This window comes from Amycolatopsis japonica (assembly GCF_000732925.1).
Lineage (GTDB): Bacteria > Actinomycetota > Actinomycetes > Mycobacteriales > Pseudonocardiaceae > Amycolatopsis > Amycolatopsis japonica.
The window spans coordinates 4,831,204-5,061,889 of sequence record NZ_CP008953.1 but is presented as its reverse complement, the minus strand read 5'-3'; the positions used below and the strand labels follow the sequence as shown (position 1 = coordinate 5,061,889).

Genomic DNA, 230,686 nt, shown 5'->3' with positions numbered 1-230,686 from the left:
CTGAGCTTCTCCTTGCGCTACTGGGAAGGCAGGCCGTCGCTGGCGCGGCTCATGGCGCAGTTCCGGGACGACGCGGCCAAGGCCGGGATCGAGATCCGCCTCGAAGAGGTGATGGGGTCGGTCCTGGTGGCGGAGGACGGTCCCGGCGAGAAGCGGATGTGGCAGCTGTCCTGCTGGGGCGGCGGCTGGGTCTACAACTACCCGACGGGCGAGAACCTCTTCCAGAGCGGCGCCGCCTGCAACTTCAGCAACTGGCGCGACGCCAAGGCGGACGAGCTCATCGCGAAGACCGTCACCACGGACTCGCTCGAAGCGCTTTACGAGTACCAGGAGTACATCGCCGAGCAGGCGCCGGTGATCTTCATGCCGACGTTCCCGCGACGGCTGTTCGAGGTCGCGGGCAACCTGCGCGGGTTCTCGCCGATCAACCCGTACGGCCTGATCAACCCGGAGAACTGGTACTACGTCGAGGAGGGGTCATGACGCGCCCGGTGGTGCTGGTCGGGTTCGTGGCCGCGGCGCTGGGATCGTCCATCAAGGACTTCCAGCCGGACGGCTCGGTCATCTTCGTCGAAGAGCCCGACGTCGTCCGCAAACGCGACGCGCGGAAGACCGTGGCCGGTTCGGCGCTGGTGCGCGAGCTCATCGAATGGGAGTTCCACCTGCCCGGCAAGGCGGACGAGTTCTACCACGTCCACCACGACCTCGACCCGGCCGCCGTGGTCCCGCTGACCGAGTACGCGACCCCGTTCGCGGCCCGGCTCGCGGAACGCTACGGCGTGGCGGGCGCGGGATTCGGCGCGGCCCAGATCCTGCGGGACAAGGCGGTGCTGCGCCTGGTCAGCCGGGCGGCGGGGATCGCGAACCCGGCGTCGGCGCGGGTCGAAAGCCCGGAGCAGGTCCGTGAGTTCATGGCGCGGCACCCGGGGAAGACCGTGCTGAAGCCGTCGAACCGGCAGGCGTCGGTGGGGACGCAGGTGCTCACCGACCCGGCCGAGGCCGAGCAGGCGTGGACGAACTGCGTCGTGCAGGACGAGGGGATCTTCGTCCCGGACCGCGCGATGGAGCTGAAGATGCTCGCCGAGAGCTTCGTCGAAGGAGACGAGTTCAGCGTCGAGATGCTGCTGCGCGACGGCGAGCCGCTGTTCGCCAACGTCACCGGCAAACGGCTGTTCCCCGGTCCGCGGCCGATCGAACTCGCGCATATCGTCCCCGCCGACATCCCGGACGAGCTGACCGCGACGCTGACCGAGGAGACGCGGCGACTCACCGCCGCGACCGGCTTCCGCACCGGGATCGTCCACTGCGAGTGGATCGTCTCGGACGGCGTCCCGTACCTGGTCGAATGCGCCGGCCGGTTCGCCGGCGACGGCATCATCGAGCTGATCCAGCGCGCCTACCCGGTGGAGCTCAACCGCGCCTACTTCTCGGTGATGAAGGACGAGCCGGTCGTGGACCTGTTGCCACGCAAGGCCGAACGCGGCGCCGCGGTCCGGTTCCTGTCGATCGAGCCCGGCCTCATCGAGGACGTGCGCGGGGTGGAAAAGGCGGCGCAGTCCGAAGGCGTGTTCATGTGCGACGTCAGTGTTTCGGCGGGCGACCGGTTCGACGGGCTGCGCAGTTCGTGGGACCGCGTCGGCGATCTGATGGTGACCGCGGACAGCCCGGCGGAGGCTTCGCGCCTGGCCGAAGAGGCGGTCGCGCTGATCGAGATCGACGTGCGGCCGGACCGAGGAGAGAGGGAGAACGCTGCACCATGACCATCGAAGCCGTCCAGCCCACGCTCCCGGACGCCGGTCTCGACGTGATCGTCACCGGGCTCTCGTCCGACGCGCACACCTGGAACCTGGTGTACCTGGAGCTGTTGCTGGAGGAACTGGGCTGCCGGGTCACCAACCTCGGCGCCTGCGTCCCGGACGCGACCATCGTGCGCGAATGCGTCACCCGGCGGCCGGATCTGCTGGTGATCAGCAGCCTCAACGGGCACGGGCGTCAGGACGGCGTCCGGCTGATGGAAGCCTTCCGCGCCCGGGCGGAGCTGGTCACGACGCCGGTCGTCATCGGCGGGAAGCTCGACGTCACGGGCGGCAGCAACGCGGCCCGGCTGCTGGAGGCCGGCTTCGACGCGGTGTTCGAGGACTCCGCCGGGCTGACCCCGTTCCGCACGTTCCTCCGCACCTTGTCCGTCCGCGCTCCCGGTGTCCCGCTGGGCGCGGGATGAACGTGCTCGCCCCGCGGCGGGGACTTTCGTTCGGCGAGGTGGTCGCACGCCACCACGCGCAGGGGGAGCTGGTCGTCCAGCCCCGGATGGGGTTCGCCGATCCGGGGCGGATGACCAGGGGGCTGCTGGCGACCCGGTCGGCGCGGGCCGCGACGGTCGGCACGATCACGATCGACAGCTACACCAGGGTCGGCGACCACGAGGCGGCGCGCGCGGCGTTGGCGGCGGGCGCCGATCTCAACGGGTACCCGCTCGTCGACCACGATCCCGTGACGACGGCGGCGTTGCTCGACGGCGTGCTGACCGGGGACTTCCCGGTGCAGGTGCGGCACGGTTCGGCGGATCCCCGCCGGATCGTGCGGGCGCTGCTGGACTTCGGGTTGCACGCGACCGAGGGCGGCCCGGTGTCGTATTGCCTGCCGTACAGCCGGATGCCGCTTTCGGCGGCCGTCGACAACTGGCGGCGTTCCTGCGAGACGCTGGCGGAGGCCCGGGGTCCCGAACTGGAGCCGCATCTGGAGACCTTCGGCGGCTGCATGATGGGCCAGCTGTGCCCGCCCGCGCTGCTGGTCGCGCTGAGCGTGCTGGAGGGGATGTTCTTCTGGCGGCACGGGATCCGCTGCCTGTCCTTCAGCTACGCGCAGCAGACCCACGCCGGGCAGGACGAGGAGGCCGTCGCCGCGCTGCAGGCGCTGATCAGGGAATACGTGCCGCACGCGCGGACGCATGTGGTGATCTACGGCTACATGGGCGTCTACCCGAGGACACCGGGCGGCGCGCTGGAGCTGATCGCGGAGTCCGCGCGGCTGGCGGCCCGCACCGGCGCGAGCAGGCTGATCGTCAAGACCACCGCCGAAGCGCACCGGCTGCCGACCGTGGCGGAGAACGTGACCGCGCTGGAGCACGCCGCCGAGGCCGCGCGGGGTGTCTCCCGGATCGGCAGGCTCGGCGACACCGGGATCCACGCGCAGGCGAAAGCGTTGGTGGACAACGTTCTTTCGCTCGACAACGACCTCGGCAGGGCGCTGGTCACCGCGTTCGCACGCGGCCAGCTGGACGTCCCGTTCTGCCTGCACCCGGACAACGCCGGCCGCGCCCGCGGGCGGCTGGCCGACGGCGGCCGCCTGGAGTGGCAGCGGATCGGCGCGATGCCGCTGGGCGATCTCGTCGACCTGCCCGGCGACCGGCGGATGACCTCGAACGATCTGCTGGACGCGCTCCGGTACGTCGAGCGGTCGTTCGACGAGAAGTACGGGTTACCCGGAATCGAGACCGTGAACCGACTGACACAGGGGAGTAGGACATGACCGGAACACCGGACGCGGCGCTGCCGCCGGGCACCCGCGAACATCTGACGTCGCCGGTGACGCAGGCGGCCCTGCGCATCCAGAACAGCATCACCGCCGGCACCCGCGAGTACCTCGGCATGAACGGGTTCGTGGAACTGCAGCCGCCGTTGATCGGGCCGGTGACCGACCCGGGATGCCGCGGTGCCAAACAGGTCGACGTCGACTACTACGGGCACAAGTACAAGATGATGACCAGCGTCATCCTGTACAAGCAGGCGTCGTTGCTCGCGTTCGACAAGATCTTCTACGTCGCCCCGAACGTGCGGCTGGAGCCGCTGGAGACCTCGACCACGGGACGGCATCTGGTCGAGTTCACCCAGATCGACGTCGAGGTCGCCCGTGCGAGCCGGGAGGAGGTCCTCGACGTCGCGCAGGGCCTGCTGCGGCACATCGTCGCCCACACCCTGCGGGAGTCCAAAGTGGACCTCGCCACGCTGGGCCGGGACCAGGAGGCGTTCACCGCGCTGCTGGAAGAGGACTTCGAGCGGATGACGCATCGCGAGGCGGTGTCGCGGCTGCAGGGCCTGCGGCACGGGCAGAGCGCCGACGCGGAGATCGACTGGCAGGGCGAGCGGATCATCTCCGAGCAGACGAACCGGCCGTTCTTCATCGTCGACTACCCCAAGGGGTCGCGCGGGTTCACCGACGGCGAGTCCAGCACCGAGCCGGGGGTGCTGCGGAACTTCGACCTCATCGCCTCCGACGGGTTCGGCGAGCTCTGCAGTGGCGGTGAACGCACGCACGAGTACCGGCGGCTGATCGAGCGGATGCGGGAGACGGGGGAGAACCCGGCGAAGTACGCCTGGTACCTCGACCTCGCGCGCGAGGGGCTGCCGCCGAGCGCCGGGTTCGGGATGGGGCTGGAACGGGTGACGCGTTACATCGCCGGGCTGGACGCGATCTGGCAGGCGAACGCGTATCCGAAGCTGCCCGGGATCGCGACGCCGTGATCACCGCGCGGCAGCTCCCGGAGGACGCGATCCGGGCCAGGGCGAGAGAAGGCAGCGCGGCGATCTTCCCCGACGTCGCGGGATACGGCCGGTCGCTGTTCGGCGCGGACGTCGACACCCCGCCGGACGAACTCGACCGCGCGCGGATCGTGCCGCCGGTGTTCGTCCCGCGCCGCCTGGAGAAGATGTTCGACCTCGCGCGCGAACCGGTGTACGGCGACGTCGGCCTGTCGACCGTGCTCGGCGGGTTCACCGCGCCGTCGCCGGTGTTCCTGTGCGCGTTCGGATCCACGCAGGTCGCGGGCAGCGGGCTCGGGATCGCCGCGAGCGAGCAGGCCGGCAGGCTCGGGATGCCGATGGTGATCGGCGAGAACGTCGTGCCGATGCACGGCTACGGCCGGATGGGCGAGAGCGTCGAGGACGGTCTGCTCGGCCGGATCCGCGCGTACGCCGACGCCGTACCGGACGGGCTGGGCGGCGTCGTCGTCCAGCAGAGCACCGAAGACGCCGACGCGGAGGTGTGGAACCTCGTCTACAGCGACCCGTCCGCGACGAAACTGCTGGAGACCGGGCGGCTGGCGTTCGAGCTCAAGGTCGGTCAAGGCGCCAAACCGGGACTCGGCGGGATGACCGTGCTCTCGCGCACGGCCGCCGGCGAGATCGCCGAACAGTACACAGTGGACGAAGCGTTCGGCAGGGATCAGGCCATGGTGCTGCGGTCCAGCAGTCCCGGCACGTTCACCGGCGAGATCCTGCGCCAGCAGATCCACCTCATGCGCAACAACTACCCGCGTGCCCGTGCCTGGGTGAAGCTGCACCCGGGCCGCGACGTCGGCGAGGCGGCGCGGGTCGCGTGGGCGGCGGGTGCGGACGCCGTCACCGTGGACGGCGCGGAGGGCGGCACCGGCTGGGCGCCGTCGGTCTTCCTCGACCAGGTGGGCCTGCCGCTGGTGGAATGCCTGCGGCGGGTCGGCAAACACGACGCGTCGCTGCTGGTGTCGGGGCGGATCTGGGAAGGCGCCCGCGCGCTGAAGTGCCTGGCGATGGGGGCTTCCGCGGTCGGCCTCGGCCGGGCGGCGCTGCTCGCCGTCGACGAGGACGCGACCGAAGGGCTCGTGCGGCTGGTGCGGTGCCTGGAACTCGAACTGCGGTTGCTCGCCAGCGCGCTCGGGAAGTACGACCTCGCGGATCTCACCACGGACGACCTCTGGTTCCCCGGTTCATCGGCACGGACGGAGCAGGACGGATGATCAATTACGACGGGAAACGGTTCCGCAAGGTCAGCACCGACCCGGACGCGCCGGTCACCCTGTACCGGCAGAAGGACGATCTGGTGTGGGCCGAGCTGACCGGCGGCGGAGTGCGGCTCGGCTCGCTGACCGGGAAGTGCGGCGAGGACGGGACGATCGACATGGCCTACACGATGGTGCTGGCCAGCGGTCAGGTGATCTCGGGGCACAGCACGAACACCCCGGAGTTCCTGCCGGACGGGCGGATCCGGCTGAACGAGGTCTGGGAGCGGTACGGGAACCCCGGCTCCCGCGGCACCTCGGCGATCGAAGAGGTCGCGGAGTAGCCCCTTTCGCGCGTGAAGGCCCCTTCCCTCGGCTCAGCCGAGGGAAGGGGCCTTCACGCGTGCTTGGCCCCGGAACTCGCGTGATCAGACGGACGACACGCGTGACTGGAGGGACGACACGCGTGACTGGACGGAGTTCGCGTGTGTCGTCCATCTGATCACGTGTGTCGTCCGTTCAATCACGCGAACCCGCAATTCACGGGACCGAAAAGGGCAATCGAGGGGGCTGAACGGCGCACGCCGAAAGGAGCAGTTCAGCTCGGGTTCTTTTCGAGGTATTCGGCCCAGACCTTCTTCGGGACGCACATTCGCCACGAGTCGACGATCAGCTCTCGTAACTCTTCGTAATCGAGCGCGGACAGCCGGGCGCGGACCCACTGATAGCGCATATCGGAGGGAATCGGCATCATGAACTTGTCCGGCTCGCCCGCCACCAGCGCTTCCCGCTCTTCTTTGGGATAGCCGAATCCCATCACGGTTTCGTCGGGTGAGAGCGAAAGGAAGACGATTCGCCCCACGCGGAACTTCGCCCGGTCCCGGACCAGCGCCTCATAGGCGCGGGGCAGCCCCGAAACGATCTCTCTGACGTCATCCCCGGTTACCATTTTTCCACCATTCTCCGCTGTCCGTGCCCCAGTCACCCTTGGCGCCCATGGTGAAGGCGACGTAGAGGTACTCGTCGAGGATCTTCGCCAGTGACACGGGCCTGCCCATCAGGGCGGGGATCTCCGCCCCGCCGTCTCCCGCCTCCGCGGTCACCGCGGCGGCCCACGCGCGGCCGAGTCGCAGATGCCTTCCGAACGCGGCGCCGTCACGCGCGCCGTGGAGGGTCGCCGCGATGGCGGCGTCCCACGGCATGATCGTGTTGGGCCGCAACGCATACAGTGCCTTGGCCGCGGCGGTCGGGCCCAGCGTACGCCTCGTCCGTCCCGCTGAGACGGCGACACCCGCGAGGTCCGCGTACGCCTTCGCGGCGCTGTCGATCCCCTCGTCGGTCAGGTCGACGAGGTCGGCGGTGGGCAGCGTGGCGCTCCAGGTCTCCCACCAGGCCAGGACCCCGTCGTCGAACGGCGCGGGCTCGCCTTCCCGCGGGTACCGGATCCGGCATCCCCACGAGTTGAGCCAGCGAAGAAGAATTGTGCGATGTGCGGGCTGTGACAGGTCGATCGCGGACTGCGTTTCTTCCACGAGTCGAAGCCATGAGGCGTCCACATTCGTGAAGCCGTTGAACACTTCGGCGGCTCGCCGGAGTTCGGCGAGTGGCGGCAGGGGGTCAGACATGGGCGAACCCTATCCGGTGCCACCAAGGGGGTGAATTTCCGCGTCCAACTATTGGACTTTGTACATTGAGTCACCTATTTGTATCTGCTGCATCGTTCATTGGTCCTTTAGGGTTGTGGCCAGGAAGGCTGCAAGGATGACGGTCACGCAGCGCGATTGCGTTACCCCATCCAGGGGAGGAGTTGGCATGGGCAGACCCGAGCGACCGTTGGACGGCTCCACTGGTCCGATCGCCGCATTCGCTCACGATCTGCGCGTTTTGAGGAACCGGGCGGGAAACCCGAGTTACCGGGAACTCGCCAGGACGGCACTGTTCGCACCTTCCGTGCTGTCCAGCGCGGCGAGTGGCCACCGGTTGCCCACGCTCGCCGTGACGTTGGCGTTCGTCTCCGCGTGCGGTGGGGATCGCGCGGCGTGGGAACGGCGTTGGCGGAGCGTCGCGGGACAGACGGGTGGCGGCGCGGAGGTGCGCGAGGAACGCGCGTCCGTGCCACAGCAGGCCGAAGCACCGCCGGATGGCGTGCACGCGTTGGCATCCGGCGTCATCCGGCTCGCCCGTCCGGCCCAGCTGCCGATGGGATCGAGGACTTTCGTCGGCAGGGAAGGGGATCTGGCCGACGCCGCGGAGATGATCGGCGCGAGCGGCCCGGTCAAGGTGCCGTTGCTCGTCAGTGGTCCGATCGGGGTGGGGAAGACGGCTTTCGCCTTGCGGCTGGCGGAAGAGGTGGCGGCGGACTTCCCGGACGGGCAGCTCTACGCCGATCTGGGCGGCAGCGGAACCGGCGGCCGGTCGGCCAACGGGATCGTGCGCGGATTCCTGCGCGCGCTCGGCGTGCCGGCGCATCTCGTGCCCGACGACCCGATGCAGCGGATCGGGCTGTACCGATCCCTGCTGGCGGAACGCAGGTTGTTCGTGCTCCTGGCCGGGGTCCGGGACGAGGGCCAGGTGCGGCCGCTGCTGGGCCAGGCCCCGCACAGCCAGGTCGTGGTGACCAGCCGCGCCCGGCTGCTCGGGCTGGAGGACACGAACCGTGTCGAGCTGGATACGTTTTCCCGCAAGGAATCCCTGGCCTTGATCGGCCGGATCGCCGGGCCGGCCCGGGTGCGGGCGGAGCACGACGCCACCGACATGATCGCCGAACTGTGCGGGGACCTCCCGCTGGCGATCAACATCGTCGGCCGCAAGATCGCCGCCCGCCCGGAGTGGGCGATCGCGTACACGGCGGGCCAGCTCGCCGATCGCGAACGGCTCATGGACAGCCTCTGCGTCGGTGACGTCAACGTGCGGGACCGGTTCATCGCGGCGTACGAACAGCTTTCGCCCACCGAACGGGAGGCCATCCACCACTTCGGGCAGAGCGGGGCGGGCTGGACGACGTCGATCGGCATCGCCGCGGCGATGGGCATCATGATCGAGACCGCCGACGAACTCCTCGAGTCCGTGGTGGACGCCGGACTTCTCCAGCGCGCCAACGTCGCCGGCCGGTACGCGGTCTCCCGGTTGGTCAGTGCGTTCGCCTCCGAACGGCAACGGGAGCCGGGCTCGTTCGCCGCCGCCGTCCCGATGGCCGGTCACCGGGCACGGAAGAACGCGTTCGAATCGCTGCGCCACGAGGCCGTGCGCACCCTGCCGGGTGGCTCGTCCGAAGGTTGATTGTTCTCCCCGCGCCGAGCTTCCGGTCAACGGGCCGCGCGGCTTGAATGAGTCGACGAATGAAGGCGAGCGAAATTCGGTGACACAATGCTGATTCTGTCGATGAAGGAGGGCCACGATGGCGGGATCGTGGCGATCGAGGACGGCAAGCTGCTGTTCGCGCTGGAGTCGGAAAAGGACAACTACCCGCGCTACGACCGGATCACCGGCGAGCTGATGGCGCGTGCGGCGGGCATGCTCGACAAGCAGCCCGACGTGGTCGCGCTCGGCGGCTGGGTCAAGGGGGAGTTCTCGGTGGAACCGCCGTCCCGCACCGGATACTTCGGTGTCGGCGAGGGCGCGATCTCCGACGAGGCGGGCAAGTTCTTCGGCAAGGACGTGCGGTACTTCTCCTCCACCCACGAGCGCTCGCATATCTACACCTCCCTCGGGATGGCCCCCGCGGCACCCGGCCAGGCGTACTACTCCCTGGTGTGGGAAGGGAACATCGGTGACTTCTACCGGATCGACGAGCGCGGCGAGGCCACCCACCTGCAGCACGTCCTGACCGACCCCGGCGCGAAGTACGCGTATCTCTTCGCGCTGGCGGACCCGGGTTTCCCGCTGGGCAAGGGGAAGTTCCGGTTCAACGACGCCGGCAAGCAGATGGCGCTGACCGGGTTCGCCGAGCCGGGCCCGCTCACGCCGGACGAGCAGAAGACCATCGACTTCATCCTCGACCGCGACGGCATCATCCTCGGTCTGTCCAAAGAGGAGATGTCCTGGTCCCATCTGTACAACGCCGGGGTGTGGTCGCAGGAATACCGCAACGCGGCGGCGAAACACTCGCAGGCGATCTTCAACCGGTTCTACGACTACGCGGAGAAGAACCTGACCGAAGGCCTGCCGCTGCTGATCTCCGGTGGCTGCGGCCTGAACTGCGACTGGAACCGGTTGTGGCGGGAGAGCGGCCTGTTCTCCTCGGTGTTCGTGCCGCCTTGCCCCAACGACAGCGGTTCCGCGCTGGGCACGGCCATCGACGCGCAATGGTTCTACACCGGACAGGCGACCATCGAGTGGGACGTCTACGCGGGGGAGAACTTCGTCGAGGACGTCGTCCCGGATCCCGCGAAGTACGAGACGCGGCCGCTCGTGGCGAGCGAGGTCGCGAAGTACATCAAGGACGGCAACATCATCGGCTGGGCACGCGGCCGGTACGAGATGGGCCCGCGGGCGCTGGGCAACCGGTCGATCCTCGCCGCGCCGTTCACCGTGGACACCACCGTGCGGCTCAACAAGATCAAGCGCCGTGAGGACTACCGCCCGATCGCCCCGATCGCGCTGGAATCCGACGCTCCGAAGTGGTTCGTCGGCTCGGTGCAGGACCCGTACATGCTGTACTTCAACCACGTCACCTCCGACGAGTTGAAGGCCATCACGCACGTCGACGGGACCGCCCGCACCCAGACGGTGACGCGGGAACGCAACGCCGGCATCACCGACCTGCTCGAGGCGTTCCGCGAGCAGACCGGGTTCAGCGTGCTGTGCAACACCTCGCTGAACAACAACGGGCGCGGTTTCCTCAACCGCACCAGCGATCTCATCGAGTACGGGGAGACGTACGGCCTCGACGGCTACGTCATCAACGACACGTTCGTGACCCCGCGCGCCTCCTGAATCCTTGCCCAACGAGGGTAAGGCCCGGATGCCACTCCCAGCTGTGGCATCCGGGTACCTCGTGGCGCCCGAACGAACGGGGAAGACCATGCGAGTCGTGCTCGCGGGCGGCGGCGTCATCGCGCTGCTGACGGCGCTGGAATGCGTGTCGGCCGGGCACGAAGTGGCGCTCGCCGACCAGGCGGACATCCCGTTCTCCGGTGCGACTTCGTTCGACCGGCACCGCGTGCTGCGCGCGTTGCATCCCGGCGACCTCGCGGCCACGGCGGCCGCGGTCGCCGCGCATCACGCGTGGCTCGAACTGGAGCATTCGACGTCGACGTCGTTCTACGAACAGGTCGGCGCGCTCACCGCGATGACGGCGGACGGGGCGGCGGCCGCGCGGGATCTGCTGGCCACGGCGGGATCCAAGGCCGAAGTGCTCGGCGCGGACGAACTCGCCGCGGAGTTCCCGCACGCCGGGTTCGTACCGGGGACGGGCGCGGTCTTCGAATCAAACGCGGGCGTCCTGCTCGCCGATCGGGTGCTGACGGCGTGCGCCACCCGCCTGCGGTGGCACGCGAACGCGGAACTCCACCCGCACCGCAAGGTGATCGGGATCGACGCCGACCGGGCCGAAGTCCGGCTGGCCGACGGCGGCATCCTCCGCGGCGACGCCGTCCTGGTGGCGGCGGGCCCGTGGTCCCGGGAGCTGCTGGCTCCCGCGCTGTCCAGGGAACTCGTGCTGCACCGGCAGACGATGCTCTACTGCGACGTCCCGCCCGCCGACGCCGCCGCGTGGGCCGCCACCCCGGCGATCACGTCGCTCGGCTCGGCGGGGGGCGCGTGGCTCGTGCCGCCCGTCGCCGGGACGCCGTTGAAACTCAGCGCCGCGAGCGCGTGCCGGGTCGTCGACGAGGTCGGCGGTGCCACCGTGCCTTCGTGGTGGCGTGAGCACCTGATCGACACGTTCGCCGCGCTGATCCCGGGTTTCCGCCGGGATTGGCTGGTCGACACCCGGGACTGTCACTACCTGGCCCGGCGCTCCACCCTCGGCCCGATGCTCGCCGTCCTCGGCGACCGGGTCCTGTCCTACGCGGCGTGCGGCGGCTCGTCGTTCAAGTTCGCCCCGCTGATCGCCCGGTCCCTGGCCGCGCGCCTGACCGGCGCCGACCCGGTCCAGACCGGACTCGAACCGCTCGACCGGCCGCTCGTGCGAGCGGGCGGTGTCCACCCGATCCGTCCTGCCCTACGAGGTGTGTCGTGAAACTGCTCGCGCTGGAAGCCAGCCAGAACTCCTACTACTACCTGCCCCGGTACCAGCAGATCGAGGACTTCGGCGGGGTGCTGTATGTGCTCAACGGGGTCGGCACCGAGGATCTCTGGCCGTCCGAGCGCTACCGGATCGCCGGCAGCAACCACATCGACGACCTGATCCGGCACGCGAAGGCCTGGCACGCGGAAGAATCCTTCGACGGTGTGCTCACCTTCTCCGAGTCCGGCGTCGTCCTGGTCGCCGCGGTCGCCGAGGCGCTCGGCCTGCCCGGGATCGGCGTGGACGCGGCGCGGACCAGCCGGAACAAGCTGATCATGCGGCAGGCGCACGAGAAGGGCGGGGCCGCGCATCCGGACTTCCGGTTCGTCGAAGACCTCGACGCGGCCCTGCAAGCGGCCGAGGACTTCGGCTATCCGGTGATCCTCAAGCCGACCCTCGGCGCGGCCAGCAACTTCGTCTTCCGGGTCGACGACGAAGAGAAGATGCGGGAACGCTACGCGCAGGCACGCGAAGGCATCGACGGGATGACCTGGTACAACATGGAGGCCGAAGGGCTCGACCTCGGCCCGCACGGCCTGCTCGTCGAGTCCTTTCTGGACGGTCACGAACATCTCATCGAAGCCGTCGCCTGGGACGACGAGGTCTACCTCGGTTCCATTGTGGACAGAGTCACCTCGGAGGGCGAGACCTTCGACGACGACGTGCACCACGCGCCCACGTCGCTCACTGCCGAGCAGGTGGCCGAGGTGCACGCGGTGGTGGCCGCCGGCGTGCGGGCCCAGGGTCTCACCCGCGGCGCGCTGCACGCCGAAGTCCGGTTCCACCAGGGCAAGCCGTTCCTGCTGGAGATCGCCGTGCGCCCGGGCGGCGGGGGACTCGACCATATGGCACGGCTTTCCGCCGGGTACGACCCGATCCGGGGACTCATGGACGTCTCCCGCGGTGTCCGGCCGGATGTCCACCACTTCAGCCCGACCGGGCTGCACACCGCCGCGATGTGCCTGATCTGCCCCGGCGGGGTGATCGCCTCGATCGACGTCCCGCCCGCGGTGAACGAATCGGAAGCCCTGTACTACCTCAAGATCTTCGCCAAGCCGGGTGACCTGATCAAGCGCCCGCCGCTCGGCAACAACATCTTCGGCGGCATCGGCGCGCTCGGCGCGTCCTTCGACGAAGCCATGCGCAACGCGAACGACCTGGCCGGGAAGATCGAGGTCAAACTCTCCGAAACCCAGAAGTAGCAAAGGATCCTGTTCGACGAAACCGGGCCCTCACCCAGGGCCCGGTGGCGAAAGACGCCCAAAACCGCGTGGAGGAAGCGTGTCACGGACTGCCACCCAACGGCACTACCTGATGGTCAGACCGACGTATTTCGACGTCGAGTACTCGATCAATCCCTGGATGGACCCGAAGAAGCCGACGGACACCGAGCTGGCCATCGCGCAGTGGGAGTGGCTGCGTGATCTTTACGCCGATCTGGGGCATCAGGTCGAGCTGCTGGATCCTCTGCCCGGTCTGCCCGACATGGTGTTCGCGGCCAACGGTGCCACCGTGGTCGACGGGCAGGTGCTCGTCGCGCGGTTCCACCACGTGCAGCGGGCAGGGGAGTCCGACGCGTATCTCAAGTGGTTCCGCGACAACGGATACCGCTACGTGCGGCAGGCGCAGTGGGTCAACGAGGGGGAGGGCGACTACCTCGTCGCCGGGAAGGCCATCCTCGCGGGGACCGGGTTCCGGACGAATCCGGAGGCGCACAACGAATCCCGTGAGTTCTTCGGCCGCCCGGTGACCAAGCTGACGCTGATCGACCCGCGCTACTACCACCTCGACACCGCGCTCGCCGTCCTCGACGACGACACGGTCATGTACTACCCGGGGGCGTTCTCCGAAGAAAGCCGTCTGCTGCTGAAAGAGCTGTACCCCGACGCGATCCTGGCTTCCGAAGCCGACGCGTCCGTGTTCGGCCTCAACGCGGTCTCCGACGGCAAGCACGTCGTGCTCCCGCAGGCGGCCACCGAGCTCACCGCGCAGCTTCGGGAGCACGGCTTCGAACCGATCGGCGCGGACCTGTCCGAATTGCTCAAGGCGGGCGGCAGCGTCAAATGCTGCACGCTGGAACTGCGCGCCGCTCAAGGAGAATAGATGGAATCGGCTGTACAGGAGCGGAGCGGGCGTACCGCGCTGCGCCGGATCCTCGTCGGGGCCGCGTTGATCGCGGTTCCGGCGGCGGTCGTCGTGGTGGTGCTCGGCCTGGGGTCGGCCTACGCGCCCGTCGCGAGCGCCGGGGCCAAGGCCGCGGGCGGCGGGCCCGACACCTACGCGCGCCTGCTGGTCGCGCTCCCGGTGATCCTGGGCGCCTGCCACCTGGCGGGTGTCCTGGCCCGGCGGCTCGGCCAGCCCGCGGTGATCGGCGAGATCGTCGCCGGCATCCTCCTGGGACCGTCGCTGTTCGGGATCGTCTGGCCCGCCGCGTTCGGCTGGCTGTTCCCCGGCGGGGTGGTCTCGGCGATCAACATCCTGTCGCAGCTGGGTTTGATCTTCTTCATGTACCTGGTCGGTTCCGAGATCGACCTCGACGCCGTGCGGCGGCGCGGGTTCACCGCGGTGACCGTCAGCCAGGTCAGTATCGCGCTGCCGATGGTCTGCGGCATCGTGCTCGCGCTCGGCATGTACCCGGCCTTCGGCGGTGACGTCGGCTTCCTCGCCTTCGGCCTGTTCATCGCGGTCTCCATGAGCGTGACGGCGTTCCCCGTGCTGGCAAGGATCCTGACCGACCGCGGCATCGCGAAGACGCCGCTGGGCGCGCTCGCGCTGACCTGCGCCGCCGTCGACGACGTCGCCGCCTGGTGCCTGCTGGCCGTGGTGGTCGCCGTCAGCCAGGGCGGGACGCCGTCGGAGGTCTTCCTGACCGTCGGGCTCACCCTGGCGTTCGTCCTGGCGATGGTCTACGTCGTCCGGCCGCTGCTGGCCAAGGTGCTCGCGCGCGTGCCGGAATCCGCGGTGCTCGCGATCCTGCTCGGCGGGATCATGCTGTCGGCGCTGGCCACCAACGAGATCGGCATCCACGCGATCTTCGGCGCCTTCCTGTTCGGGGTGATCGCGCCGAGGAAGGATCCGGTCGTCGCCCGCGCCGCCGGGAAGCTCGGCAGCGTGACCCTGACGTTGCTGCTGCCGCTCTTCTTCGCCTACACCGGGCTGCACACCGAGTTCAGCCTGCTCGGCTCCGGCTCGCTGTGGCTCTGGACCGTGCTGATCACGGCGGTGGCGGTGTTCGGCAAGTGGGCGGGCAGCACGACGGCGGCGCGGCTGACCGGTGTCGGCTGGCGCGAATCGCTTTCGCTCGGGGCGCTGATGAACTGCCGGGGGCTGACGGAACTGGTGGTGCTCAACGTCGGCCTCCAGTTGAAGGTGATCAGCCCGGCGGTGTTCGCGATGCTCGTGATCATGACGCTGGTGTCGACGATCGCGACCGCCCCCGCGCTCACCCTCATTTCCAGGTTCAAGACGAGACCGCCGGTCCAGCGGCGGCGGAAAGTGGATAGGACACCATGACCAGCAAGGAAACCCTAGTCAGCACTTTCGCCGAGGTCGTCCTCGACGACGAGGTCCGGAACACGATCGGGAGAGACCTGCGTTCCTTCCCGAACCCCGTCGACGACATCGACCGTTCGCTGGCGATGCTCCGGGTCACGTTCTCGAAGCTGCCGATCGACCAGCTGCAGACGATCCTGGACTTCGGCAGGCACGTCGACACCCCCGGCGTCGCGCTCGTGCGCAACCTGCCGGTGGACCCGGAACTGCCGGAGACGCCGATCGACGGCGAACCCAGCAAGGACAAGAAGACGTTCGTCGCGGAGACCGTCCTTTTGGGACTGAGCCAGCTGCTCGGCGAGCCCGTCGGGTTCACCACCGAGAAGAGCGGGCGGCTCGTGCACGACGTCGTCCCGGTGTCGGCGGGTGCGCGGAGCCAGACGAACCAGAGCTCGCACGTGTTCCTGAACTTCCACAACGACATCGTGCACGACGAGGTCGGCCGCTACGATGTGTCCAATCCGGACTTCCTGGTGCTGAACTGCGTCCGCCAGGACGGCAACAAGGAAGCCGTCACCTACTACGCCGACGGCAGGGACATCTCGGCCGCGCTGGACCCGGAAGTGCTCGACGTCCTGCGCCGTCCGCTGTTCCGGCTCAACGCGCCCGGCAGCTACGTGCGTGACGTGGCCAACGGGGCGGACGTGCTCTCCGACCTGGTGCCGGTGATCTCCGGGCCGGCGGAATCGCCCGAAGTGGCGGTGTCGGCCAACGGTGTGGTGGGGGAGACCGTCGAGGCGGAGCAGGCGCTGGAGGAGCTGCAGCGGGTCTGCCGTGAGGTCGCGCATCAGGTCAAGCTCGAGCCGGGGACGGCGCTGCTGATCAACAACCGGAAGGGCCTGCACGCGCGGTCGCAGTTCTTCGCGCGGCACAACGGGCGGGATCGGTGGCTGCAGCGTACTTACATCCGGCGGAGCTTGTGGACGATTCGGTATCGGGGGGTTGCCGGGGATCGGCGGGTGCACTGAGGCTTGGGCCTCGTGGTACGTGAAGGACCCCTTCATTGCGTCTAGCGCAGTGAAGGGGGCCTTCATGTACTCGGGAAGGTGTGAAGGTCGAGTTTCCTCGGCTGAGCCGAGGGAAGGGGTCCTTCACGCGCGGCCGTTGTGACTGCTGGTGCTCATGGGGCTTGTGTGGCGCATTACAAGTCCGTGAAGGCCTCCTTGAGGGACCCAGAGTCCCTCAAGGAGGCCTTCACGGACAGTCCTGCCGCAGGTGGTTGCGAAAGCCACTTTCGCAACCTTGAACGTTGCGAAAGTGGCTTTCGCAACACCTGCGGACGAGATCGGCCGGGGAGCGTGTCGCGAAAGCCACAGTGATGATGATGTGTGTGGATGGAGTTCTGGCGGGGTCTGGCTCGGAAAGCCACTGACGCCCTGGTTGGGGTTGTCTTGCGAAAGATCTGCCGGCTCGTGCTGGGTCTCTGTTCATGCACGTGACCAGGCCGGGGATGTGACTTGATAGGAGCCTGTGCCACCAGGACACCCATCACTGTGTTGTCCATCCCGGCCCGGTACGTGCCATCCGTTCAACCCGATCGAGACACGGAATGGCAGTGACCAGGATGACCGATCAGCAGCATGCCGTCGACACGACCCTGGTGACCGGCGGGGTCGATACCCATAAGGACACCCACACCGCCGCCGCGCTGGATCACCTCGGGCGGTGTCTGGGGACCCGCACGTTCCCGGCCACCACGGCCGGATACACGGCTCTGCTGGCCTGGTTGGGCGGGTTTGGCGTGGTCACCGGGGTGGGTGTCGAGGGCACCGGTTCCTACGGCGCCGGGCTGGCCCGCCACCTGGCCGCCGAGGACGTCACGGTGGTGGAGGTCAACCAGCCCGACCGGCACACCCGCCGCCGCGCAGGGAAAACCGATGCCCAGGACGCGATCAACGCCGCCCGCGCCGTGCTGTCCGGTCAGGCCGGCACGACCCCGAAAGCAGGCACTGGCCCCGCCGCGGCGATCTCCGCACTGCGCACAGCACTCAACGGAGCGGTCAAGTCCCGCACCGCCGCGCTCAACCAGCTCGACGCCCTGATCGTCACCGCCCCCGCGGCGCTGCGCGAAACCCTCACCCCGCTCACCGGCACCACCTTGATCACCACCTGCGCCCGGCTCCGCCCCGGCACCGACCTCACCGACCCGCGCACCGCCGTCAAAACCGCGCTACGCCGCCTCGCCCGCCGCATCCAGCACCTCACCGACGAAATCACCGACACCAAAACAGAACTGGCCACCCTGACCCGGCAGGCACTGCCCGCCACCACCGCCCTGTTCGGCGTCGGCCCCGACACCGCCGCGCAACTCCTGACCACCGCCGGCGACAACCCCGACCGCATCACCACTGAAGCCCGCTTCGCGCACCTCTGCGGCGCCGCACCCATCCACGCCAGCAGCGGCCGCACCACCCGCCACCGCCTCAACCGCGGCGGCGACCGCCACGCCAACGCCGCCCTCTACCGCATCGCCATCGTCCGCATGCGCCACTGCCCCAGCACCCGCGCCTACGTCGAACGACGCACCACCGAAGGACTCCCCAAACGCCACATCATCCGCTGCCTCAAACGCTACATAGCCCGCGAAATCCACCAAGCCCTCATCGCAGACCTCGCCACCCTCACCCACACCCCTTGACATCAATAGGAGCATCTTTCGGGACATCAGACGTCCCGAAAGTGGCTTTCGCAACGCGCCCGCGGGCGCCGCAAGGGCCATGTTCAGGCGCGCGGCCATCCGGGTAACCCTCCCCGAAAGCACCCGACGGGAGGGAACCCGATGGCAGAGAAACTCCGGCCGCCGCAGCAGCAGGAACCGCCGGGCGTGACGTCGAAGATGGACCCGCCGCCTCGTGACTCCATGGAGGACTACGAGGGCCGCGAGTTGCTGGCCGGCAAGCGTGCCTTGATCACCGGCGGCGATTCCGGGATCGGCCGCGCGGTCGCCATCGCCTTCGCGAAAGAAGGCGCCGACATGGCGATCGCGTATCTCAACGAGCACGAGGACGCGAAGTACACAGAGGAACGCGTTCGCGCCGAAGGGCGTGAGTGCCTCCTTCTTCCGGGTGATCTCGCTGAAGCGGCGCAGTGCCGCGAGATCGTGGACCGGACGGTGAAGGAGCTCGGCGGGCTGGACATCCTGGTCAACAACGTCGCCACGCAATGGCCGGTCGACTCCCCCGAGGAGCTCACCGACGAGCAGTGGACGCATACCTTCGACGTGAACATCCACAGCTTCTTCCGGGTGACGAACGCCGCCTTGCCCCATCTGGGCGAGGGCTCGGTCATCATCAACACCGGCTCGGTGAACGGCTTGCGGGGCAACAAATCGCTGATCGACTATTCGGCGACCAAGGGCGCCGTGCACGCCTGGACATACGCGATGGCGCAGGCGCTGGCCGATCGCGGTGTGCGGATCAACTGTGTCGCGCCCGGTCCGGTGTGGACACCGCTGATCCCGTCGACGTTCCCGCCGGAGAAGGTGGAGAAGTTCGGCCTCCAGGTCCCGTTCGAGCGCGCCGCTCATCCGGACGACCTCGCGCCGTCATACGTCTTCCTGGCGTCCAACCGGCTGTCGTCGTACTACAGCGGTGAGGTCATCGCCGCGCTGGGCGGCGAGACCACGCCCGGCTGAGGCGCGCCACGGCGTCGGCGACGGCTTCGGGCGCGACGCGGTCCAGGCACGGGTGGCCGGGCACGGGGCAGACCCGGGCCCGGCTGTCCCGGCACGCCGCGTGCTGGTCGCCGAGCACTTCGGACGGCACCCCGTACGGCGCCCAGCGCGACGACGGCACCACAGGGGCGAACAACGAGACCACCGAGGTGCCGACGGCGGCCGCGAGGTGGGCGGGGCCGGTGTTGGGTGCCACCACCACGTCGGCCGCGGCCAGTACGGACGCCAGTTCGGGCAGGTCCGTACGGCCGCCCAGATCGAGCGCGTCCCCGGCGACCTGGCTGGTCAGTGCGCTTTCCGACGGCGAGCCGGTCACGACGACACGGCGTCCGGCGGCCTGCAGTGCCCGCACGATCGCGGCCGAGCGGTCGGCAGATGGTTGCCTCGCCGGGACCGACGCGGCGGGGTGGACGACCACGTAGTCCTCGTCGCCGACCAGCCTCTCCACCGGCGGCAGTGGCCCGCGGATCGCGAGCCCGCCGTCGTCGCCGGGCGGCAACGAGAAGCCCGCCGCCTTGGCCAGGGAAAGCATCCGCACCGGTTCCGGCGGGTCACCGGGCACCCGGTACCGCAGATCCAGCAGCGATCCGGGGTAGTCCTCGCTGATCGCGCCGATCCAGGGCACGCCCGCCATCCTCAGCAGCAGGGCCAGCGGGAGCGGGGACTGGTGGAACGACGTCAGCACGAGCGCCGCGTCGAAGGAGTATTCGCGCAGACGCCGGACCAGCGCTTCGGTCTCGTCCCGGGCGACCGGCGGCGGCTCGGGGTCGATCCACGGCGCGCACCAGGTGACGACCTCGTCCACGCCGGGCAACAGTTCGCCCGCGGCGCGGCCACGGGGGCCGGCCAGCAGGACCACCCGTTCGGCACCCGCCGCGACCGCGCGGACACACGGACCGGCCAGCAGGACGTCGCCGAGGTTGTCCATCCTCGCGACCAGGACGTTCATCGGGAACCCGCGACGGCCAGGTGGACGGCTTCGGCGAGGTCGCGCGCGACGGTCGCCCGGCGGCGGGCACGCTCGATCTCCTCCGGCTGGGTCCGGGCGGTCGGGATGAGGATTCCGCGCGCCCCGGCCGCGAGGGCTGCGTCGACGTCGGCTCCCGTGTCGCCGATGACCACGCAGCGCCGGACGTCCACGCCGAGTGCCTCCGCGGCCTGCCGCACCAGCCCGGGCGCGGGTTTCCGGCAGGCGCAGCCGTCGCCGTCGTCGTGCACGCAGACCTGCCAGGTGCCGAACGGGCCGAGCATCTCTTCGACGCGGGCGTTCACCGCGGCCAGCCGGTCCGGGGTGATCAGGCCTTTGGCCACCCCGGACTGATTGCTGACCACGCCGATCCTGATCCCCGCCGCGCGCACAGCGCGCAGGAGGTCTCCGGCGCCGGGAACGGGGCGGACACCGTCGGGGTCGTCGAGGTAGGGCACGTCGACGATGAGGGTGTCGTCGCGGTCGAACAGCAGAGCCTGCGGCCTCCGCGACAGCCGATGTTTCAGCTCCCCGCGCAGCCGGTGATAGCAGGCCGCGGGCGGGATGAGCACGCTGGTCAGGAGCATGCGCCCGACCTCGCCGGGCGTGAGCGGCCCCGGGGCGATCCGGCGCGCCGCGAACTCGGCGGTCAGCCCCGCCCACAGCCCGGCCGCCGCGGCGGCGGCCTTGCGGCGGCCCAGCGCGAACAACGCCACGGCGCCGGCCGCGCTCACGGTGGCCACCGCGTGCCGTTCGAGCCGCCCGTGTCCGGCGTCGGTCTGCTGCCGCCAGAGGACACCGTGCTCGTGCCGCATGAGCGCGTCGTCGGCGTTGCCCCGCTGGGCGCGCAGGCTGGCCAGGGGACCCGATCGTTTGGGCGGATGGACGGTGACGCGTTCGCCGCGCGCGATGAGATGACCGGCCTTGGCGACCTTCAGGGCCAGATCCGAGTCTTCCCGGTAGGCGCGGGGAAAGCGCTCGTCGAAGCCGCCGACCTCGGCGAGCACGGACCGGCGGTAGGCCATGTCGGCGGTGATCCACCGGGCCGTCTCCAGCCCGGCCGTCCCGCGTTCGTCGTCGGTCGGGCGGCGGTCCGGCGGCAGCGGTACGACGAGGCGGGCCTGCGACGCCGCCGTCTCCGGGCCGAGGGAGAGCAGGTCCTCGACGAGTTTCCGCGGCCAGTCCGAGCCGATCAGCACGTCGTCGTCGAGGAAGGCGATCCATTCGGACTTCGCGTGCCGCCAGCCGGCGTTGCGGGCCGCGGCCGGACCGCGCCCGCCGGAGCGGACGACTTCGACGTCCACGGTGGACGAGGGAAGCCGCAGGTCGTCGCCGCCGGGACGGTCGTCGGCGACGACGATCCGCGCCGGCCGTGGCTCTCCGGCGGCTTCGATCCCGGCCAGGAGCGTGCGGAGGTTCTCCCGGCCGGTCGTCGGGATCACGATCGTGTAGTCGAGGTCGGTCACCCTCTTCCGGTACCCGGGAGCCACGGCGGCAAACTCACGCGGGGATCGCGTCGGTCTTCCGCAGCCACGAGCGATGTTCGCCGAGTTGCGCGGTGAACGAGGCGAAGAAGCCGTCGGGGAGGGTCGCCTCGGCCGCCGTGGTGGTCACCACGCCCTGGTCGATCAGGGTTTCGGCGTCGTCGGCCAGTTTCGAGGTCACCCCGGCCCGGCGCAGCAGGTCCAGACCCGAGCCGAAGGCGGCCACCGGTTTGCCGTGTTTGTAGGCCTCGGCGACGAAATGCACCGCGTAGCCGTCGCGTTCGAGGACGTTGATCGCGCTCGGGCCGCACGGGACGACGACGGCGTCGTAAAGCACCGAAGCCATGGTGTTGAGCTGCCTGTCCGGCCGCAGCGGATCCCCTTCACCACCCGGACGGAGTTCGGCCTCGGTCGGCGCGAGGACCTCGACGATCGCGCCCTCGGCGGTCAGCGCCTCGACCAGGCGGCCGACGCCGATCGTGTCGACGCCGTCGGCCGCGAGCACCGCGACCTTCCGGCTGGTCGGCGCCACGGAAGGCTGGTTCAGCTGGGAAAGCGCGGGGGACGTGCGGTCGTGGTGCGGCGTGGCGGGAGCGGCGGGCACGCTCACCCCGATCCCCTCGGCGACTTCGGCGGCCAGATCGTGGTCGACGTTGTTGAGCTCGGCGACCGTCCGCGCCCGGACCTCCCGGTCCTCGACCTTGCCGAGCTCGAATCGGAACGCCGCGACGATGTGCTCGCGTTCGATCGGCGACATGCTGTTCCAGAACAGCGTCGCCTGGCTGTAGAAGTCCTTGAAACTCTCGCTGCGGTCCCGGATCTTGTTGCCCGCGACGGCTTCGGTGTAGTGCCGGAAGACGCCGGAATCGGCGATCGCCGGGCAGCCGCCGCCACGCGAGTTCGGGAAATAGCTCGTCCGTCCCTTGTGGACGTTCTGCTGGCCGTATCCGTCACGCTGGTTGGTGTGCACCGGCGCGATCGGCCGGTTCACCGGGAGCTGCGAGAAGTTGGGGCCGCCGAGCCGGATCAGCTGAGTGTCGAGGTACGAGAAGTTCCGGGCCTGCAGCAGCGGATCGTTCGTGAAGTCGATACCCGGGACGATGTTCGCGGTGTGGAAGGCGATCTGCTCGGTCTCGGCGAAGAAGTCGTCGGGGTTGCGGTCCAGGACCATCCGCCCGACCGGGCGCACGGGCACCTGCTCCTCGGGGATGATCTTCGTGGCGTCCAGCAGGTCGAAGTCGAAGTCGTGCTCGGAGTCCTCGTCCACCAGTTGCACGCCCAGTTCCCATTCCGGGTACTGGCCGGACTCGATGGCGTCCCACAGGTCGCGCCGGTTGAAGTCGGGATCCTTGCCCGCGATCTTCTGGCATTCGTCCCACACCAGGGAATGCGTGCCGAGGGCGGGTTTCCAGTGGAACTTCACGAAAGTGCCCTTGCCCTCGGCGTTGACGAGCCGGAAGGTATGCACGCCGAACCCCTGCATCATCCGGTAGCTGCGCGGCAGGGCGCGATCGGACATCAGCCAGAGCACCATGTGCAGGCTCTCCGGCTGGAGCGAGACGAAGTCCCAGAAGGTGTCGTGCGCCGACTGGGCCTGCGGGATCTCGTTGTGCGGTTCGGGTTTCACCGCGTGCACGAAATCGGGGAACTTGATGCCGTCCTGGATGAAGAACACCGGCATGTTGTTGCCCACGAGATCGTAGTTGCCTTGGCGGGTGTAGAACTTCGTCGCGAAGCCGCGGACGTCGCGCACGGTGTCGGCCGAGCCTCGGGAACCGGCGACGGTGGAGAACCGCACGAACACGGGGATCTTCTCGCCGCTGGTGAGGAATTCGGCGACCGTGTAGTCGGCCAGCGCGTCGTCATAGGCCTCGAAAAAGCCGTAGGCGCCCGCGCCGCGCGCGTGTACGACCCGTTCGGGGATGCGCTCGTGGTCGAAATGGGTGATCTTCTCGCGGGCGTGGAAGTCTTCGAGCAGTGTCGGCCCCCGGCTGCCCGCGGTCAACGAGTCGTCCGTGTGGTCGACCCGGACTCCCTGCTGTGTCGTCAGCACGGATCCTTCAGGATCCACCCGGCTTCCGTCCAGCTGCTCGTTCTTCGCGTCCTCTCGATGCTGTGCCACAGGTCTCGCCCCTTCGCGGTGGTGGGTTCCCTCGCGGCTACCCCGGCACCGTTTCGGCAAAACGACAGCGGGTAACCGGCGCGCAGAAAACGTCGAGGAGGTGCGAATGACGACGGTGGAACGGCCTGCCGTACTGGAGATCCGCGATCCCGCCGACGACAGTCTCGTCGGCAGCGTCAAAGCGGCGACGACCGAAGGCGTTCAGACGGCGCTCGCCGCGGCGAGGCGGCGGGCCCCGGGCTGGGCCGCCACACCGGCGGCCGAACGCGGGATCGCGCTGAAGGACGCGGCGAGGTCGCTCCGGGCGCGGGCGGGCGAACTCGCCGTCCTCATCGAGAGCGAGACGGGCAAACCCCGCGACGAGGCCGAAGAGGGTGTCCTGGCCGGAGCCGGGACCTTGGAGCAGTACGCCGAACTGGGACCGGTGCACCGCGGCCGGTCCCTGCTGGGTGATCCATCGGCCACCGACCTGATGGTGCCCGAACCCCGGGGCGTGGTCGTCGCGCTGACACCGTGGAACGACCCCGTCGCGGTGGCCTGCGGGCTGCTGGGCGCGGCCCTGGTCACGGGGAACACGGTGGTGCACAAGCCGAGCGAACGCTGCCCGCACACCGGAGCCTGGTTGGGGAACGTGCTGGCGGAGGCCTTTCCCGACGACGTGCTCCAGACCGTGCAGGGCGACGGAAGCGTCGGAGCCGAACTCGCGGCTCATCCGGACGTCGACGTCGTCGCCCATGTCGGTGGCACGGCCGCGGGGCGCTCGATCGCAGTGAGCGCGGCGCGGACCGACGCGAAGGCCTTGCTGGAGAACGGGGGGAACGATCCGCTCGTCGTCGACGCCGGCGTGGACCCGGTCTGGGCGGCCGAGCAGGCGGCGATCGGGGCCTTCGCCAACTCGGGGCAGATCTGCGTCTCGGTCGAACGGATCCATGTGCACCAGAACGTCGCGGACGCCTTCCTCACCGCGCTGGTCGCCGAGGCGGGCCACCGGAAAGTGGCCCCGCTCGTCGACCGGCGCCACCGTGACGGGGTGCACGCCCAGGTCGCGGAAGCGATCGCGCAGGGCGCCGACCCGCTCACCGGCGGGTTCGTCCCCGACGGCCCCGGTGCCCACTACCCGGCGACCGTCCTCGCCGGATGCACCCCGGGGATGCGGGTCCTGACCGAAGAGACGTTCGGCCCGGTCGCGCCGGTGACCGTGGCGGCCGACTTCGATCAGGCACTCGAACAGGCGGCCGCGGGCGAGTACGGCCTCGCGGCCACCGTGCTCACCTCCTCGATGGCCCACGCGCAGCGCGCCTGGCGCGAACTCCCCGCCGGGACCGTGAAGATCAACAACGTCTTCGGTGGCGCGCCCGGCGGGGCCGCACATCCGCGGGGCGCCAGCGGCAGCGGCTACGGTTACGGGCCGGAGCTGCTCGACGAAATGACGCAGACCAAGGTCGTCCACCTGGGTCCGCCGGGTCCGTGATGGGTGGGAAGACGCCGTTCGCCTGGGTCGCCCGGGCGTTCCGGGTGCCGGGGGAAGAACGCCGGAGCCTCGTCCAGACCGCGAAGGCCACGGCCGCGGCGGTGATCGCGTGGATCGTCGCGACGGCGGTCCTGCGGCTGCCTCAGCCCTTCCTGGCGCCGTACGCGGCGGTGTTCCTGGTGCAGGCCACCGTCTACCGGTCGCTGCGTGGCTGGGCACAGCAGGTCGGCGCCGTCAGCGTGGGGGTGCTGCTCGCCGCGGGCGCCGGTCAGGTCATTCCTTCGGTGACGGTGGCGCTCGGGCTGGTCATCTTCGTCGGCCTCCTGATCGGCTCGTGGCGGGGATTCGGCGATTCGGGGGTGTGGGTCGGGATCACCGGCATGCTGCTGATCTCCTATGGCAACGCGACCGAACCCGTCCTGCTCGCCGACCGGTTGCTGGAAACCGCGCTGGGGGCGGGGATCGGCGCCGTGCTCAACGCGGTGATCCTGCCGCCGCTGCACGGCGAACGCCTGCGGGCGGCGACCTCCCGGCTGGCATCGGCGATCGCCGACGTCCTCGACAAGACCGCGGAACTGGTCCGCGGCGGCGAGACGACCGACGGCCTGGACGACCGTATGGAGGACGTCCGCAGCCTGGTCGCGGAGGCGGAGGACGCGATCGGCTGGACCAGGGAGGGCCGGTACCTGAACCTCCGTGGACGGGGTGAGACCCGCGAGGAACCGTTGGCGAACCTCGTCTCCCTGTGGCATCCGCTCGCCCAGCTGATCGACGCCGTGAGCGAGGCCGCCCGCAGCGAGCAGCCGTTCCGGCATCCCGGCGAACACGCACGCGGGGTCGTCGGCGACCTGCTCGAAGCCCTCGCCGAGGTGGCCCGGTCGGGTGATCCGGCCGAACTCGATCGATGTCGCGACCTGCTCGGCGAGATCGACCACCTGCTCGTGACGCCCACGGACGAGGTCACCACCTCGATCGGGCTGGGGGCGATGGCGCTGCCCGCCCGGCGTCTCGTCCAGCGGCTCCACGCCGATTAAGGCGAGGCGACGGTGGGTAACCGTACCCATGAGCGGTAAGCGGATCGTCGTGACCGGCGCCACCGGCAATGTCGGGACGGCGGTGGTTCGCGCGCTGGGCGCGGACCCCGAGGTCGGCTCGATCGTCGGCGTGGCGAGGCGCCCGAGCCGATGGGAGAGCCCGAAGACCGAGTTCGTCACCGCGGACGTCGCCCGCGACGACCTCCGTGCCGTGTTCGACGGCGCCGACGTGGTGATCCACCTGGCCTGGCTCTTCCAGCCCACCCACCGGCCCGAGATCACCTGGCGCTCCAATGTGCTGGGTTCGATCCGGGTGTTCGAAACCGTGCAGGCCATGCGAGTGCCGTCGCTGGTGTACGCGTCGTCGATCGGGGCTTACTCGCCGAGGGACGACGACCATCCGGTGACCGAGGAGTGGCCGACCCACGGGTCGCCCAAAGCGGCGTATACCCGCGAAAAGGCTTACGTGGAAAGGGTTCTCGAAGCGTTCGACCGGAGTCATCCGCGGCTGCGGGTGGTCCGGGTGCGGCCGGGGTTCCTCTTCCAGAAGTCCGCTGCGCCCGAGCAGCGCCGGTTGTTCGGCGGGCCGTTCGTCCCGGGCAAGCTCGTGCGTCCGTCGCTGATCCCGGTGCTCCCCGACATCCCGCAACTACGGATCCAGACCGCGCACACCGAGGACGTGGCCGACGCCTATCGCCGCTGCGCGCTGCAGGATGTCAAGGGAGCCTTCAACATCGCCGCCGATCCGGTGCTGGACACCCGCGCGCTGGCGCGGATCTTCGGCGCCAAACCGGTGAAGGTCCCGGCACCGTTCGTCCGTCGAGCGCTGGCCGCGGCCTGGTCTTTGCACCTGATCCCGGCGACGCCGGGGCTTTTCGACGCCGTCCTGCATCTGCCGGTGATGGACTGCACGCGCGCCAGGGAAGAGCTGGGCTGGACGCCGCGATACTCGTCGGAGGACGCGATCGAAGCCTTCCTCAAGGGACTGCGGGAAGGCGAAGGATTCCCGACCGAACCGCTGAAACCGGACGTCGGCAGGGCACACGAACTGGCCACCGGGGTGGGGGAGCGACCGTGAACGAGAAGGAACTCCTGCACACGCTGACCAGGGTCGTGTCCACTTTGGACCAGACCGCCGTGCGGTTCGCCGTCGCGGGCGGCCTCGCCGTCTACGCGCGGGGCGGGCCGCCGTCCGATCACGACGTCGACCTCTTCCTCAAGGAGGAGGACATCGAGGTGGCGGCGGAGGCACTGGAAGCGGCGGGGCTGAGACGGGAGCACCCGCCGGAGGACTGGCTCACCAAGGTCTACGACGGCGACTGCCTCGTCGACCTGATCTTCCGGCCCAACCATCGGCCGGTCACCGACGAGATGCTCGATCGCGCCTCGCTGATGCGGGTCGGGGCGACCGCCGCGCCCGTGCTCAACGGGACCGACCTGCTCGTCGACAAGATCCTCGTGCTCAGCCCGCACCGGTGCGATTTCGCGCCGCTGCTGCGGATCGCGCGCGACCTCCGCGAGCAGGTCGACTGGCACCGGGTGGCCGAAGAGACCGCCGAATCGCCGTACGCGTGGGCGTTCCTGACCCTGCTCGCGGCCCTGTCCATCATCGACGGAAAGGAGCTTCCGATGCCCGAGGAAGCGCCCCAGTACCTGGTCGCCAGGCTGACCAAGGCGCTGGCGGAAGACCCGAGGACCGCCGAACTCGGCGTGCACGTCACCGTGCGCGGCGACCAGGTCCGGCTCAGCGGCGAGGTCCCGTGCGCCAACCGCAAGACCGACATCGAGGCGGTCGTCTGCGAACATATCGCGGCCGAGCTGGTGCACAACGACGTCCGGCTGGCCGACGTCCGGGAGCCGTCGCACGCCGAGGAGATCCGGTGATCCGGGTCGCCGCGGTCGGGGACGTCCACCTCGGGGAGGACAACCGAGGCCTGCTGCGGCCGGCACTGGACAACATCGCCGAACACGCCGACGTGCTGCTGCTCGCGGGTGACCTCACCCGGCACGGCAGCGTCGACGAGGCCAGGGTGGTGGCCGACGAGTTCGCCGGGCTCGCCGTCCCGGTGATAGCGGTGCTGGGCAACCACGACTATCACTCGGACGAGGCAGAGGCGGTCAGCGGGCTGCTGGAGGAAAGCGGGATGACCGTCCTCGAGGGTTCGGCGACCACTGTGGACCTGGAGGGCGGGAAGCTCGGCGTCGCCGGGGTCAAGGGCTTCGGCGGCGGGTTCGCGGGCAAATGCGCGAGCCGGTTCGGCGAACGCGAGATGAAGGATTTCGTCGAGCACACCATGGCGGCGGCCAAACGGTTGCGTGCCGCGCTGGAAGGGCTCGAACACGAGCAACCGGACGTGACCGTCGCGCTGACCCATTACTCGCCGATTCCCGGCACCCTGCACGGCGAACCGCCGGAGATCCACCCGTTTTTGGGGTCGTACCTGCTGTGCGAGCCGATCGACGACGCCCAGCTGGCCCTCGCCGTGCACGGGCACGCGCACTACGGCAGCGAACAAGGCGTCAGCCCCGGCGGGGTCCCGGTCCGCAACGTCGCCCAACCGGTGATCCGCGCGGCGTACGCGACGTATGTCCTCGAACCTGCGAAAGTGCTCACATGAGGGAACGATTCCACGGTCAGCTGAGCGTTCTCGGCGAGCTCCTGTCGAGTATGTGCGGCATGGCCTGCGAAGAACTGCACCTGGCGAACCGGGTCTTTCTCGACCGGGACGTCGAAGCCGCCGCCGAACTGGCGACGGTCGAGGCGAGACTGAACGCGGCACGGACCCGATGCGAGGAGTCCGCGCAGAAGCTGCTCGCCCTGCAGGCGCCGGTGGCAGGCGACCTGCGGACCGTACTCGCGGCGGTGTACTGCGCCGACCGGCTGGAGCGGATGGGCGACCTCGCCCAGCACATCGCCGACCAGGCCCTGCGAGCGCCGGAATTCGCCGTCCCCGACGCGCTCACCGGCCATTTCGGTGAGATGGCCGGGCTCGTCGGCTCGATGGCGGAAGACCTCGGCGCCGCGATCGAAGGCTCGACGGCGGAGGTGTTCCACTCGCTGGCCCGGTCCGACGAGCGGGTCGACGCGCTGTACGAAGAGCTGATGACCCTGGTGACCGAGCCGGACTGGGCCGACGGCGTCGCGCCCGCGATCTCGGTGGCGCTGCTGGCGCGGTTCTACGAGCGGTTCGCGGACCAGGTGGTGTCGGTGGCGCGGCGGGTGGATTTCGCGCTCACCGGGGAATTGCCGGAGTCTTCCGTGCGGGATGCGCCTGCTGAACTTTGAGGTCGCGCCGCCAGCGTCCGTGTCGCGAAAGCCACTTTCGGGACATCTAACGTCGCGAAAGTGGCTTTCGCGACACGCGTTTGGTGAGCGGCCCCGACGCATTCACCAGACTCGAAGTCCGTGAAGGCCTCCTTGAGGGACCCAGAGTCCCTCAAGGAGGCCTTCACGGACTTGACCGACGCGTGAGTGACCAACGCGTGAGCGCCCGGCGAAGGGTCAGGTCGAGCGGTCCGTCAGCGCGTCCCGGATCTTGTCGATGAACGCCGTCCCCGGCGCCAGGATCCGGTTCGCCGGCGGCCGGTCCGGAGCTGCGGGATGCGGCCTGGTCGGGGCGATCTCCTTGGCCCGCAACACCTTCTCGCCCAGCTCCCGTAGGTCTTCCGGCGAACAGGCGGCCTGGAGCTTCGGCAGCAGGTCGCCTTCCTCCTCTTCGATGTGGTGCCGGACGTCCTCGATCAGCTTGCCGACCAGTTCGTCGAACCGGTTGTCCGTCGGTTCCAGGCCGATGAGGTCGTTCATCACCCGTTCGGCTTCGGCGTGCTCCTCGATCTCGTGGTCGGCGACCTCGTCGCCGTCGGGGAGGTGCTTCCGCGCGGCGGGGTACATGTGCTGTTCTTCGGCGATCGAATGCCGCACGAGTTCGGCGATCAGGTGGTCCGCGAGGTCCTTGCGATGCCGATCGCCGCCCTTGCCGGACTCCAGTTCCTTGAAGATCCGTTCGAAGGCACGGTGATCTTCCGTGATCACCGTGACGAGGTCGTGTTCCGTGGTGGTGGTCATGGACACTCCTGTCCGTGGTCGTCAGTCCGACGCCGGGCGGATACCCGTTTCCCGCGGTTCAATCACCCGGATTCGTCGGTGGCCCGGTGCGGCGCGCCGACGGGTTTGGATTCCGGGGAGCCGCGCTGGCGCAGGTACACGCTGACCACCGCCATCGAGCCGATGGCGAGGAATTCCGACTGCCAGTTCTGCAGTGTGCGATTCCAGAAATCCGAGGCCGCCAGATAGCCGAACCACGACACCGGATCACCGAATTCGGTGAGCTGTTCGGCGTTGTAGGCGCTCATCCCGGCCACGGACTGGGCGAGCCAGGACAGCAGGAACAGCCCTAGCATCACCAGTCCGAGTGACATCGAGAAGATTCCCGTGCGCCAGCCGCCCGCCCTCACCCATTTCGGTGAATCAGCCATCGCGTGGCGTCCGACCTGCTGTTCCTCGTCCGTTTCCAGCCCTTCCCGGCCGGCCGGTTTCGATTCGGGGGAGCCTCGTTGCAGCAGCCACACGGTCGCGAAGACGTAAAGGAAGAACTGCAGGTATTCCGATTGCCAGTTTTCGGCGACGTCGACGGCGAAGTCCGCGGACGCCAGGTAGTCGAGCAGGCCGACCGGCTCGGCGGCGTGGCTGAGCCGCCCGTCGTTGTAGTCCGCGAGCCCGGAGAACGCCTGTCCCGCGAGACTCAGCAGGAACAGCAGCCCGAAGCCCAGCGAAAGGGCGTTGTCACGAAGAAAGCGCCGCATCATCCGCCCCCTTCACCGGTGCAGCAGGCCCAGCAGGACGCAATAGCCGAGGACGGCCACGACGAAGACGAGGTACACGGTGAACACCGGACGCGCTTTCATGGGCCACCCACGGCGCAGTCGTAGACCTGTTCGTTGCGGTGGCGGCAGCCCGCTCCCGTGATCACCCATCCGGTGGACGACTCGTGCAGGAAGAGCGTGTCGCGGGCGGTCTTCACCTGGGCTTCTTCGCTCCAGATCGAGACCGTCTCCGGTGTGCCGTCCGGGACGTTCGCACCGGACAGGCCGCGCTCGCAGCTTTCCGGTGCCCAGGATTCCCTCGCCCGGGGCGCGAGCAGCGCGCACGCCGAGCGGTGGTCACCCGACGCGAGCGCGCCGAGGAACCGCCCGGCTGCCTCTCGCGCCGGCTCTTGCCCGCTCGCTCCCGCGCAACCGGCGAGCAGCAGGCACGCGCCGAACGCCAGCGTTTTGACGATCACGGAAAACGGGTACCCGGCCCGCCCGGCGGTTACACCTCGGGGTCAGGACGCGGGGTACTGGCGCTCGCGCAGCAGGTTCGCCAGGTGGATCGCGTTGCGCGCCAGGGTCGCGTTGGTCGATTCGACCGCATCGGGCGTTTCGTCGAGGTCGTTGTAGTCCCCGCCCTTCATCGCCTCACCGTTCCAGTAGGTCCCGCCCTGTGCGGGCACGGTGAACCCGATGTCGTTGAGGGCCTGGAAGAGATCGGCGGTGATCTTGTGCGCGCCGTCCTCGTTGCCGACGACGGCGGTGACGCCGACCTTGCCGAACATCGCGGGCCTGCCCTCGTCGTCCGTTTCGGACAGTTCGGCGTCGAGCCGTTCCAGCACTCGTTGCGCCACGCTGGACATGTGGCCGACCCAGGTCGGCGTCGAGATCAGCAGGATGTCGGCGGCGGCGATCTTGCGGCGGATCTCCGGCCACGCGTCGCCGTCGCCCATGTCGCCCTCCACGCCCGGTTTGACGTCGTGGTCGACCACGCGCACGAGTTCGCCGGTGGCGCCGTGCCCGGCCAGTTCGTCCAGGAGCTGCTGCGCGATCAGCGCACTGCTCGACGGGGCGGGCGACGGTTTGAGCGAGCACACCAGTGCGAGGGCCTTCAACGGCTGGGTCATCCTGTCCTCCTGTTCGGATCGGTGCCGAGTCCCGTGTGGACGAAGCCCGCTTCGCCGACGGTCGCCGGGTCCAGGAGATTCCTGGCGTCGACGACGACGGCGCGTTCGGTGGCGGCGGCGAGCCGGTCCCAGTCGAGTTCGCGGAACTCGGGCCACTCGGTGAGCACGACCAGCGCCGCCGCGTCCTTCGCCACCAGGTACGGGTCGCCGACGACCTGGACGGTGTCCGGTTCGACGGCTTCGACGCCGGGGTCGTACGCGGTCAGCACCGCGCCGCTCCTGGCGAGCTCCCGCGCGACCGCGAGCGCGGGGGAATCGCGCAGATCCCCGGTTCCCGCCTTGAACGCCAGTCCGAGCAACCCGATACGGATGCCCGAGAGCGAGCCGTCCGAAACCCCGGTGATCGCGCGGCGGATCTTCCGCACCACGGCCGCCCGCTGACGGGCGTTGGCCTTCATGGCGTCACGGAGGATGCCGAAGTCCACCCCCGCGTGTTCGGCGGTCCGCAGCAGCGCGGCGGTGTCCTTGGGCAGGCACGAGCCGCCCCAGCCGGGGCCGGGCACGAGGAAGGCCGGCCCGATCCGGGAATCGAGTCCCATGAGCCGTCCGACGTCGCGGATGTCGGCGCCGTAGTGCTCGCAGAGTTCGGCGAGGACGTTCACATAGGACACTTTCAACGCCAGGAACGCGTTGCTGGCGTACTTCGCGAGCTCGGCGCTCGCCGGATCGGTGAACCACACCGGCGCGTTCGTCTCCCCGTACAACGCGGCGACGCGTTCCGCGGCCGTCCTGTTCCCGGGGACCGAGCCGAGGACGACCCGGTCGGGCTGCAAGAAATCTTCGACGGCGTGCCCCTCGCGGAGGAATTCGGGATTGCCCACCACGGGCAGATCCGGTCCGAGCGATTCCGTCAGCCGGGCCCCGGTGCCGACCGGAACGGTCGACTTGGTGACGACGACGCAGCCGGGCGTGAGCAGTCCGGGCAGCGTGGCCACGACCTCGTCCAGCAACCGGACGTCGGCGTCGCCGTTCTCCCCTTTCGGCGTGGGCAGGCAGAGCAGTACGAAGTCCACATCGGACAGTTCTTCCGGCGCGCCGGTGAAGCGGAGCCGTCCGCAGCCCAGCCCGTCGCGGACCAGTTCCGTGAGCCCCGGTTCGGCGATGGTGACCTCGCCCCGGTTCAGCTCGTCCACTTTGGACAAATCGTTGTCGACGCAGACCACCTGGTGGCCCAGATGAGTGAAGCACGCCGCGCTGGTGAGCCCGACGTATCCGGCGCCGACCACCCCCACCCGCTCAACCACGGGAGGCTCCCGTCCGGAGCAGATCCTCGGCCGCGGTGAGGACGCGTTCCTCGCGCAACAGCAGCAGACCCGGATCCGGGGCGCCACCGTGCGGGTCGCCGACGTCCCCCACCCAGAGGACCGTATGCCGCCGGTCTCCGGCGGGTGGGCCCCAGAGGCGCGGTGGGGTCGGCCCGAACAGCAGCACCGACGGCGTCCCGTACGCGGTCGCGAGGTGGCCGACACCGGTGTCGCCACAGATCACCAACCGCGCCTCGGCCACGGTCGCGGCCAGCTCGGCGAGGCCACCGCCCACGAGAGCCGCGTCGCCGGGAAGCCCGGCCTCCTCGACGATCGCGCGGACGAGAGGCGCTTCCGGCGCGCTTCCCGTGACGACCACCCGATGCCGGGCGGAGAGCTCCCGCGCCACCCGCGCGTATCGGTCCGGCGGCCAGCGCCGGGCGGCGAAGGCGGCACCGGGGTGGATCACCACCGCGTCTGCCGCCGGGCTGGGGCCGGGCGGCTGGGGCAGCGCGAGGTCGTCGCGGTCGGCCGGGATACGCGCGGCCTCGAGCAGACGGCACCAGCGGTCGACCTCGTGCGCCTCGGCGGGCCAGTCGGGGCCGTCGACGCCGGGGAAGTCCGGATGCCGGTGGGTGATCAGTTCCAGCGGATCCTGGGCGAGCAGGTCGTGGATGCTCTCCGGGCCGCGGCCGTGCAGGTTCACCGCCAGCCGCGGCGGCTCGCCGGGCCAGGACAGTTCGCCGAGCCCGGCCGTCGGGAGCAGTTCGTCCACGGCGTCGATCAGCTCGACGAGATCGCGCAGGTTCTCGGGCGCGGCGAGGACGAGCCGTTCGTCGTCGAAGGCGCGGCGCAGGGCCCGCAGGGCGGGGACCGCGGTGAGCAGGTCTCCCAGGCCGAGGGCGCGCAGCACGAGGATGCCACCGGTCACGGCCAGGACCCCTCTTCCGAAGCGCACACCACGAGCTCGCGGACCTCGCAACCAGGCGGTTGGGAGAGAGCGAAGACCACGGAGGCCGCGACGTGCTCGGGCTGGTTGAGTTTCGCGTCCGGCGGCGGCTTGTACTGCTCGGCCCGGTCGTCGAAGAACGCCGTGTGCATGCCGCCGGGGACGAGCAGCGTCACCCCGACCCGCCCCGCGAGCTCCATGGCGAGTGCCCTGGTGAAGCCGACGACGCCGAATTTCGACGCGCAGTAGGCACTCGCGTCCCCGGCGACCCGCAGGCCCAGCGTCGACGCGCAGGTCACCACCGTGCCGCGGCTCAGCCGCAGATGGGGAAGTGCCGCGCGGACGACCGCGGCGGTGCCGAGCAGATTGACCCGGATCACGCGTTCCCAGTCCTCGGTGGACACTTCGTCGAGCGGGCCGCACGCGTCGGTGCCCGCCGCGGTGAAGACGCCGTCGATCCCGCCCGCCCGTTCGGCGAGTTCGTCCACGGCGCGCGCGGCCGCGGCGGAATCGGCCAGGTCGGCCCGGACGAACGCGACGTCGCCCGCCGGTTCGGCGCGATCGACGACGAGAGGTGTGCCGCCCGCCTCGCGGACGGCTTCGACGGTCGCGGCACCGAGGCCGGAGGCGCCGCCGGTGATCAGGACGTTGCCGAGAGGGCGCATCATGCTCCTTCCGCCGCGGCCACCAGCCGGGAGGTGGAATAGCCGCGGATGGTCGGGATCAGGACGATTTCGCCGCCGTGCCGGCGCACCACGGCGCTTTCGGGGAGTTCGGTGTCGGCGTAGTCGCCGCCCTTGACCCAGACGTCCGGGCGCAGGCGGTCCAGCACGGCGGCCGGATCGGGTTCGTCGAACACCACGACGGCGTCGACCGAGGCGAGTTCGGTGAGCAGCCGGGCGCGGTCGCGGGCGGTCACGATCGGCCTGCCCGGCCCTTTCAGGCCACGCACCGAGGCATCGGAGTTGAGGCAGACGACGAGGGCGTCGCCGAGGGCACGCGCCTGTCGCAGCAGGGCGGCGTGGCCGGGGTGCAGCAGATCGAAACAACCACCTGTTGCCACGAGCCTGCCGCCTCGTGCGCGGACCCGTGCCGCGAAGTCGAACGCCGAAGTGCCGTGGTGGTGGGCTTCCGGTTTCGGCGAGTCGTCCACTGTGGACAATGTGGCGGCACCGCCGGTCGCGACGAACCGGGCCGCCGTCTCGACGCCGGCCGCCACGGCGTCGGCGGTGGACGCGCCGTCGAGCAACGCCGCGGTGACCGCGGACGCGAAGCGATCACCTGCGCCGCAAGTGTCCTTGGCGACGACTCCCGACGGCGGCCGGAACGTCGTGCACTGCCCGCCTTCGGCCAGCACCGCGCCGTGCGCGCCCGTGGTGACGCTGACGGCGTCGGCCTTCCACCGTGCGTGCACCCGTTTCGCCAGCTCTCCGGCGTCGGCGCGGGTCTCGGTGAGCTGCTCGGCTTCGGCGAGATTCGGGGTGGCCAGCCGGACTCCCGCGACGGGCTCGCTCCCGCGGGGATGCGGATCCCAGACGACAGGGATCGTGCCCGCCAGTTCGGCGAGCAGCGCGCGGATCTCCGGATGACCGGTCACGCCGCGGCCGTAGTCGGCGACGAGGATCGCGCCCGCCGACCGCAGCGCCGCCCGGACGCCGGAGGTGAGCGGCGAGAACTCGGCCCTGCCGTCACCGCTGTCGAGCCGGACCAGTGACTGCCCCGCGACCCGCACCCGCTTCTTCGTGACGGTGGTGCCGTGCAACGGCATCGGCACCACGCGGACTTCGTGCTCCAGCAGCCCGGTCAGGGCCCGTCCGGCCGGATCATCACCCAGCGGAGTGACCAGCACGACCTCGGAGGTGGAGCGGGCCGCGAGCAACGCGGCCAGCCCGGCGCCGCCCGGCCGCCGCCGTTCCCGGACCAGGTCGACCACCGGGACCGGCGCGTCCGGGCAGAGCCGGTCCGACGTGCCGTCGACGTCGACGTCCAGCAAGGCGTCGCCCAGGACGACCAGCGGCCTCACGTGGGCACCCCGAGCGCGTCGTCCAGCGCGGTGCACAGGGCGTGCACCAGCGCGAGGTGGACCTCCTGCACGGTCGCCATCGACGGTGCCTCCACCGGGATCGCGTCGGTGCACAGCGCGGCCAGCGGATTGGGGGAGGGGCCGGTGATCGCCCAGGTGGTGACGCCGAGTTCGTGGGCGGCCTTCGCGGCCGCGACGACGTTCGGGCTGCCGCCGCTGGTGGAAAGGCAGACGAGGATGTCGCCGGGGCGGCCGTGCGCCCGCACCTGCCGGGCGAACACGTCGTGCTCGCCGTAGTCGTTGACGATCGCCGTCACGGCCGAGGTGTCCGCGTGCAGGGCGATCGCCGAGAACGGCTGCCGATCGTTGCGGAACCTGCCGACCAGCTCACCGGTGAGATGCTGCGCTTCGGCGGCGCTCCCGCCGTTGCCGCACGCGAGCAGCCGTCCGCCGGAGGACAGCACGGCGGCCAGCTGGTCACCCCAGCCACGGATCTTCGGCGACCAGGAAGCGGACTTCCCGGCGGCCTCGCTCAAAGCCGCGAAGTGTTCTTCGATCACGACACTCCTCCAAAGGTCAGGGACGGCGGACCACGAACGGTCCGAGGGCGAGCAGGTCGATGGGGGCCGAACCGAAGCACTCCAAGGCGTCCCTGGGGGAATCGACCATCGGCCTGCCCGCGGTGTTGAGACTGGTGTTGACCACGGCGGGGACGCCGGTGCGGCGTTCGAACGCGCCGAGCATCCGGGCCACGAGCGGCTCGTCGTCCGCGTCGACCGTCTGCACCCTGGCCGTTCCGTCGACATGGGTGACGGCCGGGATCTTGTCCCTCCATTGTGGAGCGACGTCGTGCACGAAGAGCATGTAGGGACTGGGAAGCGGGCCGCGGGAGAAGATCTCGCCCGCACGGTCGGCGAGCACCATCGGGGCGACCGGACGGAACTGTTCGCGGCCCTTGACGTCGTTCAGCCGTTCCAGATTGGTCTCGTGCCCGGGATGCGCGAGCAGCGAGCGATGGCCGAGCGCGCGCGGGCCGAACTCGGACCGGCCCTGGAACCAGGCCACGATCCGGTTTTCGGCCAGCGCTTCGGCGACGGTCTCGGCGACGTCGTCCGGCCGCTCGTAGCGCACGTTCGCGGTCTTGAGCGCGTTCTCCAGCTGGTCGTCGGTCCAGCCGCGGCCGAGATCCGCGCCGGTCATCGGGCCGCCGCGATCGCCGAACTCCGCGGCGAGCTCCAAGGCCGCGCCGAGCGCGGTGCCGGCGTCACCGGCGGCGGGCTGGACCCAGATCCGGTCGAACGGTCCCTCGGCGTGGAGCCGGGTGTTGGCGACGCAGTTGAGCGCGATCCCGCCGGCCAGCGCGAGGTCGCCGTGCCCGGTGTGCTCGTGGAGCTTGGTCGTCAGGTCGAGAAGGACGTCCTCCAGGCACCGCTGCACGCTCGCGGTCAGGTCGGCGTGCACCTGCCCCGGTTCCTGGCCGGGCTCGACGGCGGGAGCGAACGACGCCCAGTCGATCTCGTCGGTGCGGAACCCCATCCCGTTGGTGTGCACGCTTTCCGCGATCCGGTCGAGGAAGCGGGGTTTGCCGTAGGAGGCGAGGGCCATCACCTTGTACTCGTCACTGGACCGGGCGAAACCGAGGTGCTCGGTCAGATCCTCGTACATCAGCCCGAGGGAATGGGGCAGCCGTTGCTCGGCGAGTTCCTCGAACTTGCCGTCGCGATACTCGCCCGCGAGATACGACGTGCTCTCGCCACGGCCGTCGGCGACCAGCACCGCGCAGTCGCCGAACGGCGCCGCGAGCGCGGCCGAAGCGGCGTGTGCGACGTGGTGCCGGACGAAGCGGACGGTCGCGGGATCCAGCCCGGGCAAGGCCGCCTTGAGGAACGCGGGAGCCCGGCGGGCGAAGTCGGTGCGGAGGCATTCGTTCTTCCCGTCGTGCCCCGCCATGCCCGGCTCCACGAGCGCCGGATCGTACGAATAGCCGACGGCGTCGAGATCCTGAGCGGAGATCCCGGCCTCGGCCAGGCACCACGCGGCGGCCTCGACGGGCTGTTCCCAAGCGGAGAACGGCACGGGTCGTTTGCCGTGTTTGCGACGGCTGAACCGTTCTTCCTCCGTCGCCGCCACGATTTCGCCATCGACGACCAGGGCGGCGGCCGGGTCGTGGAAGACGGCGTTGACACCGAGTATGCGCACCGGGCCACCTCTCCGGTCGGGGCCGCGGGCCGTGACCCGCGCTTACTCCCGTAGCGCTACCCGGTGCGTTCGGGGATAAACGATGCGGCGCAAAAGCCCAGGACGTCGCTACTGAGCGAAGCGTCTGTCGGGGGAAATGGGTGAGACGACGCGCGTGATCAGAGGGACGACACACGTGACTGGACGGACGACACACGCCTGACCCGGAACCTGCGCCGAGCCGTCCGCCTGGACACGTGTGTCGTCCGTTTGATCACGCGTGTCGGCCATCCAGTCACGCGCCGACGGTGCGTGGAAGTCCTTCCGCCAGAACGATCTCCGGCTCCCAGCCGAGTTCGCGGCGGGCGCGGGAGATGTCCGGGCACCGGCGGGCCGGATCGTCGACGGCGGCGTCGACGTATTCGATCCGGGACGCGCTGCCGGTGACGGCCAGGATCTCCTCCGCGATCCGTAGCACGGTGAGTTCGTGCGGGTTGCCGAGGTTCACCGGGCCGGGCACGTCGGAAGCGGCCAGCGCGATCAGGCCGCGGACGGTGTCGTCGACGTAGCAGAGCGACCGGGTCTGGCCGCCGGTTCCGGTCACGGTGAGCGGCGCGCCCGCGAGCGCCTGTCCGATGAACGTCGGGATCATGCGGCCGTCGTCGGGACGCATCCGAGGTCCGTACGTGTTGAAGATCCGCGCTATGCCGGTGTTCACGTCCCGCTCCCGGCGCATGGCGGAAGTGAGCGCTTCGGCGTATCGCTTGGCTTCGTCGTAGACGCTACGCGGGCCGATCGGGTTCACGTGTCCCCAGTATTCCTCGCGCTGCGGATGCTCCCGCGGATCGCCGTAGACCTCGCTCGTCGACGCGAGGACGAAGCGGGCGCCGTCGCGTTCGGCGATGTCCAGCGCCCGTTCGGTGCCGTACGAGCCCGCGCGCAGCGTCTCCAGCGGAAGACGGAGGTAGTCACGCGGCGAGGCGGCGGACGCCAGGTGGAAGACGACGTCGAACGGGCCCGGCGCGGTCATCGGCCCGGTGACGTCACGGGAGAGGAGCCGGAATCCCGGACGGTCGAGCAGATGCGCCACGTTGACCGTGGCGGCGGTCGCGAAATTGTCGGCCGCGACGACCTCCGTTCCCGCCTCCAGCAAACGTTCGCACAGATGCGAACCGACGAAACCCGCGCCCCCGGTCACCAGCGCTCTGTCCATGGCGACGGGCTACCCGGTGCGGGCCCGGAAAAAACCGTGTGAACGCGGACAAGCCGGGTAAGTCTCCGATATGCGTGCATTGGTTATCGGCTGGGCCAGCTTCCGCCACGGCGAGGCCACCGCGGGAGACGTGCTCAGCATGCGCAGGGTCGACGAGGCGTTGTCCACCATGGGGATGGAGCACGATCTGGCGTGGAGCCCGGTCTACCGGCCCGGGGACGTCAACTACGAAGAGGTGGATCCGGCCCGGTACAGCCACGTGGTCTTCGTCTGCGGGCCGGCGCACGGATGGCAGATCCGGGAGGTGCACCGGCGCTTCGCCCATTGCCACCGGATCGCGGTCGGGGTGTCGGTGATCGACCCGGAGGACGACACGGTCACGGGCTTCGACCAGGTTTTCCCTCGGGATCAGGGGAAGGTCGGCACGCCGGACCTCTCCCTCGGTGTGCCGACCGACCAGGTACTGGTGACCGGCGTGATCCTGGCACCGCCGCAACGGGAGTACGGCGAGTCCGGTCGCCACGCGGAGGTGCACGCGTCGGTGCGGGAGTGGATCGCCGGAGTGGACTGCGCCCGGGTGCCACTCGACACGCGGCTGGCGTCGTCGGATTGGGAACGCTGCGAGACACCGGATCAGTTCACCTCGATCCTGTCGCATCTGGATGTCGTGGTCACGACGCGCCTGCACGGCCTGGTGCTGAGCCTTCAGGCCGGGGTGCCGGCACTGGCCGTCGACCCGGTCGCGGGCGGCGGCAAGGTCAGCGCCCAAGCCGACGCGCTCGGCTGGCCCGCGCTCGTCCCGGCCGAAGAAGCGGGGGATCGGGACGTGCTCGACTCCTGGTGGCGTTGGTGTTCTTCGGTGCAGGGCCGGGCGGTGGCCGCGCTCCGGGCACTGCCCGCCGACAACGGGCTCATGCGGGACATGGTGAAGGCACTCAAGACCAGGCCGGTGCGATGAGCGCCGCCTCGACGACGGTGGTGATCGCCACCCGCGATCGGGCACCGGAACTGGAACGGACGTTGCGAGAGCTGACCGCGTTGCGGCCGCCTCCGCCGATCGTGGTGGTGGACAACGGTTCGTCCGACGGCACGGCGGCCAGGGCGGCGGCGTTCCCCGGGGTGCGGGTGGTCCGGTTGCCGCGCAACATCGGTGTGGCGGCCCGGAATCTGGGGGTCGCGGTGGCTCGGACGCCGTATGTCGCCTTCAGCGACGACGATTCCTGGTGGGCCGAAGGCGCGCTCGCCGAGGCGGAACGGATCCTCGACACCCACGACGATGTCGGCTTGGTGGCCGCGAAAACCCTGGTCGGCGAGGAAGAACGGGAGGATCCGGTCGTCCCGATGATGGCCGCGAGCCCGCTCGGCAGGCCCGAGGGGCTTCCCGGACCGGCCGTGCTCGGGTTCCTCGCCTGTTCCGCGATCGTCCGGCGGACCGCCTATCTGCAGGCGGCAGGCTTCCATCCGCTGCTGCATTTCGGCGCCGAGGAGCGTTTGCTGTCCTACGACCTGGCGGCGCGCGGATGGTGGCTCTGCTACGCGGAGGCGGTGCGCGCGCATCATCATCCGTCTTCGGTGCGGCCGTCGTCGTCCTGGCGGGAGCGTGCCGAACTCCGCAACCGCATGCTGATCACGGTGATGAGACGGCCCGTACGCCGATGCCTCGCCGAGGTTTTCCGCACGCTGGCCAGGGCGCCGAGGGAACCACGCGTACTCGGCGCGCTCGCCGGGGTGGTGCGGCGCCTGCCGTGGGCGCTCGCCGACAGACGACGGCTGCCCGCTTCGGTGGAACGCCGGATACGGGTACTGGAACACGCCCATGGAGGATGAAGTGAAGGACCGGATCACGGTCGTGGTGATCACGCACAACCGCCGGGCGCAGTTGCTGGAGACGCTCGCCTCGATGACCGCGCTCCCCGACGCGGCGCCGATCGTGGTGGTGGACAACGCTTCCACCGACGGCACCGCGGACGCCGTCGAAGAGCGGTTCCCCTCGATCCGGCTGATCCGCGCGCCACGGAATCTCGGCGCCGTCGCGCGCAATCTCGCCGTCCGCGAAGTGGAGACGCCGTACGTCGCCTTCTGCGACGACGACACCCGATGGCAGCCCGGATCTCTGCGCCGCGCCGCCGACCGGCTCGACGCGTTTCCCGGGCTGGGCGTGGTGACCGGCCGGTGCCTGGTGGAGCCGTCCCTGACCGAGGATCCGATCACCCCGGAACTGCGCCATTCACCGGTCCCCGGCCCGGAATGGCTGCCCGGTCCCGCTCTGCTGGGTGTCATGGCGGGGCTTTCGGCCGTCCGCGTCCGCGCGTTCCACGACGTCGGCGGATTCTCCGACCGGATGTGGCTCGGGGGAGAGGAGGAGCTGTTCGCCCTCGACCTCGCGAGCAAGGGCTGGTGGATGTGCTGGGACGAGGAGATGGTGATCCATCACGCTCCCTCGCCCGTCCGCGATCCGCGACGACGCCGGCAACTCGGCATCCGCAACACGCTGTGGACGTTGTGGCTGCGGCGACCGCTCGGCAGTGTCCTGCGCCGGATGGTCGCGGTGCTGCGTTCGGCGCCCCGCGATCGGGCGACGTTCGCGGCGGTGGCGGAAGCGGTACGGGGGATTCCGTGGGTGGTGCGGGAACGGGCGGTGGTCCCGGTGGCGGTCGAGCGGGGGCTGGTCCTGCTGGAGGAATCGCAGCGGAACTCGGTCGCGCGCCGGTACGTCGGGTGACGCTCGGCGCTTCTCGGAGGCCAGGCAGGTTGCGAAAGCCACTTTCGCAACCTTCAACGTTGCGAAAGTGGCTTTTGCAACGTCGGCGAAGACCCATGGTCGAGACATGTCGCGAAAGCCACTTTCGCGACATGTGATGTCCCGAAAGTGGCTTTCGCGAAACAGCTGTGGAACGACTGGACCTCAGGAAGGTGAAGCGGCCGCCGCCACTTCCGTCTCCCCGGCCGGAACGCGTCCGTAAGAGCGCAAGCAATCCGAAGCGACCCTGTCCCACGAGTACCGGGCCCGCACCCGATCGGCTCCGGCGAGTCCGAACGACTCGCACAACGAAGCGTCACCGAGGAGGCGCCGCAACGCCGCCGCCAGCTCCCCGGGGTTGCGCGGCGGGACCAGCATCCCGGTGACCCCGTCGACGACCGTGTCGGTCAGCCCGCCGACGGCCGTCGCCACGACCGGGACACCGCAGGCCATCGCCTCCAGCGGCACGATGCCGAACGGTTCGTACCAAGGCGTGCAGACCACCGCGTCGGCGGAACGCAGGAGCGCGGGCATCTGCTCGCGCGATACGAGCCCGGGCAGGTGTACGCGGTCGCCGACGCCGGCCCGGTCGGCGATCGCCCGCAACCGCCGGACCTCCGGCGCCTTGTCGAGCGGCCCCGCGTCCGGGCCGCCCACGATGACCAGTTCCGTGTCCGGGAGCGACGGCAGCGCGGCGATGGCGAGGTCGAACCCCTTGCGCGGGACCAGCCTGCCGACGCTGACGATCCGGCGTCGAGCCGTCCGGCCTGCCACGCCACCATCCGGGGTGAACGTGGTCAGGTCGACACCACACGGGACTACCGAAGCACGCGATCGCGGCAGCCCCATCCGCACGAGTTCGAAGACCTCGTCCGAGCAGGTCGCGATCACGCGGTCGGCCTGTTTGGCGATCATCCGCTCGAGCCGGATCCGGTCGGGCGGGCTCGTGTCGTTCTTGCCCTGATAGCGGCGTTTCACCACGCCCAGCGCGTGAAAGGTCTGTGCCACGGGGATTCCGAGGTCCTTCGCCGCGAGAATCGAAGCCAGGCCGGACATCCAGAAATGCGCGTGGACGACGTCGGGCCGGTCCTTGGCCCAGCGGGACCGCAGCACCCGGCCGAACTCGCCCATAGATGGCAGCAGCTCGTCCTTCGGCAGCTTTTTGGCCGGTCCCGCGGGAACGTGGACGACGCGGTAGCCGTCCGGGGTCTCGACGGTCGCGGCGACACGGCGGTTGTCGCGGCGCGTGTAGACGGTGACGTCGTGTCCCTGCCTGCTCAGCGCCGAGGAAAGCGCCGCGACGTGGACGTTCTGACCCCCGGCGTCGGCTCCGCCCATGGCGGCGAGCGGGCTCGCGTGCTCGGAAACCATCGCGATCCTCATCGGGCTCCTTCCCTCCGCCTGCGGCGGAATCAAGCGGTCACTTCGGCCAGCAGGGCGTCCCAGCGGCTGAGGAACGCGTCGAGCCCGTAGTGGCTCAACGCGAACTCTCGCGCGGTTTTTCCTGCCAGCACGGCGAAATCGGGTTCGTGGATGAGCTCGCGGTACGCCTTCGCCAGCGCCTTGACGTCCGTCGAGACGGCGCCGGCGTCCGGCGGGACCGCGAGTACCGCTTCGGTGGTCGCCAGTGCCACGACCGGCATGCCCAGATGCATCGCTTCGAGCAGCGAAAGGCCCAGCGACGTCCACCTCGCGGTGTGGAGGTAGACGCGGCGCCGGGCCACTTCGTCGTACAGCTCCCGGCTCCGCAGATCGCCGCCGGGACGTACCGCGGGGTGTCGTCCGTCGAGTTCTTCCGCGCCGATCCCGTACACGTCGACCGGCGCGATCTCCGCGAAGGCGGGGAGCAGATCGGTTCCGGTGATCCGTCCCCGTCGCGCGGGTTCGTTGATCAGGGCCGCGCCGTGGGGCAGTTCCCCGGTGTACCGCTCGCCGGGATCGGGGATCCCGTGCGGCACGACCACCGTGGGCGCGAGGCCGGAGTCCCACATCAGTTCGTTGAAATGGGTCACGTGGACCAGCGGGATGTCGTCGCGCTCGGCCAGCGGATGCCGCGTGGTGGCGGCGTGCTCCCGGGGCGTGTTGTGCTCGACGTAGACGGCGGGCACTTCCTTGCCGGGACGGCGGCGCAGCCACCGCGCCGACAAGTGGATCTCCTCGGCCCGCTGAAGGATCACGACATCGACGTCGAGATCCTTCAGTTCGTCGACGGGAACCTCTTGGGCGGAGGGCCAGTCACGGCCGCTGAGTCCGCGACCCCACGGTCCGCCTTCGTCGAGGAGCGGCAGGAAACAGTGGTGGCCACTTCGGACGAAGGCCTCGGTCCAGGAACCGTGCACGTGCCACAGGAGAATCCGGAGCGGGGCCGATTTCGTCATACCCGCCAAGTTGCCCGTTGTGGACGGACTAAACGTTTTCCGTTGTCTTACTTTGCTTCCGCTGGGAAACGCGAGTGGACGCGACGCCCACCACGAGCGCCACGAGGGCGGTCACCCCGTGCAGGACGTTGTCGGCCCAGTTGAGGTTGACGGCGTCACCGGCGGAATCGGTCCCCGCCGAGAGAACACCGAAAGCGGTCAAACCCGTGAACGCGACGAAGACCAGCCAGCTGTAGGCCGGGATCGCGGACGGTTTGGCCACGGCGACCAGGCCGACGACGCCGATCACGGTGCGGATGACGTCGAGCATGCCCGTCGCGCTGAAGATCCACAGCGTGTTTTCGCCGACCTCGTTCGCCTCGGGGAGGAAGAAGAAGCCGAGCACACCCAGGACGAGGTGGACCAGCGCGATGACCAGCACCACCGGTCGCAGAAGGAAGCCCGTCGTACGTAGGTTCATCGGAAAGCCTCCGTTTCGCCGCGAGCCGATCGGGTACCCCGTGGTGCGGCCGCGAAACGCGTTCGGCGGCGCGCTTCATTCACCGGACTGCGGGTCGGTGTCGTCGTGCGGGTCGCCGGACGACGTGCCCTGTTCGCCGCGGGTCTCTTCGTGGTCTTCCTGGTCCAGTTTCTCGCTGTCGGTGGAATCGCCCTTGGCGGGTCCGGTGTCCATGAGGGTCTCCTTCGTTCGGTTTCCTCGCGATTACCCGCTTTCTCGCGTTCTAGTGATGGGTGAAGGCGTGACTCGCGTGATCAGGCACGGAACTCGCGTGACTGGAGGCTCCACTCGGTGTTCCGCCGCTGATCACGTGAGTTACGGCTTGAATCACGCGAGTGCGGTCCGTGAAGGCCTCCTTGAGGGACCCAGAGTCCCTCAAGGAGGCCTTCACGGACTTGCGGGGCACCCCACTCGCCCTAGCCGTCACACCAGCTGTATGTGAAGGCCCCCTTCACTGCGTCTAGCGCAATGAAGGGGGCCTTCACGTACCTCAAGCGGGGCAAGGAACCGGAACCGATGAGCGGTCCAGTTGGTCGTGAGTGGCGTTTCGGGTTAGAACCCGAAACGCCACTCACGACCGGGCCGACCATTGTGGACGTTTCGCGCCATACGACCGGGGTAGCCGTGGGCAACTACGGCGAACCGGAGGGGACATGACCGCGATCTCCCAGGCAGCAACGATTCCACTCGCCCCGGCGCGGCCATGGCTGCTGCGGCCGCCGGGGGTCTACCGCCCGCAACACGACACGTGGTTGCTGGCGAGCGCGTTGAGCGCGTCGGGGATGCCCCGCGAAGCGAAAGTCCTCGACCTCTGCACCGGCACCGGAGCCCTCGCGCTGACGGCCGCGGCGCACGGCGCGAGATCGGTGACCGCCGTGGACATCTCCCGGCGGGCGCTGGCCGCCGTATGGGTCAACGCGCGGCTACGCGGCCTCCCGGTCCGGCCGCTTCGTGGCGGCTTGGCCGAGGCGGCGAGCGGTGGCCCGTTCGACGTCGTGCTGGCGAACCCGCCGTACGTTCCCTCGCCGGTGCCCGCCACCGGCGCCGCACGGGCGTGGGACGCGGGGCCGGACGGCCGGATCGTGCTCGACCAGGTCTGTGCCCAGGCGGCCGAATTGGTGGCGCCGGGCGGCTACCTGATGATGGTCCACTCCGCGGTCTCCGGCCCCGACACGTCATTGACGCAGTTGCGGGCGGCGGGGTTGACACCGTCGGTGGTCGCCACCCGATCGATCCCCTTCGGGCCGGTCATGCGGGCACGGGCGGCCTTCCTCGAAGCGGCGGGCCTGATCGAGGCCGAGCAGTGTCACGAGGATCTGGTGGTGATCCGTGCCGACCGGCCGTAGGACCAGGGTCCGGATCGAATCCGGCGGGCCCCTCCTGGTGGAGGGGCCGGTCGAGATCGTCACGGACGACGGCGAGACGGTGACCTCGGATCGCTTCGTGGTCGCCCTCTGCGCCTGCCGCCGCAGCAAGCGTTACCCGTTCTGCGACACGAGCCATCGCCGCCGGTCACGGCAGGGGATGCAGCGGCCTGAGGAGTGAGGTCTCCCCGGCTGACCAAGCACCGAGCAGGTGCTCGGTCAGCCGGGTTTCCAGCAGGTCGGTGGCCTGGATGCCCAGCGCGACATCCGCCGCGAGCTCGGGTTCGCGGTCGAGCAGATCGCCGACGACGTCGTGCCGCAGCACCTGTTCGTGCACCGCGTCGGCCTCGATGTGCTCGGTATAGAAGTAGCGGCATTCCGGTGCCGCGCCAAGACGTTCCAACGCCTGGTCCATACGCCGGGCGGCGGGCGCGGTGGTGATCTCGGCGGCGGCGAAATGGCCGACGAGCGCGCCACGCAGGCCCCGGTGCAGGCCGAACAGCGACATCATGTTCACCGTCGCGAGTGTGCAGGCGGGGACGTGATCGAGGTAGGCGAGGTAGCCGTCCGACAGGCCGGCGGCGGTCAGCAGATCCCCGAACAGCCGGGAATGCGCCTGATCGGCCCGCCCGCCGCCGAACTCGTCGAACTCCACGGCGACCAGCGCGGCCTTGGCCCTGCCCCGCAGGCGCGGGATCACCCACGCGTGGGGATCGGCCTCCTTCAAGTGGTAGATCGACCGCTGCGCGAAGTACTCCTCGACGTGCCACCATTCGCCCTCGTCACGCAGGAAGTGGGAAACGCCGCCGCCTTCGACGGGTTCGACGAGCAACTCGTCCAGCAGCCCGCCGACGTCGTCCCCACCGGGCACGGCGGCGCGGATGCCGTCGAGGAACACGTGCTCCAGAACGGACCGGAAGGCGAGCAGCCGCGAGTCCCACTCCCACTCCGAGTCGACGCCGTCGAAGCCCTGGTAGTGGAGTTCGTAGCAGACGTGCAGCGCCAGCTGGAGGTCTTCACCGAACGGGTCGGCGCCGGTCGCCACGTCGGGGTCGAAATCGTCTCGGCGTCCGCCCGCCAGGGTGTCCACCACGGCCGCCGAAAGCGGGCCGCGGATTTCAGGCAGCCTCGCGGCCACGTCACGGTCGATCGTCGTCATGTCGCGCGAGTACCCGATCTAGGCGTGCGGAACCGTCTCTTCGGTCAGCATCCGCAACACCGCGATCTCTCCGTCGGCGGCGGCCCGGCGCTGCCGTTCGGCGCCGGTGCCCTCCCGTTCCAGCCGGCCGAGCAGGGTGCGGACGAGGTCCGCGTCGCCCGTGTCCTCCAACGCCTGGCGGGTACGCGACAGCAGCGCGGCGACCCGGTCGCCCGCCGGGACCGGCTTTCCCGCCACCGGGTCGACGGCGGGGCCCGAAAGCCCGTGACGCGCGGCCGACCACACGGCCGCGGCGGCGATCTGCGGATCCAGTGGCACGGCCTCCACACCGTGGTCCAGGTCGGCGAGGGCGGTGCGCACCAGTGCCCGGGTCAGCAGTCCCTGCAATACGGCTTCGTCCACGGTGGACGCGGTGTCGGCGGCGCGGACCTCGACGGTCGGCCACCGCGCCGACGGCCTCGCGAGCCAGAAGGTCTGGTTCTCGTCCACCAGGACCCCGCAGTCCACCAGCTTCCCGACCTGTTCCTCGTAAGCGGCGGCGTCGACGAAGTACGGGGCGATACCCGAGCCGGGGAACCGGCTCTGCTCCACCATCCGCCAGCTCTCGTAACCGGTGTCGCGGCCGCCTTCGAAGGGCGAGTTGCCCGACAACGCCAGCAGGGTGGGCAGCCATTCACCCAGATGGTTCACCACGGCGACCGCGGTCTCCCGGTCGGGCACGCCGACGTGCACATGGCATCCGCAGGCCTCGTAGGCCTTGACCACCCCGGCGTACAGCGCGTCGACCTTGCCGAACCGGTCGACGGCGTCGTGGTCGCGGTCGGGCGAGGGACGCGGGGGAGTGCCGGCGGCGATGATGGCGCAGTCCTCGCCCGCGGCCGCCTCGGCGAGCGTGCGGCGCCCCGCGGTCAGGTGCTCGTACAACTCGTCGGCCGTGTCGCAGACGCCGGTGGCGGCCTCGATCTGGGTCGGCCGCAGTTCCCGGTGGACCGCCGCGCCGTCCGGCAGCGGACAGCAGATCCGGTGCCGTTCGAGCACCGCCTCGGCCCGGGGGCAGCTCACCCCGGTTCTGGGATCCACCAGCAGGAACTCTTCTTCGATGCCGATCCCGGTCATCACCGCTCCCGCTTCTTCGGTAGCGCGCGCACGGCCGGTCCCTGGATCACCGACCCGTCCAGCCCGAACCGCGAACCGTGGCACGGGCAGTCCCAGGTCTTCTCCGCGTTGTTGAACGCGACGAGGCAGCCGAGATGGGTGCAGTGGGCGCCGACGGCGTGCAGCTCGCCACCCGGATCGCGGTAGGCGGCGACGAGTTCGCCGCCGTCCCGGGTCACCTTCGCCTCGCCGGGCACGAGTTCGTCGAGGGAAGCGGGTTTGCGCAACGCGCTGAGATGGTCGCCCACCAGGAATTTCGCCACGGTGGCGTTGTTCTCCACGGTCGAAATCGCCGACCGGAGGTCGAAGCGGTTCGGGTCGTACAGGCCCGCCGACGGATTGTCGCGTCCGGTCAGCAGATCCGCGAGCAGCAGCCCGGCCGCGGTGCCGCCCGTCATGCCCCACTGGCCGAAGCCGGTGGCGACCCAGAGGTGACGGCTGGCCGGGTGGTAGCGCCCGACATAGGGCACGGAGTCCAAAGTGGACAGATCGTGCGCGGACCACCGGTGGGTGACCCGGTGCACGCCGGCGTGCTCGCGCGCCCACGTGGCCAGCCGTTCGTAGCGGCTCTCGACGTCGACGGAGTCACCGACCCGGTAATGCTCGCCGCCCACGACCGCGTACGGCACACCGTCGTTGAGGTAGCTCCGGACGGAGTGGTGGGTGTCGGCGTCGAGGTACATCCCCTCGGGTGGGTGATTTCCCGCGACGGGTCCGGCGACCACCAGATCGCGGACCGGATCGAGCCGGGCGAAGAACAGGCCGCGGTCGAACACGGGGTAATGGGTCGCGACCACGACCTCACCGGCGCGCACGTCACCCGAGCTCGTGCGCACTTTGGTCCCGCCGAGTTCGTCGAGACCTTCCGCGCGTACCCCTTCGACGATCGTCCCGCCCGCGCGTTCGATTTCGGCGGCCAGCGCGAGCAGCCAGCGGCGCGGATGGAAATGCGCCTGCGACGCGAACTTGACCGCGCCGAGGGCGGGCACGTCGAGGTCGACCTCGGTGACGTAGGAGGCCGGAAGACCCGCTTCGGCGGCCGCTTCCGCCTCCCGTTCGAGGCTTTCGACGGTCTCGGGCATGGTCGTGTAAACGAAGCTGTCGGAGCGGGTGAACCCGCAGTCGATGCCGAGTTCGGCCGTGGCCGCCGCGATCCAGTCGAGGGCGGCCGCTTGCGTGTACGCGTACATCGCGGCGGCTTCGGTGCCCTTGGTCTTGGCCAGCGTGGCGTACTTGAGCCCGTGCTGGGCGCTGATCTTGGCGGTGGTGTGGCCGGAGACCCCGGCGGCGACAACGGCCGGCCTCCAGCACGAGGACCGAACGCCCGGCCCTCGCCAGCCGGTACGCCGTGGTGAGCCCGGCGATGCCGCCGCCGAGGACCGCGACGTCGACCTGTGGCGGCAACGGCGTGCCGGTGCGATCGGGAGCGGGAGCCGTGTCGAGCCACAATGAACGCGTTCCGGGCAACTCCGTCATGCGGCCCGGATTCCCTCGGGGCGGAGCGGGCAAACCCTGGTTTTCCGGCCCACTCGAGCGGGTAGGCCTGGCCTATGACCACATCCTCCAGGCCCCCAGAGGAAAAGAACATCTTCGTCATCGGTCTCGACGACGCGAACGACGAGGTGCTGAGACGAATCCCCGGCGCCGACCGGTACCGCTTCCACGCGTTGCTCTCACCGGAGGAGCTGCAGCACGGCGAGATCCCGATCGTCGAGCTGGTGGAGAAGGCGGAGGCGCATTTGGACGCCTTCTCCGAGCCGATCGACGCGATCGTCAGCTATTGGGACTTCCCGTCCTCGACGATGGTGGCGATGCTGTGCGAGAAGTACGGGCTTCCGGGAGTCTCCCTCGAAGCCGTGCTGAAATGCGAGCACAAGTACTGGAGCCGCCTCGAACAGGCGAAGGTGATCGACGAGGTGCCGTCGTTCGGCATCGTCGATCTGGACGAGGACGACCCGCGACCGCCCGAGGGCGTCGACTACCCCATGTGGCTCAAACCGGTGAAGTCGTTCTCCTCGGAGCTTGCCTTCCACGTCGCCGACGACGACGAGTTCGACAAGGCGGTCGCCGAGATCCGGGCGGGTGTCGACAGGGTCGGCAAACCCTTCGAGCGCGTGCTGGCCACGGTCGACCTCCCCGAAGAGGTGGCGAACGCCGGTGGGGCCGCGTGCCTCGCCGAAGGAGAGCTCAACGGCGTGCAGGCCGCGACCGAAGGCTATGTCTACAAAGGACAGGTCACGGTCTACGGGGTGCTGGATTCGATCAACTACCCCGATTCGACGTCCTTCCTGCGGCACCAGTACCCGTCGCAGCTGCCCGTGGACGCCGTCGAGCGGATGAAGGAGATCTCCGTCCGCGTGATGGAGCAGATCGGCTTCGACAACGCGACGTTCAGTATCGAGTTCTTCTGTCATCCCGAATCCGGGCAGGCCTGCCTGCTGGAGATCAACCCGCGGCATTCGCAGTCGCACGCGGAACTGTTCGAGTACGTGGACGGGGTGGCGAACCACCAGATCATGGTCCGGCTGGGCCTGGGACAGGATCCCGGTGCGCGACGGAACCGGGGCGACTACCGGATCGCGGGCAAGTGGTACTACCGCCGTTTCCGCGACGCGCTGGTCACCCGGGTGCCCACCCGCGCCGAGATCGCCGACCTGGAGGCGGAGATCCCCGGGGTGAAGATCGAACTGGTGGCCGAGAAGGACACCAGGCTGTCCGATCTGCCCGAACAGGACAGCTACAGCTACGAACTCGCGCACATCTTCGTGGCGGCGCAGACCGAACGGGAGATGGAGAGCAAGTACCGCCGGTGCACCGAGGCGCTGCGGTTCGACTTCGAGGAGGGATAGCCCATGCGGACGGTGGCTTCGCTGCCGTACGAGATCACCGAGGAGGACCATGTCTGGATCCCGGTTTCCGACGGCGTCCGGCTGTCGGCCCGGATCTGGCGGCCGGTCGCTTCGGACGGCGAGCCGGTTCCGGCGATCCTGGAGTACATCCCTTATCGGCACCGTGATCTGACGTCGGTGCGGGATTCGGTGCACCATCCGTACCTCGCTGGGCACGGTTACGCGTGCGTCCGCGTCGACATCCGCGGTTCGGGGGAGTCGGAGGGAGTCCTCGCCGACGAGTACCTCGAACGGGAGCAACTCGACGCCGAAGACGTCCTCGAATGGATCGCCGCGCAGCCATGGTGTTCCGGCCGGACCGGCATGATGGGCATCTCCTGGGGCGGGTTCGCCGCCTTGCAGGTGGCCGCGCGCAAACCGCCGAGCCTGACCGCGATCGCGATCTCGTCGTTCACCGACGACCGGTACTCCGACGACATGCACTACATGGGCGGCTGCCTGCTCTCGGACAATGTCGCCGAAGCGTCCACGATGTTCGCCTACGCCACGTTGCCGCCCGATCCCGCGTTGGCGGGGGAGCGGTGGCGCGACCTGTGGCACGAACGCCTGGAGAACTGCGGTCTCTGGGTGGGCGAATGGCTGAGCCACCAGCGGCGCGACGAATACTGGCGGCACGCTTCGGTCTGCGAGAACTACAGCGACGTCCAGCTGCCGGTCCTCGCGTCCAGCGGCTGGGCGGACGGGTACTCGAACGCGGTCTCGCGGCTGCTGGCCAATCTCGACGTGCCGCGGCGCGGGCTGATCGGGCCGTGGTCGCACAAGTACCCGCATCTCGGACGGCCCGGCCCCGCCATCGGCTACCTGCAGGAACTGGTCCGCTGGTGGGACCACTGGCTGAAGGACGTCGAAAACGGCGTCATGGACGGGCCGATGCTGCAGACCTGGATGCAGGACAGCGTGCCGCCGTCGACCTCGTACGAAGATCGCCCCGGCCGCTGGGTCGGGGAGCCGTCCTGGCCTTCGCCGCATGTGCGTCCGTCGGAGCATCGGCTCGCGCGGCACCGGATCGCACGGCCCGGCGAGGAGGTCCCGGCGGAGGACCTGCCGGTGGAATCGCCGCTTTCGGTCGGCCAGTTCGCCGGTAAATGGGCTTCCTACAGCGCTCCGCCGGATCTGCCGTACGACCAGCGAGAAGAGGACGGCGGCTCGCTCGTCTTCGACACCGACGAGCTCGCCGAGCCGTGCGAGATCCTCGGATCGCCGGTGGTGGATCTGGAGGTCTCGGCGGACAAGCCGGTCGCGCAGGTCGCCGTCCGGCTGTCCGACGTCGCGCCGGACGGCAGGGCGACGCGAGTGACCTACGGCCTGCTGAACCTGACCCACCGGGACGGGCACGACGACCCGGAGCCGCTCGAACCGGGTACGCGATACCGCGTGCGCGTCGAGCTCAACGCCGTCGCGCAGGCTTTCCCCGCCGGGCACCGGATCCGGTTGTCGATCTCGTCGTCGTACTGGCCGCTGGCGTGGCCGCCGCCGGAACCGGCGAGGGTGACCGTCCACACCGGACAGAGCACGCTGACGCTGCCGGTGCGGCCGATGGCCGAAGCGGACGAGGTCCCGGCTCGGCCGTTCGGTGAACCCGAAGGCGCGGAACCACTGCCGGCGACCCAGGTCGAACCCGGCGAGCAGCGCTGGACCGTCTCCCGCGACCTGATCGACTACCGCTCCGCGCTCGACATCGTGAAGAACGAGGGCAAGGTCCGGTTCGAGGACATCGATCTCGACGTCACGAGAAACGTCTTCGAGCGGTACTCGTGGGTGGCCGACGACTTCTGTTCCCCGGTGGCGGAGACGGCGTGGTCGATGACGTTCGCCCGCGGGGACTGGTCCGCGAGGTCCGAGACGCGGACCCGGGTTTCGTGCACTCCCACCGAGTTCGTGATCGACGCGCAACTCGACGCCTTCGAAGGCGAGCGACGGACGTTTTCCCGCAACTGGCATCGGACGGTTCCCCGTGATCAGGTCTAAGACGAGTCTCACGGCGAAATCGCTGCTCGCCTGGCTGCGCCTCACCAAACGGAAGCGCACGTATGCCGAGCTCGACCGATTCCGCCGGAGCATCGAAAGCAGCCAGGCGAAGGGCGACCGAGGGCCGATCCGCTCGATCCGGCGCCGGTTCGCCGTCGAGCGGTCCGAAGTGGACGGACGGCCCTGCTACACGATCCGCCCGCGCCGTGGTGGGGCCGCCAAGCACGTGCTGTACTTCCACGGTGGTGCTTACGTGCACCAGATCCAGCACGACCACTGGCGGTTCTTCGGGCGGCTGATCGACCGCACCGGCTGCTCGGTCACCGTGCCGATCTACCCGCTGGCCCCGGACCATCAATGCCCGGAGACCATTGCGTTCGTCCGCCGCGCCTACGACGGGTTCGCCGCTGCTACCGAGCCGGAGGACCGGATCGTGATGGGGGATTCCGCCGGCGCGGGCATCGCGCTGGCGCTCACCAAGGCGTTGCGGGACGAAGGCAGGCCGGTACCGAAGGAGACCGTCCTGCTGTCGCCGTGGCTGGACCTGACCATGAGCCATCCGGCGCAACCCGCCCTGGACGAGCGCGACCCGTACCTCGCGCTCACCGGCCTGAAGGAGGCGGCGAGGCTCTACAGTGGACGATTGCCCCGCACCGATCCCCGCCTCAGCCCGCTATCCGGTGATCTTTCCGGGCTCGGGGCGCTGACCGTCTACATCGGAACCAAGGACGTCCTGCTCGCCGACGCCCGGCGTATTCACACGCTGTGCACCGAGCAAGGCGTGCCGCTGAGCTATCACGAGTACGAGGGCATGATCCACGCGTGGATGCTGGCCTCGATCCCGGAAGCGAAGCTGGTGCTGGAGGAGATCGCTCATCTCGTGGATCGATCGCTCGTGAAATCGGTGTAGACGCGTGACGAGTGGGTAACCGGAAGACAACGGCCGGCGTAGCGAGGTTGTACGTCCACCGGCCGTGAGGTGGACCGGCGTGGGCAGCCCCGGCGGAGCAGGGACGCCGGCGCGCCGGTCACCGTGTCCACTTCCTGGCTGGAGTGCTCGATGGAACGGTTGGAGTCACTGGGGGATCTCGCCGCGCTGGTCAGGAGGCGGGAAGGACTGTACGTGCGGTGGGCGCCGACTCCCGAGCATCGCCCCGGCACGAGCCGGGACGAACTCACCGGTGTGGAACTGCCGGGGCTTTCGGTGAACCCCCTCGATCCCGAACCCTGGTGGCGGGATCAGCCGCTCGAACTCTGGCTGGCCCGGAGGCTCTACGACTACTGCCACCTCAGCCACGAACGTCGTCGTGAGACCAAGCCGTGGGTGCTGGCGGGCCGGATCGTGGGATCGGGTCCGGACAACGAGCCGCTGCTGACCGACCCCGAACCGGTCGGCAGGATCTCCACCGCGGTGCTCGGGGAGGCCCGGGATCTGCTGCGGGACCGGGCGCGGCACGACGCGGACTGGGGTCCGTTGCGCCGCCCGCCGGAACTCGGGTGATCCGGCCCCGATCACGCGAGTTCCGCTTTCAATCACGCGAGTTCGGTCTTCGAACACGGGGAGGGGTCGACCTGACACCATGGGCACATGGATGTCGAATGGCCCGAACGGCGTGAGGATGTGCTCGCCGCGCTCAGGGTTCTCGCAGCAGAGCCTCCAGTGCTGGACGGCGCGGGCCGGGACACCCGGTGGCCGGACCTCGCCAACGCCGTCCATTGGTTGGTGGACGACACACCGTGGGACGTGGTGGATCCGGCCACGTCAATCGGGACGATCCTCCGTGACGGCCATGAAGGCGACGCGATTCGCGAGGTCGTGGCTGCGGTCGTCGCCGTGTCGGATCGCCAAGGTCCTACGAGTTCGGACGCGGCCTGGTTCGGTGACAGTGGCTGGAGCGAGGTTCGACGGCTCGCTACCCAAGCGCTCACCTGCCTGGAACCCTGAACGCCGTCAGGTTGACCGGACGGCGAGCAGGTCCACGACGTCGTCCGCCACACCACGCTTCTCGAACCGCGCCCGTTGCCGATCGGCCCCGCCGCCCTCGGCGGCCAGCCGCGCACACCCATCGCGGACGAAGTCGAGATCACCGGTTTCAGCCAACGCTCCCGACGCGAACGTGACGACGTCGTCGAGCACATCGCTCGCCGGGGCGAGATCGCCGGTCCGGAAATGCGGGCAGCGCCCGGAGAGTCCTTCCCGCGACGCCCGCCAGATCTGCGCGCGAAGAACCTCGTTGGACAGCTTCGAGGGGCGTTCCTCCGAAGCGAGGATCGTGCCGACCAGGCCGCGGATCAGCACCCCGTAGAGGACCGCGTCGCCGACGGTGGCCGCGACGTCGCCGAGCCGGAACTCCACTGTCGGCTGTTTCTCGGAAAGCCTTACGTCCCAATAGACCATCGCGCGATCGAGGATGGCGCCCGCCCGTAGCCAGGCATCGACGATGCTTTCGTAGTGGTCCAGCGAGCCGAACCGCGGCGGCGCGCCCGCCGAGGGCCAGCGGTTCCATTGCTGGTAACGCCAGCTGGCGTACCCCGTGTCGTATCCGTCGCAGATCGCGGAATTGGCGGTCACGGTCAGCAGCGCGGGCAGGAACGGCCGCACGCGGTCGATCACCCGGATCCCGGTTTCCCGGTCCGGGACGGCGATGTGCACGTGACAGCCGCAGGTGTGCGACGTCCGCGCGGTCGCCCCGAAATGTTCGGACATCCGCTCGTAACGCGGATTCGGGGTGATGGCGGGCAAAGCCGTTTCCGTGAGCGGTGCGCTGCCACTGGGCAGCAGGCGGCGGCCCCGCCGTGCGGCGGCTTCGGCCAGGTTGGTCCGCAGGATCGTCAGCTGCCGCTCGGCCTCGTCGCGGGTCGTGCAGATACCGGTGGCCGATTCGGCCTGGGAGCGGGTGAGCTCCTGCTGGAGTTCGCCCTCATCTTCGTCCGCGGCGTCCACGACGGCGTCGCCCGCCGGGGAAAGGTGACCGGTCCGGTCCACCACGAAGAACTCTTCCTCGACCCCGAAGGTGAGTACGTCGTTGTTCACAACCGCTGATACCCCCGGCCCGCTGGGCACAAACTTGTTTTCGCAGGTCGTGGACGGGGTATTTCAGGGCAATGAGTCCGAAGTCGCAGGAGCCTCCGTATCTGCTGGCCGCACAGGCCGGATCAGTCGTGCGCCACCTGCACAGCAGCCTGCGGGCGGGCGAATCCGCTTCGCCCGCGGACCTGTGCCGGACCATCGGGGCGTTGCAGCAACTCGCCGACGACCTCGTCCAGGTCCTGCCCGGTCTGCAGGGCCAGCTCGAAGAATGCCTGCTGGCAGGCCAGGTCGGCGCGGGCGACACGGCGGCCGAGGCCTGGGACAAGGTCGCCGACGTCGGTTACGCCCTCGCCCAGGCCCGCACGGGCGGCCTCCTGATGGCCGCGGAACTCCGCGTTTCGCGACGCACGCTCGGAGAACTCGCTTCTTCGTGAGACGCCGGGCTCAGCCGACCGGCTGGGCCCGGACCACCGCCACCGGGCAATGCGCGTGATGCAGCGCGTCGTCGCTGACCGAACCCAGCAGCAGACGCCGGAGATCGCCGTGATCGCTGCGGCCGAGCACCAGCAGCGCGGCCTCACTGGATTGCACGGTCAACGCCTGCGCGGCGGGCCCCACCCCGTGCACCGTCTCCACGGCGACGTCCGGATAGCGCTCCCGCCACGGCTTGAGCTGCCGCGCGACGAGTTCGTCGGCCACCTCCTGGGGAATACCGGGCGCCGGATCCAGGACCGGCCCGCCGAGCAGCGGCTCGCTCGCGGGGCCCCAGAGCGGCATCCGCGCGACATGCACCGCGTGCACGGTGAGCCCGTGCCGGGACGCGAAGTCGAAGGCGAACCCGGCCGCCTGCGAGCTCTGCTCCGAACCGTCGGTGCCGAGGATCACCGGCCCGCCGGGTGGCGGCTCGTCCCCGCGCACGACCACGACGGGACGGCCGGCGGTCTTGGTGACGCCGGATTCGGTCGAGCCGAGGACGGCCCTGGTGAACAACCCCGCGTGGGATTCGCCGAGCACGATCATCGCCGCATCGGTCTCGTCGGCGACCGAGGTCAGGACCTGCTCCGGAACGCCTCCGCGCACGACCGTGCGGACATCGAGGTCCGGGTCGGAGCGTTTCAGCGCTTCGGCCATCGAGGCGAGCTGCCGCCGGGCGGGTTCCACTTCCGCGGCCTCGTCGGCGGCTTGGGGGACCGCTTCGTTCAGCGGTGTCGCGACAGGGTCCGAGCCGGGCGGGGGAAGCCGATCGTGGGTGCAGTACGCGAGGACCACGCCGAGGCCGCGGGTCTTCGCCTCGGCGACCGCCCAGCGGACGGCGCGGCGGGCCTCGGGCGAGCCGTCGAAACCGATCACCACCGGCCCCTGGCCGGTCTGTTCAGCGGACATGGGACATCACCTCCGACGCGCTGCTGATACCCGCTTTACGGGGTCTTCAAGCGGACCGCCGGTTTCGCCGCACCGCATGTCTGGGTACTTCCACATATGACTTCCCTGTCGACGCCCCGCGCGCTTGACAAGAAGCGCGCCTTCTCAGTGTCCTCCGAACGGCGGGCGCTCGAAGAACCACGGGGACGTCTCCGCCTGCACGTGAGCAGGCCGACCAGGGGGACCACCGTCGTCAAGATGAACGGCGAGGTCGACCTCGGAACCGCTCCGCGCCTGTGGGAGATGCTCGACCAGCGACTCCACGGCAGCGGCACGACGGTGATCGTCAACCTGTCCGAGCTCGAGTTCTTCGGAGTGACGGGTATCCGGGCGCTCGAACGCGCGCAGCTGCTCGCCGACGAAACAGGGACGAATCTCTTCATCTTCGCCGGAGAGTGCCGTTCCGCCTGCCGCCTGCTCGGCCTGTGCGAGAGCGAAACCCTTCACGTGCTGTGACGTGTCACAAGGCCTTGGGCCGGGTGGCGGCGCGAGCCGCAAGGGCCGCGTTCAGCAGCGCGATATGTTCGAGCCGGGTGGGATCCAGCCCGGTGAGATCCGCGATCCGGCGCAGCCGGTAGTCGACCGTGTTGGGGTGGACGTGCAGGGCCGCGGCCGTCTGACGGCGCCCGCCCCGGTTGAGGAAGGTCTCCAGCGTCTGCAGGAGTTCCTCGTTGCCGTCCAGCGGCATCAGGCGGGTGGCCAGCCGGTCGAGTGCCGGGCCCGGACGCGAAAGCTGGTATTCGAGCAGGACGTCGTCGAGCCGGTACAGCCCGGGCGGCCGCCCGGTTCCGGTGGCGACCGCGAGCACGTCCTGCGCGAGCTTCGCCGCGGCGGGCACACCGGACGGCTCGGCCGCGGCGGTCCCGGCGATGACCTCGGCGCCCGCCGTCCTGGCGACGTCGGCGAGCACGCGTTCCAGCCGCGCCCAGTCCCGTGTGGACAGTTCGTCGGCCGCGGTTTCGTGCGGTAGCAAGGCGAGCCCGCCGTCCGGCGTGAGCGAAGTCAGGACGGTGCCCCGGATCTGGCGTTCCAGTTCGACCCGCAGCCGCCGGAGCTTCCGCCGTCCGGCGACCAGCGGGTCGACCCCGTCGACCTCCTCGTCCGGATGCGCTCCGACCGACGCCGCGAGGACGATGTAGCACGGCGGCAGCCGCAGGCCCGCCTGTCCCGCCGCGACTTCCGCGGGTTCGCCGTCGAGCAGCGCGGAGAGCACCGTGTGCCGCGCCGACCGTTCGTCGTCGAACATCGTGCGGCGTTCGTCGAGGTAGCCGGCGCCGACCGCGGGCGTGACCACCTCCAGATAACGCAGAGTCAGCGCGTTGACGGCCAGGACGTCGGCGACCTCGTCCGGCCGCGCGTCCGGCGTCAGCGACGCCCAGACCACCTGGATGCCGATGTGGTACGCGGTGAGCACGACGTCGATCGGGATGCCCTCCTCCGCGCGCCGGGCCGCCGATTCGCGGAGGAAGTCGAGCTCCCGCTGAGTCGGCGTCGCGCCGGTGCGCAGAGTGTCGATGAAGGAACGCAGGTTCTGCTCGATCACGTGGGTGATGTCGCCGCTGAGTTCCTCGGCGGGCAGCAGGCCGTACTCCGGGATCCGCAGGACGATCTCGGAGAGCACCGTCTTCGCGAGCGAAGGCAGGACTTCGGTCAGCCGTTCCGCCAGGGGACGTCCGCCGATACGGAAGCCTGGATCCTTGTCACCCGTCACAACCGCCCATCATGACAGCTGGTCAGTGCGTGAGCACGTCCCGTGCCGAATCGAGCGTCGGGTGCACGGTGAGGACCGCGTCGAGGCCGAGCAGCGACATCGGGCGAAGCAGGGCCCGCTCCTGGGTGACCAGGATGAACGGGACGCCGGCTTCTTCGGCTTTCGCGCGGGTCTGCACGAAGACGGTGAAGCCGGACGAATCACAGAAGGTGACCGCGGACAGGTCGGCGATCAGTACCGACGGCTTGAACCGGAGCTCCTCGTCCAGCGCCTTGCGCAGGTCGTCGGAGACGCCGAGATCGATTTCGCCGGATACGGTGACCACCGTGTCGGTGGCGGAGGCCGTGATCGAGATGTCGAGAGGGGACACGAATCTCCGTGTCGGACGGGGCGGATCGGAAGCGGGAGCGCGGTAGTCGGTCAAGTTGACTCCTTGCCGGTACGGGGGACCGGCTGCTGCCCATGGGCATGCCGGACCCGGAAAAGGGACCCGGCGGCTGGTGTCTGAACCGCGACAGGCCAACCGTAGCAGCCTCGCGGCCCGTTACGCCGGTTGAGCGGTCACCCCATCCGTACCCGAGCCTCGCCGACCATCACCCGATCGAGGTCAGGGTGGGTCTCGTCGGCTCGATTCCACAGTTCGGCCGCCAGTTCGGCGGAGCCTTCAGCGGCCGCGACATTGCCGAGCCCGGTGTAGGCGCGAGCGGTTTCGTACCGGCTCCCGCAGGCCTCCGCCCGGTCCGCGGCGGCACGATAGGCCGAGGCGGCCAGATCGTGGCGTTCCGCGTGGTACCAGGCCCAGCCCAGGCAATTGAGGGCCATGGCGGCGTCGAGATCCAGCCCCAGTTCGTCGAAGACGGCCAGCGTCCGGCCGGCGATCGCGGCGGCGTCTTCGGATCGCCCCAGCGCGGTCAGCACCAGCGCGATCCCGCGGTCGGTGATCGCGGCGTTGCGGCGATTGCCGTCACGGACGTAGAACGCGTGCGCCTGCCGGAGATCCCGCAAGGCGTCGTCGTGGTTGCCCCGGTAGTGCTCGGCCCAGCCGTTGTGCGCGAGGGTGGTGGTCTCGCCGTGCCCGTCACCGATGCGCCGGAACAGCGCGAGCGCTTCGCCGTAGTACGCCGAAGCCTCGTCCAGGTCGCCGCGATCGACGTGCGCGACCCCGAGGTTGGCGGTGGTGGTGGCCAGCGCCCACGTGTCCCCGAGCGCTTCGGCGGACGAGCGCGCCCACCGGTGCGTCTCCAGCCACGGGTCCCACAGTTTGGCCACGAAGAAGAAGTCGCGCAGGAAGAAGGCGAGCTGCCAGCATCGTTCGTGTTCGCCGCGTTCGCCCGCCGTCCGGCACAGGGCCACCAGGCCGGGCCATTCGGCGCGGAACCAGGACATCGCCATCTCGCTGTCGTCCAGCCTGGCCGGTTCCGGGACGCCGGGGTCGAAGACGATCTCCGGGAAGTAGCGGTGCGGGGTGATTTCCCGGTCGGCCAGCGCGGCGGTCCGCACCGCGAAATCGGTGAGCCTGCTGAAGGCCTTCATGCCGTCCTCCGCGTCGGTGAGCACGAATTCGGTGGCGAACGCGCGCAACAGGTCGTGGAATCCGTATCGGTCGGAGTCCGGTTGGGTGAGCAGATGGGCTTCGTGCAAACGGTCCAGCAGCCGATCGGCCTCCCGGAACGGAAGCGCGCTCAACGCGCTGGCGGTATGGACGTCGACGTCGGTTCCGGGGTGGACGGTGAGCAGCCCGAAAAGTCTCGCCTCGGCGGTGCTCAACTGCTGAACGGACAGCCGGAACGCGGCGGCGAGCGAACGTTCGCCGTCGTCCAGCTCGCCGAGGCGGGCCGATTCGTCCGCCAGCCGCCGGTCGAGTTCCGCGACGTCCCACGCGGCATGCGCGCGAAGCCGCGCCGCGGCGATCCGGATCGCGAGGGGGAGCCGGGCGCAGCGCCGGACCACCCGGGTGACGGCGGGTCCGGCGGGAACGCCGGTGATCGCGGTGAAGAGGGCGACCGCCGCGTCGAGCGGGAGCATGTCCAAAGAGACGTGCGTGGCGTCGTCGAGCGCGCTCAGCCTGGACCTCGATGTGATCAGCACGCGGCATTTCGGTTCGGCGGGAAGCAACGGACGCACCTGCGCCGCGCTCACCGCGTTGTCGAGTACGAGAAGCAGACTGCGGCCGCGAAGCCGCGATCGGTACAGCGCCGCGCGATCGGCGGGTTCGGCCGGGATGCCGTCCGCAGGGACACCGAGCACGCGAAGCAGCCTGTCGTGCACCGCGGCGGGTTCACCGGCTTCGTCGCGTAGGTCGACGAACAGGCAGCCGTCGGCGAATCCGGATTCCAGCCGGTGCGCGCATCGCACCGCGAGTTCCGTCTTGCCGACACCGCCCATGCCGGACACGACGCAGACACCCCCGTCGGCTTCGAGCGCCGCGCGGATCGCCCGCAGTTCGGCCGCCCGGCCGGTGAAGGACGAGGTCGCCGGTGGCAGGCCGGACGGTCTGACGTCCGGCCGCGTCCGGCGCCGCACGGGTTCGCCGGGCAGCAGCGGTTTCAACTCTCCTTCCGCGCCGAGTTCCGTTTCGCACAACTCCGCCAGTGCTGGATTCGGCGCGGAAATCCCGGTCTCGACTTTACTGAGGTAACCCTTGCTGTAGTGAGTGCGGGCGGCGAGTTCGGTGAGCGAAAGGCCCGCCGCTTTACGGCGGCGACGCAACTCCGCTCCGAACGTTGCTCTCTCGTTCATCGGCACCCATCCTCGTCGGAGGATCAGTATGGCCGTGTGGACGATGTTCCGGCAGTGGCTTCCGTCCGGCGGCCGGATCCGCGGATCCGGCCGCCGGACGCGGGTGTGTTTCATACCGTGTCCTCAGCCGAACACGATGCCGAGCAGGGCCAGGATCAGGCCGATGGCGTGGGTCTGCATGGTCAGTCCACCTCCTTTCCGTGTGTGGCGACCACGGGAGAGACCGGGTTCGCGGGCGCGGTCCCCGCCGCGCTGCCGAGCGCCACTCCGATGAGGAGCGCGACCACCCACAGCCAGAAAGCGATCCGTAAGAGCAGCGAAAGCGAGCACTTGACGGTCATTCCGACTCCTTCGGTGAGCGCATGAGGGCAGCACTCGACAACGCGGGAAAACCGCTGGTTGAGGTGTTATCGCCGCGAATTGGGGCGGCTCACCAAGAATGCGTCGCCGGTTCGGGGGCGACAAGGAGTTTCCTGTTTCCCGTATGAGCGGGAAACGAAAACCCAAAATAACGATCGGCGATACACGGCCGCCACCGGCTGGACACGGGCCGCCGGGCTGGCGACTATTGACGACCGTGCTTGAACCACTAGGGGAGGACTGGTGACCGTCAGCGCTGCGGATCTGGCCGGCGAATTGAAGCTGCTGCGGAGGGGCCGGGGAATCGCGGCCCCTCAGCTGGCCGAACGGGCGGGACCCGCGTTACGCGCGGTCTGCGGCATGGCCGAAGGCGAGGGGAACGCGGCGATCCGGAAGACACTCGGTGAATGCCTGTCCGGATGGGCGCGTTCGCTGCCCGAGGACCTGTGCACCGCCGTGCTGGCCGCGCTCGGGCTGCATCCGGAGGCGGCGCACCCCTTCTACCAGGATCGGGTGCGCTGGCTGGCCAAGCATCTGCAGCGCGACGACCGGACCGCCCGCCGCCGGATCGACGACGGCATCCATCAGCTCGCCGAGGTCGCCGTCGCGTCCACAAGCGAATCCGACAAGACCGAAGCGGCTCAGCCCAGCCGAAGATGGCACACGGAGGAACTGCGCGTGGCGGTGGCGCTCGACCAGCCGGTGCCGGAGGTCCTCGAATCCCGCCGGATCGTCGCCGATGCCGACGACATCGCCGAACTGGACCTGGCCCTCACCCTGACCGACTCGGTCTACCGGGGCGAGGCCATCGGCAGTGAAGATCTCCGCGTGGACGTGTTCCACGGTGGACGGCTGACCGGACGGGTGATGGAGTCCACCGATCGCGTCGGTCTGGCGTTGCGGTTGCCCAGCCCGCTCAAGCGGCTGAGCAAACACGAGATCGCCTTGCGGTTCCGGGCGGAGTTCAGGCATCCGCATTTCGTCTGCGTCCCGCGGCATCCGGTCGATCTGTTCGATCTGCACGTCCGGTTCGCCCTGCCGATCCCGGTGGAAGTCGTCCTGCTGGAACGGGTCTTCCAGGACGACGCGAGCGACGAGGCGGCGCGCGGGTTCTCCCTGACGCCGGACGCGTCGGGCGAGGTTCATGTCCAGTTTCGGCATCTGACACCGGGTTTCGCCTACGGAGTGCGCTGGCGGCCGTCGGAGAACTGACTCGCCGTGCCCCGCAGCACCCGTTTCGCCGCGATCGCCTTCTCGGACAGTTCGGTCGCGGGGCCGAGCGTCGCGACGATGTCGTCCGCGGCGCCGTCGACCAGTTCGGTGGCCCGCCGGTACTGGTCGCGTCCGCTGAAGGCCAGCGCGAGGCCGAGGTCGAGCCGGCTTTCGAGGGTTTCCGGATGGGTCGAGCCCAGCAAGCGGATCTGTGGCTGGAGGATCTCCTCGAGAAGTTCGGCTTGGCGCCCGAAGTCGCGCGACTGTCCGTGCGCCAGGGCCATGCCGTGCCGGATCCGGTACCGCAAGCGGTTCTCGCCACCGAAGACGCGGAGCACGGTCCGCTCGGTCTCGCTCAACGCCTGCAGGGCACGCTCCGGCCGGCCCCGCAGCAGGAGCGCGCGGCCTGCCAGGGCGGCGGCGGTCAAGGCCGCCGGGCTCTCGGCGCCGTGACGCCGTCCATATCGGCTTTCGAGTTCGCGCAGGGCGGCTACGGACCGGTCCGGGTGAAGGTCTTGGAGGTCGAGGGTGACCGTCGCCTCGGCCCACAGCAATTCGGCTTCGGTGCATCGGAAATGCCGCATTCTGCCGGTGGCGTGGAACGCCGCGATCACCTCCGCCGCGGCTTCGCGTGCCCGCCGCGGCCGGTCGTCGAGCAGCAGGACGCGGGCGTATTCCAGCAGGGCCGACGGCAGGAGGTCGCCGGATGGCGAGTCGCGAAGCTCCGGCAGGACCGTGTCGAGCGAGGCGATGGCCTCCCGGGCCCGGCCTCGGAGACGCAGAGCCTGTGCGCTCGCCACGACCGCGGATAGCCGGGCTGCACCCCGCCAGGGAAGCTCGTGCCAGAAAGCCCGTTCGCCGGCGCCGTAGTCGCCCTGACAGTCGAATGCCTGCGCGGCGACCAGTTCGGCCGCGTATCGCTCCTCGTCGTCGGCCGCGGACAGCAGCGCGTGCCGGGCGTGTCGCACGGCTTCCGGATACAGCCCGCAGGCGATCTCCACCCGTGCGGCCGTCACGAAGTCCGTGCTCGTGGCGCCTTCGGTGGACAGGATCGCGGCGTGGACCTCACCGGCGGCGAAGAAATCCCGGTGCCGTTCGTGAGCGGCCGCGACCGGGCGCAGCAGCCGGATCCGGAGCGCCGCGGACGCGCGCTCGGCGAGGGCGCGGGCATGCTGCAGGAGGAAGTCCCGGTACTCGGTGCGTTCGTCGGAAAGCAGTCGTAGCAAGGACTTCGCCGCGGAAGCGGGCAGGTCGCCGGGATCGAGCCCCGCCCTGGCCACTTCGGCGACGAGGGGTTGCAGCCGCAACCCGCCGTCCACAAGCGAGGCGAGACCTTGTTCTTGCAGTTCGCCGACGGCTTCTACGGAACCGGCTCCGAGCACGTCACGGGCGATGCCGAGCGGAAAGGGGGCCGGCGCCAGCATCGCGCCGAGACGGATGATCCCGGCGGCGACCGGACCGCAACCGGCGAGCAGACCGCGGATCGCCGGCGGTGCCGTGTCCGGACGGGACGCGAGCGGTCCGTCCTGGCGTCGCACGGCCAAAGCGTTGGCGCGCAGCGTGATCGGATGCCCGCCACAGTGTTCGACGAGACGGAGCACCGCTTCTCGCTCGGTGTCGTCGGCCGGTGCGCGGTAGTCGCTGAACAGCCTGAGCCCTTCGGCAGGGGTCAACCCGGCAAGGTCCAGCGCGGCGACGTCCCACGGAGAATTCCCCACCCGGCTCACGAGCAGTGTGGACACCGTGGAGGCAGGGAGGAGCAGCCGTTCGAGGACGTCCGGAGGGAGCCCCGGCGGAACGTCGTCGATGAGGACGAGAACGCGACGCCTGTCGGCGCCGATCCGCTCGGCGACGTGGTCGCGCAGCCGGTCGAAGCCGATGCCGGACAGATCGGCGTCCAGCCGGTCACCGGCCGCGCGGGCAAGGGCGAGGTGGAACTGGGACAGGACCTCTTCCGGCGCGTGCTGCCCGAACGGGCCCAGCCGCAGGACACCGCCATCGAAGGTGTCCTGGAAGAGGCGGGCGTACTGTTCGGTCAACACGGTCTTGCCGACGCCTGGCAGGCCTCGCACCATCAGTACCGGGTGCGCGTGCAGGCCACGATGGAGTGCCAGGAGTTCGCGATACCGCCCGACCATCCGGGCCGGGCGTCCGCGGCGGGCGTCGGCCACCTTGCGCCGGACGAGCCAGACGAAGGCGGGCAGATCCCGCGGATCGACGGCCTGCTCGCCGTCCGCCCCCGGATCGACGACCAAGGCCCGGTCGGCACGGGAGCAAAGGACCAGCACGAGACGGGAGTTCGCGAGCGCGTCGGCGAACTCGTCGACGGCGGAGTCCCGGAGAACACGGAGCCCCGCGTCGCGAAGTGCCGCTTCCGGCCCGTCCACCGGGGCCGCGCCCTCCGAAGTGAAACACAACAAGACATCGAAACGATCCGTCATCCGTGCTCTCCCCGTGATCGTGGCGATTCGACAGCGCAGGGATCGATCCAGGGGCCGGTTTCGCTACCGATGATCGCGCCGTGGCGAAAGCTGTCCTTGATCTGCCCGCTTTCCGGCGAACGGCAACGGACAAAATCAGGACAACAAACTCCGGCGCGCAACGCCGTCCGCGATTTCCTCGATTATCGGGCATTCGGACCGCGAACGCCCGGGAGAGAACATGGGAATCGCCCTTGACACCACGAGCGAGGGAAACGGCACGTCCGGTGTGCTGATCCTCGTCGTGATCGCCGTCGTGTACCTGGGCTACATCGCCTTCAAGAGACACGGATTCCGGCCACGGCGCGTGGAAACCACCCTGACCGGGCAGCAGTTGCGGCAGGTCTTCAAGAAGAAGATCGCGAGGAAGGGCTGGTCCGTCGCGGACGACGGCAACCCGATGATCGCCCGGTCCGCGGAATCCGACGGAATCCGGCAAGGGATCTCGCTCAAGATCTCCGAGGCGGACGGACGCACCGTCGGGGAACTGGCCGCGATCCTCCACAAGAAGAAGGTCTTCGGCGACACGGCGAAGGCGTACAGCCTGCGGTGGCGGATGAACGCCTTCATCGCGCAGGTGCGGCGGCTCGATTCCACCGCGAAAGTGATGGGCTGAGCCGATGCCGACCATCGACACCCACCCGATCGACGGCGAAGTCCGGGGTTACCGCACCTTGGACACCCTCCCGCGCCCGTCGGGCCGGCTGACCAAAGAGATGCTCGATCCGCTCGTCATGGCGGCGAAGGCCGGTGACGAGGATGCCGTCGACAGGCTGCTCGCCGTCGTCAAGCCGATGCTGGTGCGCTATTGCCGCGCGCGGATGGGCGGGCGCGACCTCTCCTACCTGTCGGCCGACGACGTCGCGCAAGAGGTGTGTCTCGCGGTCTTCAAAATGCTGCCGGTGTACGAGGATCGCGGCGGCTCGTTCCTCTATCTCGTACGGGCGATCGCGGCCAACAAGGTCGCCGACGCCTTCCGTGCGGTGTCCCGCGACCGGTCCGATCCCGTACCCGAACTGCCGGAGGCCGGACCGGTCCGCAACGAGCCGGAAAGTTACATGCTCGACGTCGACCTCGGCGCGCGGCTGGGCAGGCTCGTCGCCCAGCTGCCGAAGCTGCAGCGGGAGGTGCTCACCTTGCGGATCGTCGTCGGGCTGAGCGCCACCGAGACCGCGGCCGCGCTCGGGCTGTCGCCGGGGAACGTCCGGGTGAAACAGCACCGGGGGCTGGTGAAGCTGCGGGAGCTGGTGCAGGAGGAGGATGCCGACTTCTCTTGAGGGGCAAGGGGGACGTGGCCCGCAAGTCCGTGAAGGCCTCCTTCCCTACTCTGAAGGTAGGGAAGGAGGCCTTCACGGACTACGCGATCGTCACCCGCGGCTCTGCAACACCACCAGCCGCAGCAGTCACAGCGGATGCGCGTGAAGGCCCCCTTCACTGCGTCTAATGCGGCGAAGGGAGCCTTCGGCCCTGGTCAAGCGCGGGTCGTGAGTGGCGTTTCGGGTTAGAACCCGAAACGCCACTCACGACCACCTGCACCGACCACGCCACAACGAGAACTGCTGTCCCTTATGGACAATTGACTCTTCGCCGGCTCCCCCTGAGCAAGTCTGACGCACTTCCTCAAGTACATGATGGCCCCCTTCCTGGCGCTAGACGCAAGGAAGGGGGCCATCATGTACTGATGCGCAACCCACTGTGGCTGGAGGTTGGGCGAACGTGGCGATCGGGAGCGACACCGGCGCTACTCCAGCACGGGATCGCCCCACGCCAGTTCCGGCAGCCACCTGCTCTCCGTCGTACCCGGACGGTGGAACTCCAGCCGGAGCCTCAGCACACCGGTGACGCCGACGTCGATCTTCGCCGGTTTTCCCAGCGCCACCTTGACCTCCGGTGACGGCCGTCCGTCGAGGAGGACGCGGAAGTGGCCGACCTGGAAGGGCTCGGCCGCGTCGTCGAGGACGCCGGCCGTCGCGGTGAACTTCCGGTAGGCCATCCCGAGGTCCACTTCGACATAAGCGAGCCGCTCGGCCGCCCGCAAGACGATGCTGTCCTTGTAGTGCACGTCGTTGATCCGCGCGCCTTCGGTGCGGATGCCGTCGCTGCACGCCCGCCATTCCAGGCCGGTCGCGACCGAGGTCTTGCCCGGGCCGGCCGCGTTCGCCGCGCCGCCACGCCACTGGCCGCGTTCGGGGCGCTGGTGCCGGGCCCTGCCGGTGATCGCGGCCAGAAGATCCTCCACACCCTCCTCGGTGAACACGTCGACCGGATATCTCGTGGTGGAGTGCGGGTTGAGGAAGTTCGGGATGTCGTCGACGGACTGCTGGGGGAACACGACCGGCAGGATCCGTTTGATCTCGCCGCCGAGATCCCTGGTCAGGCGATCGCGGATCCGCGCCGCCTCGAACTGGGAGCCGCGTCCTTCGTCGAACGCCGCGTTTCCCTCGGCACGGCGTTTGTAGTCGGGTGAGGCGATGACGACCACGAAATTCGCCGTGTCGAGGTGCTTCAACGCCCACAAAGACCAGTCGCGACGTTCGCCGTCGTCCCATTGATCAAGGTGCACTTCGAGACCGATCCGGCCGTGCAGGAAATCCGCGAAGTGGCGGACCCGTTCCTTGTGCTCCGGTGAATCATGTGCGTAAGTGACGAACACATGCGGTGGCTCGTTGTCGGCCATCGAAACTCCTGTCAGTGAAGGGTGCCCGGCGGGCCGGGTGGTCGCATTCTCGGCGATCGGACGCGCGCGGGGCACCCATTGTCTCCCGCTTGTCATCTTTCTGTCTTTCGCGGACTCGTAGGCGGCGCCGTGTCCAGTTTTTGTCGTGTTTTTGTACCTTTTTGAGAGTGTCTTCGGCCCCTACGATCGGTGCTGTCAAACGGATCCGGGTGCGAAGGGGCGATGGCGCTCGTGTACGAGTACGACGTGTTCATCAGCTATCGCCGAGGCGGAGGCGACGCCCCGGACTGGGTGCGGAATCACTTCCATCCTCGGCTGCAGAGACTTCTGGACGACAATGTCGACTATGACGTCAAGATATTTCTCGAAGACAGTGTCGCCGTCGGCGGGAACTGGCCCCGGGAAGTCCGTGAGGCGTTGCAGCGTGCCCGGATCCTGATTCCGGTCTGCTCCCCGAAGTACTTTCGCGACGAGCGGTGCCTCGCCGAATGGCACACGATGGCGAAGCGGGAGGAAATCGTCGCGCGGGACGGCGTGACGAAGGCGGGCCGGTTGATCTATCCGGTGATCTTCAGCGACTCGGATTACTACCCAGCCTGGGCGCACGAACGCCGGATGCGCAGTTTCCGGGACTGGAACAAACCGCATCCGCAGTACCAGAAGACCCCCGAGTACATCGAGTTCGAGGACGAACTGGGGCGGATGGTGAAGGAACTGGTGGAGATCATCGAGCAGGCACCGCCGTGGTCTCCGGAGTGGCCGATCGAAACACCACCGCCCGAACCGCCGCGACCGTCGAAGCTGCCGAGGTTCTGATCCATGCCAGGAACTGTGGTCACCTTCTACTCCTTCAAGGGTGGTGTCGGCCGGAGCTTCACCATGGCCAATATCGCTGTTCTCTTGGCACGTTGGGGATATCGGGTGTTGTGTTTGGACTGGGACCTCGAAGCGCCAGGCCTGGACACCTACTTCCGGCCGATGATGAGCGCGCCCCCGTCGGGCGGCGTCGTGGACCTGATCGACGACTTCCGTGAAGGCAGGCTGGCTCCGGGCGCGCATACGACCCGGCTGACCGGGAAGGTGAAACTCGACGTCATCACCGCCGGCCGCGGGGACGACGCCTACGTCCGGCGAGTGCAGGATCTCGACTGGGAAGGCTTGTACGAACAGGGTTTCGGCGACTACCTCGAACAATGCCGTGAACAGTGGACGGCCGCCTACGACTACGTCCTCATCGACAGCCGCACGGGCATCTCCGACATCGGGGGTATCTGCACCGCGCATCTTCCGGACCGGCTCGTCGTCCTCTTCACGGCGAACGTGCAGAGCATGCGGGGCGCGGTCGACATCGCCGAACGCGCCAACGCCGCGCGCGACCGCATGCCCTACGACCGGCCGCAGCTGACCGTCCTGCCGGTGCTGTCGAGGTTCGACGCCCGCGAAGAGTACGCGCGCTCGGAGGAGTGGCGGCGCATCTGTCTCGAAGAGACCAAGGACCTGTTCCGCAGCTGGCTCGACCGCGACGTCTCGCCGGACGTGATGTCGCGTCATCTGACGCTGCCGTACGTCTCCTTCTGGACCTTCGGCGAACAGCTTCCGGTGATGACGGAGATCAGCCCGACCGCCGACCAGATCAGCTTCGCGCTGGAAACGGTCGCGGCGGTCGTCGCGCACGACTTCGACCGGACGGACCTGCTCGCGGAGAACCGCGACGCCTACGTCGCCGCGGTCCGGGCGGAGAAACGCACCTTCTCCCACGACGTCCGGGTCAGCACGACCAGGCCGACGATGTACCTCGCCGAAGAACTCATGAAGTACCTGGTGGAACTCGGTGTCCGGCCGGTGCTGTCGTTGTCCGGGGAACGGTCGCTGCTCGAAAAGACCGCGGACGACGCGAAACATCTGTGCCTGATCGTCGACCGCGAGGTGAGCCGCTGGCAGTCGGCCGAGGTCGAACTGTTCCTGCACCGGACCCTCGGGCAGGACCGCCGCGTCGTCCCGGTGCTCACCAAGGGAACCGAGCCGAACAGCCTGCCGGGGTACGTCGGCAATCTGCGGCATCTCCAGTTCGGCCCGTCGCGCGGGCCGATGGAGATCGCCCAGAACCTCGTCGACCAGCTCAGAGGGACGACGGCACTCGTCGAACCGGGCGACCTCGACGTCGCCGGCGTGCTCCGGCAAACCGCGCACGCCCGGCTCCGGCCGCTCATGTGGGGCTTCGTGGACGAGATCGTCGCCGAGCTGCAGATCGCGATCGGCGCGGGGGACCGGGAACGGGTCCAGGACCTCGCCGAGGAGCTCATGTCGGCGACACGGGTCCGCGCGACCGACGCGGTACCGGGACATCGCGTGCTCGCCCCGCCGGAGACGCGGGAGGCGATCGAATGGGCCGTGCGCACCTCGGAGGCCAGGGTGACACGCCACGGATTCAGCGGATTTCTCGATCAGCGCTAATCACGTACGGAAGGATCACGGATGACGGATCGATTGGGACAGAAGCAGACCGCGGCGATGCTGGCGCTGATGGTGGTCGCCCGCGAGGTGTCGAACCCGGAGCTGCGCGAGATCGTCGGCTTCGCCCTCGACGGCAAGGAACGCCGTCAGCTCAACGGCCTCGATCTGGTCGCCAGCGAACAACGCGGCCGTCCCTTCTACCACGAGTTGACCGAGCGCGGCTGGGCTTGGTGCGAGGAGGAACTGAGCCAGGAAGAGGCGCCGCCGCCCCGGGGCAGCCTGGGCAGCGCCCTGTACGTCGTGCTCGGCGGGCTCGGCAGACACCTCCGGCGCGAGAAGCTCCGGCTCGCCGACCTCTTCATGCCCGAGGTCGACCTGACGGTGGAGGAGATCGAGTCCCGGATCCGGATCGCCTACCGCAAACTGTCCCGTTCGCCGCGCGACTGGGTCTCGTTGGTGGAGCTGCGGCCGATGCTCGGCGAAGCGTCCACTGTGGACGTCGACGCGGTCTTGAAGGAGCTCAGCCGGTCGGGACAGGCGCATCTGGTGCCGGAATCGAACCGCAAGGCGCTCACCGCCGCCGATCACGAGGCGGCGATCCGCATCGGCGGTGAGGACAACCATCTGATCTCGATCGAGGCGCCGTGATGGACGAGCTGAGCGCGCTCGCGGCCCTGCGGTTCGACTGGGCCGACACCCCCGATCACGTGTGGCGTGATTCGCCGTATCACGTCGACGGCCTGCACACCGGCGTGCTGAAGCAGGTCAGCTCGGGGATCAAGGAGGCCGTCGCCAGCGACGGCCCGAGCCCGATCGGGCTGGTCCTCCAAGGGAAGAAGGGCGTGGGCAAGACCCACCTGCTCGGCCTCGTCCGGAAACAGGCCCACGACGCCCGCGGCTACTTCTTCCTCAACGACCTCACGGCGGGCGACGCGTTCTGGGAGAACACCGCCGAGGCGATGCGCCGGGGGCTTTCGCGGCTCGACGGCTCCGGCGTCCCTCAGCTCACCAGTTTCCTCCGCCGCGTCTGTCTTCGCGCGAGCATCGACGCGAACGTCACCAAGAAGATCCTGGACGGGCGTGGCCTGTCGAGGGCCGACGTCGACACGTTCGTCGACGGTCTGCGCGGCCTCGATCGGGACGTCGCCAGAGAATGCGCCGACACGGCACGGGCGCTGGTGCTCTACGCGAGCGAAGACCCGAACAAGAACTACGTCGGGGACGACTACCTCGGCGTGTTCCCGGAGTCGAAATCCGGTGACCGTCGCAAATGGGGGATCCGGTCGGATCCGAAATCCGCGAAGACGCAGGTCAGGAACATCACGCGGCTGCTCGCGCTCACCGGGCCGATCGTGATCGCCGTCGATCAGCTCGACACCCTGGTGGCCCGGTCCGCCGTCGGCCAGCGGCAAGTGCGGGACAGCGACGAACAGGACCTGCTCGTCGCCCAGATCGCGGACGGGCTGATGGGCCTGCGGGAGGTGACCAGAAGGACCATGACGGTCCTCGCGTGCCTCCCCGGCACCTGGGAGCTGCTCAAGGAGAAGGCCACCGACACCGTCCCGGATCGCTTCCGGGAAGCCTTGATCCTCGGCCGGGTCACCGATGCCGAAGTCGGCAGGGCCTTGGTCGAGAAACGCCTCGGAGTCGCGTACGAGACGATGAAGTTCGTTCCTCCCTGTCCCACGTGGCCGGTGGCCCCGTCGGCCTTCGACGGGGAATGGGAGGAGATGTCGCCGCGAGACGTCCTGAAACGGATCGGCGCGCATATCGACGCCTGCGTCCGGGCGGGCCGGGTCATCGAGCTGACCACGTTCGACGAAGGCGGTGTGCGCTCGGCCGGACCGCCGCGTCCGGCGATGGCCGCCGATCGGTTCGCGGAACTGGACAAGCGGTTCGAGGAACTTCGCTCGGAGGCCGACCCCTCGGCCTTGCTGGATCCGAAGGCCGAGGACAAGGTGATGCCCCGGCTGCTGTCGGCCGCGATCCGGGGATGGATCACCGAGGTCGGCAACGACAACATGGAATGGGTCCATGGCGCGAAGAGCGACCGGAACGAGCTGCACGCCTGGCTCACCCGAACGGTGGACGAAGCGTCCGACCTCGAAGAGCACTGGGCGTTCCGGGCCATCGCGGCGTCGCATCACATCGCCGCGCTGCACCGGTTCCGCAAGGCGCGATCGGCGGCCGGGGTCCGGAAGGGCGCGGAGAACCGGCATCTGGTGCTGCTGCGCAACCCGGCGTGGTCGCCAGGGGTGAAGACCCAGGCGGAACTCAAGGAATTCTTCAAGCAGGGCGGTAAATCCCGGGGAATGTCCGATGCGGACATCCGCACGTTCTGGGCGCTGGACAAGATGTTCGCCGAGGGAAGCCGGGAGCTGCACGAGTGGCTCGTCGACCGGCGGCCCGCCGGCCGGTCGGAACTCCTGTCGGAGGTCCTGCCGGAACCGTTGCCCCGGGCGGTGTCCACCGAGACGCCTCCGGCGGCCGAGGGCGAGGTCACTCTCGGCACCGTGTCGGGCAGCGGGAAACCGGTCCGGATCGAACTGGCGGCCCTGCGCAAGCACGCCGCGGTGTTCGCGGGTTCGGGGTCCGGGAAAACGGTGCTGCTGCGACGGATCGTGGAGGAATGCGCGCTGCAGGGCGTTTCCGCGATCGTGCTGGATCCGAACAATGACCTCGCCCGCCTCGGCGACGCCTGGCCGGAGCCGCCCGAGGCCTGGGGGGCGGACGACGCCGGGCTCGCCGAGCGCTATCTGGCCGAGACCGACGTCGTCGTGTGGACGCCGGGGCGCGCCGGTGGCAGGCCGCTCGCGTTCCAGCCGTTGCCCGATTTCGCCGGAGTCCTCGACGACGAGGACGAGTTCAACGCGGCCGTCGAGGTCGCCGTGGCGGCACTCGCACCGCAGGTGAAACTGACCGGCAGCACGGGGAAGGCCAGCGTCGGGCTCGCGGTGCTGCGGCAGGCCGTCGTGCACCACGCCCGGACCGGATCACGGAGCCTGCCCGCGCTCATCGAGGTGCTCGAAGACCTGCCCGACGGGGTGAGCACGTTGAACGACGGGCGAAAGCTGGCGGCCGAGCTGGCCGAGCTGCTGAAGGCCTCCATGGTCAACGACCCCCTCCTGGCGGGTGGCGGCGAGCCCGTCGACCCGGCGCTCCTGCTCGCTCCCGGGGAAGGCAAGCGGGCACGGGTTTCGGTGATCAGCTTCATCGGGCTGCCTTCGGAGAAGCAGCGGCAGAACTTCGTCAATCAGCTCCAGATGGAACTTTTCGCCTGGGCCAAGCGGAATCCGGCCGGTGACCGGCCGCTCGGCGCCCTCTTCGTGATGGACGAGGCGCAGATGCTCGCCGCGTCGGGGACGCTCACGGCGAGCACCCGCAGCACCATCGTGCTCGCTTCACAAGCGCGGAAATACGGCCTGGGACTGCTGTTCGCGACACAGGCGCCGAAGGGTTTGCACAACCAGGTCGTCGGCAACGCGATGACGCAGTTCTTCGGCAGGCTCAACAGCCCGGCGCAGATCGCCGCAGCGAACGAGCTGGCCAGGGCCAAGGGCAGCCCCGTCGACGACATCTCGCGGCTGGAACGCGCCCAGTTCTACGTGTCGGGGGAGGCGTTCGGCTTCCAGCGGGTGACCACTCCGCTGTGCCTCACCCACCATCCGGCCAGCCCGCTCAGCGTCGAGGAGGTGCTGGCCCGCGCCCGCGGCGAAGCCGAGTGAAACCACAGCCCGTACGCATCGACAACTGTGCTCGCTGGAAAGGATTTCGCACCATGGCAGGAATCTTCATCACCGTCCGAGCCGGTGACGGCCAGGACCGGCTCCGCGGTCTCGACCGGAGCCTCGGTCACGTGTTCGGAAAGGACCGGATCGTCCGGTCCGGCGACGCCGCGTCCGTCCTCGTGGTGCCGATCGGCACCGAGGGGCTCGACGACGCCGTGCGGGAGGAGGTCGCCGAGGCATCGCGGCTCGGCAAGAAGATCGTCGCGGTCCTGGTGGACGACGCCGTCATGCCCGGGGAAATCACCGCCGACTCTCACCGGCGGCTCGGCGGACGTACGGCGGAGCAGGACATCGCGGGCCTGATCACCGAACTGACCCGGGTCGCCCCGGAATTGGGCATCGGGGTCGTCCCCGGCCTCGAAGACCTGGCCGAGTGGCTCGAATCCTGGCGGGACGAAACGCGTCCCGTCCTGCCCGAGAGCCTCCCGCTGCTCGGCCGCGCCCGCGAAAGGGACCGGCTGTGCGACTGGCTGGACGCCGAGCCGTCGGTCCTCCCCGTGTACGCGGGCAGCCGGACCGAGGCGGCGGCGTTCGTCGCGACCGCGTTGGCGGCCCACCGGCCGGGGCTCCGGGCGGTCCGGGTGTCGAGCCCGGAGGCTTGGCGTCAGTGCCGCGATCTGGACGGGCCGTTCGTCGCCGTGGTGGACGGCGTCGCGGTGGGGGAGGAGACGATCGGCGGCCATGTCGTCGTGGTGCGGAGCACGCCGGACCGTGCCGGTGCCGATGTCCTGGTACTGCCCCGGATCCCGCGCGACGAGGCGGCGGAGGCGTTCGCGGCGGCCGGTGTCCCGTCCGCCGACGCGACCGCCTGGGCCGACCTCGCCCGGCGGAGTGTCGGTGCCCTGCGCCGTCAACTCGCCGTCGCCGGTGACCTCCCGAGATGGGTGAACCCGCTGGAGCGCGATCTCGCCGCGCCGCTGCTGCTGATCGGCCGGTGGTCGGCCGGGTCGCGGCATGATCTGGAGGAGATCGCCGCGATCGCCGGCCGGGAGATCGACGAGCTCACGCGCTTCTTCGCCAGGGCCGAGACCGGCGACGACCCCCTGCTCGCCCGCTCGGGCGACGTCGTACGGCTGGCGGATCCGCACGACGCCTGGACGCTTCTCCACGGCAGGCTGAGCGCGCAGGATCTGCGGCGCTGGCACGAAGAAGCCGTCAAGGTGCTCACCGAGCGGGAGCCGGGCCGGAAATGGTCGGCGGAAATGCGGCAGGGGCTGGCGCGGAGCGCGGCGCTCCTGTCCGCCGAGGGGGACACGACGCTGTCCGGCGGCATCTCGGGCGCCGACCACGCCACGCGATTCGTCCGCGAAGTGCTCGGCCGGGCCAACGAAGACGGGGACGGAGTGCTCTGGCGCTCGCTCGCCGACGTGCTGCCCTTGCTCGCCGAAGCCGCTCCTCACGAGTTCCTCAGTGCCGTCGACCACGCGCTGACCAGCGACCCGTCGCCGCTGAGCGGCACCTCCGAGGGGCTGATCGCGGCGCTGGAAACGGTCGGCTGGTCCGACGACGCGTTGCCGATGGTGGTGTCCCTGCTGGCCGAGCTGACGCGGCCGGGGCGGGAGGCAGGCGACCGGCCGCTCGAATCCCTGATCACCCTCGTGCAGCCGTGGTACCCGTACCTCGACCTGCCCGGCGGGCAGCGGACGGAACTGGTCAAGGCGATCGGCCGTCGCTCGCCGGAAGCGGGCTGGCGGCTGGCTCTCGCCCTGCTGCGCGGTCCGCGCGGACATCTGCTCGCGAGCCCGAGCCGCCCGCAGGTCCGTCTCGAATGGACGGTCCCGGCGGCGCCGGTGGCCGTCGCCGACGGACCGGAATTCGAGGACGAACTGGTCGCCTCGGCGCTGTCCGCACTGGCGGAACGGCCGTATCGGTGGTGCGAATTCTTCGAGCGGCTTCCCGAGCTGAACGCGGCGCAGTGGGACCGCGTCGTGGAGGCCTTCACGCGGCTGGACACCGAACGGCTCTCGGCGGACGAACGCCTCCGCCTGTGGGGCCTGCTCACCGGGGTGACCGCCGAGCACCGGCATCACGCCGGCGCCGGCTGGACCCTGCCGGAGGAATTGCTGCAATGGCTGGAATCCTGCGCCGAGCTGATCGAGCCCGCGGTCAATCCCGGGCGGCACGGCCTGTTGTTCGGCCGGAACCCGTACCTGGACGGCGGCGAATCCCTCGAACCGGAGGCGCGTGAAGCGGAGATCGGGCGCCTTCGCCGCGACGCCGTCGGCGGTGTCCTGCGCGAACACGGCGCCGCCGGGCTGAGCGCGCTCGCCGCCGAGAGCGCCCTGCCCAGGCTGGTCGGTGTGGTCGCGGCCCACGTCGCCGCGGACGACCTCCGGGAAGACGCGCTCGCGGAACTGGGGCGCGAGGACTGGGCGGCGGGCTGGGCGGGCGAGATGGCCCGGTCCCAGGGCGGAGAATGGCGGCAGGAGGTCGCGATCCAGCTCAAGGAGCAGGACCGGCTGGTCGACTATCTCCTGGCCATCCCGGTGGACCACGCGCTGGAGCTCTTCGAGTCCGCCGACGAAGCGGTTCTCGAGGGCTACTGGACGCACGTCGGTCCGTGGCCGCTTCCCGAAGGACAGGAGTCGTTCTTCGTCACGCAGCTCGCGCGGCGCCGGCCGTGGGCCGCGGTCAAGGCGCTCGCGGCGGGGGTGCGCGACGGGGCGGCCCTGCCCGCGTCCCTGATCGAGGAAGTGCTGCTCCAGGCGTCCGCCGACGGTGTCGAGGCCCCCGACCGCAAGGCCGTCGCGAACGTCGGCCCGCTGCTGGACCAGCTGGCCGAGGCCGGCGATGCGGACGTCGCGGTCGCCCGCTTGGAGCTGCGGTTCCACGCGGCGCTCAAACACCACCGGAAACCGCGGAGCCTGCAGCGGATCCTCGCCGAGAACCCCGGCGCGTTCGTCGAGCTCTGCACCCGGATCCAGCCCGCGGACGACGGCGCCCCGAGCGTGGAACTGGTCGGCGCGTGGCTGACGATCTTCGAGACACGCACCATGCCGGGGACGACCGATTCCGGTCTCGACGGTGCCGCGCTCAAGGCCTGGGTTTCGCGTGCCCGCACGGACTTCGCCGAACGGGGACGGGCCGAGTTCGGGGACCGGGCGATCGGCACCCTGCTGGCGAGCGGTTCCCCCTTGCCCGACGACGGGTGGCCGCCGGAGCCGGTCCGGGACGTCCTCGACGTCGCCGACGGCGGGTACCTCCGGGAGGGCTTCGCCACCGGGTTGACCGTCCAGGACGGTGACGCGGGGGATCTCGCGCAGCGTCATCGTGGCTGGGCCCGGCGGATCAACGTCGGCTGGCCGCGGGTCGCCGCACTCCTGCGTGAGCACGCCGACGACCTGGCACGACGCGGATAGCGGTCTAGGCGCTCCGGGTGGCTCCTCCACCCGGAGCGCCTCGTAGGCTGGACGGGTGACCGGGACGACGACCGCCGAGGTGCTGGCCGAACTGGCCGAGCTCGAGGATCCGCGCGCACGCCAGGTGAACGAGAAGCACGGCGACGACCACGGGGTGAACCTCGGTAAGCTGCGCGCGCTCGCGAAGCGGCTGAAGACCCAGCAGGAACTCGCGCTGGAGCTCTGGGAAACGGGCGACACCGCCGCGAAACTGCTCGCACTCCTCATCTGCCGCCCGAAGGCGTTCGGACGCGACGAGCTGGACCGCATGGTGCGCGAGGCCCGCACCCCGAAGGTGCACGACTGGCTCGTGAATTACGTGGTCAAGAAGAATCAGCACGCTGAAGAGCTGCGCGTGGCGTGGTCCGCCGATCCGGACCCCGTGGTCGCGAGCGCCGGCTGGGCGCTGACCACCGAACGGGTGGCGAAGAAGCCCGAAGGCCTCGATCTCGTCGGACTGCTCGACGTCATCGAGGCGCAGATGAAGACCGCGCCGGATCGCCTGCAGTGGGCGATGAACCACTGCCTGGCGCAGATCGGCATCGAGCACGCGGCGCACCGGGCCAGGGCGATCGACATCGGGGAGCGCCTGGAAGTGCTCAAGGACTATCCGACCCCGCCGAACTGCACGTCGCCGTTCGCGCCCGTCTGGATCGCGGAGATGGTGCGGCGGCAGGACGCCGGCCCCCATTGACGTTGCCGCGCACGCGTGCCGTCCATCGAGTCACGCGTGTCGTCCGTCTGATCACACGCGCCGTCCGGCCAGTCACGCGTGCCGGCTCGCTCAGCCGAGCGCGTCCGCCTTGATGGCCTCGAACTGGGCCCCCATGCGCCCCGCGAGGGCCTCGGCCGCCCGCAACGGCCGGACCATCACCTTGAAGTCGACGATCTTGCCCTCGGCGTCGAAGGTCAGCAGGTCGCAGCCGTTGATCTGAAGCCCGTCGACGGTCGCTTCGAACTCGTACACGTGGTGCACGCCGTCCTGGATCTCGCGGACATAGCGGAAATCCTCGAACACCCGCAGGACCCCGCGCAGGATCGCCGCCGTGATCGCCTTCCCCTGGTAGGGCTTGAACGCCACCGGACTGGTGAAGACCACGTCGTCGGCGAGCAACGCCTCGATCGCGGCGGCGTCCTTCGCTTCGACTGCTTCACGGAACGTGGACATGGCGATCTCCTCATAGTCAACTTGTTGAGTAGATGTCGCCGAGCGTAGGTGATCACCGCTCCGCTGTCCATCAAAGTGTCTAATCAACTTTGCGACTACTCGCGGCGATGCTTATCATCGCGCCATGGCGCTGCGGAACGCGATCCTCGCGACGCTCCTGGACGGCGAGTCCTCGGGCTACGACCTGGCGAAGAGCTTCAACGCGTCGGTCGCCAATTTCTGGACCGCGACACCGCAGCAGCTCTACCGCGAGCTGGACAAGATGGAATCGCAGGGCCTCGTGGCGGCGCGGGTGGTCGAGCAGGAGCGGCGTCCCAACAAGCGCCTCTTCTCCTTGACCGACGCCGGCGCGGCCGAACTCGCCGGCTTCACCACGCGGGCGCCGAAGCCGACCGCGATCCGCGACGAACTGCTGGTGCAGGTCCAGGCGGCCGAGGCGGGCGACGACGAGGCGATCCGGCGCGCCGTCGCGGACCGGATGGCCGTCGCCGAGACGAAGCTCAAACGGTTCGAGCGCCTCCGGGAGCGGTTGCTCGGCGACTCCGCCGAGGCGGAGTTCCTCGCCACCGCGCCCCGCGTCGGGCCGTATCTGACGCTGGCCCGTGGGATCATGTTCGAACAGGAGAACATTCGCTGGTGTGAGCACGTTCTCGCGGTGCTCGAACAGAGGTGAACGGCTTGGTCGAGCGGAAAAAGGGTCCGAAGTTCCGTCAGGTGGTGCTGGACTGCACCGACGTCCGCGCGCTGGCGGAGTTCTACCGGCGCCTGCTGGTCTGGGACTACCGCCCTGGCGACGAAGCGCCCCCGCCCGGCGCCGAGGACAAGGACTGGCTGGTGCTGCGGAACCCGGACGGCGGGGCGCAACTCGCCTTCCAGCAGGTCGATCGGCTGGAAGAGGCGAGCTGGCCGGATTCCGAACCCGTGCCTCAGCAACTGCACCTGGACTTGACCGTGGACTCGGTCGAGGAACTCGAAGAGCAGCACGCCCGCGTCCTCGAACTCGGCGGGCGGCTCCGGTACGACCGCAGCGACGACCCGGAAGAACCGCTGCGCGTCTACGCGGATCCGGCGGGGCATCCGTTCTGCGTCTTCGTCGCCTGAACGGGCTCAGGCACGGCAGAGCACCGCGTCCGGAGTGCGATTCGAGCCGACACGGCCGGTGTACGCGACACCGGCGACGTATTCGCCCGGAGCGCATTGCCCCTTGTAGTGGCCCGAGGCGAAGTCGCCGCCGGGATTCCCGGACGGCCGGTTGTCACCGCGGTCGAACCAGACCGTCCGGCCGGTGCCGCCCAGCGGGGTGGCGGACCGGCCGCACAGGAGCGCGGAGAACGCCGCGCCGGTGACGCTGTAGCCGACGGCGGCGTGCCCTGGCGGGCATTGCACCTTGGTGTAGCCGGACGCCCAGTCGGTGTCCACATAGGACTCATCGCGGACCACGGCGTATCCCGCCGGCGCGGCGAGCGTACCGGTGCACAGGCCCCGGTTGCCGGTATGGGAAAGGCCGCTGAGCCGCTGGCCGTCGGGGCAGGCGCCCTTGCGAGCGCCCGGATTCCAGTCCGCCATGGCGCGAACCCCGCGCGAGGCCTGGAAATCGGCGTAGTCGAGGTTCAGCATCGACCAGCGCTCGGCGTCGGGGATCCGGCCGGTGCGGGACGGCGCGTCCACCAGCCGTCGCCAAGCCGGGCCACGCCAGTCCGTGCCGTCGAGCACGTCGACGCGCCTGCCGCCGGTGTCCCAGGAGAGCAACGACCAGCCGTTGCCCGTTCCGCCTTCGTGGAAACCGACCGCCGGCCAGTAGGCGAAGTCCGTGTCGGTCTCGGCGAGGTAGCCGACGAAGTTCTCGAACCAGGCACGGCTCGCGGCGTCGGTGGTGTGGCGGCCTTCGCCGAACTCGCTGATCCAGAGTGGGGCGGTGTAATGCTTGCCGGTCTCCGCAGAGACGAAGAACGCTTGCCGGTAAAGGACATCGCGTAGTTCCTGGGGTGACAGGTCACGGTAGCGCGGGTCGTGGGTCTCGCCGGTGCCGGTCGCCCCGGAATGATTCGGACCGGTGTAGCCGTAGAAATGCGCTGCGTAGACCAGTTTTCCGGAATCCACGAGCGTATGCGAGAGCGTGCGGGCCGGCTCCAGCGTCGGCCTTCCGTGGGGCAGGCCGTCGACGGGCACGCCGGTCCAGTTGATGCCTTCGACGATGAGCAGCAGATCGGGGTTGGCCTCGGTCTGGATGCGGTCGGCCACCCGCTGGCTCGCGCGTTGCCAGTCCGTGCCGTTTCCCCAGCCCCAGTTGGGATCGTCGAAGACATCGCGCCGGACCTCGTTGTACAGATCGGCACCGACGACGCGCTTGTTCGCGGCGTAGCGGCGGGCCATGAACAGCCAGTCGTCCTGCCAGCGCTGCTCGGTCTGCGCGGTGTTCCAGCGTTCGTTGCCGTCGAGACCGCAACACCAGCGGGAGGTCGTGGTGTGGTTGTTGAGGATCACCGCGAACCCGCGTGCGGTCAGCCGCGCGACGACGCGATCGTAGACCTGCAACGGGGTCAGGCCGCGCAGTTCCGGGTTCGCCGGGAGATCGGGGACGGGCTTGGTGTCGTGGATCATCGCGTTGGAGAAAGGCAGCCGGACACTGTTCAGGCCCAGTTCCGCGAGCCCGTCGATGACGGTGTCGATCGAAGCGCGGTCCAGCCCGAGCGGCGTCTGATAGGCGATCTCACCGGCGTGGTGCGAGGCCGGATCGTTCACGTCACCCGAACCGGTCCATGTCCCGCTCGCGCCGTGCCAGTTGGCGGCCTTCAGCTTGAACCGGTCGCCCGCCGCGTCGACGATGTAGCGGCCGCGCGTGCTCAACGGTGCCACCCAGCCCGACGGATCCGCCGAGGCGACGGCGGGCGGGGGAATCACGATTCCGGCGGTCACCAGGACGGCGAGCAGCACACTCTTGATCCTCACCCGCCGGAGGCTAGCCACTCGCGCGGCCGGTTGTATACGGACGATCGGGTAGCTTGCCCGCATGACCACCGCGTTGATCATCGGTGACCTGCAACGAGGCATCACGGGCACTTACCCGTTCACCGGAACAGTCCTGCCGCCGATCAAGAGTCTGCTGCCGCGGGCGCGGGCGGCCGGCGCGCTCGTCGTGTTCGTCCACTTCGCACTCCGCGGCAACGGGACCGACCTGCCCGCCGGGAACGCTTTGTTCAAGTCGTTCCACGAAGCGGGGGACACCTTCCACGAGGGCTCGGCCGGGACCGAGATCGACCTGCCGGTCGCCGACGAGGACGTGGTCGTGCTGAAACGCCGGGCCAGCGCGTTCGCCGGCACCGATCTCGACCTCGTGCTCCGGGCCCGGGGCGTCGACACCGTCGCCATCGCCGGGGTCGCGACCAGCGCGATGGTGGCCGCGACGGCCTACGACGCGGCGGATCGCGGCTATCACGTGACCGTGCTGCGCGACGGTTGCGCCGACGGGGATCGGGCGATGCACGACTTCTTCGTGGACACGGTCTTCCCGAGCCGGGGGTTCGGGGTCGTGACGTGCGCGGACTGGCCCGGCGAATAAATCGCGCGAGCGAAGCGCCCGGATGTGGCACGGTGATCGGCGAGCTGATCGAGGGGGCCGCGGATGGAGACGAAGCGACTCGGGCGCACCGACGTCGAGGTGACGAGGCTGGGCTTCGGTGGAGGACCGCTCGGGGGCTTGTTCGCGCCACTGGACGACGACACCGCGGCGGGGGCGCTGGCCGCGGCCTGGGACGGCGGGATCCGGTACTACGACACGTCTCCGCACTACGGGATCGGGCATTCCGAGCGCCGTATCGGCGAGTTCCTGTGCTCGCGGCCGCGTGACTCCTACGTCCTGTCGACGAAGGTCGGCCGCCTGCTGATTCCCCAGGATCCGGACGGGAAACCGGATCCGGCGGGCTTCCACGTCCCCGCGGCGCACCGCCGGGTCCGCGACTTCACGCGTGACGGGATCCGGCGCAGTGTCGAGGATTCGCTGGAGCGGATGGGCCTGGACCGGATCGACGTGCTGTACCTGCACGACGCCGAGGAGTACTTCGACGACGCGCTGCGCGACGGCTATCCGGCCCTCGCGGAGCTGCGGTCGGAAGGGATCGTCGGCGCGATCGGCGCCGGTATGTACGACACGGCCATGCTGACCACTTTGGTCAGGGAGACCGATGTCGACGTGGTCATGCAGTCCGGGCGTCACACGCTGCTCGACCACAGCGCGCTCGACACCTTCCTTCCGGCATGCGAGGAACGCGGTGTCTCGGTGATCGCGGCGTCGATCTTCAACTCCGGGCTGCTCGCCGTGCCGCGGCCGGTCGAGGGCGCGTACTTCGACTACGCCGCCGCCACACCGGACGTCGTGGAGCGGGCGAACCGGATCGCCGACGTGTGCGAGGCGCACGGTGTGACGCTTCCCCAGGCGGCCATGGCGTTCCCGTTGCAGCATCCGGCCGTCGCCGGTATCGCGGTCGGGATGCGGTCCGCCGAAGAGGTCCGAAGCAACTTGGAATCCTTCGAAGCGAAGGTCCCCGCACAGGTCTGGGCCGATCTGCGGGCCGCGGGCTTGATCCGTTCGACAGCGATTAGGGTGGACTGATGGTGTCGGTCAAACAGGTACAGGTCACGTTCGATTGCGCGAAACCCGAGCGCCTCGCGCGGTTCTGGTGCGAGATCCTGGGCTACGTCGTGCCCTCGCCGCCGGAGGGGTTCGACACCTGGGACGACTACAACCGCACGTTGCCGCCCGAGAAGCAGGACGCGGGCTTCGCCTGCAGTGACCCGACCGGCGTGGGCCCGCGGCTGTACTTCCAGCGCGTTCCCGAAGGCAAGGTCGTCAAGAACCGGGTGCATCTCTGCGTGCGGGCGGGCACCGGCCTGGTGGGGGAGGAGCGCCTCGCCGCGCTCCAGGCCGAATCCGACCGCCTGACGGCACTCGGGGCGGTGCAGCAGCGTGTCCTGCTCGCCGACGAGGAGAACGAGTCGTGCATCGTGATGCAGGACATCGAGGGCAACGAGTTCTGCCTGGACTGACATCAGCCGGTGGTGCGAATGCTGAACGTCGTGACGCAGAAACCGCCGTCCGCCTTGAGATCCGAGATCACGATGCCCTTCGCCGACCGTCCTTTGGCGACTCCGGCGACGTCGGCGAGGACGAACCGGGACGTCCCGTTGACAGAGGTCACCTGAACACGTGACCCCAGCGGGATCAGGGAATCGATCTTGTCGTCCATGAACCTCTTCTGCGCCTCGCAGGCCAACGCGATCGCCCCCGGCTTGTCGCTCCCGGCGATCTTGGTGAGGAAGTCCACGATCACCTGAACGCCCTGCGCCGGCGGCGTGGCCGGGTTCCTGGTGGGGGTGATCCTCGGACGGCTGACCCTCGTGCTGGTCGGGCTTTCCGTGGTGCTCGTGGGCGAGGAGGTCGTCGTCGCCGGGCTGGAGGTGGGGACGGGCAACGAGAGCCCGGGTCCCTTGCGGAGCAGGAAACCGGGAGCGGCGAAGCCGGTGATGCAGAAGGCGACCAGTGCGATCACCGCGACGAGGATCCCGACGGCCACGCCGGGCTTGACGGTCGCGGGGCGGGTGTTCTGCTGGTCGGGCAGGCCTGGGTAGGTCATCGGAGGCACCTTCCGTGCGGGATCTGGATGGGCGATCCGACGGGGTCTCTCCGATGGGGGTTCCGATCCTTTCGGGGTTCTTACGGCTTCGCGAAAGGCGTGCTGGAGTACTCCATTATGGACGGTTCGAACACGCGCGACCGCTGAAGCTCACGGTGGTCGTGAGTGGCGTTTCGGGTTAGAATCCGAAACGCCACTCACGACCCGCTGTCGCGACGGGTCAGCAGGGGTTCAACAGCCAGCAGAGCCGATAGTTCGCCTGGTAGGTGGTCGACGTACCGGGCGCGATGATGTTCTGCGTCCGCGCGCCGCCGTGCGCCCAGCCGGTGAAGGCGTACTTCAGGTTGAGCGGGGGCAGTTTCTGCGGGCTGTCCGCGCTGATCGAGTTGGTGGATCCCGCGATCACCGTCCGGGAGAACGGCGTGCGTTGCTGCGTGCCGCCGACGGTGAGTGTCGCCTGGCTGGGACTGGAGGCGAAGTTCAGCGACACCGTCTTCGGCTGGAGGTCGACGGTCTTGCTGCCGGTCCGGCCGGTCGAGTCGGTCGCGGTGAGGGTCAGCTGCAGGTACGACGGGTAGTCGTGGTCCGGCGCGACGAACGACCCGGATGCGACGCCGGGGAAGTCCTGGACGTTGTGCGTATGGCAGGTGCCGTTGGTCGCGCAGTGCCGGATCGCGAGCCGCCACGACAGCGCCGACGCCGGGAGCTGCCCGTCCTGGGCGTCGATCGCGCGGCCGGAGAAGGACACGGTCTGGCCGACCGACCAGGTCAGCGTGCCCGCCGGGCTGTCGATGACCGGCACCGGGTCGAGGCCCTCCGGGTTCCCGACGGTCACGCGCACCGTCGTGGTCGCGCTCGCGCCGTGCGAGTCCGTCACCCGGAGCCCGGCGTCGACGGCGGCTGCCGCGGTGTAGGTCCAGGTGGGGTCGGCGGCCGACGAGTCGTCGTACGCGCCGTCGGCGTCGAGGTCCCAGGCGTAGGACAGGGTGTCCCCGGCGTCCGGGTCGGTGGACGCGGTGCCGTCGAAGCGCACCGTCAGCGGCGCCGGTCCGCTCGACGGGGTCGCCGTGGCCACCGCGGTGGGCGGCCGGTTGGTCCCGCCGGGATGGCTGACGCGGCGGAGTTCGCCGCTGCCGAGCGCGACGTAGAACAGGTCGCCGCCCGGGCCGGTCAGCACCTGCACCGGGACGTTGACGCCGGTCACGAACGGCACGAGACGGCTCGCGTTCGGCTGGCCGTCGACGGTCTGCATGGCCCAGATGCAGCCACGGGAGGAATCGGCGAAGAACAACGCGCCGGAATACTCGGCGGGGTAGTTGCTGCCGGATTCGAACGCGATGCCGCTGATCGAAGAGCCGCCCGTGGGGCACGGGTCGCTCGCGACCACCTTGGCTCGGTGGTTGTAGGCGTAGTACGGGGCGGAGTGCCCGCCGGAGGAGTAGAGGGATTCGCACCGGTCGAGGTTCGCGCCGTCGTAACCGGCCTGCCTGGCGTTCCCTTCGAAACAGGGCCAGCCGAAGTTGTCCGCCACGCTGTCGCCGACGTCGGCGACGCGGTTGATTTCTTCCCAGGTGTCCCAGCCGACGTCGCCCGCCCAGAGCTCGCTGGTGCCCGGCCGGAAGCCGAAGCGGAACTGGTTCCGCGCGCCATAGGCGATCACGCGCCGCGCGTTGGCGTCGGAGCTGTTCGCGAAGGGGTTGCCGGGGACGCCTTCACCGGTGTCCGGGTCGATGCGCAGCAGCGTGCCGTTGAGCAGGACCGGTTGGCCGGCGGCGCGTCGCGGCGACTGCGAACGCAGCGCGCCGCCTTCGGCCGACGGCGGCGTCAGGTTCGTCCCGGCGGGCGAGGGCGGATCGGCACAGGGGTTCCCCACCTGGCCGTAGTCGGCGAACGTGAAGCTGGCGCCGTCGCCGCCTCCCGCGTACAGGGCGCCGTCCGGACCGAAGGCGAGTGCGCCGACCGAGTGGCTCGGGAACTGCTGGCACCAGCCTGTGACCAGTGGTTTCTCGCTCACGGCCGTGCCCGCCGAGCCCATCGTCAGCTGGGAGACGCGGCCGGTCACGACGCAACCCTTGTCGGTCGCGCCCGGCGGGGTCGGGCAGGTGTCACCCCAGCGCGGCGCGGTGCCGCCGGGCTCCGCGTCGAGGGTGTACGAGACGTAGACGTACGGCCTGGCGGGGAAAGCGGGGTCGACGGCGAGCCCGAGCAGGCCGCGGTCCCAGAAGTCCTGCGTCTGCGTGCGGAGATCGGCGAACACCGTCGCCGTCGGGTCGGCGAGCGAGTCGAAGACCTTGACCAGGCCGCTCTTCTCGGCGACGAACACCCGGCCGTCCGGCGCGAACGCGGTGGCGGTCGGCGAGCTGAGCCCGCCGATCGCCACCGTGTCGGTGAAACCGGTGGGCACCGCGGCTTCGGCCGGTGCCGCGGCGACGAGCCCGACCGCGAGCGCGCCGACGAGCGGGCCGACGACACCCACCGCCAGCGCGCGTCGCGATCTTCGGGGGAACAGGAAACGACGGGATCTCGACACGCGAATCCTCCAGCGGCGGGGACCGGACAGAACAAGACAGCTCTCCGGTATGCCGCAGGAAGGCCGAAAGTTGTTACGCCTCCGACAGGAAATGCGCACAACTCGCTAAACGGATCAGGGGGTGGCGGCGGGAAATCCGGTCAGGCGGGCGAGTGCGTCGAAACCGTCGTCGGTACCGGGCCAGTGCGCGCGGACGGCGTCGAGCCCGGCGCGGCGGACGACGCCACGCAGGACGAGGGTGACGACGATGGCGTCGTCGGCATAACCCAGAACGGGGATGAAATCGGGGACGAGGTCGATCGGCAGGGCGAGGTAGACCATCAGCAGCGCGAGCCTGATCCGGACGCCGCGGGGCAGCGTCTTGTTCGCGGCCAGACGGCGGATGAGCCGCAGCACGTCGGGCAGCAGCCGCAGCGCTTCCCGGAGCAGCCCGCCCCGCGGCCGGGCGAGCACGAGTGCCACGACGAGCGCGAGCCAGGCCAGGAGCAGCGCACCGGCGATGCCGAGCAGCAGATCCCACCAGAACGAGCCGGTCATCGCTGCTTCCCCGCCCGGATCTCGGGCGCTTCGGCGCGTAGGGCGGCTTCCTCGAAGGCGGCGAGTTCGGCTGCGGCCAGCTCGACGGCGTCACGGGCTTCCTGGCCGCGTGGGGCGCCGAAGTAGTCGCGGGCGGCGATCTTGGCGAGCCAGCTGCGGAACCGGTCCAAATCGGCTTCGGATTCCTCGACTTCCGCGTAGGTGGCGTTGCCGCGAGCCTGCTCGTCCGCCAGTTCCCGGCGAAGCTCGGGCAGCCGCTCGAGGACCTCGGCGTACTCGGCGTCGCGGGCCTCGTTCAGTTCGGCGATCACCGCACGCTCCTCGGCCGGGTCGGTGAACGCCATCGGCAGCGCGCGGGCCGTCCCGCCCTGATGGCGGACCCGGTCGAGCAGGCGGCGGATCTCCCGCACCACCTCCGCCCGCGCGGGCAGCAGGCATACCGATTGCTGCAGGTAGAGCGCGCCAAGGGAGCGGAGTTTGCGCCAGACCTGAACCCGCAGCGAGTCCGGTCCGCCGGCGGTGGACACGCTGATCACCAGCCAGTTCCGGCCGTCGGATTCGCCAGTCACAGGTCCATGTTACGCCCGTAACATCGCCGATCGGCATACGGGCGATTCACCCGTTCGGAATAAGATCCGCTGCGTGGTCAACCTTCGGTGGGTCTCGAGGCAGTGGCGGTGTGGCCCGGTCTGGTACCTCCCAATCGCTTTGACCCTCTTCGTGGGATCTCTGGTCCCGGCGTTGCAGAGCCACGGAACGCAGTTCGGCGGCCTGCCGAACCGCCCGTACGACGCACTGGCCGTCGTGGGGATCGCCCTGCAATGCGTCCCGCTCGTCGTATGCCACCGGTGGCCCGTCGCCGGTTTCGCGCTGGTGTCGCTCGGGTTCGCCGTCGACCAGTTCGGCGGTTATCACTCGTTCGCCGGCACGGCACTGCCGATCGCCCTGCTGACGGTGGGACTCCGGCTGGAGCGGCACCGCCGCGTGGTGGCGATCGCGTCCACCGCGGCGTTCCTCGCGTCGGCGATCGCGTTCACTTCGCTCGGCGGGACGGAACCCCTCACCGGCTACGTGACCTTCTATCTCGCGCTGGTGCTGGCCTGGGGGATCGGGACGGCGTTGCGGTCCAACCGGGTCGCGGAAGCGGAACGTCGCCGCCGGGTCGCCGAGGAGACGCGGGCGGCCGAGCGCGCCCGCATCGCCGCCGAACTCCACGACGTCGTGACCCACCACGTCACGGCGATGGTCGTGCAGGCCGAGGCCGCCCGGTATCTCACCGACGAGCGGCTCGACCAGAGCCTGACCGCCGTGGCCGACACCGGACGGCTGGCCATCACCGATCTGCGTCATCTGCTCGACGTCATCGATCCCGGCCGCGGCGCCGAAGCGATCCCGACCCTCGTGGAGCGCACACGCCGCGCGGGACAGCCGGTGGAGTTCTCCGAGCAGGGCGAACCCACCGCAGGGGACGCCGGGCCGATGGCGTACCGCGTCGTTCAGGAGGCGTTGACCAACGCGCTGAAACACGCGCGCGGCAGCCGCACCTCGGTGCTGGTGCGTCACGGAGCCGGGGAGATCACCGTGGCGGTGGACACGGAGGAAGCAATGTCCACAGTGGACTCCCCGGGCGGTGGACGGGGCCTCGCCGGGCTGCGCGAACGGATCGACGTCCTGGACGGCGAATTCAGCGCAGGCCGCCGAGGGGACGGCGGGTTTTCCGTCCGTGCCCGCATTCCCGCGGGAAACCCGTCGTGACCGCGCCGACGCGGGTGCTGGTCTGCGACGACCAGATGCTGGTGCGCACCGGCCTGGTGACGATCATCGACGCCCAGCCCGACCTCGACGTGGCGGGCGAATGCGGTGACGGCCGGACCGCGGTCGACCTCGCCGCCCGGCTACGCCCGGACGTCGTGGTGATGGACGTGCGCATGCCGGTGCTCGACGGCATCGAAGCCACCCGACTGCTGGCGGGCGCCGGTGTTGCCGAACCCGGCAAGGTCCTGGTGGTCACCACGTTCAACCTCGACGAGTACGTCTACCGGGCGCTGCGCGCCGGTGCGAGCGGGTTCCTGCTCAAGGACAGCCCGCCCGACCGGCTGCTGCACGGGATCCGCACCGTGGCCGCCGGCGCCGCCCTGCTGGATCCCGAGGTGACGCGGCAGCTGGTGGGCCGCTACGCCTCCCGGATCCGGCCCGCCGAGGACGAAGGCCCGGCCGATAACCCTCTGACTCCACGGGAACTGGAAGTCCTCCGGCTCATCGCGGACGGCCATTCCAACAGCGAGATCGCCGCGACGCTCATGATCAGCCAGGAGACCGTCAAGACGTTCGTTTCGCGCATGCTCGCGAAACTCGGGCTCCGCGACCGGGTGCAGGCGGTCATCTACGCCTTCCGTCACGGCCTCGTCACCTGAACCGGGCCGCGATGCCGCGCCCAATGTGGCATTGGGGACACTGAGCGTCTCCTATGCCACATTGGGCGCGTGGCCTTGCTCTTCACGAGAGGGCGACTCGCACTGGACCTGGGCTGAAGGCTCCCTTCACCGCATCAGACGCGGTGAAGGGAGCCTTCAGCCCGTCAGTGAACACGGCACGCGAACACGCCACATTTTGCGACCCCTTGACCAGCCGTGCGGTGACGAGGCGTCCCCAATGTCGCATCTGTGACGCTCAGCGTCACAGATGCGACATTGGGGACATCGCGATCGGGTCCTTCGCCGCCGAAACGCCACCGCGCGACCCCGCATCCGGCTTGTGTCGAAGGCGTCCTTCGTCGCATCAGGCGCGGTGAAGGGAGCCTTCAGCCCGCCAGCGAACACGGCACGCCGGTCCTATTCGGACTTGGCCTCGTCCGCGACGCGCTGGATCGCCCGGACGGCGAGGTCCGGCTGGTCGACATAGATGTAGTGCTCGCTGTTCGCCGCGACGCTCAAATTGCTGCGGCCGGACAGTGCGAGCCACTTCCGCTGCCCCTCCGACCACGCCTGCTCCAGGCCCGCGCCGTACTCGGGGACGGCCGCGAGGTACTGCTTGCCGTGCTGGATCACCTCGACCGGGATGTCCCCGGCGGGGCGGACTTCGGCGTCGGTGACCACCAGCTTTTCGGGGCCCTGTCCCGCGAACACCGCCAAGGTCTGCGCCCGCAGTTCGGCCGCCATCCCGGTGGCCGAATCCGGGATCCGTTGCCGCAGATCGGCTTCCTGGGTCGGCGAGGTGGCGTCCATCAGCACCAGCCCCTTGACCCGGTCCTGGTGGTCGGGGGAGTACCTGGCGGCGATCAGCCCGCCGAGCGAATGCCCGGCCAGGACGACCGGCTCGCCGCCGGCGACCTGGTCGAGTACGCCGGTGAGGATCTTCCCGGTGCTCTCGAAACTCTGCGGCCCGTCGGGCTGGTCGCTGGCGCCCGCGCCGAGCCGGTCGTAGGAACAGACCCGGCCTTGCGCGGCAAGAGTGTTCTGGAGCCCGCTCAGTTTCCCGAGATCGTCGCCCCCGCCGTGCAGCAGGACGACGACCGGCCGCCCTTCGGCCGCGTTCCCCGCGCACGACACGTTCACCGAACGCTCGCCGACCTTGATCTTCTGTGTTCCGGTGAACGCGGATTCCGCTTCCGTGGCTTCGTCGCAAGCCGACAGCGCGACGCCTGCCAGTGCGCAGCACAGCGCGAGCAGAGCGGATGCCTTACGGGACATGGTGAACTCCTGGTACAGGGGAACGATTCACCTGGCACGCTACGGATCCGGCGGCCGGGAATCGTCACCATGCGGAGGACACCCGCGGGTAGCTCTCAAGGGTGACAAGGCGCGTCAGCGGTAGGCGCGCAGGAACACGTCCACCCCGTCGGTGAGGATTCCGAGGATCTCCGCCTTGCCCACCGTCTGGTCCTCGTCCGTCACGTCGAGGACGAGGCGCATGGTCAGGGCGACGAAATGCTGCATGGCACGTCGCGGGTCACTCACCCGAAGCTTGCCGTCCGCCGCGAACTTCGCGAACCGTTCCTCCATCATCCGTTCCGGTTGGTCACGTGCCGCTTCCGGCAACCGCGGCGCCACCGGTGCCTGGGAACCCAGCCGCCGGAACGTCGCGTAGTCCGAAGTCGGGAACATCCCGGTCGTCACCCGCCGCGCGAAGCCGAGCAACGCGTCGCGGATGTCGCGGTCTTCGGTGAGCTCCTCGTCGATCGCCTTGCGCACGGTCGCGACCACGGCGTCGTTGGCACGGCCGAGGACAGCGCGGAAGAGGGTCTGCTTGTCGCCGAAGTGGTCGTAGACGGTGCGTTTGGACACCCCGGCCCGTGCGGAGATCGCGTCGACGCTGGTGAGTTCGTAGCCGTCCGACACGAACAACGCCTCGGCGGCGTCAAGGATCGCCGCCTGCTTGGCCTCGGCCTGCAGACGCCTGCCCGGGGTTCGCGCGGTCGCTCGCGGGGTCGCCATGTTCTCATCGTATTCTCAGCTCAAGAAAACTGCACCGTGTAGTGTAGTTTTTGAGGCGGGGGTCCCGCCTTTCCCTGAATCCCGCACAAGGAGTCTTCATGCAGGACAGCAGGATCGGCGCAGGACCACACACCAGATGGAGCGGGCGGCTCGTCGGCCTCGTCGCGGTCCTGGTGCTCGTCAACTTCATGGTCGACACGGCGATCACCGCGCCGCTGCTCGTCCTCCCGGAAATGCTCGACCATTTCGGCACCGATCAGACGGCGTGGCTCAACGCCGGCGCGATGCTGGCGGGGGTGATGTGGGCGCCGCTGCTCGGCAAGAGCGCGGACGTGCACGGCAAACGCAAAGTGCTCGTACTGACCTTGCTGCTCAGCTGCGCGGGCGCGCTCGTCTGCGCAGTGGCACCGAATCTGTGGGTCTTCGTACCCGGACGTCTGCTGCAGGGCGCGGCCGTGGCCGCGTTGTTCCTTTCCGTCGCGATCGTCCGCGAGCTCTGCGCGCCCCGGATCGCGATGGTCGTCGTCGGCATCGTGACCTCGGGGTCCGCGGTGCTCAACATCGGTTCCCGGTTCCTCACCGAGAAACTGGCCGCCGAGTTCGGCTTCCAGATCTTGTTCGTCGTCTCGGCCGTCGTCGCGATCGCGATGGCGATCTGCGTGCGCGGCGTCATTCCCGAATCCGTGGTCAGGACACCGGGCCGGATCGACGTCGGAGGCGCGCTGCTCCTCGGTGGTGGCCTGGCCGGAGTGCTCGCCTACGTCAGCCTCGGCTCGGAATTCGGCTGGTTCGCCTTCGCTCCGCTGGTTCTGCTCGCCGGTGGCGGCGCCGCGTTGGCGCGGTGGCTCCTGGTTGCGAGCCGCAGGCCCGATTCGCTGATCGACATCCGGAACATCGGGGCGCCCTTGGCGCTCACGTTGCTCGTGCTCGTACTGAGCACCGGCTCCTGCCAGAGCATGCTCCAGCTCATTCCCCTGGTCAGCGACGTTTCGGCGGACCAGGGCCTCGGGTACGGACTGGCCGGCCAGGGAGCGCTGGCACTGCTGCTCGCGGCGCCCGGCGTGGGCGTCATGATCGGCGGCCCGGTCGCCGGAGTGCTCGCCACCAGGGTCGGGCCGGCGATGACCTTGGCGGGCGGAATCGCGCTCGGAACCGTGGGGACCGTCGGGATGTTCGCCGGTGTCTCGCAGTTCCCCGTCGCCGTGTTCTTCGCCTTCCTGCTGGGTTTCACGGTCGGCGTGCTCGGGACCTCCGGCTTCAACCTGGCGGGCAGCCTCGCGCCCGCCGAACGGCAGGGCATCGTCTCCAGCCTGGTGATGGTCGTGGTCGCGATCGGTTCGGTGGTCCTGGATTTCGTGGGCGCCGCGGTGCTCAAGTCGACCGCCGTATCCGTCGGCGGCGAAACGGTGAACTCGGGAACGGGTGTCTTCAGCTACATCACGATCGCTTCCGTCGCCTTCGCGATGGCCGCGGTCCTCGTCGTCTTGCTGGTGCGAAAGTCGCGTTCCGGCAAGGAAACACAAGCACTGGCGTCTCTCTGAGAGAAATGAGGAAATCCATGAAGGGCACGGTTCTGGTCTCCGGCGCGAGCATCGCCGGTCCCGCGGTCGCGTTCTGGTTGCGACGGCACGGATTCTCCGTGACGGTGGTGGAAAAGGCAGGCGGGGTGCGCGGCGGCGGCTATCCGATCGACGTCCGCGGCACGGCGTTGGAAGTGGCCAGCCGGATGGGAATCCTGCCGCTGCTTCGGGAAGCGCATATCGAGACGCGTTCCCTGACCTTCGTCGACGGCGAGGGCGGCGAGGTCACTTCGCTGAATCCGCAGACGGTGACCGGCGGGGTCGACGGACACGACGTCGAGGTGCGACGGGGCGATCTGGCGGAAATCCTGTACGGAGTCACGCGCGATGACGTGGAGTACGTCTTCGACGATTCGATCGCAACGCTCACCGAGCACGAACACGGCGTCGAAGTCACGTTCCGCGGCGGAACGCGGCGCGAATTCGACCTGGTGGTGGGTGCCGACGGCCTGCACTCGCGCACCAGGGAGCTCGTTTTCGGCCCGGAGCACCGATTCCACCGTTATCTGGGATATTGCTTCGCCGGATTCACCATGCCCAACGAATTCGGCCTCTCACGGGAGGGCGTGATCTGGAACGCGCCCGGCCGAGGGGCGGCGCTCTACGCGGTCAAGGGAAGCGACAAGGTGCACGGATTCCTGGTCGCCGCCCGCCCCGAACCGCCGTACGAGGTACTCCGCGATGCCGGCGCGCAACGTGACCTGATCGCCGCGACCTTCGACGGCGACGGCTGGGAGATCCCGGCCATGATCGGCGCCCTGCGCGACGCGGACGACCTGTTCTTCGACACCGTTAGCCAGATCCACCTGCCGCGCTGGTCCCAAGGCCGGGTCGGCTTGGTCGGCGACGCCGCCTACGCGCCGTCGTTCCTGACCGGACAGGGCACCAGCCTCGCGCTCGTCGGGGCGTACATGCTCGCCAGGTCACTGGCCACCACCGGCGCTTTCGATGCCTACGAACGGGAGACGCGGGAGTTCGTCGAACTGAACCAAGCGCAGGTCGGCGTGGGCGACGCGGCGCTCTTCCCGGTCACCGCCGAAGCCCTGGCGCGGCGAGACAACCGGCTTCGGGGCCTGACCGCGTTGGCGCCGGATACGGGGCGTCCGGCGCACACTGCTCTGGTGCTGCCTGATCCTGTCGCGTAGCCGCGGGGTCAGCGCGGCAGCAACGTCGGTGCCGCCGGGATCGAGTCGCGGTCCACGGAAAAGACGGTGAGGAAGTAGTTCGCGGTAGCGCAATTGACGTTCTCCCCGCCGGTGAGTTCCGCCCTCAGCGTGTCGCGCTCGATGGTCATTTCGGCGCCGTCCTCGGCGCAACCGGGCATGACGAAGGCGAAGGCGCGCCGATCGGACGGCGGTGCGAACGACAAGGCGGCACGGACTTCGTCCGGTTTCGCGACCTTGGCGCCTTCCAGGATGCGCTGGAACTCCTGCCCCTCGGCCGTCCCCAGTTCCGCGGACTTCAACCCCGCCGGCCGAGGGGCCGAGCCGAGTTCCACGAAGGCCTCCAGCTTCACCTGACTTGCGCCGGGCCCGGTGCCGACGCCGCATCCCGCCAGGACCAGGAGGAGGCACGCTGCGATCCATCTCATGTGCCGAGGACGTAATGGGCGGGTCATTCGGTTGCATCACCGTCGCATGCGTCCACAAAGGACTCGCCTCAGCCGAGACGTCCCCGTCGGAAAGGCTCGACCCCGACGACATGGCGGACGCGGGTCGGCTCGACGAGAACCTTCACCCGCCGTTCGCCGGGAATTCGCCATTCGAACCGGTCGGTGCCGACGTATTTCTTCGCCAGCCGGTCCATGCAGCGATCCGCCTCGTCGCCTTCGACGAACTCGACGGCCCGGCCGTGGATCACCACCCGGTCGTAGGGATCGACCGTGTCCAGGCACGACAACGAGACGCGAGGATCGCGGCGCAGGTTCTCCTCCTTCACCCTGCCGATGGCGGTGTTGAACACGATGAAGCCGCCTTCGACGTCGATCCACATGGGGGAGACCTGAGGCGAACCGTCCTGGTTCACCGTGGCCAGATGCCAGAAGTTCGGTGCCACGACCCAGTCGCGGATCTGCTCGTTCAACTCGGCCACACGGCCCTCCGGTGAGTCACGATCAGAACGTCGATTGTCGCGTGGCCGGCGGCGGATGTCACCAGCCGAAAGTGGGTGTTGACAGACATGACAGTATTTTTCCAACTAGCTGACTAGTGCGTTGCCAGGGTCGTGGTCGAGCGGACGACGATCCGGGCAGGCGCCTCTGGGGAGAGGAACTGTGCATGCAGCCGACCCGCCGTATCTCCTTCGTTCTCGCGCTCGGCGCCGCGGCGGGGCTCGCGTTCGTGCCACCGTCTCTCGCGGGGCCGGTGTCCGGTGACGACTACTACCAGGACGCGCTGGGCAAGACCGGCCCGGAACTCAAGGCCGCGTTGCACAAGATCATCAGCACCAACACCAAACTGACCTACGACCAGGTGTGGGACGGGATCAGGGCCACCGACGAGGATCCGGCCAACAAGGCGAACGTCGTCCTGCTCTACAGCGGCCGCTCGCAGGCGAAGACCGCCAACGGCGGGGGAGTCGACGACTGGAACCGGGAACACGTCTGGGCCAAGTCGCACGGCGACTTCGGCACGGCCGTCGGGCCGGGGACCGACCTGCATCACCTGCGCGCGGAGGACGCGTCGGTCAACAGCACCCGCGGGAACAAGGACTTCGACGCCGGAGGCTCTCCGGTCGAGGAGGCGCCCGGCAGCCTGACCGACGACGACTCGTTCGAGCCGCGGGACGCGGTCAAGGGCGACGTGGCGCGCATGATCCTGTACATGGCCGTCCGCTACGACGGCACCGACGGTTTCCCCGATCTCGAACCCAACGACGCCGTCGACAACGGCTCCAAGCCCAACATCGGCCGGCTCTCGGTACTGCTGACCTGGAACACCCAGGACCCGCCCGACGCCACCGAGCAGCGCCGCAACCAGGTCATCTACGACCAGTTCCAGCACAACCGCAACCCGTTCATCGACCACCCGGAATGGGCGGCCTCCATCTACGGCTAGCCGGCGAGCTTCCGGAAGAAGCACACCCGGTCCTGGCCGGGGCCGTCGTAGTCGCCGTGCACGGGAAGACCGTCGATCACCCGGCCGCCGTCTTCGAGCGTGAATCCCATGGCGCGATGGAAGGCGATGGATCCGGTGTTCGCCGGGGAGGTGATCGCGCGGACCTCCGTGCGGCCCTCCTCGGCGGCGTGCCGGAAGAAGGTCGTGTACAGGCGGCGCGCCGTCCCCTGTCCGCGGAGTTCAGGATCCACTCCGACGAAGTGGATGTACGCCTCGACGTCGTTGTCAGGGGCGTGAAAGCCGACGAGAAACGCCCTGATGCCGGTTTCGTCTTCCAGGACCAGGCTCGTCCTGGAGAAGAACTGGAGGAACAGCTTGGGCAGCAGCAGCGAGAGTTCGCGTGCTTCGGCGGGGGTGCGCGAGTCGCCCCACCACCGCTGGACACGGTCGACGATCGCGCTGTGGTCGGCGACGTCGGCTCGGCGCATGTCGTTCTCCTCTCGATGCCATGGCCGTTCGTTTCTACAGGCGCTTGGTGAGGAACGCGAGGATCTCGTCCCTGGCCCGCACCGTGGGGTGGCCTTCGGCGTCGACGAAGTGGGCGGTCACGACGCTGTGCGGGCTGCCGACCACGTCACGGAAGAACGGCGGCGGGTCGGTGTTCGCGGCGGTGTCCGGCAGGACGCGCCCGTCGAAGGCGTCACCGAGAAGAGCCTGGTACGCGGCGAACCGCTGTCCGGTGCACCAGCGGTCGCCCTCGAAGCGATAGGCGAGCACCTTCAGGCCGTCGCGCGAGACCCGGTCCCGGAGCGCGGCCGCGTCCTCGTCGCCGAGTTCGAGGCCACCCGGGTCGTCCAGCGGCAGTGACGGGTGGTTGACCACGGGGGCGATCACGGCGGGTTCGAGTGCCATGGTGAGCGCGAAGTTGCCGGTGAAGCACAGGCCGATCGCGCCGACGCCGGGGCCGCCGCATTCCGCGTGGGCGATCCGCGCGAGCCCGCGCAGCCACCGGGTGACGGGGCTGGTGCCGCCTCCGGCGAACGCCCGGAATTCGGCGCTGACGCAGGCGCGGCGGACCACTTCTTCGCCTGCCTCGGCGGCGGGATAGGCACCGTCGACCCCGAAGAGTGACGGGACGTACACGGTGAACCCCGCGTCTCGCACCCACCGCGCGAACCGGAGGACGTCGGGACTGATGCCGGGCATTTCCGGCATCAGCACCACGCCGGGGCCGGAACCCGCGACGTGAACCGTCTTCGTCACGCCGTCCACCTCCACCGGGCGGTGGGAGAAGTCGGCGATCGCATCGTCGGAGTGTTCGCGCATGGCAGCAGCCTCGACCAGGGCCGCGATCAAGGGAATGGGCCGGATCGCCGGATATCGGGGTAATCTCGCCACGTGTTGCGAGTCGGTGTCCTGGCGTACCCGGGCTGCTTCGCGTCCGAAGTCTTCGGTGTTCCCGATCTGCTCACCATGGCCACGTACGTCGCCGGCCCGGACCATGCCGGGTACGAGGTTTCCGTCGTCTCGCCCCGCCGCCGTGTCGTCGCGTCGGGCGGTGTCACGTTGACCGTCTCGCCGCTGCGCGAAGTCGACGTCCTCGTCGTGCCGGGATTCGAGCACATGCTCGGCCAGGACATCGGCGCGAAGCTGGCGCGTCTTGCTGGAGAGGTCGAGGCGATCCGCGCCCACGCCGCCGCGGGCAACGTCGTCGTCTCGATCTGCGTCGGCGCGTTCCTGCTCGCCGAGGCCGGGCTCCTCGACCATCGCCGCGTCACCACCTCGTGGCTCTTCGCGGACGAGCTGGCCCGGCGTCGTCCTGAAGCCCTGGTCCAGCCAGAGCATCTCGTCGTCACCGACAGGGGAGTCACGACGACGGCGGCCTTCAGTGCCATGTACGACTTCGCGCTCGGACTGATCCGGGAACACAACGGTGCCGAAGTGGCACGGAAGACGGCGCGGGTGGCGCTGGTCGACGACGCGCGGTCTTCGCAGACGCCGTACGTCGACGCGCGGCTGCTTCCCAGGCCGGGCAACGGGTTCGCCCGCCCGGTCATGCGATGGCTCGACCAGAACCTGGCCGCCCGCTACGACCTCGCCGCGTTGGCCGGACGGTTCAACGTCAGCACCCGGACGATGCTGCGGAGGTTCGCGGCGGAAGCCGGGCAGAGCCCGCTCGAATACCTGCATTCCGCACGGGTCCGGCGCGCCCGCCACCTCCTGGAGACCACGGACCGCACGGTCGCCGGGATCTGTGCCGCCGTCGGCTACCGGGACCCGGGGACGTTCGCCGCTCTTTTCGCGAAGCACACGGGACGGCGGCCCAGGGACTATCGCGCCGCCTTCCGACGGTCGTTGCCCGGTCCGTGAAGGCCTCCTTGAGGGACCCAGAGTCCCTCAAGGAGGCCTTCACGGACCTGCCACCAGAGGCTCAGCAGCTGATGTACGGCATCACCCAGTCACCCCAGTCATCGGCCGAGCCGTCGCCGGCGTCGTCCACGGCGAGCGCGAGCACCTGCACGCCCGTCAGCGGCACGACCAGACGCTGCGCGGCGTCCCCATGCTGCATGTCTCCTGTGGCCTCCAGTTCGACGCCGTCACCGAGCACCCGGAACCCGAGCGTCCCGTTCGGCCCGCGGTCGTCGACACCGACGGTCGCGGTGAACTGCTTGCATTTGCCGCCGAGGTAGTACCGCACGACCGACGGCGCGTGGGCCCCCAGCCCGCCGCGCGTTTCGACCTTTCCGTTGATCGTGAACGGATGGCCGTTGTCGATACTGTCCCGCTCCACCGGGCCGAGGCCGTTCTCCGTGGAGATCCACGGCTGGGTGCTCAGCAATCCGTTGCTGTACGGCGGATTCGGCGCGAGCATGAGCGGCGACTCGGCCGACGCGGTCGCGGTCCGCGGGCCCTGCGCGGTCGTGTAGGCCACCGTGGCCGGCATCTTGAACGGCTCGGTCGCGGTCGAAACCGGACGCAGCGTCACCGCGGTCTCCCAAGTGGAACCCGGTTCGACGGTCTCCGTGGTCGCTTCGGCGGGGCCGTCGAACTGCCACTGTGCGGGCGCGGTCAAGCTCAGGTGGGCTCCGGTGATCGGCGTCGTGCCGGAGTTGGTGAACTTGACCGTGGTGGTCACCGGCTGGGACGGCGGTACGGAGTCGGGCAGGTCGACGGTCAGCGACGTCCGCGGTGCGGCGGTCACGTTCGTCGGCCATACCCGCAGCACGGTGGCGGCGTGCCGTCCGACGGTGCCGCCGAGCGCGCCGGTCGTCACGGTCTCGTCGCCCGTCCACAGGTCGCGCACGCGATATCCGGCCGCGGCGGGGAGTCCGGCGTCGGCAACGGAGGTGGTGATCGGCGCGGCGAGTTCGCCGCGGTTGAACAGCGCCAGGACGGCCGAGCCGTCGGACATCGGTTTCGTCCACACCTCGGTCCAGCCCGTGTCGCGGACCTTGTGCCCGGCGACCCCCGCCCAGTCCTGCTGGACGGCGATGATGTCGCGGTTGCTCATCTCCGCGGCGGGGAGCGTGGTGTCAGCCGTCAGCGCCATGTCGGCGACCAGCGGCGCGTTGAGCACCGCCCACAGCCCGAGTTTGGCTTGGCGCTCCGCGGTGTCGAGGTAGCTGAAGGTGAACGGGCCCGGCATGTTCCAGCCGCCCGGGCCCTTGTAGCCGTCGAGTCCGTACTGCTTGTCGAGACTGTTCGCCGAGTAGCCGAAGTTGGTGGTCGAGTTCTTGTAGGTGCGCCAGACCTGTGCGCCCGCCGCCCGTGCCCACAGCCACGGCTTCTGCTCGCGGTCGTAGTCGTCGATTTCGAGGGTGATCGGACGGCCGGTGCGCTTGATCGCGTCCGCCATCTTCTTGACCCGCGCGGGCGCGTCACCGTTGACGCTGTAACAGGTGTCGTAGCGCAGGTAATCCGCGCCCCAGTCGGCGAAGGTCCGGGCGTCGAGGTCTTCGTGGTCGAGTGAGCCCGCCGCCTGACGGCTGCAGGTCGTCGCCCCCGTTCCGCTGTAGAAACCGATCTTGAGCCCGCGCGAGTGCACGTACTCCACCAGCGCCGGGATGCCCGACGGGAAACTGGCGCGGGCGGTGAGCTTGCCGTCGGCGTCGCGCTGAGCCGCCTGCCAGCAGTCGCCGAGCATGACGTACTCGTATCCGGCGTCACGCAGCCCCGAGCTGACCAGCTGGTCCGCCGCGGCTTTCACGGCGTTCTCGCTGTATTGGTAGACGCAGTAGGGATCCCCAGTCGCCCAGGTGATTCCCAGCGGGGGTCTTTCGCCGGGAACCGGATCGGACGGTGTATCGGCCGCCGCGGGGACGGCCGTCGCGAGCAGGAAAAGGGCGCAGAGAAGTACGAAGAGTCGTCGCATGGTTCCCCTCCGGAAAAGCAGACAAGACTTCCAGCATCGTCTCGCCGCTTGCCCCTGGTCAAGAGGGGTTTTTTGCCCTAGCGCGCCGGGGCGGGCAGCTGTTCCGCCGTGCTGTCCGGTGCGGCCGGAGCGGGTGGCTGTCTGCGTTTGGCCAGCAGTGCGCAGATCGCGCCGAGGAGCACGGCGGTGATCGGCAGGACCATCGCGCCGTGCATCGCCGCGACGTAACCGCCGGAGAACACCTCGTTCGCCGCCGCCGTGATCTGCCGGGCGACCGCCGGGGTGGTCCCGCTCGGGACCGGCACCGCGGTGCCCGCCTGCAGTTCGGCGAAGTCCAGGCCGCTGCCGGTGGCACGCCGTACTCCGTCGACGAATTCCCCGCGTACCTCGGGCGGCAGCGTCGCGGCCACCGACTCGGCGCGCGTCAGCAGGTTGCCGACGAGCTGATTCTGCAGCAGCACACCGAAACCGGCGGTGCCGAGCACAGCGCCGATCTGCCTCGTCGCGTTCAGCACGCCGGCCGCCGAGCCCGCCATCATCGGCTGCACGTCGTACATGGCCACCGTGGTCAGTGGTGCGAACGTCGCGCCGAGCCCCAGCCCCATCACGATCATCGCGGGCAGCAGTGTCCACACCGTACTGTCCACAGTGGACGTCAAAGAGAAGGTCAGCAGGCCGAGACCGAACAGCAGCAGGCCGGTGACCACGATCGGCTTGCCGCCCACCTTGTCGCTGAGCCTGCCCGCGTACGGGCCGAGGACCACGGAGATCGCCGACATCGGCAGGCTGATCATGCCCGCGGCCAGTGCCGAGAAGCCCAGCACCGACTGCGCGTAGAGCTGGAAGCCGATCGCCATGCTCATGATGCCGACCGACAGCCCGATGGCGCCGGCGTTCATCAGGCTGAAATTACGGTTGGTCAGCAGCGCGAACGGCACCATGGGCGCGCGTGTGCCGGGTCTGCGCTGGGTGAAACCGAACGCGACGAGTAAGGCCACGCCCGACACCAGCAGCAGCGGGATGCTCACGAACGACCAGATCGTCCCCCAGTGGTAGCGCTGGCCTTCCTGCAGGCCGAAAGCCAAGCAGGACAGGCCGAGGATGACCAGTACCGTGCCGGGGACGTCGAAACGGCCGGTCCTCGGCGGTTTCGCCCCGGCCGGGATGATCATCGGCGCGAACACCAGGATCAGGATGCCCAACGGTACGTTGAGGGTGAAGATCCAGCGCCAGTCGAGGACGCCGACGAGGAAGCCGCCCAGCGGCGGCCCCGTGATGGTGGCGACGCCGGCCACCGCGCCCCAGACGCCGAGCGCGGTTCCGCGCCGCTGCGGCGGGAAGATGCTCATGATGATCGACATCGTCTGGGGGATCAGCAAAGCGGCGCCGAGGCCTTGCAGTGTGCGGGCCGCGATGAGCTGGCCGGGATCCTGCGCCAGCGCGCACAGCAGGGACGCCAGCGTGAACACCGCGACCCCGGTGAGGTAGACGCCGCGTTTGCCGAACAGGTCGCCGAGCCTGCCGCCGGTGATCAGGAAGACCGCCAGCACCAGGACGTAGGAGTTGCTGACCCAGAGCACCTCGTTGTAGGAAGTGCCCAGCCGCTCGACGATGTTCGGGATCGCGACGCCGACGACCGTCGTGTCGAGCAAGGTCATGAAGAACCCGAGACAGAGGGCCACCAGCACGGCCCAGGGATTCCCCCGCAGTTTGCTCATCCGTCCGCTTTCTCTTCGGTCGCTGATTCGCCGGGCTGCCAGTCCAGGCGTCCTTCGTGGATGTCCTGGACGATCGCGCGTGTCAGGTCCAGGTCGGCGCGCAGATGCGCCTGCAGATGCCGGATCTCGACGATGTCGATCGCCGCCACGCCGCGTTTGACGAGCGCGTCGCTCCCGGCCGTCGCCGACGCGAGCGACGCCTCCAGGAGCACGGCCCGGCGCTCGAGCTGGGCGACCGCGTCCTCCTTGGGGAGCAACGACATGAAGGCGAGCGCGGCACTGTACGTCGGGTACTCCGGCTGGAGCGTGGAAAGCAGTTCCCGCAGTCGTTCGAGGGCGACTTCGCGCCCTTCGTCGGTGATCGCGTAGACCGTCCGCTCCGGGCGCTTGCCCTCGCGGGTGGTCTCGACCGTTTCGATCAGCTCGGCCTTCGCGAGCACGTCGAACGTGTGATAGAGCGCGCCGTGGGTGACCTTGATCAGGTGATCGAGTCCCTCTTCTCGCAGGCGCTGCCGGACTTCGTAGGGGTGTTGGGGTTGCCGGCTGAGCAGTCGCAGCACGGCCAGCCCGAGGATGGTCAGGGTTCGCAAGGGCGCTTCTCCGATCTGGTCCGATCAGTATAGTCTAAACAGACTATTTTGTTCGGACGGGTCTGCGGCTCAGCTCGGAAGGCTGCGGTCAGCTGGATCGTCTGGGCTCGAGCCTGGCTCGAAAGCGGTGACCAGAGGGCCTGGTTCGGTCATAATCAGGTGCCGAGGTGATGCTCATGAGACCAGGAAGCCGGACACCGTCGTCAGGTCGCGCGTTCCGTCGCCTGCTCTCGTTGGTGATCCTCGCGCTCCCCGGTGGGCATCACGGCGGAATCCTGCCCGGCGTGGAGGTCGACCGCCGGCACAGGTGGGCGATCGTCTGTGACAAGTGCGTGAAGGTGGTGAAAACGCAGCTGGCGCAGCAGTCAAAGAACTGCGACGCGTGCGGCTCCGGATGTCGGACTCTTCGGCTTTTCCTTTGCGGCTGCGGGAGGGTGCTGATCTACGACTCGGACGAGGAGGCCAAACGCGGCGTCAAGTGCGAGAACGGCTCCCATGATCCGAGGCCACGTTTCGTGGGGACGCCGAGAACCCGCGCCGGGAGGTCGTTCGACTTCACGTCCGAGGGAGCGAGCTGATGTGGATCGCCTCGTTGCTCACCTCGGGTGCCGCCTCGTTCGGCCGGATTCTGATCGTCGGTCTGCTGCCCAACGCGGTGACCGTCGTCTTCGTCTGGCTCTTGCTCCGAGCGCAGAGCTTCGCCGGGAGCAGTGATTGGCGCCCCCTGATACCGGCGGATCTGCGGACGGACATCGTCCAGGTCCTGCTCGCGCTGCTGGTGATCACTTTGCTCACGGTGCTGGTGCAGCCGTTCCAAGTGCGGATGATCCGGCTGCTCGAAGGATATTGGGAAGGGTGGTGGCTGACCGCGCAGCTGGCGCCGGTTCTGGTCGAGTACCAGACACGCAAGACTGAGGCTCTAGCGGCGCGGATCAATCGTCTCGAAGACGAACTCGATCGCCTGGAAAGTCGTCCCCGAGCCGAAACCCTCCAAGAGCAGAGAAGGCGGCAACGGATTGCTTCGCGAGTGGTGTCGGCGCAGCGGCGAGCCATGGCGAAACTCGAGCGATACCCGCGGAAGAAGGAGTCCGGGCAGGCGCAAATCCCCCTCTTGCCGACCGCGCTCGGCAACGCGCTCCGGGCCGGGGAAACGTCGGCCGGCGAGCGCTACGGTCTGAACACCCTGAGTTCCTGGCCGCGGCTGTATCCCTTGTTGTCCGACAAACTCTCCTCGGTGCAGGCCTCGGCTCGCGATTCGCTCGACGCCGCCGCCAATTTCTGCATCAACTTCTTCTTGGTCTTCGTGATCGCTGTCGTCGCACTCGCGGACGAACCGAAGGCGTATTGGATTCCGGCACTGGCGCTCGTCTTGTGCTGCATGTCCTACGTGGGCGCCGTAGCGGCGGCTGTCACGTTCACGACTTACATTCGGGTCGCTTACGACCTGCACCGCTTCGACCTCCTCAAAGCGATGCATCACAAACTTCCGGATACGGCCTCCGCCGAGTACGACCAGTTCGCTCAGCTGTCCGAGTTCTTCCGCGGGGACTCGGTCGATGGCATCATCGACGGTCTTGCCATGTACACGTTCGGAAGCCGCGGTTACGAGCACCCCCGCGAATCACCGGGGCCTACGCCGTCTCCGTGACCGCCGGAGGTGCGCGGACGACATCGACCAGGCCGCAGAACCCCAGGACGCTGAGCCGGACCTCGAGCGGTCCGGTGCCGATCGGACCTCGGACCGGGGTGAGAACGGTGCCGCCGGAACGCAGGTCCAATTGCCAGGTCGCCGGAATCGTCAGGTGGACATGCCCGAAGATCGCGGTGACGCGCAGTTCCTCGGGTGGCGTTGCCATCGGTGATAGGTCGGCCTTGAGTTCCCCCAGAATCGCCCTGGGGCGCACCCCGTCTGGCGGCGGCACGGACGCGATCACCCGGCCGCTCACCAAAAACCGGGTCCAGGAAGCGGTCAGCCCCGAACCCGCGGACAGCAACAGGGTCATCCCCGTCAGGACGATGACGGCGGGAATGATGACATCGACGAGCGGTCTCGCCGCGACACCTTCTCGAAAGGCCAAGGCCGTCATGGCCGCGAAGGCGAGAATTCCCGGTGCGAGCAGCGATCCGGTCCGGAGCAGCGACCTCAGCAGGTTCACCGCGGCCAGGCCCGCCAAGGCCCATGGCCACCAGGAGCCGATCAGGTCCCAGGCGAGCCGGAGCCGTCCCGGACCGTCGCCGATCAGGTAGGCGCCGACGACCGCCAGCGGGAGACCGATCCAAATCCTGGTCTTCAGGTCGTGGCCGGACCGATCGGACAGGACGCCTGGTGCGGGCCGGTTCTTCGGCTGGGAGATGCCGGGCGGTGGGGATGGCTCGCCTGCGTCGCCGCTCACGCCCAGCAGAATAGACCGTCCGGTCACGAAATCGAGCAGCGACGCTCTTGTCCTCAGTCGAGACCTTCGACGATGCGGAAGTCGCGCTCGAACCCTTCGGGGAGTGCGGCCAGCGCCTCCCGGTAGGCCGCGCTCTCGTAGGCGGCGACCGCTTGTTCGAAACTGTCGAACTCGATCAGGACGACGCGCTCGGCGATCCCGGCTTCGTGGGCGACGACCCGGCTGCCGCCGCGGGCGAACGTCCGCCCGCCCGCGGCCTTGACGGCCCGGCCGGCCAGCTTGTTGTAGGCGTCGAGCGCCTCGGGGTCCGCGATGGTGGGGTAGACGCTGACCCAGTAGCCCTTGGGCATGGAACCTCCAATGTCGAGATGAGTGCATCCTGGCTTACCGGGTGGTCCTGGACGAGCGTTGGAGGGTGTGGTTTTCGTCGCGCGGTCCGTCCATTGTGGATTCCGCGGCGCCGGACGGGACCAGGCGGAACAGGGTCATCGCGCTGATCATGCTGACGCCACAGACCGCGGCCAGATACCAGATGATACCGGTGGTCGAGCCGGTGGCGTTGAGCACCGCGGTGGCGATCATCGGGCCGACCAGGCCCATACCCGCCAGCGCGAGCATCGCGAGCCCGGTGTTGCCGGTGTTCTGCAACAGGAAGAAGGCGAGGCACCACAGCAGGAGCGCGGCCGATCCGGCGACGAACATGGTGCGCCTGCCGCGGCGGTCGGCGATCCGCGTCCAGAGCGGGATGGTGGCGAACCACAGCGCCGCCGATCCGGTAACCGAGAGGATCAGGAACTGCCGGTCGTAGTGGAGGCGCTGGGGCCCGTAAGAGACCCATGAACACGTAGGCGACCACCGAGTTCGCCACGCCGACCAGCAGGGTCAGCGCGAGCCTGCCGAAGCCGCCCTTGAATGCCGCGCCGAGCGGGAACCGGACCACCTTGTCGTCCTGCGCCGCCTTGGTGAACGACGGTGATTCGGTGATCCGCAGCCGGATCAGCAGACCGATCGCGAGCAGCACGAAGCTCAGGAGGAACGGGATCCGCCAGCCCCAGGCGGCGAACGGGCTCGCGGGCGGGCGATGAAGCCGACGGCGAGGGTGCTGAAAGCGGCGAGGGTGCCGACCGCGGGGCTGAGCAGGGGGACGAACTGCTTGTTGAAGACCAGCGCGGACGCGGTGCCGTAGAGGAAGAAGTCGTACCACTCCAGGGTGGTTCCGGCGAGGGTGGCAGCGGCGATCGAGTCGGGCGACAGCCGAGCGCGGCTGCTGGCGATCAGGCAGAAGCCTGACATCGTGAGGCATAGGCCACAAATGCCGAATCGACGGTCTGCTATGTCCATATGGGCATAGCTGGCGGAGCTGATATCGGTGAGCGGGGAGGATTTCGGACGCTCAACGGCCGGAATCCTCCCCGCTCGATCGGCTTGTCGATTCCGGACCAAGATCAACGGAGGATTGGGGACACTCAACGTCCCCAATCCTCCGTTGATCTTGGTCCGGGGCGAGGCCCTCCCGCGCAAACCCGGGCGCGGGAGGGCGGCGAACCTGGCACAGTCCCCCTCGTGGAGTTGAACGATCTACCGGACTGGCTGCCGGTCTGGTGTGCGGAGCATTTGGGCGCCGGGCCCGTCGGCGTCCGGTTCGAACTGCGGTCGATGTCGACGGTGTTCGGCCTGCGGCTGGCGGACGGACAAGACGTCGTGGTGAAGGCTCGCGAGGACGACGGGAGGGCCGCGTCCTGTGTCGCCGCGCAGACCTGGTTGGCGGACAAGGGGTTTCCGTGTCCGCGGCCGCTCACACCTCCGGTCGGCGGCGGCGCGCTGGCCGTGCACGCCGAGGAGTTCCGCCCCGGCGGCGAGCTGCTGCCTGGCGACTCGCCGGACGTGGCCGCGCGCTACGCGGAGGTGTTCGCCCGGCTGATGGCCGGGCTGGCCGGCTTGGCCGTCCCGCCGCCGTTGCCGAATCCGCGCTGGTCGCGCTGGGATCACCGGGATCCCGGGGTGTGGCCGTCGATCCGGTCTCTCGACGAACTGGATCAGAGCGCGGTGCCCGCGTATGTCGTCGACACGGCGCGCCGGGCGCGCGAGCGGCTGCTGGCCGCGGACCTGCCGTGCGTGCTGGGCCACGCCGACTTCGAGGCGCAGAATCTCTGCTGGCACGGCACGGAGGTGTGGTCGGTGCACGACTGGGACAGTCTGGCCTGGCAGCCGGAGGCGGCGCTGGTGGGCGGCGCGAGTGGCGTGTTCCCCAAGACCGGGCCCGCGAGGCTGCCGCCGATCGAGAGTTCCGCCGCGTTCCTGGCGGCCTACCAAGACCATCGTGGCCGCCGGTTCACCAACGAGGAGCAGGAGGTCGCGTGGGCGGCCAGTCTGTGGACGGCGGCGCACGACGTCCGCTGGGAAGCCCTGCACGGCACGGCTCCGAAGGCCGACGACGCTCTCCGCGCACAGGCGGCCGAGCGTCTTAGGCGCGCGAACGCCTGACCCTTCGAAACGCATTTGTTCCGCATGGCCCGGCGGGCCACAGTGGACGGCCTTCACAGACTTGCGACGCTAGGCGACCAGGTCCGGCCGGACTCTCGCGATCTCCTGGGTCAGCTGCCGGACGATGGTGCTGTTCGGCAGTCTCAGCTCCACTTCGGGACCGGGAGTGGACGGGCGCGTGAACAGTTTCGCGTGGCGGCTTTCGAAGTACGGGTCCTTGGTGGTGAACACCAGGGCCGAGAGGATGACCTTCGCGTTCGGGTCGCCCTGGGGCCGCGGGCGCGGTTCCTGGCCGCGCACCGCGCGCACCTCGTCCCATCCGATCAGGTCGGATTTGCGGCCGGCTCGCCACCACAGACCACGTTCGTCGGCCGCGAAGCGAATCTTATGGGGGACCGAGCCGATCGCCGTCAGCAGACCGCCCACCGCGAGCGCGCCGAAGATGAAGGCCGCGGGTTCCTCGGGCATCTTGATTCTGCGCGACGACGAGGGGCTCCCGACGTCCGGGAAGATGGCGGCCAACCCGAAGAAGACCAACAAGGCCAGTCCGCCGATGAACAACCAGCGACTGGACCGGTACTCGATTACGGGTGTCCCTGGAGTGGGTGACCATGTCTGTTCGGGCACGACCGGCAGCGTAACCGACGGTGGCTCGGTTGCCCGTACGGGCAGCACGGCGTACCCGAAGGTCTGCCGTTGCGAGGCTGGCCGGTTGGCGCCGCGGCGATCATCGTGGGAAGACCGCCGTCCGAGGAGGTCCGCAGTGATCCATGAGGTCGACGAGGCGCTGCGGCGGCTGGTACGCGGCGAGACCCGGCGCGGCAGCGAGATCGAGGTCGCGTTCGACGCGCCCAACAAGGAATGGGCGGCGCGGCGCAACGCCCCCACGGTGAACGTCTACCTCTACGACGTACGCGAGGACCTTCGACGCCGTTCACGAGGCCTGCTCAACGAGTACGACCAGCTCGGCAAGGTTTCAGCGCGGCACCTGCCGCCCCGGCACATCAAGCTGTCCTATCTGGTCACCGCGTGGACGCAGCGGCCGGAGGACGAGCACCGCGTGCTGTCCGACCTGTTGCTCGGCCTGCTCGCCCACGACGCCGTCCCCGAGTCGGCGCTCACCGGGTCGCTGGCCGAGATGGGCCTGCCGGTGCCGATGACGGTCGCGTTGCCGCCGCCCGAGGATCGCGCCTTCGCCGACGTCTGGACCGCTTTGGGTGGCGAACTGAAACCGTCGCTGGACGTCGTCATCTCCGCGCCGGTCCACAGTGGACGGGTGGTCCCGGCCGAACAGCCGCCGAAGGAAGGCCTGAAGCTCGACGCCCACGACGGTGAGCTGGTCGGGCACCACGTGGCGGAGAGCGGGGCGGTCGAAGGGCAGCGCCGGGTCGCGATGGCACGCACCCACCGGAAGTCCCGATGAGCCTGGAGTACCTGTTCGAGCGGCTGGCGCGGCTCGAACAGCGGATCCGCGACGCGGTCGAGAGCCGCCGGGCCGCCGACCCGAACCCCGACGACCCCTTCCGCGGGCTGTACCTGTCGAACGAGACGATCGACGCCCTGCTGGAGGGCCACCGGGAGCCGTTCCCGCCGTTCACGGACTCCGTGCCGGGCGGCCGCCTGTATCCCCTGGCGGAGCGCGCGGGACTCACCAGCGTCGACGTCGAACTGCTGCTCGTCGCGCTCGCGCCCGACCTCGACAGCCGGTTCGAGCAGTTCTACGGCTACCTCAACGACGACGTGACCCGGCGGCGGGCGACTGCGGGCTTGGCCTTGCGCCTGTGCGGCGTCCCCGAAGCGTCGGCCGCCGGCCGTGCGCGGCTCGACGCCGATGCCCCGCTGGTCACCTGTGGCCTGCTCACCATGGAGGACGAGGAACGTCCCTTCCTGTCACGCACGCTCCGGGTGCCCGACCGGGTGGTGAACCACCTGCTCGGCGACGATCGGCTCGCCCCGGAACTCGCCGGGTGCGCCCACCTCGGCACGAGGGGCACCGACGTGGCCGGTGCCGATCGGCTCATCCGGGCGATCAGAGGCCAGGTCGGGTTGGTCTATCTCAGGGAGCATCCCGGCGGCGGCGCCGAAGAACTCGGTGTCGCGGCGCTGACCGGGGCGGGCCATCCCGCGCTGGTGGTCGACGCGGCACGATGGCAGGCGGAATCCCGGCACGGCGAGCTCACCGGGTCGCTCGTGCGGGAGGCGTTGCTGCGTGGTGCGGGGCTGGTGCTGGGCCCGGTCGACGACTCGCCGCGGCTGGAGAAGCTCGCTCATCCGGCGGTCCCGTTCGTCGTGCACGGCACCGGGGCCTGGGATCCCCGGTGGAGCGCGATCCCGCCGTTGCAGCTCGACGCCTTCCCCTTGTCCGCGGCGAGCCGGGTGGATCTTTGGCGCAGCCATCTCGACGGCGGGCTCGCTCCGGACGTCGATCCGGGGGAGGCGACCGCGCATTTCGTGCTGGGGCCGGGGCAGATCGCCCGCGCGGCGAAGGCGGCGTCGGTGACGGCGCTGGCCGACGGCGGGCCGGTGCGGACATCCCATCTGCGTGCGGGCGCGCGGAGCCAGAACGCGGCCGGCCTGCAGCGGCTCGCCCGGCGGATCGAACCCGTGGTCGGCTGGAGCGACCTCGTGCTGCCCGCGGGCGTGCTGTCCCTTTTGGACGAACTGGCCGCGCGGGCACGCTACCGGGACCAGGTGCTCGACGAGTGGCGGATGCGGCCGGGCGGTGGCCGCGGCCGGGGTGTGACGGGGCTCTTCGCCGGGGATTCGGGGACGGGAAAGACCATGTCCGCCGAGGTCATCGCCGCCTCGCTGGGGCTGGATCTCTACACCGTGAACCTGGCGACGGTGGTCGACAAGTACGTCGGTGAGACGGAGAAGAACCTGGAACGGATCTTCACCGAGGCCGCCGGAGTCAACGGTGTGCTGCTGTTCGACGAGGCGGACGCGATCTTCGGCAAACGGTCCGAGGTGCGCGACGCACACGACCGGTACGCGAACATCGAGAGCGCGTATCTGCTGCAGCGGATGGAAACCTTCGACGGTATCGCCGTACTGGCCACCAACCTGCGAGCGAACCTCGACGAGGCGTTCACCCGGCGGCTGGACGTGATCGTGGACTTCCCGTTGCCGGACGTCGAGTTGCGGCGTCAGCTGTGGGACCGCTGCCTCGGCGCACGGATGCCCCGCGCCGACGATCTGGACCTCGGGTTCCTCGCCGAGGCCTTCGAGCTGGCGGGCGGACACATCCGCTCGGCCGCGGTCACAGGTGCCTATCTGGCCGCCGAAGCCGGCCGCCCGGTGGCGATGACGGATCTGGTCGGCGCGGTCGCGCGGGAGTATCGCAAGCTGGGCAGACTCTGCCTTGACCGCGAGTTCGGACCGTACCTGGCGATGGTGACCGACGGCTGACCTGCCCGTTCGGGCAGCCGATGCCGCCCTTCCGGCCGCGCACCGCAACCTGGCGCGCGGCGCGGCGACGGCGCAAGCTGGACGGGCGGCGTAGCGACCGAGGGAGCGGACCATGCGCGGGCACAGTCACGACAACGACCTTGAACCGAGCCTGCGGCCGAAGGGCGACCGGGTAGAGCGGGACGAGGGCGGTCTTCTGGGCCGCGCCGCCGCGGCCGGGCGCACCGACGTCCTCGGCCCCGCAGGCCTGCTCGATCTGCAGCGTGCCGTGGGAAACGCGGGCGTAAGCACCCTGGTCGAAGAGGAACGTTCGCCGGTGCACGACGTCGTCGGCTCAGGCGGCGGCGCGCCTTTGGACGCCGCGACGCGTACGGACATGGAGGGCCGCTTCGGGCACGACTTCGGCGACGTGCGGGTGCACACCGACGGCGCCGCCCACGATTCGGCGAAATCCGTCAACGCGCAGGCCTACACGGTGGGTTCGAACATCGTGTTCCAGCGGGACAAGTACGACCCCGGCTCGGATTCGGGCAAGCACATGCTCGCGCACGAGCTGACCCATGTCGTCCAGCAACGCAGCGGGCCGGTGGACGGGACCGACGCCGGTGGCGGGGTGAAGGTTTCGGATCCCTCGGATCGGTTCGAGCGTGAAGCCGTCGCGAACGCGGACCGCCTGATGTCGGCTCCTGCGCCTGCCTCCGCCGTTCAGCGTTGTGAGGACGGTGGGCATTCCGCCGAGGATTCCGCCGCTGTTCAGCGCGAGGAAGCTCCTGAAGCCGAGGAAGGCGAAGAGGAGAAGATGGCGCAGACGTATGTGCAGCGCGAGGAAGAAACCGAAGAAGAGGCCTCGTAGGTTCGTGGCTCACATCAGGTGGGCTCCGCGACACCTGCCGCTCGGAGTTTGCGGATTCCGTCGATGAACGCGGCCGCGTGACGGTCCCTCAGCGGGGTCACCAGAATCGCTTGGTCGTAATTCTGCGCGAGCATGGTCTCGAGAACTTGGGGCCACCACGTCTCTCCAAGATCCAAACTGCGCCAGGCATCTTCGCGCGCGGCTGATTCGCGGAGGACCACCGCTTGGGTCTCGGGATCACGGCGCACGAGGGAGGCCGGTACGTCGTAGATCTCCAGGCTGCGGGCTTCGACGTGGCGGATGTCGAGAGCCCAGTCGATCCGCGAGTAGAACTCTTCGCGTGCTTCGTCGAACAGTGACCCGTTCGCGTCGGGGTAGGTCACGGGGTCGGCGCGCGGCGAGATGACGACACTGTCGAACTTCCCGGTCAGCGTCGTCCGGTGAAACAGCGCCCCTTGAGTGAACAGAGGATTCGATCCCGACTTGAGGCCATCGATCGTCACCTCCTCGAGGATCGGGCTCATGACGAAACACCATGAGGATTCGCAGTCGCGGAGCGTGACGCGGCGGACCGTGGTCCTGGTATCCGGGGTGCGCGCCATCGACAGGGCGCAACTCCGGAACTTGCATCTCACGAACTCGAGATCCTCATAGGTTTCGCCGGAGTCCTCGTCATAGAGATCGGCGAACGTCTGTCGGCTGAATGCGGTCACTTCGGCTCCGGGGGCGCGGTGTACTTGATCAGTATGTCAACCTTCTTGTCCCACCACCAGCGACCCTCGTGCTTCTTGATCGTTGCTTCATTGTCGGTGGTGACGTCGTACTTCGCGCCCTTGATGATGTCCTTGCCCGTCCAGTCCGGCGTGCCCGCGGTGCCGACGTGGGTCAAGTACTTGCGCAGCTTCGGCGAGGCGGCGATCCGGGCGGCCATGACGCGCTCCATGGCTTTGCCGAAGTTCGCGCGCCACAGGAACGGCTTTCTCTCGAGTATCTTCCTTTCCGCGGCGGTCAGGACGGCGTCGACGTCGACCGGAGTGGCGACGAGGTGATCGCGTACCGCGTGCGCCATCGTCTGCAGGTCGGCTCCTACCTCCCCCGCGAGTTTGAGTCGTTCGCCCTCCAGTACCTCGGCTGTGATATCCGTGGCCTTGTATTTCCTGGCGTATGCGACGATAAGGCTCTTCAAGCTGCGGAACGCACCGGGGAATCCGTTGTATTCGAGCAGAGTCTTCGCTTTCCCCTCTTTCCCTGCCTGCTTGACCAGTTTCTCGACGGCCTCGGCGGAGGCGACGATTTCGTTGAGCGCGTCGATCTGTCCCGGCTTGGGCGTGATGTTCTTCTTCGTGAAATCCGCGATCGCTTTCTTGGCCTTGGTCGAGACCTTGCCCCGCGTACTGGCCATCTCGACGACGCCACCGTCCGGCGTCGGAGTGGCGATCAGCGTGTGGCCGTCGCCGTTCATGTTCAGGCTGTCCTGCTCGGGCCTGAGCAGCTTGACGATCTTGTCCTTCAGGTCGCGTCCGGCGCCTTTGACCTTCGACCAGATCTTCTTCCCGGCCTTGACGATCGTCCCGACCACCGTGTCGATCACCTTGCCGACCGGGGCCTGGACCTTCTCCAGGATCGACTTGATCTTCTCCGAGATCCCGCCCAGCCCGAGCAGGCTCGCCAGGAATCCGAGCACCATCGGCAGCGCCTTCGCCAGCGTGCGCTCGATCAGCCCGGCCACCGCGCCCGCGCCGCCCCGGGCGATCGACTCGACCGAGTCCAGCACCGACGAGACGAACTCCTTGATCTGGGCGGCCTTGTCGACGAAGAACATGACGATGTCGTAGATCGCCTTGCAGGCCTTGATGAACGCGGCCGCCGGGTTGAGCATCGAGATGATCCAGGTGATGCCCGCCTTGACGATCTTCTCGATCACGAACTCCTTGATCTGGCCGAGCACAAGCTCCTTGAGGTCGCCTAGTTTCTCGATCACCCAGCGCCAGAGCCCCGGCACGCCTTCGGTGATCAGGATCTTGACCACTTCGAACGTCTGCTCCAGTTTGGCGAGCACGGGTTCCGGGATGAAGCGGAGAATCCGCGCGCGGACGCTCGCCCAGGTGAGGCCGAGGAGCGACATGATCATCTTCAGGATGCCCTTGGCGTCCAGCGTTTCCGGGATCTCGATGCCCGCGCTGGCCAGGTTTCCGAGCAGCCAGGCCTTCAGGCCGTCCTTGAGGTGCTGCACGATGTTCGCGCCGAAGTTCATGACGCCGGTCTTGACCGCGTTGACCAGGTTGCCGAGGAACTCGATCGGTTTGGCGATGATCAGGCCGACCGCGTTCGCCGCCCGCGCCAGCACGCTCAGCAGCATGTCCTTCAGCTTGAGGATCGTGTCGATCGCGCCGCCGATCGCCTCCTTCGCCTTGTCCCACAGGCCTTTGTTCTCCGCCTGCAGCGCCTTGATCTCCTCGTCGACGGCGTTGCGGGCTTCGCTGTACTTCTGTGCCAGATCCTCGACCAGCGACTGCTGTTTCTCGTCGACGGAGTTCTCGAGTTCGTCGAACTGGCCGCCGAACTCCTTGGCGGCCTCGCCCGCGATCTTGCGCAGAGCGGGGGACTGCGAGTCGACCTTCTGCCGCACGCGCTCACGGCCTTCCGCGATCAGCCGTTTCGCTTCGGTCAGCTGTTGGCCGACGAAATCGGCGATCTCGCCGATGACGCCCTGCATCTTCGACTCGTAGACCTTCTTGGCCTCGAGGAAGAGGTTGTTCGCCTCGGCGGGCAGGCCGGCGAACAGGTCGTAGCTCCAGCGGGCCGCGCCGGTGACGCCGTCGTAGCGTTCGTCCTTGTACTTCTTCATCCGGGCCTGGTGATCGGCGGTGAACGCGGCCTTCGCCGCCGCTTCGCCGGTCTCGAACCGTTTGGCCACCTGTTCGTCGAGCGCGCCGAGGACACCCTCGACCTTCGTCTTGGTCTCCTCGAAGATCGCCTTGATCTCCGCGGTGATCCGCGCCCGGTCCTGCTCGTCCTTGGCCTTCGTGGCCGACTTCGCCGCCTGCCCGCGTTGCCCGGACGACGACCGTGCGCCGGTCATCCCCGCCATCGCGGCCTGGCCGGACGCCTGCGCCGCGCCCGTGACGGCGGCCAGCCGGCCCGCCTCCGACTCGCGGACCGCCGCGGGTGCCGACGCGGTGTGCTGTTCGCCTTCTTGTTTCGCCGCGAGCGCGCCGGTGAACTCGGGTTCGTTGGACTGCGCCAGCTGCTGGTCGGTGACGCCTGCCTCGGCCATCTTGCCGTGGGTTTCGCATTGGTCGGCGCGAAGGTCGGTTTGGGCGGGCGGCGCCTTGTCCGGGGTGGCCTTGCGGGCGTCCGGCGGGGACAACGTGGGCGGCGGAGGGGTTTCCGGCAGCGGTTTCACCGGTTTTTCCGTCGCTCTGCTGGTGTCCGGCGCTTCTTTGGTGCGCTCGGTGACGTCCTTGGCGGAAGCGTCCTTGCCGCTGGTGACCTTGCCCATCACCTCGGACTTGATCTGGTCCGCCTTGCCGGACGAGGCGAACTTGTCGGCCTCGTCGAGATTCTGCGGTGCCTGCTTGGCGACGGCGGCGTTCACCGCGGCGACGAAGGCGGCCTTGTCGAATCCGGCCGGTTTGGCGGCGGCCATCTTGTCCGCCTGCGCCGCCTTGGCTTGGGCTTCCTTGTCGTCGGCGGGCGCGACCGCGGCGTCCTGCGCCTTCTTGACCTCCGCGGAGGCGGGCGGATGCGCTTTGGCCGCCTTCGCCTGCCCGCTGACGTCCTTCTTGAGCGACCCGAACTTCGGGTCCGACGCGGGCGTCACCCCGGCGGGCGCGACCGGGGGAGCGGGGCAACTGCTGCGCTGCAAACCGACGAGGCGGGTCACCGCCGCGTTGCCCGCGGCGGCCTGCAGCCGCAGCAGCGCGGGCGGGGTGGCACGGCGCGCGGGCTTGACCGGCCGCGCGGGTGGCGTGGCCGGAGCCTGTGTCACCTTGTCCCGGCCCGCCGGCATGTCTTCACTTTCGGCGTCGGCGGGCCGATTGCCAACAGCCGGAGGGGCGGGCCCCGCTGCCCGAACGGGCAGTTGCCTTTTCGGGCAGAGATTGGTTCCCGCCGACCTATCCGCTCGGTCGTTCCGCCGTGAACGTCCACGCAGGAACATCGCCGATGTCAGCGAGTGCACCGAAAAGGGGAGGCACGGATGCCCACCTATCTCACGCCGGGTGTGTACGTCGAGGAGATCGAGGCCGGCGCCCGGCCGATCGAGGGTGTGGGCACGGCCGTCGCCGCCTTCGTCGGCTTCGCGGCGGACGGCCCCTTCAACACGCCCACCTTGGTGTCCAACTGGACCCAGTTCACCCAGACCTTCGGCGATTTCGTCGAAGGCTGCTATCTGGCCCAGTCGGTCTACGGCTATTTCCTCAACGGCGGTGCCAACTGCTACATCGTCCGCATCGGCGGTCCACGAGGGCAGGAGAACGGTGCGGCACCGAAGGCGGCGACGCGCCAGGCCGTGCTCGGCGGCTACCGTTTCGTCGCGAAAGAGCTCACGAGTGGTGGACAGACCGGAGAGCTCACCGTCGAGGTCACCGAACCGACCGGCGAGAACCCCGGCGACGACCGGTTCACCGTGCTCGTCAAGAAGGACGGCAAGGTCGTCGAGACCCACAACGTGACCACCAAGCGCACCAAGGAAAACGTCGTCACACTGGTGCGCGAGAAGTCCAGCTTCATCACGATCGAGGAGCTCGCGACCGGCGGTGCGGTGGCGAAGCCGGACCGTGGCACCGCGGTGCTCACCGAACCGCCGCAGCCCCCGCCCGTCCCGCGGCGCATCGCGGCCGACGACTATGTCGGCGACGTCGCCGACCGCACCGGTTTCGGTGGCCTGGAAGCGATCGACGAGATCACCATGGTCGCCGTGCCGGACCTGATGGCCGCCCACCAGCGCGACCTGATCGACCTCGACGGCGTCAAGGCCGTGCAGCTGGCGATGATCGCGCACTGCGAGCTGATGGGCGACCGGATGGCGATCGTCGACCCGCCACCCGGGCTCAACCCGCAGGAGGTCCGCTCCTGGCGGATGGACCAGGCCGGGTACGACTCGAAGTACGCGGCGTTGTACTACCCGTGGGTGCAGGTGCTCGACGCCGCCAGCGGGACCAACACCTACGTGCCGCCGAGCGGATACATGGCGGGGGTGTGGGCACGCACCGACGCGACCCGCGGTGTCCACAAGGCACCTGCGAACGAGGTCGTCCGCGGCGTGCTGGCGCTCGAAACGCATCTGACCAAGGCGGAGCAGGAACTGCTCAACCCGATCGGCGTGAACTGCGTGCGCTCCTTCGCGGGCAAGGGGATCCGGATCTGGGGAGCGCGCACGCTGTCGAGCGACCCGGCGTGGCGCTACCTCAACGTGCGGCGGCTGTTCAACTACCTCGAGGAATCGATCCTCAACGGCACCCAGTGGGTCGTGTTCGAGCCGAACGACGACGCGCTGTGGGCCCGCATCCGGCGCACGATCAGCGCTTTCCTGGTGATGGAATGGCGCAAGGGCGCGCTGTTCGGCCTCACTCCCGACGAAGCGTTCTTCGTGAAATGCGACCGGGAGACCAACCCGGCCGAGGGGATCGATCTCGGCCAGGTGATCTGCGAAGTGGGCATCGCGCCGGTCAAACCGGCGGAGTTCGTGATCTTCCGGCTGGCCCAGATGTCCGGCGGCACCAGCCTGGTCAACGAATAGTGAAAGGGCTCCGAAATGGCACTTCCCGATCTTGACAAGGCCGTCGGCTGCTCCTTCGGGCTCGAGATCGACGGCGTTCAGATCAAGCAGATCTCCGAGGTCTCCGGACTGAAGATGGAGCAGGACGTCATCGAGCTCAAGCAGAACACCGTGGACGGCAAGTACGTCATCAAGAAGCTCCCCGGCCGCCCGAAAGCGGGAGAGGTGACGCTGACCCGCGGTCTGACCGAGGACAGCAGCTTCGAGAAATGGGTCAAGGACGCGCACTTCGGCAAAATGGGTTCCGCTCGCAAGGGCGGCGCGATCATCGTCTACGACTACGAAGGCGCCCCGATCAAACGCTACAAGCTCACCAACGCGTGGCCGAAGAGCCTGGAGATCGGCGCGCTGAAGGCGGGCGACACCAGTGTGCTCACCGAGAAGCTCGTGGTCACCTACGAGCAGATGGAAGTCGAGTGAGCCCATGCGCAGGGTGATGGCGTCGGCGCCGGCCGAAGAAGCCCTCGTCGTGCCGGAAGCGCAGGCGCGGCCGAAACTGCGGACCGAGTTCGCGTTCGAACTCCCGCGCGGTTACGTCGACGACGCGGGCAACGTGCACCACTCCGGCGTGATGCGGCTGGCGACCGCGCGGGACGAACTCGTGCCGTTGCGGGACGACCGGGTGCGCGAGAACTCGGCCTTCCTCACGGTGGTGCTGCTGGCCAGGGTGATCACCCGGATCGGCGACGTCACCGACGTGCACGCCGGAGTCATCGAGAACCTGTTCGCTTCGGATCTGGCGTTCCTGCAGGACATGTACCGGCGGATCAACAGCGAAGGCCATACGCGGGCGGGCGTCGCCTGCCCGGAGTGCGGCCACGAGTTCGTCGTCGACGTCGCCGGCGGCCGCCTGGGGGAATCGTGACGTACGCGGCCGGACGGCTGCACGAGGAAGTCGCGTACGTCGCCTACCACCTGCACTGGTCGCTCGACGACATCCTCGACCTCGAACACCACGACCGGTTGACCTACGTCGCCGAGATCGCCCGGATCAACACTCGGATGAGCGAGGGACGGTGACGTTTCGATGTGGACGTGGCGCAGGAAGGAGCCGGGCCCGCCCCCGGAAGCGGCGACACCGGCCTCGCTGCCGGTGACCCGTGCCGAATGGCGAAGCCTGCCGCCGATCCAGCGCGTCGTCGCCGAGCATCCGCTGATCAATCCGGTGCAGAGATTCAGCGCCTCGCTGACGTCCTGGCGGAGCCCGGCGTACCTGGAGCCGTTGGGACATCGGGTCGGTCCGGCGGAACCTTCGGGTGTCATCGACGGTCTCGCGCGCGCACCGATGGCACCGCCGGACATGCCTGTGGTGCAGCGGTCCGCCCGCAAACGTGGTGTGCTGTCGCGTCTTTGGGGAATGTCGGTGCAGCGCGCCGCCGAACCGGCCGGTCCGGTGACCGAAAGCTTTGCCCCTGAACAGGAATTCGTGCCTGCCGTGCAGTCGTACGAGGAGCCGTTGCCGGACGAGCCGGGGCCGGCTTTCGAGCCGACCGTCGCGCTGGAGCCGACGGCGACGCTCGTGCTGCCGGCCGTCGCGGCGGCGTCGCCTGACGCCGACCGGCCGCCGATGCCGTTGACCACCGCGGGCTCGTCGGCGCGCCCGCCGGTGAGGACGGTCCAAGCGATCCGGTCGGAAACCCCGAGCGCTCCGGTCCCCACTCCGGAGCCCGCGGCCGAACCGCGGGCAGTCGAGACATTCGAGCCTGACCACGACCCGCTCGTGTCCACGCCCGAGCCGGTCGATGCCGAGACCGTGCCGGTCCAGGTTCCGGACCCGCTCCCCGCCGAGCCACCCACTTCGGAGGTGATGACACCGCGGCCCGCGCTGCCGGTCGTCCAGAGGACGGAACAGGTCGAGGCGGCGCCGCGGCGGTTGGGGCTCGGCGCGCCGATCGTGCCGGACTCGGTCCAGGCGGAAGTGCCGAGTGCCGACGTGCCAGCAGTGGAAGACAACGTCGCCGAGGTCGACGCGCCGCTGGCGGGCGATGTCGAGACTCCGGTGCTGCCCACGGTTTCGGCGCCGGCCGAGGTGGCGCGGGAGGAGCGGACGTTTCCGGCCATGCCCGTGGAGACAACGACGTCGCCGACTTCTGTACCGGCCGTTCAGCGTTCGGTCGTCGAATCGGCTCTGGAACTTCCGTCGCCGAAACATCGGGACGTGTCGCAGGCCGGGGCTTCGGTTCGGAAGCCGGTGCAGCGTTCGCGTGATGAATCGCCAGCGGAACCGCTATCGGTGCAGCGGCCGGTGCAGCGCCATGAATCGCCGGGGGAGCCTGCTTCGGTCGAGCGGCCGGTGCAGCGTTTGCGCGACGAGGCGCCAGTGGGACCGGTATCGGTGCAGCGGCCGGTGCAGCGCCATGAATCGCCGGGGGAGCCTGCTTCGGTTGAGCGGCCGGTGCGGCGTTTGCATGACGAGTCGCCAGTAGGGCCGCTGTCGGTCGAGCGGCCGGTGCAGCGCTATGAGTCTCCGGGGGATCCTGTGTCGGCTCACCGGCCGGTTCAGCGGTTGCGTGACGAATCGCCAGGGGAGCTGGCTTCGGTTCGGCGGCCCGTACAGCGCTTGCGGGATGAACCGCCAGCGGCGCAGAGACCACTGCAGCGTCGGCGCGACGAATCGCCGGTGGAGCCTACGTTCGTTCAGCGGCCGGTGCGGCGCCTCCGCGACGAATCGCCACAGGAGCATGCAGAGGCACCGATCTTGGTCGCCCGGGCGCTCGAACCGCCGCCGAGCCTGCCGACGGTCGCCTCGTCGCGTTCTTCACCCGACACCACCTTCCACTCGCCCGAACCACCGCGAATCCGGTCCGGGACACCAGAAACCCCAGAGCCGCCCGGGACGCCGGGCGGCTCGGTGAGCGCGCCACCGGCATCGGTGATCTCGATGTCACCGCTGCCGGTGGCACGAGTCGTCGATAGCACGGCCGCGGTCTCGCCCGCACCGGTGGCAGTGGACCAGCGCCCGACCCTGACCTCCTTGCTGAGCGGGGGCGGTGCCACTCCGCTGCCTTCCGTATCACCGAGGACTCCGCTCATGCCAGAGACGTTTACGGCCAAGCCGGTTGTTCAACGCCAAGACGCGGAAGCCTTCCAGCAGCCGACGACGATGCCTCCGCCGGCGAGACCCGCCGAAACGCGATCCGTGCAACGCACTGTGCCCAGCGAGCCCGTCGCCGACGTCAAGAGCCTCGTGCTCAACCTGCCACCCGCCGTCGTGCCGCGACAGCCTGAACCCCCGGTCGTCCAGCGCGACCCGGAAACACCACCACCGCCGGAGCCCGTCGCGGCGCCGGTGCCCGCGACAGCACAGGCGGCACCGGCGGCACCGGCCGCGCAACCGGAGACCGAGGAACTCGTCAAGAAGCTTTTCGACCCGCTGCTGCGGCGGCTGAAGACCGAACTCCGCCTCGACCGTGAGCGCCGCGGCGCGCTCACCGATCGCCCGCACTGAAGGAGAAGCCGATGCCGGACGCGGAAGAAGCCGTCGCCGTTTGCTACGTCGTCAAGCTCGACGACAAGAACCTCGGCAACCTCGGCGCATTCAGCAGTTGCGACGGGCTGGGCTGCGAGTTCGTCATGGAGCAGCGGGAAGAGGGCGGCAACAACGGGATGGTCTGGCAGCTCCCGACGCGGATCAAGTACTCCAACATCAAGCTCTCCCGCCCGGTCACCGAAGCCAGCTCGCAGATCACGAAATGGTTCGCCGGTATGGCGGGCGGTATCGAGCGCAAGACCGCCACCATCGAAGCGCGCACCCTCGACGGCACCGTGATCGCCAGCTGGTCACTCGAAGGGGTCGTCCCTGTGCGCTGGAGCGGGCCGCAGCTTTCGCCCGACTCGCCCAAGGTCGCCACCGAGACGCTCGAACTGGCCCACCACGGCTTCCTCAGCCCGGCGAAGAAGGGCTAGCCATGTCCTCACCCGTCACGTTCACCTCCGCCGGATCCCAGCCGCCCGCGGCGTACGGCTCCGGCGAGCCGGCGCCGAACAACCTCCAGCGCGCGCTGCTGGAGGTCCGCAAACCTCCGCAATCCGGCGGCACCGGGCAGCCCGGCGCCAAACTGTTCGAGATCAAGTTCCAGTTCAACCCCAAGGAACTCTCGCTCACCAAGAACGCCAAATGGGGCCGTGATCCGCAGCGCAACGCGAAGAAGAGCGGACCTCCCGAGTTCAAGGGCTCGGACCCGTGCAAGCTCGCGCTTGAGATGTTCCTCGACGCCACCGACAAGATGGACGACGCCGTCGTCAAGAAGGTCGAGCAGCTCTTCACCTGCTGTGTCGCCACCGAGGAAAGCCGCCAGCACGGCAAGGGTTCGCCGCCGTGGGTGATCTTCAAATGGGGCGGGATGACCGGCTTCCCCGCGTATGTCGCCAGTGTGACCGCGAAGTACACGCTGTTCACCCCATCGGGTACTCCGGTGCGCGCGGTCTGCACGGTGAACCTGGAGGAGATCGCCGGCGAGCTGAGCGGGCAGAACCCGACCTCGGGTGCGCTGGCCGCACGGGACACCCACGTGTTCGTCGCCGGTGATTCCCTGCAGGCGGTGGCGTTCCGTGCCTACGGCGACGCGGGGAAGTGGCGCGAGATCGCCGACGCCAACGACATCGACGATCCGATGCGGCTGCGGCCCGGCACCCGGTTGCTCGTGCCGGCGCTGGAGGAACTCGATGGCTAACGAGAGCTTCGCGAACAACCTCATCGTCGAGGTCGCCGGGGGTCCGCTGCCCGACGACGTGAAGACGCTGCTCTCCTACGCCTACGTCGACGACAGCCGGAACCTGCCGGACATGTTCGTCCTGCGGTTCCGCGACTCCGGGCACGTGGTGCTGGACAAGGGGAAGTTCACCGTCGGCGCGCAGATCAAGCTGAAGGTGCAGACCTCCGATCCCGAAGCCCCGCAGGAATTGCTCTCCGGCGAGGTCACCGCGGTCGCGATCGACCTCGACCGGATCGGCACCTTCACCGAGGTGCGCGGTTACGACCACGCGCACCGCCTGTTCCGCGGCCGCCGGGTCGCGGTCTACCCGGGGATGACGCTCGCGGACGTCGTCACCAAGGTGACCCGGCGCGCCGGGCTGAAGGTCGGCAAGATCGATCAGGTCCCCGGTGTCGGCGGCCGTCCGCATACGCAGTTCAGCCAGGACAACGTCAGCGACTGGGATTTCCTTTCCCGGCTGGCGGAGTCGGTCGGCGCCCAGATCGCCGTGCGCGAGGGCGCGCTGAACTTCCGCCTCGCGGAGAAGCCCTCGGCGGCACCCGCCACCACCGCGAAGGCCAACACCGACCCCTTGGTGCTCGAGGCACATCGGACGCTGGTCAGCCTGCGCGCCAGTGTCACCGCGGCCGAGCAGGTGCCCGAGGTCGAGGCCCGCGGCTGGGACGTCACGACGAAGAAGCCGGTGGTGGCCGCCGAAAAACCGAAGAACGCGGGCACCGAGGTCGAGGGTGTCGACCCGGTGGCGCTCGCGAACAAGTTCTCCAGCCCCAAGTACGTCTCGGCGGATACGCCGCGCCGGACCCAGGCCGAGGCCAAAGCGGCGGCGGTCGCGCTGTCCGAACGGCTCGGCGGCGCGTGCACCGAACTCGACGGGGTCGCCAAGGGCAATCCGAAGCTCCGGGCGGGCGCGGCGGTGACGCTGACCGGCGTCGGAAAACCGTTCGCCGGCAAGTACACGCTCACCAGCACGCGGCACCTGTTCAACGCGGAAGTCGGCTACACCACCGAGTTCGCCGTCTCCGGCAGACAGGAACGCTCCCTCTACGGGCTGGTCGCCGGTGGTTCCAAGACCTCGGCGTGGCCCGGAGTGGTGCCCGCGGTGGTCAGTGACGCCAAGGATCCCGCCGGGCTCGGCCGGGTCAAGCTGACTTTTCCCTGGCTGGATCAGAACTTCACCAGCAACTGGGCCCGAACGGTGCAACCCGGCGCGGGCAACGGGCGGGGCGCGATGGTCATGTCCGAGGTCGGCGACGAGGTGCTCGTCGGCTTCGAGCAAGGCGATTTCGAGGCGCCGTATGTCCTCGGCGGGTTGTATAACGGCGTAGACGCGGTGCCGAAGTTCACCGCGCCGCCGATCGACGGCAACAGCGGCGAGATCGCCGTGCGGGGTTTCGTCTCCCGCAAGGGACACAAGCTCGAATTCGCCGAACAGGACGGCATCGTCGTCGCGTCCGGCGACGGGAAGCTCGTGGTCAAACTCGACCAGAAGAACCAGATGATCGAGGTGACCAGCGGCAAGGGTGTCACGGTGAAGGCGCGGAACGGGGTGAGCATCGACGCCGGCAGCGGTCCGCTGGAGCTCAAGGGCCAGAAGGTGTCCGTGAAGTCGGCGACCGAGGCGACCGTCGAGGCGAGCAGCAGCCTGAAGCTGTCGGGCACGGCGGGCGTGAACGTCGAGGGCGCGACGGTTTCGGTCAAGGGACAGGGCCAGACGGAGCTGACCGCGAGCGGTGTCGTGACCGTGCGCGGCGGCGTGGTCAAGATCAACTGAGGGAGTGGGGCTGGGATGTATTCGACAGAGGCTCGTGGCGATGTCGCGAAAGCCACTTTCGAGACATCTGACGTCCCGAAAGTGGCTTTCGCGACACGCCGTCCATTCCGCACAACAGCCAGACCGTCGACCGAGACCGGCACGGTCTTGCACCACCGACAGATCAACTGAGGGGAGCGGGCATGCCACCAGCCGCGAGGGTCGGCGACCCGACCGGGCATCCGGGCGTCATCGCCGGACCCGGTGTGCCGACCGTGCTCATCGGCGGGATGCCCGCCGCCACCGTCGGCACGCTGCACACCTGCTCGTTCCCGCCGCCCGCGGTGCACCCGCCGACGCCGATCGCGCCGCCGGGCTGCCCGACGGTGCTGATCGGCGGCCTGCCCGCGGCGCGGATGGGCGACCTGGCCGCCTGCGGCGCGCCGATCGTCCTGGGCTGCCCGACCGTCCTGATCGGAGGCTGACATGGATTTCCTGGGCAGGGGGCTGGCGTTCCCGGTGCGCACCGACGCGACGGGCTCGATCGCCTTGGTCGGCGGCGAGCGCGAGGTGGTCGAGAGTATCCGGCTGATCCTGGCCACCGCTCCCGGTGAGCGGCCGATGCGCCCGGAGTTCGGCTGCGCCGTGCACGATCTCGTGTTCGCGCCCGCCGACTCGGCCACCGCGGGGCAGATCGCCTACGAGGTGCGCACCGCGCTGGAGCGGTGGGAGCCGCGGATCACGCTCACCGACGTGGTGGTCGGGTTCTCCGAGGCCGAGCGCGGCACACTGCTGATCGACATCAAGTATCAGCTGCGCGGGACCAACGACCCGCGCAACCTGGTCTTCCCGTTCTACGTCATCCCGCCCCACGAGTCCATTCAGGACGGTGCGTGATGTCGCTGCCCATGCCCAACCTCGACGACCGCCGGTTCCAGGACCTGGTCGACGAAGCCAAGTACCTCGTCCAGCGCAACTGTCCGGAATGGACGGACCACAACGTCTCCGACCCCGGCGTGACGTTGATCGAGACGTTCGCGCAGATGGTCGACCAGGTGCTCTACCGGCTCAACCGCGTGCCGGACCTGCACTACCTGCGGTTCCTCGACCTCATCGGCGTGCGGTTGTTCGCGCCGACCGCCGCGCGGACCGACGTGACGTTCTGGCTCTCGGCGGCGCGGGACGTCCCGGTGGTCGTCTCCGCGGGGAAGCAGGTCGCGAGTGTGCGCGACGAGGTCGAGGACCCCGTCGTGTTCACCGTGGAGCGCACGCTGACGATCGTGCCGTGTTCGCTCGCGGGCCTGGCCACCGGCGACGCCGACCCCGGTGTGCCGCCGGTCGACCGCACCGACGAGCTGCTGGTCGGCGGCGAGCCCGCGTGTTTCGCCGAAAACCCCGCGCCCGGCGACATCGTCTACTTCGGACTGTCGGACGCCGTGCCCGGCTGCGCGGTACTGCTGCGGATGGACTGCGAGGTCGAAGGGCAGGGCGTCGATCCGCACGACCCGCCGTGGGTGTGGGAGGCCTGGGACGGGCACGGCTGGGCCGCCGGCGAGATCGACCGGGACAGCACCGGCGCGTTCAACCGGCCAGGGGACGTCGTGCTGCACGTGCCGCCGGGGCATACGGCGTCGGTGCTCGCCGGGCGGCACGCGGGCTGGATCCGTTGCCGCTTGACGGAACCGAAGCAGAACCAGCCGTTCTTCCAGCGATCACCGCGGCTGCGCTCGGTCGAGGCGTCGACCATCGGCGGCACGGTCGGCGCGGTACACGCCGAGGTCGTGCACGGCGAGATCGTCGGCACCTCGGACGGCCTGCCCGGACAGCGGTTCCCGCTCGGCAGGCGTCCGGTGGTGGCGGGCGGGGACGAGCTGATCGTGGAGGTGTCCGGTCCCGACGGCTGGCAGGAGTGGACCGAGGTGTCCTCGTTCGCCGAATCGGGCCCGGAAGACCGGCATGTCCAGCTCGACCGGGTCGCCGGTGAGATCGCGTTCGGCCCCGCCGTGCGCCAGCCCGAGGGCGGCGTCCGGTACTACGGCGCCGTTCCGGCCAAGGCCGCCGCGATCCGGGTGCCCGCCTACCGGGCCGGCGGCGGGCGGCGCGGGAACGTCGCCCGTGAAGTGCTCGAGGTGCAGCGGGACCCGATCCCGTTCGTCAGCACCGTGGTGAACCGGCGTCCGGCGACCGGCGGGGTGGACGGCGAATCGGTACGGGACGCGGCGGTCCGCGGTCCGTTGCTGCTGCGCACCCGCGACCGCGCCGTCACCGCCGAGGATTACGAACAGCTCGCGCGCGAAGCGGCGCCCGAGGCGGCGAGGGTGCGCTGTGTACCCGCGCACGGCCCCGACGGCCGCGAGACCGGCGCGATCCGCGTCCTCGTCGTGCCCGCCGTTCCGGACACCGGCGAGCTGAGATTCGCGACGCTGATGCTCGACCCCGGGATGCGGACCCGGATCGAGCGGTATCTGGACGAACGTCGCTGTGTCGGCGCCCTCGTGTCCGTGGAAGCGCCGTTCTACCACGGGGTCACGGTCGTCGCCCGGCTGCGGTCGCGCCGCCGGACCAGCCCCGGCTCCCTCGGCCCGCGGGCGACGCAGGCGCTCTACGACTACTTCAACCCGCTGACCGGCGGGCCGGACGGCGACGGCTGGCCGTTCGGGCGTCCGGTGCAGTCGGGCGAGGTTTTCGCGGTGCTGCAACGGCTTCCCGGTGTCGAGATGGTGGAGGACGTACGCCTGTTCGCGGCCAATCCGGTCACGCGGGAACGCGGCGAGCAGGTCGACCGGCTCGATCTGCCGCCCCACGCGCTCGCGTTCTCGTTCGGGCATCAGGTCCGGGTCCGGGAGAGTGACCGATGAGAGCGGCCGTACCCGGGCTGCCGAGCCCGCATCCGATCGGCGAGCAACTGCCCTCGGTCTACGCCGAGGACCGGTTCGTCCAGGGCTTCACCGGCGCGCTCGACGAGGTGCTCGCACCGGTCTTCGCCACGTTGGACAACTTTTCCGGTTACCTCGACCCGAACCTGGCGCCGGAGGACTTCGTCGGCTGGCTGGCGCATTGGGTGGCGTTGCGCGTCGACGAAGGCTGGAGCCCGGTCCGGCTGCGCGAACTCGTGACCCGGTCGGTCGAACTGCATCGGTGGCGCGGTACCCAGCGCGGGCTCGCCGAACACGTACGGCTGCTGACCGGTGGCGCGGTCGAGGTGACCGACAGCGGCGGGGTCGTGGCGTCGCCGGAGCCCGGAGCGCCGCTCCCGGATCCGGGGCCGCCGTGGGTCCACGTGCGCGTGCGGGTGCCCGATCGGAGCCGGATCGACGAACGACGGCTGACGGCGACGGTCGTGGACGCGGTGCCCGCCCACGTGCGGGTCACGGTGGAAGTGGTGGAGGGGTAGCGGATGGTCATCTACCGGGAATGCGGGCATCAGGGCCCCGCCGACGTCGAGTTCTGCGGCGAATGCGGGCGGTACCTGAAATGGGACGACGAGGAACCCGTCGCGGTGCGTCAACCGATCGCCCAGGCCCAGGTCGTGCAGCCGGCCGAACCGCTCGCGCCGGTCCGGCAGCCGCAGCAGCGGACGGTCGAGGAGCAGGTCCTCCGCCCGGGTGACCTGATCTGCGGCAGATGCGGCAAGGGCAACGTGCCCACCCGTAACTTCTGCGGTCGCTGCGGCGCGTCCCTGGCCGAGTCGGAAGTCGTGAAGACATCGTGGTGGCGTCGGCTGTTCCGCCGCGGACCCCGGGAGCACAAGGCGGGGGAGCGGCCGGGCAAGGACGGCGTCCGCCGCCGCGTCGGCCGGGCCGGTGCCGCGCGACGCAGCGTCGGCAAGGCCGTCCGCCGGGTGATCGCGGTGATGCTGGTGCTCTCGGCGCTGATCTACGCGCTGTACCAACCGTTCCGGGGTGCGATCAACACCGCCGCGGTCGGCCTGTGGAGTCAGGTGACGGGGATCTTCGAGACGAAGCTGAACCCGGTGCGTCCGAGCAAGGTGACCGCGAACGCGCAGTCGCCGGGCCATCCGGGGAACCTGGTCAGCGACAACGCCAAGAACACCTTCTGGGCGGCGACCGCCCAGGGCGAACCCGTGCTGGTGTTCACCTTCGACCGTCCGGTGGATCTGCGGAAGGCGATCGTGCATTCCGGCAACGGCGCGAACTTCCAGGCCGCGCACCGGCCGAAGACCCTGCATCTCGTGTTCTCCACCGGCAAGACCTACGACATGGTGCTGGCCGACACGCCGGACGCCCAGGAGATCCCGATCGAGAACAGCGCGGGCGCCACGAGCGTCGAGCTGCACGTGGTCGGGCTGCATCGCTCGCTGGACGGCATGGACGTCGCGATCTCCGAGATCGAGCTGTTCGAGGCCGGCTGAGGAAGGACTGGATGACCATGCGCCCGAACCGAGCGGTGGCGGCGATCGCGTTCGTCGCGGTGCTGGGCGGAGCGGCGATCACCGGGGTGCTCGCGCCGACCGCGGCGCAGGAGCCCGCGCCTCCCGCCGCGCCCTACCGCGTCGGCTACGTCAGCGCCGCGACCACGGCCCTGTTCCAGGCCTCCGGCGCGGCACTGCCCCCGGGCGCCGGGGGCGTCGATTCCGACGCGTCCGCGGGCAAAGGCGGCCTGGTGTGGGTGAGCAAACGGGCCGTCCGTGACGGCGCCGAGCGCGACGGCGAGATCTGGTACCTGCGCGACGGCACCAAGGTCCCGGTGCGCCTGACCGACGACGCGACCGTCGACACGCATCCGGCGTTGTCGCCCGACGGTTCGTCGGTCGCGTTCGTCTCGGAACGCACGGGCAGCAAGGACATCTTCGTGATCGGCGTCGACGGCCGCGGGCTGCGCCAGGTGACCTCCGGGCCGGCCGCGGACGATTCGCCGAGCTGGTCGCCCGACGGCGGCCGTCTCGTGTTCAGCGGTACCGGCGAGGATCCGGCCGGTGACCTCTACACCGTGCCGTCGGGCGGCGGCGCGCCGACGCGCCTGACCAACGACCCCGCCGCGGACACCCAGCCCGCCTGGGCGCCCACCGGTTCCCGGATCGCGTTCACCACCACCAGATTCGACCCGGCCGGGGATGTCGTGGTCATGGCCGACACCGGCGGCGCCGTCACCCGCGCGGTCCCGGAGCCCGGTGACTCGTCCGAGCCCGCGTGGTCACCGGACGGCGTGCGGCTGGCCTTCACCACCCGGCAACCGGATCCGCTGGGCGACGTCAAACAGGTCGCGGGTGGTCAGGTCTCGGTGATCTCCGCGTTGTCCGGCGTCGGCGAGACCGAACCGACCTTCCGCGCCGACGGGCAGCCGGTGTTCACCCAGCTCCGCGGCGGGGCCACCACCGACATCTGGAGCGCGGACGCGCGCGGCGGCGACCGCCGCGACCTCACGAACCGGCCGGACGCGGACGAAGCCGATCCCGCCTTCTCCCCGGACGGGACTTCGCTGGCCTACACGGAATTCGGCACCGGCGAGAGCCGGAACAGTCAGATCGTCGTGGCGAACGCCGACGGCGGCGCGCCGCGACCGCTGACCGCGGCCGAGCGCGGCAAACGGGAGCGTCATCCGGCATGGTCGCCGGACGCGACGAAGATCGCGTTCACCCGGACCGTGTCGGCAGGCGAGGGTTCCGACAGCTTCGTGCGGATCGTGCGCGTCGCGGACGGCCGTGTTCTCGGCGACATCCCGATCCCGGCGCATCTGCGTGGCGACGACTCGCAGGCGGTCTGGTCGGCGGACGGGGCCAAGATCACGCTCACCCGGGCCGCCACCCGGATCGGGCCGCCGGGACCGTCCAGAGTGGACCCCGCGACGGTGGACGTGCCGGTCGGCCGCGGCGGGTCGGCGCGGATCGCCAAGACGGTGCAGACCGACCGGATCCGGTCCCTGCCGGACGTCGTCCTGCTGATGGACCAGACCGGCTCCATGGGCGGGGTGATCGAAGGGGTCAAGACGAACCTCGGCACGGTCATCGACAGCGTGCGGGAACGGGAGAAGGAAGCGAACTTCGCCGTCGTGGCCTTCGGCGACGCGAAAGATCCGGCCCCGCGGCCGTTCTACGTTCAGCAGCCGCTGACCCCGGCGGGTACCGAGGCCGAACGGAAGCTGCTGTCCGACGCGTTCGCCCGGATCAAGGCGGACGGTGGTGGAGACACCGCCGAGGATTGGCTGCTGGCCTTGCAGAAGGTCGCGACCGGAGCCATCACCTTCCGTCCGGGCAGCAGCCGGGTCGTCGTCCTGGTCGGTGACGCGGCGAGCCACGAGACCCCGCCGAACACCCGGACGGAGGTGATCGCCGCACTGAACGCGGCGAAGATCAGCGTGGTGGCCGTTCCCGCGGTCACCGGCGGGTCGAGCACGGATCCCGACCGCGGCCTCGACGCGCGGGGACAGGCGACCGCGATCACCAGCGCCACCAACGGTGTCCTCACGCCCGACACCGACGCCGGCCGGATCTCGGAGGCGATCATCGCGGGTATCGGTGATCTCCCGGTCAGCGTCCAGCCGGTGAGCTTCTGCGATCCCGGCCTCACGATGACGTTCGATCCCGCGGGGCCGCAGAGTGTTCCGGGCGGCACGAACGCGCGGTTCACCGAAACGGCGACGGTGTCCCAGACGGCCGAGGTGGGTTCTTTCCTGCGCTGCCGCGTGGAATTCCGGTTGAACGGGGAGCCGACCGTGCGGCCGGGATACACCGAAAACGTCACCGTGCGCGTCAAGGATCCGGCTCTGCCCCTGATCACGCTGCACGACCGGACGGTGACCGGAACCGGCCCCATGGTGATCGAGTATCCCGCGACCGCGGTGGACGTGGACGGGAGCCCGCTCGAGCCGAGCTGCACTCCGTTGTCCGGCAGCCTGTTCCCGGTCGGCGCCACCACGGTGACGTGCACGGCGCGCGGGAAGAACGGCACCGCCGTCGAGACCGCGGTCATGGCCGTCGCCTCGCCGGGAGAGGAGCGACGGAAGCAGCTGTGGCAGGTCACCCTGACCCAGCCTTCGCCCGACGTCGTCGTGCCGGGAGACCAGCGTGACCTTTCGTCGCTGTTCGGGCCGGGTTGCGGGGCCGGCGCGGAAAGCGCGGCGGACCTCTCGCCGGACGGGGCCACCGTCGCGTTCCAGAGCGGCAACGCGCTGGTCTGCGTGGCTCCCGCCGACGGGGGCGCGGCCCGGATCCTGGTGCAGCGCATGGGATACGTCGACGATCCGGCCTGGTCCCCGGACGGCGGTCTCGTCGCGTACACGAACTCGCCGGGCGAGTCCCCGCCACGGATCGCGGTCGTTCCGTTCGCCGGTGGTGACGGCCGGACCCTGATCGACGGCCCCGGTGGTGCCTCGCAGCCCACGTTCCAACGGATTCCCGACCTCGTGGTGAGCACGAGCGCCGTACCCGCCGCGATCCCGTTCGAGGGGCTCACCACGTTCGAGTTCGTCGTGACCAACCGCGGCGCCACCGCGTCGCCTGTCGTGGGGCTGTTCGTCCGGCTGACGGCCGGACTGCGACCGGCGGCGGCCCTCCCCACCAAGGGCACCTGCACGCCGGAACTGGTGTGCGCGTTCGGCACGCTGGTGCCGGGCCAGGAGGTACGGGTGCGGTTCGGCGCGACCGGTCTGGTCGCCGGAGCGCAGGCGGCGACCGGAACGGTCACCACGGCCGGCCCCGACGCCGACGCACGGAACAACTCCGCCACAGCGGTCGTGACGGTCGGCGAAAAGCCGGCGCCACCGGTGACCCCCGGATCCTTGTCGGTCGGGATGTCGGTCTCGGCGGTCCCGTTGTTCGCCGGCGGTGACGACGTGGTGCTGACCTACTTGGTGCACAACGGTTCCCAGGCCCCGATGCCGGCCGTCCGGCTCGTGACCCAGCTGCCACCACAACTTCCCGCGACTTCGGCCGCACTCGGCTGTGTGCCCGGCGGTGGAAGTTGCGCGCTCGGGACGCTCGGGCCGGGGCAGACGGTGACGCTCCGGATCTCGTTGGCCGCGAAGGCCGCGTTCGAGGGCCAGGTGTCCGGCACGGTGAGCACGACCGGACCGGACAACAACGCCGGGGACAACACGGCGACCGCGCGTGTGGTGGTCCGGCAGCCGGTGGTCGAGCTGGATCCGAAGATCGGCACGCTCGGCTTCGTCCCGCGGGTGCGGGGAACGGACTTCCCGCCGGGCGCGGTGGTCCGGCTGGCCTGGTCGGCGGGCATCTCCGCGCCGGGACAGGTCACCGTCGGCGCCGATGGAAGATTCGAGGCGTACTTCCTGATCTTCCACCACGACCTGATCGGCCCGCGCACGGTGAACGTGACCTCGGTCGGCGGCCCGAAATTCGGGACGGCGGCATCGAATCCGATCCTGGTCGTGCTCCGCACCCTGCAACCCCCCTTCATCACCCGAGGCTGAGGGGCCGCGTCGTGAGTGGCGTTTCGGCTTCTAACCCGAAACGCCACTCACGACCACCTGGACCGATCGGCCGCACTCGCGTGATCGACGCCGGAACTCACGTGATCGAAGGCGGAACTCGCGAGATCGAAGGCGGAACTCGCGAGTGCGGCCTCCAATCACGCGAGTCACGTCCCTGATCACGCGAGTCACGCCTTTGCGCACGCTGCGCCCTGTGCGCCCAGTCCCCGTTGGTGAGGCAGGCGGGGCAGTGAAGCTGATGCCGTCTGTCGTCTTGGGCGAGTGGGGAAGATTCCGGCCGTCCAACGTCCGGGATCTTCCCCACTCGGTCGTCGCGCCCACGCAGGTCGGACGTAGGTAGGCACAGAGCACGCGGTTGGCTCTAGCCCGAAACGCCACTCACGGCCAGTATCCGGCCGGGGCGAAGGCTCCTTTCGCCGCATCGGATGCGGTGAAGGGAGCCTTCAGCCCACTCGTGACAGTGTGAAATTGCTCAGACAGCTTCCGAGCACACCGGCCACTGCCCCTATGGGCAACGACCGGCGCACGGCCGCACACCCGTCCGCTGCTGCCGGTCGTCGCGCCGGACGCGCAGACTTCCGGGTATGGGAGCAACGGCGACGCTGTCCGAGGCGGGTCTGGTCGCGGAACCGGGCCAGGAGATCAGCTGCTCGGTGACCATTCGCAATGCCGGCCGGGTCGTCGATCAGTTCGCGATCGAGGTGGTCGGCGATCCGGGTGCCTGGGCCACCGCGGAACCGGCGACGGTGAACCTGATGCCCGGGGAGGCGGGGACGGTCGTCGTGCGGTTCTCGCCGCCGCGGTCGTCCGACGTCCGGGCGGGCCAGATCCCGTTCGGTGTCAGGGTTTTCTCGAGCGAGGACCCGGCGGGGTCGGTGGTCGAGGAAGGCAGCATCCAGCTCGGCGCGTTCACCGAGGTGACCGCCGAAGTCGTTCCGGCGAAAGTGGAGGCCGGTTCCAAGGCCGATTTCGAAGTCGCCGTCGACAACCGCGGCAACCATCCCGTCGCCGTCGAACTGAGCGCGCTCGACCCCGAGGACGAGCTCGACTTCCAGCTCGAACGGAACCGCGCCGACCTCGCGCCGGGCACGGCCGCGTTCGTCCGCCTGCGGGCCCGGCCGCGGAAACGGTTCCTGCGCGGGCAACCCGTCCGGCACCGCTTCCAGGTGTTCGTCGTCGCGGACAACGCCGAACCGCTCAAAACCGAAGGCACCATGGTGCAGCGGCAGTTGCTGCCGAAGTGGTTGCTGCCGGCGCTCGCCGCACTGCTGGTGTTGCTGCTGGCCCTGGTGACGCTGTGGTTCACCGTGCTGAGGCCTGCGGTGAAATCGGCCGCCCGCGAGGCCGCGCAGGAGCAGAACCAGGAGGTGATCAAGGCCGCGCAGGACGCCGGTGGCGCCGCGGGGGAGGCGAAGAAGGACGCCGTTCAGGCCAAACAGAACTCCGAAGACGCGATGAAGGCCGTCGGGCTGACCCCGCCTCCGGACGGCGCGCCGCCCGGCCCCAGGGCGTCGAACGGTGTCCCGAACCCGGCGGGCAACGCGAACGGGACACCGACCGACTTCCGCGTGGCGGCGGACGCGGCGGTCGACTCGAACGTCAACCGCTTCGCCGAATTCCCCTACGCCGTTCCGGATGCCGCGAAGACACTGGTCGTCACCGACCTCATCCTGCAGAACCCGCGCGGCGACAACGGAACCCTGCGGCTGTTGCGGGATTCCGGCGGCACCAAGACCGTTCTTCTCGAAGTCGGCCTCGCGAACTTCCGCGACCTCGACCACCACTGGTTGCAGGCATGGCGGTTCGCCCCCGGGGAGAAGATCGTGCTCGCGGTCAGCTGCCAGACGCCGGGAGGCGGCAGCCGGTGCACCCCGTCGGTCTCCTTCTCGGGCCGCATCGAATAGACGCCGATCAGATCAATCCCTCGCGCAAGGCGAACGCGACGGCGTGCGCGCGGTTGCGGAGCTGGAAACGGTTGGTGATGTCGTGCAGGATCGATTTCACCGTCCGCTCGGAATAGCTCAGCTGGTCGGCGATCTCCTTCGTCTCGAAGCCGTCGGCGACCATCCGCAGCACCTTGGTCTCGCGTTGGGACATCCCGGCCAGATCCCAGCCGTTCGGTTGCAGCACGTCCCGCTGCAACCGGGACACCCTGGACAGCAGGCGGCCGAGCAGATCGGGCGGCAGCGCGCCTTCCCCGGCGGCCGCGGCCTTGACCAGCCGCACCAGGGTGTCGGGGGTTGCGTCGGCCCGCCGGATGATCGCGGAGACACCGTTGCCCACGACGTCCAGCAGCTCCGAGTCGTCCACCTCCCCGGCGACCAGGACGACCCCGGCGCAACCGGCGCAGTGGAGGCTGCGGAGCAACTGCCGTGCCTCCTCGTTCAGCCGCTCGACGATGACCAGTACGACGGCCGGCTCGTCGGTGTCGTCGGCGAAGCGGATCTCAGGGCGTGCGCGCAGCGCGGCGGTGACACCCGCGTGCGTGATGGTGTCGGTGGCATGGAGCAGCACCGGGATCTGGTCGACGAGCATCGATGAACCCCTCCCGCGAACGGCGTTTCGTCATTCCCAAGGATCGTGCGGACGGGGTGTCGCGAACAGGGATCCGGAGTCCCGATATGTCCCGCTTTGCTACTCCGATCGAGCGACGCCCGCCTTCCTGATCTTGGCGATCGCCTGGGCCCGGTCGGTGACCTGGAGCTTGCGGAAGATGTGGGACACGTGGTTCCGCACGGTTTTCGGGCTGAGCACCAGCTGGTCGGCGATGGAGGCGTTGCCCATGCCCTGCGCGATGAGCCGCATGATCTCCCGCTCGCGCGCGGTCAGCTTCGGGAAGGACTCGTCACGCGGGGATTCCGTGCCCAGCAGGGAAAGCACCTGGGTCGCGATCGCCGGGCTGAAGATCGCCTCGCCGTCGCCGATCACCCGTACCGCGCGGACGACCTGCTCGTTGCGCGCCCCCTTGAGCAGGTAACCGCGCGCACCCGCGCGCATGGCGGCGAACACCGCGGCTTCGTTCTCGAACATCGTCAGCATGAGCACACCGGTGTGCGGGCAGGCCTTCACGATCCGGCGGGTCGCCTCGACGCCGTCGAGGTCCGGCAGGTTCAGGTCCATCAGGATGACGTCGGGTTCCAGCCTGCCCGCTTCCGCGACCGCGGTGAGACCGTCGGCGGCCTGCCCGACGACATCGATGCCCTGGGTACCGTCGAGCATCGCGCAGATGGCCGTCCGGAAGGCGGGATGATCGTCCACCACGAGGACGCGGAGCGGCGGGAACATCGCGTTCACTCCTGGGTGGCGAGCGGCAGCCAGGCGGCGATCCGGGTGCCACCCGAGGGCACCGGCTCGACCACGCAGCCACCGCCGAGATCGACGGCGCGTTCCCGCATCGACCGCAGCCCGGTCCCGCCGACCACGGACGGCGTCTCCCCGCCCGTCCCGACCCCGTCGTCGACGATCTCCACGCGCAGGTCGCCGTCCAGCGGCCAGAGACGCACCGTGCACTGCCGGGCACCGGAGTGGCGGGCGATGTTCACGAGCGCCTCGCGGATGATCCGGTACGCGGCGACCTCCACCGTGGCCGACAGCGGCGGCAGCTCGCGGCGGACCTCGACGGTCACCGCGAGTGGACCGTGTTCGGCGGGTACCCGGTCGGCGAGCATGCCGGCATATCGGCGCACGGCCGTGACGAGGCCCGCCTCGTCGAGCGCGGGCGGGCGCGCGTCGGTCACGATGCGGCGCAGTTCGGTGATGGCGCCGTAGAGCTCCTCCTCCAGCCGGGAGAGGAGACGCTCGGCCCCGGCTCGGTCGCGGACGAGCAGATCACGGGCCGCGCGCAGGCCGAGCACGGCCACGGCGAGGGTCGGCCCGACGCCGTCGTGGAGGTCGCTGAGCACCGTCCGGAGCCGGTCCTCGTACCCGGCAGGATGAACGACGTCGGTGACGACGAATGTCCGGCGCATTGTCTCCCCCGTCGGGCGGTGGCGCGGCTCGGTGGTGCGTAGCGTGCTGGTCACTCGCTGTACTAGTCGCGGAACCCGCTCCCGGCGTTTCCCCGCCTGCCGCGAGTTCAGGTAACGGTTTGGAGCCGATGCGGACGCCTGCCCCGGCGGCCGCGAACCGTGCGGCGGCGAAATGCCGTAATAGGGGTTCGAGAATTCGGGTCATAAAATGATGGTGCTCGCTTCGAAGTATGATGCGCGCGAGTGAACTTTCTCGACAGTGGACGGGCCGTCACGGACAATCGGTTCCGCGCGGCACCCTGCGAGCAAATCCTTCTGTTGCGCTCAGTTCCCTGCTCCCATCATTTGGCGAAAAGGAACCCTATGCATGACGATGACGAACCAGTAGGCCGGGTGCTCGGCAGGCGGCAGGCGTTGATTCTGCTCGGCGCCGCCGGTGCGACACTCGCCGCCGCGGGCTCCGCCACGGCGAGCACCACCACCTCCACCGAGGGCACCCCCGAGGTCTGCACGCTGGATTGTGTGGTCAAGCCAGAGCAAATGGAGGGTCCGTACTTCGTAGACGAGCGGCTCAACCGCTCCGATATCCGCAGTGAACCGTCCACCGGACAACTGGTTCCCGGTACCCCGCTGGTAATCAATTTCACCGTTCAGCAGGTTCGCCAGCAGCAGTGCACCGCGCTGTCGGGGGCGATGATCGACCTCTGGCAGTGCGACGCTTTCGGGCTGTATTCGGACATTCCGTCCCAGGGCAGCCGCGGCCGCCGTTTCCTGCGCGGTTATCAGAACACCGACCAGGCGGGCACGGCCCGGTTCACCACCATTCTTCCCGGCTGGTACACCGGACGCACACTGCATATCCACGTCAAAATACGCACCATCGGAACCAACGGCCGCCCGTACGAGTTCACGTCGCAGCTCTACTTCACGCCCGAGTTCGGCGCGGCCTATCTGCGGACAGACCCGTACCGGCGGAAAGGCCCGGCCGACACGACCAACAGCCGGGACTCGATCTACCGCAACGGCGGATCCCAGATGCTGCTGCGTCCACAGCAGTCCGGAACCGGCTACACGGCGGACTTCGCCATCGGGCTCGACCTGTCGAACACGCAGGTCGGCCGTCCCGACTAGCCCGCCCGACTCGGTCCGAAGGCTCCCTTCGTCGCATCAGACGCGGCGAAGGGAGCCTTCGGCCCGGTGACTCAGATCGCGGCCCGGGCAGTCTTTCACCGGTCAGGGCGGCCGCTCGGATGTTCTTGTCCGTCGCGGCGGGGCTTACCAGCACGGCGTGACGCAGGTTCCGCGCCACGTCTCCGTGGTCGGTTTTTCGTCCTTCACTGAGAAGGAAGCCGGGGAACCGGTAGCCGAACCGGTGCAGCGACCTGGTCCCGGTCTCCAGCTGGCCGTCGCGCAGGACGAAGCCGAAGGCGTTGGCGAGCCGGTTGACGATGTTCCAGACGAAGGTGGCGTCGATCGAGTCGGGATCTCGGCTGACGGCCTCCAGAAACGTGCGGACGGCCGTGAGCTCGGCGTGGGTGACGGCGCAGAACGGGCATTCGTGCAGCCGTGCGGTGGACATGGCGAGGTCTTCGCGTTCGCCGGCGGTCCAGTGGGACGGCCCGCGCATCGCGTCGGCCGTGGTCGAGAATGGACAGTCTCATCGGGACTCCACGGTGCCGAGTTCGGCCAGCCGCTTGGTGAGATAGCGCCGGTCGGCGGGTTTGACGGCGAGTGCGTGCGCGCGCCGGTACGCGGCCGCGGCGTCGGCGCTCCTGCCGAGGCGCCGCAGGAGATCGGCGCGGGCGGCGTGCAGGAGGTGGTACCGGTCGAGGCCCTCGATGTCGTCGATGAGCACGAGGCCGTCCGCCGGGGTGGTGGCCATGGCGACCGCGACCGCGTGGTTCAGGGCGACGACGGGGGAGGGGCTCAACTCCAGCAATCGTTCGTAGAGACCGGCGATCCCCGCCCAGTCCGTCTCGTCGGCCGTCGGCGCTTGGGCGTGCAGCACGGCGATGGCGGCCTGCAGCTGATACGGACCGGGGTTTCCGTGGCGCAGCGCCCGGTCGAGCAGCCCGACGGCCTCGGCGATCTCGGCCCGGTCCCATCGCGACCGGTCCTGGTCCGCGAGCAGGACGACGTCCCCGTCGGGCCCGTAGCGCGCCGCGGCGCGGGAATCCTGCAGCAGGAGCAACGCGGCCAGGCCGAGCGCCTCCGGCTCGTCGGGCATGAGCGCGGCGACGAGTTCGGCGAGCCGGATCGCCTCCCGTTGAAGCTCCCGGAACTCCGGCTGGTCGCCGTCGGCGGTGTAGCCCTGGGTGAAGATCACGTAGACCACCGCGAGGACTCCGGAGAGCCGTTCCGGCAGAAGGTGATCGGCGGGAACGTCGAGGCTGATCCCTGCGTCGCGGATCTTGCGTTTCGCCCGCACGAGTCGCTGCGCCAACGTCGCCTCACCGACCAGGAACGTGCGCGCGATCTGTCCCGCGGTCATCCCGGCCACCGCCTGCAAGGTCAACGCGACCCGCGCTTCCTCGGCCAGCGCGGGATGGCAGCAGGTGAAAATGAGACTGAGCCGCTCGTCCCCGACGCCGAGCAGGCTTTCCTCTCCGATGTCCATTCGCGTCACCTCCGGCGGAAACCCCAACTCGGCGAGTTTTTCCTGACCGCGGCGCGCTCGGCGCAGCCGGTCGATCGCGCTGTTGCGCGCCGCGGTCAGCAACCAGGCCACCGGATCGTCCGGAGCCGCATCACCCCATTTGCCCACGGCGAGCGCGCACGCGTCCTGCAGGGCGTCCTCGGCGAGTTCGAAGTCGCCGAGCACCCGGACCAGCGCGGCGAGCATCCGGGATCGATGCTCGCGATACGTCTCCGACAAGACCGGCGCCGACGTCATACGCCGGTCGCCGCCCGGTGGTCGAGAGCAGGCACTCCGGCGATCGGGCGCACCTCGATCGTGCCGTCTTCGGCCATCGGGCACAGCGCCGCCAGCTCCAGCGCCACCTCGAGACCGGGACAGTCGAGCACGTAGGTGCCGCCGAGGTGTTCGTGGGTTTCGGGGAACGGGCCGTCGGTGACGAGCGTCTTGCCCTCGCGGACCCTGACCGTGGTCGCGGTGTGCTCGCCCTGCAGCGGATGCCCGGACACGAAGGCGCCGCGGCGGCGGCACTCGTCGGCGAACGCGTTCACCCGGGCCAGTGCCTCGGGGAAGCGCGGGTCCTGCGGCTCCGGGCGATCGCAGTTGTAGATCAGCAGCATGTACAGCACATGTCCTCCACTCGCCGGTGTCGATCTGTCGAAGAGGATGACGAACGGGTCGACGGTAACTCGACAGGTCACCGGACACTTGTTTCGGCGGTGGAGGCGCGGTGCCCGCGTGACTGGTCCGGTCACCGAGGGGTGTGTGGAAATAGGGACATTGAACGTCCCTGTTTCCACACACCCCTCACCCGCGGTGACACCCACGCGCCCCCGGCCACGTCGAGTAGCCACGGCGGTGAAGGCGCGACCCTGAACCCCTTCGATAACACCGTCATCCGTTGGACCAACTCCGATCGGGTGTCGTCTACCTGTGGACTTGACCGCCGACAAGAATAAAACCAAACTTCGTTGGCGAAAAGGAGTCCATCATGACGAACGACGCAGAGCAGGCGAAGAGACCGGTGAGCGCCGCGCTGGCCGGCCCCTACGGGCATCCGCTCCACCCGATGCTGGTGACCGTCCCGATCGGCGCGTGGGTCTCCAGCCTGGCGTTCGACGTCGCGTCGCTGATCGTGGACGATCCGGGATTCCTGGCCCGCGGATCGGTCTGGCTGATCGCGCTCGGCGTCGTCGGCGCGCTCGCCGCGGCCATGGTCGGCACCCTCGACCTGTTCGCGATCCCGTCCGGTACGCGAGCGTTCCGGACGGGGTTGACGCATATGGGCCTCAATCTCGCGGTCACCGCCGCCTACACCGTCGGCTTCTTCTGGCGCCGAGCCGCCTCGGACGAGGCCGGGCCGGTCGGCATCGGCCCGCTCGTGCTTTCCGCGGCGGCGTTCGTCGTGCTCGCCGCGTCGGGGTATCTCGGCGGCAAGCTGGCGTACCGCTACGGCGTCCGCGTCGCCGCCGAGTCCACTCAGGCAGAGGGCTTCACGGCCTGAAAGCCCGTTCCCGCCACCACATCGAGGAGACAGAACATGGACATCGCCGCGCTGGTCGCCTGGCTGGTCACCGCAGTGGGTGGCTTCGTCATGCTGGGCACCTGGATCGCCAAGGGCGGCACCCGGGAACCGGAACGCAGCAGGTTCTCGCCGGGGCTGGTCTTCGGCCACTTCGCCCTCGCCGCGGCCGGACTGGTGCTGTGGATCGTGTACCTGTTCGCGGGCTCGGCGGTGCTGGCGTGGATCGCGTTCGTCCTGCTCGTGCCGATCGCCTTGCTGGGCTTCACGATGTTCGCTCGCTGGCTGCCCGGCCACCGATCCGGCGCCGCGGCTCCCGAGCAGCATTTCCCCGTAGTCGTGGTCGCGGCGCACGGACTGGTCGCGGTCGCGACCGTGGTCCTGGTGCTGCTCGCCGCCCTGGGCGTCGGCGGCAGCTGACCCCGTACCCCGGTACTCCCAACCCTTGAGGAGTGGATAAGTGGAATCGCCGACGTTTGTGATCATCGGTGCCGGCCTTGCCGGTGCGAAGGCCGCGGAAGCCTTACGTGACAAGGGATTCGACGGGCGGATCGTGCTGCTCGGCGACGAGGGGCAGCGTCCGTACGAGCGGCCGCCGCTCTCGAAGGACATGCTCACCGGAAAAGCCGACAGCGCCTTCGTGCACGACGAGGGTTGGTACTCCGGCCACGAGGTCGACCTGCGGCTCGGCGACCGCGTGACCGCGATCCACCGGGCGGCCCACGAGGTCGAGCTCGCCGGCGGCACCCGGGTCGGCTACACCAAGCTTCTGCTGGCGACTGGGGCCGAACCTCGCGTCCTGCCGGGTATGGAGGGCGCGCTCACGCTGCGCCGCCTCGGTGACTCCGAGCGGCTGCGGCAGGTGCTGGCGACGGGGTCCCGGCTCGCCGTGGTCGGCGCGGGGTGGATCGGTCTCGAGGTCGCGGCGGCGGCCAGGCAGGCCGGTCTCGACGTGACGGTGCTGGAAGCACTCGAGTTGCCACTGCTGCCCGTGCTGGGGCCCGACGCGGCCAAGGTGTTCGCGGACCTGCACACCGCGCATGGCGTCGACCTGCGGCTCGGGGCCAAGGTGGCCGGAACGGGCGCGAAGCACGTCAGTCTCGCCGACGGCACCCGCGTCGATGCCGACGCCGTCCTCGTCGGGATCGGCGCGATCCCGAACACCGCGCTGGCCGAAGCCGCCGGACTGACGGTGGACAACGGCGTCCGCGTCGACGCGCACCTGTGCACCAGCGACCCGGACATCTTCGCCGCAGGGGACGTCGCCAACGCCGATCACCCGTTCCTCGGCCGGGTCCGGGTGGAGCACTGGGCGAACGCGCTCAAACAGCCCGCAGTCGCGGCCGCCGGGATGCTCGGCAAGGACGAAACCTACGACGAACTCCCGTATTTCTTCACCGACCAGTACGACCTCGGGATGGAGTACCTCGGCCACAACGCCGGTCACGACCGTGTCGTCTTCCGCGGCGACGTCCAGGCCCGGGAGTTCATCGCCTTCTGGCTCAAGGAAGTCCGGGTGCTGGCAGGGATGAACGTCAACGTCTGGGACGTCGGCGACCCGATCAAGGCCTTGATCCGCGGCGGACGGCCGGTGGACCCCGACCGGCTCGCCGATACCTCGGTGCCACTCGCGGAGGTCGCCGTCGGCTGAACCCGGAGGAGCGGCGGGGTCGGACGCTCAGGCTTTGCGTCCGACCCCGGCGTAGACGTCGTCCGGCTCGACGTCGCGGAGGCCCGGTTCCGCATGCCACAGCGGCGCGCTCACGACACCGGGTTCGACCAGGTCCAGCCCGTCGAAGAGGGCGGTGACCTCTGCGTAGGGGCGGAAATACATGGGGTCTCGGCTGTTCTTCATCGCCTCGGTGACCGCCGCCATCGCCTCGGGCGCGTGGTCGGCGGTCAGATGCGACAGTGCGACCAGGCTGCCGCTCGGCAGCGTTTCGCGGTAGCGGGCGACGATCTCGGCGGGGCGCAGATTGTCCGGGATGAAATGGAAGACGGCCACCATGAGCAGCCCGATCGGCCGGTCGAAGTCCAGCATCCCTTGCGTCGCGGCGGAATTCAGCACATCCTCGGGTCGGCAGAGGTCCGCCTCGACGACGGCGGCGTTCGGGTTCCCGTCGAGGATGAGGCGGCTGTGGGCGACGGCGACCTTGTCGTAGTCGACGTAGACCACCTTGCAGCCGGGGTCCATGTCCTGCGCGATCTCGTGCACGTTGCCGACGGTCGGGATCCCCGAGCCCAGATCGAGGAACTGGGTGATGCCCTGGCCGACCATGTATCGCACGGCACGGCGGAGGAACGCCCGGTTGGACGCGGCGACCCGGCGTCCGGACGGCAGGACGGCCACGACCTTCTCCCCGACGGCGCGGTCGGCGTCGAAGTTGTGGCTGCCGCCGAGCAGCCAGTCGTAGACCCGGGCCGCACTGGGCAAGCGGACGTCGACACCCTCTGGAACCCGTTCACTCTGCACGGACACCCCACACCTCACAACGCATCGGCCGGCGGAACCCCTTCGTCCCCAGCACCGTACCGACTCCGATGCCCGTGACAAGCCGGTCATGGCCGAAGGAGCGGACGCCGGCCGGGACACCCATCGTGTGGCGCGGTCACGCTAGGTCGGCCATTCGGCCGATGTCGACCCGGCCGATGAGCCGATCCAGTCATGATCTTCGCCCCATAGTGTGACGACTGTCAGTAATTCGTCGTCTACGGGGAGATCACGATAATGCTTCGCAAAACAGGGGTACTGGCGGTCGGACTGGCCGCAGCGGGAGCGATGCTGATCCCGGGGGTCGCTTCGGCGGCCGGCGGGCCGACACCCTTCGTCATCGGCGGGCACGACGCCACTGAGGACTACTCGTTCATGGTGTCGCTGCAGCAGGGCGGCAACCATTTCTGCGGTGGTTCGCTGATCAGTGAGAACTGGGTGGTGACCGCTGCGCATTGCGTGAAGGGGGCGCAGCCGGGGGAGATCAGGACCAGGATCGGGGCGCGGCAGCACAACAGCGGAGGCACCGAGACCGGCGTCAGCCGGATCATCGTGCACCCGGACTTCGTCGGGCAGAACCCGCCGGGCGGGGACATCGCGTTGGTGCGGTTGGACAAACCGGTGACCGAAAAACCGATCAAGATCGCCCAGGCGGTGGGCGACGCGGGGACGGCGACCCGGATCCTCGGCTGGGGTGAGCACTGCGCCGACCAGACCTGCGGGGCGCCGGAGATCCTCCAGGAGCTGGACACCAAGGTCAGGCCGGCGGAGGAGTGCCGCAATCTGGCCACGGGCAAGGAGATCTGCACCGGTTCCGACACGCCGGACGCGATGGGCTGCTACGGCGACTCGGGCGGGCCGCAGATCAAGGGCAGGCCGGGCGAGTGGGAACTGGTGGGTGCCACCAGCCGCGACGGTGACGCGGACCCGAAATGCGCCAGCGGCCTGGGCATCTGGACCGATGTGACGGTGTACCGGGACTGGATCGCCGAGCAGCAGGCGAGCAGCGTGGCGTGACGAACGGGCGAGGACGGTGATGAGACCGTCCTCGCCCGTTCACCGCGATCTGTCATCGGGGCGCGAGTTGCTCCAAAGAGGACAGTGGCGCCTTGTGCAGGTTCGAGATGATGTTCCTCGGCTTGTCCGCGGCCTTGCTGTAGTAGTGCGCGCCGGACTCGAACGCCAGGTAGACGTTGCTGCCGTAGACCGTCAGCCCCTCGGACATGCTCGGCGCGCGGAAGCAGTGCTTCTTGGCCGTGTCCAGGTCCTTGTCGCCGGCGCCGCGCCGGACGACGTAGATGTTGCTGCGGTTGTTCCTGCCATGCGAAGTGCTGTAGATGAACAGGTCCTTGGTGACGATGAGACCCTGCGTCTTCGTCGGCACCTCCCACGACCCCGGCCGGTAGCCCAGTTTGCCGTCGGCCCCGACGGTGTACGAGTGCATCAGGCCGCGCTTGGCGTCTTCGAATTTGCCTGCCCACAAGGTGTTGGTCGGGCCGTGGCTGGTGAGGAACGAGGAGGCGTAGACGGTCTGAGCCTTCCCCTCCTGCTCGATGGGCAGCGACTTCTTGATCGCGTTCTTGAGCTTCGCCAGCGAGTACTTGCGGATCGTGTCGCCCTTGCCCGACACGAACGCCCAGCCCTGCTTCTCGAACACGGCGATCCCGCCGACGTGCGAGTACGCGAGCAGCGCCTGACCGACCTGCTTGCCGGTCTTGGCGTCGATGCCGATGATGATCGCGCTGCGGTGACCCGACTCGTACGAGGTGACCAGGATCAGGTCGTTCGACCCGTCCCAGTTCGACCAGGTCGCCGTGCCCTGGGGGATGTTGGTCTCCAACGCGGGGATGGGGTGACTCTTGCTGAAGCGGTTGTCGTAGGCGTAGGAGGCGGATTCCCCACGGTAGAAGGGCCCGTCCTTACCGCTGGACTTCGAGTCACAGGTGATGGCCGCGGCCTCAGCGGAGGCGGTGCCCACCACGGTGAGGCCGAGCAGCAGGGTGCTCGCCGCGGCGGTGATCGTCGCCTTCTTGAGTAGCGTCTTCATTCAGTCCCTTGTAGTCGTTGTGCGTCCAGTTCTCAACTGGGACTCGCGGGAGGCGCGGGCGGTTCCGTCGCCGCGTCGGCAGGCGGTCGAGTGTCCACAGAAGACATGCTCTGGCGAGCGAATCTGGCATCGAAGGCCTCCTGCCTGGTCTTCGCGGGTTTTCCGCGTGTCGAACGTGTCGCGAAAGCCACTTTCGAGACATCTGGCGTCGCGAAAGTGGCTTTCGCGACGCAGGCGCCGGCGGCGAGGTGGCCGGGGCGGGTGAGTGACCGGGGTGAAGGCTCCCTTCACCCCATCGTCGACCCGTCCGCGACCACGACACGTTGGCCTTACCCCTCAAGGGAACCGTCTCGCCACTCACGACCCCGGGTCGAAGGCTCCTTTGGCCGCGTCGGATGCGGCCAAGGGAGCTTTCACCCCGGCGGAGGCCTCGCTCACGAACACGCCACGTTTGCCTTGCCCCTCAAATAGGAGGCCGATGGGGGACGCAACACGTTCGGTGAGGTGGTCTCTCGCCGCTCTCCGCCGCGGGTGTTGCGAAAGCCACAGTGATGATGATGTGTGTGGATGGAGACCGCGGAGGGTTTGACCCGGAAAGCCACTGACGCCCTGGTTGGGGTTGTCTTGCGAAAGATCTGTGGGCTCTCTGTGGCTCTGTTCATGCACGTGACCAGGCCGGGGGATGTGACTTGATAGGAGCCTGTGCCACCAGGACACCCATCACTGTGTTGTCCATCCCCGCCGGCCCGGTACGTGCCATCCGTCGACCGATCGAGACACGGAATGGCAGAGACCAGGATGACCGATCAGCAGCATGCCGTCGACCTGACCGGGGTGACCGGCGGGGTCGATACCCATAAAGACACCCACACCGCGGCCGCGGTCGACGGGCTCGGCCGGGTGCTGGACACGCGTGTGTTTCCCGCTACCACCGCCGGCTACACCGCGCTGCTGGCCTGGCTGGGCGGGTTCGGCACGGTGACCGCGGTCGGGGTTGAGGGCACAGGCTCCTACGGCGCCGGGCTGGCCCGCCACCTGGCCGCCGAGGGTGTCCGGGTGGTGGAGGTCAACCAACCGGACCGGCATACCCGCCGCCGCAAAGGAAAGACCGACACCCAGGACGCGATCAACGCCGCCCACGCCGTGGTGTCAGGCCGCGCCGACGCGACCCCCAAGGCCGGGACCGGGCCCGCCGCGGCGATCACCGCCCTGCGCGCGGTGCTCAACAGTGCGGTCAAGTCCCGCACCGCGGCCCTCAACCAGCTCGACGCCCTGATCGTCACCGCCCCTGCCGCGCTGCGCGAATCTTTGACCCGGCTCACCGGAAAGGCCCTGATCACCGCCTGCGCCCGGCTACGGCCCTGCTCCGACCTCACCAGCCCCGCCACCGGCACCAAGACCGCGCTGCGCCGTCTCGCACGCCGCATCCAGCACCTCACCACCGAGATCACCGACGCCAAAGCCGACCTGACAGCACTGACCCAGCAAGTCCTGCCCGCCACCACCACCCTGTTCGGCGTCGGCCCCGGCACCGCCTCCCAACTCCTGGCCACCGCCGGGGACAACCCCGACCGGATCGACACCGAAGCCCGGTTCGCGCACCTCTGCGGCACCGCCCCCATCAACGCCAGCAGCGGCCGCACCGACCGCCACCGCCTCAACCGCGGCGGCGACCGCCACGCCAACGCCGCCCTCTACCGCATCGTCATCGTCCGCCTACGCCACTGCCCCCGCACCCGCGCCTACCTCGAACGCCGCACCGCCGAAGGCATTCCCAAACGCCACATCATCCGCTGCCTCAAACGCTACGTCGCCCGCGAAATCCACAAAGCCCTCACCACAGACCTAGCAAACCTCACCAACACCCCTTGACATCAATAGGAGCATCTTTCGCAACCTTCAACGTTGCGAAAGTGGCTTTCGCAACACGCCATGTCTGCCTTGCTTGCGCAAAATGCGCAAAACGGACACATCGACCTGGCTTCGCGGGGAAGGGCGGGCGAGCGCTCTCGGGTGGGTGCAACGTCGCGGCAGGTGTAAGTCTGTCTCGCGCGATCATGAAATGGCATTTCTGAATCGATTGTGGAAAATTGTCCACTTTGTTTTGGTGAATGCATTCCGTGGCACGGTGTCGGTTAATATCCGACACATTACCGAACGTAGTCGACCGAGTGTCGATGGTGGCCGAAGGATGAGTCGTGAAGATCGTCAAGGTCGCCGATTGAGCTGGAAGACGCGGCTAGCTGCGTCTTGTGGTCCAAGATCAGTGCGCCATTCGGCCCAAATCGGCGGAAATCGTATTCCTCGTCGCGGCGGATCGTCTTAACCTTGCGTAATTCTTCACCTGCATGGTCACTGGGGAGCAAGATGAAGTCCACGCCGTTGTTGTCGTGCGCCCGAAAAGCCTCGGAGCGACTGCTCGACGCCCGATGAGAGAAGCCGGCTGCGTCAGCCGATTCGATGTGCACGCCCGGAAATCGCCCGACCGGGTCGCGGTTTTCGAGCACGGCGCCGGGCTCACCTACGCCCGGCTCGCCGGGCTCGCGGGCGGCCGCGCGCTGCGGTTGCGCGACGCCGGTGTCCGGCAGGGGGAGCGGGTCGGGCTCGTCACCGGGCACGGCAGCGCCGCGATCGCGGCGATCCTCGGCACCCTCGCCGCAGGCTGCACTTACGTCCCGCTGGACCCGACCTTTCCCCGGGAACGTCTCGAGTACCAGCTCGCGGCCGCACGGGTGACCGCCGTACTCGCGGATCCCGAGTACGTCGAGCTCGCGGAGTCCTTGTGCCGCACCGGATCCGCGCGGCTCGTGCGCTCCGGCATCGAGACCGCGCCGCTCCCGGTACCCGAAACCGATCCGGACAGCCCGGCGTACGTGCTGTTCACCTCCGGGTCCACCGGCAGGCCGAAGGCCGTCGCGCAGACTCACCGCAATCTCCTGCACGTCGTCGACAACCAGATCGCCGCGCTCGGTATCACCGCGGCCGACCGGCTCAGCCTGCTCGCGTCGTTCGGCTTCGACGCGGCGATCCCGGACCTTTACCCCGCCCTGCTCACCGGCGCCGCGCTCGTGCCGGTCGACCTGCGCGCGCACGGTCTCGCCCACGCCGCACGCGAGCTGGCCAGGCATGAGGTGACCGTCTACCACTCGACGCCGACGGTCTACCGGCACCTGCTCGACGTCCTCGGCGAGACCGGCCTCCCGTCCGTGCGGACCGTGCTGCTCGGCGGCGAGCAGGCGACCCACGCCGACGTCCGCCGCGGCCGGTTCGCGCCGGACTGCGTGTTCGTCAACGGTTACGGCGCCACCGAGGTGACTTTCGCGGCGCACTACCGGACGACCGCAGCCGAGCTGGGCCCGGACGCCGACGGGCCGCTGCCGATCGGGCGTGCGCTGCCCGGGTTCACGCTCACCGTGCTGGACAGCGGTGAACTCGAAGTGCGCGGGCGGCACCTCGTCGAGGGCTACCTCGACCAGCCGAGCCCGGCGTTCGGGGTGACGGCCGACGGCGGCCGCCGCTACCGGACCGGTGACCTCGGGCGGCTGCTGCCGGACGGGAACCTCGTCTGCCTCGGCAGGCTCGACCGGCAGGTCAAGATCCGCGGTTTCCGGGTCGAGCTGACCGAGATCGAGGCCCGCCTCGCCGAACAGCCCGGCGTGGCCGAGGCCCGCGCGATCGTGCGCGACGGCGACCTGCTCGCCTACGTGACCGCGGACGGCCCGCGTCCGGACGGCCGGGCCTTGCGGGCCGCGCTGTCGGACGTCCTGCCCGGCTACTCGGTCCCCGCCGCCGTCGCGGTGCTGGACGGTTTTCCGCTGACCGTCACTGGGAAACTCGACGAGCTGGCGCTGCCGGACCCGCGGGCGGCCGCGACCGTCCCGGACGAGCGGCTGACCCCGGACGAGGAACGCGTGCACCGGATCTGGTGCGCCGTCCTGGGCCGTGACCGGGTCGGGCGCAGCGAGGCGTTCTTCGACGCCGGCGGCGACTCGCTGCGGCTCGGCCGCGTGCAGGCGGGGCTGGCCGGCGAATTCGGCGTGGACGTCCCGCTTCTCGCGCTGTTCGAGCGTACGACGATCGCCGGACAGGCAGCCTGGTTCACGGAGTCCACTTCGGACACTCTGCCGCCGGTCACCGCGGAGGAGCAGGCCGGGGATCTCATCGCCGTCGTCGGGCTGGCCTGCCGGTTCCCGGGCGCGCCGGACGCCGCGTCGTTCTGGTGGAACCTTTGCGCGGGCGTCGACTCGATCCACGACTACACCGACGACGAGCTGGCGGCGCTGGGCATCGGACCGCGCCTGCGTGCCGACCCGGCGTACGTGCGGGCGGGCGGGCGGATCGAGGGTGTCGAAGACTTCGACGCCGGTTTCTTCGGATTCACCGCCGACGAAGCCGCACGGACCGACCCGCAGCACCGCCTGTTCCTCGAAACGGCCTGGCAGGCGCTGGAGGACGCGGGCCGCGACCCCGCCGCCGAGACCGGGCCGGTCGGGGTGTTCACGAGCACCTCGGTGAACCGCTACTTCCTGTTCCACCTGTTCGGCAACCCGGCGGTGACCGGCGACATCGACCCGGACGACTGGGAGGGGCGGCTGCCCGGCCGTCAGCTCACCGACCACCTGCCCGGCCAGGTCGCCTACCGGCTCGGGCTGACCGGGCCTGCGGTGGCCGTGCAGAGCGCGTGCTCCAGTTCGCTCGCGGCGGTGGCGCTGGCCGCGCAGAGCCTCCTCGACTACCGGTGCGACGTCGCGCTGGCCGGCGGCGCGAGCGTGACGTGGCCGCGCTATCGCAGCGGCGGGCTCGTGTCGCCGGACGGCCGGTGTCGCGCGTTCGACGTCGCCGCGGCGGGTGCCGGATTCGGCTCGGGCGCCGGGGCCGTCGTGCTGCGGCGGCTGGCGGACGCGGTCGCCGACCGCGACCACATCTACGCCGTGCTGCCCGGCTGGGCGATCACGAACGACGGCGCGGACCGTGCAGGTTACGCCGTGCCGGGACCGGCCGGGCAGGCGGCCGCGGTGGCCGAGGCGCTGGCCCTCGCGGACGTCGCGCCGGACGAGGTCGCGCTGCTCGAAGCCCACGGCAGTGGCACTCCGCTGGGCGATGCGATCGAGGTGGCCGCGCTCAACCGCGTCTACCGGGACGTGTCGCCGGAAACGTGTGCGCTGGGTTCGGTGAAGACGAACATCGGGCACCTCGACGCGGCGTCCGGTATCGCCGGGCTGATCAAGGCCGTGTTGTCCGTGCGGCACGGTGTCATCCCGCCGAACCTGCACTTCACGGCCCCGCATCCGGAGGTCGATCTGGCGGGCGGCCCCTGGTACGTCCCGGCGAAGGCCGCCGACTGGCCCGACCGTGAGCGGCGGGTGGCCGGGGTCAGCTCGTTCGGCATGGGCGGCACGAACGTGCACGTGATCGTGGAGGAGGCCCCCGCCGGGCAACCACGGGCGGAGGCGAGCGGTCCGTTCGTCCTGCCGGTGTCCGCGCGTGACGCGAAGGCGTTGCGTGAGGCGGTTTCCCGGCTGCGCGACCGACTCTCCGCGGACGCGCCGGACCTCGGGGACACGGCGTACACGCTTTCGGTCCGCCGGGCGTTCGCGTGCCGGGCCGCCGTGGTGGCGGATTCGGTCGAGTCGGCGGTCGCCGCGCTCGACGCGGTGCTGGCGAACGGAACCGACGTCGAAGGCCCTGCCGGGGCAGAGCGGGACCTGGCCGTTCAGTGGGTCGCGGGCGGCGACGTCGAGTGGGCGGCGGACGGCGATCCCGGCCGGGTCCCCTTGCCGGGCTATCCGTTCCAGCGGGAGCGGCACTGGATCGACCCACCGCGTCAGCACACAACCGACCAGGAGACCCCTCGGTGACCGACACCTTGCCCGTCGTGGGTGGCCACGGCCCGCCACTGTCCTATCCGGACACCACGCTCACCGGGCTGATCCTCGCCCAGGCCGCGCGCACCCCCGATGCCGTCGCCGTCCGGCAAGGGGACGCCCGGCTGACCTACCGCGAACTGGTCGCGTCGGCGACCGGCGTCGCGCGGCTGCTGTGGTCCCGGGGTGCCGGGCCGGGCACCCGCGTCGGCGTCTGCGCCGACCGGCGCCCGGAGCTGATCTCGACCGTCGTGGGGGTGCTGCTGTCCGGGTCCGCCTACGTACCGCTCGAGCCGGGCGGCCCGAAGGCGCGGCTGGCCGAAATCGCCGCGGACGCCGAGGTCTCCCTCGTCGTCGGTGACCGCGCACGGGCCGAATTCGGTGCCACGGCGGGCATCGAGGCGCTCGACGTGCCCCCGCCCGTCGAGGAACCCGTCGAGTGCCCCGCCGGGCCGGACGACCTCGTCCACCTTCTCTACACCTCCGGCTCCACCGGCCGTCCCAAAGGCGTGCTGACCAGTCACCGCAACGTGGTCGCGTTCGTGACCGGATTCGCCGCCGCCCTCGGGATCCGGCCCGGCGCCCGCGCGCTCGGCATCTCTTCGCTCGCCTTCGACGCCTTCACGATGGACGTGTTCGTCCCGCTGACGAAGGGCGGATCGGTGCAGCTCACCGGGGTCGCCGACCGGGCGGACCCCGAACGGCTGCGGCGGTTCCTCGTCGAGCACGACGTCGAGTGGGGCTTCGTCACGCCGACACTGCTGTCCATGGTGGACCCCGCGGCCGTCCCCGGCTGGCGTGTCATCGCCTGCGGTGGCGAGCCGGTGCCCGCGGAGCTCGCCGCGCGCTGGCTGCCGGGACGGCGGTTCTTCAACGCCTACGGCCCGACCGAGACCACGGTCGTGGTCGTCACCGACGAGGTCACCGGCGTCCCCGCCGACCCGTTGCCGCTCGGCCGCCCGACGCCGAACCACCGGGCGTACGTCGTGGACACCGAGCTGCGGCCGGTCGCGCCCGGCGAGATCGGCGAGCTGCTCATCGGCGGCCCCGGCCTCGCGCTCGGCTACCTCGGCAGCCCGGAGCTGACCGCGGCGAAGTTCGTCGACGACCCGATCACGCCGGGGGAGCGGCTCTACCGCACCGGAGATCTGGCGCGCCAGCTGCCCGACGGGCGGCTCGAGTTCGCCGGGCGCGCCGACCGTCAGGTGAAGGTCCGTGGCCAGCGGATCGAACTGGGTGAGGTGGAGGCCGCGCTCACGACCCATCCGGACGTCGAAGCCGCCGCCGTGACAGCCGTTCCCGGACCGGCGGGCACCCGGCTGGTCGCCTTCGTGGCACCGGCTTCCGCACCGTCCGATGTGGACGAACTCGGCCGTGACCGGCTCACCGCGGCGATGCGGCCCGCCGCGGTCCGGGTGCTCGACCGCCTGCCGGTCAACCCGCTCACCGGCAAGATCGACCGGCCCGCGCTGCGCGATCTGGCCGAAGCGGCGCTGGCGGGCCAACAGGACCTCGGGCCGCTCGGCACCCCGGCCGAACGCGCGGTCGCGGCCATCTGGCGGCGGGTGCTCGGCGACGGCGCGGGGACGGATTTCCTGGCCTCGGGCGGGAACTCGATCGCCGCGATGCGCCTGGTCGCGGCGCTGCGGACGGAGCTCGCCGCCGACATCGCCACGGAGGACGTCCTGGCAGGCGGCACGCTCGACGGGCTCGCCCGGCGGGTCGCGGCCGCGGCGCCGCTGACCGGGCCGGGCCTGACCACCGGGCACGCGCCCACGTTGTCCCCGCAGCAGCGGCGGATGTGGTTCCTCGACCAGCTCGCCCCGGACGCCGCGCCGTACAACATCGCGATGGCGTTCCGGCTGACCGGCGCGCTGGACGTCGACGCGCTCCGCCACGCCTTGCGCGCGGTCGCCGAGCGGCACGACGTGCTCCGCTGGCGGATCCGCGCCGTCGACGGCGCGCCGGTGGCGGATCGCCTGCCGCCGTCGGACGTTCCGCTGCCGGTGGCGCCGGTGACCGAGGACGGTCTGCGGGCCCGGCTGGCCGCCGACGCCGCGACGCCGGTGCACCTCGACCGTGAAGCTCCCTGGCGTGTGCGGCTCTACCGGCTCGGCGAGACGGAACACGTGCTCGGCTTCACGCTGCATCACGCGGTGTTCGACGGCTGGTCGCAGGACCTGCTGTGCGCCGACCTGTCGGCGGCTTACCGGGGCGAGCCGCTGCCGCCGCCGGTGGCGTCCTATGCGGACTACGCGGTGTGGCGGGCCGGGCGCGACGAACGCCGCGAGGCCGTGGATGTCGCTTGGTGGAAAGAACATCTGACCGGTGCACCGACCACAGTGGACCTTCCGCGAGACCGGCCGCGCCCGGCCGTGCAGACCTACCGGGGTGCGAGCCTGCGTCAGTCCTTTCCGGACGGTGCCGCCGAATCGGTGCGGGCGCTGGCCGCCCGCACCGGCACGACCCGCGCCGGGGTGCTGCTCGCCGCGTTCGGTCAGCTTCTGCGGCGGCTCACCGGCGCGGCCGACCACCTGGTCGCCACGGTCGTCGCGGACCGGCAGCTCGCCGAAAGCCAAGACGTCGCGGGGTTCTTCGTGGACATCGTGCCGGTGCGGCTGCGGGCCGACGACGCCGCGGACTTCACCGCGCACGTCCGCGACGGCGGCGCGGAACTCCTCGCCGCGACCGCGCATCCGGCCGCGCCGGTCGAGCGGCTCGTCGAGGCGCTCGGCGTGCCCCGCGATCCCGCGCACGCGCCGCTCGTGCAGGTGATGTTCAACGTCCTGAACTTCGCCGAGCCGCGGCTCGACCTGCCCGGCGTGGCTTCGGCGTGGCTACCGGTCGACAAGCCGGGGTCGCCGTTCGACCTCACGGTGTACGTCCACGACGACGGCGTCGAACTGCTGTACAACCCGGACCTGTTCGACCACACCAGGATGGCCGGGCTCGCCGAGGACTACGTCGCCCTGCTCGGCGCGCTGGCCGCGGCGCCGGACGCGCCGGTCGGGACGAGTGTGCCGGAACTGCCGAGGGCGGGTGTCCGCACCGCCGCTCCGGCCGCGACGACCCGCGTCCGGGCACGGCCGCCGTCGGTCGCCGCGGACCCGGCGGTGCTCGCCGCGACCGAGGCCGTGATCGCTCGGGCCTGGTGCGACGTCCTCGGCGTCGCCGAAGTCGGGCACACCGACAACTTCTTCGACGTGGGCGGGCATTCGCTCGCCCTCGCCAAGGTGCACGCCCAGGTCACCGCCCGGCTCGCCCGCCGGATCCCGATGGTCGACCTGTTCACCCATCCCACCGTCCGCGCCCTCGCCGCGCACCTGCACTCCGATGGCGCCGCCAGCCTGGAGCTGGCTCGCGCCGCCGAACGCGTCGCCGCCCGCCGCGGCCGCACCCAGACCAGAAGACCCCGTCGCACCGCCGGCCCGGCCGGCCCCTGATAGGAGCACCACCGTGACCCACCTCCCCGAAACCGGCACCGGCGATCCCGGAGCCGAACCCATCGCGATCGTCGGACTCGACGTGCGCGTGCCCGGCGCGCGCGACGCGCGGCAGTTCTGGCGCAACCTCGTCGACGGCGTCGAGTCGATCGTGCCCGCCACCCGCGAGGAGATGATCGCCCGCGGCGCCGCACCGGACACAGTGGACGACCCGAGCTGGGTGAACGCCACCGCCGTGGTCGACGGCTTCGACGAGTTCGACGCGGAACTGTTCGGCATGACCAGCCGTGAAGCCGAGATCACCGACCCGCAGCACCGGCTGTTCCTCCAGTCGTGCCACGCCGCGCTGACCGACGCGGGCTACGACCCGGCCCGCTTCGACGGCGCGATCGGCGTCTACGGCGGGTCCGGGGGCACCGGCTACCTGACGGAGAACCTGCTGCGCAACGAGCGGCTCCTCGCCTCGCAGCACGGCGGGATCGGCATTTCGACCGGTAACCAGCCGAGCTACCTGACGACCTCGGTGTCGTACAAGCTCAACCTGCGCGGCCCGAGCCTCGCGGTGTTCACCGCCTGCTCGACGTCCCTGGTCGCGGTGCACCTCGCCTGCGAGGCGCTGCGCAACGGCGAGTGCGACATGGCACTGGCCGGCGGCGTCAACGTGGAGATGCCGCACGGTGTCGGCTACATGGGCGTCGACGGCTTCACCTCGCCGGACGGCCACGTGCGCGCGTTCGACGCGGACGCCAACGGCACGGTCTGGAGCAGCGGCGTCGGGGTCGTGCTGGTGAAGCGGCTGTCGCAGGCGATCGAGGACGGCGACCACATCCGGGGTGTCGTGCTGGGCAACGCGATCAACAACGACGGCGCCACCAAGGTCGGTTTCTCCGCGCCCAGCGTGTCCGGGCAGACGGAAGCGGTCGCACAGGCCGTCGGCATGGCCGGGGTCGATCCGCGCACCATCGGCTACGTCGAGGCGCACGGCACCGGCACCGCGCTGGGCGACCCGATCGAGATCACCGCACTGTCCACTGTGTACAGTAACGGGATCGCGGACACCGGCTGGTGCGCGATCGGCTCGGTGAAATCCAACATCGGCCACCTTTCGCAGGCGGCGGGCGTGGTCTCGCTGATCAAGGCCGTACTCGTCATGGAACACGGCCTGATCCCGCCGACCATCAACTACCACGAACCCAACCCCGGTATCGACTTCCCGGCGAGCCCGTTCTATCCGGCCCGCGAGGTGACGAAGTGGGAGGCGGACCGGGTGCCGCGGCGGGCGGGCGTCAGCTCGTTCGGCGTCGGCGGCACCAACGCGCACGTCGTGCTGGAGGAGGCGCCGAGCCCCCAGCGGTCCCGGACGCCGCATCCCGCGCATCTGCTGCGGATTTCGGCCAACACCACGGAAGCGCTCTCGGCCGCGGTCGACCAACTCGCCGAGCGGCTTGCCGGGGACATCGACCTCGACCTCGCCGATGTGGCGTACACCCTGGCCGCCGGGCGCACCGAGTACCCGCACCGCGCGGTCGTCGTCGCCCGTGACCCGGAGGACGCGGTCGACGGGCTGCGCGACTCCCGGCGCCTCGTGTCCGCACAAGCCGGGGAGACGAACGTCGCGTTCCTCTTCCCCGGGCAGGGTTCTCAGTACGCCGGGATGGGCGCCGAACTGTACGACGCCGAGCCGGTGTTCGCCGCGGCCGTCGACGAATGCCTGCGGCTGCTCGAAACCGAGCTGCCGGAGCTGCGCGACCTGATCTTCCGGCCCGGTGGCGAGCAGGCGCTGCGGGAAACCCGCGTGACCCAGCCCGCGCTGTTCGTCGTCGAGTACGCGCTGGCGAAACTGTGGCAGAGCTGGGGAGTGCGGCCCGCGGCGATGATCGGCCACTCGGTCGGCGAGTACGTCGCCGCCACCGTCGCCGGGGTCTTCACCCTGCCGGACGCGCTGAACCTGGTCGCCACGCGCGGCCGCCTGATGCAGTCGATGCCCGCCGGGGCGATGCTGGCCGTCCAGCTCGACGAGGAGAGCGTCGCCTCACGGCTGCCGGACACGCTCGCGATCGCCGGCGTGAACGGACCGGGCACTTGCGTCGTCGCGGGGCCGTCGGACGCGGTCGCGGATTTCGCGGCGACGCTCAAGTCCAGCGGCGTGCAGTGCCGCGAACTGGTGACCTCGCACGCGTTCCACTCGCCGATGATGGATCCGATCCTCGCCGAGTTCACCGCGGCCGTCACCGCCGTCACCCGCGCCGCGCCCGCGCTGCCGTTCCTGTCGAACGTCACCGGTGACTGGATCACCGACGCCCAGGCCACCGACCCGGCCTACTGGGCCTCGCACCTGCGTCAGGCCGTCCGGTTCGGCGACTGCGTCAAGAATCTGTTCGCGCGCGGCGGCCGGTGGGCGCTCGTCGAATGCGGGCCGGGGCATCAGCTGTCCGGGCTGTCCCGCGGCCAGGTTCCCAAGGGCATGCCCGCGCCGCAGCCGAGCCTGCCCGGCCGGACCGAGCGCATCGGCGACGTCGAAACGCTGTACGGCGCGGCCGGTCTCTTGTGGACGAACGGGGTTTCCCTCGAACCGCGGACGTTCGGTGCGCCCGGCAACCGGGTCCCGTTGCCCGGCTACCCGTACGCACGCAAGCGGTACTGGGTCGACCCGGACCCGGCGACGGCCGTCCAGCCCGTGCGGTCGACCGGTCCGTTGCCGTTGTCCGAGTGGTTCGCGGTCCCGGCGTGGCGGCAGGCGGAACCGGAGCTGAGACGCGAGCCGTTCGCGAACGCGCTCGTCTTCGCCGCCGACGACGTCCTGCCCGGTCTGCTGCGCGATGCGGGGGTGACGGTCACCGAGGTGCGCCCTGGCGACGGCTTCGCCGCGACGGAGACCGGATTCACCGTGCGGCCCGGGGTGCGCGAGGACTACGACGCCCTCGTGGCCGCGCTGTCCACCCGGCCCGAGCGGGTCGTCCACGCTTGGACGCTGGCCGGGGACGAGCGCGGTATGGCCGCCCAGGACCACGGGTTCTTCAGCGTGCTCAACCTTGTCCAGGCGTGGGGCGAGCCGGTGCGGATCGACGTGCTGAGCACCGGCACCGCCGACGTCGCCGGCACCGATCTGACCCGGCCCGAGCACGCGACCCTCGCCGGGATCGCGCGGGTGGTGCCGCTGGAGGTGCCGGGCACGGTGGTGCGCCGGATTGACACCGATCGCTTGCAGGACGCCATCGCCGAGCTGTTCCGCCCGGCCGACGCGGCGGCCGAGGTCGCGCTCCGGGCCGGTCGTCGCTGGGTGCTGGACTACACCCAGCTCGCCCTGCCCGAGGCCGCCGAACCGGTGCTGCGCGACGGCGGCCGGTACCTGATCACGGGCGGGACCGGCGGTATCGGCATCACGCTCGCCGAGGACCTCGCCCGCCGGGTGCGGGCGAAGCTCGTGCTGCTCACGCGCGCCGGGCTGCCGCCGCGGGCGGAGTGGGACGCGCACCTCGCCGCGCACGGCGGCACCGACCGCGCCGGGCGCGCGATGCTCGCCGTGCGGCGGATGGAGGCCGCGGGCGCGGTGGTGCACGTCGTCGCCGCCGACGTCACCGACGCGGCGCGGCTGCGCGAGGTGCGTGAGCTGGCCGAGCGCGAGTTCGGCGGTCTCGACGGGATCGTGCACGCTGCCGGGCTGCCCGGCGGCGGCGTCGCCGAGGTGAAGGAGCGGGCGGCGGCCGAGGCCGTGCTTGCCCCGAAGATCGCCGGGACACTGGCGCTGGCCGAGGCGTTCGCCGACCTGCCGATGGACTTCGTCGCGCTGTGCTCGTCGATCACCGCGGCGGTGGGCGGCATCGGACAGGTCGACTACTGCGCCGCCAACAACTTCCTCGACGCCTACGCGCGGGGCGGCCACGGCTGGCGGGCGCGGCTGGTGTCGCACGCCTGGGGTGGCTGGGACGAGGTCGGCATGGCCGCGGAGGTGGCCGCGCCGACGACGATCCGCACCACCCGGTCGCGGGCGCTCGGCCCGGTCGAGCACCCCGTGCTCACCACGCGCACCGAGGACGGCGCGCACGGGCTCGTCTCGGCAGCCACGCACTGGCTGCTCGACGAGCACCGGATCGCCGGGGTGCCGGTGGTCCCGGGCACGGGACACCTGGAGACCGTCCGCGCGGCGGTGGCCGCGGCGCTGCCGAAACCTGGCGACGGACACGTCGTCGAGCTGCGGGACGTCGCGTTCCTGGAGCCCTTCGGCGTCCCGGACGGCTCCACCGCGGAGTACCGCGTGGAGTTCGACGGCGACGAATTCACCGTGACCAGCCACGTCGCCGGCGCGAGCCGGACCCACGTGCGCGGATCCGCCGGATGGGTCCCGGCCGTGCCGCTGTCCACTGTGGACATCGTGGCGGTGACCGGGCGGACCGAGCCGATCGACGACGGGCACGGCTTCGGCACTGGCCGTACCAGCATGGTCACCTTCGGCCCGCGCTGGGCGGCGTTGCGTGAACACCGCATCGGCGCGCAGGAGGAGCTGGCCACGATCACGGCGTCCGACGCGGCGGCGGGCGACATCGGCGTCTGGGGCCTGCACCCGGCACTCCTGGACGTCGCGACCGCGTTCGGCCGCGGTCGGGGGAGTGGCACCTACCTGCCGATGAGCTACGGCCGGATCGTCGTGCACGACGTCCTCCTGGCGAGTTTCCGCAGTCACCTGCGCTACCGCGACTCCGGCGGCGACCAGGTGGTGGCGGCCGATCTCTCGCTGTGCGACGAGACCGGCCGAGTGCTCGTCACGATCGAGGATTTCGTGCTGCGCCAGGTCGATCAGGAAGCCGTCAGCGGTGGCCTGGCTTCTGCGTCCACTGTGGACACCGCGGGCATGTCGACCGGGATCCGGCCGGTGGACGGTGCCGAGGCGTTCGTCCGGGCGCTGGCGCCCGGCCTCGGCGGGCACGTGGTGATCACCACTCTGCCGGTGCGGGAGCTGATCGAGCGCCAGGTCGGTGCCGAGGAACTGGAGGAACCCGGCGAGACGGCGGTGGTGGTGTCGGAGGACGACTACGTCGCCCCGCGCACCGAGCTGGAGGCCGAGATCGCCCGGCAGTGGACCGAGCTGCTCGGCGTGGAGAAGATCGGCGTGCACGACGACTTCTTCGCCCTCGGCGGCAACTCGCTGGTCGCCATCCAGCTCATCGCCCAGGTGCGCAAGGCCACCGGCACGCGGCTGGCGATGAAGACGCTGTTCGAAGCGTCCACCGTGGCCACCCTGGCCGAGCGCATCGAGGAACTGCGCGCCGGCAAGGCCGAGGCTCCCGCCGAATCCGCCCGGACCACCATCCCCAAGCTCGAGCGCTGAGAAGTGACTGTCATCGAGGACAAGACGAACGCGGCGTGTCCGGTCGCTCGCATGCCCACCGGCCCCGGTGTCGCGAAAGCCACTTTCGGGGCATCAGACGTCGCGAAAGTGGCTTTCGCGACACTTCCGAACCTCCGTCGCCCACGTGGGCCGCGAGGCCTGCGGCGAAGGGGCCTTTCCGCTCATGCGATCGGGGGAAAGCGCCTTTCGCCCCGCCCGGCACCCACGGGCACCTCGGCTCGGCGCGGGCTGATGGGTCGACGGCGTTGTGAAAGCCACTTTCGCAACGTTGAAGGTTGCGGAAGTGGCTTTCGCAACATCCGAAGCCGGCACACCGGTGAGCGAGCAGCACATCTTCGCCTTGCCTCTCGCGAGCACTCCACCTTCGACAGACACTGAGAACAGGAAATCATGAGCGACACGAAGGAATGGACGTTCCCGGCCTCGTTCGGGCAGGAGCGGATCTGGCTGTCCGGCCAGCTCGACCCGGCGTCCCCGGTGTACAACCTGCACTGCCAGGCCCGGCTGGACCGGCCGCTGACCGCGGAGCAGTGGCGTGCCGCGCTCGGCGTCATCGTCGGGCGGCACGAGGCGCTGCGCACGTCGTTCCGCATGGAGGGCGGCGCGCTCATGCAGGTGGTGCACGCCGAGGTGCCGATCGAGCCCGAGGTGCACGACCTGCGTGACCTGCCCGCCGACGCCCGCGAAGCCCGGCTCGCCGAACTCGTCGGCGAGGTTTCGCGTGGGGCCATCCCGCTCGACTCGCCGCCGCCGTGGCGGGCCCAGGTGTGCCGGACGGCCGACGACGAGTGGGTGCTCACGTTCGTCGTGCACCACACCGTGTTCGACGCCGGTTCGGTGCTGGTGCTGGGCACGGAGCTGGGCGAGGCGTGCGACGCCGTTTTCGAGGGTCGTGAGCCGAAGCTCCCCGAGCTGGCCATCCAGTACCCGGACTTCTCGGCCTGGCAGCGCGGGCAGCTCGAAACGTCCAGTGAACAGCTGGACTACTGGCGCAAGCAGCTCGCCGGGCTGCCGCCGGTGCACGGCCTGCCCACCGACCGGCCGCGGCCGTCGGAGCTGACGTTCGCCGGTGATCAGGTGCATTTCACCCTCCCGGACGGTCTGATCGACCGGGTCGGCGAGCTGAGCCGGGAGCTGTCGGCGTCGCCGTTCATGGTGCTGCTGGCCGGTTACGCGGCGCTCCTTTCGCGACTGTCCAGAGTGGACGACATCGTCGTCGGCGTCCCGGTCGCCGGCCGCGACCTGCCGGAGCTGGCCGACCTGATCGGCATGTTCGTCAACCAGATGGCCGTGCGGATCGACTGCTCGGGCGCGCCCGCGTTCACCGAGCTGGTCGGCCGGGTCCGGACCACGCTGCTGGAGGCGATCGACCACAGCCAGGTGCCGTTCCAGGCGGTCGCCGAGGCGGTCGGGGCCGAACGCGATCCAGGCGTGCAGGCGCTGTACCAGCTCGGATTCAACTTCCTGCCCGACTCGGGACTGGAGCCGATCCGTTCGGCCACCGCGAAGGACGACATCGCGATCGACCTGACCTCCGTGGACGGCAGGCTCGTCTACCGCACCGACCTGTTCGACCGCGAGACCGCCGAAGCCATCGCCGAGCGGTACGTGCGGCTGCTCGCCGCGGCGCTGGCCGATCCGGCCGGGTCGGTCGCGGATCTGGCGCTGCTGTCGGACGCCGAGCGCGAGCTCGTCCTGAACGGGTGGAACCCGACGGAACTGTCCACTCCGGACACCAAGACGGTGCACGCCCGGTTCGAGGAACAGGCACGACGGACCCCGGACGCGCCCGCCGTCGACTTCGGCGGGGTCCACCTGACGTATGCCGAGCTGAACACGCGAGCCAACCGTGTCGCACACCGGCTGCGTGAACTGGGCGCAGGCCCCGGCACCGTCGTCGGCGTCTGTGTGCCGAACTCGGCGGACCTGCTGACCGGCGTGCTCGGGGTGCTGAAGAGCGGTGCGGCCTACGTCCCGCTCGACCCGGCCAACCCGGCTCCCCGGCAGGCGCTGATCCTCGCCGACGCGGGTGTCCCGTTCGTGCTGGTCACCGGCGAGTCCACTTTGGACACCAAGACCCTGGCCCTGGACGATCCGGCCGAATGGTCCGCCGCGGCCACCGAAGACCCGGACCCAGCGGCCGGTCCGGGCGACGTCGCCTACGTGATCTACACGTCGGGCTCGACCGGGCGGCCCAAGGGCGTCGAGGTCGAGCACCGGGCCGTCGACGCGTACCTGGCATGGGCGCGAGAGGCGTACCCCGGCCTCGCCGGACGGGCGTTGCTGCACACGTCGCCGTCGTTCGACCTGACCGTGACGACGCTGCTCGGCACCCTCACCGCCGGGGGCGCGGTCGTCGACGGCGGCCGCCCGACGTTCGTCAAGGCGACCCCGACGCATCTCGCCATCCTCGCCGAGGAGCTGTTCCCGACGGGTGAACTGGTGCTCGGTGGTGAAGCGCTGACCGCCGAGGCCGTCCAGCCGTGGCGGGAGCGTCACCCGGGCACGCTCGTCGTCAACGAGTACGGCCCGACCGAGGCCACGGTCGGCTGCGTCGTGCACCGGATCGAACCCGGGGACGCGCTGCCGTCCGGGCCCGTCTCGATCGGTCGTCCGGTGCCCGGCACCCGCGCGTACGTCCTCGACGAGCGGGGGCAGCCGGTGCCGCCGGGCGTCCCTGGCGAGCTGTACGTCGCCGGGCGCCAGCTCGCCCGTGGCTACCTCGGCCTGCCGGACCTGACCGCGGAGAAGTTCGTCGAGGGCCCGTCCGGCCGGATGTACGCGACCGGTGACCTCGTCCGCTGGCGTCGCGACGGCACGCTCGACTACCTCGGCCGCGCCGACGAGCAGGTGAAGCTGCGCGGTTACCGGATCGAGCCCGGTGAGGTCGAAGCGGCGCTGCGTGAGCTGCCGGAGGTGCGGGACGCGGCCGTGGCGGTCCGCGGCGACACGCTCGTCGGCTACGTCGTCGGCAGCACCGAGGGCGCGGCCGAGGCCCTGCGGAAGACGTTGCCGGAGTACCTGGTGCCGACCCGGTTCGTGGCGCTCGACGCGCTGCCGATGGCGGCCAGCGGCAAACTCGACCGGGCGGCGCTGCCGGATCCCGAACCCGATGAGGCACCGGCGTACGTCGCACCCCGCACCGCGGCCGAAGAACTCGTCGCCGAAGTGCTCGGGGAGCTGCTCGGCATCGACGACCTCGGCGCGCACGACGACTTCTTCGCCCGTGGCGGCAATTCGCTGCTGGCGATTCGCGCGATGGCCCGGCTGCGCAAGCAGATCGAGGTCGACATCCCGGTGCGGGGGCTGTTCACCCTCACCACCGTCGCCGCGCTCGCCGCCGAGATCGAGCGGCGGCTCGAGGAAGACCTCGACCAGCTCAGCGACGAAGAGGTCCAGCGCCAGCTGGCCGAAGGCGGGAACTCATGACCGCGATCGACGAAACCAGCGCGGCCGCGCGCCGCGCCCTGCTCGAACGGCGGCTGCGGCGGCGCGCGGAACCGGCCGCGACCATCACGCCGCGCCCCGCCGATGCCGTCGTCCCGCTGTCGTATCAGCAGGAACGCGTCTGGTTCATGGAACAGTTCGCGCCGGGCACCGGGTCGTACCACATCCCGGTGCCGATCCGGCTGACCGGCAGGCTCGATGTCGCCGCACTCCAGTCCGCTTTGGACACTCTGCCCGCGCGGCACGAGGCGCTGCGGATGCGGTTCCCGGAAGGGGACGACGGACAGCCGACCGTCCACATCGAACCCACGGTCACGGTCAACATGTCCATAGTGGACTCCGGAAGCGAAGAGGCGGCCCGCGCGGCCGTCGACGCCGCCGCTGCCGAGACGTTCGACCTGGCCACGGGGCCGCTGCTGCGGGCGACGCTCGCGCGGGTGTCCGACGAGGAACACCTGCTGGTCCTGTGCACGCACCACATCGTCGGCGACGGCTGGTCGGTCGACCTGCTGCTGCGCGACCTCGCCGCGCAGTACCACGCCCTGAGCACCGGTGGCACGGCCGAGCTGCCCGCGCTGAGCATCGGGTACGGCGACTTCGCGCACTGGCAGCGCCGCACACTCACCGGCGGCGAACTCGACCGGCAACTGGAGCACTGGAAGGCGCAGCTCGCCGGGGTCGAGCCACTGGAGCTGCCCACCGACCGGCCCCGGCCCGCCAAGCAGAGCTTCGACGGCGCGATCCACGAGTTCTTCGTCGAGCGCGAGCTCACCCGTGCCCTAGGCGACCTCAGCCGCGAGCACGGGGTCACCCTCTTCATGACCCTGCTGGCCGCCTACCAGGTGCTGCTTTCGCGGTACTCCGGCCAGGAGGACTTCGCGATCGGCTCGTCTTCGGCCGGGCGCGGCCTGCCCGAGCTGGAGGGCGTGGCGGGCATGTTCATCAACATGCTGCCGCTGCGTGCCCAGCTGGCGGACGACCCGACGTTCGCCGAACTGCTCGAACGCACCCGGCGGCACGTGCTGGACGCGTTCGAGCACGCCGACGTCCCGTTCGAGCGGCTGGTGAACGCGCTCGGCGTACCTCGCGATGTCAGCCGCTCACCGGTGTTCCAGGCGATGTTCGTGCTGCAGAACTACGAGATGGGCCGGATGGGCGAGGCGGGCGAGTCCGAAGTGGACTTCCGCTGGCTGCCGATGGATCTGCCCGCGACCCGGTTCGACTTCGAGTTCCACGCGATCGAGCTCGAACGCGGGCTGATCGGCAAGCTCGTGTACAACACCGCGCTGTTCACCGAGGACACGGTCGCCGGGATGGCCGGGCGGCTGGTCACCCTGCTGCGTTCGATCGTCGCCGACCCGGGCCGACGTCTGTCCGAAGTGGACATCCTCGACGACGCGCAGCGTGAACTCGTCCTGGAGCGCTGGAACGACACGACCACCGAGTTCCCGCAGACCACGCTGCACGCGCTCGTCGAGGAGCAGGCCGCCCGGACGCCGGACGCGCCCGCGGTGACCTTCCGCGGCGCGTCGCTGACCTACCGCGAGCTGGACGAGCGGGCCAACCGGCTCGCGCACCGGCTGCGTGGGCTCGGTGTCGGACCGGGTGTGCTCACCGGTGTGTTCGCGGAACGGTCGTTCGAGCTGGTGGTCGCGCTTCTCGGCGTGCTGAAGGCCGGTGGCGCGTACGTCCCGCTCGACCCGGAGTATCCGGCCGACCGGCTGGCGTTCATGCTGCGGGACGCGGCCGCGCCCGTGGTGCTGACGCAGGCGGCGTTGCGCGAAACGCTGCCGCGGGGCGACGCGACCGTCGTCGTCCTGGACGACCCTTCCGAGACAGCGGAGCAGCCGGGCACTCCGCCCGAAGCTCTCGCCGGCCCGGAAGATCCGGCGTACGTCATCTACACCTCGGGCTCGACCGGGCAGCCGAAGGGCGTGCCCAACGGTCACCGCGGCATCGTCAACCGGCTCGACTGGATGCAGCGCGCGTACCGCCTCGACGGCACCGATTCGGTCCTGCAGAAGACCCCGGCCGGGTTCGACGTGTCGGTCTGGGAGTTCTTCTGGCCGCTGATCACCGGCGCGCGGCTCGTGCTCGCCGAACCCGGCGGCCACAAGGACGCCGCGTACCTGCGTGAGCTGCTCGCGTCGGAAAACGTGACCACCGCGCACTTCGTGCCGTCGATGCTCACGCTTTTCCTGGCCGAACAAGGCGTCGAGACCTGCACGGCGTTGCGGCGGGTCGTGTGCAGTGGCGAGGAACTGCCGCTCGACGCGGCCCGTGAGTTCGTCCGGCGGCTGCCGGGCTGCGAGCTGCACAATCTCTACGGCCCGACCGAAGCCGCCATCGACGTCACCTCCTGGCACTGCACGCCCGCCGCGCTCGCCGACGTCGCGTCGGTGCCGATCGGGGCGCCGATCCAGAACATCCGGATCTACGTGCTCGACCGTGCCGGGCGGCCCTGCCCGGTCGGTGTCCCCGGCGAGCTGCACATCGCCGGCGTCGGCTTGGCCCTGGGCTACCACAATCGCCCGGAGCTGACGGCCGAGCGGTTCGTGCCCGATCCGTTCCACAGTGGACGGATGTACCGCACGGGTGACCTCGCGCATTGGCGCCCGGACGGGACGATCGCGTTTCTCGGCCGGATCGACCACCAGGTCAAACTGCGCGGTCTCCGCATCGAGCTGGGGGAGATCGAGACGACTCTGCGCGCCCAGCCGGGAGTACGCGACGCCGCCGTGATCGTCCGCGAGGACACACCGGGGGACAAGCGGCTGGTCGGATACGTCGTCGGCGACGCCGAGCCCGGCACGCTGCGGACGGCGCTCAAGCAGAGCCTGCCGGACTACATGGTCCCGCCGTCGTTCGTCACTCTCGACGAATTGCCGCTCACCCCGAACGGCAAACTCGACCGCAAGGCACTTCCCGCGCCGGTCGCGTCGAGGGACGCGACCAAGGAACTGGTGGCACCGTCGACTCCGGTCGAGACTCTCCTGGCCGAAATCTGGCGGGACGTGCTCAAGGTGGACGAGCTGGGCGTCGACGACGACTTCTTCGACCTCGGCGGCCATTCGATGCTCGCCACCCAGGTGGTGGCGCGGATCGGCAAGGCGGGCGCCGGGCAGGTCGGCGTCATGGACCTGTTCCAGCACCGCACCATCCGCGAACTGGCGTCCTTCATGGACGGTGACGACGCCGACCGGCCACGGCACCTGCTGTACGAGCTGACCAAACCGGCGAAGCAGCGGACGCTGACCTACGTCTGCTTCCCCTACGGCGGCGGCAGCGCGATCGTCTACCAGCCCTTGGCCGACGCGCTCCCGGAGGGCTACTCGCTCTACTCGGTCGCCATCCCCGGCCACGACGTCGGACTTTCCGAGGAGGCCCTGCCCTTCGACGACCTGGTCGAGCGGCTGGCGGGCGAGATCCTCGACCGTATCGACGGCCCGCTGGCCATTTACGGTCACTGCGGTGTCGGCAACGCGCTCGCCGTCGCCGTCGCCCGGTTGCTCGAAGAACGCGGCCGCGAGCTGGAGGTCGTCTACATCGGCGCGATCTTCCCGTTCGCCCGGATGAAGGGCGCGGTGGGCACACTGCGCACCCGGCTGGAGAAGCTGCGCAGCAACCGGTACTACTCGAACTGGCTCAAGGGTATGGGCGTCGACACCGACGACCTCGACCCGGCGCAGGCCGACCGGATCATCACGAACATGCGCGCCGACAGCCGTGCCGCCGAGGAGTACTTCAGCGGCCTGCTCGACGCCCGCGTGGCCAAACTGCGCGCGCCGATCGTGTCGGTCGTCGGCTCCGAGGATCCGGTCACCGACTACTACGCCGAGCGGTACCGGGAGTGGGAGTTCCTCACCGACACCACCGCGCTCGTGGTGCTCGACCAGGCCGGGCACTTCTTCCTGCGTTACCGCGCCGAAGAACTCGCGGAGATCGTCACGCGGGTGCATCCGGCGCTGGACGATCCCGGCGAACTCGACGTCCGGGTCCGCGGCGAGGACGCGGCCTGGGCGGTGCACGAGACCCATCGGGCGGTCGTGGACGACAAACCCAAGGTGCGGCCGAGTATGGGCCGGTTCGTCACGATCACGATCGGGCAGCTGGTGTCCTCCACCGGCTCGGCGCTGACGTCGTTCGCGGTGCCGATCTGGCTCTACACCCGCACGGGCTCGGTCGCAGACCTCGGTCTGCTGTGGGCGCTCGCGCTGCTGTTCGGCGTGCTCGTCCTGCCGGTGGCGGGCGCGCTGGTCGACCGTGGTGACCGTCGGCGGATCATGATCGCGGCGAGCAGTATCGCGGGCGGGATCCAGCTGATATTGGCGTTGCTGCTGGTCACCGGGCACGTCCAGCTGTGGTTGTTCTACGTGCTGATCCCGCTCGGGTCGGTGGCCTCTTCGTTCCAGCGCATCGCCTATCAATCGTCGGTGGCGCAGCTGGTGCCGAAGCAGTACCTCGGACACGCGATGGGCCTCGCGCAGCTGTCCAACGGGTTCGCCCAGCTGCTGATGCCGGTGCTCGCCGCCGGGCTGCTGGCGGCGATCGAACTGTCCGGCATCTTGATCCTGGACATGGCGAGCTACGTGTTCGCGATCGTGGGCCTGCTCCTGGTGCGGTTCCCGGACATGATGGGCTGGCGCCCGCGCGAGCCGCTGCTGACGGCGATCGCGGGTGGGCTGCGGTACTCGTGGAACCACCGCGGTTTCCGCACGATGTTGCTGTACTTCGCGCTGGCGAACGTCTTCCTCGCTCCCGCGCTGGTGCTCGTCTCGCCGCTCGTGCTGTCGTTCGGTTCGGTCACCGACGTCGCGCAGGTGGCGCTCGCCGAGGCTCTCGGCGCGGTGGCGGGCGGTATCGGGATGGCGCTGTGGGGCGGCCCGCGGCAGCGGCGGATGGTCGGCGTGCTCGCCGGCAACGTCGGGATCGCGCTCGGCAGCCTGGTGATGGGCCTCCGCCCGTCGCTGATCGTGGTCGCGGCCGGGGTGTTCCTCCTGGCCGCCGCGATGGCCGTGTCGCAGGGTATCTACGCGACGCTCGTGCAGGTCAAGGTGCCGCAGCGGTTCCACGGCCGGGTGTTCGCGATCAACCAGACGATCACCTGGTCGACGCTGCCGATCGGGTTCGCCGTGCTCGCACCGCTGGCGGTCGGCTGGTTCTCGCCGCTGCTGGCGCCGGGCGGTGCGCTGACCGGATCGGTCGGCGCCGTGCTCGGCACCGGCGAGACGCGGGGGATCGGGCTCGCCTACGTCGTCTTCGCGCTGATCCTGTTGCTGATCAACCTGGGCGGGTTCTCGCTGCGGCGGCTGCGCCGGTTCGACACCGAGGTACCCGATTCGCTGCCCGACGATCTCGTGGGGGCACAGGAACGGGAGCGCAAGCTCGCCGGGAAGGAAGCCGCATGAGCACGGCAGTGCTGGTCAGGGAGGCCCGCGGGCACTGGGTCGGCGAGGTCGCGCCGTCGATGCGGGCGGCCGGGCACCGTGTGGTGCTGCTCGCCCCGCCGATGGACGAGGCCGAGCGTGCGTCGCTGGACGGCGTGGTGGACGACATCGTCGCCCTCGACGATGTCCACGACCCGGAAGCCGTCGCGGCGAAGGTCCGGGAGATCGACGGCGGCGCGTTGGCCGGGATCTTCACCGGCTCGGACGGTGCCATCGCGAGCACCGCCCATGCCGCGGAACTGCTCGGGGTGGCGCGGTGCCCGGCGTCGGTGTTCGCCTTGTGCGCGAACAAGTTCGCCGTCCGGGAGGCCCTCGCCGCGGCCGGTCTGCCAGGTCCCGCGTACGCCCTGATCTCGTCGGCCGCCGAAGCGGAGACCGTCGCCGCTGCGGTCGGGCTCCCGGCGATCGTCAAACCGGTCAACGGGGCGGGCAGCAACCTCGTCCGCACCGTGTCCACTGTGGACGAACTGGCGGCCGCATACGAGCTGCTGGCCGCCCGGTTGCCCGAGTCCGCGGATCCGCGCTACCACCGTCCCTTGGGGACACTCGACCCCGCGAAGACGTTCCTCGTGGAAGGGTTCTTGAGCGGCCCGGAGTACGCGGTGGACGTGCTCGTCCGTGACGGGGTGGCCGAGCCGGTCGAGATTCTCGACAAGCCGTTGATCGACGAACGGAAGTTCGAGCTGGCGCTGTCGTGCCCACCGGCCGGGCTCGCCGACGACCGGGCCGAACTGGTCACCGCGGCGGCCGTCGCCGCCGTCCGCGCGCTGGGTCTCGACAACACCTGTGCTCACGTCGAGCTGATCGACGACGCCGACCGCGGCCCGACGATCGTCGAGGTCAACGCGGGCAGGCCCGCCGGTTCGATCATGCCGCTGCTGGCGAAGCTCCGCACCGGCATCGACGTGTTCGCCGAGCTGGCCGCGCTCGCGGTCGGTGCTCCGCCGCCGGCGCGGGAACCCGCGAAACTGCCGATCCCGCTGGGCATGCTGATCCTCTACGCCGCCGGTTCGGGCCGGTTGACGAGGATCGGCGGACTCGACGAGATCGCCGACCTGCCCGAGGTGATCGACGTCGTCACCACCGTCTCGCCGGGGCAGGTGCTCACCGACGAACAGGAGACCTACGCGGTCAACCTCGTCGTGGCCGGGTTCGCCGATCACGACGACCTCGCCGCCCTGCACGCGGAGGCGAGCAAGCTCGTCCAGCTGGAACTGGAGGATGTGTGAACACCGCGTTCGTGGTCCGGGAAACCGCCGGACAGTGGATCGCCGACGTCGTGGCCGCCGTGCGGGCGACCGGCCTGCGGGCCGAGCTGGTCACCGAGCCCCTGGAACCGGCCGAGCTCGCGCAGCTGGCCGACCTGGTGGACGGCTTCATCGTCGTCAGCGACGTCCGTGACGCGGAATCCGTGGCCGCGGCGATCCGGGCACGGACCCCGCTTCCGGCCGGGGTGGTGACCGCCGCCGAAGGGATCGTCGCGAGCGTCGCCCGCGCGGCCGAGCTGCTCGGCGTCGCGCGCTGCCCGGCGTCGGTGTTCACCTTGACGCACGACAAGTTCGCCGTCCGGCAGGCGCTGGCCGCGGCCGGGTTGCCAGGGCCGCGCTGCGCGCTGATCTCAGCCGAGTCCGAGGCGGCGTCGGTGGCCGAGGCTGTCGGGCTCCCGGCGATCGTCAAACCGGTGAACGGCGCGGCGAGCAACCTCGTCCGTACGGTGTCCACAGTGGACGAACTGGCGGCGGCGTACCGGCTGCTGGCCGAGCGGTTGCCGCTGTCGGAGGACGCCCGGTACCACCGCCTCGTCGGATCGATCGACCCGCTGAAGGTGTTCCTCGTGGAAGGCCTGCTGCGCGGGCCGGAGTACGCGGTCGACGTCCTGGTGCGCGACGGCGTCGCGGAGCCGGTGGCGGTGGTGGAGAAACCGCTGATCGACGAACGCAAGTTCGAGCTGGGCATGGTCTGCCCGCCGCTCGAACTGTCCGAAAAGGACACCGAACGGCTGTTCGCGGCGGCGACGGCCGCCGCGCTCGCGCTGGGCCTGGACAACACCTGCGCTCACCTGGAGCTGATCGACGACGCCGAACTCGGCCCGACGATCGTCGAGGTGAACGCGGGCCGCCCGGCAGGCGGCGCCCAGCCGGTGCTGCTGAAGCTCGCGACCGGCATCGACGTCATCGCCGAAGCCGTGTCGCTGGCCCTGGGCACGCCGCCGCCCAAGCGAGGCGTGGGACTGCCGGTGCCGGTGGGCTACCTCATCTTCTATGCCGAGGGCACCGGGCGGCTGGTCCGCGTCGAGGGCACCGACGAGGTCGCCGACCTGCCCGAGGTCCTGGAGGTGGTCACGATCGTGCGCCCCGGCCAGCTGCTCACCGACGACCAGGAGATCTACGCGGTGAACGTGCTAGCCGCGGGGTTCGCCGACACCGAAGACCTCGCTGCGCTGCACGCCGAGGCCGCCAAGCTGATCCGATTCGAACTGGAGGAGTCATGACCGCCGAACTCACGGCGAACCTCGGGCACATCGAGGGCAACGACCACACGAAGCTCGCCGTGTACGCGGCCACGGGCCTGGACTGGGTGCGCGCGCACCGCGAAACGTTGCAGGAGCGGCTACGCGAGCACGGCGCGATCCTGCTGCGCGGGATGCCCGCCGATCTGACGGTGTTCAACCAGGTCACCGAGGAGATCGGCGGCTCGCTGCTGACCTACACGGAACGGTCGACGCCGCGCTCGGCGGTTTCCGGCAACATCTACACCTCGACGGAGTACCCGCCCGCCGAGTCGATCCCGATGCACAACGAGAGCTCGTATTCGGCGCACTGGCCGGACCGCTTGTTCTTCCTGTGCGACATCGCGGCCGAAACCGGTGGCGCGACGCCGATCGCCGACAGTCGCGCGATGTACCGGCTTCTGCCGGAAGACCTGCGCGAGCGCTTCGCGGGCGGCGTCACCTACACGCGGGCGTTCCGCGAAGGCCTCGGGCTGAGCTGGCAGGAAGCGTTCCAGACCGAAGACCGGCAGGCGGTGGAGGACTACTGCGCCGCCAACGGCCAGACGTACGAGTGGACCGAAGAAGGCTTGCGCACACGGCACGTGCGCCCGTCGTTCGTCGAGGAGCCGCACACCGGCGGGATGGTGTGGTTCAACCAGGCCAACCTGTTCCACGTTTCGAGCCTGGGGGAGGAGGTCAGCGAGGCGCTGCTGGAGCTGTACCCCGTGGAAGACCTGCCCCGCAACGCTTTCTTCGCCGACGGCTCGCCGATCCCGCAGGCGGACCTGGACGCGGTCAAGGCGGCTTACGACGAAGTCAGCTACGCGTTCCCTTGGCAGCCGGGCGACATCATGGTGATCAACAACATGCTGATGGCGCACGGGCGGGAGCCGTTCACGGGTAAGCGGCGGACTCTGGTCGCGATGACCTGACCTCGCGGCGGCCGCGCTCGTGTCGCGAAAGCCACTTTCGGGACAGTCGGCGACTGTCCACAAGGGACGCTAGTCCTCGTCAGGCTGCCCGGTTTGGGCGCTTCGTGCGGGGTCGTGAGTGGCAATGGTCGTTCTAACCCTCTTTATCACTCACGACCCCCACCTGGAATCGCGCCTACAGGCATGAATCGGGCAGTCGACCGAGAGCCGCCTTGGCCACCTGACGTTGCGAAAGCCACTTTCCCAACCTTCAACGTTGCGAAAGTGGCTTTCGCAACGCGTCAGGCCTTACCTGGCTTCACTCCCGGCGCGCGGGCATGGTGACGACGAAACCCGTGCTCCGCCCCAGATCGTCCAGCAGCCAGCCCATCCGTTTGGCCGTCCGCAGGATCAGCGCCGAGTCGACGATCGACAGCGGGGCCAGGTCCTGTTCGAGGTGTTCCTGCATCCGCATCGATTCCTCGATCGAGCGCATCCACGTGGTCACCAGTAGATTCGCCGGGCCGGGCAGGCTCGCGATCTGGCGGATGGCCGGGTTCGCCCGCAGCCGGTCCACGCAGGTCGGCACATGCGCGACGGGCACCTGGCACCACCAGTTGACGACGATCGGCGACGGGGTGAGCCCCTGCGCGATCTCGCACCGGAACGTCAGCGCGTCGGCGGCGATCAGGTGGCCGAGCTGGCGCCGGACGGTCGACACCGGACGGCCGGTGAGCCGGGCCAGGTCGGCGGCGGTGCGGCGGCCGTCCTCGCCCAGCGCGGCGGTCAGCGAGGCGTACGGCTCCTGCCACGGCTGCATCGCCGTCTGCCGTCCACCCGTGCCGCCGGACGGCGGCAGCTGGGACAACGCCTGCACGCGCCCCCGGTCCAGCGCGCCCACCCGCCACGAGCTGCCTTCGACGTGCAAGCGGGACACCAGATGCGAACGGATGTTGAGGACACCGGGAAGCCCGGGGATCGCGTCGAGCAGCAGCGTCGACAGGTCGTGCATGCCGAGGCCGAACACCGTCAGCACCAGGCTGTACTCGCGCGAAGCCTCCTCGATGCTGACCACCGACGGCCAGGTGGACAGCTCGCTGATGAGTGCCCGGACCTGGCCGCTCGCGCAGCGGATCTCGACGTACGCGGCCTGGATCCGGGACCGTCCGGGCACGCGCGGATAGGCCGTCACCCAGGCTCCGCCTCCGTCACGCAGCCGTTCCCACCGCCGCGTCAGCGTCACCGGCGACGAGCCGAGGGCGTCGCCCAGCTGAGCCCAAGAGGCGCGGGGTCGCAGTTGCAGAGCGTGAATGAGCGAAAAGTCCTCCTCATCCAGCGAACCAATCACCATTTTTACTTCCAGGGGTCGATCGTTGAGCGATTCCGACAATTCTAGCCCGATATCGGACGTGGATTCGCACACTCGACGACCAAGACGCCGACGTCCGACGCAGAGGAGATCGACCGGTGGACCTTCACGACGACGCTCGAAGCCTGCAGGACGAGCTGGTCCGGTTGCGGCGCGACCTGCACCGCGAGCCCGAGATCGGTCTCGACCTGCCCCGCACACAGGAGCGGGTCCTGCGTGAACTCGACGGGCTCGGCCTGGAGGTCTCCACCGGGACCGGCACGACCTCGGTGACCGCGGTGCTGCGCGGCGAGGGTACGGCCAGGGATTCGGCCCGGCCGCGGACGGTCCTGCTGCGCGCGGACATGGACGCCCTCCCGGTGGCCGAAGCGACCGGCCTGGACTTCGCGGCCACGAACGGCGCGATGCACGCCTGCGGCCACGATCTGCACACCACGTCGCTGGTCGGCGCGGCCCGGCTGCTGCACACGCACCGCGACCGCATCAACGGCGACGTCGTCCTGATGTTCCAGCCCGGCGAGGAGGGCTGGGACGGCGCCGGCGTGATGCTCCTGGAAGGCGTGCTCGACGCCGCGGGCAGGCGCGCCGACGCGGCCTATGGGCTGCACGTCTTCTCATCGATGCTGCCCAGCGGGCAGTTCGCCAGCCGTCCCGGCACGCTGATGTCCGCGTCGTACCGGCTGCTCGTCACCGTGCACGGCGAGGGCGGCCACGGGTCGATGCCGCACCGCGCCAAGGATCCGATCTCCGCCACCGCGGCGATGATCACCGCGTTGCAGACGATGGTCACCCGGCGGCTGGACATCTTCGACCCGGCCGTGATCACGGTCGGCGTCATCCGCGGCGGCACCAAGCGCAACGTCATCCCCGCCACCGCCGAGTTCGAGGCCACCGTCCGCTGTTTCTCGGACGCCGCCGGCGCGCTGCTCGACACGGCGATCCGCGAGACGATCGACGGCGTCGCGCGGGCGCACGGCGTCACCGCCGACGTCGTCTTCGAAAGCGAGTACCCGGTCACCGTCACCGACGTCGACGAGACCGCGTTCGGCGCCGAGGTCGTCCGCGAGACGATCGGCGAGCAGTACTACACCGAACTCCCCAATCCGGTGGCCGGATCCGAGGACTTCTCCCGGGTGCTGGCCGAAGTGCCGGGCACGTTCCTCGGTCTCGGTGCGCTGATGCCCGGGCTCGAACCGGACACCGCGCCCAACAACCACAGCCCGTACGCCGACTTCGACCCGTCCGTGCTGTCCAGGGCCGCCACCGTCTACGCCGAACTCGCCGTCCGCCGTCTCGACCGCTTCGCCGAAGGAGCCACCCGATGAGCGCGACCGCGGGCACCGCCACCATCCCGGACCGCCGCCGCACCCTGTTCGGCCTCGGCGCCGGCAACGCGATGGAATGGTTCGACTGGAACATCTACGCGACCTTCGCGTCGTTCTTCGCCGCGCAGTTCTTCAACGCGCACGACGAGGTTTCGGCGCTGCTGAGCACCTTGGCGGTCTTCGCGGTCGGCTTCGCCGCCCGGCCCCTCGGCGGCTTGGTCTTCGGCTGGATCGCCGACCGCAAGGGCCGTCAGCTGTCGATGACGCTGACGGTCGCGATCGCCGCCGGCGGCAGCCTCGTCATCGGCTTTTCCCCCACGTACGGCCAGATCGGCGTGTGGGCGTCGGTGATCCTCGTGGTGGCACGGCTGGGCCAAGGCCTCGCGCACGGCGGTGAACTGCCTTCGGCGCAGACCTACATCGCCGAGGTCGCCCCGGCCGGCCGTCGCGGACTGTGGTCGAGCCTGATCTACTTCTCCGGAACTTGTGGCGTACTCGCCGGCACGCTGCTGGGCGCGGTCCTCTCCGGTGTGCTGAGCCACGATCAGATGCTCTCCTACGGCTGGCGGATCCCGTTCGTGATCGGTGGCATCTTCGGGATCTACTCGCTCTACATGCGGCTGCGCATGCGGGAGACCGGCGTCTTCCTCGCCGAGTCGGCCAAGGACGAAGCCGCCGGGAAGAAGGCCGAGAAGGGCCGGATCTGGCAGACGATCAAGCAGAACCCGAAACTGCTCGTGCAGGTCGTCGGCCTGACCGTCGGGGCCACGGTCATCTACTACATGTGGGCCGTCGCCGCGCCGTCGTACGCGATCACGGTACGCGGCGTCGACCCGACCGGTGCGCTGTGGGCAGGCGTGTTCGCGAACGTGATCTTCCTGATCGCCTTGCCGTTGTGGGGAAGGCTGTCCGACCGCATCGGCAGGAAGCCGGTCCTGTTCATCGCGATCGTCGGCCTGCTGGTGCTGAGCTTCCCGCTGAACGCGATGGTGGGCGACCAGGCCTGGCAGTTGTTCTTGGCGATGTCGATCGCCCTGGTCTTCATGGCCGGGTTCTCGTCCATCGGCCCGGCGGTCTACGCGGAGATCTTCCCGACGCGTATCCGCACCATCGGCGTCGGCGTGCCGTACTCGATCGCGGTCGCGGCCTTCGGCGGCACCGCGCCGTACCTGCAGACGCTCCTCGCCAAGAACGGCCACCCGTCACTGTTCGTCGTCTACGGCATGGTGCTGATGGTCATCAGCGCCTTGGTCGTCTTCACGCTCCCGGAAACTCGGGGTGTCGACCTGCACGAGAAGACGAACGCGGACGTCGAGGCCAGGACCGTCGCCTGAGCGGGCTCGGGGCGGGTGAAGGGGACTTTCACCGCATGCGATGCGGGTAAAGCGCCCTTCACCCGCGCCAGGCGCACGACACTGGGCCACCGTGTCCGGTCACGGCGATAGTCGCCAGGGTGCGAGCGCGACTTCGGTCGCGGTCCTCATCGCGGCCTGCAAGGTGGCGGGGTCCGTTCCGTCGGTGTCGTCGAGCAGGGCCTGAAGCGCGCCGGTGACCGCGCCGACGAACGCCCCCGTCAGCGCCGCCGCTCCCACCGGATCGATCCGGTCCGGGAACGCGGCCGCCAGATGCTTCGCGATTTCTCGTTGCGCGGCCAGTTGTTCCTGGAGCGCACGGCCGCGGACGGCGGGCACGGTCTGGATCATCCGCAGCCGCAACGCCGCCAGGGGGCTGACCAATTCGTCACTGGTGGCGGTGACCTGGCTCAGGGCTCGCAGCAGTACCTCGGCCGGGCCTTCGGCCGGTCCGCGAGTGGCGATGGCGTCGATGGCGGCCTGTACGCGCTCGTCGGCGTCCGGGAACAGCAGCTCTTCCTTGCTGGCGAAGTAGCTGAAGAACGTGCGCGCGCCGATGTCCGCGGCCGCCGCGATGTCGGCGATCGTCGTCTCGTCGTAGCCCTTGCGCTCGAAGAGTTCCGTCGCCGCGTCGATGAGGGCTTGGCGCGTGCGGGCTCGCTTTCGATCACGGAGGGACATGCGGGGAGCATACGCGGAGCAGCACTGAGTGCAAACTTGCAGTCATTGCCGATTTGCACTCACTGCTGATATCGTCGTACGGCATGGAGAACGTGTTGATCTGCGGCGCTGGAGTCGCCGGCTCGACGCTCGCCTATTGGTTGGCACGTAACGGCTTCAAGGTCACGGTCGTCGAGCGGGCCCAGGGCATGCGCTCCAGCGGTAACCCGGTCGACGTCCGCGGGCCCGCGCTGCCGGTCGTCGAGGCCATGGGCGTCGTAGGCCGTCTGCGGGACGTCGCGACGAGAACGAAAAGGGTGTGCCTGCTCGACGGAGACGGCCGTCGGATCGCCACCGTCGGCCTGTCCGCGGGCAAGGGGGAGGAGCTCGAAGTCCCACGATCCGATCTCGTCACAGTGCTGTACGAGGCGGCTTGCGGCGACGCCGAGTTCCTGTTCGACGACACGATCGCCGCGCTGCGCCAAGACGAGCACGGTGTCGACGTCACCTTCGACCGGGCCGCACCCCGGCGCTTCGACTTCGTGATCGGCGCGGACGGCTTGCACTCCGCGGTCCGGCGGATCACCTTCGGGGCCGAGCGTTCTTTCGTGCGCCCCACAGGGATCCATGTCGCCACGACGTCGTTCGGAGGCCCGGTCGACCACCCGGAGGAAGTGCTCCTGCACAACACACCGGGCAGGCTGGTCGCTGTTCACCCGTCACGGGACAACGGCGGCGTCGCGTTCATCTTCCGTGCCCAGGCCGAGAATGTGGACCACCGGGACACGGCCCGGCACAAGCGGATCGTCACCGCGGCCTACGGCGATGCCGGATGGCGGGTCCCCGAGCTGCTCGAACGCCTGCGGGAGGCCGACGATGTCTTCTTCGACGCCGTCAGTGTCGTCGACCTCCCGTCCTGGTCACGCGGCCGGATCGCCTTGGTGGGTGACGCGGCCTCCTGTGTTTCCCTGCTCGGCGAAGGCTCCAGCCTCGCGATCGCCGGCGCGTACACGCTCGCCACCGCCCTGACGTCGGCGTCGCCCACCGGTTTCGGTCAGTACGAGGCCGAGCACCGCGCCCGGGTCAGGCCCGCGCGGCGTACCGCCAAGATGACCGCGGCCATGCTCGTGCCGAAGACCGGAATCGGCTTGGCGACCCGAAATCTCGCGGCCCGGGCCTGGCGGTGGAGCGTCTGACCCACATGGGTGTGCGCTAGCTTGCCTGCCATGACCGAGCGCGGATCCGTCGTCTGGCCACCGGCCCCGATCAAAACCGAGCGGCTCGTGCTCCGCGAGTCCGAAGCGCGGGACCGAGCGGCGTTCATCGACTTGTTCGCCTCACCGGAGGTGGGCACTTACGTCGGTGGCCCTCGATCCCGTGACGAGCTTGAACGCACGAGTCCCGAGGTGCCGGGCCGGCGCTTCGGACTGTTCGTCGTCGAACTGGACGGATCGATGATCGGCATGATCACGCTCGATCAGCGCGATGCCGAGCGTCCGGGGCACGTCCGCCCGGACGCCGGGGAGACCGAGCTCGGCTACCTGTTCCTGCCGCGGGCATGGGGACGCGGATATGCCGCGGAGGCGTGCGCGGCAGCGCTCGGTTGGTTCGCCGACGCGCTTCCCGCTGAACCGGTGGTGCTCTGCACGCAGACTGCGAACGATCCCTCGATGCGGCTCGCGGCGAAGCTGGGATTCATCGAGGTGGAGCGGTTCGAGGAGTACGGCGCCGAGCAGTGGTTCGGCGTCTGGCGCCCCACGTATGACGAATAGCTTGGGCAGGCGCCCGGGCTACCCGATCACGAGGTTCCTCGAATCGTCGCCAGACTGCTGCGGCAACTGGTGGTGATCGGGTGCCGCTCGCCGAGGGCTTCGCCGCAGACCGCCAGAGTGGCGCGTTGTTCCTGTTCGGCGGCTGCCCGCCGACCGAGGTGGTGGAGAAGCACGCCGTGATTCACGCGGCGGCCGAGGGTGACCGGATCGCGCTCACCGAGGGCGGCCACCGAGGCCTCGACCAGCATGCGTTGCTGGTTCACCGCTTCGCGCAAGTCGCCGGAGTCGAGCAGGAGGTACGCGAGGAGGCTTTGGCTGAACAGGGTTTCCGGGTCGGCAGGGCCGAGTGCGCGGGCGCAGTCGTTCTTGGCGGTGCGCAACTCGCGCTCGGCCTCCGCCAGCCTGCCGGCACGGTGCAGGGCGAAGCCGAGCAGATTCCTGGCTTTCAGCGTCTCCCGACGATCCGGGCCGAATCGGCTCGTGGCAAGAGAGACGGCGGTCCGGCGGGCTCGTTCCGCTCTCAACCGGATCGGTCACCCGTCGTAGATGTCGGCACCCCCGGCCGGGGCGAAGCGGGCCTGAAAGAAGCGGAGGTGGGGTGGTTCGTGGGTGAAGGTGAGGCCGTGGGTGATGTCGTGGCGGTTCTTGTGGACGCGGACGAGGGTGTCGGCGACGTGGTCGATGTGGCTTTGGGTGTAGACGCGCCGGGGGATGGCGAGCCGGAGGAATTCCAGCGGCGGGTAGCGGTTCTCGCCGGTGGCCGGGTCGCGCCCGGCTGAGACGGTGCCGCGTTCGACGCCGCGGATCCCGCCTTCGAGGTAGACGGCGGCGGCGAGGGTCTGGCCGGGGAGTTCGGTGCGGGGGAGATGGTCGAGGACGGCGGTGGCGTCGACGCAGACGCAGTGCCCGCCGACGGGGTGGACGATCGGGACGCCCGCGGTGTCGAGCCGGTGGCCGAGGTATTCGACCTGGGCGATGCGGGCGCGGATGTGGTGTTCGTCGACGGATTCGCCGATGCCCTGCGCGATGGCTTCCATGTCCCGGCCTGCCATGCCGCCGTAGGTGTGGAGGCCTTCGTAGAGCAGGACGAGCCCGCGTGCCTGTTCGGCGAGGCCGGGGTCGCGGAGGGCGATCCAGCCGCCGATGTTGGCGAGACAGTCCTTTTTGGCCGACATGACGGCGCCGTCGGTGGGGGCGCACAGCGCGAGGAGGATGTCCGCGATCGAGTGGTTCGCCCAGCCCGGTTCGCGTTGCTTGACGAACCAGGCGTTCTCGACGGCGCGGGCGGTGTCGAGGAAGACGGGGATTCCGTGGGCGTGGGCGAGGTCGCAGGCGGCGGTGAGGTTGGCGACGCTGATCGGCTGGCCGCCCGCCATGTTCACGGTGGCGGCGAGTGAGACATAGGGGATGGCGGCGCCGTGTTCGGCGATGACGGCCCGCAGTTTGGCGAGGTCGACGTCGCCCTTGAACGGGTGTTCGTCGGCGGCGTCGTGCGCTTCGTCGATGATGACGTCATGGAAGGTGGCGCCGTTGAGTTCCTGATGGGCGCGGGTGCTGGGGAAGTACATGTTGCCGGGGACATGGGAACCCGGGCGGATGAGGCAGCGGGAGAGGATGTTCTCGCCGCCTCGGCCTTGGTGGACGGGAATGACGTGTTCGTAGCCGTAGTGCGTCCGGACGGCCTGTTCGAAGAGGTAGAAGCTGCGGGCGCCGGCATAGGCCTCGTCACCGCGCATGAGGGCCGACCACTGCCGGTCGGACATCGCGCTGGTGCCGGAGTCGGTGAACAGATCGATGTAGACGTCCTCGGAGCGGAGCAGACAGGGATTCCATCCGGCTTCCCGTAAGGCTTTTTCGCGGTGTTCGCGGGTGGTGGTGCGGATCGGTTCGATCATCTTGATCCGCCAGGGTTCCGCCGGGTGGTCAGGCATCTCGGGTCACCTTGTCTCGTTCTAGGTGGTTGAGGAGCGGGCCGGTCATGGCCGTCGTCACGAGGGCCATGGCGACCATCGCGGTGTAGAAGGCGCTGTCGATGACGCCGAGACCGAGCCCGATGCTGAGGAAGACGAGTTCGGTGACGCCGCGGGTGTTCATCAGGGTCGCGAACACCGCGGCTGGCCGCGGCGGTTGTCCGGCGAGGCGGGCACCGAGGTAGGCGCCGCCGCCTTTCGCGACGACGGCGACCACGATGATCGCGAGGGTTTCGGTCATCAGGGCGGCGTCGAGCCCGCCGAGGTCGACCTTCCGTCCGATGAGGACGAAGTACAGCGGGACCAGCAGGGACGCGGCGGGCGCGATCAGCGCGGCGGGATCGTGCCGGGACACGGGCCTTCCGGCCGCCATGCCGATCAGGAACGCGCCGATCGCGGAATGCAGGCCGATGGCGTCGGTCGTCGCGGCTCCGGCGCAGGCGAGGGCGACCATGGTCACGACCGCGGTCGGCCCGGACAGGCGATCCACCGCCCGGCCGAACCACGGCCGGGCGAGGACGAGCAGGCCCGCCAGGAACGGGACGGCCAGCAGGAGCGTCCAGCCCTGGGTTCCACTGTGGACGGAGGCGACGACGGCGAGTGCCGCCCAGGCGGTGGCGTCGGTGAGCGCGGCGGCGGTGAGCGCGCAACGGCCGCGGTCGTCGTCCAGCATCCGCCGTTCGGACAGGATCCGCGCCAGGACGGGAAAGGCGGTGACCGCCATGGCCGCGGCGGCGAAGAGGACGAACGGCGTGACCCCGGCAGGGGCGTGGCGTGCGGCGAGCCAGAGCGCGAGCAACGTGCCGAGGACGACCGGGACGACGGTCGCGCCGAGGGCGGGGACGAACGCCGCCGTGATCCGTGCCGCCGTCATCGACGGCGCGAGGCGGGCGCCGACCCCGAACAGGAACAGGATCAGGCCGAGCTGGGCGAGCGCGTCCAGCGTCGTGTCGACCCGGCCGGGCAGGCCCGGGCCGGCTTGCAGGGCGAGGCCGACGACGAGCCCACAGGTGATCTCCCCGAGGACGGCGGGCTGCCCGGCACGGGTGAAGACCCAGCCGAAGCAGCGGGCCATGGCCAGCAGAACGGCGAGCGCGGCGAGCAGCAGGGCCAGGTCAGGCATCGGGCACCCGCCACCGCCTGCCGTCCGCGGTGGGGACGAGCCCGCCGGGGAACATCGGCGGCTCGTCGCCCGCGGCCTCGCCGAGCAGGCCACGCAGCTGGAGCTGCACACCTTCGGCGAGCACGTCGCCGAACATCGCGCGGGAAAAGTCCTGTGAGGACACTCCGCCGACAAGCTCGGCGAAAGCCTCGCCGGCGGTTCCGTGATGGCCTGTCAGCCGTCGCGCCTGCCGGAAGTAGTCGTCCTCGCCGGAGTCCAGCCGGTAGAAGGAGATGAGGAAATCCCGGAACAGCCCGAATTCCCGGCGGTAGCGGGCCTCGAACTCGGCGAAACACCGCTTCTCGTCCGCGAAACCCGAGAGGGTGCTGTTGATCGACCGGGCGGCCAGCAATCCGCTGTAGGTCGCCAGGTGCACCCCCGAGGAGAACACCGGGTCGATGAAGCAGGCGGCGTCGCCGACGAGCACCATGCCCGGGGACCACAGGACGGTCCGGTCGTAGGAATAGTCCTTCCGTACCCGGAGCCGGTCGTACGGCGGTTCGGTCGCGCGGCGCGCGTCGCGGAGGAACTCCTCGATGAGCGGGCAATCCTCGATCAGCGCCGAGTAGGCGGTCTCCGGATCGCCCTGCACCCGGTCCGCCGATTCCTGTTTGACGACGGCGCCGACACTGGTCAACGTGTCCGACAACGGGATGTACCAGAACCAGCCGTCGGCGAACGAGACGCACAGGATGTTCCCCGCGTCGGGCGCGGGCATCCGGTGGCCGCCCTCGAAGTAGCCGAACAGCGCCAGGTTCCGGAAATGCGGCGAGTACTCGCGGACGCCGCCGACGTCGTGGTGGAGCCGGCTGCCATGCCCGGAGGCGTCGACCACGAACCTGGCCGTCGCGTGCCGTTCGTAGCCGGCGTCGTCGAGGTAACGGACGCCCCCGATCCGCTCGCCCGCCCGGAGCGTGCCGAGTGCCCGATGTCCTTGCCGGATTTCGGCACCGAGACGGCGGGCACCGTCGAGCAGCAGCGTGTCGAACCGGGCGCGCTCGACCTGATACGCGTACGACGTGGGCCCGGCCATCCGGTCGGACGCGGCGAAGGAGAACGTCCACGGCTCGGCGCCGGTGCCCCATTTGAAGGTGCCGCCCCGTTTCCGGACGAAGCCCGCCCGTTCGATCTCGTCGCGGACACCGAGCATCGCGCAGATCCCGTGGACCGTGGCGGGCAGCAGGGATTCCCCGATCTGGTAGCGGGGGAAACGGTCCTTGTCCAGGAGCAGCACCCGGTGACCTTCCGCGGCCGTGAGGCCGGCGACGGTGGAGCCTCCCGGGCCGCCGCCGACGACGATCACGTCGTAGTCGTCCATCACGGCGTCCTTCCTTCCTCTGTGGCGGGAACGAGTTCGGCGAGCCGGGCCACGGTGCGGCGCAGCAGGACGTCCCGCAGCGAACAGGGCACACCCTGTGCCCGTAACCGGGCGGCGAGCGCCGCGGCGGAGAGACTGTGCCCGCCGAGGTCGAAGAAGTCGCTGTCCGCGTCGACCACCGGAAGCTCCAGCTGGACGCGGAACGCGGCGGCGACGAGCTCCTGGGTGGAGGTCAGCACGATCGTCCGCCGTACCGCGACGGGCGGGGTGAGAGCGGCCCGGTCGATCTTCCCGGTCGGCCCGAGGGGCATCGCCTCGAGCGGGACGATGGTGGAGGGGAGCAGATACGACGGCAGCATGGCTCGAAGCCGTTCCCGCAGCCGGCCGACGCTTCCCGTGTCGAGCACGACGTAGGCGACCAGTCGCGGCTCGGAGCCTTCGACCCTGACCGCGGCCTGCCGGACCCCGGGAGAGGTGAGCAGCGCCTGCTCAACCTCACCCGGCTCGACCCGATGACCGCGGATCTTGACCTGATCGTCCAGCCTGCCCAGCCATTCCAGGTGACCGTCGGCCATGAGACGGCACCGGTCGCCGGTCCGGTACCGGCGTTCTCCCGCGGTGACGAACCGGTCCGCGGTCGGCCCCGGCCGCCCGAGATAGCCCAGCGCGAGGCAAGAGCCGCTGATCACGAGTTCGCCGGGTTCCCCGATCGGCACGGGCCGCAGGTGTTCGTCGACGATCCGGGCGGTGGTGTTGCCGATCGGCCGTCCGATCGACGGCGTCGCGTGGTCGTCGAGCCGGCAGGCCGTGGTGAACACCGTGCACTCGGTCGGGCCGTACAGGTTCACCGCGGTGACGCCCGGGGCCGCGCGCAGATACGACCAGAGATCCTGGCCGATGGCCTCCCCGCCCATCACCAGCATCCGCGGACGGCTCCGTCCTTCGAGCAACCCGGCCTCCACCAGCGCCGACATCTGCGCGGGCACCGCCTCCACGACCGACAACCGGTGCTCCCGCACGAAGTCCACATAGGACGCCGGATCCGTGCGGACGGGGTCGGGGAGCAGATGCAGTTCGTGCCCGCCCGCCATCCACAGCAGCGGATTCCAGGACGCGTCGAAGAACAGCGGCAATCCGTGCGCCACCCGCTGAGGGCCACGGCCCGCGGGGAAGAACCCGTCGGCCAGTTCGCCGTACAGGTTGACCAGGCTCCGGTGTCCCACCGAGACCCCTTTGGGAAGGCCCGTCGAACCGGAGGTGTAGATGAGGTACGCCGGACCGGCGGCGGCCCTGGGCGGCCGGTGCCCGGCATACCCGGAGAGCTCCGCCTGCCAGTCCTCAGTGGACAAGACCAGATCCGCCCGTTCCGCGAGCCGCACCACATCCGTCAGCACGACGGCGGGGCGGGCGTCGGCGAGAATCGCGTCCAAGCGTGCGGCGGGCAGGGCGGGATCGATCGGAAGGTAGACCGCTCCCACCTTCGCCGTCGCGAGTACGCCCAGCACCGCTCGCACGGACCTCGTCATCGCGCAGGCCACCACCGTCCCCGGCGACGCGCCCGCGTCCCGCAGCATGCGGGCGAGCCGCTCGCCCCAAAGGTCGAGGTCGTGGAAGGTCCACGCGACCTCGTCGGCCACCAGACAGACCCGGGCGGGGGTCCGCCGGGCCTGAAACTCGAACAAGTCGCACCAGGTCACGTCGGGAATCCGTCGTGTCACACCGCTCACCGTGGACAACGCCGCCTCAGACATCGCACGGTTCCAAACCGAACCGGACCAGATCCCAGAAGCGGGCTTCCTCGCCTGGCGTGAGAACCGCCAAGTGGCCCCCGGGCACGACGCAGCCGGTGAACCGTCCGGTCGTCCAGGCCCGCCAAGCCCGGATATCCTCGTCGCCGGTCGCGAAGTCCGGGTCGTCCGCTCCCCGGAACGCGACGATCGGGCAGGACAACGGCACTTTCGCGGGGCCCGGGTAGGCACTGGTCAACCGCAGATCGCCGAGGAACAGATCGAGCGCGTACTCCCGGAGTTCGGGGGAGTGCCGGTAGCCCGCCGACGAGCGCTCGAGCAGCCTTCCCGCTTCGGCGGTGTCCGTCTTCGCGTACTTCCCGGGAACGCGCCGCTGCGGCGCGCACGCTCCCACCACGACCAGGCCCGCGGGGCCGGGTAGCCCTCGGCCGAGGACGCGCTGGGCCACTTCGAGTGCGACGAACGCGCCCATACTGAAGCCGATCAGCACGGTTCGTGAAAAACCTTCGGCACCGAAGCGATCGAGGCAATCCAGGGCGATTTCCTCGGCGAGGTCCGCGAACGATTCGCCGGGCGGCTCGGTGAGACGCGCGCCGCGCCCGGGATATTCCACGCCCCATACCGCCGATCCCGCCGCCGCGCGGGCGAGCCCGCGCAGACCGAGAACCGTGCCGCCGGCAGGTGGGAAGCACAGGTATTCGGTACCGTGACCAGACCGTATGTCCACTATGGACAGTTGGCTGACGGCAGTGTTCCTTGCCACGTTCTCTCCCGAACCGTTCGTCAACGGGGGGTCGCCGCCCGTTGAAGACGAAGCCGAAGGGCACGACGCGTCGCCTCGGCGTCCATATCGGACGGAGTGGGCGGTGCGGTGCCGTGCGCTACCAGCGAGTTTTCACGATGTCGCGCCATCCCGGTGAACGTCCGGGCTCCGCGCGGATGACGCGCCTCGGCGAAAACGGGTTTCGCCTCGCCCGCACCTTTGGGGTGCTTCCGCGACCGCGCCGACCGCGGGAAAGATGCGGGCTCCTTCGTGTTCTCTTCCGTTAGGTGGTAACCGTCAGAGGTGGTGGTCCGAAAGATACGACGCCCTTAGGCCGTTCGGGGTAACAGTTTGATGGCGAGACCGAAATCGCTGCAAGCGGCGACCTGTCCGTGGTGCCGCTCACCCGGCCGGGCTACCTCAGTGTGCGTGGTGGCCTTCCCGCGGTTCTCCGTGGAGAACCGGGCGCTTGCCCGATCGGCCCGACTCGGCAGCCCGATCGTCCCCGAAGCCGCCGGATACGGGCGGAGGCGGCGGACCCGCTCCTAATTTGGTGTTCGTCGCACAAAAAGCGGAGCGGGGAGGAATCCGGATGGTGTCGGGAATGGCGAGCCGGTCGACGATGTCGCCGGGACGGGCGCGGTTCGTGCGGAACTGGACCGGCAGGCTCGTCGCGTTCGGCGAGTTCATCGACGGCTACGACCTGCTCGTCATCGGCGCCGCCGTCCTGTTCCTCAAGCCGTCGTTCCACCTCACCGCCTCCCAGGTCGGCCTCGTGACCGCGGCGGCGTTCGTGGGCACGGCGCTCGGCCTGGTGGTCTTCGGTGATCTGTCCGACCGGTTCGGCCGCCGGGTGATCTTCATGATCAACCTGGCGGTCTTCGTGGTGGCCTCCCTCGCCGCGGCGTTCGTCCAGGACGTGTGGCAACTGGTCGCGGCCCGGTTCGTGCTGGGTGTCGCGGTGGGGATGGACATCCCGACCTCCCACGCCTTCCTCACCGAGATCGCGCCCAAATCCCGCCGAGGCCGGATCGCGGGCAGCTTGCCGAACATGATGTGGCTGGGCGGCGCCGTCACGTCGGTGTTGCTCGCGCTCGCGCTCCAGCCGTTGTTCGGCGACGAGACCTGGCGGTGGCTGTTCGGGCTGGCCGCGCTGCCCGCGGCCGCGGTCCTGGTGGCGAGGCAGTTCCTGCCGGAGTCACCCCGCTGGCTGAGCGCGCGTGGTCGCGTGGAGGAGGCACGGCGGATCTACGACGCGCTCGGGTTGGAACCGCCGAAACACGAGGTCTCGGAGCGGCGTAGCTACCGGATGCTGGTGTCCGGCGGGGCGTGGCGGCGGCTGGCGACGGTCACGGCCTTCTTCGCCATCCAGGCCTTCGGCGGCGCGGTGGCGACGGTCGCCGGACCGTTGATCATCAGCAGCACCGGCATCGGGGTCTCCAACACCCTGTACTTCTCCCTGCTGGGTTTCGTGGTGGGGCTGATCGCCGTGGTCGCGGGCGCCGCGATCATCGACCGCGTCAACCGGCGCTGGCTGGGTGTGTGGACGTGCCTCGGGGTGTTCGGCGCCGGGCTGGGAATCGCGTTCACCGGCGAGCGCGCCGGTGTCGGACTGGTGGCCTTCTGGGTCGTGTACGCCATGCTGACCTGGTTCGGCCCGGGCGTGCTGTCCTGGGTGTGGAGCACCGAGGCGTTCCCCACTTCGTTGCGGGGCCTGGGATCCGGTATCGCGCAGTGCGTGACCCGGCTCGCGATCGCGCTCAACGTGTTCCTGGCACCCATGCTGGCGCAGAAGCACGGCATCACGGTCGTCGCGTGGTACGCCTGCGCGTTCCTGGTGAGCGCGGTGATCGTGCTGCTGTCGCCGTGGCTGGCCACCACCGGTGTCGAGCTCGAGGAGACCAACGGTGTCGAGTCCGGGAAACCGGAGTCACGATGAACCATCCAGGTCACACCGGAAGCCGGCCGCGCCAAGCCCGGCAGGCCAACACGGCCGCCGTGCTCCAGTTGCTCGTCCGGAGCGGTCCGCTGGCGCGCGGCGACATCGCGAAGGAACTGTCCCTCAACCACGGCAGCGTCAGCCGGATCATCGAGCCCTTGCTGTCCGCCGGTGTCGTCCGCGAACTCGCCGGGCGGTCCACCGGCGCCCGGGTCGGCAGGCCCCGGGTGCCGGTGGAGATCGATTCGTCCAGCCGCTACGCGGTCGGTGTGCACTTCGGCCTCGAACGGACCACGCTCGGGTTGATCGACCTGTCCGGGCACTGCGTCAAGACGTACTCCGAGAACCGTGATCCGGCGGACAGCGCCGCCACCCTGCGGGACGCCGCGGAACTGGCGGCCGGGGTGGCGGACGCCGCGCCGGGACCGGTGCTGGGCATCGGGGTCACCGCCGGCGGTGAGGTGGACCGGGCGACCGGCCGGGTCGTGCGCAACGACGTGCTGGGCTGGGCCGACGTCCGGGTCTCCGACGTGCTACGTGAGCGGACCGGGCTCGACGTCGTGGTGGACGGCAACGTGGCCGCCCTGCTGGGTGCCGAACTCACCTTCGGCGCGGGGCTCGGCGGGCACGACGTGTCGTATCTGTTCATCGGCAACGTCACGGAGACGGGGTTCCTCAGCCGTCCGGTGGGTACCTGCTCGAACGGCATCGTTCAGGGCGACTTCGGCCGCCTCCTCGTGCCCGAGCTCGCCGGTGGCGGTCACCGGCGCTTCGGCGAATGCGGGACGGACGTGGCGTTGCTCGCCGCCGCCCGGTCCGCCGGGGTCGCGGCGACCTCGCTGACGGAGCTGATCCGCTTGGCGGACACGGATCCGGCCGCGGCGGGGCTGCTCGAGGGACGCAGCGCGCAGGTGGCTCTGGTGGCCGACACGGTGTACGACCTGATGCGGCCGGACCTGATCGTCCTCGGCGGCAGCGGTGCGCCGTCGGACCGATGGCTCGACGCGGTGCGCGCTCGCGTCGAGACGACTCCGCCCCGGGCGCTGGTCCGGCCACTGGCACGGGGCAATCCGTTGGTCGTCGCGGCGGCGGGACTCGTCGTGCGTGCCTTCTTCACCAGTGGGGAGTGGTCGTGAGCGGTGTGGTGGTACTCGGCGGCGCGGGCGGCATCGGCTCGGCCGTGGTCCGCGCGTTGCAGGCGGAGGGACGACCGGTGGCGGTGGTGGACGTCGCGCCAAAGCCATCGGAACACGCCGGCGTGCCGTGGATCCGTGGTGACGCGAGCGATCCGGCCGTGATCGGTGCCGCGTTCGACGCACTCGGCGACGTGACCGGACTGGTGCATTGCCTGCTGAGCGAGCATCGCGCCCCCTTCACCGAGCAGACGACGGACGCGCTGCGCGAGGTGTTGGACATCGGCGCGGTGTCGGCGCTGGAGCCATTGCAGCAGTTGGTCGCCCGCGCCGGCGGAAGGCCGTGTGCCGCCGTGCTCGTCAGTTCGATCCACGCCGGTCTAGCCTGGGGCGGACAGGCCCCGTACGCGATGGCCAAGGCCGCGTTGGAAGCGCTGGGCCGCGCGGCCGCCGTGGAACTCGGACCGCGCGGGTTGCGGTGCAACACCGTCCGGCCGGGGTTCGTCATGGTGCCGCGTAACGCGCATCGCTGGCAGGACGCGGGCACCCGCGAAGCCTTGTCCGGGCTTCAGCCGTCCGGCGAGCTCGCCGGACCGGACGACGTCGCGAGCGTGATCGCCTTCCTCCTCGGCGATCAGGCCAGGTTCGTCTCCGGCGAGACCGTCACCGTGGACGGCGCGATGACCGCCGTACTGCCCGAGCCGCCGCCGTCTTTCAACCGAGGAGGGCCTGGGTGATCTGGCGGGTGGTCTGCGCGGCGACGCGGGGATTCACGGCGGCGTAGTGGACGTAGGCGTTCAATCCGGTTGCCAAGGCCCAACCACGACCGCGGGTCCAGGTCGCGTCGTCCACATCGAGCGCGGCGCGGAAGGTGGCTCGCGTTTCGGCTGACATGAGGGTGAAGGCGATGATCAGATCGCGAGCCGGATCACCGACGCCGAGCTCGCCGAAGTCGATGACGGCGCTGAGGCGGCCGTCGGTCGTCAACAGGTTGCCAGTGTGGAAATCGCCGTGAAACCAGACCGGCGGACCGCCCCGGCCGGGGGCGGCGAGGGCGGTGTCCCACAGGTCGGTCATCGCCGCGGTGTCGAAGGCATCGCCGACTTTCGCGATGGCGAGCCGCGTCGCCGTGTCCCGGGTGGCGAGCGGACGACCGGTGAGATCCTCGGTCGTTCCGGCGTCGATCCGGTGGAGCGCGGTCAGGAACCCGGCCAGTGCCACCGCGGCCTCGTGCGAGCTGGACAGGGCGTCCACGGTCGCCACCTCGCCGTCCAGCCATCGCGACACCGCCCATGGCCACGGATAGCCGAAGCCCGCTGCTCCCACTCCCACCAGTTCGGGTACGGCCAGCGGCAGGTGCGGGGCCAGCCGGGGCAACCACTCGGCTTCCTTCGCCGCCTGCTCGATCGCGCCGTCGTGGCGAGGTAGCCGCACGGACAGGTTCTCGCCCAGCCGGTAGATCACATGATCCGAGCCCGCCGGGGCGTACGGAAGCAACGGCAACCCGGCCCATTGCGGGAACTGCGTGTCGATCAGACGCCTCGCCAACGCGATGTCGATCGCCGGGGTGGGTTTCACGGTCAAGAGCAGCTCCTGCGGTCGGCTGTGGCAGCGTGTCATGGCCGCTGCGGTGTGATCAACCGATTTGCCGGACTCGCGCGCGAACCGGACCCCAGCCTGCCGGGACAGCGACGTGACCGGAGCCCGAACCCGACTTTCGGGCCTACTCGGCGGTGCGCCGGGCGCCTACCGTGGCATGGTCTAGACCTCTCATGAGAGGACTCTTGCGATGAAGTTTTCCCGCTCTGTGGTGAAAGTCGCGGTATTGACCGCGGTGTTCGGCGCGGTTTCGGTGTTCACCGCCGTTCCCGCGCTCGCGCATGGCTCGATGGGCACTCCGATCAGCCGGATCATGCGCTGTTTCCAGGAAGGTCCGGAGAATCCGCGGTCCGCCGCGTGCAAGGCCGCCATCGCGGTGGGCGACAGCTGGCCGATTTACGACTGGGACGAGGTCAACATCGGTGACGCCAGCGGCCGTAGCCGCGAGATCATCCCGGACGGCAAGCTGTGCAGTGCCGGCCGGGCCAAGTACAAGGGGCTCGATCTTGCCCGTGCGGACTGGCCGGCGACCACGATGCCGGCCAGCGGCCCGTACACCTTGCGGTATCAGCTGACCGCCGCGCACCCGGGCACCTTCGAGCTGTATGTCACGAAGCCGGGTTACGACCCGACGAAACCGCTCAAGTGGTCCGACCTGGAAGACACCCCGTTCTACAAGCAGAACAACCCGCCGATCGCCGGCAACGCCTATCAGTTGAAGGCGAACCTGCCCGGCGGGCGGACCGGCAGGCATTTGATCTACTCGATCTGGCAACGCCACTGGCCCGATTCCGGCGAGGCCTTCTACTCCTGCTCGGACGTCATTTTCACCTGATCTCCGCGGCCCGGCCGGCAAAGGTGGCGAAGACCGATGTCGGCCGGGCAACGCTCGCCGACTCCGCCCCGATTGTCGGGCGCGGGTCAGATGACAGAGGGCCTGAACGGTTTTGGCTGGGTCGTGAGTGTTTTGGGTCGTTAGAGCCAAGGGTGTCTTAAGTACCTACGCGGTGCGCGGGTGCGGCTGATCCAACCTGCGTCAGTAGGCACTAGCGGAGTGGTGTGGACTGAAGGCTCCCTTCACCGAGTCTGACGCGACGAAAGGAGCCTTCGCCCCCGGCCGGCTACGGGAGCGGCGGTTCGGTCGCAGGTGCCGCCTCGTGAGTGTTTTGGGTCGTTAGAACGACCCAAAACACTCACGACCCCTTCGCAAACCGCCCGGATCGGGGCCCTTAACTGAGGTAGAAGCCGCCGTCGTTGCGGAGGACCGTCGCGACGATCGGGAACCGGCGAGTGCCGTTCCACCAGTGGTAGACGGCGTGGTACTGGCCGTTGGCCGCCTGGAAGAAGTCCATCCCGCCGGGGCCGGGGTGGTTGCCGGGCAGGCCGCGGTAGGGGTTGAGGCCGCCGGTGCCGGTGTACCCGAAGTAGGGCCGCTCGGCCCCGTTCTGCCGCGGTGTGCAGCGCGTCGACGGGATCGGGCCGGTGCCGCACCGGGCGATGCCGGTCGCATACCGTGCGCTGTCCCAGTTGTTGCCGGAGTAGGCCAGGTACCAATAGCCGTCGGCGGACTTGAACATCGACGGGTTCTCGATCACGTGCGTCCCGCCGCTCATCCGGATGGTCTCCCAGCCGATGTCGGTGCTCTTCAACGCGTCCCGGCGGGTGTCCCAGTCCGCCATGCCGTTGGACTGGGTGCGCACGACCGAGATACCGGTCTCCGGGTACGAGGTGATCGCGTCGTCCCGGTAGGCGACGTACATGGAGCTGCCCGAGACGAACGGGTTCGCGTCGATGGCCCAGCGGCCGTTGCCCGGGCAAGCCCACTCGACGGGGTTGGTGAACGGCCCCCGCGCACTGCCCGAGACAGCGCGGCCGAGGCACTTCTGGCCGGAGCCCCGCTTGGACGCGGTGTAGTACATGAAGTAGGTGTCGCCGAAGCGGACGACGCCGGGCGCCCAGACGTTGCCTTCCGCCCAGCTACCCGGCCCGTTGGGCAGGGCGTCGGCCGACGCGCACGTGCCCACGCCGACGGTGTTTCCGGAGCCGTGCACGAGCACCGGCACGAACAGTTTCCCGGTCACGCCGCACCGCTCGCCGACACCGGCGCCGACCGTGGTGCCGTAGGTGACGTACGAGCCGTCCTTCGCCTGGACGGTGTCCGGGTCGGCGAGGGGGAACGTCGACTCGGCGGCCGCGGTCGAGACACCGTCGGCCGCGCCTGCCGTGCCGACCGCCGTGACGGTGGCCGTGGCGGTCGTGGCGAGCACGCCGGCCACGAGTAATCTGGTCATCCACTTGCGCATGCTGAATCCCTTACTGGGCAAGAAGAGTGATGTCGGTCAAGAGGAGCACCCGGCCGCCCACGGTCGGGGTGGGAAGCCCTGCGGCTGCGATGCCGGGCGAGATTCGCCGGGGTGTCCGGCTCCTCTCCCCGGTTACTTGTGGACGGACAAGTGCGCCGGTTGCAAACTATGTGACCTCACTCGCCAACGGGACTGAAAGCGCGGAAACTGCCGCTCGATGCATCCGTACGGCCTATCGGTGCTGTCGTTCGACCGTGGTGAGCAGTCCGCGTAGCGCGGTCGGGGTGTGCCCCAGGTGTTCGCGCATGGTTCGGCACAAGTGCGCCTGGTCGGCGAACCGGAGGTCGGCGGCGAGGGTGGCCAGGCTGGGCTCACCCGCCTCCAACCGGTCCAGCGCTTGGGCGACGCGGACGCGGTTGCGGTAGCGGGTCAGCGAAACTCCCAGTTCGCGGGTGAAGGCTCGGCTGAGCCGGTACGGCGAGACACCCAGAAGAGTGGCGAGCGGGATCAGGCCCTCCGCGGCGGGATGACCCTCGCCGATCAGACTTCGGGCTCGGGCTACCAGTCTCCGGTCACCGGCGCCCGCCGGATCGCTCTCCGGGACAGTCGTGCTCACGACCTGCCGGACGGCGTCGGTCACCAGGCTGACCAGTCCTTCGGTCGCCGCGTAGTCCGTGTCGGCGGCGCGGGAGGCGGCCAGGAGTCGCCGGTGGGCGAGGTCGAGCCTGCCGTCGACGTACAGCGACGTGCGTTCCAGCCGTGGTGCGTCGCCGGCCATCGCACGCCAGAACGCGGGGGTCAGGCTGATCGACGTGCACCTGTCGCCGCCGGCGGGATGGGCGAAGTGCTCCTCCTCGCCCGGCAGTCCGAGGTAGCCGACGGTGCGGTCGAGGTCCACGTGGACGCCACGGACCCGGCGGCGGAACCCGCCGCGGCGCACGAGCACGAGCCGCACGTCCTCGCGTGGCCGCTCGGCCGACCAGCCGCGGTGATCGTCTCGGCAGTCCACGTCCGCGATGGCGAACTCCGGGCGGGCCGCGAGCCCGAGGAAGGAGAGCACCCGCGGAGGCTACGCGGTGGGTCCGACAGTTCCGCAAGGATCTTCAAGACCTGGGGGACGGGTTCGGGGCAGGGTTGGCGACATGGCTTCCCTCAGCGACGAAATCATGGTCGAGTCCAGCGCCGAAGCGGTGTGGGAGGTGATCGGCGACTTCAGCGCGGGTCCTTCGCGGATGGCACCGGGGTTCGTGGTGGACACCCGGATCGAGGACGGCTGCCGGGTCGTCACCTTCGCCGACGGCACGGTGGTCCGGGAGCGATGCGTCACCGTCGACCATGACACGCGCCGGATCGTCTACGCGGTGATCGGCGGCACCGTTCGGCCGGACCACGACAACGCCTCCATGCAGGTCTTCGCCGACGGTGAACGACGGTGCAGGCTGGTGTGGGCCCGCGACGTCCTCCCCGACGCCCTGGCCGCGCCGATGGCCGAGGCGATGTCGCGCGGTTTGGAGGTCATCAAACGGACCCTCGATGAGCCCAGGCGGTGATCTCGGTCGTCGGCTTCTCCTGACCGGCCGCCCACGACGCCAAGAGGGCCAGGCCGTCCGCGGTCGTCGTCCCGGCGGGTGCGGTGTAGACGGTCAGGAGCAGGCCAGGTTCGGCAGGCAGCTCCATCGACTCGACGTCCAGGTCGAGCCTGCCCACTACGGGATGGTGCAGACGTTTGCGTCCGGACCGGTGGAGCTGAACGTCCTGAGACGCCCACTGTCGCCGAAACAGCCGACTGCGCGTCGACAACTCACCGACCAGGGCGATCAGCTCCTCGTCGTGCGGATCGCGGCCGGCTTCCATGCGTAGCTTCGCGGCCACATCGCGGACGATCCGGTCATAGTCGACAAAGAACGCTTTCGCCGCCTCGGGATCCAGATACACGAACCGCGCGGTGTTCGCCGGTAGTCGCGGGTCGGCCAGCATCGGTGAATACAGTGCGCGGGCAAGGTGATTCATGGCCAGCACGTCATAACGGCCGTTGCAAATCCACGCGGGCGCATCGGTGATGGCGTCGAGAACCTGCTGAAGCGCGGGGCGCACCGTCACGGCGGGCCGGCGTCGGCGAGTGGGTGCCTTGGATCGCCGCGCCAGGTGGAACAGGTGATCGCGCTCGGCCTCGTCGAGGTGCAAGGCGGAGGCCAACGCGCCGAGCACCCCGTCGGAGGCACCGGCGAGGCTGCCGCGCTCCATCCGCACGTAGTAGTCGACCGATACCCCGGCCAGGAGAGCTACCTCTTCGCGACGCAGACCTTTGACCCGGCGGTTGCCGCCGTAAGCGGACAGTCCGGCCCGCTCCGGCGTGATCCGGGCGCGACGCGAACTCAGGAATTCCTTGATCTCGGTGCGCAGGTCGATCGTGGCCACCCCTGCACTGTAGGCCGGTGTCCACAGGCGAAGGGAGGTACTGCTGGTACCCCCTAAGTACCCGACGCGGTCGTCGCGATGCCGCCGTCGACCGGGACGATGGCGCCCGTCAAATAAGACCCCGCCCGGCCGGAGAGGAACACGGCGGTGCCTGCCATGTCGTCGTCGCGGCCGATGCGGCGCAGAGGCGTCTTCGCCGCGATCGTGTCGCCGATGGCGTCGATCGTGGCCGCCATCATCTGCGACGGGAACACTCCTGGGGCTATCGCGTTCACCGTGACGTGCTGTGGGCCCAGTTCCCTGGCAAGCACCCTGGTGAGTTGATGGAGTGCCGCTTTGCTGCCGGCGTACGAATAGTTGGGCGCCTCGGCGACGTGGATGGCGGCGATACTGCCGATGTTGATGATCCGCGCGGGATCATCGGCGGTGCCCGCCCTGCGCAGCGCGGGCAGCAGCGCCTGCACCAGCCAGAACGGCGACTTGAGGTTGAGGTCGATCACCGCGTCCCAGGCCTCGGCGGGGAACGTCTCCAGCGGCTCGCGCCACATCGCCCCGGCGTTGTTGACGAGGATGTCCAGGCGTTCCCAGCCGGCCTTGACGAGATCAGCGAGGCGCTGACACTCGTCGTACCTGGACAAGTCGGCCGGGATTGCTTGAACGTCGCCGAATTCCGAGAGCAGACGCTGTGCCTCCGCGCACGCGTCGGCCTTGCGTGAGCTGACGATGACGCGGGCGCCCGCCTGCAGAAGGCCGCGCGCGATCATCATCCCGATGCCCCTGGTTCCGCCGGTGACAAGTGCGTACTTCCCACTCAGATCGAAAAGTCCTGAGTGAGTGGTGAACTGGTTGCCCGCCATAGGTTTACGTCCGTTCTGTCCTGTGAAGCCGACTCGAACAGGCTGACAGGCGTGCTGGACGTCTGGGAGTCCCTGGCGATACAGGTACTGCGAGGGCCCCCTTGCCCGGGCCGCGGAGGCCGACGGTTTCCCACGTCGGGCGACCGCCGGCCCTTCCATCAGGGGCGGAGCCAGGGCCCGGTCATCGCGGCGAGAAGGCTGTGCTGCGGATCGTCGGCGCCCAGCTCCCACATCATCATGCCCGCCAGGCGGTGGCGTTTCGCGAACAGCGAGCGGTCCTGAATGGACCGTGGGTTCTCGTAGCTCACCCAGATCTTCTTCTCCGGGTTCCAGAGGTACGGCGAGCGCACGATCGGATCCCATCCCTTGCGGAATCCGGGGTCACCGGCCCACTCCGGGCCCATGAGGACCTTGTAGTCGAGGAACTGCATGGCCGTGTACGGCTGGTAGAGGCCGTCGTTGGCGGTCGAAGTGACGGTGAAAGCCCGGCCGTAGAAGGGAACGCCGAGAACGATCTTCTCGCGCGGGACACCGTGGTCGGTCATGTACTTCAGCGCGCCGACGTTGTTGTTGTACTCGTCGTTCGGATCACCGGGCCGCTTGACCAGCGGATCGTTGAAGCAGGAGAACTTCGAGTAGCCCGTGCAGAAGTCGTAGGTCATCAGGTTGAAGATGTCGACGAGCCTGCCGACTTCACGCAGGTCGAAACTGTTGGACGCGTCGTAGGGCGCGCCCCCGGTTCCGGTGCCGTCGTCCTGGACGCGGCCCGCGGGGATGTCCGCGGACAGCTTCATGGCGCGGGCAGGCCTGCCGTGGTCACGGGCATAGCGCTGCAGTTGTGCCCGGAATTCCTTGAGCAGCAAGGTGAAGTTCGCGCGGTCGGCGGGCGAGTTGCCGATACTGGGCAGCCCGCCGGAGACCGGGAACTCCCAGTCGACGTCGAATCCGTCGACCAGTCCGGCCGGGAACGCGCTCAGCCATTGGTCCACACAGGACTTCACGAAGGCGCGCCGGGATTCCGCCGTCGCGGCGCCGGCGCCGAAACCCGGTGCGGCCCAGCCGCCGATGGAGATCAGCACGGTCAGGTCGGGATGATCACGTTTCACCGCCGCGAGACTTTCGATGTCCTTGCGCTGCTTGGTGTCCGGAGTGCTGCACCGGCCGCCCGCCGGTGAGGCGAACCAGTAGCTGATGGTGTTCAGCATTTCCCAGGGGACCTGGTCGGCGGGCGGCGTGCCGCCCCAGAACGCCTCCAGGATCGGCCGGTCCGGTGGCGGGGCGGCCTCGGTCTCCGGTGTCCCGGAAGCGGGGGAGGCGGGGAGCAGTGCCAGGACCGCGGCGAGGCACAGCCCCAGCCGCAAGGCCAGATTCTTCGGTCGCATGGAAGATCCTTCCTAGTGGGAATGCGTACGAGTGGTGGTGGCGACCAGACCCGCCCGCGCGGCGGCGACGCCCGCCTGGAACCGGCTCTCCGCGGCGAGTTCCTGCATCATCGCCGCGATGTGCCTGCGCAACGTCCGTTCGGACAGCCCGACCCGCCGCGCGATCACCTCGTCCTTGAGACCGGCGGCGAGCAGGTCCAGCACCCGGGACTTGACGACGTCGAGGGTGCCGTCGTAACCGGACCGGGCGGGATCGAAGTCGGTGCCGGATTCCCAGCCGCGGTCGTGTGTTCCGGCGAGGAACTGCGCGATCACCGGCCCGTGCACCATCGCGACGGCCTGGTCGCCTTCGAGGCCGGCCCGGAGGAACGCGACCTCGCGGTCGAAGACGGCGAATCGGTCGAAGATCTCGTCCGAGGTCCGCACCCGGCCGCCGAGGGAGGCGACGTTGCACAGGAACGACCGGGTCGCCGCGTCCGCGCGGGCCGCGTGCGGGTACAGCACCCGGACGCGGAGCCCGCGCCGCAGCGCGTCCAGTACGAGCGGCCGCAGATGCCGCGCTTCGGGCGGCTCGTGCGCCACGCACGACTGCATCATCAGCACTTCGGACTTGCAGCCGTTCGCCGTTTCGACGAGCCGCAACTCGGTTTCGCGCGGATCGCGCGAGACCTGGATCGGCGAGTGACGCGGGTTCGCCTGTTCCGCGCGGCCGAAGGCGTCGGCGAACGAACGCAGTTGCCGCCGCCGGGCCAGCAGCAGGCTGCGTTGCTCGTGGATCGCCCGTTCCAGCGGCAGCAGCAGTTCGGTCCGTGCGCTGTCGGGATTGACCGCGACGACCTCGCCGTTCCGGGTCTCCCTGATCAGCCGCAGCCGCCGCAGGAGTCCGAACGCGCGGTCCACCTCGGCCGCCGGGACACCGAGCCGGTCCGCCATCTCCGCGGGCCCGTCGCCGTCGAGGATCCGTTCGTAGACCTCGACGGCGAACTCGTCGGCCTCGATCCGGTCACTGAGCACTTCGCAGGTCCCTGATCGAGCGGACCGCGAGCAGCAGCACGGTACAGACGAGCCCGAGCACGGTCGCGAGGATCATCAGTGGCCGTGCGCCGAAGAGGCTCGCCATCGGTCCGGCGAGCGACCTGCCCAGCACCAACGCGAGCAGCGACCCCGAGACGTCGTAGGCGTAGACCCGGTTCAGGAGTTCCGTGGGAATCTGGGTCTGGACCGTGGTGGACCACAGGACACCCCAGTAGGCGAGGCCGAAACCGGCCAGCGTCCAGCCGGCGACGAGCAAGGCGACCGGAAGTCCCACCGCGGGCGTGATCGGGTACAGCGCGAACAACGCCCAGCCGATCGCCCCGGACAGCAGCGGACGGCCCGGTCGGACGCGCATGGCGACCGCGCCGCCCGCGACCCCGCCCGCGCCGAAGGCGGCCATCCCGATGCCCAGCGCGGTCGAACCGTAGTCCGAGACGACCAGGTCCGCGCCGACCGGCAGGGACACACCCGCCACGAAACAGCCGTACACCAGGTGGATCGCGATCACGCCCCAGAGCCAGCCGCGGGCGGCGAACTCCCGCCAGCCTTCGACCAGCTGACGCCAGAACGACGGTTCACTGTCCTCAGTGGACTTGACCGGCGTGAGCCGCAGGGCGAACAGGCAGAGGGCGCTGATCCCGTACGTCGCGGCATAGATCCCGAACACGGTCCCGGTTCCGGCGACGGCGACCAGCACACCGGCGAGCGCCGGGCCGAGCACGCCCGAGATCGCCTCGGAAATCCGCAGGATGCCGTTCGCGCCCTGGACGTCCTCAGCCACTTGCGGGACCATGCTCGCCACACCGGGCTGGAACAACGCGGTGGCGGCACCGCTGAGGAACTGCAGGACCACGATCGTCGGCAGCGACGGCGTTCCGACGGCGAAGGCGACCGCCATCCCGCCTTGGACGACCAGCCGGACGAGGTCGGCGATGATCATCATCCGGCGCGGCGTGAACCGGTCCGCGAGCACACCGCCGAACAGCATGAACAACGCGAGGGCGCCCATCCACGCGCCGAGGGCGTAGCCGACGCCGTCGATCCCGTGACCCGCCGCCAGCACGGCGATCGAGAGTGCGACGGGCAGCATCGCGTCGCCCAGCATCGACCCGCTGCGCGCGGTGAGGTAGAGCTTGAAGTTGCCGGACCAGAGCCGTCCGGCGGCCGGTTTTCCTTCACCGGTCAGGGTTTCCGTGTCGTGACTCATACCGGCAGCTCCCGCCCGCTCGCGGAGTCGATGGCCGTGGCCGTCCAGGCGTCCGGATCCAGCGGATCGGCGGGAGGCTCGGCGCAGATCACGTAGTGGTGCGGTGCCAGCGCGGTCGGGCGTCCCGGCAGCGCGGCCAGTACTTCGGCGTGCAGGTCCGCGGGCGTCGCCGGGCCGATCAGGTGGCACACCAGCCGGTGACCCAGGACGTCGTCGGGCTCCGCGGTCACCAGATGCGGCCGGTCACCGAGGACGTCGGAGACGAGTTCCCGGACGGCGTCCAGTTCGACCCAGCACGAGTCCGAGAGGTACCAGCCTTCCCCGCGTTCGACGGGGGCGAGCGTGGTGAGCGAATGCAGTTCCTTCACCGGAAGATCCGCCTCGGCCGCCGCGCGCAACAACGCCAGGAGGCCGCGGCCGAACTCGGTCACCTCGGAGGTGTCGAGACAGCCGGGGTCGACCCACAGCGTCAGATCCAGTTCCGTGTCGAGGCGGTACAGGCAGCCGAAGAAACGGGTCGGGATGTCCTCCTGGGGCAGCAGTTCCAGTGTGCCACCGATTTCGGGGTCGTCTTCGACGTCCGGTCCACCCGGCAGCCACACCGACGGCAGCCTGCCGTACGCGGCGCGAGGCGGCTCGCCGACCGCCGCGTCGCCCAGGGCGCTCATGTCGTTGAACACGAGATCCCTGGCGAAGGAGAAGCCTCGTTCGTGAGTGACGCGGGTGATCACTTCCCAGATGGCGTCGGCTTCGAACCAGCTGTGCCGGTACGCGGGCACGGAAGCGGCGCGGACGGCGTGGACGAGTTCGTCGAACGTCTCCGGGATGGTGACCGGCAGCAGCGCGTCCTGCGCCATCGAACCGAAGAAGCGGCGCAACGGCTTGAGCACCCGGTTACCGGACAAGGACGTCGTCACGCAGGAGGACTGCGCGGTCCAGTGCGCGATCAGCGCGTTGAGCGCGGCGAGGGCGATGGCGGAGGGGCTCGCACTGGTCCGCTCGGCGATCGCCGCGATATGGCCCATCGCGGCCCGTGAACGGACTCGCAGCCCGGGCCGGAGGAAGCCGGTTCCGGTGGCGGGCACGGGGAACATCGCCTGCGGAACCGTGCGCAGCTTGCTTTCCCAGTACCGCGTCGCCGCTTGTCCCAGCCGCTGCACCGCGGGTGTCTTCTCGAGTTCGACGACGTCGAGAGGCTGTGGCGAGTCGTCCACGGGCAGCTCGTGCCCGGCGGCCAGTTCGGTCCATTCGCCGAGGAGGAGTTCGCAGGTGGCGACGTCCATCGCGGCGTGGCTCACCACCCAGACGAGCCGGCGGGGGACGGCGTTCTCGGTCACCACGGCGAGGTGCAACGGCAGCTCCGTGGTCAGATCGAAGACCCGGGACCGCAGGGCGCGCGCGGTGCTCTCGGCCGTCTGGAGGACGTCGCCGTCGCTCTCGACGACCTCGACCTCCACCTCTCCTTCCGCGAGCACGTGCTGGAGCGTCCGGTCGCCGAACGAGTACGTCGTCCGCAGCGACTCGTGGCGTTCGAGCAGCACCCGGATCCAGGTGGCGACCTGGTCCACCGGCGCACCGGGCACGTCGAACACCATCGCGAGGTTGAGCCGCGTCGGATCGTCGTCGAGGGTGATGGCGCGGACGATGTTCGCGTGGCCGAACGCCAGCGGACCGGAGCGAGCCGTCTTGCCGGTGAAACGGACCTGGAACCGGGTCATTTCGTCACCTCGTGGGTCGGGCGGGTCAGGGGAGCGGCGGTGGTCTCGAACCGGCAGAAGGCGACTGTCGCGTCGTCGTGGTGTTTCCCGGCGAAGTGGCCCGGCGCGGTACGGAGTTCGGCACGGCGGGTCTCGTGGACGACGGCGGCCGGGCCGTCGAGCTCGGCGACGTCGAGCAGCTGCTGCCAGGTCCATCCGTAGCGTTCGACGAGCCGGTAGGCGCCGTCGGTGAGGAGCGCGGCGCGCCGCAGTCGCGAGAGTTCCACGGTGCCGGTGCGGGCCTGATCCGCGGCGGCCGGATCGCTGCCCGCGACCCAGAACCCGCCGGGCGCGTTGCGCAGGGGCCGGACCTCCTGCCAGGACAGGTGCAGCAGCCGGTCGATCCGGTCGTCGATGACGGCCTCGACGGTGCCGTCGAGCCGTTCGAGCACCACCGCCGAATCGCTGAGCACCAGGTAGTCGGCGAAGCCGTCCCGTTCGCGCAGGATCGCCACGGTCGCGGTCGGGCCGCAGGGATTGCCGAGATCGCAGGTGCCGGAGTGGGCGTCGCGGACCGACTCGATGGCCGCGCGGAGGACGGCGCGCAGGTCTTCGGCCGGACGTTCGACGAGGATCCGGTCCAGCGCGGTGCCGAGCCTCGCCACCAGCCAGCGGACGTCGTGCACGCAGCCGGTCTCCGCGCCCGGTTCCGCCGTCGCGCCGTCGATGACCAGTGCGTGATACCGGCCTGAGAGCGCCAGATCCTCGTTGACCAGGCCGTCACCCGGCTGGGAGAGACGATCGACTTTCATGCTTCGTCCTTTTCGTAGGCGAGCCATTGGGCGAGTGCGCGGATGCCTTGATCGAGTTCCGTCGCCGGTTCGTCGGCGACGAGACGAGGGGCGGAAGGGCCGTGCGACGACGACGGCCGGCTGACCGGAACCCGCCGGACCGTCCGGGCGACCGCGTCGGCCAGTTCCCGGCTGGTCAGCGGGGACGGAGTCGCGACGGTCCGCCGCGGCGCCGGCTGGTGCAGGAGGTGGTGCACGGCGAGCGCGATGTCCCGGATGTAGGCGGGCCGGTGGGTCGCCTGTGCCGGGACGTCGGCCTGGATCGGTTGTGCCAGCAGGGCTTGCCGGGTGAACGTCTCCAGGACGGAATAGCCCTCGATACCGGGCCCGTACGGCGAACCGGTCCGCAGGACGCTGGTGCCCGGCGCGGCGGCGGGGACGGGTGCGCCGGGAGGACAGACCTGGACCACGTGCCGCGCCGTCACGGGCGGGAGCGTGGAACCGGGTTCGGCGACGTGGACCACGGCGTCGGCGTCCGGCCCGTCGTTTTCGTCAAGGACCTCGTATCCGCGATCGGCCAGATGACGCGCGATCTCCCGGCCGAGCGGGCGGTGGGTGGTGGTGACGAGGACGCGTTCCCGCCGGGGCGAGGGCGAACGTCGTGCCCGGGCACCGGCTTCGTGGCCGAGACGGGCCAATTCCGACATGGCGGGCCGCAGCGTCCGGAGCGTGGCGGCGCCGACGGTGGTGCACACCCCGCCCGCGCCGATCGTGCCCAGCGCGAGGGAGCCGACCCGGTCGAGCCTGCCGCGGGTCCCGAGTGCGCCGAGGAGGTAGGCCGTGGTCCAGAGCCCTTCGATGGCTTCTTCGTCGAGATGCCGTTCCAGATCGTCGAGAGCGCCGAACACCGACCCGGTGACTTCGAGCCGTTGCTTCTGGCAGGCGTCGAAATCCCATCCCGCCCGGCCGAAGTACCGCTCGGCGTCGATGGTCGTCCGTCTTCCGTCCTCACGGACGACGCACTGGGCGATCCCGTGCTTGAAGAACGGGATGACGTCGGGATCGAGCGGACCCGCGCCGAGTGACCAGTCGTCGCCGGGCGGGGCGGCGAAGCACGCCGACCGCCGCGAGCCGTGCGAGTCGTTGCGGAGGACACTGGGTTCGTCCGCGTGCTCGACGAGATTCGGCGCGACCAGGAGCACCGGGACCCCGGCCGAGCGCAGGTACCGGGACATGACGACGTCGTCGGGCCAGGTCGAGCCGTGCGCTTCGGCGAAATTCGCGAAACCGGCTGCGATCCGGGCGGGCAGCGCCAATGCGACCGTCGGGGTGTACTCGTGGGTCGCGGTGACCCATCTCGACCCGGCCAGCGCGGCGAGCCGCACGGCGGCGCCGTTGCGGGAGTTCCAGTTGGTGTAGAAGGCGATCGCGGCGTCGGGCGCGGCCGCGACGGCGGCCCGGGCGTGGTCGAAGAAGCCGTCGGCGGGAACGGCGTCGTCCTGGAGGACCAGGTGGTGGGTCGTGCCTTCGGCGATCGCGGACCAGGCCCGGATCGCGGTACGCAGAGCGGTCGGCGGTCCGGCGGGCTCCGGATCGGCGACCGGTCGCAGCGCCCCGGCGGGCGCGGCGGCCAGCAGGCGGCCGGTGAGTCCCGTCCGCCGCGGATGGGTCATGACGGCACCGGTGAGCACTATGTCGTGGCGGAGAGTCGGAGTGGTCACGTGGCTTGTCCAATCAGGACGTGAATTCGAGACGATCCGGAACGGAATCTAGGTCGGTTCCGGCGGACGCCACCAGAATTTGGCCGAAAGCGGACTCGACGACCGGAGAAAGACATCCCGATCGGCGACTCCGGTAATGATCAATCCACAATGGACGAAGAATGCGGCCGGTACCGGACAGCCGCTTCAGCCGACCGCGTCGGCGGGAAGCCACCCGCATTCCGCCGCCCGGAAACCGAGTTCGAACCGGCTCCTCGCGCCGACGCGGGCCATGAGGACGTTCACGTACCGCCGAACGGTCCTCGCGGATACGCCCAGCCGGTTCGCGACCGCCTCATCGGTCAGCCCGTCGACCAGGCAGCGCAGGATCGCCTGTTCGAACTCGTCCGGCCGAGCGGACGTCATCTCCCAGGGCGTGGCCTCCTCCCAGCGAGGGTCGAAGGCGTCGGCGAGGGCGCTGATCAACGTCGGCGTGGTCACCATGAGCAAGCTTTTGGCGTCGTCGCCACCCGATGGGACCAGCGCCAGTCTGCGGTCTATCAAAAGGGATTCTTCGATCGCCCGATCGGTGACCTTCACCCGTAGCCCGTGCCGCACCGCCTCGATGATCTCGCCGCGCGCGTGCTCCGCCGGTGTCGTGCACAGCAGCCGCACCCGGACGTGCGGCGGGAAGGCGCCGCGGCGCGCGGCCGCGGTGACGGTCCCGCCGAACCACGGCGAACCGCCCGTAGCGGTGGTCAAGACTTCCTGTCTTGCGGTGGAAACCAGATCGAGTACAGTCGACAGGCTCGTTCCATCGGTCGGGTTCGGAGCGGATGACGCAGACACTGACCTTGCCCCCAGGCGTGTTCGTCCTACACGATCGCACTTTGTTTCCCGCCAGCTGAATTCTTGTTCCGAAGCATGCGTAGAGCCGGTATAAGTTTGGTATGGACCACTAATCGGAAAGGTCGCGAGCGCTTCGCGATTATTCCGGCGAGGTGAGTGGGGGACATATGGAGTTCACGATTCTCGGGCCGCTCGGTGTCCGCGACGGGAATACCGAACTCGAGCTGGGCGCGCCGAAAGTCCGCCGTCTGCTGGCACTGCTGCTCCATCGCGCGGGCGAGGTGGTCCCGGTGAGCGCGCTGGTCGACGGCCTGTGGGCGGGCCGCCCGCCACGCACCGCGGCGAAGAACCTCCAGCTCTACGTCCTCCAGCTCCGCCGCGCGCTGGCGGATCCGGATCGCGTGGTGCACCGCAGACCCGGCTATCTGCTGGTGGTGAATCCCGGCGAACTGGACGTGCGGCGGTTCGAGGATCTCGCCGACCAGGCGCGCACGGCACACGAGCGGCGGAACGCGGTCGTCGCCGGAAGTCTCGCGCGGCAGGCACTCGCGGTCTGGCAGGGCCCTCCGTTCGGCGGGCTGGCCGACAGCAGCGCCGCGCTCCAGGTCGAGGCGGACCGGCTGCAGGAACGACGGCTGGTCCTGCTGGGGCAACGCATCGACGCGGATCTGGCGCTCGGCAGGCACGCGGACGTCGTCGCCGAACTCACCGAGCTGGTCTGGGAACATCCGTTGCGGGAACATTTCCAGGCCCAGCTCATGCTCGCGCTCTACCGGTCGGGGCGCCAGGCCGAAGCGCTCAAGGTCTACCGCCGGGCGCGTGCCCTGCTCACCGGCGAGCTCGGGCTCGAACCGGGTGCGGAGCTGACCGGCCTCGCCCAGGCCATCCTGCGCACCGATCCGGCGCTGGACCTGCCCGCCGCCGAACAGCCGGTTTCCGCCGGGCCGAGGCAGCTGCCCGCCGCTGTGCCGACGTTCACCGGCCGCACCACGCAGCTGCGCCGGATCGACGCCCTGGTCGCCGGCGGCGCACCGGTGGTGGTCGTCAGCGGCACCGCGGGGGTGGGCAAGACCGCGCTGGCACTGCAATGGGCACACGGCGCGCTCGACCGGTTCCCCGACGGCCAGCTCTACCTGAATCTGCACGGCCACGCGCGGTCGGCCACGGTGACCGCGGCCGAAGCGCTGGTCCGGCTCGTGCGCTCGCTGGGTGTCCCGCCCGACCGGATACCGGTGGACCCGGACGAACTGGCCGCGCTCTACCGGTCCGAGCTCGCGGGCAAACGGATGCTCGTGGTGCTGGACAACGCCGGCACGGCGGATCAGGTGCGGCCGCTGCTGCCCGGCCGTCCCGGCAGCCTCGTCGTGGTGACCGGCAGGCAGGAACTGCCAGGGCTCGTCGTCCTGCACGACGCGGGCGCCGTCCGGCTGGACCTGCTGACCGAAGAGGACGGACTCAAGCTGCTCGCCAGGATCGTCGGCGCGCAGCGGGTCAAGGAGGAACGCCGGGCGGCGGCGAAACTGGTCCGGTTGTGCGCCGGGTTGCCGCTCGCGTTGCGGATCGCGGCCGCGGACATCGGCATCGGCCGGGACCGGCCGATCGGCGCCGTGGTCGACGGGCTTCTGCGGGCCGACCGGCTGGACCGGCTCGGGATCGACGGCGACCCGTCGGCCGCGGTCCGCGCCGCGTTCGCGCTGTCGTACCGGCGGCTCGGTCCGGCCGCCCAGGGCTTGTTCCGGTTGCTCGGCGTGGTCCAGGTGCCGGATTTCACCGCACGGTCGATAGCCGTGCTCGCCGGGCAGGACCCCGAGAGCACGTCCCAGGCTCTCGCCGAACTGGAGCGTGCGCATCTCGTCGCCCGGGGCGCCGACGGCCGGTACCAGTGCCACGACCTGCTTCGGCTGTACGCGACCGAACGCGCGCGGGCCGAGGACGACGCCGCCGACCGCGACGCGGCCAGGCTCCGGCTGTTCGGCTGGTACCTCGCGACGGTGACCGTCGCGGTCACGCGGATCACGCCACAGATCCTCCGGCTTCGTGAGGGAGCCGAATTCGGCGAGACCGACGTCGTCTTCGATGACGACGCCGAGGCACTGGAGTGGCTCGAAGCGGAACGTGCCGACCTCATGGCCATCGTCCACGACGCCGCCGCGCACGGCCCGCACCGGATCGTCTGGTTACTGGCGGACGCCCTACGCGGTTTCTTCTGGCTCAGAAGGCATTCCGTGGACTGGGTCGCCGTCGCGAAGGCCGGACTGGCCGCGGCGGTCGTGGACGCTGAGCCGCGCGGCCGGATCGCCGCCCGGCAAAGCCTCGCGCAGGTGTATCGCGGGCTGGGCGACTACTCGGCCGCCGTCGCGCACTACACCAGGGCGCTGGAGCTGGCGACCGTCGAACGGTGGCCGGAGGCGGAAGCCGCCGCGCGCGGCAATCTCGCCGGAGTCCACTGGGAGCTCGGCGCGCTCGACGAGGCGGTCGCCGAACTCGACCGCGCGATCGAGCTGAACAGCCGGATGGGCTGGGAAGCAGGACTTTCGGCCAACCTGCACAACATCGGGACCCTGCTGCGGGAACTGGGCAAGCCACAGGAAGCCATCCAGCGACTGGCCCAGGCCCTGTCGCTCATCGAACGCGCCGGCAATCGCGACGGCGCCGCGCATGTGTACACCACACTCGGCGAGGTCTATCTCGACCTCGGCAGGCTGACCGATGCGCGCGAGTCGCTGTCGAAAAGTGTTTCCCTGCACCGGGAGAACGGCGCTCGTTACGGGGAGACGACCGCACTCTGCTCACTGGCGGCCTTGTGCGCCGAGACCGGGGAATTCGCCGAAGCGGCCGAGCACGCCGAGGCGATGCTGGAACTTGCCCGGGAGACCGGAGATCGCCGGGCGGAGGCGAACGCGCTCGCGGCACTGGCCGAACTCGGTGGCCGGACCGAGTTGTCCGTGGCGCCCGAGATCTTGGCCGGGCAGGCGGTCGAACTCGCCCACAAGATCCACTACACCCGCGCGGAGATCGTCAGCCTGCTGGCGCTGGCGGAGGTGTGTCGTCGTGGCGGGCGGCTCGACGACGCCGTCACGCATGCGGGTGCGGCCGCGGATTTGGCCGCACGGAGGGACTTCCGGCTCCTCGTCGCCCGGGCCCAGACGGTGCTGGCCACGACTCGGCGGGACCTCGGCGACCGGAAACAGGCCGCCGAATGCGCCGAGCGCGCGCTGACCCTGCATCGCCGCACCGGCAACCGGATCGGCGAGGGACACGCGCTCGCCGTCCTCGGCGAAGTCACCGCGAAACGGGATCCCGGTGCCGGGCAGGGACTTCTGCGGAAGGCGCACGACATCCTCGCCGACTGCGGTTCGGTCGAACGATTCCGCGTGGCGAACCTGCTCGCGACCTGAGTTCAGGCCGTCCCCAGCGCGACCGCGATCACGAGCCCGCGCTCACAGGAAATGGAGACGTCGACCCGCTCGATGCCCAGCGCACGAGCACGTTCTGACGCCGCACCGCGCAACTCCACCGACGTCGCGCCCGCTCCGGACCGCCGGAGCACGATCTGGGCGGGCGGGACCGAACCGGACAGGCAGGTCCTGAGCATCTTCAGCACCGCCTCCTTCGCGGCGAACCGGCAAGCGAGACAGACGCTGCCCGCCGTCGCGAGGTCGTCGATTTCCTCCTGGGAGAACAGGAACTTCAGGAACCAGCCGCGCCGCGCGAGCAGGTCGAGTTCGGCCACGCGCAGCGCGTCCACTCCGACGAGCGTGGTCATACGTTCCCGGTCCCTTCGCACTTCGCGCCGGTCGCCCGGCCGAGTGGGTCGTGAGTGGCGATTCGTGTTCTGTCGAGGGGCAGGGCGAAGGGCGGCGTGTTGCGAAAGCCACTTTCGCAACGTTGAAGGTTGCGAAAGTGGCTTTCGCAACGTCCTGGACTGCCCAGGTCCCGCCGCTCCGCGTCGTCGCTGTGCGGCCACCCTAGATCGCCGCCGCATCGGGAAACCAGGGTGCTGGCCGGTGTCGGCCAGACCGCTTGCGGACGTTGAATCGCGCGGATTCCTTGCCGTAGCGTCGAATCGAGTCCGGAAGAACGGAGGAGACCTTCGTGGCCAGTGACATCAGCGACATCATCGACGCGGACGAACGGTTTCGCGGCCTGCTCGATCGCCTCTCGTCGAAGTCGATCGACGACTACTACAACCCCTATCAGATGTTCGAGTGGCCGGACAGCCTGCCCGAACGGATGTGGTGGATGAGCCCCGAGCTCACCACCACGCACGGCACCGAGTTCGCCACGACACTGAGCGAGGACCAGCTCTTCGCCTTGTCACGGTTCGAAAGCATCAACTTCTACAGCCTCAACGTGCACGGGATCCGCGAGCTGCTGATCGAGGTCGTCGCGCGTATCCACACGACCGGCTTCGAGACGCCGTCGGAGTTCTTCCACCACTTCATCGGCGAAGAGAACGAGCACATGTGGTTCTTCGCCGAATTCTGCCTGCGCTACGGCGAAAAGATCTACCGTGCCCCGGGCGCCGGTGTCACCATCCCGCCCGCGTCTTCGTCCAAAGTGGAGAGTCTGCTGGTGTTCGCGAGGATCCTGATCTTCGAGGAATTGGTGGACCACTACAACTCGTTGATGGCGCGGGACGAACGTCTGCACGAGACGATCCGCGCGATCAACCGCATCCACCATCAGGACGAATCGCGGCATATCGCGTTCGGCCGGGAGCTGGTGGAGCATCTCTACGGCGACCTCAAGAAGACGGCGACCGAGGAGGAACTCGTCGAGGTTTCGGCCTATCTCCGCCGTTATCTCACCTACAGTTTCGAGTCGCTGTACAACCCGCAGGTCTATCGCGACGCCGGCATCGAGAACCCGCTGGAACTCCGGCGTGCGCTGCTCGACGCGCCCACCCGGCCCGCCACCGAGCAACAGGTGTTCCGCAAGACCCTGAAGTACCTGGAGCGAACGGGGATCCTCCGATGACCCGCACCACCGGAGTGGACGGCGCCGAAGCGCTGGCGATCCTCGGTCCCGACGAGACCGCCCTGGTCCAGGAACTCGACCGGACCTTCCTCGGCTGGGCGGGCGCCGCCGGTGCGCGGGAGATCAGCCCGCCGCCGCTGTACCCGGTCACCGACCTGGAGAAGTTCGACGTCTACGCGAACTTCCCGCATCTGGCGTTCGTGGCCGGTCCGCTGGATCTGGCCGGCCGGGAGGGAAAGCCGGTCGACGGGCGGTTCGCCGGCGGCGATCTGCAGGACGGCCGTTACGGTCTGCCGCACGCGACCTGTTACGGGGCTTACCTTTTCTACGAGGGCACGAAGGTGTCCGAGACGGAGATCGTGTCGCTCGTCAACCGCTGTTTCCGCAGCGAAGACCACTACAGCGGATTGCGGCGGCTGGCGAGTTTCCAGATGCGTGAGATCGTCGCGCTCGGCTCGTTCGAGCACACCCAGGAAGTCGTTTCCCGCTTCACCGAACGGATCCTGGCGTTCTCCGGCGAACTCGGCCTCGGCCTGGAAAAGGAGGCGGCGATCGATCCGTTCTTCCAGAACGACGGCGCCCGCGCTCTCCTGCAGAAGCTGAGCCCGGTCAAATACGAGTTCCAGCACGGCACCCTCGCGATCGCCTCGGTCAACACCCACCGCAACTTCTTCGGCGAACGGTGCGACATCCGCTTCGGAGACGGCAAGGAGTTCGCCTACACCAGTTGTGTGGCCTTCGGCCTGGAGCGCTGGCTCGCCGTGCTGACCGAGGTCCACCACGGCGATCTCCCGGCGGCGCTGGCGGCCGTCCGAGCGGCGGCGGACCGGGCCGGGTGACCATGCCCGCGAGACGGATCGGCATCGACGTCGTCCCGCTCAGCCGGGTGCGCGAGCTCGTCGCCCAGGACGCGGAACCCGCGCTGCGGCGCATGCTCTCTTCCGCCGAACTGCTGAGTTCGTCCACTCAGGACGGTCCGGATCTGGCCGGTATCGCGGGACGCCTGGCCGCCAAGGAAGCGGTGTTCAAACTCTTCCACGTCGGTGGGCAGCCCGTGCCCTGGCTCTCGACCGAAGTACTCAAGAGCGACGGCGGCTGGCCGGTGGTCCGGCTCACCGGACGCGCCGCGCGGCTGGCCCGGGAAGCCGGGCTCGGCGAGATCGAAATCAGCATCACCCACGACGACGCGTACGCCATCGCGGTCGCGGTGTCCGCCGCGGACTGAGAAGGAAACAACCTCGAAGGAGAAGACATGCCCGCCCCTGGTATCGAAAAGGTCAGTGACTGGATTCTCGGCAGGCACCCGGAACGCACCCATCTGGCGTTCGAAGAGGACCTGATCGAAAGCCGCTTGGTCGACTCGCTGTCGTTCGTCGAGCTGGTCTACGTGATCGAGGACGCGAGCGGCGTCGAGGTCGACTTCGACAACATCGACATCGCGGACTTCAAGACCCTGTCGGCCATCGAGAAGGCGTTCTTCGCCGGAGCGGGAGTCAGCTGATGCACGCCGTTTCCTATACCGCGCAGTGGATGGCGGCGGCTCGCTCGCTCGAATCCGAACGCGAGGACGCGCTGTTCGCCGACCCGCTGGCAAGCGCCCTCGCCGCGCCGGACGGGTTCCGGCTGATCGAGCGCTACGCCGGTGGCGGGCTGCTGCCGTTCATCAGCATCCGGACCAGGTTCCTCGACGACGCGATCGGTGAGCTGCGGTCGGATCCCTCCATCCGCCAGGTCGTGCTGATCGCCGCGGGGATGGACACCAGGGCGTTCCGGCTGGACTGGCCCGAGGACACCGTCGTCTTCGAGGTCGACCACGAGCCGCTGCTGGTGGAGAAGCAGCGGCGGCTGACCGAACTGGGCGCCGAGCCGCGTGTCGATCGCCGGGTCGTTCCCGCCGACCTGACCCGCGAATGGCTGCCGGACCTGGAGAAGGCGGGCTTCGACCCGGCCCGCCCGACGTTGTGGGTGGCTGAGGCGCTGACCTTCTTCCTGACCGAGGAGCAGGCCGGCGGTCTGCTGAATACGCTGGGTTCGGTGTCGGCGCCGGGGAGCAGGTTGGCGCTGGACATCCTCGGCCGTGCCCTGCTGCGCAGCCCGTTCTCGAAGCCGTTCCTCGACCGGCTGGCCGACGACGGGACACCGTGGATCTTCGGTACCGACGAGCCGGAGGAGTTCCTGCTGGCCCACGGCTGGAAGGTCGACGCCATCAAGGAACCCGGTCAGCCCGGCGCGGGTGAGGGCCGCTGGCCGTACGAGGTACAGCCGCCGGAACGCCGCGGCGCCAACCGGCTCTGGCTGTTGCAGGCCGAATACCTGGAGGGCTGATGGGCGCGACCACACTGGAACGCGTCGAATCGTTCGTACCCGACCGCAGCGTCCGCATCGAGGAGCTCGGCGAGCACCTCGGGCTGCGCCGGGCCGAACTCGGCGTGTTCCGGAAGTTCTACGGCCTCGACACGCTCCGGTTCGATCCCGGGATGGACCTGTTCGACCTCCTGTTGCCCGCCGCGAAGCGGGCGCTGGCGGCGCTGCCCGCAGGCCGGAGGATCGACAGGCTGGTGTTCGCGCATACGACCCAGGCACTCGCGCCGGCCGACGTCGACATCGCCCAGGAGCTCGTGCGGCGGCTGGGGCTGGTGGACGTCGAGGCATTCGCGTTGTCCCACCAGGCTTGTGTGAGCAGTCTGGGTGCCATCGACGTCGCGGCCGAGCTGCTGCGGGCCGAGGGCGAGACCGGCGGTTACGCGCTGATGGTGACCGGCGAGCGGGCGTTTTCGCCGATCGTGCAGCTGATCCCCAACACCGCGATCATGGCGGACGCGGCGTCGGCGTGCCTGCTGACGGTGGACGGCGACGGCGACGTCGTGCACTCCTTCGTCACGAAGACGTTGGGGCAGTATGCGGAATGGCTGGCGCTGACCCCGGAGCAGAACACCGAATTCGGCGAGCTCTACGGGCCGAGGCTGGCCGAGGTGATCCTTGAGGCGGTGGCCGAGGCGGGATGCGGGTTCGACGACATCGATCTGGTGATCCCGCACAACGTCAACGCCCTCGCCTGGCGGCAGACGGTGAAGGCGCTGGAGGCGCCGTCGGAGAAGTTCTTCCTGGAGAACATCCCCAAGCTCAGCCATTGCTTCTCGTCGGACGTGTTCCTGAACTACACGACCTTGCGGGAGAACGGCAGGCTCGTCGACGGTGCCCGCTACGTGCTCGTGACGGTCGGTCTCGGTGCGACGTTCGGCGCCATGGTGATCACCCATCGGACGCGGGGGAGCGGGACGTGACGGCCCGCGACGAGGTGGTGTCGGCGATCGGGGACGCGCTCGGGGACGTCCTGGAACGGGAGATCACCGGGCTGACCGAGGACACGCGGCTGTTCGACGACCTGCGGCTGGACTCGTCGAAGGTCTTGGAACTGCTGATGCTGGTGGAGATGGCCGTCGACATCACGGTGGATCCGGACGACCTCGACATCGATCGCCTCCGCACCGTCCGTTCGTTCGCCGACTACGTCGAATCCAGGCAGGCCATCGGGGAAGGAGTGTCATGAGCGGTGAACCGACCCTGCGCGGCACGAGCGCGGTGATCTCACCGCCGGGGCCCGGCTACCGGGAGGACGCGGCGGTCTCGAGGTTCCTCGCGGATCTCGTCGAACCGTTCGGGTCCAAAGTGGACGAAGAACGCTGGCAGCGCGGCGCGCACGTCTCGCACAAGGCGCTGACCGACCGGTTACTGGAAGCCGAGGGCGTGCGCACGAGCCGCCCGCAGCTGGTCATCGTGACCCACGCCCTGCCCGACGTCCTGCCGTTCACCGCCGTGGCGCCGTATCTCGCCGACCGGCTCGACGTCACGGCGACCACGTTCTCCGTGGCACAGCAGGGTTTGGCCGCGCCTTTCACGGCCTTGCGCGTCGTGGCGGCGTATCAGCGGTCGGGCCGGTGCGACGAGGCGGTCGTCGCGATACTGGAGCAGACGACGCTCCCGACCCCGCATCCGCTCGTCGACGACGGCGGGCTGGTCGACTCGGGTGCCGCGCTGGTCCTCGGCACCGGACCGGGGCCACGGCTGGCGTCGGTGTCGTCCGGCGGGACGGTGGGGGAGCTGCTCGAACCACATCGGGAGCCTGGCACGCTCGTGGTCCTCGGTCCGTGGGTGACGGAAACCGTCGAGGCGGACGTCCACCGGGTCGCGCCGGGCTCGTACTGCACCAGTGTGTGGCTCGCCCTGGCGGGAAACTGGCCGGCGTGGCAGGAGACGTACCGGAAGGTCGTGCTCTGCGACACCGACCCGGTGAGCGGTCGCAGTCACGCCGCGGTCTTCTCCTTCCCGGCGGGGTAGCAAGATGCGGATCGGGGCCGACCTGCTGTACGTCGGCGAACTGGACCGGCTGCTGGCACGGCCGTGGTTCCGTGCCTACGTCTACGCCGAGTCCGAACTCGCCACCGCGGCCGGTTTCGGCCCCGATCGATGCCGGGAGTTCCTGGCGGGCCGGTTCGCGGCGAAGGAAGCCGTCGCGAAGGCGATCGGCACCGGTTTCGCCGACGGCGTCGCGCCGCGCCAGATCGCCGTCGAACGAGCCGATTCCGGCGAGGCCCTGGTGGTGCTCACCGGCGCGGCGGCCGCGGGAGCCGCCGCGCTCGGGGTGGTGGACGTCCAGGTCTCGATCACGCACAAGGCGGACCTGGTCCTGGCGGTCGCGCTCGCGGTGTAGAAGAGATCACCGCGCGGTGCGGGGCCAGGTCCAGGCGTACCGCAGGATGAGGGCGAGGACGATCAATTCCAGTGCGACGCCGAGGCCGTAGAAGTACCGCCAGGACTCGCCGACCGCGTTGAACGCCGCGAAGGGGACCTGAATCGAGGCCACGATGAGGTTCGTGGTGCGGTTCGCCCGGGCGGGCAGGGTCATCGACAGCACGACCATGAGGGTCGGGATCGCCATGAGCGTGAGGAAGACGGCGAACAACGTCTGGCTGATGTCGAACTCGAAGACGACGCCGGCCTCGATGTCTTTGACGACACCGGGTTTGAAGAAGGCGAGAATGTCCACATAGGCGTACAGGAGCACGAGGCTCGTCCACGCCGCGGCGAGCTTGGCTCTCACCGGGATCCGCTGCTCGTCCAGGGCGGTCGTGGCGGGTTGAGGTGTTCTCATCGTGGGCTCCGTTGTCGTCGTGAGGACCGGTGGGCCAACGATCGCCGAGCCGGGCGGCGGGCACATCGTCGTCGAAGCCGGACCCGTCCCGGCCGTGGGGAGGAGCGGCGTCTCGTTCTTTCGGTCGGTCCCTGACGCCTCGGCGGTCCCTAGGCTGAGCGCGTGACCACCAACGCCCTGCGCTCGCTGTGGGCCGAGCCGCGCGCCACCGACGCTCCCGAACGGGTTTCGCGCGACTGGGTGCTGGTCGCGGCGCTGATGGTGACGGCGCTGCTCGAAGGAGTCCTCCGGGACGACGTCGCCTGGCGGCCGTTCGTGACGATCGTGGCGGTCGGACTCGCGCCGGTGCTGCTGTGGCGGCGTAGCCACCCGTTGATCTGTGTCGTGGTGGCCTTCGGCGCCGCGATGGCGTTGGGATTGGCGAGCCTGCTGAGCGGGGCCCCGAGCCTGGGTCTCGACACGATGATCTACGTCCTGGTGTTCGTCTACGCGCTGGTCCGCTGGGGCTCCGGGCGCGAGATCGTGATCGGGCTGGCGGTGGTGGCGGGCGCCGCGGGAATCGGCATGGTCCCCGACCACGTCGGGCCGACCGAGATCTTCGGCGGGTTCGCCATCCTCGCGGCGGCTGCGGCGGGTGGAGCGGCGTTCCGCTACCGCGCCGAGAGCCGGCGCCGGGAGCGGGACCAGATCCGCGGCCAGGAGCGGGTCGGTCTCGCGCGCGAGTTGCACGACATCGTCGCCCACCACGTCTCGGCGATCGCCGTGCAGGCGCAGGCGGGCCGGGCGATGGCAGTCCGGCGACCTGAGGCGGCACTCGAGGTGCTGGCGGCGATCGAAGGGGAAGCGTCGCGGACGCTCACGGAGATGCGGGCGATGGTCCGCGTGCTGCGCGACGGAGCGCCGGCGGGGTACTCCCCTCAGCCCGGCGTTGCCGACCTACTCTCCCTCGCCAGAAGCGCTCCGGCCCCGGTGGTCGACGTGGAGTTGCCGGAGGACCTGGGTGAACTTCCGCCCCAGATCGACGCGGCGGTCTACCGGCTGGCGCAGGAGGCGCTGACCAACGCCCTGCGGCACGCCCGCGACGCCTCGCGGGTGGAGATCCGGGTCGTGGACGGCGCGGGAACGTTGCGGCTACGCGTGAAAGACGACGGACGGATCGATCCGGCACGGCCGGTGAACCACGGCTTCGGGCTCCTGGGGATGACCGAGCGTGTGCAGCTGCTCGGCGGCACGCTGCGTGCCGGGCCGGCGCCCGAGGGCGGGTGGACGGTCGACGCCGAACTGCCGACTAAGGTACGCCGATGACGGTGCGCGTGCTGGTGGCCGACGACCAGGATCTGGTGCGCACCGGCCTGTCGATGATCCTTGAAGCACAGCCAGGCATCGAGGTCGTCGGCCAGGCCGCCGACGGCCACGCCACCGTCGAGCTGGCGCGTCGGCTCCGCCCCGACGTGTGCCTGGTCGACATCCAGATGCCCGGCCTCGACGGCATCGAGGTGACCAAGCTCCTCGCCGGGCGGGGCGTCCCGGACCCGATCGCGGTGGTCGTGATCACGACGTTCGACCTCGACGAGTACGTCCACGGCGCGCTCCGGGCCGGCGCCCGGGGCTTTCTGCTCAAGGACGCCGGGGCGGAGCTGCTCGTCCAGGCCGTCCATGCCGCCGCCGTCGGTGATGCCCTGATCGCGCCGAACATCACCCGGCGGCTGCTGGCCACGCTCGCCGGCAGGGAACCGTCGAGCCGGCGGACCCAACCGATCGAGCCGCTCACCGAACGCGAGGAGGAGGTGCTGACGTTGGTCGCCCGCGGCCGCACTAACGCCGAAATCGCCGCCGAGCTCTTCATCGGCTTGACGACCGCCAAGACCCACGTCGCCAGCCTGCTGACCAAACTCGGCGCCCGGAACAGGGTCGAGATCGCGATGTGGGCGTACGACACCGGCCGGGTGGGGGACTGAACCGAACCCGACGAGCCGGCGTCAGAGCCCGTTCATGTACATGGCGTCTTCCGGGTACCGCTGGCCTTTCGTGATGCCGGCCGGCACCGCCGCGTCGAGAAGTTCCATGTCCCCAGGAGCGAGTCGCAGAGACACGGCCCGGAGGTTCTCCTCGAGCGTCCACCGTCGCTTGGTGCCCGGTATCGGCACGACGTCGTCACCTTTGGCCAGCAGCCACGCCAGACACACCTGCGCGGGGCTCGCGCCGACCCGGGCGGCGACGGCGCCGACCTCGTCGACGGCGGCGGAGTTCGCGCGGAAGTTCTCGCCCTGGAAACGAGGATCCCGCCTGCGGTAGTCGTCGGCGGCGTACTCCTCCGCGGGTTTGGCGTTTCCGGTCAGGAAACCGCGGCCCAGCGGGGAATAGGCGACCAGGCCGATACCCAGTTCGCGCAGGAGAGGCAGGATCTCGGCCTCGATGTGGCGTTCCCACAAGGCGTATTCGGTCTGCAGGGCGGTCACCGGGGTGACCGCGTGCGCGCGGCGGATCGTGGCCGTCCCGGCTTCGGACAGGCCGAAGTACCGGACCTTGCCGGAGGCGATCAGCCCGCCGACGCCGTCGGCCACGTCCTCGATCGGGACCGTGGGGTCGACCCGGTGCTGCGACAACAGGTCGATGCGGTCGGTGCGCAGCCGGACGAGCATCGCGTCGACGGTCCGGCGGATGTGGTCGGGCCTGCTGTTCAACCTGCCACGGGTGCCGTCCGGGGCGTACTCCCAGCCGAACTTCGTGGAGATGAACGCTTCGTCGCGCCGTCCGCGCAAGGCGTCGCCGAGCAGTGCTTCGTTGTCGAAGGGGCCATAAACCTCCGCGGTGTCGAAGAAGGTACAGCCGAGGTCGAGTGCCCGGTGGACGGTGGCGATCGATTCGGCGTCGTCCGCGGCACCGTAGGCCCGGCTCATCCCGAAGCAGCCGAGGCCGAGCGCGGACACGGCGGGACCGCCGTTCCCCAGGACACGCGTGGGCAGGGCATCGTCGTATGTCACCGTAGTTTCGCTCCCTGGCCGACGACCGCGTCGAGGAAGTCGCCACGCGAGAGCGCGGCGGCGAGCGCTCCGATGTCGTCGCTCAGATACCGGTCCCGGTTCAGGGCCGGGACGGTCGCCCGTACCCGGTCGTGGGTGATCCGGCCGAGCGGACCGAGCCGCCGGTACCGGCCCGACACGTCCACGGCCTGCGCCGCGGCGAGCAGTTCCACCGCCAGGATCCAGTTGTTGTTCGCCAGTACCCGGCGGGCGTTCCTGGCCCCGATCAGGCCCATGCTGACGACGTCCTGGTTGTCGGCGTTGGCGGGCACACTCTGGGTGCTGGCTGGGCCGATCGTCCGGTTCTCGGCGACCAGCGCGCTCGCCGGGTACTGGGCACCGGCGAGCCCGCTGTGCAGGCCGGGATCGCTCGCGATGAGGAACTCGGGCAGGCCGTCGTTGAGATGCCGGTTCAGCAGCCGATGCGTCCGGCGTTCGGAGAACACGCCGAGCTGGGTGAGCGCGATGGTGCAGTAGTCCATCGCGAAGGCGATCGGCTGACCGTGGAAGTTCGCGCCGTGGAAGATCTCTTCCTCGTCGGCGTCACCGGAATCGCCGAAGAACAAGGGATTGTCGTTGGCGGAGTTGAGTTCGATCTCCAGTGTGGCTTCGGCCTGCCGGAGGGTGTCGCGCACGGCGCCGAGCACCTGCGGCACCGCACGCAGGGTGTACGCCTTCTGCAGGTAGACCTCGCCGTCACCGTCGCGGGCCTGCCGTGAAAGTTCGGCGTGACCGACGGCGAGCCCGCTGCCGTCCAGCAGCAGGCGCAGGTTCGCCGCGGTGTCGATCTGACCGCGGTGGGGCCGGGCCCGCTCGTGCCCGGCGGCGAGGAACGGGCTCGTCGAACCGCGCAGGACCTCCAGGACCAGCGCGGAGATGATCTCGGCCTGCCGCACCTGGTCCAGCGCGCGGCCGACCACCAGGGCGCCGAGCCCGGTCATCGCCGACGTGCCGTTGATCAGCGCGAGCCCTTCCTTGGCCCGGAGTTCGAGCGGAACGAGCCCGTGCCGATCGAGGACCGGTCCGGTCCGTGTCCGTTCGCCCTCTTCGAGGACGTGACCTTCGCCGATCAGGGTGACGGCGACGTGCGAGAGCGGCGCGAGGTCCCCGCTGGCGCCCAGCGACCCGATCTCCGGCACGGCCGGGGTGATGTTCAGGTTCAGGTACGCCGCCAGCCGGTCGAGGACGGCGGGGCGCACCGCCGAGTGGCCCTTGGCGAGCGCGTTGAGCCGGGCCGCGATCATCGCCCGGACCTCGTCCTCGGCGAACAGCGGGCCGACACCGGCACTGTGGCTGCGGACGAGGTTCGTCTGCAGGGCCACCTCGTCGCCGGCGCCGACCGGATGGTGCACCAGTTCGCCGTACCCGGTGGTGACGCCGTAGACGGGCACGCCGCGGCTTACCAGCTCCTCGAACGACTTCCGGTTCCTCGCGACGGCGTCCAGTGAGGACGGGGCCACCGTGCACGGCGCCCCGTCCTCGGCGATCCGCCGGACACCGGCGAGGTCCAGGCTCTCGCCGTCGAGTTCCACCGGCCGGTGTTCCCTGTCCTTCACAGCCCGGCTCCCGCCTGTGTCGCCGTTCCCGATCGGCCGAGCACCCAGCTCATTACCGCCGTCGCCACGGCGAGCGCCGCGAGCACCCCGCAGGTGACGACGAACGCGTCACCGAAGTCTCTCGCGGGGATCGACGCCGTGTCCTGCGGATTGCGCCCCAGCGCGGCGCGGTAGACCGTGCCGATCCCCGCGATCCCGACGGCCATCGCGGCCTGGGTCACGGTGTTCAGCACCCCCGAACCCGCCCCGGTCAGATCGGCGGGCACCTGTGCCATGGCGATGCCGACCAGCGGCGAGACCACCAGTCCCTGCCCGATCCCGGACAGCCCGATGGTGGCCGCGAGCGCGACGGCCTGGGTGCCGGTGCCCGCCTGCACGATGAACGGCATCGGCAGGAAGCTCGCGAACATCAGCAGCGCGCCGGTGATCAGCACCCGGGTGCCGTAGCGCTCGGCCAGCCGTCGTCCGGCCACCGAAGCCACCGCGAACCCGACGCCCAGTGGCACGAACACCACACCGGTGGCCAGCGGGTCCAGGTGCAGCGCGGACTGGAGGTAGTAGGTCAGCACCAGGAAGTAGCCCGCGTTGCCGGCGAAGAACACCGTCACCGTCGCCATGCTGGCCGGGAATCCGCGCCTGCGCAGGACCCGGGCAGGCAACAGGGGATCCCCGCCGCGTGCGGCGAGCCTGTTCTCGTACCGGAACAGGCCCGCCGTCAGCAGCGCCGCGGCGGCGAAACAGCCCCAGATCCACGGCGGCCAGCCGTGTTCCGGGCCGAGCGACAACGGGATCAGCAGGATCGGCAGCACGGACGCGGTGAGCACCGTGCCCACCATGTCCAGCGGCGCGGTGACCTCGCTCCGGCTCTCCCGGACCGTCGACGGCGCGGCCAGCAGGATGAGCAATCCGATCGGGACGTTGATCAGGAAGATCGTCCGCCATTCCAGCCCGGCGACGTCCACGTTCAGGAGCAGCCCGCCGCCGATCAGCCCGGCGACGACTCCGAGCCCGATCACCGAGCCGTACGCGCCGATCGCGCGCTGCCGGTCCCGCGGCCGGGCGAAGGTGCCCTGGATGATCGACAGCACCTGCGGCATCAGGACGGCCGCCGCGGCGCCCTGCACGACCCGCGCCACGATCAGCAGATTCGCCGTGGGGCACAGCGCGCACAGCAACGAGGCGACGGTGAACGCCGCCACCCCGTACTGGAACACCTTCTTGCGGCCGAACCGGTCGCCGAGTTTGCCGCCGGTCACCATGCCCGCCGCGTAGGCGATCACGTAGCCGTCGATGACGAACTGGATCTGGCCGAAGCTGGCGCCCAGATCCGCTTGGATCGGCGGGCTGGCCACGTTCACGATGAACATGTCGATCTGGCCCATGAACGTGGCCAGCAGCACCACCCCGATCCCCGCCCAGTCACGAGGACCGGGCACGGTCGAGGGTGATGTTTCCGCGACGGCAACCATTCTCGTCCTTACCTGGTCGGGTGGGCGCCGCCGTTGACACCGAAGGTCTGCCCGGTGATGTGCCGGGCGCCGGCGGAAGCGAGGAAGTACACCGTTTCGGCGATGTCGGCGGGAATCCCGGCGCGGCCGGTGCTGGTCGCGTCGATCAGCTGCTCGGCCCGCTCGGCGGGGAGCTTGTCCCGGAAGAACTCGGTCTCGCGGATGTAGCCCGGCGAAACCACGTTCGCGGTGATCTTGCGGGCCCCGAGCTGCTTGGCCAGGTCGACGTTCCACGACGCGAGTCCCGCCTTGGCCGCGCCGTACGATCCGGCGCCCTGGTCCGCGGCGATGGATCCGATGTGGATCACCGATCCGCCTTCGGCCAGCTTGTCCCGGGCAGCGGTGGTGGTCAGTACCGCGCTGATCAGGTTGGCGTCCAGGTTGGCCCGCCAGTGCGCGAGGACCCCGGCGAGCCCGTCCTGCTCGGGGAGGTCGAAGTCGGTGTTGCCGCCCGCGTTGTTGACCAGTACGTCGATCGGCCCGTCCAGCGAGTCCAGCGCGGCGGTCACCTGTTCGGGATCGGTGGCGTCGCAGACGAGCGGCCGGACCGACGAGCCGAGGTCGGCCGCCGCCGAGACCAGTACGTCCTTGCGGCGGCCGGTGATGTGTACGACGGCGTCGGACGCCGCGAATCTCGCCGCCACGGCCTTGCCGATGCCGGTGCCCCCGCCGGTGACCAGGATCGTCCGGGTCATCTAGCCTCCTTCGTGTTCGCCGGTCCTAACTCACGTTTAGGCCTAAATGATAGGCTGTGCGTCGTGCAGCCGACAACCGCGGTGGAGGTCTGGGATGAGTGCAACGTCCGAAAAGGACCCCACGCCGGACGCCGCGGACGAGATCGAGGCGGCATGGCAGCGCGAACGGCCCGGCACGTCGACCGAGTCCATCGGCATCGTGACCCGGGTGTGGCAGCTGGCGAAGCTGTTCGGTGAGGACCGGCGCCGCGTCCTGCTGGATTCCGACGTCGATTCGGCCACGCTGGACCTGCTCAGCATGCTCCGGCGCAGCTCACCGCCGTACTCGCTGACGACCAGGGAACTGGCGAGGCTGACCCTGGTCACCGCGGGGGCGATCTCGCAGCGAGTGGCCCGCGCGGAACGCGAGGGGCTGGTCGAGCGGCACACCGAACCGCGCGGCCGCAGCGTGTACGTGACCCTGACCCCGGCCGGGCACGCCCTGGTGGAGCAGACGGTCGATCGCGTGCTGGAGCGGGAACTCGAACTGATCTCCGGGCTGAGCGACGAGCAGCGCGCCCAGCTCTCCTCACTGCTACGGGTGCTCCTCGGCGAGGTCCAGGGCCGCTGCAACGATCACGGTGTTTCGCATGTCGGTGATGTCGGTTCGGTGCTCTGACCCTCGAACCGGTGGCGGTCGTTTCCTAGGTACATGAAGGCCCCCTTCCTGTACCTAGGCGCAAGGAAGGGGGCCTTCATGTACTCGGGAAGGTGTGAAGGTCGAGTTTCCTCGGCCCAGCCGAGGGAAGGGGTCCTTCACGGACGGTGCTCAGCCGCGAACAACCCTCCCCACCGGACGCGGATCAGAGCGACCGGGTGAAATGCCGGACGACCCGCTGCGCCTGATCCGGGTTCAGCCGGGGGTCGCAGGCCGACTCGTACCTGTCCAGGTCGAGGGCGCCGGACAGTTCCGCCACCGTGTCCACGCATTCGGTCACCGGGTCGGGGCTCACCTCGAGGTGGAGTCCGCCCGGGTGGACGCGGTGCTCCCGCAGGATCCGGCAGAACCGGGTGATCTCTGCCTGGATCTCGGTCACCACCCTGGTCTTCTGGCCCGCCGTGGTCTTCTTGGTGTTGCCGTGCATGGGATCGCACAGCCAGGTCACCTGCCCGGCGCGCGTGCCGAGCGCCGCCACCAGCGCGGGCAGCCGGTCCGCGATCTTCTCCGCGCCCATGCGGATGATGAGGCTCAGCCTGCCCCGGCGATGTCCGGTGGCCAGCCGGTCGACGATGGCGATGAGCTCTTCCGGCGTCGCGTTCGGGCCGATCTTCACGCCGACGGGATTGGTGATCCGTTCGGCGAACGCGAGATGCGCGTGGTCGAGCTGCCGGGTGCGCTCACCGATCCACACCATGTGGGCCGAAGACGCGTAGTCGCCGCCTCGGGCCGGATCCGGGCGGAGCAGCGCGTGTTCGAAGTCCAGCAGGAGGGCTTCGTGGCTGATATAGGTCGGCGCCAGCAACGAACCGATCCCGCTGCCACCCTCGAGAAGCAGCAGTTGCCGCATGAACAACGCGTCCAGGCCGCTCGCCGCGAGATCGTAGGCGGTCAGCATCCGCGCCGGGTCGGCCCGCCTGGCCGCGGCCGTGGGGGTCACGCCGTTCACCGCGTCGCCGCGGTAGACCGGGATTTCCGTGCCGTCCGGCAGGACTTCCGTCGCGCAGGAACGGGGTTTGGCGAACTGCCCGGCGAACCGGCCGATGCGGACGGTCGGGACCCCGGCGGTTTCGGCGGTTTCACAGAGATGGTGCAACTGGGAGGCCTTGGCCTGGACCCGGTGCCGCGCCGAATCGGAGAACAGTTCCGCGCAGTCGCCTGCCTGGATCACCACGGCTTCCCCGCGGGCGACGAACTCGAGTTCACCCGCCAGCGCGTAGCAGGAATGCGCATCGACGAGCGGAGGTCTGGTGCGCAAGGCGTTCCGCACGGCGGAGAGCTCCTCCGGAGCGGACCAGTCGGGTTGGTGGGCGGCGGCGATTTCCAGCATTGTCCGGGGGATCATCGCGGTCTCCAGGTGGGGTGGTGGTGATCACGCGGGGCGAAGCTCCGGCGGTTTCAGCCGGAGCTGTACCCGCCGGGCCAGGTCGATCAACCGTTCTTCACTGCCGGGCGGCCCGACGATCTGCACCCCGAGCGGCGCGCGGTTCACCCGGCTGAGCCGGGCGGGCACGGCGATGGCGGGCAGTCCGGCGAAACTGGCGATCGGGGTGTACCCGATGCGCCGGTCGTAGTCGGCTTCTCCCGGGGCCGGGATGGTGGTGGCGGCCGGGCTTCCGGTCCGCAGATCGGGCGGGGGAGAGGGATCCAGCGGCAGCAGCCAGGCGTGCATGTCGTCCCCGAAGCGGGTGGCGTTCGCCTGACGGCACGCGTGCATCGCGTCGAGGATCTCCGTGTACTCGGCGTCGGTCACCCGTGCGCCGACCTCCAGCGCCTGTTCGGTACTCCGGTGCACCGGCACGGTGATCCAGTGCCGCCACTGCCGGTGGCCGTCCCACGCCTGCCGGGCGCAGAGCTGCCAGGCGTCGCCGCGGCGTCGCCAGAGATCGTCCCCCACCCGGAGGTCGGTCAGCTCGTGGCCATCGTCGGACAGCGCGGCACTGACCAAGTCCAGCGTCTCCAGCATTTCGGGATCGCACGAGCCGTCCCGGACATCGGTGGGCACGCCGATGCGGTACCGGGCGGGCACCGGTCGCCCGGCCTGGCCGAGCAGGGCGCGCAGCCCGAGGCGCCGCCACAGGAACGCGAGGTCCTCGGCCGTGCGCGCCACCCAGCCGACCGCGTCCATCGGTGGTGACAAAGGGAAAATGCCGTGCAGCAGCCCGGGATCGTGCGTCATCCGCAAGCCGACGGTGCCGCAGTGCCCGGCGGGCCAGCGCACCGAACCGAGGACGTCCGTGCCCATCGCGAGATCGCAGAGACCCGCCGCGACGGAGACCCCCGAACCCGTACTCGAGCCGGCGGGGTCGATGTGCGGGAAGTAAGGGTTCACGCAGCCCGAGCCGACGCCGATGTTCAGCTCCGTGCTCACGACCTTGCCGATCACCTGCTCCTCGGCGCCGTCGAGCCGGGAAAGCGCCGTCGCCGACGCCACCGGATGGTGCCGGTAGTGCCGCAGGCCCAAGGAAGTCGGCAGACCGGCGACGTCGATGGTGTCCTTGACGCCGATCCGGATCAGCGGTGTACCCGATCCCGGGCCGCGCCGTGAGGTGACCGCGCGGTAGCGGGCGTCGGCCACGGAATGCCAGGTTTCGTTCTGCTCCGCCCATTTCCGGTCGTCCCACTCGCCCCGGTCGTGCAGGTCGCATCGTTCGGCGAGCGGGAGTTCGAGCAGATCGGGCAGCTCCGGGCGATCGTCCGGATAGGCGATTCCCGCGTTTTCGGCGTAGCTGCCCAGCGACGTGGCGGGATCGGACGGGCGCGGACGGGGGGCCGCGGCCATCAGCTCGCTCCTTCCAGCGCCGGCCTGGGTTCCTGCTGGGTGAGCGCGTACAGGGCGGTGACCGCGATCTTCCCGGTCGCGGTCCGGGGGATGCGCCGGACCTGGTGCACCGCTCGCGGCGGGGTGACGTCGTGCATGACCTTCCGCAACCGGGCGGAGATCTCCCGGTGGGAGAGGTCCTGATCGAAGCTGTAGAACAGTTCGTAGTGCTCGGCGCGGACGGGATCGTGCACGGGCAGGCAGGCCACGTCCAGACCGTCGGCCGAGTTCCGCAGCGCGGTCGCGAGTTCCTCGAGGTTGATGCGCTCGCCGTTCACCTTGATCAGCGCGGAAGCCCGCCCGTGGAACTCGAAGGACCGGTCGTCGCGGTGGATCACGTCGGGCAGCTGCCACGTGTCCGGCCGGGTCGCCATGTCGCTGCGGCGGGCCAGCCGCGGGCTGCGGATGTTGAGCCACTGTCCCGGACCCGCGCTCGGATCGGCGAACTCGACGTCGGGCAGGAGCCGCCACCGTCCGGTCCCGGTGCCAGGCGGTGTGATCTCCCGGTGCGCGATCCCACCGGTTTCGGTGGACCCGAACAGTTCGAACGCACGGAAACCGGTGCCGGACAACGCGGCGAGCACCTCACCGGTGGCCTGCACCGTCGGCCCGGTCCCGTGCAGGGCGACCGCCGAGGGGAGTGCCTTGAGCCTGCCGAGCAGATGACGCAGCACCAGCCAGCTCGACGGCAGGCAGACGAACAGTGTCCGTTTCTCCTCCACCTCGGGCGGCAAACCGGTGGGCGCGTGGGTGAGGTGATGCACGGGAACGCCGCGAAGCTCCGGCAGGACCTGGGCGAACAACCGGCCGAACAGGTGCTCCACCGGCGCGAAGCTGACGATCTGCTCGATCTCGCCGACGAGTTCGTCCGCGATGAGCCCGGCCTCGGCCCGGAGCTGGTCCGGGGTGCGCAGCCAAACGGCGGGTGAACCCGTGTGCCCGGACGTGCGGAACTCGATTTCCGGTGCCGTCATCGAGACCCTCCGAAAACGGCCCGGTCTTCCAGCTGGGAGTGGACGAATTCGGCGATGCGGTCCAATTGCGCGAAGGTGTAGCGCACGTCGTGCTCGACGAAGTCGACCTCGATGCCGAACTCCTTTTCCATCGCGGTCACGCATTCCATCGCGCCGAGACTGTCGTAGCGGTCGCCGAGTGTTTCCGGGAGCGGCGTGTCGGCGGGAAGGTCGTCGATCTCCGGACCGAACAAGCCGGCCAGCACGGTCCGGGTCCGGCGCTGGAGCGAGTCGAGGGTGGGGACGGAGGATAAGGTCATCGGTTTCCCCTCAGTGTGGCGTCCGCGCGACGAAGTCGTCCCTGGGCGCCGAAGTACACGGATTCCTTGGGTGTCGGCCGGAATTCCAGATAGAGGAACGGAGTCCCGGCGGTCATTCCGAGCGAGTCGGCGAGCACGGTGGCGAGTTCTTCGTAGAAGGCTTCGTCCCGTCCGACGGACACACAGCAGACGACGCTGGCGTGGTGCAACCCTTCGTCTTCGTGTGGCAGGGCTTCGACCGGGAGGCCGCCGACGAACACCGTGCCCTCCTCGGTCCGTTCGAACCGCACGACCACATGCTTGCGGTCGCTGTCGTGGTCGCCGAACCACCGGGTCAGCCGGACGGCGATGGCCCGTCGTTCGGTAGTGGACAGCGCGGTCGTGCGAATGGTGATGGTGGGCATGATTTCCCCAGGATGGAAGGGTTTTCCTTCAGGACAGGGTGAGCGCGGGCAGGTCCGCGCGGCGTCCCTCGATCCGTTCGCGGAGCAGTGAGCCGAGGCAGTCGGCCAGCGCGCCGCCGCCGGTCGGCGCGAGCGGGGTCCACCCGATGCCCTCCGGCCGGACGAGCCGGTCGAGGAAGACGGTCAGCCGGGCGAAATCCACGAAGATGCCCTGCCGGTCCGCGGTCACCACGGCTTCGTAGGTGCTCAGCAGGTCCGGCATGCGCGAACCGACGTTGGCGAACCCGCCACTGGACACCCGGTGGCGTTCGAGCAGGGCGGCCAGCTCGCCGGCCGTGGCCTGGCCCAGCTCTTCCCGGATCCGCAACGCCTGCAGCCCGGCCCTGAGCGTGGGAGGCGCCCCCGGGACGTGCCGATGGCCCTGTTCGTCACGGCAGCCCAGGACGAACTCCGCCAGGCGCGTGGTGTCCAGCACGTCGGAGACCGGAATCCCGAGCAGCCGCAACGCTTCCACCGCCGCCGCGGTGGAGACCAGATCCGATCCCCGGCCTTCCCAGTAGCCGAAGCCACCGTCCGGGTTCTGCAGATCCGCCAGCCAGTCCGCGATTCCGGCCGGCGCGGCCGGGTCGGCGTCGGCCGCACCCGCGGCGAGCGCCCACAGGGTGCACCGCACTTCGCTGCCCCGGGCGGGCATGTACATGACCCCGCCCTCGTTCGGCAGACGGCATCCGGCGAGCCAGGTGCGCCACTGCTCCTGCCGCGGGTCGTCGGCCGCCGTCGTCAAAGCGGTCGCCGCGGTGCTCAGCGCGTCCCCGGCCTGATCGGGTTCGCGGTAGGTGAAACCGCCGGCGGGGCAGGAGAGCTCGTGCAGCCTGCGCAGCACGGGCACGGCGTGCGGGCCGGTGTCCGCGCCCAGCGACCGCACCGAGCCGATCGCGCAGAACGAAGCCCAGACGTCGGCCACGTCGTAACCGGCCCAGCGGACGAACGCGCCGTCGGCCGTCCGGCGGTCCAGTACCCAATCGAGGCAGGACTGTTTCTCCGCGGGGACCGCGCCCAGCGCATCCAGCGCGGCCGTCGCCCGATAGGTGGCCCACAGACACGGGATGTCCGCCGACGGACCGAACCGGAAACCGCCTTCGGCCTGTTGCTGATCCCGCAGCCAGCGCACGAGCGCGGGACCGTCCCAGGGAAGCGCCAGCTCCGGGTCCACGGTTCGCAGCGCCCGCCAGGACATCACCCCGTAGAAGCAGGCGCGGACGTCGGAATCGGCGGCACCGGCGTGCTCCGGCGACCAGCCGAGGCCACCGTCCGGCGCCTGCAACGCGCGAAGCCAGCTCACCAGCCGATCGAGGTCCGGCGGGGTGTCCCCGCACAGTTCGACCACGCTGCGCACCGAGAAGTGCGTGGCCCAGACGTCGGGCGCCTGGCCGGGCAGCATCGCGTACGCGTCACCTGACCAGGTCTCGCGCAGCCAGCCCCGCGTCGCGTCGAGCTCGGGGATCTCGGCGCCGAGTTCGGCCATCGCCTGGGTGCAGTAGAACGTCGCCCACGCGTCGGAGGCCATGCCTTTGCTCCAGGCGTACCCGCCATCGGTGTTGCGCCGGCTGCTCAGGTAGCCGATCGTGGCCACGCGACCGGGCAGATCGCCGGTCCGGTCCAGCCATGCGGCCGCGCGAACCGCGGCGTAGGTGCACCACAGGTCGGCTTCACCGGTGGTGACGGCGATCCCCTTCGGCGCGTGGGGAGCGAGGCGCGCGATCATCCGCGCGCTCCCACTACCCGGAAGTTGGAACGCTTCCAGCTCTTCTGGGACGCGCCGCTCTTGGTGCTCGCGGGCAGCTGGTTGACGAAGAGCACCTCGTCCCATTCCAGG

At 69.7% G+C, this 230,686-nt stretch carries 202 protein-coding genes and 2 pseudogenes (2 of these 204 running past the window's edge); 110 read left to right on the top strand and 94 right to left on the bottom strand.

Translation table 11 applies throughout. The features are described 5' to 3' along the window. The 7 genes in view from AJAP_RS23285 to AJAP_RS23255 are tightly spaced (each overlapping or abutting the next) and all read left to right on the top strand, a layout consistent with a single transcriptional unit that may run on beyond the window. On the top strand, positions 1-483 hold the final stretch of the coding sequence (locus tag AJAP_RS23285; RefSeq protein WP_038515229.1) for an ABC transporter substrate-binding protein. Its footprint begins 1,269 nt before the window's first position; 483 of the gene's 1,752 nt are visible here — the last part of the coding sequence; its start codon lies beyond the left edge, outside the window; the stop codon is at positions 481-483. Beyond that, positions 480-1,760 carry an ATP-grasp domain-containing protein gene (locus AJAP_RS23280; protein ID WP_038515226.1) on the top strand — a complete coding sequence of 427 codons (1,281 nt, stop codon included), beginning with the start codon at positions 480-482 and terminating at the stop codon, positions 1,758-1,760. The genes AJAP_RS23285 and AJAP_RS23280 overlap by 4 nt, the downstream gene beginning before the upstream one ends. Beyond that, entirely contained in the window at positions 1,757-2,221 is a 465-nt protein-coding gene (locus AJAP_RS23275; RefSeq protein ID WP_038515224.1) for a cobalamin B12-binding domain-containing protein, read from the top strand. The genes AJAP_RS23280 and AJAP_RS23275 overlap by 4 nt, the downstream gene beginning before the upstream one ends. Then, on the top strand, positions 2,218-3,528 hold the full coding sequence (locus AJAP_RS23270) for a methylaspartate mutase (protein WP_038515222.1): 1,311 nt from the start codon (positions 2,218-2,220) through the stop codon (positions 3,526-3,528). Before AJAP_RS23275 ends, AJAP_RS23270 begins: the two co-directional genes overlap by 4 nt. Continuing rightward, positions 3,525-4,520 (top strand): asparagine synthetase A, encoded by a 996-nt coding sequence (locus AJAP_RS23265; RefSeq protein ID WP_038515220.1) that lies wholly within the window; start codon positions 3,525-3,527, stop codon positions 4,518-4,520. The genes AJAP_RS23270 and AJAP_RS23265 overlap by 4 nt, the downstream gene beginning before the upstream one ends. Further along, positions 4,517-5,770, top strand: a complete 1,254-nt coding sequence (locus tag AJAP_RS23260; protein ID WP_038515218.1) for a glutamate synthase-related protein — start codon at positions 4,517-4,519, stop codon at positions 5,768-5,770. The genes AJAP_RS23265 and AJAP_RS23260 overlap by 4 nt, the downstream gene beginning before the upstream one ends. Then, positions 5,767-6,096 (top strand): hypothetical protein, encoded by a 330-nt coding sequence (locus tag AJAP_RS23255; protein WP_037344313.1) that lies wholly within the window; start codon positions 5,767-5,769, stop codon positions 6,094-6,096. The genes AJAP_RS23260 and AJAP_RS23255 overlap by 4 nt, the downstream gene beginning before the upstream one ends. Positions 6,097-6,350: 254 nt before the next feature. On the opposite strand, the gene AJAP_RS23250 is transcribed toward AJAP_RS23255, so the two are convergent. Further along, the gene (locus AJAP_RS23250) at positions 6,351-6,701 is read right to left on the bottom strand and encodes an MmcQ/YjbR family DNA-binding protein (RefSeq protein ID WP_037344315.1); all 351 of its coding nucleotides are present in this window, start codon (positions 6,699-6,701) and stop codon (positions 6,351-6,353) included. Beyond that, positions 6,685-7,377 carry a hypothetical protein gene (locus tag AJAP_RS23245; protein ID WP_038515217.1) on the bottom strand — a complete coding sequence of 231 codons (693 nt, stop codon included), beginning with the start codon at positions 7,375-7,377 and terminating at the stop codon, positions 6,685-6,687. The genes AJAP_RS23250 and AJAP_RS23245 overlap by 17 nt, the downstream gene beginning before the upstream one ends. 187 nt (positions 7,378-7,564) lie before the next feature. Here AJAP_RS23245 and AJAP_RS23240 point away from each other — a divergent pair, with 187 nt between their 5' ends. The 9 genes from AJAP_RS23240 (at position 7,565) to AJAP_RS23200 (ending at position 19,167) form a co-directional block, all read left to right on the top strand. Continuing rightward, positions 7,565-9,031, top strand: a complete 1,467-nt coding sequence (locus AJAP_RS23240) for an NB-ARC domain-containing protein (protein ID WP_038515216.1) — start codon at positions 7,565-7,567, stop codon at positions 9,029-9,031. Positions 9,032-9,118: 87 nt separating this feature from the next. After that, positions 9,119-10,687 carry a carbamoyltransferase C-terminal domain-containing protein gene (locus tag AJAP_RS23235; RefSeq protein WP_037344321.1) on the top strand — a complete coding sequence of 523 codons (1,569 nt, stop codon included), beginning with the start codon at positions 9,119-9,121 and terminating at the stop codon, positions 10,685-10,687. A gap of 88 nt (positions 10,688-10,775) precedes the next feature. Next, a complete protein-coding gene (locus AJAP_RS23230; protein WP_038515214.1) occupies positions 10,776-11,933 on the top strand; it encodes an NAD(P)/FAD-dependent oxidoreductase in 1,158 nt (385 codons plus the stop codon). Then, positions 11,930-13,183, top strand: coding sequence for an ATP-grasp domain-containing protein (locus tag AJAP_RS23225; RefSeq protein ID WP_037344324.1), 1,254 nt, complete (start codon positions 11,930-11,932; stop codon positions 13,181-13,183). Before AJAP_RS23230 ends, AJAP_RS23225 begins: the two co-directional genes overlap by 4 nt. A 79-nt stretch (positions 13,184-13,262) precedes the next feature. Beyond that, positions 13,263-14,084, top strand: coding sequence for a dimethylargininase (ddaH, locus tag AJAP_RS23220; RefSeq protein WP_038515212.1), 822 nt, complete (start codon positions 13,263-13,265; stop codon positions 14,082-14,084). After that, the gene (locus AJAP_RS23215; RefSeq protein ID WP_073842215.1) at positions 14,085-15,494 is read left to right on the top strand and encodes a cation:proton antiporter domain-containing protein; all 1,410 of its coding nucleotides are present in this window, start codon (positions 14,085-14,087) and stop codon (positions 15,492-15,494) included. Beyond that, positions 15,491-16,501 carry a TauD/TfdA family dioxygenase gene (locus AJAP_RS23210; protein ID WP_038515210.1) on the top strand — a complete coding sequence of 337 codons (1,011 nt, stop codon included), beginning with the start codon at positions 15,491-15,493 and terminating at the stop codon, positions 16,499-16,501. Before AJAP_RS23215 ends, AJAP_RS23210 begins: the two co-directional genes overlap by 4 nt. A gap of 596 nt (positions 16,502-17,097) precedes the next feature. Then, positions 17,098-18,171, top strand: a complete 1,074-nt coding sequence (locus AJAP_RS23205) for an IS110 family RNA-guided transposase (protein WP_038508549.1) — start codon at positions 17,098-17,100, stop codon at positions 18,169-18,171. Positions 18,172-18,312: 141 nt separating this feature from the next. Continuing rightward, complete coding sequence (locus AJAP_RS23200; protein WP_038515208.1) at positions 18,313-19,167, top strand: SDR family oxidoreductase; 855 nt, start codon at positions 18,313-18,315, stop codon at positions 19,165-19,167. Here AJAP_RS23200 and AJAP_RS23195 read toward each other — a convergent pair. The 3 genes from AJAP_RS23195 to AJAP_RS23185 are packed head-to-tail and all read right to left on the bottom strand — an operon-like array spanning position 19,130 to position 23,779. Further along, a complete protein-coding gene (locus tag AJAP_RS23195) occupies positions 19,130-20,155 on the bottom strand; it encodes a glycosyltransferase family 9 protein (protein WP_038515207.1) in 1,026 nt (341 codons plus the stop codon). The genes AJAP_RS23200 and AJAP_RS23195 overlap by 38 nt on opposite strands. Beyond that, positions 20,152-21,639 carry an HAD-IIIA family hydrolase gene (locus AJAP_RS23190; RefSeq protein ID WP_038515205.1) on the bottom strand — a complete coding sequence of 496 codons (1,488 nt, stop codon included), beginning with the start codon at positions 21,637-21,639 and terminating at the stop codon, positions 20,152-20,154. Before AJAP_RS23190 ends, AJAP_RS23195 begins: the two co-directional genes overlap by 4 nt. 34 nt (positions 21,640-21,673) lie before the next feature. After that, positions 21,674-23,779 carry a catalase gene (locus tag AJAP_RS23185; RefSeq protein WP_038515202.1) on the bottom strand — a complete coding sequence of 702 codons (2,106 nt, stop codon included), beginning with the start codon at positions 23,777-23,779 and terminating at the stop codon, positions 21,674-21,676. Positions 23,780-23,885: 106 nt separating this feature from the next. Here AJAP_RS23185 and AJAP_RS23180 point away from each other — a divergent pair, with 106 nt between their 5' ends. The 6 genes from AJAP_RS23180 to AJAP_RS23155 are packed head-to-tail and all read left to right on the top strand — an operon-like array spanning position 23,886 to position 29,570. Continuing rightward, positions 23,886-25,250, top strand: a complete 1,365-nt coding sequence (locus AJAP_RS23180) for an aldehyde dehydrogenase family protein (protein ID WP_038515201.1) — start codon at positions 23,886-23,888, stop codon at positions 25,248-25,250. Beyond that, on the top strand, positions 25,250-26,284 hold the full coding sequence (locus tag AJAP_RS23175) for an FUSC family protein (RefSeq protein ID WP_038515199.1): 1,035 nt from the start codon (positions 25,250-25,252) through the stop codon (positions 26,282-26,284). Before AJAP_RS23180 ends, AJAP_RS23175 begins: the two co-directional genes overlap by 1 nt. A 28-nt stretch (positions 26,285-26,312) precedes the next feature. Next, positions 26,313-27,362 carry an NAD-dependent epimerase/dehydratase family protein gene (locus AJAP_RS23170; RefSeq protein ID WP_038515197.1) on the top strand — a complete coding sequence of 350 codons (1,050 nt, stop codon included), beginning with the start codon at positions 26,313-26,315 and terminating at the stop codon, positions 27,360-27,362. Beyond that, on the top strand, positions 27,359-28,168 hold the full coding sequence (locus AJAP_RS23165; protein WP_038515196.1) for a nucleotidyltransferase: 810 nt from the start codon (positions 27,359-27,361) through the stop codon (positions 28,166-28,168). Before AJAP_RS23170 ends, AJAP_RS23165 begins: the two co-directional genes overlap by 4 nt. Beyond that, positions 28,165-28,902 (top strand): metallophosphoesterase family protein, encoded by a 738-nt coding sequence (locus AJAP_RS23160; protein ID WP_174492040.1) that lies wholly within the window; start codon positions 28,165-28,167, stop codon positions 28,900-28,902. The genes AJAP_RS23165 and AJAP_RS23160 overlap by 4 nt, the downstream gene beginning before the upstream one ends. Further along, on the top strand, positions 28,899-29,570 hold the full coding sequence (locus AJAP_RS23155) for a phosphate signaling complex PhoU family protein (protein WP_038515195.1): 672 nt from the start codon (positions 28,899-28,901) through the stop codon (positions 29,568-29,570). Before AJAP_RS23160 ends, AJAP_RS23155 begins: the two co-directional genes overlap by 4 nt. A 216-nt stretch (positions 29,571-29,786) precedes the next feature. On the opposite strand, the gene AJAP_RS23150 is transcribed toward AJAP_RS23155, so the two are convergent. The 11 genes from AJAP_RS23150 to AJAP_RS23100 all read right to left on the bottom strand — a co-directional run bounded on the left by AJAP_RS23150 (position 29,787) and on the right by AJAP_RS23100 (position 39,887). After that, entirely contained in the window at positions 29,787-30,350 is a 564-nt protein-coding gene (locus AJAP_RS23150; RefSeq protein ID WP_038515193.1) for a hemerythrin domain-containing protein, read from the bottom strand. 62 nt (positions 30,351-30,412) lie between these two features. Then, positions 30,413-31,087: a DUF6766 family protein gene (locus AJAP_RS23145; RefSeq protein WP_038523714.1), complete on the bottom strand. Its 675-nt coding sequence runs from the start codon at positions 31,085-31,087 to the stop codon at positions 30,413-30,415. A gap of 98 nt (positions 31,088-31,185) precedes the next feature. Beyond that, the gene (locus AJAP_RS23140; RefSeq protein WP_051972569.1) at positions 31,186-31,566 is read right to left on the bottom strand and encodes a hypothetical protein; all 381 of its coding nucleotides are present in this window, start codon (positions 31,564-31,566) and stop codon (positions 31,186-31,188) included. Between the two features lie 42 nt (positions 31,567-31,608). Next, complete coding sequence (locus AJAP_RS23135; RefSeq protein ID WP_038515191.1) at positions 31,609-32,220, bottom strand: flavodoxin family protein; 612 nt, start codon at positions 32,218-32,220, stop codon at positions 31,609-31,611. Next, positions 32,217-33,524: a UDP-glucose dehydrogenase family protein gene (locus AJAP_RS23130; protein WP_038515189.1), complete on the bottom strand. Its 1,308-nt coding sequence runs from the start codon at positions 33,522-33,524 to the stop codon at positions 32,217-32,219. Before AJAP_RS23130 ends, AJAP_RS23135 begins: the two co-directional genes overlap by 4 nt. After that, positions 33,517-34,455 (bottom strand): glycosyltransferase family 9 protein, encoded by a 939-nt coding sequence (locus AJAP_RS23125; protein WP_407639379.1) that lies wholly within the window; start codon positions 34,453-34,455, stop codon positions 33,517-33,519. Before AJAP_RS23125 ends, AJAP_RS23130 begins: the two co-directional genes overlap by 8 nt. Continuing rightward, the gene (locus tag AJAP_RS23120; protein ID WP_038515187.1) at positions 34,452-35,138 is read right to left on the bottom strand and encodes an SDR family oxidoreductase; all 687 of its coding nucleotides are present in this window, start codon (positions 35,136-35,138) and stop codon (positions 34,452-34,454) included. Before AJAP_RS23120 ends, AJAP_RS23125 begins: the two co-directional genes overlap by 4 nt. Further along, positions 35,138-36,496 (bottom strand): PfkB family carbohydrate kinase, encoded by a 1,359-nt coding sequence (locus AJAP_RS23115; protein ID WP_038515185.1) that lies wholly within the window; start codon positions 36,494-36,496, stop codon positions 35,138-35,140. The genes AJAP_RS23120 and AJAP_RS23115 overlap by 1 nt, the downstream gene beginning before the upstream one ends. After that, positions 36,493-37,056 (bottom strand): D-sedoheptulose-7-phosphate isomerase, encoded by a 564-nt coding sequence (locus tag AJAP_RS23110; RefSeq protein ID WP_038515183.1) that lies wholly within the window; start codon positions 37,054-37,056, stop codon positions 36,493-36,495. The genes AJAP_RS23115 and AJAP_RS23110 overlap by 4 nt, the downstream gene beginning before the upstream one ends. Before the next feature lie 16 nt (positions 37,057-37,072). Continuing rightward, positions 37,073-38,695, bottom strand: coding sequence for a carbamoyltransferase family protein (locus tag AJAP_RS23105; RefSeq protein ID WP_038515181.1), 1,623 nt, complete (start codon positions 38,693-38,695; stop codon positions 37,073-37,075). Between the two features lie 274 nt (positions 38,696-38,969). Next, the gene (locus AJAP_RS23100; protein WP_038515179.1) at positions 38,970-39,887 is read right to left on the bottom strand and encodes an NAD-dependent epimerase/dehydratase family protein; all 918 of its coding nucleotides are present in this window, start codon (positions 39,885-39,887) and stop codon (positions 38,970-38,972) included. Between the two features lie 70 nt (positions 39,888-39,957). Here AJAP_RS23100 and AJAP_RS23095 point away from each other — a divergent pair, with 70 nt between their 5' ends. Genes AJAP_RS23095 through AJAP_RS23085 form a run of 3 tightly spaced genes read left to right on the top strand, consistent with a single transcriptional unit; the run spans position 39,958 to position 42,609 of the window. Next, the gene (locus AJAP_RS23095; RefSeq protein WP_038515178.1) at positions 39,958-40,845 is read left to right on the top strand and encodes a polysaccharide pyruvyl transferase family protein; all 888 of its coding nucleotides are present in this window, start codon (positions 39,958-39,960) and stop codon (positions 40,843-40,845) included. Beyond that, positions 40,842-41,714 carry a glycosyltransferase family 2 protein gene (locus AJAP_RS23090; protein WP_038515176.1) on the top strand — a complete coding sequence of 291 codons (873 nt, stop codon included), beginning with the start codon at positions 40,842-40,844 and terminating at the stop codon, positions 41,712-41,714. Before AJAP_RS23095 ends, AJAP_RS23090 begins: the two co-directional genes overlap by 4 nt. Beyond that, entirely contained in the window at positions 41,704-42,609 is a 906-nt protein-coding gene (locus tag AJAP_RS23085; protein ID WP_038515174.1) for a glycosyltransferase family 2 protein, read from the top strand. The genes AJAP_RS23090 and AJAP_RS23085 overlap by 11 nt, the downstream gene beginning before the upstream one ends. Positions 42,610-42,792: 183 nt before the next feature. Here the strand turns inward: AJAP_RS23085 and AJAP_RS23080 are convergent, their stop codons facing one another. The 4 genes from AJAP_RS23080 to AJAP_RS44395 all read right to left on the bottom strand — a co-directional run bounded on the left by AJAP_RS23080 (position 42,793) and on the right by AJAP_RS44395 (position 45,678). After that, positions 42,793-44,010 carry a glycosyltransferase gene (locus tag AJAP_RS23080; protein WP_038515172.1) on the bottom strand — a complete coding sequence of 406 codons (1,218 nt, stop codon included), beginning with the start codon at positions 44,008-44,010 and terminating at the stop codon, positions 42,793-42,795. Between the two features lie 29 nt (positions 44,011-44,039). Then, positions 44,040-45,005, bottom strand: a complete 966-nt coding sequence (locus AJAP_RS23075; RefSeq protein ID WP_038515170.1) for a glycosyltransferase — start codon at positions 45,003-45,005, stop codon at positions 44,040-44,042. A gap of 28 nt (positions 45,006-45,033) precedes the next feature. Next, positions 45,034-45,465 (bottom strand): DUF4383 domain-containing protein, encoded by a 432-nt coding sequence (locus AJAP_RS23070; RefSeq protein ID WP_038515168.1) that lies wholly within the window; start codon positions 45,463-45,465, stop codon positions 45,034-45,036. Between the two features lie 75 nt (positions 45,466-45,540). Next, positions 45,541-45,678 carry a hypothetical protein gene (locus AJAP_RS44395; protein ID WP_167551715.1) on the bottom strand — a complete coding sequence of 46 codons (138 nt, stop codon included), beginning with the start codon at positions 45,676-45,678 and terminating at the stop codon, positions 45,541-45,543. Positions 45,679-46,157: 479 nt separating this feature from the next. Between AJAP_RS44395 and AJAP_RS23065 the strand changes: the two genes are divergently transcribed. Continuing rightward, a complete protein-coding gene (locus AJAP_RS23065; protein WP_051972568.1) occupies positions 46,158-46,850 on the top strand; it encodes a methyltransferase in 693 nt (230 codons plus the stop codon). Beyond that, entirely contained in the window at positions 46,834-47,049 is a 216-nt protein-coding gene (locus AJAP_RS23060) for a CDGSH iron-sulfur domain-containing protein (protein ID WP_038515167.1), read from the top strand. The genes AJAP_RS23065 and AJAP_RS23060 overlap by 17 nt, the downstream gene beginning before the upstream one ends. On the opposite strand, the gene AJAP_RS23055 is transcribed toward AJAP_RS23060, so the two are convergent. The 4 genes and pseudogenes from AJAP_RS23055 to AJAP_RS45355 form a co-directional block, all read right to left on the bottom strand. Further along, on the bottom strand, positions 47,017-48,027 hold the full coding sequence (locus AJAP_RS23055; RefSeq protein ID WP_038515164.1) for an iron-containing redox enzyme family protein: 1,011 nt from the start codon (positions 48,025-48,027) through the stop codon (positions 47,017-47,019). The two genes, AJAP_RS23060 and AJAP_RS23055, sit on opposite strands and share 33 nt — an antisense overlap. 18 nt (positions 48,028-48,045) lie before the next feature. Next, positions 48,046-49,143: a carboxylate-amine ligase gene (locus AJAP_RS23050; protein ID WP_038515162.1), complete on the bottom strand. Its 1,098-nt coding sequence runs from the start codon at positions 49,141-49,143 to the stop codon at positions 48,046-48,048. Next, positions 49,143-50,438: an FAD-dependent oxidoreductase gene (locus AJAP_RS23045; protein ID WP_407639407.1), complete on the bottom strand. Its 1,296-nt coding sequence runs from the start codon at positions 50,436-50,438 to the stop codon at positions 49,143-49,145. Before AJAP_RS23045 ends, AJAP_RS23050 begins: the two co-directional genes overlap by 1 nt. 79 nt (positions 50,439-50,517) lie before the next feature. Then, positions 50,518-50,658: pseudogene (locus AJAP_RS45355) on the bottom strand (hypothetical protein); the annotation flags it as partial. A gap of 74 nt (positions 50,659-50,732) precedes the next feature. On the opposite strand from AJAP_RS45355, the gene AJAP_RS23040 reads away from it, so the two are divergent. The 5 genes from AJAP_RS23040 to AJAP_RS23020 all read left to right on the top strand — a co-directional run bounded on the left by AJAP_RS23040 (position 50,733) and on the right by AJAP_RS23020 (position 56,004). Next, positions 50,733-52,031 carry an ATP-grasp domain-containing protein gene (locus AJAP_RS23040; protein ID WP_038515161.1) on the top strand — a complete coding sequence of 433 codons (1,299 nt, stop codon included), beginning with the start codon at positions 50,733-50,735 and terminating at the stop codon, positions 52,029-52,031. Between the two features lie 3 nt (positions 52,032-52,034). Continuing rightward, positions 52,035-54,059 carry a CocE/NonD family hydrolase gene (locus tag AJAP_RS23035; RefSeq protein WP_038515159.1) on the top strand — a complete coding sequence of 675 codons (2,025 nt, stop codon included), beginning with the start codon at positions 52,035-52,037 and terminating at the stop codon, positions 54,057-54,059. After that, the gene (locus tag AJAP_RS23030; protein WP_038515157.1) at positions 54,046-54,969 is read left to right on the top strand and encodes an alpha/beta hydrolase; all 924 of its coding nucleotides are present in this window, start codon (positions 54,046-54,048) and stop codon (positions 54,967-54,969) included. Before AJAP_RS23035 ends, AJAP_RS23030 begins: the two co-directional genes overlap by 14 nt. Before the next feature lie 150 nt (positions 54,970-55,119). Next, positions 55,120-55,560 carry a DUF6098 family protein gene (locus AJAP_RS23025; RefSeq protein WP_038515155.1) on the top strand — a complete coding sequence of 147 codons (441 nt, stop codon included), beginning with the start codon at positions 55,120-55,122 and terminating at the stop codon, positions 55,558-55,560. An 87-nt stretch (positions 55,561-55,647) separates the two neighbouring features. After that, the gene (locus AJAP_RS23020) at positions 55,648-56,004 is read left to right on the top strand and encodes an SCO4402 family protein (RefSeq protein ID WP_051972567.1); all 357 of its coding nucleotides are present in this window, start codon (positions 55,648-55,650) and stop codon (positions 56,002-56,004) included. Between the two features lie 6 nt (positions 56,005-56,010). Here AJAP_RS23020 and AJAP_RS23015 read toward each other — a convergent pair whose 3' ends face one another. After that, positions 56,011-57,093, bottom strand: a complete 1,083-nt coding sequence (locus tag AJAP_RS23015) for a carboxylate-amine ligase (protein WP_038515153.1) — start codon at positions 57,091-57,093, stop codon at positions 56,011-56,013. 71 nt (positions 57,094-57,164) lie between these two features. Between AJAP_RS23015 and AJAP_RS23010 the strand changes: the two genes are divergently transcribed. After that, positions 57,165-57,524 (top strand): hypothetical protein, encoded by a 360-nt coding sequence (locus AJAP_RS23010; protein WP_038515152.1) that lies wholly within the window; start codon positions 57,165-57,167, stop codon positions 57,522-57,524. Between the two features lie 10 nt (positions 57,525-57,534). Here the strand turns inward: AJAP_RS23010 and AJAP_RS23005 are convergent, their stop codons facing one another. Continuing rightward, the gene (locus tag AJAP_RS23005; RefSeq protein WP_038515150.1) at positions 57,535-58,473 is read right to left on the bottom strand and encodes a universal stress protein; all 939 of its coding nucleotides are present in this window, start codon (positions 58,471-58,473) and stop codon (positions 57,535-57,537) included. A 147-nt stretch (positions 58,474-58,620) separates the two neighbouring features. On the opposite strand from AJAP_RS23005, the gene AJAP_RS23000 reads away from it, so the two are divergent. After that, entirely contained in the window at positions 58,621-58,968 is a 348-nt protein-coding gene (locus AJAP_RS23000) for an STAS domain-containing protein (RefSeq protein WP_228694566.1), read from the top strand. A gap of 4 nt (positions 58,969-58,972) precedes the next feature. Here the strand turns inward: AJAP_RS23000 and AJAP_RS22995 are convergent, their stop codons facing one another. The 4 genes from AJAP_RS22995 to AJAP_RS44120 form a co-directional block, all read right to left on the bottom strand. Beyond that, a complete protein-coding gene (locus tag AJAP_RS22995) occupies positions 58,973-60,223 on the bottom strand; it encodes a PucR family transcriptional regulator (RefSeq protein ID WP_038515148.1) in 1,251 nt (416 codons plus the stop codon). 22 nt (positions 60,224-60,245) lie between these two features. Beyond that, entirely contained in the window at positions 60,246-60,593 is a 348-nt protein-coding gene (locus AJAP_RS22990) for an STAS domain-containing protein (RefSeq protein ID WP_063777632.1), read from the bottom strand. A 191-nt stretch (positions 60,594-60,784) separates the two neighbouring features. Then, on the bottom strand, positions 60,785-62,962 hold the full coding sequence (locus AJAP_RS22985) for an ATP-binding protein (protein WP_051972837.1): 2,178 nt from the start codon (positions 62,960-62,962) through the stop codon (positions 60,785-60,787). 182 nt (positions 62,963-63,144) lie between these two features. Further along, positions 63,145-63,303: a hypothetical protein gene (locus AJAP_RS44120; RefSeq protein WP_158073266.1), complete on the bottom strand. Its 159-nt coding sequence runs from the start codon at positions 63,301-63,303 to the stop codon at positions 63,145-63,147. Between the two features lie 262 nt (positions 63,304-63,565). On the opposite strand from AJAP_RS44120, the gene AJAP_RS22980 reads away from it, so the two are divergent. Beyond that, positions 63,566-64,534, top strand: a complete 969-nt coding sequence (locus tag AJAP_RS22980) for a hypothetical protein (protein WP_174492039.1) — start codon at positions 63,566-63,568, stop codon at positions 64,532-64,534. Here AJAP_RS22980 and AJAP_RS22975 read toward each other — a convergent pair. Further along, entirely contained in the window at positions 64,501-66,975 is a 2,475-nt protein-coding gene (locus tag AJAP_RS22975) for a hypothetical protein (protein ID WP_038515144.1), read from the bottom strand. The two genes, AJAP_RS22980 and AJAP_RS22975, sit on opposite strands and share 34 nt — an antisense overlap. Before the next feature lie 220 nt (positions 66,976-67,195). On the opposite strand from AJAP_RS22975, the gene AJAP_RS22970 reads away from it, so the two are divergent. Together AJAP_RS22970 and shbA are read left to right on the top strand one after the other, a co-directional pair. Next, entirely contained in the window at positions 67,196-67,630 is a 435-nt protein-coding gene (locus tag AJAP_RS22970) for a hypothetical protein (protein ID WP_038515142.1), read from the top strand. A gap of 4 nt (positions 67,631-67,634) precedes the next feature. Further along, the gene (gene shbA, locus AJAP_RS22965; protein WP_051972566.1) at positions 67,635-68,291 is read left to right on the top strand and encodes an RNA polymerase sigma factor ShbA; all 657 of its coding nucleotides are present in this window, start codon (positions 67,635-67,637) and stop codon (positions 68,289-68,291) included. A gap of 464 nt (positions 68,292-68,755) precedes the next feature. Here shbA and AJAP_RS42550 read toward each other — a convergent pair whose 3' ends face one another. Then, on the bottom strand, positions 68,756-69,691 hold the full coding sequence (locus AJAP_RS42550) for an SEFIR domain-containing protein (protein ID WP_051972565.1): 936 nt from the start codon (positions 69,689-69,691) through the stop codon (positions 68,756-68,758). A 222-nt stretch (positions 69,692-69,913) separates the two neighbouring features. Between AJAP_RS42550 and AJAP_RS22955 the strand changes: the two genes are divergently transcribed. From AJAP_RS22955 to AJAP_RS22930, 6 genes are read left to right on the top strand one after another with little or no spacing between them, the layout of a single operon-like run. After that, positions 69,914-70,507, top strand: coding sequence for a TIR domain-containing protein (locus AJAP_RS22955; RefSeq protein ID WP_228694565.1), 594 nt, complete (start codon positions 69,914-69,916; stop codon positions 70,505-70,507). A 3-nt stretch (positions 70,508-70,510) separates the two neighbouring features. Continuing rightward, on the top strand, positions 70,511-72,145 hold the full coding sequence (locus AJAP_RS22950; RefSeq protein ID WP_038515140.1) for a CATRA system-associated protein: 1,635 nt from the start codon (positions 70,511-70,513) through the stop codon (positions 72,143-72,145). A 21-nt stretch (positions 72,146-72,166) separates the two neighbouring features. Next, the gene (locus AJAP_RS22945; protein ID WP_038515139.1) at positions 72,167-72,793 is read left to right on the top strand and encodes a hypothetical protein; all 627 of its coding nucleotides are present in this window, start codon (positions 72,167-72,169) and stop codon (positions 72,791-72,793) included. Next, a complete protein-coding gene (locus AJAP_RS22940; protein WP_038515137.1) occupies positions 72,793-75,870 on the top strand; it encodes an ATP-binding protein in 3,078 nt (1,025 codons plus the stop codon). Before AJAP_RS22945 ends, AJAP_RS22940 begins: the two co-directional genes overlap by 1 nt. Positions 75,871-75,923: 53 nt before the next feature. Then, positions 75,924-79,292 carry a hypothetical protein gene (locus AJAP_RS22935; protein ID WP_038515135.1) on the top strand — a complete coding sequence of 1,123 codons (3,369 nt, stop codon included), beginning with the start codon at positions 75,924-75,926 and terminating at the stop codon, positions 79,290-79,292. A 55-nt stretch (positions 79,293-79,347) separates the two neighbouring features. After that, positions 79,348-80,025, top strand: a complete 678-nt coding sequence (locus AJAP_RS22930; RefSeq protein ID WP_038515133.1) for a DNA alkylation repair protein — start codon at positions 79,348-79,350, stop codon at positions 80,023-80,025. Between the two features lie 90 nt (positions 80,026-80,115). On the opposite strand, the gene AJAP_RS22925 is transcribed toward AJAP_RS22930, so the two are convergent. After that, positions 80,116-80,499 (bottom strand): nuclear transport factor 2 family protein, encoded by a 384-nt coding sequence (locus tag AJAP_RS22925; RefSeq protein WP_038515131.1) that lies wholly within the window; start codon positions 80,497-80,499, stop codon positions 80,116-80,118. Between the two features lie 124 nt (positions 80,500-80,623). Here AJAP_RS22925 and AJAP_RS22920 point away from each other — a divergent pair, with 124 nt between their 5' ends. Further along, positions 80,624-81,172 carry a PadR family transcriptional regulator gene (locus AJAP_RS22920; RefSeq protein WP_038515129.1) on the top strand — a complete coding sequence of 183 codons (549 nt, stop codon included), beginning with the start codon at positions 80,624-80,626 and terminating at the stop codon, positions 81,170-81,172. Between the two features lie 5 nt (positions 81,173-81,177). Further along, entirely contained in the window at positions 81,178-81,600 is a 423-nt protein-coding gene (locus AJAP_RS22915; RefSeq protein ID WP_038523684.1) for a VOC family protein, read from the top strand. 6 nt (positions 81,601-81,606) lie between these two features. Here the strand turns inward: AJAP_RS22915 and AJAP_RS22910 are convergent, their stop codons facing one another. Beyond that, on the bottom strand, positions 81,607-83,448 hold the full coding sequence (locus AJAP_RS22910; RefSeq protein ID WP_038515127.1) for a cellulase family glycosylhydrolase: 1,842 nt from the start codon (positions 83,446-83,448) through the stop codon (positions 81,607-81,609). A gap of 61 nt (positions 83,449-83,509) precedes the next feature. Between AJAP_RS22910 and AJAP_RS22905 the strand changes: the two genes are divergently transcribed. The 3 genes from AJAP_RS22905 to AJAP_RS22895 all read left to right on the top strand — a co-directional run bounded on the left by AJAP_RS22905 (position 83,510) and on the right by AJAP_RS22895 (position 85,542). Then, positions 83,510-84,058: a cysteine hydrolase family protein gene (locus tag AJAP_RS22905; RefSeq protein ID WP_038515125.1), complete on the top strand. Its 549-nt coding sequence runs from the start codon at positions 83,510-83,512 to the stop codon at positions 84,056-84,058. Between the two features lie 63 nt (positions 84,059-84,121). After that, the gene (locus tag AJAP_RS22900; protein ID WP_038515123.1) at positions 84,122-85,108 is read left to right on the top strand and encodes an aldo/keto reductase; all 987 of its coding nucleotides are present in this window, start codon (positions 84,122-84,124) and stop codon (positions 85,106-85,108) included. Further along, positions 85,108-85,542, top strand: a complete 435-nt coding sequence (locus AJAP_RS22895; protein ID WP_037344416.1) for a VOC family protein — start codon at positions 85,108-85,110, stop codon at positions 85,540-85,542. Before AJAP_RS22900 ends, AJAP_RS22895 begins: the two co-directional genes overlap by 1 nt. Positions 85,543-85,544: 2 nt before the next feature. On the opposite strand, the gene AJAP_RS22890 is transcribed toward AJAP_RS22895, so the two are convergent. The 4 genes from AJAP_RS22890 to AJAP_RS22875 all read right to left on the bottom strand — a co-directional run bounded on the left by AJAP_RS22890 (position 85,545) and on the right by AJAP_RS22875 (position 89,765). Continuing rightward, positions 85,545-86,129: a hypothetical protein gene (locus AJAP_RS22890; protein ID WP_038515121.1), complete on the bottom strand. Its 585-nt coding sequence runs from the start codon at positions 86,127-86,129 to the stop codon at positions 85,545-85,547. Between the two features lie 220 nt (positions 86,130-86,349). Continuing rightward, a complete protein-coding gene (locus tag AJAP_RS22885; RefSeq protein WP_174492038.1) occupies positions 86,350-88,659 on the bottom strand; it encodes a PQQ-dependent sugar dehydrogenase in 2,310 nt (769 codons plus the stop codon). Between the two features lie 114 nt (positions 88,660-88,773). After that, on the bottom strand, positions 88,774-89,196 hold the full coding sequence (locus AJAP_RS22880; RefSeq protein ID WP_038515117.1) for a YkvA family protein: 423 nt from the start codon (positions 89,194-89,196) through the stop codon (positions 88,774-88,776). Then, the gene (locus AJAP_RS22875; protein WP_038515115.1) at positions 89,193-89,765 is read right to left on the bottom strand and encodes a Chromate resistance protein ChrB; all 573 of its coding nucleotides are present in this window, start codon (positions 89,763-89,765) and stop codon (positions 89,193-89,195) included. The genes AJAP_RS22880 and AJAP_RS22875 overlap by 4 nt, the downstream gene beginning before the upstream one ends. A 151-nt stretch (positions 89,766-89,916) precedes the next feature. Between AJAP_RS22875 and AJAP_RS22870 the strand changes: the two genes are divergently transcribed. Together AJAP_RS22870 and AJAP_RS22865 are read left to right on the top strand one after the other, a co-directional pair. After that, positions 89,917-90,951: a sensor histidine kinase gene (locus tag AJAP_RS22870; protein WP_228694564.1), complete on the top strand. Its 1,035-nt coding sequence runs from the start codon at positions 89,917-89,919 to the stop codon at positions 90,949-90,951. Continuing rightward, on the top strand, positions 90,948-91,610 hold the full coding sequence (locus AJAP_RS22865; RefSeq protein WP_038515111.1) for a response regulator: 663 nt from the start codon (positions 90,948-90,950) through the stop codon (positions 91,608-91,610). The genes AJAP_RS22870 and AJAP_RS22865 overlap by 4 nt, the downstream gene beginning before the upstream one ends. A gap of 417 nt (positions 91,611-92,027) precedes the next feature. On the opposite strand, the gene AJAP_RS22860 is transcribed toward AJAP_RS22865, so the two are convergent. Continuing rightward, positions 92,028-92,885, bottom strand: a complete 858-nt coding sequence (locus tag AJAP_RS22860) for an alpha/beta fold hydrolase (protein WP_038515109.1) — start codon at positions 92,883-92,885, stop codon at positions 92,028-92,030. Positions 92,886-92,999: 114 nt separating this feature from the next. Beyond that, positions 93,000-93,629 (bottom strand): TetR/AcrR family transcriptional regulator, encoded by a 630-nt coding sequence (locus tag AJAP_RS22855; protein WP_051972564.1) that lies wholly within the window; start codon positions 93,627-93,629, stop codon positions 93,000-93,002. Positions 93,630-93,727: 98 nt separating this feature from the next. Between AJAP_RS22855 and AJAP_RS22850 the strand changes: the two genes are divergently transcribed. Further along, positions 93,728-95,170, top strand: a complete 1,443-nt coding sequence (locus tag AJAP_RS22850; RefSeq protein WP_038515107.1) for an MFS transporter — start codon at positions 93,728-93,730, stop codon at positions 95,168-95,170. Positions 95,171-95,187: 17 nt separating this feature from the next. Beyond that, on the top strand, positions 95,188-96,354 hold the full coding sequence (locus AJAP_RS22845) for a Rossmann-fold NAD(P)-binding domain-containing protein (RefSeq protein WP_202965543.1): 1,167 nt from the start codon (positions 95,188-95,190) through the stop codon (positions 96,352-96,354). Between the two features lie 8 nt (positions 96,355-96,362). Here AJAP_RS22845 and AJAP_RS22840 read toward each other — a convergent pair whose 3' ends face one another. Together AJAP_RS22840 and AJAP_RS22835 are read right to left on the bottom strand one after the other, a co-directional pair. Beyond that, positions 96,363-96,800, bottom strand: a complete 438-nt coding sequence (locus AJAP_RS22840) for a hypothetical protein (protein WP_038515103.1) — start codon at positions 96,798-96,800, stop codon at positions 96,363-96,365. Positions 96,801-96,868: 68 nt separating this feature from the next. Continuing rightward, complete coding sequence (locus tag AJAP_RS22835) at positions 96,869-97,300, bottom strand: PPOX class F420-dependent oxidoreductase (RefSeq protein WP_038515101.1); 432 nt, start codon at positions 97,298-97,300, stop codon at positions 96,869-96,871. Between the two features lie 185 nt (positions 97,301-97,485). On the opposite strand from AJAP_RS22835, the gene AJAP_RS22830 reads away from it, so the two are divergent. Further along, positions 97,486-98,265 carry an endonuclease I family protein gene (locus AJAP_RS22830; RefSeq protein ID WP_038515099.1) on the top strand — a complete coding sequence of 260 codons (780 nt, stop codon included), beginning with the start codon at positions 97,486-97,488 and terminating at the stop codon, positions 98,263-98,265. Here AJAP_RS22830 and AJAP_RS22825 read toward each other — a convergent pair. Then, complete coding sequence (locus AJAP_RS22825) at positions 98,262-98,753, bottom strand: GNAT family N-acetyltransferase (protein WP_038515097.1); 492 nt, start codon at positions 98,751-98,753, stop codon at positions 98,262-98,264. The two genes, AJAP_RS22830 and AJAP_RS22825, sit on opposite strands and share 4 nt — an antisense overlap. A gap of 34 nt (positions 98,754-98,787) precedes the next feature. Then, complete coding sequence (locus AJAP_RS22820; protein WP_038515095.1) at positions 98,788-99,591, bottom strand: dienelactone hydrolase family protein; 804 nt, start codon at positions 99,589-99,591, stop codon at positions 98,788-98,790. 72 nt (positions 99,592-99,663) lie between these two features. Here AJAP_RS22820 and AJAP_RS22815 point away from each other — a divergent pair, with 72 nt between their 5' ends. Beyond that, a complete protein-coding gene (locus AJAP_RS22815) occupies positions 99,664-100,635 on the top strand; it encodes a GlxA family transcriptional regulator (RefSeq protein ID WP_038515094.1) in 972 nt (323 codons plus the stop codon). Between the two features lie 61 nt (positions 100,636-100,696). Here the strand turns inward: AJAP_RS22815 and AJAP_RS22810 are convergent, their stop codons facing one another. The 3 genes from AJAP_RS22810 to AJAP_RS22800 form a co-directional block, all read right to left on the bottom strand. After that, on the bottom strand, positions 100,697-102,637 hold the full coding sequence (locus AJAP_RS22810) for an NPCBM/NEW2 domain-containing protein (RefSeq protein WP_038515092.1): 1,941 nt from the start codon (positions 102,635-102,637) through the stop codon (positions 100,697-100,699). A gap of 77 nt (positions 102,638-102,714) precedes the next feature. After that, complete coding sequence (locus AJAP_RS22805; protein ID WP_038515091.1) at positions 102,715-104,355, bottom strand: DHA2 family efflux MFS transporter permease subunit; 1,641 nt, start codon at positions 104,353-104,355, stop codon at positions 102,715-102,717. Then, positions 104,352-104,945 carry a PadR family transcriptional regulator gene (locus tag AJAP_RS22800; protein ID WP_038515089.1) on the bottom strand — a complete coding sequence of 198 codons (594 nt, stop codon included), beginning with the start codon at positions 104,943-104,945 and terminating at the stop codon, positions 104,352-104,354. The genes AJAP_RS22805 and AJAP_RS22800 overlap by 4 nt, the downstream gene beginning before the upstream one ends. A gap of 577 nt (positions 104,946-105,522) precedes the next feature. Between AJAP_RS22800 and AJAP_RS22790 the strand changes: the two genes are divergently transcribed. After that, positions 105,523-106,593 carry a hypothetical protein gene (locus AJAP_RS22790; RefSeq protein ID WP_051972563.1) on the top strand — a complete coding sequence of 357 codons (1,071 nt, stop codon included), beginning with the start codon at positions 105,523-105,525 and terminating at the stop codon, positions 106,591-106,593. On the opposite strand, the gene AJAP_RS22785 is transcribed toward AJAP_RS22790, so the two are convergent. From AJAP_RS22785 to AJAP_RS44835, 4 genes and pseudogenes are all read right to left on the bottom strand, one after another. Further along, positions 106,577-107,338, bottom strand: coding sequence for a hypothetical protein (locus tag AJAP_RS22785; protein WP_038515086.1), 762 nt, complete (start codon positions 107,336-107,338; stop codon positions 106,577-106,579). The two genes, AJAP_RS22790 and AJAP_RS22785, sit on opposite strands and share 17 nt — an antisense overlap. A gap of 53 nt (positions 107,339-107,391) precedes the next feature. After that, positions 107,392-107,688: a DUF1330 domain-containing protein gene (locus AJAP_RS22780; protein ID WP_038515084.1), complete on the bottom strand. Its 297-nt coding sequence runs from the start codon at positions 107,686-107,688 to the stop codon at positions 107,392-107,394. A 34-nt stretch (positions 107,689-107,722) separates the two neighbouring features. Continuing rightward, a complete protein-coding gene (locus tag AJAP_RS44840; RefSeq protein WP_228694563.1) occupies positions 107,723-108,040 on the bottom strand; it encodes a hypothetical protein in 318 nt (105 codons plus the stop codon). A 369-nt stretch (positions 108,041-108,409) separates the two neighbouring features. Continuing rightward, positions 108,410-108,631: pseudogene (locus AJAP_RS44835) on the bottom strand (hypothetical protein); the annotation flags it as partial. A gap of 270 nt (positions 108,632-108,901) precedes the next feature. Here AJAP_RS44835 and AJAP_RS22770 point away from each other — a divergent pair. Then, on the top strand, positions 108,902-109,822 hold the full coding sequence (locus AJAP_RS22770; RefSeq protein ID WP_038515082.1) for a phosphotransferase enzyme family protein: 921 nt from the start codon (positions 108,902-108,904) through the stop codon (positions 109,820-109,822). 69 nt (positions 109,823-109,891) lie between these two features. Here the strand turns inward: AJAP_RS22770 and AJAP_RS22765 are convergent, their stop codons facing one another. Then, complete coding sequence (locus AJAP_RS22765; RefSeq protein ID WP_038515081.1) at positions 109,892-110,449, bottom strand: hypothetical protein; 558 nt, start codon at positions 110,447-110,449, stop codon at positions 109,892-109,894. Positions 110,450-110,585: 136 nt separating this feature from the next. On the opposite strand from AJAP_RS22765, the gene AJAP_RS22760 reads away from it, so the two are divergent. The 3 genes from AJAP_RS22760 (at position 110,586) to AJAP_RS22750 (ending at position 114,083) form a co-directional block, all read left to right on the top strand. Next, complete coding sequence (locus tag AJAP_RS22760) at positions 110,586-111,245, top strand: DUF4255 domain-containing protein (RefSeq protein ID WP_038515077.1); 660 nt, start codon at positions 110,586-110,588, stop codon at positions 111,243-111,245. Beyond that, positions 111,242-113,230: an ATP-binding protein gene (locus AJAP_RS22755; RefSeq protein WP_038515075.1), complete on the top strand. Its 1,989-nt coding sequence runs from the start codon at positions 111,242-111,244 to the stop codon at positions 113,228-113,230. The genes AJAP_RS22760 and AJAP_RS22755 overlap by 4 nt, the downstream gene beginning before the upstream one ends. Before the next feature lie 112 nt (positions 113,231-113,342). Continuing rightward, positions 113,343-114,083 carry an eCIS core domain-containing protein gene (locus AJAP_RS22750; RefSeq protein ID WP_038515073.1) on the top strand — a complete coding sequence of 247 codons (741 nt, stop codon included), beginning with the start codon at positions 113,343-113,345 and terminating at the stop codon, positions 114,081-114,083. 14 nt (positions 114,084-114,097) lie between these two features. On the opposite strand, the gene AJAP_RS22745 is transcribed toward AJAP_RS22750, so the two are convergent. Together AJAP_RS22745 and AJAP_RS22740 are read right to left on the bottom strand one after the other, a co-directional pair. After that, the gene (locus AJAP_RS22745) at positions 114,098-114,796 is read right to left on the bottom strand and encodes a hypothetical protein (RefSeq protein ID WP_038515071.1); all 699 of its coding nucleotides are present in this window, start codon (positions 114,794-114,796) and stop codon (positions 114,098-114,100) included. Then, positions 114,793-118,095, bottom strand: coding sequence for a phage tail protein (locus AJAP_RS22740; protein WP_228694561.1), 3,303 nt, complete (start codon positions 118,093-118,095; stop codon positions 114,793-114,795). Before AJAP_RS22740 ends, AJAP_RS22745 begins: the two co-directional genes overlap by 4 nt. A gap of 189 nt (positions 118,096-118,284) precedes the next feature. Here AJAP_RS22740 and AJAP_RS22735 point away from each other — a divergent pair, with 189 nt between their 5' ends. The 15 genes from AJAP_RS22735 (at position 118,285) to AJAP_RS22670 (ending at position 136,643) form a co-directional block, all read left to right on the top strand. Continuing rightward, positions 118,285-119,826: a phage tail sheath family protein gene (locus AJAP_RS22735; RefSeq protein WP_038515069.1), complete on the top strand. Its 1,542-nt coding sequence runs from the start codon at positions 118,285-118,287 to the stop codon at positions 119,824-119,826. A 15-nt stretch (positions 119,827-119,841) separates the two neighbouring features. Then, on the top strand, positions 119,842-120,285 hold the full coding sequence (locus tag AJAP_RS22730; protein ID WP_037344451.1) for a phage tail protein: 444 nt from the start codon (positions 119,842-119,844) through the stop codon (positions 120,283-120,285). Between the two features lie 4 nt (positions 120,286-120,289). Further along, positions 120,290-120,730: a hypothetical protein gene (locus AJAP_RS22725; RefSeq protein WP_038515067.1), complete on the top strand. Its 441-nt coding sequence runs from the start codon at positions 120,290-120,292 to the stop codon at positions 120,728-120,730. Next, entirely contained in the window at positions 120,727-120,885 is a 159-nt protein-coding gene (locus AJAP_RS44390) for a DUF6760 family protein (RefSeq protein ID WP_016333592.1), read from the top strand. The genes AJAP_RS22725 and AJAP_RS44390 overlap by 4 nt, the downstream gene beginning before the upstream one ends. A gap of 7 nt (positions 120,886-120,892) precedes the next feature. Further along, complete coding sequence (locus AJAP_RS22720) at positions 120,893-123,313, top strand: hypothetical protein (protein ID WP_038515065.1); 2,421 nt, start codon at positions 120,893-120,895, stop codon at positions 123,311-123,313. A gap of 11 nt (positions 123,314-123,324) precedes the next feature. Then, positions 123,325-123,771, top strand: a complete 447-nt coding sequence (locus tag AJAP_RS22715) for a phage tail protein (RefSeq protein WP_016333594.1) — start codon at positions 123,325-123,327, stop codon at positions 123,769-123,771. A 2-nt stretch (positions 123,772-123,773) separates the two neighbouring features. Next, a complete protein-coding gene (locus tag AJAP_RS22710; RefSeq protein ID WP_038515063.1) occupies positions 123,774-124,538 on the top strand; it encodes a CIS tube protein in 765 nt (254 codons plus the stop codon). Then, a complete protein-coding gene (locus tag AJAP_RS22705; RefSeq protein WP_038515061.1) occupies positions 124,531-126,351 on the top strand; it encodes a VgrG-related protein in 1,821 nt (606 codons plus the stop codon). The genes AJAP_RS22710 and AJAP_RS22705 overlap by 8 nt, the downstream gene beginning before the upstream one ends. Before the next feature lie 182 nt (positions 126,352-126,533). Continuing rightward, complete coding sequence (locus AJAP_RS22700; RefSeq protein ID WP_037344462.1) at positions 126,534-126,815, top strand: PAAR domain-containing protein; 282 nt, start codon at positions 126,534-126,536, stop codon at positions 126,813-126,815. Position 126,816: 1 nt separating this feature from the next. Then, complete coding sequence (locus AJAP_RS22695; RefSeq protein ID WP_037344464.1) at positions 126,817-127,227, top strand: GPW/gp25 family protein; 411 nt, start codon at positions 126,817-126,819, stop codon at positions 127,225-127,227. Further along, positions 127,227-129,188 (top strand): putative baseplate assembly protein, encoded by a 1,962-nt coding sequence (locus AJAP_RS22690; protein WP_038515059.1) that lies wholly within the window; start codon positions 127,227-127,229, stop codon positions 129,186-129,188. Before AJAP_RS22695 ends, AJAP_RS22690 begins: the two co-directional genes overlap by 1 nt. Continuing rightward, entirely contained in the window at positions 129,185-129,724 is a 540-nt protein-coding gene (locus AJAP_RS22685) for a phage tail protein (protein WP_038515057.1), read from the top strand. Before AJAP_RS22690 ends, AJAP_RS22685 begins: the two co-directional genes overlap by 4 nt. A gap of 3 nt (positions 129,725-129,727) precedes the next feature. Beyond that, on the top strand, positions 129,728-130,702 hold the full coding sequence (locus tag AJAP_RS22680) for a zinc ribbon domain-containing protein (RefSeq protein WP_038515056.1): 975 nt from the start codon (positions 129,728-129,730) through the stop codon (positions 130,700-130,702). 11 nt (positions 130,703-130,713) lie between these two features. Continuing rightward, positions 130,714-134,718 carry a DPP IV N-terminal domain-containing protein gene (locus AJAP_RS22675; RefSeq protein WP_148311558.1) on the top strand — a complete coding sequence of 1,335 codons (4,005 nt, stop codon included), beginning with the start codon at positions 130,714-130,716 and terminating at the stop codon, positions 134,716-134,718. 605 nt (positions 134,719-135,323) lie between these two features. After that, positions 135,324-136,643 carry a COG1470 family protein gene (locus AJAP_RS22670; protein WP_038515054.1) on the top strand — a complete coding sequence of 440 codons (1,320 nt, stop codon included), beginning with the start codon at positions 135,324-135,326 and terminating at the stop codon, positions 136,641-136,643. Positions 136,644-136,650: 7 nt separating this feature from the next. Here the strand turns inward: AJAP_RS22670 and AJAP_RS22665 are convergent, their stop codons facing one another. The 3 genes from AJAP_RS22665 to AJAP_RS22655 form a co-directional block, all read right to left on the bottom strand. Continuing rightward, positions 136,651-137,274 (bottom strand): response regulator transcription factor, encoded by a 624-nt coding sequence (locus AJAP_RS22665; RefSeq protein WP_038515053.1) that lies wholly within the window; start codon positions 137,272-137,274, stop codon positions 136,651-136,653. A 99-nt stretch (positions 137,275-137,373) separates the two neighbouring features. Next, positions 137,374-138,024, bottom strand: coding sequence for a response regulator (locus tag AJAP_RS22660; RefSeq protein ID WP_038523672.1), 651 nt, complete (start codon positions 138,022-138,024; stop codon positions 137,374-137,376). A 5-nt stretch (positions 138,025-138,029) separates the two neighbouring features. Continuing rightward, positions 138,030-138,707 (bottom strand): sensor histidine kinase, encoded by a 678-nt coding sequence (locus AJAP_RS22655; RefSeq protein WP_038515051.1) that lies wholly within the window; start codon positions 138,705-138,707, stop codon positions 138,030-138,032. A gap of 363 nt (positions 138,708-139,070) precedes the next feature. Here AJAP_RS22655 and AJAP_RS22650 point away from each other — a divergent pair, with 363 nt between their 5' ends. Further along, complete coding sequence (locus AJAP_RS22650) at positions 139,071-139,838, top strand: dioxygenase family protein (protein WP_038515049.1); 768 nt, start codon at positions 139,071-139,073, stop codon at positions 139,836-139,838. Between the two features lie 526 nt (positions 139,839-140,364). Here AJAP_RS22650 and AJAP_RS22645 read toward each other — a convergent pair. Beyond that, on the bottom strand, positions 140,365-141,600 hold the full coding sequence (locus AJAP_RS22645) for an RNA polymerase sigma factor (RefSeq protein WP_038515047.1): 1,236 nt from the start codon (positions 141,598-141,600) through the stop codon (positions 140,365-140,367). Next, on the bottom strand, positions 141,597-142,043 hold the full coding sequence (locus tag AJAP_RS22640; protein ID WP_228694560.1) for a YciI family protein: 447 nt from the start codon (positions 142,041-142,043) through the stop codon (positions 141,597-141,599). The genes AJAP_RS22645 and AJAP_RS22640 overlap by 4 nt, the downstream gene beginning before the upstream one ends. A gap of 290 nt (positions 142,044-142,333) precedes the next feature. On the opposite strand from AJAP_RS22640, the gene AJAP_RS22635 reads away from it, so the two are divergent. Genes AJAP_RS22635 through AJAP_RS22625 form a run of 3 tightly spaced genes read left to right on the top strand, consistent with a single transcriptional unit; the run spans position 142,334 to position 144,515 of the window. Next, on the top strand, positions 142,334-142,846 hold the full coding sequence (locus AJAP_RS22635; protein WP_038515044.1) for a DUF2231 domain-containing protein: 513 nt from the start codon (positions 142,334-142,336) through the stop codon (positions 142,844-142,846). 36 nt (positions 142,847-142,882) lie between these two features. Beyond that, positions 142,883-143,284 carry a hypothetical protein gene (locus AJAP_RS22630; protein WP_038515043.1) on the top strand — a complete coding sequence of 134 codons (402 nt, stop codon included), beginning with the start codon at positions 142,883-142,885 and terminating at the stop codon, positions 143,282-143,284. Between the two features lie 40 nt (positions 143,285-143,324). Further along, positions 143,325-144,515: an NAD(P)/FAD-dependent oxidoreductase gene (locus AJAP_RS22625; protein ID WP_038515041.1), complete on the top strand. Its 1,191-nt coding sequence runs from the start codon at positions 143,325-143,327 to the stop codon at positions 144,513-144,515. 27 nt (positions 144,516-144,542) lie between these two features. On the opposite strand, the gene AJAP_RS22620 is transcribed toward AJAP_RS22625, so the two are convergent. Further along, on the bottom strand, positions 144,543-145,343 hold the full coding sequence (locus AJAP_RS22620; RefSeq protein ID WP_038515039.1) for an SAM-dependent methyltransferase: 801 nt from the start codon (positions 145,341-145,343) through the stop codon (positions 144,543-144,545). A gap of 249 nt (positions 145,344-145,592) precedes the next feature. On the opposite strand from AJAP_RS22620, the gene AJAP_RS22615 reads away from it, so the two are divergent. After that, positions 145,593-146,372: a S1 family peptidase gene (locus AJAP_RS22615; protein ID WP_084098299.1), complete on the top strand. Its 780-nt coding sequence runs from the start codon at positions 145,593-145,595 to the stop codon at positions 146,370-146,372. A gap of 52 nt (positions 146,373-146,424) precedes the next feature. Here the strand turns inward: AJAP_RS22615 and AJAP_RS22610 are convergent, their stop codons facing one another. Continuing rightward, positions 146,425-147,402 (bottom strand): hypothetical protein, encoded by a 978-nt coding sequence (locus AJAP_RS22610; protein ID WP_038515037.1) that lies wholly within the window; start codon positions 147,400-147,402, stop codon positions 146,425-146,427. 783 nt (positions 147,403-148,185) lie between these two features. Here AJAP_RS22610 and AJAP_RS22605 point away from each other — a divergent pair. From AJAP_RS22605 to AJAP_RS22560, 9 genes are all read left to right on the top strand, one after another. Beyond that, a complete protein-coding gene (locus tag AJAP_RS22605) occupies positions 148,186-149,274 on the top strand; it encodes an IS110 family RNA-guided transposase (RefSeq protein ID WP_228694559.1) in 1,089 nt (362 codons plus the stop codon). Positions 149,275-149,864: 590 nt separating this feature from the next. Continuing rightward, positions 149,865-153,260: a beta-ketoacyl synthase N-terminal-like domain-containing protein gene (locus AJAP_RS22595; protein ID WP_267284087.1), complete on the top strand. Its 3,396-nt coding sequence runs from the start codon at positions 149,865-149,867 to the stop codon at positions 153,258-153,260. Next, positions 153,257-156,709 carry a non-ribosomal peptide synthetase gene (locus AJAP_RS22590; protein WP_038515033.1) on the top strand — a complete coding sequence of 1,151 codons (3,453 nt, stop codon included), beginning with the start codon at positions 153,257-153,259 and terminating at the stop codon, positions 156,707-156,709. Before AJAP_RS22595 ends, AJAP_RS22590 begins: the two co-directional genes overlap by 4 nt. A 13-nt stretch (positions 156,710-156,722) precedes the next feature. Further along, positions 156,723-162,035 (top strand): type I polyketide synthase, encoded by a 5,313-nt coding sequence (locus AJAP_RS22585; protein WP_038515031.1) that lies wholly within the window; start codon positions 156,723-156,725, stop codon positions 162,033-162,035. Between the two features lie 411 nt (positions 162,036-162,446). Next, entirely contained in the window at positions 162,447-165,485 is a 3,039-nt protein-coding gene (locus AJAP_RS22580; protein ID WP_038515030.1) for a non-ribosomal peptide synthetase, read from the top strand. After that, positions 165,482-170,911: a non-ribosomal peptide synthetase/MFS transporter gene (locus AJAP_RS22575; protein WP_038515028.1), complete on the top strand. Its 5,430-nt coding sequence runs from the start codon at positions 165,482-165,484 to the stop codon at positions 170,909-170,911. Before AJAP_RS22580 ends, AJAP_RS22575 begins: the two co-directional genes overlap by 4 nt. Beyond that, a complete protein-coding gene (locus tag AJAP_RS22570) occupies positions 170,908-172,179 on the top strand; it encodes an ATP-grasp domain-containing protein (RefSeq protein WP_038515026.1) in 1,272 nt (423 codons plus the stop codon). Before AJAP_RS22575 ends, AJAP_RS22570 begins: the two co-directional genes overlap by 4 nt. Beyond that, the gene (locus AJAP_RS22565) at positions 172,176-173,441 is read left to right on the top strand and encodes an ATP-grasp domain-containing protein (RefSeq protein ID WP_038515024.1); all 1,266 of its coding nucleotides are present in this window, start codon (positions 172,176-172,178) and stop codon (positions 173,439-173,441) included. The genes AJAP_RS22570 and AJAP_RS22565 overlap by 4 nt, the downstream gene beginning before the upstream one ends. Continuing rightward, the gene (locus tag AJAP_RS22560) at positions 173,438-174,373 is read left to right on the top strand and encodes a TauD/TfdA family dioxygenase (protein ID WP_038515022.1); all 936 of its coding nucleotides are present in this window, start codon (positions 173,438-173,440) and stop codon (positions 174,371-174,373) included. The genes AJAP_RS22565 and AJAP_RS22560 overlap by 4 nt, the downstream gene beginning before the upstream one ends. 298 nt (positions 174,374-174,671) lie before the next feature. On the opposite strand, the gene AJAP_RS22555 is transcribed toward AJAP_RS22560, so the two are convergent. Further along, positions 174,672-175,703: an Lrp/AsnC family transcriptional regulator gene (locus AJAP_RS22555; RefSeq protein WP_038515021.1), complete on the bottom strand. Its 1,032-nt coding sequence runs from the start codon at positions 175,701-175,703 to the stop codon at positions 174,672-174,674. Between the two features lie 116 nt (positions 175,704-175,819). On the opposite strand from AJAP_RS22555, the gene AJAP_RS22550 reads away from it, so the two are divergent. Continuing rightward, positions 175,820-177,046 carry a M20 metallopeptidase family protein gene (locus tag AJAP_RS22550; protein WP_038515019.1) on the top strand — a complete coding sequence of 409 codons (1,227 nt, stop codon included), beginning with the start codon at positions 175,820-175,822 and terminating at the stop codon, positions 177,044-177,046. Next, the gene (locus AJAP_RS22545) at positions 177,043-178,380 is read left to right on the top strand and encodes an MFS transporter (RefSeq protein ID WP_038515017.1); all 1,338 of its coding nucleotides are present in this window, start codon (positions 177,043-177,045) and stop codon (positions 178,378-178,380) included. The genes AJAP_RS22550 and AJAP_RS22545 overlap by 4 nt, the downstream gene beginning before the upstream one ends. Positions 178,381-178,479: 99 nt before the next feature. On the opposite strand, the gene AJAP_RS22540 is transcribed toward AJAP_RS22545, so the two are convergent. After that, entirely contained in the window at positions 178,480-179,079 is a 600-nt protein-coding gene (locus AJAP_RS22540) for a TetR/AcrR family transcriptional regulator (protein WP_038515016.1), read from the bottom strand. 83 nt (positions 179,080-179,162) lie between these two features. Here AJAP_RS22540 and AJAP_RS22535 point away from each other — a divergent pair, with 83 nt between their 5' ends. Together AJAP_RS22535 and AJAP_RS22530 are read left to right on the top strand one after the other, a co-directional pair. Continuing rightward, on the top strand, positions 179,163-180,254 hold the full coding sequence (locus tag AJAP_RS22535; protein WP_038515014.1) for an FAD-dependent oxidoreductase: 1,092 nt from the start codon (positions 179,163-179,165) through the stop codon (positions 180,252-180,254). A gap of 30 nt (positions 180,255-180,284) precedes the next feature. Next, a complete protein-coding gene (locus AJAP_RS22530) occupies positions 180,285-180,830 on the top strand; it encodes a GNAT family N-acetyltransferase (RefSeq protein ID WP_038515012.1) in 546 nt (181 codons plus the stop codon). Positions 180,831-180,856: 26 nt separating this feature from the next. Here the strand turns inward: AJAP_RS22530 and AJAP_RS22525 are convergent, their stop codons facing one another. Genes AJAP_RS22525 through AJAP_RS22500 form a run of 6 tightly spaced genes read right to left on the bottom strand, consistent with a single transcriptional unit; the run spans position 180,857 to position 187,791 of the window. Further along, a complete protein-coding gene (locus AJAP_RS22525) occupies positions 180,857-181,354 on the bottom strand; it encodes a tetratricopeptide repeat protein (protein WP_228694558.1) in 498 nt (165 codons plus the stop codon). A gap of 9 nt (positions 181,355-181,363) precedes the next feature. Further along, positions 181,364-182,761: a tryptophanase gene (locus AJAP_RS22520; protein ID WP_038515009.1), complete on the bottom strand. Its 1,398-nt coding sequence runs from the start codon at positions 182,759-182,761 to the stop codon at positions 181,364-181,366. After that, positions 182,754-183,923, bottom strand: a complete 1,170-nt coding sequence (locus AJAP_RS22515) for a cation:proton antiporter (RefSeq protein ID WP_038515007.1) — start codon at positions 183,921-183,923, stop codon at positions 182,754-182,756. The genes AJAP_RS22520 and AJAP_RS22515 overlap by 8 nt, the downstream gene beginning before the upstream one ends. Next, entirely contained in the window at positions 183,916-185,280 is a 1,365-nt protein-coding gene (locus AJAP_RS22510; RefSeq protein ID WP_038515006.1) for a tryptophan 7-halogenase, read from the bottom strand. Before AJAP_RS22510 ends, AJAP_RS22515 begins: the two co-directional genes overlap by 8 nt. Then, positions 185,280-186,998 (bottom strand): amino acid adenylation domain-containing protein, encoded by a 1,719-nt coding sequence (locus AJAP_RS22505; RefSeq protein ID WP_228694557.1) that lies wholly within the window; start codon positions 186,996-186,998, stop codon positions 185,280-185,282. Before AJAP_RS22505 ends, AJAP_RS22510 begins: the two co-directional genes overlap by 1 nt. A 25-nt stretch (positions 186,999-187,023) precedes the next feature. Then, the gene (locus tag AJAP_RS22500; protein WP_084098297.1) at positions 187,024-187,791 is read right to left on the bottom strand and encodes a thioesterase II family protein; all 768 of its coding nucleotides are present in this window, start codon (positions 187,789-187,791) and stop codon (positions 187,024-187,026) included. Positions 187,792-188,383: 592 nt separating this feature from the next. Between AJAP_RS22500 and AJAP_RS22495 the strand changes: the two genes are divergently transcribed. From AJAP_RS22495 to AJAP_RS22485, 3 genes are read left to right on the top strand one after another with little or no spacing between them, the layout of a single operon-like run. Next, the gene (locus AJAP_RS22495; RefSeq protein WP_228694556.1) at positions 188,384-189,730 is read left to right on the top strand and encodes an MFS transporter; all 1,347 of its coding nucleotides are present in this window, start codon (positions 188,384-188,386) and stop codon (positions 189,728-189,730) included. Next, on the top strand, positions 189,727-190,866 hold the full coding sequence (locus tag AJAP_RS22490) for an ROK family transcriptional regulator (protein WP_084098295.1): 1,140 nt from the start codon (positions 189,727-189,729) through the stop codon (positions 190,864-190,866). Before AJAP_RS22495 ends, AJAP_RS22490 begins: the two co-directional genes overlap by 4 nt. After that, entirely contained in the window at positions 190,863-191,600 is a 738-nt protein-coding gene (locus tag AJAP_RS22485; RefSeq protein ID WP_038515003.1) for an SDR family NAD(P)-dependent oxidoreductase, read from the top strand. The genes AJAP_RS22490 and AJAP_RS22485 overlap by 4 nt, the downstream gene beginning before the upstream one ends. Here AJAP_RS22485 and AJAP_RS22480 read toward each other — a convergent pair. Further along, positions 191,578-192,441, bottom strand: coding sequence for an aminoglycoside phosphotransferase family protein (locus tag AJAP_RS22480; RefSeq protein WP_228695016.1), 864 nt, complete (start codon positions 192,439-192,441; stop codon positions 191,578-191,580). The two genes, AJAP_RS22485 and AJAP_RS22480, sit on opposite strands and share 23 nt — an antisense overlap. A 211-nt stretch (positions 192,442-192,652) precedes the next feature. Here AJAP_RS22480 and AJAP_RS22475 point away from each other — a divergent pair, with 211 nt between their 5' ends. Then, positions 192,653-193,297 carry a lytic polysaccharide monooxygenase auxiliary activity family 9 protein gene (locus AJAP_RS22475; protein WP_038514999.1) on the top strand — a complete coding sequence of 215 codons (645 nt, stop codon included), beginning with the start codon at positions 192,653-192,655 and terminating at the stop codon, positions 193,295-193,297. A gap of 394 nt (positions 193,298-193,691) precedes the next feature. Here AJAP_RS22475 and AJAP_RS22470 read toward each other — a convergent pair whose 3' ends face one another. Beyond that, positions 193,692-194,753, bottom strand: coding sequence for a family 43 glycosylhydrolase (locus AJAP_RS22470; RefSeq protein WP_228694555.1), 1,062 nt, complete (start codon positions 194,751-194,753; stop codon positions 193,692-193,694). A 244-nt stretch (positions 194,754-194,997) separates the two neighbouring features. After that, positions 194,998-195,825: a helix-turn-helix transcriptional regulator gene (locus AJAP_RS22465; RefSeq protein WP_038514995.1), complete on the bottom strand. Its 828-nt coding sequence runs from the start codon at positions 195,823-195,825 to the stop codon at positions 194,998-195,000. Between the two features lie 82 nt (positions 195,826-195,907). On the opposite strand from AJAP_RS22465, the gene AJAP_RS22460 reads away from it, so the two are divergent. Beyond that, positions 195,908-196,315 carry an SRPBCC family protein gene (locus AJAP_RS22460; protein ID WP_038514993.1) on the top strand — a complete coding sequence of 136 codons (408 nt, stop codon included), beginning with the start codon at positions 195,908-195,910 and terminating at the stop codon, positions 196,313-196,315. Here the strand turns inward: AJAP_RS22460 and AJAP_RS22455 are convergent. From AJAP_RS22455 to AJAP_RS22415, 9 genes are all read right to left on the bottom strand, one after another. Then, positions 196,284-197,183, bottom strand: a complete 900-nt coding sequence (locus AJAP_RS22455; protein ID WP_038514991.1) for a helix-turn-helix transcriptional regulator — start codon at positions 197,181-197,183, stop codon at positions 196,284-196,286. The genes AJAP_RS22460 and AJAP_RS22455 overlap by 32 nt on opposite strands. 53 nt (positions 197,184-197,236) lie before the next feature. Continuing rightward, complete coding sequence (locus AJAP_RS22450; protein WP_038514990.1) at positions 197,237-198,040, bottom strand: SDR family oxidoreductase; 804 nt, start codon at positions 198,038-198,040, stop codon at positions 197,237-197,239. A 158-nt stretch (positions 198,041-198,198) separates the two neighbouring features. Then, a complete protein-coding gene (locus AJAP_RS22445) occupies positions 198,199-199,422 on the bottom strand; it encodes a glycoside hydrolase family 18 protein (RefSeq protein WP_051972561.1) in 1,224 nt (407 codons plus the stop codon). 12 nt (positions 199,423-199,434) lie between these two features. Continuing rightward, positions 199,435-200,436 carry a helix-turn-helix domain-containing protein gene (locus tag AJAP_RS22440; RefSeq protein WP_038514988.1) on the bottom strand — a complete coding sequence of 334 codons (1,002 nt, stop codon included), beginning with the start codon at positions 200,434-200,436 and terminating at the stop codon, positions 199,435-199,437. Beyond that, entirely contained in the window at positions 200,426-201,664 is a 1,239-nt protein-coding gene (locus AJAP_RS22435) for an MFS transporter (protein WP_038514987.1), read from the bottom strand. Before AJAP_RS22435 ends, AJAP_RS22440 begins: the two co-directional genes overlap by 11 nt. Next, positions 201,661-203,382, bottom strand: coding sequence for a condensation domain-containing protein (locus AJAP_RS22430; RefSeq protein ID WP_051972560.1), 1,722 nt, complete (start codon positions 203,380-203,382; stop codon positions 201,661-201,663). Before AJAP_RS22430 ends, AJAP_RS22435 begins: the two co-directional genes overlap by 4 nt. Then, entirely contained in the window at positions 203,379-204,173 is a 795-nt protein-coding gene (locus AJAP_RS22425) for a protein phosphatase 2C domain-containing protein (RefSeq protein ID WP_038514986.1), read from the bottom strand. The genes AJAP_RS22430 and AJAP_RS22425 overlap by 4 nt, the downstream gene beginning before the upstream one ends. Then, entirely contained in the window at positions 204,170-205,873 is a 1,704-nt protein-coding gene (locus tag AJAP_RS42545) for an NAD-dependent epimerase/dehydratase family protein (protein ID WP_148311555.1), read from the bottom strand. The genes AJAP_RS22425 and AJAP_RS42545 overlap by 4 nt, the downstream gene beginning before the upstream one ends. Positions 205,874-206,059: 186 nt before the next feature. Then, positions 206,060-206,614 carry a helix-turn-helix transcriptional regulator gene (locus tag AJAP_RS22415; protein ID WP_051972558.1) on the bottom strand — a complete coding sequence of 185 codons (555 nt, stop codon included), beginning with the start codon at positions 206,612-206,614 and terminating at the stop codon, positions 206,060-206,062. Between the two features lie 254 nt (positions 206,615-206,868). Here AJAP_RS22415 and AJAP_RS22410 point away from each other — a divergent pair, with 254 nt between their 5' ends. Continuing rightward, positions 206,869-210,099, top strand: coding sequence for an AfsR/SARP family transcriptional regulator (locus tag AJAP_RS22410; protein WP_051972557.1), 3,231 nt, complete (start codon positions 206,869-206,871; stop codon positions 210,097-210,099). A gap of 2 nt (positions 210,100-210,101) precedes the next feature. On the opposite strand, the gene AJAP_RS44115 is transcribed toward AJAP_RS22410, so the two are convergent. After that, the gene (locus AJAP_RS44115; RefSeq protein WP_038514984.1) at positions 210,102-210,467 is read right to left on the bottom strand and encodes a holo-ACP synthase; all 366 of its coding nucleotides are present in this window, start codon (positions 210,465-210,467) and stop codon (positions 210,102-210,104) included. A 329-nt stretch (positions 210,468-210,796) separates the two neighbouring features. On the opposite strand from AJAP_RS44115, the gene AJAP_RS22400 reads away from it, so the two are divergent. The 9 genes from AJAP_RS22400 to AJAP_RS22360 are packed head-to-tail and all read left to right on the top strand — an operon-like array spanning position 210,797 to position 216,392. Beyond that, positions 210,797-211,681 (top strand): diiron oxygenase, encoded by an 885-nt coding sequence (locus AJAP_RS22400; protein ID WP_084098291.1) that lies wholly within the window; start codon positions 210,797-210,799, stop codon positions 211,679-211,681. Further along, positions 211,678-212,520 carry a class-II aminoacyl-tRNA synthetase family protein gene (locus AJAP_RS22395; protein ID WP_038514982.1) on the top strand — a complete coding sequence of 281 codons (843 nt, stop codon included), beginning with the start codon at positions 211,678-211,680 and terminating at the stop codon, positions 212,518-212,520. Before AJAP_RS22400 ends, AJAP_RS22395 begins: the two co-directional genes overlap by 4 nt. Positions 212,521-212,522: 2 nt before the next feature. Continuing rightward, positions 212,523-212,906 (top strand): holo-ACP synthase, encoded by a 384-nt coding sequence (gene acpS, locus AJAP_RS22390; protein WP_038514980.1) that lies wholly within the window; start codon positions 212,523-212,525, stop codon positions 212,904-212,906. Between the two features lie 27 nt (positions 212,907-212,933). Continuing rightward, the gene (locus AJAP_RS22385) at positions 212,934-213,182 is read left to right on the top strand and encodes a hypothetical protein (RefSeq protein ID WP_038514979.1); all 249 of its coding nucleotides are present in this window, start codon (positions 212,934-212,936) and stop codon (positions 213,180-213,182) included. Then, positions 213,182-214,006 (top strand): SAM-dependent methyltransferase, encoded by an 825-nt coding sequence (locus AJAP_RS22380; protein ID WP_038514977.1) that lies wholly within the window; start codon positions 213,182-213,184, stop codon positions 214,004-214,006. Before AJAP_RS22385 ends, AJAP_RS22380 begins: the two co-directional genes overlap by 1 nt. Continuing rightward, positions 214,006-214,965, top strand: a complete 960-nt coding sequence (locus AJAP_RS22375; RefSeq protein ID WP_174492037.1) for a ketoacyl-ACP synthase III family protein — start codon at positions 214,006-214,008, stop codon at positions 214,963-214,965. The genes AJAP_RS22380 and AJAP_RS22375 overlap by 1 nt, the downstream gene beginning before the upstream one ends. Continuing rightward, the gene (locus AJAP_RS22370; protein WP_038514973.1) at positions 214,962-215,231 is read left to right on the top strand and encodes an acyl carrier protein; all 270 of its coding nucleotides are present in this window, start codon (positions 214,962-214,964) and stop codon (positions 215,229-215,231) included. The genes AJAP_RS22375 and AJAP_RS22370 overlap by 4 nt, the downstream gene beginning before the upstream one ends. Beyond that, a complete protein-coding gene (locus AJAP_RS22365) occupies positions 215,228-216,019 on the top strand; it encodes a hypothetical protein (protein WP_038514971.1) in 792 nt (263 codons plus the stop codon). The genes AJAP_RS22370 and AJAP_RS22365 overlap by 4 nt, the downstream gene beginning before the upstream one ends. Positions 216,020-216,023: 4 nt before the next feature. Continuing rightward, on the top strand, positions 216,024-216,392 hold the full coding sequence (locus tag AJAP_RS22360) for a holo-ACP synthase (protein WP_038514970.1): 369 nt from the start codon (positions 216,024-216,026) through the stop codon (positions 216,390-216,392). A 6-nt stretch (positions 216,393-216,398) separates the two neighbouring features. On the opposite strand, the gene AJAP_RS22355 is transcribed toward AJAP_RS22360, so the two are convergent. Beyond that, positions 216,399-216,833 carry a DUF6326 family protein gene (locus tag AJAP_RS22355; protein ID WP_038514968.1) on the bottom strand — a complete coding sequence of 145 codons (435 nt, stop codon included), beginning with the start codon at positions 216,831-216,833 and terminating at the stop codon, positions 216,399-216,401. 162 nt (positions 216,834-216,995) lie between these two features. On the opposite strand from AJAP_RS22355, the gene AJAP_RS22350 reads away from it, so the two are divergent. Both AJAP_RS22350 and AJAP_RS22345 read left to right on the top strand, forming a co-directional pair. After that, the gene (locus AJAP_RS22350) at positions 216,996-218,138 is read left to right on the top strand and encodes a sensor histidine kinase (RefSeq protein ID WP_038514966.1); all 1,143 of its coding nucleotides are present in this window, start codon (positions 216,996-216,998) and stop codon (positions 218,136-218,138) included. Then, the gene (locus AJAP_RS22345) at positions 218,135-218,791 is read left to right on the top strand and encodes a response regulator (protein WP_038514964.1); all 657 of its coding nucleotides are present in this window, start codon (positions 218,135-218,137) and stop codon (positions 218,789-218,791) included. The genes AJAP_RS22350 and AJAP_RS22345 overlap by 4 nt, the downstream gene beginning before the upstream one ends. A 21-nt stretch (positions 218,792-218,812) precedes the next feature. Here AJAP_RS22345 and AJAP_RS22340 read toward each other — a convergent pair whose 3' ends face one another. The 4 genes from AJAP_RS22340 to AJAP_RS22325 are packed head-to-tail and all read right to left on the bottom strand — an operon-like array spanning position 218,813 to position 223,615. Further along, positions 218,813-219,817, bottom strand: coding sequence for an aldo/keto reductase (locus tag AJAP_RS22340; protein ID WP_084098289.1), 1,005 nt, complete (start codon positions 219,815-219,817; stop codon positions 218,813-218,815). Further along, positions 219,814-221,412, bottom strand: a complete 1,599-nt coding sequence (gene cmdF / locus AJAP_RS22335; RefSeq protein WP_038514962.1) for a tyrosine 2,3-aminomutase — start codon at positions 221,410-221,412, stop codon at positions 219,814-219,816. Before cmdF ends, AJAP_RS22340 begins: the two co-directional genes overlap by 4 nt. After that, the gene (locus AJAP_RS22330; RefSeq protein WP_228694554.1) at positions 221,409-222,881 is read right to left on the bottom strand and encodes an MFS transporter; all 1,473 of its coding nucleotides are present in this window, start codon (positions 222,879-222,881) and stop codon (positions 221,409-221,411) included. Before AJAP_RS22330 ends, cmdF begins: the two co-directional genes overlap by 4 nt. An 8-nt stretch (positions 222,882-222,889) precedes the next feature. Beyond that, positions 222,890-223,615 (bottom strand): SDR family NAD(P)-dependent oxidoreductase, encoded by a 726-nt coding sequence (locus AJAP_RS22325; RefSeq protein ID WP_038514958.1) that lies wholly within the window; start codon positions 223,613-223,615, stop codon positions 222,890-222,892. Positions 223,616-223,709: 94 nt separating this feature from the next. On the opposite strand from AJAP_RS22325, the gene AJAP_RS22320 reads away from it, so the two are divergent. Continuing rightward, positions 223,710-224,273 carry a MarR family winged helix-turn-helix transcriptional regulator gene (locus tag AJAP_RS22320; RefSeq protein WP_038514956.1) on the top strand — a complete coding sequence of 188 codons (564 nt, stop codon included), beginning with the start codon at positions 223,710-223,712 and terminating at the stop codon, positions 224,271-224,273. 184 nt (positions 224,274-224,457) lie between these two features. Here AJAP_RS22320 and AJAP_RS22315 read toward each other — a convergent pair whose 3' ends face one another. The 7 genes in view from AJAP_RS22315 to AJAP_RS22285 are tightly spaced (at most 28 nt apart) and all read right to left on the bottom strand, a layout consistent with a single transcriptional unit that may run on beyond the window. Beyond that, positions 224,458-225,657: a 3-deoxy-7-phosphoheptulonate synthase gene (locus tag AJAP_RS22315; RefSeq protein WP_038514954.1), complete on the bottom strand. Its 1,200-nt coding sequence runs from the start codon at positions 225,655-225,657 to the stop codon at positions 224,458-224,460. A 27-nt stretch (positions 225,658-225,684) separates the two neighbouring features. Further along, on the bottom strand, positions 225,685-227,094 hold the full coding sequence (locus AJAP_RS22310; protein WP_038514951.1) for an amidase family protein: 1,410 nt from the start codon (positions 227,092-227,094) through the stop codon (positions 225,685-225,687). Continuing rightward, positions 227,094-228,107: a class I adenylate-forming enzyme family protein gene (locus tag AJAP_RS22305; RefSeq protein ID WP_051972556.1), complete on the bottom strand. Its 1,014-nt coding sequence runs from the start codon at positions 228,105-228,107 to the stop codon at positions 227,094-227,096. Before AJAP_RS22305 ends, AJAP_RS22310 begins: the two co-directional genes overlap by 1 nt. After that, the gene (locus AJAP_RS22300; protein ID WP_038514950.1) at positions 228,104-228,406 is read right to left on the bottom strand and encodes an acyl carrier protein; all 303 of its coding nucleotides are present in this window, start codon (positions 228,404-228,406) and stop codon (positions 228,104-228,106) included. The genes AJAP_RS22305 and AJAP_RS22300 overlap by 4 nt, the downstream gene beginning before the upstream one ends. Then, complete coding sequence (locus AJAP_RS22295; protein WP_038514948.1) at positions 228,403-228,810, bottom strand: hypothetical protein; 408 nt, start codon at positions 228,808-228,810, stop codon at positions 228,403-228,405. The genes AJAP_RS22300 and AJAP_RS22295 overlap by 4 nt, the downstream gene beginning before the upstream one ends. A gap of 28 nt (positions 228,811-228,838) precedes the next feature. Further along, complete coding sequence (locus AJAP_RS22290; protein WP_038514946.1) at positions 228,839-230,575, bottom strand: prenyltransferase/squalene oxidase repeat-containing protein; 1,737 nt, start codon at positions 230,573-230,575, stop codon at positions 228,839-228,841. Beyond that, positions 230,572-230,686: the 3' portion of a phenylacetate--CoA ligase family protein gene (locus AJAP_RS22285; protein ID WP_038514945.1), read on the bottom strand. The gene runs 1,202 nt beyond the window's last position; only the last 115 of its 1,317 coding nucleotides appear in the window; its start codon lies off the right edge, out of view; it ends in the stop codon at positions 230,572-230,574. The genes AJAP_RS22290 and AJAP_RS22285 overlap by 4 nt, the downstream gene beginning before the upstream one ends.

Coding starts and splice junctions, on each gene's coding strand:
- AJAP_RS23280 (WP_038515226.1), top strand. CDS start 480: ATGACGCGCCCGGTGGTGCTGGTCGGGTTCGTGGCCGCGGCGCTGGGA.
- AJAP_RS23275 (WP_038515224.1), top strand. CDS start 1,757: ATGACCATCGAAGCCGTCCAGCCCACGCTCCCGGACGCCGGTCTCGAC.
- AJAP_RS23270 (WP_038515222.1), top strand. CDS start 2,218: ATGAACGTGCTCGCCCCGCGGCGGGGACTTTCGTTCGGCGAGGTGGTC.
- AJAP_RS23265 (WP_038515220.1), top strand. CDS start 3,525: ATGACCGGAACACCGGACGCGGCGCTGCCGCCGGGCACCCGCGAACAT.
- AJAP_RS23255 (WP_037344313.1), top strand. CDS start 5,767: ATGATCAATTACGACGGGAAACGGTTCCGCAAGGTCAGCACCGACCCG.
- AJAP_RS23250 (WP_037344315.1), bottom strand. CDS start 6,701: ATGGTAACCGGGGATGACGTCAGAGAGATCGTTTCGGGGCTGCCCCGC.
- AJAP_RS23245 (WP_038515217.1), bottom strand. CDS start 7,377: ATGTCTGACCCCCTGCCGCCACTCGCCGAACTCCGGCGAGCCGCCGAA.
- AJAP_RS23240 (WP_038515216.1), top strand. CDS start 7,565: ATGGGCAGACCCGAGCGACCGTTGGACGGCTCCACTGGTCCGATCGCC.
- AJAP_RS23235 (WP_037344321.1), top strand. CDS start 9,119: ATGCTGATTCTGTCGATGAAGGAGGGCCACGATGGCGGGATCGTGGCG.
- AJAP_RS23230 (WP_038515214.1), top strand. CDS start 10,776: ATGCGAGTCGTGCTCGCGGGCGGCGGCGTCATCGCGCTGCTGACGGCG.
- AJAP_RS23215 (WP_073842215.1), top strand. CDS start 14,085: ATGGAATCGGCTGTACAGGAGCGGAGCGGGCGTACCGCGCTGCGCCGG.
- AJAP_RS23210 (WP_038515210.1), top strand. CDS start 15,491: ATGACCAGCAAGGAAACCCTAGTCAGCACTTTCGCCGAGGTCGTCCTC.
- AJAP_RS23205 (WP_038508549.1), top strand. CDS start 17,098: ATGACCGATCAGCAGCATGCCGTCGACACGACCCTGGTGACCGGCGGG.
- AJAP_RS23200 (WP_038515208.1), top strand. CDS start 18,313: ATGGCAGAGAAACTCCGGCCGCCGCAGCAGCAGGAACCGCCGGGCGTG.
- AJAP_RS23195 (WP_038515207.1), bottom strand. CDS start 20,155: ATGAACGTCCTGGTCGCGAGGATGGACAACCTCGGCGACGTCCTGCTG.
- AJAP_RS23180 (WP_038515201.1), top strand. CDS start 23,886: ATGACGACGGTGGAACGGCCTGCCGTACTGGAGATCCGCGATCCCGCC.
- AJAP_RS23175 (WP_038515199.1), top strand. CDS start 25,250: ATGGGTGGGAAGACGCCGTTCGCCTGGGTCGCCCGGGCGTTCCGGGTG.
- AJAP_RS23170 (WP_038515197.1), top strand. CDS start 26,313: ATGAGCGGTAAGCGGATCGTCGTGACCGGCGCCACCGGCAATGTCGGG.
- AJAP_RS23155 (WP_038515195.1), top strand. CDS start 28,899: ATGAGGGAACGATTCCACGGTCAGCTGAGCGTTCTCGGCGAGCTCCTG.
- AJAP_RS23150 (WP_038515193.1), bottom strand. CDS start 30,350: ATGACCACCACCACGGAACACGACCTCGTCACGGTGATCACGGAAGAT.
- AJAP_RS23145 (WP_038523714.1), bottom strand. CDS start 31,087: ATGCGGCGCTTTCTTCGTGACAACGCCCTTTCGCTGGGCTTCGGGCTG.
- AJAP_RS23135 (WP_038515191.1), bottom strand. CDS start 32,220: ATGACCCAGCCGTTGAAGGCCCTCGCACTGGTGTGCTCGCTCAAACCG.
- AJAP_RS23120 (WP_038515187.1), bottom strand. CDS start 35,138: ATGCGCCCTCTCGGCAACGTCCTGATCACCGGCGGCGCCTCCGGCCTC.
- AJAP_RS23100 (WP_038515179.1), bottom strand. CDS start 39,887: ATGGACAGAGCGCTGGTGACCGGGGGCGCGGGTTTCGTCGGTTCGCAT.
- AJAP_RS23095 (WP_038515178.1), top strand. CDS start 39,958: ATGCGTGCATTGGTTATCGGCTGGGCCAGCTTCCGCCACGGCGAGGCC.
- AJAP_RS23090 (WP_038515176.1), top strand. CDS start 40,842: ATGAGCGCCGCCTCGACGACGGTGGTGATCGCCACCCGCGATCGGGCA.
- AJAP_RS23085 (WP_038515174.1), top strand. CDS start 41,704: ATGGAGGATGAAGTGAAGGACCGGATCACGGTCGTGGTGATCACGCAC.
- AJAP_RS23080 (WP_038515172.1), bottom strand. CDS start 44,010: ATGAGGATCGCGATGGTTTCCGAGCACGCGAGCCCGCTCGCCGCCATG.
- AJAP_RS23075 (WP_038515170.1), bottom strand. CDS start 45,005: ATGACGAAATCGGCCCCGCTCCGGATTCTCCTGTGGCACGTGCACGGT.
- AJAP_RS23070 (WP_038515168.1), bottom strand. CDS start 45,465: ATGAACCTACGTACGACGGGCTTCCTTCTGCGACCGGTGGTGCTGGTC.
- AJAP_RS44395 (WP_167551715.1), bottom strand. CDS start 45,678: ATGGACACCGGACCCGCCAAGGGCGATTCCACCGACAGCGAGAAACTG.
- AJAP_RS23065 (WP_051972568.1), top strand. CDS start 46,158: ATGACCGCGATCTCCCAGGCAGCAACGATTCCACTCGCCCCGGCGCGG.
- AJAP_RS23055 (WP_038515164.1), bottom strand. CDS start 48,027: ATGACGACGATCGACCGTGACGTGGCCGCGAGGCTGCCTGAAATCCGC.
- AJAP_RS23050 (WP_038515162.1), bottom strand. CDS start 49,143: ATGACCGGGATCGGCATCGAAGAAGAGTTCCTGCTGGTGGATCCCAGA.
- AJAP_RS23040 (WP_038515161.1), top strand. CDS start 50,733: ATGACCACATCCTCCAGGCCCCCAGAGGAAAAGAACATCTTCGTCATC.
- AJAP_RS23035 (WP_038515159.1), top strand. CDS start 52,035: ATGCGGACGGTGGCTTCGCTGCCGTACGAGATCACCGAGGAGGACCAT.
- AJAP_RS23025 (WP_038515155.1), top strand. CDS start 55,120: ATGGAACGGTTGGAGTCACTGGGGGATCTCGCCGCGCTGGTCAGGAGG.
- AJAP_RS23020 (WP_051972567.1), top strand. CDS start 55,648: ATGGATGTCGAATGGCCCGAACGGCGTGAGGATGTGCTCGCCGCGCTC.
- AJAP_RS23010 (WP_038515152.1), top strand. CDS start 57,165: ATGAGTCCGAAGTCGCAGGAGCCTCCGTATCTGCTGGCCGCACAGGCC.
- AJAP_RS23005 (WP_038515150.1), bottom strand. CDS start 58,473: ATGTCCGCTGAACAGACCGGCCAGGGGCCGGTGGTGATCGGTTTCGAC.
- AJAP_RS22985 (WP_051972837.1), bottom strand. CDS start 62,962: ATGAACGAGAGAGCAACGTTCGGAGCGGAGTTGCGTCGCCGCCGTAAA.
- AJAP_RS44120 (WP_158073266.1), bottom strand. CDS start 63,303: ATGACCGTCAAGTGCTCGCTTTCGCTGCTCTTACGGATCGCTTTCTGG.
- AJAP_RS22975 (WP_038515144.1), bottom strand. CDS start 66,975: ATGACGGATCGTTTCGATGTCTTGTTGTGTTTCACTTCGGAGGGCGCG.
- AJAP_RS22970 (WP_038515142.1), top strand. CDS start 67,196: ATGGGAATCGCCCTTGACACCACGAGCGAGGGAAACGGCACGTCCGGT.
- shbA (WP_051972566.1), top strand. CDS start 67,635: ATGCCGACCATCGACACCCACCCGATCGACGGCGAAGTCCGGGGTTAC.
- AJAP_RS42550 (WP_051972565.1), bottom strand. CDS start 69,691: ATGGCCGACAACGAGCCACCGCATGTGTTCGTCACTTACGCACATGAT.
- AJAP_RS22955 (WP_228694565.1), top strand. CDS start 69,914: ATGGCGCTCGTGTACGAGTACGACGTGTTCATCAGCTATCGCCGAGGC.
- AJAP_RS22950 (WP_038515140.1), top strand. CDS start 70,511: ATGCCAGGAACTGTGGTCACCTTCTACTCCTTCAAGGGTGGTGTCGGC.
- AJAP_RS22945 (WP_038515139.1), top strand. CDS start 72,167: ATGACGGATCGATTGGGACAGAAGCAGACCGCGGCGATGCTGGCGCTG.
- AJAP_RS22940 (WP_038515137.1), top strand. CDS start 72,793: ATGGACGAGCTGAGCGCGCTCGCGGCCCTGCGGTTCGACTGGGCCGAC.
- AJAP_RS22935 (WP_038515135.1), top strand. CDS start 75,924: ATGGCAGGAATCTTCATCACCGTCCGAGCCGGTGACGGCCAGGACCGG.
- AJAP_RS22925 (WP_038515131.1), bottom strand. CDS start 80,499: ATGTCCACGTTCCGTGAAGCAGTCGAAGCGAAGGACGCCGCCGCGATC.
- AJAP_RS22920 (WP_038515129.1), top strand. CDS start 80,624: ATGGCGCTGCGGAACGCGATCCTCGCGACGCTCCTGGACGGCGAGTCC.
- AJAP_RS22905 (WP_038515125.1), top strand. CDS start 83,510: ATGACCACCGCGTTGATCATCGGTGACCTGCAACGAGGCATCACGGGC.
- AJAP_RS22900 (WP_038515123.1), top strand. CDS start 84,122: ATGGAGACGAAGCGACTCGGGCGCACCGACGTCGAGGTGACGAGGCTG.
- AJAP_RS22895 (WP_037344416.1), top strand. CDS start 85,108: ATGGTGTCGGTCAAACAGGTACAGGTCACGTTCGATTGCGCGAAACCC.
- AJAP_RS22890 (WP_038515121.1), bottom strand. CDS start 86,129: ATGACCTACCCAGGCCTGCCCGACCAGCAGAACACCCGCCCCGCGACC.
- AJAP_RS22880 (WP_038515117.1), bottom strand. CDS start 89,196: ATGACCGGCTCGTTCTGGTGGGATCTGCTGCTCGGCATCGCCGGTGCG.
- AJAP_RS22860 (WP_038515109.1), bottom strand. CDS start 92,885: ATGTCCCGTAAGGCATCCGCTCTGCTCGCGCTGTGCTGCGCACTGGCA.
- AJAP_RS22855 (WP_051972564.1), bottom strand. CDS start 93,629: ATGGCGACCCCGCGAGCGACCGCGCGAACCCCGGGCAGGCGTCTGCAG.
- AJAP_RS22850 (WP_038515107.1), top strand. CDS start 93,728: ATGCAGGACAGCAGGATCGGCGCAGGACCACACACCAGATGGAGCGGG.
- AJAP_RS22845 (WP_202965543.1), top strand. CDS start 95,188: ATGAAGGGCACGGTTCTGGTCTCCGGCGCGAGCATCGCCGGTCCCGCG.
- AJAP_RS22840 (WP_038515103.1), bottom strand. CDS start 96,800: ATGAGATGGATCGCAGCGTGCCTCCTCCTGGTCCTGGCGGGATGCGGC.
- AJAP_RS22830 (WP_038515099.1), top strand. CDS start 97,486: ATGCAGCCGACCCGCCGTATCTCCTTCGTTCTCGCGCTCGGCGCCGCG.
- AJAP_RS22825 (WP_038515097.1), bottom strand. CDS start 98,753: ATGCGCCGAGCCGACGTCGCCGACCACAGCGCGATCGTCGACCGTGTC.
- AJAP_RS22820 (WP_038515095.1), bottom strand. CDS start 99,591: ATGCGCGAACACTCCGACGATGCGATCGCCGACTTCTCCCACCGCCCG.
- AJAP_RS22810 (WP_038515092.1), bottom strand. CDS start 102,637: ATGCGACGACTCTTCGTACTTCTCTGCGCCCTTTTCCTGCTCGCGACG.
- AJAP_RS22805 (WP_038515091.1), bottom strand. CDS start 104,355: ATGAGCAAACTGCGGGGGAATCCCTGGGCCGTGCTGGTGGCCCTCTGT.
- AJAP_RS22790 (WP_051972563.1), top strand. CDS start 105,523: ATGTGGATCGCCTCGTTGCTCACCTCGGGTGCCGCCTCGTTCGGCCGG.
- AJAP_RS22780 (WP_038515084.1), bottom strand. CDS start 107,688: ATGCCCAAGGGCTACTGGGTCAGCGTCTACCCCACCATCGCGGACCCC.
- AJAP_RS44840 (WP_228694563.1), bottom strand. CDS start 108,040: ATGTTCGTCGCCGGATCGGCCGCGCTCCTGCTGTGGTGCCTCGCCTTC.
- AJAP_RS22755 (WP_038515075.1), top strand. CDS start 111,242: ATGAGCCTGGAGTACCTGTTCGAGCGGCTGGCGCGGCTCGAACAGCGG.
- AJAP_RS22750 (WP_038515073.1), top strand. CDS start 113,343: ATGCGCGGGCACAGTCACGACAACGACCTTGAACCGAGCCTGCGGCCG.
- AJAP_RS22740 (WP_228694561.1), bottom strand. CDS start 118,095: ATGCCGGCGGGCCGGGACAAGGTGACACAGGCTCCGGCCACGCCACCC.
- AJAP_RS22735 (WP_038515069.1), top strand. CDS start 118,285: ATGCCCACCTATCTCACGCCGGGTGTGTACGTCGAGGAGATCGAGGCC.
- AJAP_RS22730 (WP_037344451.1), top strand. CDS start 119,842: ATGGCACTTCCCGATCTTGACAAGGCCGTCGGCTGCTCCTTCGGGCTC.
- AJAP_RS22725 (WP_038515067.1), top strand. CDS start 120,290: ATGCGCAGGGTGATGGCGTCGGCGCCGGCCGAAGAAGCCCTCGTCGTG.
- AJAP_RS22720 (WP_038515065.1), top strand. CDS start 120,893: ATGTGGACGTGGCGCAGGAAGGAGCCGGGCCCGCCCCCGGAAGCGGCG.
- AJAP_RS22715 (WP_016333594.1), top strand. CDS start 123,325: ATGCCGGACGCGGAAGAAGCCGTCGCCGTTTGCTACGTCGTCAAGCTC.
- AJAP_RS22710 (WP_038515063.1), top strand. CDS start 123,774: ATGTCCTCACCCGTCACGTTCACCTCCGCCGGATCCCAGCCGCCCGCG.
- AJAP_RS22705 (WP_038515061.1), top strand. CDS start 124,531: ATGGCTAACGAGAGCTTCGCGAACAACCTCATCGTCGAGGTCGCCGGG.
- AJAP_RS22700 (WP_037344462.1), top strand. CDS start 126,534: ATGCCACCAGCCGCGAGGGTCGGCGACCCGACCGGGCATCCGGGCGTC.
- AJAP_RS22695 (WP_037344464.1), top strand. CDS start 126,817: ATGGATTTCCTGGGCAGGGGGCTGGCGTTCCCGGTGCGCACCGACGCG.
- AJAP_RS22690 (WP_038515059.1), top strand. CDS start 127,227: ATGTCGCTGCCCATGCCCAACCTCGACGACCGCCGGTTCCAGGACCTG.
- AJAP_RS22685 (WP_038515057.1), top strand. CDS start 129,185: ATGAGAGCGGCCGTACCCGGGCTGCCGAGCCCGCATCCGATCGGCGAG.
- AJAP_RS22680 (WP_038515056.1), top strand. CDS start 129,728: ATGGTCATCTACCGGGAATGCGGGCATCAGGGCCCCGCCGACGTCGAG.
- AJAP_RS22675 (WP_148311558.1), top strand. CDS start 130,714: ATGACCATGCGCCCGAACCGAGCGGTGGCGGCGATCGCGTTCGTCGCG.
- AJAP_RS22670 (WP_038515054.1), top strand. CDS start 135,324: ATGGGAGCAACGGCGACGCTGTCCGAGGCGGGTCTGGTCGCGGAACCG.
- AJAP_RS22665 (WP_038515053.1), bottom strand. CDS start 137,274: ATGCTCGTCGACCAGATCCCGGTGCTGCTCCATGCCACCGACACCATC.
- AJAP_RS22660 (WP_038523672.1), bottom strand. CDS start 138,024: ATGTTCCCGCCGCTCCGCGTCCTCGTGGTGGACGATCATCCCGCCTTC.
- AJAP_RS22655 (WP_038515051.1), bottom strand. CDS start 138,707: ATGCGCCGGACATTCGTCGTCACCGACGTCGTTCATCCTGCCGGGTAC.
- AJAP_RS22650 (WP_038515049.1), top strand. CDS start 139,071: ATGCATGACGATGACGAACCAGTAGGCCGGGTGCTCGGCAGGCGGCAG.
- AJAP_RS22645 (WP_038515047.1), bottom strand. CDS start 141,600: ATGACGTCGGCGCCGGTCTTGTCGGAGACGTATCGCGAGCATCGATCC.
- AJAP_RS22635 (WP_038515044.1), top strand. CDS start 142,334: ATGACGAACGACGCAGAGCAGGCGAAGAGACCGGTGAGCGCCGCGCTG.
- AJAP_RS22630 (WP_038515043.1), top strand. CDS start 142,883: ATGGACATCGCCGCGCTGGTCGCCTGGCTGGTCACCGCAGTGGGTGGC.
- AJAP_RS22615 (WP_084098299.1), top strand. CDS start 145,593: ATGCTTCGCAAAACAGGGGTACTGGCGGTCGGACTGGCCGCAGCGGGA.
- AJAP_RS22610 (WP_038515037.1), bottom strand. CDS start 147,402: ATGAAGACGCTACTCAAGAAGGCGACGATCACCGCCGCGGCGAGCACC.
- AJAP_RS22605 (WP_228694559.1), top strand. CDS start 148,186: ATGGCAGAGACCAGGATGACCGATCAGCAGCATGCCGTCGACCTGACC.
- AJAP_RS22580 (WP_038515030.1), top strand. CDS start 162,447: ATGAGCGACACGAAGGAATGGACGTTCCCGGCCTCGTTCGGGCAGGAG.
- AJAP_RS22575 (WP_038515028.1), top strand. CDS start 165,482: ATGACCGCGATCGACGAAACCAGCGCGGCCGCGCGCCGCGCCCTGCTC.
- AJAP_RS22570 (WP_038515026.1), top strand. CDS start 170,908: ATGAGCACGGCAGTGCTGGTCAGGGAGGCCCGCGGGCACTGGGTCGGC.
- AJAP_RS22560 (WP_038515022.1), top strand. CDS start 173,438: ATGACCGCCGAACTCACGGCGAACCTCGGGCACATCGAGGGCAACGAC.
- AJAP_RS22555 (WP_038515021.1), bottom strand. CDS start 175,703: ATGGTGATTGGTTCGCTGGATGAGGAGGACTTTTCGCTCATTCACGCT.
- AJAP_RS22545 (WP_038515017.1), top strand. CDS start 177,043: ATGAGCGCGACCGCGGGCACCGCCACCATCCCGGACCGCCGCCGCACC.
- AJAP_RS22540 (WP_038515016.1), bottom strand. CDS start 179,079: ATGTCCCTCCGTGATCGAAAGCGAGCCCGCACGCGCCAAGCCCTCATC.
- AJAP_RS22535 (WP_038515014.1), top strand. CDS start 179,163: ATGGAGAACGTGTTGATCTGCGGCGCTGGAGTCGCCGGCTCGACGCTC.
- AJAP_RS22530 (WP_038515012.1), top strand. CDS start 180,285: ATGACCGAGCGCGGATCCGTCGTCTGGCCACCGGCCCCGATCAAAACC.
- AJAP_RS22520 (WP_038515009.1), bottom strand. CDS start 182,761: ATGCCTGACCACCCGGCGGAACCCTGGCGGATCAAGATGATCGAACCG.
- AJAP_RS22515 (WP_038515007.1), bottom strand. CDS start 183,923: ATGCCTGACCTGGCCCTGCTGCTCGCCGCGCTCGCCGTTCTGCTGGCC.
- AJAP_RS22510 (WP_038515006.1), bottom strand. CDS start 185,280: ATGGACGACTACGACGTGATCGTCGTCGGCGGCGGCCCGGGAGGCTCC.
- AJAP_RS22495 (WP_228694556.1), top strand. CDS start 188,384: ATGGTGTCGGGAATGGCGAGCCGGTCGACGATGTCGCCGGGACGGGCG.
- AJAP_RS22490 (WP_084098295.1), top strand. CDS start 189,727: ATGAACCATCCAGGTCACACCGGAAGCCGGCCGCGCCAAGCCCGGCAG.
- AJAP_RS22475 (WP_038514999.1), top strand. CDS start 192,653: ATGAAGTTTTCCCGCTCTGTGGTGAAAGTCGCGGTATTGACCGCGGTG.
- AJAP_RS22470 (WP_228694555.1), bottom strand. CDS start 194,753: ATGACCAGATTACTCGTGGCCGGCGTGCTCGCCACGACCGCCACGGCC.
- AJAP_RS22460 (WP_038514993.1), top strand. CDS start 195,908: ATGGCTTCCCTCAGCGACGAAATCATGGTCGAGTCCAGCGCCGAAGCG.
- AJAP_RS22450 (WP_038514990.1), bottom strand. CDS start 198,040: ATGGCGGGCAACCAGTTCACCACTCACTCAGGACTTTTCGATCTGAGT.
- AJAP_RS22445 (WP_051972561.1), bottom strand. CDS start 199,422: ATGCGACCGAAGAATCTGGCCTTGCGGCTGGGGCTGTGCCTCGCCGCG.
- AJAP_RS22435 (WP_038514987.1), bottom strand. CDS start 201,664: ATGAGTCACGACACGGAAACCCTGACCGGTGAAGGAAAACCGGCCGCC.
- AJAP_RS22430 (WP_051972560.1), bottom strand. CDS start 203,382: ATGACCCGGTTCCAGGTCCGTTTCACCGGCAAGACGGCTCGCTCCGGT.
- AJAP_RS22425 (WP_038514986.1), bottom strand. CDS start 204,173: ATGAAAGTCGATCGTCTCTCCCAGCCGGGTGACGGCCTGGTCAACGAG.
- AJAP_RS22410 (WP_051972557.1), top strand. CDS start 206,869: ATGGAGTTCACGATTCTCGGGCCGCTCGGTGTCCGCGACGGGAATACC.
- AJAP_RS44115 (WP_038514984.1), bottom strand. CDS start 210,467: ATGACCACGCTCGTCGGAGTGGACGCGCTGCGCGTGGCCGAACTCGAC.
- AJAP_RS22395 (WP_038514982.1), top strand. CDS start 211,678: ATGACCCGCACCACCGGAGTGGACGGCGCCGAAGCGCTGGCGATCCTC.
- acpS (WP_038514980.1), top strand. CDS start 212,523: ATGCCCGCGAGACGGATCGGCATCGACGTCGTCCCGCTCAGCCGGGTG.
- AJAP_RS22385 (WP_038514979.1), top strand. CDS start 212,934: ATGCCCGCCCCTGGTATCGAAAAGGTCAGTGACTGGATTCTCGGCAGG.
- AJAP_RS22380 (WP_038514977.1), top strand. CDS start 213,182: ATGCACGCCGTTTCCTATACCGCGCAGTGGATGGCGGCGGCTCGCTCG.
- AJAP_RS22375 (WP_174492037.1), top strand. CDS start 214,006: ATGGGCGCGACCACACTGGAACGCGTCGAATCGTTCGTACCCGACCGC.
- AJAP_RS22365 (WP_038514971.1), top strand. CDS start 215,228: ATGAGCGGTGAACCGACCCTGCGCGGCACGAGCGCGGTGATCTCACCG.
- AJAP_RS22360 (WP_038514970.1), top strand. CDS start 216,024: ATGCGGATCGGGGCCGACCTGCTGTACGTCGGCGAACTGGACCGGCTG.
- AJAP_RS22355 (WP_038514968.1), bottom strand. CDS start 216,833: ATGAGAACACCTCAACCCGCCACGACCGCCCTGGACGAGCAGCGGATC.
- AJAP_RS22345 (WP_038514964.1), top strand. CDS start 218,135: ATGACGGTGCGCGTGCTGGTGGCCGACGACCAGGATCTGGTGCGCACC.
- AJAP_RS22330 (WP_228694554.1), bottom strand. CDS start 222,881: ATGGTTGCCGTCGCGGAAACATCACCCTCGACCGTGCCCGGTCCTCGT.
- AJAP_RS22325 (WP_038514958.1), bottom strand. CDS start 223,615: ATGACCCGGACGATCCTGGTCACCGGCGGGGGCACCGGCATCGGCAAG.
- AJAP_RS22320 (WP_038514956.1), top strand. CDS start 223,710: ATGAGTGCAACGTCCGAAAAGGACCCCACGCCGGACGCCGCGGACGAG.
- AJAP_RS22315 (WP_038514954.1), bottom strand. CDS start 225,657: ATGATCCCCCGGACAATGCTGGAAATCGCCGCCGCCCACCAACCCGAC.
- AJAP_RS22310 (WP_038514951.1), bottom strand. CDS start 227,094: ATGGCCGCGGCCCCCCGTCCGCGCCCGTCCGATCCCGCCACGTCGCTG.
- AJAP_RS22305 (WP_051972556.1), bottom strand. CDS start 228,107: ATGACGGCACCGGAAATCGAGTTCCGCACGTCCGGGCACACGGGTTCA.
- AJAP_RS22300 (WP_038514950.1), bottom strand. CDS start 228,406: ATGACCTTATCCTCCGTCCCCACCCTCGACTCGCTCCAGCGCCGGACC.
- AJAP_RS22295 (WP_038514948.1), bottom strand. CDS start 228,810: ATGCCCACCATCACCATTCGCACGACCGCGCTGTCCACTACCGAACGA.
- AJAP_RS22290 (WP_038514946.1), bottom strand. CDS start 230,575: ATGATCGCGCGCCTCGCTCCCCACGCGCCGAAGGGGATCGCCGTCACC.